Genomic DNA, 221,927 nt, shown 5'->3' with positions numbered 1-221,927 from the left:
CATAGGTACGCATAGCACCATTGCTTGGGTTGAAGTAATACCACTTGCCGTTGACTTTCTCCCAACCGGTTGCCATAACGCCGTCAGACTTCAAGTAATACCAGGTAGCACCTAACTGCAACCATGCATTCTCGCGAAATGCACCCGATGAATCCGCCCAATACCACACGTTATTTAGTTTGAGCCAGGAATATGAACGCATAGCGCCACTACCCGGAGTAAAGTAATACCACTTTCCATTAATTTTTAGCTTGCCCTCGGCCATCTCGCCAGAGTTCAGATCAAGCCAATACCAGGAACTACCCAATTGTAGCCACCCAGTTTTTGCTGCTCCATTTGATTGATAGTAATACCATTTACCATCAATCTTATTCCAGCCCGTTTTAGCGTTTACCTGCAATTTCCCTGACGCATCAAAGGTATATACCTTGCCATCAATTTTCTTTTGACCGGTAACCATGACGCCTGATGACGGATCAAGATAGTACTTAACGCCATTGAGCGAAAGCCAACCGGTGTGCATGGCGCCAGATGAATTCAGGAAGTAATACCACTTGCCACCGATTTTTTGCCAGCCTTTAAGCATGGCGCATGTAGTAGAAGAGAAGTAGTATTTCTTGTTTGAGATAGTGCGCCAACCGGTTGCTGCATAGGTGTCGTTATCAAACCAATACATCTCACCATTGACTTTTTGCCAGCAATTTTTTGCATAGGTTCCATCGCCAAGCAGCAAGCGCCACTTACCATTAACTTGTTCCCAGCCAACTCGAAGACCATACGTATCAACAATACCAGCCGCATCGGCTTCGCCGAGCTGCTTCAAAAAGGATTCTTGCTTGAGCTTTGCGCTCTCTGAAGGATTAGAGATAAAAGCGTGCTCAACAATGAGACCCGCCATTCCTGACTCGCGCGCATCAGCGATAACCGTGTAGTAATCACCAATACCACCATTGTTTGGGTAGGTATAACCATTGGTGGCATTGAGTGTTTTAATGCCGCGGTTTTGCAAGCCTAATGCAGCAAGTTTCTTCACAATATTGCCTGCCAGCTGCTTACCTTCTTCATGCAAGTCGTGCCTATAGCTGCTGGAGTTCGGATACCACACCTCGGCACCGTTTCCCAAAGTTGACGCTGCAGAATTAATATGAATGCTAATAAAAACATCCGCTCCAGCATTCTTCGCACGACGAACACGCTCAGATAAGCCCACATATTCATCAGTGGTTCGCGTCATATACACGCGAACGTTGTAACGCTCAAGAGCAGCCTTGCAATATTTGGCTATCTTGAGAGTTACATTCTTTTCTTGCACTGTTGCAATGCCAGAAACGATGGAATCATTCGCACCACCATCGTAACCTCCGTGACCCGGATCTAATGCAATAACCAGGGTTTCACCGCGCTTGGCTTTTTCAAGCGCAGGAGAGGCTACTTGGAAAAGTGCTCCACTTTCCTCTCCCGCTTTGGACTGAATTGGCGAAGCGGCCATTGCTTGGCCCTGCATACGAGCGCCAGAAGTCACTGCATCACCAGCCACGAGTGCTTCATCAGCAACGCTAGCAGCAACATCAAGTGAAGGCGCCTCAACAACCGCATCTGCCTCACTATCAAAAGCATAGACAGATACATCTGCCTCATCACCCAGCTCAGCAAGCGCCTCAACACCTGCCGCCGGCTCACTTACCAAAAAGACGCAAGGTCCATCTTCGTCTGTTTGAGGACGAAAATTCATCAAACTTACCTCACCCTGCGTGTTGGTAAACTCAGCTTCTAGAAGGGTATAGATGCCCAACTCATGAGGAACAATCGAAAATAGTGCCGCATTTTCTGCGCACGTAGTTGCTTCAATGATTTTTTGAGCGCCTGCCGCGCTTTCATAAGCTAGACGAGCAGATGCTACCTCATATGATTCGTCATCAACAATAAGCGCTATGAGCTGCTCTTGACCAAGTGAGATAGTCTCGTTATCAAAATACACAAATCCTGGTGAAAGCTCAGCTTTTTCAGCTGCATCATCTGCACTCTCAAATGCCTCATAAACGCCGGACTGAGCAACAACATCATCAGTAAGTTCTACGATTTCATCTGTGACAACAGATTCTGATGCATCTTGTTCGGAGCTTTCCTGATTACTAGAGGGCGCCTGCAAAGAATCTTGAGGCTCATCCAACAATTGCCCGTCTACTGCTGGTGAATCGCTTTCTTCACCCACAGCTCCCTCGTCAAAAGCTCCACCAGCTGCCTGATCATCGGTTTCAGGAGAACCAAGTAACTGGTCATCAATAGCTCCATCTTTATAATCAGACTCATAAGCAAAAGAAAGAACTTCATCATTTTCTTCTCCTGCGCGCTCTGACGCAAAACCCTGCACTGGGCATGAAAAAACCAATGCTCCCGCAAGCACCACTGATATGCATGATCGAGCAAACTTAGCCAGAGACTGGCTCATAGAAGCACCCCCGTACCTACTATAGTTAAGTTACATTTGTCTCGCGAATGCGTTGTTATGGAAGTATACCAGCAACTTTTTTGAAAGGCAGTTAATTTAGTGGCAAATGGTCTATACTGACTAATCTTTCAAAAATGCCACATGAAACCACAATAAGAAGGAGCTTTACTCACGATATGTTTATTCATGCCTTAACTTCAAAGGTTAAACAGATCCTTGTTTGGTTTATATGCATTACAGCACTTACCCTTTGTGCAGGAAACGCACAATTTGCATACGCTAGCCAAGATAATGAGGCTACGCAAGCTGACTTAACAGTTGAACCCTACGCTCAAACCTCTCAAGGAACGGTGCGCATCCACGTACTCCCTTTCGTTTGGATGGATGCTATCGTTATCGAATCAAATGGACACTTCGCTATGGTTGATTCTGGCGAAGACAGTGACTCACCTTCTGGAAACGACCCGCGCTACCCCATCCGACCAGGCATTACAATCGGACAAGGCGTTGAAACCGAAGTAATCTCTTATTTGCGTTCACTTGGCGTGACGCCACAAAACTTCGATTTTTACATTGGTACCCATCCTCACTCGGATCATATCGGAACCGCAGATGAGATAATCAACACATTCAAGCCAGCTGTTGTTTATACGCCCTATTACGACGACAGCATAATAACCAACGCCGCATATCTTTGGGATAACCAATATGTCTATGATCATCTCATGGCAGCAGCAAAGGCTACTGGAGCACGCGTGGTTCAAACCTTTGATCCAACACTTCCAACGCAGCTAAGCGAAAAGCCACTTGAAGATGGCACATACATAGGCAACCCCCACTTAACGCTCGGTAGCGCTACTCTTGATATCATGAATTACGGACACGATTTGAGCGCAGGCATAAATGACTGCAACGATTATAGCTGGGGTGTTTTGGTAAGCACTTCCGGCAAAAAGGCTTTCTTAGCTGGCGATATCAATAATTATCGCGGCGATGAAGATAGACTAGCTGCACAACTCGGTCATGTGGATGTCCTTAAAATTGGTCATCATGGCAACCATGGTTCTACAACAAAAAACTTCCTCTCTACACTTCATCCCAACTATGCTATTTTAACCGGGCATTATAACGACATTAACTCCGATACAGTTAATCTCTTAGAACGCTTTAATACAGCAGTATTTACTACAGGCGATGCGGCCGCATTAAATCAGCGCGCAATTGTTGTAACTCTTTCTTCGCAGGGCATTACGTGTAATATGCAGGACAATAAACTCTTGTTACGCTTGCGCCATGAATCGCCGTTTGTTATGGCAAGTAAAAATGGTGTTCCTACTGCCCAAAATGGCTGGATTTCCCACAATAACACTTGGTACTGGTTCAACAACAGCCCCTACGCAACCGAATCAGCATGGATCAAGGATAAAGGCTCTTGGTACTATCTCAAAGAAGATGGCAGTATGGCTAGCGGGTGGCAAAAAGTCGAAGATGCATGGTATTGGCTTGATTCGTCCGGAAAAATGCTTTCAAACCAATGGATCCGCGTTCAAGGTGTATGGTATTACCTCAAATCATCAGGCGCCATGGCACAAGGCTGGCAAAATAACTGGGGTACCTGGTATTACCTTGACCCCTCAAGCGGAGCTATGCGTGAAGGATGGCAGCTTATTTCAAATAAGTGGTATTTCTTAAACTATGGTTCGGGTTCCATGGCAACCGGATGGACAAAAGTTGGTGGCACGTGGTATTACCTTCGATCATCAGGAGCTATGCATACAGGATGGGGCAAGATTGATGGTAGCTGGTATTACCTTAACCCATCAGGCGCGATGGCAACTGGATGGAAACAAGTTGATGGCTCGTGGTATTTCCTTCGTTCAAATGGCGTTATGGCAACCGGATGGATCAAGGTTCAGGGAAGCTGGTATTACCTCAACCCCTCTGGCGCAATGGCAACTGGATGGAAGCTCATTGACAACAAGTGGTATTACCTCAAAGCTTCAGGCGCAATGCATACCGGCTGGCTCAAGCTTAATGGCACTTGGTATTATCTGGATTCATCGGGAGCAATGATAACGGGAAGCGCCACCATCGACGGCGTTTACTATACCTTTAACGCATCTGGTGCCTTACAATAGAAATGTTGCGATTCTTCGTATCGCAAGCCTATGTATTTACAGTCAACACTGAGGTGAACACACCATGCTCGATCCAACACGAGAACTTGTAAGCGTTATTGTGCCAACATTTAACGCAGGTCCATATCTTGAACAGTGTCTCGAAAGTATTCTTGGGCAAACGCATCAAAATCTTGAGGTGCTTTGCTTAAACGACGGTTCCACTGACAACTCACTTGAGATCATGCAACGCTATGCTAATAAAGATGAGCGTATACGTATTATCGACAAGCAAAACGAAGGCTACGGTGCAACGTGTAATCGCGGGCTTGATGAAGCCCAAGGGTCATGGATAGCCATTGTTGAGCCAGATGACTGGATTGAACTGAGCATGTATGCAGACATGCTTGCCTTCGCAGCAACGCTTGATCAAACACCCCAAATCATCAAAACACCCTACTGGCGCATTTGGATGCCTGATACTCCCAAACAGCGTAAGCTCAACTGCAGTTACAAAAACCGCATACACCCAAGCAAACAACCTTTCGTTATTGCTGAAGCTGCGCACCTTCTTACACATCATCCCAGCATCTGGTCAGCTCTTTACCGCAAAGATTTTCTTGACGAGCATCAGATTCGCTTTAAGCCCATTCCTGGTGCGGGCTGGGCAGATAACCCCTTCCTTATTGAGACACTTTGCTCGGCTGACGCAATTGCTTATCTGGACACGCCCTACTATTGCTATCGCGAAGAAACACCGGAAAAATCTCAGAGTTTCGCCGAGAAAAGCACGATGATTCCCTTTGAGCGCTGGAACGATATGCAAGATGTGCTTGATAGACTTGCTGTCAATGACAGCGAAGTCCTGCAAGCACATATATCTCGCGGCTTCACCTATTTAAGTGGCGTTATAGAATATGTAGACTTAAGTCACGAGCAGGTATATCAAGCAACTAAGGCGATGTTTGATCGCATGGATCAAAACCTTGTGCTTACCCATCCCGAACTCTCCCCTGGCTCAAAGGCATTGTATTGTGAAATGATGGGACTTGAACCCCTCAAAGGCGGACATGCTGCCTATATGCGCAATCTAGTTAAAGAAGGAATTTACACCATTAAAAATACTGGTTTATCATTCACTATCTTAGCTACAAGCCACTATCTTACTCACAAGAAAAAACGCGAAGGACGCTAGACTTTAAAGCGTGACGCAGCTTACCAAAGCTAGAAGCGTCCAACTATTAATCTCAGTACGCCTAAACAAAGCGGACACCAACTCACAAGTTGATGTCCGCTTCTTTGCAATATCTCAATTATAGGTTTTAAGAAGCTGGTCTCACTTCAGGAAGCGGAACAATGTTTGTGGGCTCCTGGCCAGCATCAACAGCCTTGATAACCTCTTTCCACGTAGCTTCATCACGTGTAGTCATCCAAAGTTGCGTACCTTCGTCAATGCCACCAGCATAAGGACCAGTTCCTGAAATAATGGTAATCTTGTCAGCATTGCTGGCGAAGTTACCAACCATATCAATCATTTTTGTTGCATCCCAGTCAGTGTCCATGTTGTCTAAGAGCGCCTGACAAGCACTTGCTGCATCTGCAGGATTGCTTGCAATTTGCTCAATGAGATTCTCAACAATTTGACGATCCTGAATTTGACGGCATGCGTCAAGGTCATCAGCATATTGCTTGCGAGAACGAGCAAGCACCAATGCCTGGCTACCATCAAGGTGCTGCTCACCTGCTGAAAGCTCAATACGCTCGCCTGACACAATATCATCAAGTTGCATATCAATAGGAACATCAGCGTTTACGCCACCAATGCTATTGATTGCGTTTTCAAACTCAACAAAATCCATATCAAGATAGTATTGAGGCTTAACACCGGTCAACAGCTCTACTTGTTCAAGCAAAGCTGGCATGCCGCCCCAGAAATACGTATCGTTGATCTTCATGGTCTGATCATCATAGGTGCACATAGTGTCACGCGGAATGGTGACAATGCCAATTTGATACGTCTGAGGATCAAGGCGCACCAACATCATAGTGTCGGAACGACCAACTCCATTTGAATACTCAGGCTTATCAATCTCTACGGTACCGGTACGAGAGTCATTGCCCACCAAAAGCACCCAAAACGGTGCCGTATCGCTTTCATCTTCTTCCTGGGGAGCTGCTTGGTTGTTCATTAGCTCAACGTCAGTTGGCTCAGGAGCTTCAGATTGCGAAGCGCAAGCTGTAAGCGCAAGAGCTACCATAGCAGCACTCACGAAGAGCGCTATCTTCTTACATAATTTCACGATGCCATCCTCCTTTTGCATTTGTACTCCTATTGGCTATCGTTTTAGGTATCGAAACACAATACCACGCTTACGGGATAATAGCGGTAGAGTTCACATCTACATCAGATGGATCTGCGCCCGACTTCACAACCTCCATGAGATTTGCCCAACCTTCAGGATTCTCATAACAAAGCCAAATGCCACCAGCTGCCTCATTGATATCGCCTGCACTCGGACCTGAACAGCTATAAACTGTCATCTTGCCCGACCCACCTGCAAAAGCACTTGCAAGAGAAATTATCTCGGGAGTTTGCATATCAGTTCCCACACAAGATGCCAGACTCAATACAACATTTGGAAGATCAAAAAGCGGCGCATCCAAAGCTTTTTTAAGAATTGCTTCTGCTAATTCACGAACATTGTTTTGGCGATGCATGTCTTGGTCGGTTGCATACTCGTGTCGTGCTCGCGCAAAAATCTGAGCCTGCTGACCATCAAGTGTTTGCTCACCTGGCTCAATGGTGATAGTTTCACCCGTCAAAGCATCCTGATAAGACAACTCGGTATCAACATTAACCGTCACTCCCCCGAGCTTATCAACAATCTCCTCCAATTCAGAGAAATGAATCTCTGCATAATGTGAGATAGGCACGCCTGTTAATTCAGAAACCGCCTTGATAGTCATCGGAGCGCCTCCGATATTGTAGGCCTCGTTAATCTTGACAACGCTTCCATCATCAAGTGTTAGTGGTGTATCACGTGGGATGGTTACCATTGTTAGTTCGCGAACCGACGGATCAACACGCACCAAAATCATAACGTCAGAGCGCTGTTGGTCTCCTGATTCGTATTCTTTATCCGAAGTTCCTGACCCTTCGCGTGAGTCAGATCCGAGAACAAGCATATAAAAGGGTTGACCAGCCTCAGAAGCAACGAGCGCTTCATGAACCGCAGCATTTTGTTCAGCACCCATAGAAAGTGCATTATTCAAGGTGATGGTGTACCAAATGCCATACCCGACGCCCACCAGCACAAGTGCCAGCACAGCAGCAAGAACGCCACAAAGGATGCGCTTGACACGAGACTTCTTTTTCCGATTGTTTACGTAGTTAGGATAGAGCTCTTGTGCAGTTGGACGAGCATGAGCACCAAGATTTTGTGCTTGCGAGGCGCCTCGATACCTTTGCGCTCGCTGCGTTGAATCGGGTGCTCCTTGCGTTGGATATCCTTGTACCGGGTATCCATTCTGCACGTGCGCATGTCTGCCTCCCCCAACATACTGATCACGTGCATAATATGAGGGCTGTTCATTCCTCGTAGTATGGCGTGCATTATTGCGGGTGTCCAATATATGACTCCTTTTACGTAACGATATATCTCTCAAATGATCCACTTTAATGCGAATGTTTTAGCAATTTGCCAACTAAAAATAATAACATAGCCCTCTAAACTAACGGCTTACTTAGCTTTTGTGGACACGAAAGCAACGCATGTACAGTGCACAAATCATGCGTCTTTATGCATATATGAGGTTATATTTTTGCTTGTGAAAACATGCCTTTAACTACTGCCGAAACAAACCCTTGACGTTGAGCCTCATAAGGTTTGCCTGCCAAATATAAGCGTTCCACACTAATATCTTGTAAATTGCTGGGATTAACAGCATAGGGATTACGCGAAAGCACAACCATGTCTGCAATCTTTCCCACTTCAAGAGAGCCACGTTCTTTTTCGTCAAAACAGGTCCAAGCGCCATTATAGGTACACATACGTAAAGCTTCTTGAATGCTTAAACGCTCTTGCTCGTTGGTGTGGTTACACGCTCGATGCATCCACAACAGCGGATCAGGATCAGTGCAAGGTGCATCAGAGCCTGCCGATAAAACAATTCCAGCATCACAGTAGCGACGCAGTGGATTTAGTTTTTGAGCGCGCGTATCACCAAGTACTGAAACAAGATACTCATCAGGTTCTTGTGGCCAATCTATAAAGCTGGTTTGCATGGGAAAATGAATATGATAACGAGCGCAAATCTCCAATGCTTCATCAGTAGGTAAGCAAGCGTGTATGATTCCATGACGATGATCATTTTGAGGATAATCATCTAATGCCGCCTTAAGCGCACGGGCAGCCTGCTCAAATGCGGCATCGCCTATAGCATGCATTTCAATTTGGAGACCAGCCCTATTGGCGGCTTTACAAAATTCAATTACTTGCTCATCTGAATAATACAAAACACCTTGCCCGCCACAACTGTCGCTGTATGGTTCAAGCAATGCAGCATCATGACTGCCAAAACATCCATCCAGTGCGCAAGCAAAGCACCCGCCAATGCGCGGTAAGTTGCGCTTCGTTGCCACTGAAATATCCATTGACTGCGGAAATACACGCACCTGGAAACCGTTTTGCGCACTTTTCCCAATCCATTGCTCAAGGTTAATATCTAAATTCCCCGCAAAACCAACACCACTTACGGTATGTACCATACCAATACCGCGCGCTGCCAAATAATCCATTGCATGCTGGATGTTTCTAATAAGCTCAGGAATAGATAAACTTCCCGTAATGTAATCGCTTACCGCAAAAAATGCCTCTTGGTTCATCTCTCCGCTTTCTGGATGATATCCACGCAGACCAGAGACCTTATCCTGGATAAGTTCTAAAAGCTTGGTATTAACCACGCAGGCACGACCGTCGTATTTGACCATAAAAATGGGCTTATCGGGACAAGCCATATCCAATTCTTCGCGCGAGAGTAGCTTGCCCTCTATCACCGAATAAGGCGAAGCGCCGAAGGCTACGAGAGTTTTAGCGGTACTCTTTTGAGCGAATTCGGTGACCATCTGCATAATCTCAGCATTAGATCGCGCTTGCATAACATTAAGTCCTGCATTAAATGTTGCAAACGATGCCAAGTGCTCATGGGTATCAACAAAAGCAGGACACAGCGCGCCATCATTAAGTACCTCGCGCTCAATATGCGAATACGATTCCGGGAGTTCATTGCCAACAAATACGATAGTTCCGCTATCTTCGACAAGAAAACGCGCAACGCTATCATGTGCATCCACCGTAAGAATAGTGCCTTCATATACTTTCATGTTGATCCTTTGCTCGTCGTCAAAGGAGCATGGTATCACGTTGAGTGTTTGTCTTACGCGACTGTCTCAAAGATTTCAGCCACTTCAGCTTTAGAGTGAACCCCAAGCTTTCCATAGGCATGGCGAAGATGCGTTTTGACCGTATTACCTGATAAATAAAGCTCTTGCTCAATTTGTGTACGAGTCTTTCCCTCAAGGGTTAATGCAAGAAGCTCAATTTCACGCTTGGTAAGATTATAACGCTCAGCCAATGCATCACAACGAGCCATAAATATCTCATGCGGTCCGGGTACATGCTGCTTACTTACAATACCAACACCCTGAGCACCCCAATCAGCATTAACAAATCGCTCGCTTTTCCAAATCAGCACACAAACCAACACCAGTACCAGCCCTGCAAGCGCAAGTGCAATGCGAACCACCGAATTATCCAGCAGATCAAGCTGTTGCATCAGGCGACAAAACAAAAGGCCTAACAAAAGCGGTCCTTCGGTGCAAAAACGCGTCACCGCAAACAAACGAAGACTCGGAACGTCGTAGCGGTGCACAATGCCCACAACAACCATAAGGACAAAAAAGGTAAAGAATACAAAGGCGAACTTCTCGGTAAACGAAACAATAGTTCCAAGATCACCTGTTGCAAACGGAATAATTAACAGCGAAAAAAGCGCTAGACCCAATGCGACCAGAGCAAGTGCACGTGCATCAAGTTTTTCGCGATGTAAATATGCCATCCCAAGCACTACAACGCCAAAAGCGCCCGTGGCTAATATTCGATGAATTGAACCCATGTATTCTGCGTTGTTTAAAAACAACGATGACGTGCCCATGATAAAACTGCCAATCGTCATAATGCCTAACAGCTTCCAAGGCATAGGATAGCGTTGGGTTTTATCCGCAGGCTTTTCATCGGGAAGCACGCGCAAACAAAGGGCAACGCACACTATAGACACGAATGGCAAAAGCGCCGTCATGAGCACCGCAAACGGCTCTTTCATAAACGAAACCAAACATGAAACCACAAAAGCAACAATGCAAGAAAGCGCGCCATCAATGATAGCTTGCGTCATCCCCATACGACTATAGACTTGCCCCCACAGGCAAAAAAGAAGGGCACCACCAATAGCCGTGGGGATTGAGACAACATAAACAAATACCAGGTTTGCTGATGGCAACGCATATAAACCGCAGAGAGCCGTACCAAGACTACAAAGAGCTACGAGTGAAAAACACGCGCCTGGATGCGATGAGAGCACCCCTACTCTTCGAGCGCACAAAGCAAGGACAAGAAACGTTGTGATATCTCCTATGCGCATGCCTATATCAAACGCATTTCGTGCGCCTAAATCATATCCTTGACCCGGGAATATCAACGAAACATGCGTGCAGCACAACCATGCAATAAACAGTCCCATTCCAAAAAAGCGAAATGAAACCACACGATCCTGGTGTGCTTCCTGCTCAAAATCAAATACTGCTTGATCAGATGATAGATTCGGTGATGTTTTATTCATCACGCTCTCCCTCTAGTTGTACCCCCGATCAGGCAGTATACCATGATCAGAGTGCACAAAAAAAGAGGGCAGCTCTAATGCTGCCCTCACAAAACGCATTACTATCTTATAGTCTGGCGAAGATTATTGAGTTATTAACTCAACATGGTTTGTCCACCATTGGGGTGACACTCGCCACAGATATCAACTTGCTCAGCGTGACCTTTGTGGCACTCATTGCAGTCCTCAATCGTGCCGTGAATTGAGTCATGCGGATTATAATCCCCTAACTCTGCTGTGCGTTGCGCTAGGTTATCCCATGACACATGGCACTCAGACGACAGACATGTCATGGTGTCATTGTAGAAGGTTGAAGCACAATCGGGCTCGCCGTCCTCTCCAAGCGCTGCAAGTTGAGCAGCCATATCACCTACATGACATGATTCGCAATCCTGACCAAGCGCCATATGATAGCTCGCAAGACCAGCCCCACCTTCACCATTGTCAGCATGCACCGTGTAGGTTGCCGCAAGATCGGTGCCGGTTGAAGCCAGCGGCTTATCGCCGGCACCGGAGGGAGAGCAGCCAACGGCTAGGCAAACTGCGAATGCCGCGGCAATACCCATACTTGTAAGCGTCTTAATACGCAGTGATTTTTTCATGACCTACACCCCCATTGCGGCACTCTGGCCGGAAACATAGCCAAACGTTACGCAGCGACCAATTGACGGTCCAAAAATATGACGCGGATAATTCGTGTGGAAGAAGCCACCCGATGCGCCACCCGCTGCAAACAAACCTGCAATTGGCTCATTGTCGTAGTCAAGTACACGGCATTCGTAGTCAACAACCAAACCAGATACGGTTGCAAGGATAGAAGACTGATGTTTGATAGCGTAGTATTTTTCGCCCTCAATCTTTTTAGCCTTCTCCATGGGACGATTAAAATCTTCGTCTTTTTGTGCATCCACAAATCCATTAAAGCGCTCAATTTCTGATTCAAGCGTTGCACTGTCCACTTCCATTGCTGAAGCAAGCTCTGCAATAGAATCAGCTTCAAATGCCCAGCCCTTCTCTTTGAATGGTTCAAGCGCTTCTAATACCGCTTCGTTCGGAACTTGAGCAGTACTTGCTACACGCCAGCAGTTTTCACCATAGTGACGCTGCGCGGTAATTGCATTTGAACGAGCCTGGAACGGCAGCGATTCAGAAGCAAAGCGTCTGCCCTGCTCATTAATCATAAGGCCACCTGATACCAAACCAGTAATACCCAGATTGGACGAATAGAATGACTCGGGGCTACCAAAGTCAAAGTTCATAACAGCTGCTGGCAGCGGATCCATCTGACCACCAACTGCAAGACCCATAAGCTGACCGTCGCCTGTTGTGCCATAGTTGGGGCACCATGACGCTGCATTTGCAATGTCTTCCGGACGGCACCATGCCTTAAGCATGGCAGGATTTGCATCAAAACCACCCGTTGCCAAAATAACGCCATTCTTAGCATTCACGCGGAAATACCCTTCGGCATCTTTGCAAATGGCACCCGTTACACGACCGCCCTCTTCGCGCTCAAGTTTAACAACTGCGCTGCGATAGCGAATCTCAGCATTTTTACGCTTTGAGATAGTGTTTGCCAAATCTTGCACGATGTAGATACCGGCGCCACCAGCGTTTTTCGTGGTCTGCTCTGACCAGGATTCACACTTGAATTCAATCTCGGTTTGAGGAACATCGAAATTGTGAGCGTTTGGATTGTTTTCTTTATACCATTCAACAATTCCCATATCGCCTTCGTCAAATTTCTCTTGCAGCCAGTCTGCTGCCTCAGGAGAACGATCCGCCCACAGCTTAATAGGATCAATGGGTACACGATAATAAGCTGCATGACGCATACGGTCCATCATGAGTGCCTTGTCGCAGGTATAGCCACCGTCTTCCATAGCCTTGCCACCAGTAACACCCATGCCTTCAAACATACCACGACCTTGGCTCATCTTCTCAAGGCAGAGTACTTGCGTTTTGCCGTCATCTGAAGCTGACAGAGCTGCGCATACACCAGTAATGCCGCCACCGGCAACCAATACATCCACCTCTTCAGTTCGGACAAGCTCGTCTTCGCCAATTTCGCGCATTTCAAACGCTACTTCACCCTGACGATCCATATCAGTGGGCGCATCAACGACCGGCACAAAGCGAACGTTAGTTGGGAATACCTCCGAATACAGATCTGTTTCAAAATTGGCAATACCCTTTTCTGGAATAGCTGCACCTTCAGCTTCATCGGCGTATGCCTGCAGAGGTGCAGTTGTCTTGAAAGCTCCAGCAGCTGCAGCTGAACCAAGCAGTGCAAGTCCGCCGGCTTTCAGGAAATCGCGACGGCTGGGCGAACTTATTGCCTTTTCCATCTTGTCTCCTCCTCATTTGTTGCTCTCCCGAAGATGCAAACCGCATCCGTGCGCACAAACCCCAAAAGGCACATATGCAGGTTACGAGGTATATGTACCTTTTACCCAATATGCATAATTGCTCATGCGGCTTGCATCCGTACCAGTTGCATTGTGCCGTCGCCTTAAGAAGATGAAACGGGTGAAAGCATAAAAAGAAAGGGCGATTTGTATCTCACCCCTTCTTTCACCCTAGCAAAATGATATTGAATGAGCTAGCACATAAGGTGCCGCACAATCGCGCTTGCGTGCTAGGAAACCCATTTGCGAAGCATGCGCACAAACGTATCAACATCAAGTGGTTTAGACATGTGATCATTCATTCCGACACTATGAGCGCGTCGAACATCTTCTGCAAACGCATCTGCAGAAAGTGCAACAATGGGAATTTGTGCCAAATCTGAGCGCACTTCACCTTCTTTGCGAATAGCTGCAGTGGCTTCATACCCATTCATGACAGGCATTTGAATATCCATTAATACCATCGTGTAGTATCCAGGCTCATGGTCTCGAAGTGCCTCAAAAGCAAGTTTGCCATTTTCCACATGATCAACGGTTGCGCCGGTTAATTCAATAAGCTCCTGAGCAACTGCTGCTGCCATGGCGCTATCTTCTACAAGCAAAACACGCTTACCCTCAAATGACAAATTCTCAAGCAGAGACCTTTCATCTGTAAACGACTGAGCTTCACCGCTTATCAACTCCTTCATTACCCGAATAAGTCGTGTCTTGAAAAGTGGTTTAGAGATGAAAGCATCCACACCAACTTCGCGCGCTTCTCGCTCAATCATAGACCAGTCATATGCCGATAAAACAATGATTGGAATGGCATCTAAAACCGCTTCATGAATTCGTCGCGCGGTTTCGATGCCGTCCATCTCAGGCATACGCCAATCCAAAATAATCGCACGGAAAGGATCACTTTGCTGCTTTGCCTCAATCACTGCATTAATACCTTCTTGCCCTGACAAAACATACGACGAACGCATGCCAACCTCTTCAAGCATGGCACACGCTCCTTCACATGCAATGACATCATCATCAACAACAAGAACGCGGATGTCGCATAAATCCGAGATATCCTCTTGCGCTTTATCGGAGAGCTTCAAATGAACTACCACGGTAAAGGTGCTGCCTTCTCCTTCAACAGAGTCAACATCAACCGTTCCGCTCATAAGGCTTACTACGCTTTTGACAATTGCCATACCAAGACCAGTACCTTCAATCTTGGTAGTACGAGAATCATTTGCGCGCGTGAAAGGCTCGAAAACCGTTTCGAGAAACTCAGGAGACATACCACAACCAGTATCGGTAAAGGTAAACTCATAACATCCATGTTCAGGAATTCGGCTTGGCAGTTCAGCTATACGCAAGCCAATCTGTCCACCTTCAGGCGTAAACTTAACAGAGTTACCCATAATGTTCACAAACACTTGTTGCAGACGCGTCTGATCTCCAATTACATGCTCATGCTTAATATCAGCAATCTCAACCTTGAGTTCTTGATGTTTCGCCATAATTTGGGGGTTCATGAGCGTAATCAAGCTCTCAATGGACTCTGAAAGAACAAAGGATTCTTCGTTTAAACCAATGGCACCTGACTCAATTTTTGCCATATCAAGCACTTCATTTATAAGCCCTAAAAGGTGCTTTGATGCAGAGGTAATACGAGCTAAGCACTCTCGCACACGATCAGGATTGTCAACATGCATGCCCGCAATAGCAGTCAAACCTATAATTGAATTCATGGGCGTGCGAATGTCGTGACTCATTGAATTGAGGAAGTCACTTTTTGCTTTGGACGCATGCTCTGCTGCCCCAAAGGCATCCTCAAGAGCAACACGCGACATAATCTCTTTGGTTTTTGCCTCAGTTGCATCCTGAATGGTAACCAATACATTGGTAGCAACTCCCTCAACATCACGCGCAACACATAACGTGGAAACCTGAAACCAACGCGGCTCTTTGTCGTCTTTTGTGCGGCATTCTTGCTGCACAAAAGAAACTCCTGGCCCCAGCGCTTTTTGTGTGGCTTCAATATCTAAAAACACCAGATCATCAGATGTTTCTGTTGACTTGTCCATAACCTGACTAAATGTCTGACAGAGATAGTCGTAGCTGCCATCGGGCAACAAAGCGCCAAGTGCGTCATCATTTTTGAGTGACTCATACGTTTTATTGACAAGATCAAGCGAAAGCACGCAGTTATATAAATTAGTTGAAGCATCAATAATACGCGTTGCCTCTTGGCGCTCAAGCAAGAGCTCGGTGTTGCGTTGGCGAGCTTGCAAAAGTAATACGGCAATCACAATGAGAGCGGCAATGATCACGCCCGCAATCAAAAAGATGCCGGCAAACGTCGCATTGATAACCATTTTATTGGTGATCTCAGCAGGAAACGAACGCACGATTGACCATTCGTAATTCTGTAAGCGCGAAACGTAGGTATTCCCTACTCCTTCAGGTGTTTTGTAGTTAAAGCTTCCATTGGTCCCACTTGCAAGATACCCATCAAGGCTTTCAAGTGTTTCGCCATCAACTTGATCATCTGAAAAGACCTCGTTAATTGAGGTGGTAGTTGACGCCTTAGGAGTTGCGCGCGCAACGATAACGCCATCAGGCGTACACAAATATGTTGGGGTTGGATCACCGTAGAACTCGGTTGTCATAATCTCAGTCAACGAATCTTCGTGATACACCGACACCATGACACCAACTACTGTGTACTGATAATGAACGGGCGCAAAAAAAGCAATAACATTCTGTCCACCAAAAATAGCATTGGGGATATAGCACACACCACTCTCTCCCGCCATACCTGCTGAATAGTAATACCGGTCTGTGGCATCAGCCTTGCGGCCATCTCGGTTATATGCCATACCATCAGCCATAATGAAATAAGAGTCATCAAATTGCGAAAGATCCAAAACGTTCACTGCATCTATCGGATCAACATCAGGGCTTTGTAAATTGGTTTCAAAAATAGTAGCAGCCGTCTGCACAACACGCAGCGAAGCATCAAAAGTATCATTCACTCGACGCGTTGTTTGGCCAGTTGAAGTCTCTAAATACTGATCGTTTTGAGTAACGATACGCTTGGTATTAGCGTTCATAAAGAGCAACAGCGCTATGACCAATAGACAGATAGCAGCACATGCTGCCAAAACACGATTCCTTGCTTGAATGTTTGTTTCTTTGGCTCGACTCATAGGACAACCCCATCTCCCATAACAAATCGGATACATTGAATTGTCTCTTTTTAAATGCGCTGACTATTCGCAAGTTTATTTGACACGCATTATACGGTAATGACTTTTTTCTTTTGTGTTGTCTAGTTTGCGTGATCTAAAGAAATCGAACATACTTCACTTCTCTCTGCACTTTTTGTGCATATGCATAATTTTCGCCTTATCTATACCGTTTTTGCATATTTTTACTCCATTTCACAATTTCTTGATGATTTTTCTCAACTTTTCGTGACGCGTCTGTTACTATCACCCATCATGTAACACGCACATCTTGTGCGCACGGGAAAGTAGAAAGGAGAAGCGCATATGCAACATGCTATCCACCAAGCATCTTTTGCAGCATTTGCACAAAGCGCTTTAGATAACTCCTTTATCTGCTTATCTTACCGACGCCGCAACCGCAAGGTTGCCCTTCATCTGCGACGACGCTAATTTACGCGATCGCATTTCTTTGGCAATCAATCAATTCACACCCTTATCAAACACGATAAAGGTGTCTGTTGTCTGGCGTCGTTTCTGCACATTGTTGTACCTGAATGCCAGACAATCACCATCCCTCTGACTGAAAGGAACTAACATGTCACAGCTTGACCCCGTTGCCGCAAAATCACTGAGCCCACATCCACTTTCCCCACAGCAAAACACACTCAAAAACGAAAATGGGACACCAAAAGACAAAGTAGTACTAGCATATTCAGGTGGTCTTGATACGTCTGTGTGCATTAAATGGCTCAGTGAGAACTACAACCTTGATGTTGTAGCTGTCGTCGGTGATGTTGGACAGGAACATCATGGTCTCGAATCAATTAAAGCTAAAGCACTTGCAACCGGTGCGTCCCAATGTCTAGTTATTGATATGCGCCAAGCCTTTGTAGATGAGTATCTCAGTGCAACCCTTGCCGCAAATGCGCTTTACGAGAACAAGTATCCCTTGGTCAGTGCATTATCTCGTCCATTGATTTGTAAACACCTTGTCGATGTAGCGCACAAAGTTGGCGCAAAATACATTGCGCATGGGTGCACAGGAAAAGGTAATGATCAGGTTCGCTTTGAGTCTTCCATCCTCATGCTTGATCCCACTCTTTCCATTTTGGCTCCTGTACGGGATTGGGATCTTGGCTCTCGCGAAGAAGAAATGACTTGGGCGGCTGAACATGGGATAGCGGTACCCACCACCAAAGCTTCACCCTATTCTATTGACGACAACCTTTGGGGTCGTGCAATAGAATGTGGCATCCTTGAAGACCCATGGATGGAGCCACCGGCAGATATTTACACCATGACAACTTCACCCCAAGAAGCCCCCGATACTCCCACCACTATCACCATACAGTTTGAAAAAGGCATTCCTTGCGCACTTAACAATGAACCAATGAGCTATCAAACAATCATTGAGACGCTCAACACTATTGCAGGTGAGAATGGAATTGGGCGCCTTGACATGATTGAAAACAGGCTTGTCGGCGTAAAGAGTCGCGAATGCTACGAATGCCCAGCTGCAATCACTCTCATTACCGCACACAAAGCACTTGAGGACCTTTGTCTTGAGCGCGACGTTCTTCGCCATAAGCTGAGCCTAGAACAGCTTTGGGCAACATGTGTCTACAATGGCCAGTGGTTTTCCCCTCTTAAAGAAGCTCTTGACGCATTCATGACTCACACACAGCAATGCCTTACCGGCACCATCAAACTTAAACTCTACAAAGGCAGCTGCACAGTCATAGGTCGCCAATCAGATTATTCACTCTACGATTTTGAGTTGGCAACCTATGGTCAAGAAGATGAATTTGATCAAAACGCTGCAAAAGGATTTATTGAACTACATTCGCTCTCATGTAAGGTATGGGCGAAAAATCGTTTAGATATGGGAGCAGATATGCATCCGCTTTCAAATCAAGTGACGAGCGTTTGCGAATTTGAAACCAATACTCACACCACTGCGTAACCCGACATAACACCTGGGATTTTATATCTGAACCCCCAACCTATAAACCAACCTTTATGAAACGGAGGAATTGTGGCTCTTTGGTCTGGTAGATTTAGCGAAAATGTAGATGAATTAACGCAGCGTTTTGGAGCATCGTTGCCTGTTGACAAACAACTCTACGCCCAAGACATAGCGGGCTCTTGCGCACATGCTGCTATGCTTGCCAATCAAGGAATTATCCCCCAAGCAGATGCGCAAGCCATCCAAACGGCGCTCAAAGCCATTGAATCTGAAATTGAAGCAGGCACTTTTGCTTTTGATATAAATGACGAAGATATCCATATGGCTATTGAATCCGAATTGATCAAACGCATAGGGCAAGCTGGTGCGCGTCTCCATACGGGCAGAAGCAGAAATGACCAGGTAGTAACCGATATGCGACTCTTTACCAAAGAGCGTATTGTTGATCTTATGAAGGCAAATACGGCGCTACGCGAAGCACTCTTGACCTGTGCACATGAGCACTTCGATACCATTATGCCAGGGTACACCCACCTGCAGCATGCCCAGCCCGTGCTCTTCTCGCACCATATGCTTGCTTACGTATGGATGTTCACACGCGATTTCACGCGACTTAAACATGCCTATTGCGCCGCAGACGCATCGCCTTTAGGAGCAGCGGCTCTTGCGGGAACAACCTATCCGCTCGATCGCACGCAAACTGCTGCTGCGCTCGGCTTCAACCAAGTAATTCCCAACTCCTTAGATGCGGTATCAGATAGGGATTTTTTGCTTGACCTGCTCTACGCATGCTCAGTCTCCAGCATTCATCTTTCGCGCCTCTGTGAAGAAATCATCTTGTGGTCAAGTACAGAATTTGGCTTCATAACGCTTTCGGATAAGTTTTCTACTGGCTCATCTATCATGCCGCAAAAGAAAAACCCCGACTTTGCAGAGCTAATTCGCGGTAAAACGGGGCGCGTTGTAGGGGATCTCGTAGCACTTTTCATGACCCTTAAGTCTCTCCCCCTTGCCTACAACAAAGATCTTCAAGAAGACAAGGAGGGCGCCATTGATGCAGCGTACACGCTTGAAGAGTGTTATTTGTGCATGCAAGGCATGATATCCACCATGAGCGTTCATGCTCAGGCAATGCATGACCAGGTATCAAAAGGATATCTGGCCGCAACAGATGTAGCTGATTATCTCGTTAAACGTAACCTTGCTTTTCGCCAAGCACACGAAGTCGTGGGGCACTTGGTCAAACTTTGCGAAACACGAGGTTGTACCTTAGACGAGCTTACCCTTGAAGACTTTCAACGCGAAAGCCCACTCTTTGAAGCTGATATCGTAGAATCTTTAGACCTTGCAGCCATTACGCGCGCCCGCGTCACATACGGAGGCACTGGACACGACGCAGTACGCATACAAGAAGATGAAGCCCGGAGTGTGCTTCACAAAGATTATGAGTTTGTTGCCTCACTGGCTACTCAGGCACAACACAACAAGAAGTAAGCTAGCCCCACAAAAAGGAATCGGACGCATAAGCTGCGTCCGATTCCAGAGGGAGAAAATAAAACGAGTAAATGCAGGATGTACTAAACTGTAGGAATATACTCATTTACAGCATGTTCAGCTGCCCAGTAACCCGACACACGCGCCCAAAGCTGCGTTGAACCAGGAGCGCACGAGACGTCATAATACGGACCAAACAGCGCACCAGCATCCGAACCACCAGCGTAAAGACCAGGAATAGGCTTGAAGTCTTCATGAATAACACGAGCATATTCATCAACTTTTAAACCACCAACCGTGTTATAGAACGCAAGCACTGTCTTGAATCCATAATAAGGAGGCGTATCCATCTTGCGCAGGAACTCTGCTGCCTTCAAGAAGTCATGATCATAGCCATCGTCACAATAACTGTTGTATTTCTCAATCTCTGCTTTCATTGCCGTGGGGTCAAGCTCCAGCTTTTCAGCAAGTTCTTCAAGGGTATCAGCTTTTACAACGCGAGGATTATCGCGTACAAGCGCCTTATCAATCTCTTCCTGGAATTGAGGTACTGGATCTCCTGGCTCAAAGTAATTCGCACGGCGCGTTACAACACCTTCGCTCATGATCTTGTCCACAAATGCTTGATCAATGACCGTGTAAATATGCTCTTGCTGGCATCCAATATTTCCTGAAAGCGTCCAGTCTTTAATAACGCTCTCATCGCAGAAACGACGAGCATCCTGATTCAAAAAGATTGTGTCAGCTTGGTTAGCACCGCAAATTGTCAATGCGCCTTTATTGTAGTGACCAGGCAAAATGGGACTGCAATAGTTGATAGCACTTGGGTGGTGCAATTGTGCACCAAGCGCAAGACCCATGGTCAGACCATCACCACGCTGCGTACCCATAGTGCCGCGTGCAATAACACGATCATACTTAACGTGCGTATAGCGCTCAAACATTTCTGGGTTCGCCGAGAAACCACCTGTGCACAAGTCAACTGCTTTAGCATTAACTTGAATGATGTCACCCGTACGAGTTTTACACAACGCACCTGCAACCGCTCCATTTTCATCAGTGAGCAACTCATAAGCACGTGCGTCAAAGATGAACTGCACACCTAAGTCTTGTGCCAATTCATACATCTTCATGATGGCAACCATGCCACCAGATTCGCCGTTCTCGCCATGGTCATACTTACCTTTAGCGTTATAGGTAATACCCTGAAAATCAGTGGTCCATGCACGTACTTTTTCGCCATCATTAGCAAAACGACGCGTAACAATAGCATTGCTTGCATAGCGATGGTATGAAGCCAAGCCATCATAGAAATGATCAGCTGCACCAACGTTTTCAAGAGCGTTGTCAGTACCCATAGCCACGTTGCCAATGTTTTCAACATAGCGCGAATTACCACCAACACCGTTTTCGGTCACAACATCCACCAAGATGACGCTTGCGCCTAATTCTGCTGCACGCGTAGCTGCACACAGACCCGTTGTGCCTGATCCGCACACCATAAAGTCACAATCATAGGTGGCGGTGATATTTCCAGATGAAGCCTCAGATTCACTATTGTCTGCTTGTTCATCTGCATATGCTTTTGGTGTTAAAGAAAGCGCACCTGCAGCAAAAGCGGCTGCACCAAGGGTTGTCGTGCCAAGCAGGAAGCTGCGGCGTGATAAGTCTTGTTTCATGATTAATCTTCCTTTCTTCCCTATTGGCCTATTCAAATCCGATCCAGCCCTCAGGCAGATCCATGTAATGGCAGGTCACGCAATTGAGTACCGGCTGACCGTGCATGGAGTGACACTGACCACAATCTACATCGCCACGATGGTTGTCATGGACGTTATAGAGTCCCTCGGGGTTATAAACCGTCTTGTCGCCATCTAAAATGGTGGTGTCTTTAATCTTGTCCCAATTGTGGCAACCTTCATTCAAGCAAAACTCGCGAGTAGCAATAGTCTCCTCAGCAGGTGCCATCAGCTCAGTAAAGCTTCCAACATCTTTCATCGTTGCATCGTCGTGGCAGCTTTCGCAAGTATTACCCAGCTGCTTATGCATAGTAATTAAGGTTGCCGGATCCTCGTTCTCATAGCTTGCAACATAAGGGTCATCCGGATATTGCGCTACAACTGCATCCCATCCACCTTCACCTGTGTTGCTCAATGATTCTGAAGACGGAGAGCATGCCCACAAAGCGCCCATGGCACCAACCAGAGCAACTGTGACTGCACCCCAAAGCATTGATTTCGCTTTCACCTTACATCCCTTCCTCTCGTACTCGGTTTCCCTTTTTTATCGCTCTAAACTCCTTGCCTCAATGATGATGCGCCTTTAACGATTAAGCACTGCAAAGAATTTTGGAGTGATATCAACTGCATTCAATTGTGGATAGTTTTCATGGGGCTGACACCTCATGAATCATGGTGAAATGGTCTGAAACCATGCATTTTTTGACCCCATAAAAGCAGGGGAATTTATGGGGGCGTTTTCATATACTGCGCTGATCTGGTATTTCATAAACTCGCGAGCAAGAAGCCTTACGGCATACTTATAGATGTAAAGCAACTTTCAAGTAGAATGTCAGTAGCGTGTTTTGAGGGAAGCATGTAAGGGGATAGTTCAGATGCATGAGGGAGAGCGTCATGAACCAATTATCAAAAACACATTCAATTATTGCGTTAGTAGGACTTACATTTAGTTGGGTTTTCTTTCCACCCGTTCTCATGAGTGGCTATTTCACCTCTATGCCAGCCTACACATTTGCCAACGAAACCATTCTTGGTTTTTGCGTCTTATTCTTCTTGCTTGCAGTAACCGCCAGACGCCAGCTTGAGTATTTCATCAAACACCACCCGGTTTGTATGATAGGAGCCATCTTTGGAAGTCTTGTTGGGTATGGCATACTTTTAGCGCTCATTCCTTTTGGCTTCAATAAAGCCGCAATACTCTTTGCTGCTTTTTTACTGTCTCTTGGCTACGTGGGGCTCATGCTGTGTTGGATGGTTCTGCTTGGCCTTCTTGACTCCAAACAGATAACCCTCCTTTTGTTTGGTTCCGCTGTTGGATATGCCGCTTTAACGCTTGGCAATTTTCTTCCCCTTGAAGGGCGCATGCTTTTGTGCGGATGCTCAGCCTCCCTTTCAGGTGTCTGTTGGATTATCACCTGGAAAGAAGCGAAAACATTTCAAACCGCAAAACCATTTAGCTATGATTTAGCAGCTCTTCGCCATGGACCTTATTTGATGTTAGGAATCCTGTCAGTTTTACTTATTGGTGCGCGCATCGTCACCGGTTTGTATTTCAGCCTAGAGAACGATCTTTCGTTTGGCGAGATGCTTATTCGATGCTTCTCTATTGCAGCTGTCATGGCATTTTGTATTTTTGAGGCAAAAAGAGACGTACCATTAGAAGAAGAATATCGAAGCACTTGGATTCCTGCGGCGGTTTTGTTTTTGCTCGGCGCTATGATCCTTATTGGGATGACAGGTCGTGCAGAACTTGCAGGCTTAGGAATTACCCATGGCGCCATCAACTGCTTTGAGGTGCTTGGTTATCTCATCATGTTTCAGTTCATTAAAAATGATCGCGTTTCCCCCATTATGGTTGTCAGCCTTGGCATGATTGTTTTTAAAGTGCTTCCCATCTTTTTGCAACGCATTGTTTTTCCGCGCATGACAGCATCACTTGGCCTTACGTCAGGAGACTTTGTACCCGTTATCATTCTTATGTCCATGGCAGTTGTCGTATGTGCACTAGCCTTCGGGAATCACCGAGCCACCTCCAATGAAATACAAGTGCTCTCGCAACCAGGAAACACCGATAAAGATGAGACAAGCACTGCACCACAAATGCCATTGAGTTTTGAAGAGTCATGTCTTCGTCTTGCTGAAGAAGGAAGCCTCTCAACGCGCGAAACGGAAATCATGCTTCTCATTGCACGTGGTAACAGCCAAAAATACATTTCTGAGGTGCTGTATTTAGCGCTTGGCACCGTGCAGTGGTATGCAAAAACTATTTACAGAAAACTTGATGTTCACTCCAAGCAGGAGCTCATTAATCGGGTGCATGATCAGATGGAGCTTCCTCCAAGTGAGCATCCCCACAGCTAGACCGGAAACTAAGAAACCTTACGGGCGAACGCCTCTCCAGGTCACAACCGCCACACTTCCAAGCAACACCACTAAAAGAGCAATGGATATAGGCACAATCAAGCTTGTTTGCTGAGATATAAGCAAATGCTGCAAATAAAGCGTATAGACGCTTAATTCAAATTCACATAAAACCATGACGCCTACAGACGTTTTATACCAGCGAAAATTAGTTGAACCAGCAAGCTTTGGTGGTGCATTCCATAGCCGCGGCGGTACAAAATGCCCCACTCCGCTGATAAGAGCAAAACACGCAAGCATGATAAGAGGGATAAAAACATATGTCCATGGTGAACCATATGAGTCCGGTTGACCATTAAAACCAAAATGCGTGGGTACCTGATCAGGCATCATTTTGATCTGAGATATCGTATAGATAAGGCTGACAATGAGAAGAAGCCACGAAACAAATTCCACCACACGGAAAAATGGTGTGAAATATTGTTCGTTTTGGCGTGGCACGATGCCTCCTTTGATAACCGTTTAAAGCATTATAGCAATAACCCTTATATTCATTCCTTACAACACCTAAGCCAAGCCTCTCATTTGATTTTAAAATGTCCTTGAAACATACGAAGGTTTATAAAGTGTTTATCTCGTTCAACCCTATCAAGACAAGACTCTGTTAGCATAAAACCACTGCGTCCCTTCTCTTGAAAAGGCAAGTTATTAACTATGAATGAAACAGCCATTCTTGATGCGCTGCAAACTATACATACTCCCGCCCTGGACTCATTCGTAGCAGCATTTACCTGGATGGGAAATGTTGGCCAACTCTGGATTGTGCTTGGCATTGTCTTAGTCTGCATACCACATACACGTAGATTGGGTGCAGCGGTTCTTATTGCATTTGGACTTGGCACTCTTATCACAAGCGGTATCATCAAACCTCTTTTGATGCGACCGCGCCCCTGCGATATTAACCCTGCTATTCAGCTGATTGTGGATAGGCCATTTGGATCATCTTTCCCCTCAGGACATACCACCTCAGCATTTGCCAGCGCATTCGCTCTTTTCTTCATGAAAAACCCTCGTGCTCCCAAAGCGCTCATCATTGTTGTTTTTATCCTTGCAGCCTTTATGGCATTTACGCGCTTATATTGTTATGTTCACTACCCAACCGACGTCTTAGCTGGCATTCTTGTTGGTTTATTCTCGGGCTTTCTGTCTGCAAAAATCCTGAGTGCCTACAACACTAATCATCCCATTAAGGAGCAGTAATGAATATCTCTCACGACATCATCAATCAACCAACTTCAGACGAAAACGAATGCGCATGTTCTAGCTCTATTCCCGACAAAACAGGCTTTTCTATTCCGGCCGATGTCACTACCGAACAGCTCAAGGACCTCTTTGGTGGTGACTTGTTTGCCACAAAGCGCGTAGGTTGCGTGCCCGTTAAAGGCGCAAAAGGCTATGGCGTTGCTGAACTAGAAATCACCGAAACACACAGAAACGCGTTGGGCAACGTAATGGGTGGCGCCATTTTTACTCTCTGCGATTTTGCGCTTGCCATAGCAGCAAACGTTGGCGAGTGCCCCACTATCTCAATCCAGTCTTCCATTAGCTATCTTCGCACCAGCCACGGAAATAAGCTCACTGCAACATGCACCTGCGACAAATCGGGTAGACATGTTGCTTTTTATACCGTACGCGTAGTTGATGACCTTGACGTTGAGGTTGCTCTGATGACAGTTACAGCATATCGTTAAGCGTAGTGATACACCTTTCGCAAGCCAAACATAAATGAGGCCGTAAGAATCAAAGCACAGCTTTCAGCCACAATTATGGCGCACCATACACCATCAATACCCCACCATAAGGGAAGCAACATGACCGTTGATGTCTCAAAAACAAGCGTGCGCATGAAGCTAATTAACGCCGAAACTAAACCGTTGTTAAGCGCAGTAAAAAATGCCGAACCGAAGATGTTGAAGCCACAAATAAGATATGCGCCCGAATAAATGCGATATCCATGAATAGTCATCTGAGCAAGCGCAGGGTCATATCCCACAAATACCTGTGCTAATTGAGGCGCAAAGAGCTGCGATGAAACAAACATTACAATGCCGGTAATACCAACTAATTTGAGGCTCTTTTTGAAGAGGTTTTGCAACTCGGAGGCGTTTTGAGCACCATACTGGTAACTAATAACTGGTCCCGTACCCATGGCAAAGCCAAAAAAGATTGCCACGAAGACGAAGTTCATATACATAATCACGCCATAGGCAGCTACACCATCAGCGCCTGCAAGCTGCATAAGCTGATAGTTATACAACGTGCCCACAATTGCAGCTGCAACCTCAGTCATAAGCTCAGAAGAGCCGTTTACACACGCTCTTCCTAAAGCGCGCAAATCAAAGAGCGGTTTGTCAATAGCAAGCTGATCTTGACGGTGTGTAACAAAGTAAGCAACCGAAGCAATTGCTGCCACAATCTGGCCCGAAATAGTAGCCAGTGCAGCGCCTTCTATACCCCATCCAAACAATGCAATAAAAACGTAGTCTAAGACAATATTAGTGATGCCTGCTCCAAGCGTAACCCCCAAACCAATATGCGGTTTCTCAGAAGCAATAAAAAAGCTTTGCGAAACCATTTGCACCACAAAGGCAGGCAGCGCGAGAAATAAAATACGTCCGTAACTAGTAGCAAGACTCAAAAGCGTATCGCTTGCACCAATCAATACCAAAACGCGTGGCAAAACAAACCAACCAACACACGCAAGTGCAGCTGCCACACACGCAGCCGCAATCACAATAAAGCCAAAGAGCCTACCTGCCCGTTTTTTATCACCCTCCCCCAGCGTTTTTGCAACAAGAGCTGCGCCACCAGTACCAAACATAAAACCGACGCAGCCAAAAATCATCACCATTGGGAAAGCAAGATTAACCGCTGCCAAAGCATCTTTGCCTGCCAAATTGGACACGAACAAACCATCCACCACGCTATAGATGGAAGTAAATATCATCATGACAATTGAAGGCAGCGCAAAGCGAATCAGCCTTCGGTAAGTAAAGTGATCAGAGAGTTTAATATTCATAGGTATATGCTTTCGTAATCTTATATATGCTTTTCGTTAAAGTGCTTTTGCGATGCTATTGGGAATCTAAAACATGAGCAAACTTATCCTGAAGACCCTTGAGATAGAGGGTAAAAAGACGAAGAAACTCATCGCACTCCTGCTTTGACATGACACCAAACGCAGCTTCTTCGGCAGCTTGAATAGGCTCTATACAGCGCTTCGCAAGAACATGGCCCGTATCGGTGAAATAAACACGAACCACTTTACCCTGCGCTTTGGTATAAAGATATCCCTGCTCCACCATTTTTCGAATAGATGAATGTACCGTTTGTTTAGGGAGTCCTGTAAAGGTGCAAATCTCTTTTTGTGTGCACCCGAGATCGGAATCATAGATGGCATACAAAATATTAAAGGCGCTATCAGATAGCCCCAACCGATCAGCAACGTGATGATAGAGTTCATTCTCTTTACGGAAAAGCTCATTGTAAGCGCGAAGTGCGCCTGCCATTTGATTTTGCATAGATATCCCCATTAGTCCGATTTCGTACCATTACATAATAGTACGATATCGGACTAACGCAAGAGAACGCACAAAAGCTTCAAACCACGGTGTTATTCAAACACACTTGCGCTGCAAGTCAGCTATGCGTTCACACGCTCAAAGAATGCAAAGGCGTTATCAAAGAAGATTTTACGGGCAAGGTCTTCACCAAACTCGTCGGACAACAGCGCAAAGAGATCCCCTATTTTGTCACAAGGCTCCAGCCACAGAGGTACATCGCAACCATCATAATCACTGCCCAGCGCAAGAACGTCTTCACCTGCAACTTCAAGAATATGATCTACGTGGCGCAATACGTCAGTTTTCGTTGGCAAAGCATGCATATCCGAGAGAAAGTCTCGACAGAAATTAAGCCCCACAACTCCACCTCGTTCGGCCAACTCACGTAGCTGCCAATCTGCAAGGTTGCGAGGGTGCCCACATACACTACGCGCGTTTGAGTGCGAAGCGACAAAAGGCTTTGTGGCCACCCGACAAACGTCTTTGAAGCCTTCGTCGTTGAGGTGAGATACATCAATTGCAATATTGCGTGCCTCAAGTTCGCGGATCATCGCGCGACCAAACGATGAAAGCCCATTGCGCGTATCATGTCCGCTACCAAGTGCATTTGGACCATTCCAGGTGAGCGTTATCATGCAAACGCCCTTTTCAGCAAGTTCATCCAAACGCGACTCTGCGTCTACCTCGTTCGACAAAAAAGGTGCACCCTCAATGGTTAAAAGTGCCGCTGTTTTACGCTCGGCTAATACCGCGCTCACCTCACAGGGAGAAAACGCCTGTTGCACAAGCGATTCCCACCGCTGCATCTGGTCTGAAAAATAGTCGTACATACGCTCAAAAAAATCCCAGGCTTGATTAGCGTCTTGCCCGTCAGGAACAAAGATAGCGAAGCACTGACACCAAGCATATGAGCTCATACGCGCAAGGCTGATGTGAGCATCGTTATCATCAAGCGAACGCATGCGCTCTAAATTACCACCACTAAACTGCTCAGCAAAACCACCCAAATCATTTGGTTCATGCACCAACACCAACCGATCTAGCGTGTCGCAATGCAGGTCAAACACCCGCAGGCGCGAATCTAATACGGCAAGATTATCTAAACCGACCCCGCTTACCTGCGCCAAAAGACGCGCTTCATCTGCGCCGAGCGTATCCAGTGTGGCAAAGCTCCCTTGATGCGTGTTTGCCTGAGATGCATGTGCCATATCTACTCCTCCATCTCGCGCAAAAATGCCCCGACGCGCGGTAACAAATTGTCGTCTTCTCCGAGCTTAAAGTAGCGAAGTGGAAGCTGAAGTTTGCGTTTGTCGGCAAGATATCTTCCCCCTGCACGACGAATTTCAGTCAGCTTTGATTTTGGAATATCAATTGGTTCTACCACCAACTTGCCTCCAGTTACAGAGACAGTCTTGATGTAGTGCTCGTGAGCAAACGCCTTAATACGTGCCTTTTCAAACAAGTTAATCGTAGCTTGCGGCATATCGGGCCGTTTGGCTACCAGGTCATTAAAGACGTCTTCTACTGCAGCAAGAGTATCAGCCGAAGCAATGCGCCTATACCACAAGACACGCTCATCTGCATCAGGCACATAATCTTCGGGAAGATAGGTATGACCCGGAACATTGACGGTAATATCTGAAAGCGCTGGCGGTAAAGCTTCCAGAGCCTTCAGATCACCTTCGCGCGTAGCATTAACTGCCTGTGCCAACATTTGGGCAAACAGATCAAAACCAACCGCAGAGATGTTTCCTGACTGTTCAGCGCCAAGCATGCTTCCCGCACCACGAATTTCCAGATCGCGCATAGCAATTCGCATACCGCTTCCTAAATCTTGGAATTCGGAAAGCGCCGTCAAACGTGCTTGTGCCTCTTCGGTGAGCGGCACATTGTCGGGGAACATAAAGTAGGCATATGCCTGTGTTGAGGAGCGCCCGACACGACCTTTCAGCTGATAGAGCTGCGCCAACCCCAAACGCTGCGAGTCTTCGATAATAAGCGTGTTGGTATGAGGATTATCAATGCCACTTTCAATAATTGTTGTAGCTACCAACACATCCAGATTACCTGCAGCAAATTCTTCCATAACGCGCTCAAGTTCCTCTTTGGTCATTTGTCCATGAGCAACCCCCACGCGCGCCTCTTCGGCAGCTGCCACCACACGCGATACCGCATCATCAATTGAGCGCACGCGATTTGAAACATAATAAACCTGGCCTTCGCGCGCAAGCTCTCGCCTAATAGCCGCACTCACCAGATCAGGATCCCATTCGCCCACGTGCACTTCCACCGGACGACGCTCGTCAGGAGGAGTCAAAATGAGACTCATATCTCGCACGCCCGACAAGCTCATCTGCATAGTTCTCGGAATAGGAGTTGCAGATAACGTAAGCACGTCAATAGATTCGCGAAGGTGTTTTAATTGCTCTTTATGACCAACCCCGAAGCGCTGCTCTTCATCAATAATGACCAAGCCCAAATCATGAGGATTCACATCACGACTCAACAGGCGATGTGTGCCTACTAAAACATCCACCTCGCCTTCTTGAAAACCGCGAAGTGCTGCTGCTTGCTGAGCTGCACTGCGAAAACGCGAAAGCACCTCCACGCGCACGCCAAAGGGATCAAAACGATCTTTGAACGAAGTATAGTGTTGCTGTGCGAGAATTGTTGTTGGGCAAAGCACCATGACTTGCTTGTGGTCTTGCACCGCTTTAAATGCAGCACGAAGCGCAACTTCGGTCTTTCCAAAACCAACATCACCACAAATAAGCCTGTCCATCGGTTTAGCCGATTGCATATCAGCTTTCACATCTGCAATAGCAGCCAGCTGATCAGGTGTTTCCATATAAGGGAACGATTCTTCCATCTCACGCTGCTCAACGGTATCAGGACCAAAACGATATCCTTGGACTGTGGCGCGCCGTGCATACACATCCACCAGATCAAATGCAAGTTTTTTGGTTGCAGCGCGCGCTTTGCGCAGAGCACGCGACCAATCTGCCGTGTTCAAGCGCGTCAAACGCGGGCTTGCACCTTCCGGACCCACATAGCGCGTAACGCGATCAAGCTGCTCTACAGGCACATAAAGCTTATCCCCTTCAGCATATTCCAAGAGCAGATAATCTCGCGCCGTTCCATCAACCTCTTGACGAACCAACTCTTTGAAATGAGCCACACCATGCATAGCATGCACGACGTAGTCACCAGGCTTAAAGGGAAAGGTGATCTCAGTAATATCAATGCTTCTATTTTGTCGAGCACTTGAAGCGCCTTGCGTATCATTCATACTGATAATGGCCAGCTTTGCTTTGGGAATAATCATGCCAAGCGGCACATCCACATCAACAACATTGACCACACCACGACGCAGCTTGCGCTTTTCTGCACCAGGCGTTTGTGGCGTTGTGTTTTCTAACACGTCTAAGACTTCGTGTATAGGAAGCCCCTCATCAACAAATGCCAACTTCATATCTTGTCGTGCACGGAAATGGCTTGCACTAAAAACAACGACGTAGTCTGCCTCACACAAAGACCTCAAGCGCCCAAACAGCTTGTCAGGGTGGCCTGCAACATCAACACGTTTAACAGGCAAATCGTCATCAACTGCACTTCCCACTTGCATAATGGAGACATAGGTTGCGCGCTGTCCTTCGCCAAAACTCACATGCGTTGCATCAGCAAAAAGACCCTCAATTCCAATACCAGAACCTTTTGCACGGCTTACGATGTCGTCATACACATGCGTCATGTCATCAAAAAGCGAACGAGGCTCAATCATGCTTACCAGTGCGCCTTCGCACAGATAATCACCCAAGGTCACCGTCTGCTCATAAAGCAGCGTCAACAGCATGTCCGAACCATCAAAACGCAAACCACCATCAAGCTTCTCAAGCACATCTCGCAGCGTCTGGTTTGTGCGCGCCCGTGCCTCAAGCTGCTTTCTGGCGCGCGCAAGTGTTTGAGGGGTAGCCGCATATTCAATAACGGGATATATCTCAATCTGATCTAAATTAGAGATTGTTTGCCCTGTTGAAGGAACAATACGGCGGATTTCATCCAGCTCATCACCGAAGAAATCAAGCCGTACCGGATAGACAGTGTTACCAGGAAATACATCAATAGTACCTCCGCGCACCGCAAATGTACCCGGCCCTTCAAGCTCTCCGGTGTTTTGATATCCGCGCGCCTCAAGCGCGTAAGCCACATCCTCAAAAGATGCAGGATATCCATACGCTAAGGCGTTTTCAGCATTGGCTGCTGCCGCATCTTCAAGTTCAGTACCTGCAGTAAAAACAAGTGGAGCAGAAACGCGCGCCTCAACAGGAGCAAGTTGGCGAACCAACGCACGCGCACTGGCTACAACCACCACTTCCTTTCCGCTTGCAAGCGCATGAGCCGCCTCCATGCGGCGCGCAACCACCGATGGCTGTGCCGCTTTAGGGATGAAGGGATAGTCCGTGCGCTCAGGAAAGCGCAACACGCGCTCTTCACCAAGATAAGCCGCTACGCTACGCGCAAAAGATACGGCGCTTTCTTCGCCCGCAAGCACTACAAGCGTCGTCTGAGGTTTATGAGCAAAGCGCGCTGCTACCAAAAAAGGACGCGCACTGGATGCAACCCCAAGCGTGCCATCTTCGCCGCTATCAAGTTTTTTCCAAAAAGTTTCAAGACATTCTGACTTTTCCAACACAAATGTCAGCGAATCTATGAGCATGCGCGACCTTTCTTTATTGCCTTGTGCGAAATGCTTTGCGCGCCTTCTTAAAAAGTAGTCACAAAGCTTGTGAATAAACCTTTCGCGATCAGCAAGTTTACCACGTCAGAGCACACTTGTTTGAGCCATGTAATGCATTATCATAAGCGTATTACCAAATCGTAGGAGGATGTATGCCACGCGAAACCCTAACTGCAAAGCGAGAACGTGCTGCCGTAATTGAACAGCGCATGTTTGACTATTATGGTGAAGGTGCGTGCTCTCTTGATTACACCTCCCCCTTTACCCTTACCGTTGCTGTTGTATTGTCGGCACAGTGCACTGATGCAGCCGTAAATAAGATCACCCCTCATCTTTTTGCACGATTCGCAGACCCTGCCGCACTTGCAAGCGCTTCTCTTAATGAAGTTGAGGAAATCATCCATCCCCTTGGTTTTTATCGCTCAAAAGCCAAAAACCTTGTGGCACTTGCTCAAACGCTCTGTTCAGAGTTTAGCGGCGAAGTACCCGCAGACGTTGACGAACTCCAGAAACTTCCCGGTGTGGGCCGCAAAACTGCTAACTGTGTTATGTGCGAAGCATTTCGCGATCCTCAAGGCATTGCGGTGGATACCCATGTGTTTCGCATAGCACATCGCCTTGGTTTCGCTACGCGCAATGATGACACCCCCGCAAAAACAGAAGCGAAGCTTCTCAAACTCTATCCCAAGTCAGATTGGCTGTTTATCAACCATCAATGGGTGCATTTTGGGCGCGAATTCTGTTGCGCGCGCAATCCCCACTGCGCAGATTGCTTTATTGGGGATCTCTGTCCAAGTCGTGGTACGTGGTAAAGGAGCTACACATATGAATTATCGCGTTTTAGGAACAACCAATCTTTCAGTCAGCGAAATTGGCTTTGGTGGCGAATGGATTGGCAAAATGTCAGATGATGCAATTCGCGAAATGATGATTTATGCGTCTGAAAGAGGAGTCAACCTTGTTGATTGTTGGATGAGCGATCCTGCAATACGCGATGCGCTTGGTCGTGGTTTGGCGGGCATGCGCGATAAATGGATCATCCAAGGTCATGTTGGCTCAACTTGGCAAAACGGCCAATATGTTCGCACGCGTGATTTAGATAAAGTGCGTCCAGCATTTGAAGATCTCCTCTGCCGCCTCAATACCGACTATATTGATTTAGGTATGATTCACTACGTAGACGAAATGAAAGATTTCAATGCTATCGTAGAGGGTACTTTTATGGACTACATGCGCACGCTCAAGGAAACGCACGTAATTAAGCACATTGGTCTTTCAACGCACGATGTAGAAGTGGCAAAGCACGCATGCCTGCATCCTGAGATTGAAATGATCATGTTTAGTCTCAACCCTGCTTTTGATTTAGCTCCAGCTCAAACAACACTCGACGAGCTTTATGCGAGTTCTCGAATAGAGGGTTGCAACAACATTGATCCTGATCGCGCTCGCCTCTATGCGCTTGCTGAGCACACCAAAACTGCCATTACGGTCATGAAAGCTTATGCAGGAGGTCGCCTCCTAGACGCACAAGCTTCACCCTTTGGTGTTGCCCTCACTCCAACACAGTGCCTCCACTACGCACTTACGCGTCCTGCAGTGGCAAGCGTTCTTGTTGGAGCCGAGAGCACCGACCAGATTGCTCAAGCCATTGATTATATGAGCGCCACCTCCGAAGAACGTGATTATGCTTCTGTTTTAGCACAAGCTCCAAGCCATGCCTTTGCTGGTCAGTGCACCTATTGCGGACACTGTGCCCCATGCAGCGTCAAGATTAATATTGCACTCGTCAATAAACTTTACGATCTAGCATCGCTTCGCCCTGACGAAAACACAGGCGCACAAACGCATTACACTGAGCTTGAACACAAAGCATCAGCTTGCACCCACTGTCAAGCATGCGAGCCTCGTTGTCCGTTTGGAGTACCTATCGCTCAGAGGATGGATAAAGCAGCCGCTTTCTTTGGGTGCTAGCTCTCTTTGTCACAAGCTGTACCTAATCTGGAATACACCTTGTGGCATAACACAGCACCGAAAGAAGGCAACCTATGCAAATTCACGATATCAGTGCCTACCAGACATCGGCAGAGCATTTCTTTGAGCGACTCCAAGCATGGAAGACAGATCTTGTTCTTGATGTGCGTTTACACAACACCAACCAACTGGCTGGTTTCACCAAAGAACAAGATTTGGATTATTTTGTTCGCGAAATTGAAGATGCAACCTATGTACACGATCCGGAGTTCTCTCCTACCGCAAATGATCTGAGTGCGTACCTTCATAAGACCATGAGTTGGCAAGATTACGCCGCTGCATACAAAAGAGATTTACAAGAGCGAAATGCCGTAGCTGACTTTTTTAAGAAATACGGCTCTTATAACTCAGTTGCAATTGTGGGCACAGCAACTGATAAGCGTCGAAGTCATGCAGAAGTGCTCGTTGAAGTTCTTACTGAAGCGCTTCCTAATTTCTCTTCGTAAGCGGATAACCTAAACGTGCTAACTCTCCGGCAACTGTGTCCACCAAAAGCGGCAATGACGCCTCAACAGCAGGTGTAAGACCAATTGCTAGTTCCGAAGGCGAGGGATTCTCTACTTGCATGCCAAGACAGAGTCCCTGCGCCTCATAACCAAGCAAGAATGCCGCATCAAACAAATCTACAAGCTTCAGATCATGAAGAGATGCCGTAGCTCCACTATGGCGCGCCATAGCATCAGGTTCAAAACGAAAAACGGTTCCCGGAGCTGCGTCGGTTCCGTCAACCGCATCAACCGTAATGATGACGTCATAGTCTCGCACAGCATCAAGTAAATCCATGCTCAAGCATCCCAGGTCATACACATCAACGTTTTCTGGAAAGTCGTAGGAATCAACCAGGGCGTCATATACTGCAGGACCAAGTCCGTCATCTAACATGAGCTTATTGCCAACACAAAACACTGCTATGCGTTTGCTCATTTTTTACTCTCCGATATTCAGATTAGAGACCAGCACGTAAGAAAAGATTGTAATACGTGGCTGACGCAATCATGATAAGACCCACTACAACACTTACTACAGCCCATACCTTTTGACGACGAAGATACGTGGGTTTATCCAATCCTTGAGCTGCTGCTCTATGCGCAGCCAAAGGCTGGCCAATAAGCGAAAAGGCAATAGTGCCCAGCAAAAGTGAAATAAACACCACTAACGCAATGGCAATAGAAAAGAAAGTGCGCTCCGTATAGGCAGCAAAAAAGAGGTTGTCTGCAACCAACCAAAGCGGATAGAACAGCAGTGATACCCAAAACCCATGTGCAGCTCCCCACACCGGCGGCAAAAACAAAGCGCCAATATTGATGCGCGGAATGCCCTCAAGAAATGCCTCTTCTTGCGCAATTTGTTCATCGGTCAATTCAACCATGCTTATCCCCCTACTAAATGACCCTAGCACATGCTAGGGTCATTTAAGTTTACGTGCGTAAGGTGTTGTATTGTAACACCTAAGCTCTTAGGAGCTAGTTATCAATCTTTTCCACGCGGTCAACATGCGGCTTCGGATCTTTACCAACAATGTCGTGGCTGACCGGGTCATATACCAGTCCACCATGTTCTTTGTGGAAGAACATCAAAAGTGTTGGAGAGATACCCTCAACGTTTGCCAGATACATGTGGATCAACATGAAGATGATGAAAATGTACATCATGAAGTAGTGGATGATGCGCATTGACATCAAGCCACCCACCAAGTTGGTGGTAGCCTCAAACGGTGCAAGTGTCATGGTCGGAACCCACAAGCACAGACCCGTCCAGAACATGACGACAATCAAAAACGGAATCAAGATGTAGCTGATCTTTTGCGGAACGCCCAGCTTAGCTCCAAGCGGGTGATCTTTCTTAAGGAACAGGTAGTACTTGATCCATGCGCCAGCCTGATGACGATTGTCTTTTTGCGGCAGCCACGTCTTGATGTCGGTAACCTTCTCACGCGTGCCACCAGTCGGTGCTGATTTAACAAAGAATGCCATAATCACGCGAATGAGGCAGTTGATGAACAAAATAAAACCGAAGAAGACATGAGCGCCACGAGCAATGCCCATAAAGCCCGGCCAGAACGGGAAATGAATGCAAAAACCGGTAACGATCAAGATAACCATAGCAACCAGGTTAATCCAGTGCGTTACAACAAATGGCATGGGATGTGCCTCACGATAGTGTGCCAAATGTGCCATTTATTTCACCCCCCAAGGGCCAGTTACCGTCTCAAAGCTCTTGCCTGTTGCCGGCTCAGTAATATGTACTGCGCAAGCGGTGCAGGGGTCAAAGCTGTGTACTGTACGAAGTGCATTGATTGGCTTTTCAATGTCGCCAACCGGCACGCCAATAAGACCTTGCTCCATAGGACCATGTACACCATCAGCGTTAAGCGGAGCCAGGTTCCACGTAGACGGAATAATGATCTGATAGCCCGTGATCTTGCCATCTTTGATCTCTTCGCTGTGATAGAGAGCGCCACGCGGAGCCTCCCACAGACCCGTACCAGAACCGGTAATACCTTGTGGCTCACGGAAGTATTCACTATCTCCGCTCTTAACAGCTTCGATAAGCTCATCAACCCATTGCTGCATAAGATTTGCAATGTATACCGTCTCAATCTGACGAACAGCGGTACGGCCAAGCGTTGACTGAATCGGTGCAATCTGACCAGGGATGCCCAATGCTTTAAGCATGTCATCAACCATATCGACAATCTCAGGAACGTTGCGCTTGTAAGCAGCAAGTACACGAGAAAGTCCGCCAGCCTCATACGGTTTGCCGTCGTAAGCAGGGCACTTTACCCAGGTATAACGATCGTTGACGTCATATGACGTAAAGTCAGGATCGGTTACGAAGTACGGTGAATTATAGGTGTCATCACCCTTGTACCACGAGTGACCCATGTACTCAGTAATGAGGTGCTCATCAACGTCAGACACGTTGAGGTTCTCATCCAAAACAGCCATCGGCAGGTAACGATCAGCATATTCCATGCTCGGACGCTCAAATACACCCCAAGCAATATAACGACCGCAACCCTTACCAAACTCAAGTGCCTCCGGATAGTACTGAGCCAAAGCCAACGTGTCCGGAATAACCGTCGTGGTAACCCAAGCATGCAGCTCATCAACGAGCGCCTTGAGATCATCCAGCTTTTGCTCAGTGGGAACAAATGCCGTGCCGCCCGGGATAAGGGTCATAATATGAGGCATCTTGCCGCCCAACAGACCAGAGATCTGGGAAGCCTTCGCCTGCATCTGCAATGCCTCAAGATAGTGAGCCGTGCAGATAAGATCAAGCTCTGGAGGAAACTTAAATGCCGTTCCATCCTCAGCATCAAACCAATTGCCTGAGAAAATAGAGAGCTGGCCGTTGTCAGCAAAGTTCTTCAGGCGGTCTTTAAGCTGAGCAAAGTCAGAGTTTGCTGAAGTGCCAGCAGCCTCTGCCAAAGCGTAGGTGTCAGCAATGTCTGCCGTCAAAGCATTGAGCGGATTGACGTAGTCAAGTGCTGCCAAGTTGTAGAGCCACAGGATGTGGCTGTGCAAAAACTGTGCACCCTCAAGCAGGTTACGAATAATACGTGCGTTATTCGAAATGGTAATGCCGTAGGCGCGCTCAGTTGCAATAGATGAAGCATGTGCATGAGAGATCGGGCAAACGCCGCAGATGCGTTGTACGATTTGCGCAGCATCTTCAGGAGTACGATCTTGAACAACGAGCTCCATACCGCGGAAGCATCCACCTGATACCCATGCATCAGATACCTTGCCGTTGGTGACTTCCATCTCAACGCGCAAGTGACCTTCAATACGAGTAATCGGATCAATTACAGAACGTGTCATGCAGCTTACCTCCCCTCATATTTGTCTTCGGCGCTGTCGTACGGATGACCTGCGCTCTCTTCGTATGCTTTTTCAATCTCAGCTTCGCTCAGATCATATTTACCGATGGACTTGTCAGGGTGTTTCTTATCCCAAGCGCGTACCTTCTCAAAGTCAGCGCCACCATCCATGCGGCCAGTAAGCTTCATACCAAAGCCATGAACAACCAAAGCAGCTGCAACCAAACCGGTCAAAGTCAGTGCAATGGTGCCCGGCTGTATAACCCAGTCGCCAATACGCAGGTCACGATGACGCTTGTAGAACGGCGTGTTTACTTCAACCCAGTTTTGTCCCGGGTTCATCGGGTTAGCTTCGCAGCAGCCAATGCAAGGAGAGCCAGCCTGAACACACCAGCTACGACGATTGTTCCACATGGTCACGCCGCAGATTGACTTAGTCTGAGGTCCACGACAACCCATCGGATACAAGCAGTAACCAAGCGCTTCTTCTTTAGAGCCGAATTGATAAACGAATTCGCCATTCTCAAAGTGACCGCGACGCTCGCAGTTGTCATGAATAGTCTGACCAAAGATGTCATTAGGCATATTCATGGAGTTCAAGCGATCAAGCAGTAACGTCATATCCTTCATGATGACAACGTTGACCAAAACGCTCATAAGCCACTCAGGATTTGCGGGGCAACCAGGAATGTTCACAACGGGAACTTCTACGCCCTGTTCCTGGAGGTATTGCTGCACGCCCAAAGCATTAGATGCATTTGGATGAGCAGCACACCATCCGCCGTTAACTGCGCAAGAGCCAAGTGCAACAACCGCATTGGCATTAACCGCAGCCTGAACCAGCGTCTCGGTACCAACCTCTTCAGCAGCGCGCAATGCATTGCCATCCCAACCCTTCAGCACAGCGCCTTCGTAAATCAGTACGTAGTCGCCTGCTTCAATGGTCTGAGCTTTCGCTTCTTCTACAGAATGACCAGCAGCTGCAGAAAGCGTTTCGGAATAGTTGAGGGAGATCATCTCCAATACAACCGTTCCAGCGTCCGGCGTTTCCATTTGTGCAAAGGATTCAGTACAACCTGTGCACGATGCACCCTCAATCCAAATGACCGGGTACAAATTTCCCTTGGTAGCGCCGATAACCGACTGCTCAAGGGCGTGGGCAACCTTCGGGATTGCAACCTCAGACAAACCAGCTGCAACCGCGACGGCTCCGCAGAGCTTCATGAAATCTCGACGTGATACTCCACGAGCATCAAGCAGATCATAAAACTCACTACGGCAAGCCTCATTTCCCATGCGCACACCTCCTTTAGGTGCTCCTCGTCTACACATACTTTTGCTATTCTCCACAACCTTTTAATCTGCGTAATGTACGCATTTGCGAACGCGATGTTTAACCTACAAACGGCGATAAAATGTTACACAACCCATAAGGCGTAACATGTTTATATGCACAATTATCAATCAAACAGCTGATTTTGATGCATTGCAAATACTCATTAGAATTCTTTTATGCATTGACTTCACCCAAAAATGCAAAGCCTTACGCAAGTCAACCCGCTCCGTTCTACGTAAATCACCATCACGACAAGATTAAATAAGGCTATGATGACAACTGATCAAGTTATATCGCACTTACTGCAAAGGAATAGGCACAATGACCACTTCGTCAACTTTTGCTTACTTAGGACCTCAAGGCACCTATACTCATGAGGCTGCACTTGCGTTCGCAACGCGCATGGGCATTGAAAACCCCGACCTTTTAGAGTGCTCCTCGTTTGACGAAGTTTTTGAGTGCGTTGACCGTGGTAAATGCGAGTTTGGCGTAGTTGGCAAAGAGAACGCTTTAGAAGGACCAGTAACCGCCACACTTGATAATTTCGCACTGAAAAGTACCGCCACTATTCTTGGCGAAGAAGTGGTAGACATACACCACTGCCTCATAATGCATCCCGAAGCGCGTATTGAAGATATCACGTGCGTTGCGTCGCATGCGCAAGGCATAGCACAGTGCAGGCGCTTTATTAACGAACAGCTTCCGGGTCGCTCAACCATCATTACTTCATCAACAGCTGATAGCGTGCTTAAAGTAATGAAGGACAAGTCAATTGCCAGCATTGCCAACGCTTTTGCTGCGCAACGCTATGGTGCAAAGGTATACACCAGCGAAATTGAAGATCATTTCGGCAACCAGACCGTCTTTGACCTCATTGGCAGACAAGGTCATCCGCAAGTCTTTACCGGGGATCATTACAAGACAAGTATTGCGCTGTTTATGCAACAAGACCGAGCAGGTACCCTCAATATGATCTTGTCTGAGCTTGCCTACGCAAACATCAATATGACGCTCATTCAGTCACGCCCTACCAAGCAAGCGCTTGGAGACTACATGTTCTTTATCGAATTTGAAGGAAACGTCAACGAGCCCCATATCCAAACGGCACTCAACTGTTTGCGCTTGAAGCTTCGCGAAGTAAAGATCCTTGGCAGCTATCCTATGTAGCCCAAATGCTCAAGCAAAATCTTGAGTCCAATAAGAATTAAAACCACGCCACCTACGATGCTGGCAACCTTTTCATAGCGGCTTCCCACGGTATGACCAATTACCACGCCTAACACCGAAAGGACAAAGGTAGTCACACCAATGAGGGTGACTGCAGGAATAATAGAAACTTGCAAGAAGGCGAAAGTGATACCAACTGCAAGCGCATCAATAGAGGTAGCAATAGCAAGCATGACAAGCTCGCGATAATTTATTGTTTGGTCTACAGGACACGATAACTCTTCACCGTCCTCATGAAAGGCATCAAAGAGCATCTTTGCGCCAATAAATGCCAGCAAGAAAAAGGCAATCCAGTGATCAATGGGCGTGATAAAGCTTTCAAATTGCTTGCCTAAAAACCATCCGAGCAGCGGCATAACAGCCTGAAATACACCGAAAAACAAGCCGATTATTACCGCTTGGCGCATGTTGAGTCGTTTCATGCATAAACCTTTGCAGATTGACACCGCAAAAGCATCCATAGAAAGCCCAATTGCAATAAGAAATAATTCTACAAAACCCATCTTTACTCTTAACGCCGTACGCCTTCGTTATACGCTACGCCATAAAGGTATTACCTTCGCGAGCAAAAAAACCTTCATTCACAAGATCATTGAGAATACCTTCAACCTCGGATTGCATAAGTGCATCTCGACCATGCTGTTTCTCAAATGTTGCAAGCTTGAGCACAAGGTGTTCAAGATCAATTCCCGGTTCAGCCAGCACTTCGCGTACTAAGAAAGCACGCTTTTGGCGTCGTGAACCCTCAAAGGTTGACTGCTTGGTGTAATGAGCACTTCTGCGCGACGCATTACCACTTGTAGCTTTAAGATGCGCACCGTAATCAAGAAGCGCGTAATACCATGAACGCGGATCATCAGTTGGGCACGTTTGCTCAATGTAGGGAATAAGTTGCTTATCAGAAACTCCCTCTTCATGGGGAAATAGCTCATGGAGAAAGACGCATCGTACATTCGTCTCTAAATATACGCTAGGAAGATTGTAGGCAAATGAACGTACGCCAGCAGCCGTTGCCGGACCAATTCCTGGAAGAGCCAGAAGCTCATCATGGTCTTTTGGCAAAACCCCGCCATATTCTTGCGAACAAATCTCAGCACAGCGCTTAAGTGCAAGGGCGCGACGGTTATAACCTAATCCCTGCCATTGTTCTAAAACGGTTGCCTGATCTGCAGCAGCAAGTGCATCAAGCGTGGGAAAGAGCATCAAAAAGCGTTCCCACTTACCAAGCACGCGGCTTACCTGGGTTTGTTGCAGCATAACCTCAGAAACCAACACTGCATAAGGGTCATCAATATAGCGCCAAGGTAATACGCGCTGATACTTTTGACCCTCGGCCTTAACTTTATCTACGAATGCGTCTAAGCGCACTCCGTCTCTCTTTCAAAACTAGGCTTTTCGCTCAAAAAACCCGCGCAAGCCTGCTCAAAGGTGATGGTGTTTGCATCAGCATCCTTTGCAGACTCACTGCTCCTAACAGAAAGCGCTTGCTGGACAACAGGATTTTGACCGCCCATTTCAATGATATCTTTGAGACTAATTGAGGCGAAATAAGCATTAAGCAGCTGATCAGCACCCCGCCATAAGCTGTTATAGACGCATGAGTCACAATTCTCACAGTATGTTGAATTATGGACGCAGGTAGATACCGAAACCGGTCCCTGAATTACCTCAAGAACATCTTTAACCGAAACATGAGCAGGATCGCAGTTTAAAGCAAGACCGCCGCGAGCACCTCTCACGGTCTTGATAAGACCACCTTTGACCAAATCATGCTGGATACTTCGTGCGAATGCATAAGGAATACCTTCGCGCTCTGAAATGTCAGAAACCGAGACATATTCTTTTCCGCACTGGCACGCAACACGCAAAATGCGAAACGCATAATCGCATCGACGAGTAACGTCCATCCTTTATTCTCCCTCTCCATCTAAGATGTCTTCCAGGTGTTCCAGCGAAGCGCTGAAGTCTTTCAGTACAGCATCCTCTAAAGCTTTGTATTCATCTGAATCAAGTGGCTGACATGCAGCCAGTTTATCAAACAAATTATCCCTGGTGACTGGGATATACGAACGTGACACCAAAGAGGCCTTATATGCCTCCTCAAGTGCATCTCGTGCTGCCATATACAAATCAAAACGCGCCAAATTCGCCGAATACCGCACCAGATCATCTTCGTTGATACCGCGCATTGAAGGATGGTCACATGCAAGTTCGTGCCAGATTTGGCGACGCTCTTCATCGGTAGGTGAAGAAATATCCACAATGGTAAGTGGCTCAAGAAGCGTATAGAAGAATGGATCAATCTCAGTAGTTTGCGCCGCGGAAGCAAACACATACACTTCAGGATTATCTACAGCAGCTCGAATCAAGGCTACCGCTTCACGTGCCCCCCGATTTAAGCTTGCGAGCATAAGCCCATTGAGTTCTTCGGGATTCAGATCAGTTGAAGGCGCAACCCACTCGTCTAAATCTTCAAGAACAAGAATGCCCGGACCGTCAAATGACATACGACTAGGCACAAACTTCGCTTGAGTATCCGCTTGAGCCATCACACAAAGTACAGGATGACCTTGGATGTTCTCTTCCATGCGCATGCGCACAGCCGGAAGCCCAAGCTCCCCCACAGTAGCCATCACAAAACGATCTGCATCTTCACGCACGCTTGAGCGAAAAAGCATAGAGTCAAGGGCTGGCGCGCTATCCACCCCGTGACGAGCGTTGAGCAGGGTTACAAGATCCTGATAAGACTCATCGTTTTTCATACCAACGCCAAGATCGCGCATTAATTCAACGACGCGATCATAGCCTACAAGATCCTTATAAGTAAGGTGCTCAGGATAAATACCTTCTTGCGTTTTTGAGGCAGCTTGCTTTGCTGTCCCAAAAGAAGGGGTTGCAACAGACTCTGTCTTAGCAGTTTCAGCTTGCGCATCGGATTGCGCGTTCTCGTTTAAACCCTCAACAGGATTTGCCCCAGCTGACACATCAGGCATCTTTCCCATGGTGTTTTTGAGCTTAGGGAATCCTGGTGACATAAACGATGGTGGTACTTGGTCAATCTTCACAATGCGAGCATCACCAAACTCAAGAAGATCCTTTGAGATCATATCGGTCATATCTTCAAGTTCTTCACGAGACAGACCAAACTCTTCCAACTTATCAAGTGCAAGCTCTTGAAGTTGGTGGGTGCATTGAGACATTTCTTCGCTACTAAGATAAGGTGCAAGTCGTTCAAAGATATACTCAGCCATCGAACGCTCTTTGAGCTCACATGCCAACTCCCACGCATGACGTAGACCCAAAAGCGCAGCATCCGGAATCACTGATCCAGATTCTTTTCGGGCGCGCTCAAACGCGGTGAGGTATAGATGCATACTCAGCTGCAAATCTCCTGTGGCAAGCGCGGCTTGTGCACGTGTTAGATATTCAGCATAAGAAACGTCCCGCTCATTATTGTGGCTGGGAGAATTATTTGCGTTGTTTTCTAGCATGACCCAACCTCCTTAATGATGTTGAGACGAATATGTACAAGTTATATAAAGGAATATGCTACTAGTTCTACACACAATTATTCGTTATTCTACCTGACTCGGTAGAATTTCGCACCTATTGTGTAGCAATTTCTAGGAGATTATCAGGCTATTTAGTTCATCAGCGCAGTAATTTCTTCTGAATAATGAAGCATTGCGAGCACACGTTCACCAATCCAAAACTGGCCAACCAAGCCGGCGAGCTGTACGTGTTAAAGGCCTATCCGGATCAACAGCATATGCTTGCTTTGCAGCACTAAGAATAGTTCTATCTGAGTGATGATCGCCGTAAGCTGCCACCAATTCCCATGCACCAGGGCCAAAAGTTTCATCGGCAAATTCTTGAACTGCAACCAGCTTTTGTGCTCCCTCAATAGGCTTACCATCAACTTGACGCGTATAAGTGCCATCGGGCGCAATTTTCATGCGCGTAGAAACTTGCATAGTAAAAGGATGATGCTCCATTGCACGCAGAATAATTGGTTCAAACGAAGCCGACACAACCATAACCACGTCTCCCGCAGCTTGATGCTTGCGCATAGCATCATCTGCTTGCGCACGAAAGCGCTTCGCAATATGGTTGTCATAAAAGTCAGCAAGAAACTGGTTAACCTCAGCAACCGGCTTCCCTTCAAAAGCTGAAAACACCAGGCCGCGAACCCAGCTTTCATTTTGCGGAAGGCGCAGCTTATAAGCCGCACCCCACATCAAAATACGAAACGCATCACGCTTTTTCAGCATGTCGTGTTTCAGTAAATATCGAACAAGCATTACAGGCGAGTTGCCTTCAATGCTTGTGCCGTCAAAGTCAAATACCGCAAGACGCACAGGAGTCTGTGCTTCCGTTGTCTCGCGTAAAGTATTGTGCGTTTCTTCGCCAGTAAGAGGCATGAGTATCCTATCGAATCAGGGACGCTTACTCAGGCGTAAGTTCAAGGATTATACCACAGCTCACACCAGTAATAAGTCCCTACCCTTATCGCGTAAAAGACGCTTCTTTTTCATCCTCATCAACCTCGCGCGCGCCCTCTTCAAACTGAGCGTTATAGAGTTGCGCATAAAACCCATCTGCCGCCAAGAGTTCTTCATGGGTTCCTTGCTCAACAATATCACCATGCTGCATTACTAAAATGAGGTGCGCCGATTTGATTGTTGAGAGACGATGCGCAATAACAAATGACGTACGACCCTCCATAAGGTTGTCCATTGCTTTTTGGATACGCTCTTCAGTGCGCGTATCAACTGATGAAGTTGCTTCATCCAAAATAAGCATGCGTCGGTTCGCCAGAATTGCGCGCGCAATCGTAATAAGTTGTCGCTGACCTTGACTAATATTGCTTGCATCTTCGTTAATAAGCGTGTCGTATCCCTCTGGCAGCATACAAATAAAGCGGTGCGCATACGCAGCTTTTGCTGCTTCTTCAACTTCAGCATCTGTTGCGTCAAGCTTGCCATAGCGAATGTTTTCGCGAATAGTACCACTGAACAACCATGTATCTTGAAGTACCATGCCGAACATGGAACGTAAGTCATTTCTATCGAATTCACGAATATCAACGCCACCTAGCTTGATGGCACCAGCGTCAACATCGTAAAAACGCATGAGCAGCTTCACAATGGTGGTCTTGCCTGCCCCAGTCGGTCCAACCAACGCCACCGTCTGACCTTCTTTTACATGAGCGGAGAAATCCTTGATGACAGGTTTGTCTGGCTCATAACCAAAGCGCACGTGATCAAAATCAATAACCGAATCAACACACGCAGTCTTTGCGTGCACGTTATCAGGTTTTTCCTCTGGAGCATCCAAAAAAGCAAAGATGCGCTCAGCTGCCGCCGCCATCTGCTGCAAGACGTTTGAAACTTGGGTAAGCTGAGTGATAGGCTGCGTAAAATTCTTTACGTATTGAATAAACGCCTGAATATCGCCGACCGTAATAACGCCTTGGATGGCGAAAAAACTGCCCAAAACAGCAACAACCACATAACCAAGATTGCCAACAAAGTTCATGATTGGTTGCATTAAGCCGCTGATAAATTGCGATTTCCATGCTGATGTTCGCAGCTTTTCATTGACGTCGTGAAAATGCTTTACCGTACCATCTTCTTGGTTGAACGCCTTAACAATGGCATGCCCAGAAAAAGTTTCTTCAACAATGCCATTGATGGCACCGAGCGTGTTTTGTTGAGCCACAAAATACTTTTGCGAATGCTTCACAATCACCATAACCAACATCGCTGAAAGCGGCAGAATGATGAGCGTTACCAACGTCATGACCCAATTAATAGAAAACATCATTGCCAGTACACCAATGATAGTAACTGTAGAGGTAACCAGTTGGGTCACACCCTGATTGAGGCTTTGCCCCAACGTATCAACATCATTGGTAATGCGCGAGAGCGTGTCGCCGGTGGATGTGCGTTCAAAATAGCCCATAGGAAGACGGTCAATCTTGTCAATGATATCTTTGCGAAGCTGGTAGCAACTCTTCTGCGAGATGGAAGTCATAACCCACCCTTGTATAAAGCTGCATACAGATGAAAACGCATACAATGCCAACGTTATAAGCAAGATGGTTCCGATGGCGGCAAAATTGATGTCTCCCGTGCCTTCAATTTTTGCAACTGCACCATTAAAAAGTTCTGTGGTTGCAAGCGACAACACACGAGGCCCAACAATGTTGAAAATGGTGGATGCAATGGCAAAAACCAGCATGATCACCAGTGCACCCTTAAACCGACCCATAAACTTGATCAACTTACGCATTGTTCCTTTGAAGTCTTTCGCCTTCTCCCCGGGCGCCATATGCCCGCGAGGACCATGAGGTCTTGGCAGAGGAGTTTTTGTTGGTGTTTCACTCATTTACATCTCACCTCCAAACAACTCCGCTTCACTGAGCTGAGATTGCGCAATTTCACGATACTCGTCGCACGTTTCAAGCAGCTGCCGATGCGTGCCCTGCCCCACAATGCGACCATCATCAAGCACGATAATCTTGTGAGCACTCATAATTGTTGCAACACGCTGCGCCACTACAATCTTAGTAGCGCTACCCAAATTCGTATTGAGTTCATGACGAAGCGCAGCATCCGTCTTGTAATCAAGTGCCGAGAAGCAATCGTCGAATAGATAGATACTCGCAGGCGTAGCAAGAGCGCGCGCAATGGAGAGACGTTGTCTTTGACCGCCTGAAACATTGGTGCCACCTTGAGATATCTCAGCGTCAATGCCAGCTTCTTTGGCAGACACAAACTCTTGAGCTTGCGCCCAGTCAAGCGCGGTGTTGATTTGCGAAGCATCCAGGTTTTCATCGCGATACGCTACATTTGTTGCAATAGTTCCTCCGAACAAAAATGCTTTTTGCGGGACATATCCAATATGATTGCGAAGTGTTGCCTGGGATATCTCGCGCACATCAACGCCATTAAGCGTAATGGCGCCTGACGAAACATCAAAGAAGCGTTCTATCAACTTAACAATGGTGGTTTTACCTGAACCTGTTGAGCCAATAATTGCTGTAGTTTGACCCGGTTCTGCCACAAAGGACAAATCTTCAAGCACACACTCAGAGGTATCGGCATAGCGAAAGCTCACCTTATCAAAACGTACCTCTATACCTGCCTGAGAAGACGCAAGCGTACTTGCTAAAGCAGCATCAGCATTACTTGCACTTTTGGCATCCACGATAGAAGGTTCGCATGCCAATACTTCGTTAATACGACCAGCAGCAACATCAGCACGCGGCAGCATGATTGACACCATACCAATCATCAAAAAACTCATGATGATTACCATGGAATACGTGATAAAAGCAATGAGGTCGCCCGTTTGAATGACACCATTATCCACATAAAAGCTGCCTACCCAAACAATGAGCACCGAGACACCATTCATGAGCAGCATCATAGCGGGCATCATGAAAGTCATCACGCGATTAGTGAATAATTGCGTGCGCATAAGCTGAGTGTTCGCCTGATCAAAACGCGCTTGTTCAAACGTTTGTCTATCAAAGGCGCGAATCACGGGCAAACCCGTAAGAATCTCACGTGCAATTCGGTTGACCTTATCAATAAGGGTTTGCATGATTTTAAACTTCGGCATAGCCACTTTCATAAGAAGCAGCACTACGCCCATAACCGCTACCACTGCAAGAGCCACAATCCAACCCATAGCCGGATTGGTGTAGAGGATCATGAAGATGCCACCAATTGCAACTATGGGTGCAAAAAGCACCATGCGAAGAGTTATTACCACAACCATTTGAACCAGCTGCACATCATTAGTAGAACGCGTAATGAGTGATGCGGCTGAGAATTTTTGTATTTCGGTTTCTGAGAAAGACACTACCTTTTCAAAAAGTTGCTCACGTAAAAGTGCGCCAATCTTCGCCGCGGTACGCGCAGCAATAAAGCCGATGCAAATTGCAACCACCATGCCCAGCGCAGCAAGAGCCAGCATCAAAAGCCCCACACGGATAAGGTAGGACATTTGCATGTCAGAAAGATTGTATCCGAGTGATTCGTATTCACTACGCGCAGCCACAATGGCTTGCTGGTCTAACTGTGCATCATCGGTGATATTAAGGTGGTCTTTTGCCTGAGCTTCAAGATCAAAGAGATCTTGTTTGGTAGCATCGCCTTGATTGTAGCGATCAATTGCTTCGCGAAAGCTCAAATCTGGAGCCTGGGTTGTATTGTGTATGAGCACTAAGGGAAGTGCTACAAGCTTATCCAATTCAGCGCGGTGCTCTCTTCCCTGCTTGTTGAGCTCATAGGTGCCAGCATCGGTTTTGCTATACGCCGCCTTAAAGGTTGCCTCGTCCTCTTCTGGCAGCAGCGCACAAATGTCATCATAGGTAGATGCAGACATTTCATCTGTTGCTGCGTGCTCTACCCCTGCTTGTTGAATGCCAACATCAACAATTTGCGAGGTGAAATTAGGAAGTGCTAAGTCGCACATTGCCTGTACGAGCAGCAAGCAAACGATAAGGACAACGGCGCCTTTCGCGTGTTTGAGGTACTTAAAAACGCGCACGGGCGGACTCCTTTCTTCGCATGCTTTTTAGATTATTTTCTAGCGAAGTTAATACTACCGTTCAGCCGCTCATCAAATCGCCAAAAATTAGGTATTGCACCAAACCCAAACAATCAGTACAATAGCAAAGCTGTTTGAAACGGGGTGTTAGCTCAGTTGGTTAGAGCGCCGGCCTGTCACGTCGGAGGTCGCGAGTTCAAGTCTCGTACATCCCGCCATTTGAATGCAAAGGTCAGGAGTTATGCGCTCCTGGCCTTTTTGGTTTCTAGATTGACCCCACACCCCCATCTTGCTTACCTTTACTCCAGTAGACAACGACAAGTTACAAATATTGACCTTTTCCAAAACAAACATAGCCGTCCTTCGCTACGCACTACCCCTAACGCACGAAAGAGTAACTGGGTTTAAACAATAAACGCTTTTTGTCTTTCAACTAACAATCGCAAGAATTTCTCGTTTGTCCCAACCTTGGGTCTAGCATAATTGTCTTTTCTGGGAAAATTCCTACACATTATCAGCTATCCAAACCAAAATGAGTTGAGGAGACTTCTGTGAATGCTTACATCCATTACCTTTTTGGTGAACCTTGGAATGTTGATTGCGCTGCAGCCGAAAAAGGTTTTACCGCCCTAGGAATCAAGTGTGTTCCATTTTCAAATAATGAAACCTTAGATAAAGCTCAACGTGAAGACATTGTCGTAGGTGGTCTCTTGACAACACACCATGCTTTAGCAAATAGAAACGTCACTCCACCAACCATTGATTACCCCCAATCACTCAAAGCTTATTTAGGACGCAGCATAGATATTCGCATCTGCGAGCACATAAGCCTTTCTGATCTGCCGCTTTTTATAAAACCAGTTAAAGAAAAACTCTTCCCAGCATGCATTGTCTATACAAATGACGAACTCAAAAGCTTGCCTAAAAAACAATTACTTTATTGCAGCAACGTAGAGAGCTTTAGTTCTGAATGGCGTCTATTTATTCGCTACAACAAAGCCGTAGGACTCTGTCATTACGCGGGTAATCCTCAAATATCGCCAAGCACCAAGGTTCTTAAAAGAATCATCAAAGAATATCGTGATGCTCCTGCAGGCTGTGCAGTTGATCTTGGAATCACCGAAAAAGGTGAAACATTACTAGTAGAAGTCAACGATGGCTACGCTCTTGGCGCATACGGACTCAACCCTCAAGCTTATGCATTATTGCTTTACGCGCGCTGGGCAGAACTTCTCAAGATAGATGACACATTCAAAGATGAACATTGCTTAGTGTAAAGCGAGGTTGCTATATGGGAAAAGGATTTGAGTACACATGCAAAAAGTGCCATTATTCAGAATACGTTAACCTTGGAGTAGGCATGAGCTTTCCACGGGTCTACGAATATCTTATAGATAAGGCACACGATGGCAGTCTTGGCTTTAGATGGCAAGAACTGTCTACTCGCTGCAATCTCACCGCTATTAATGCAGAAAGAAAGTTTTATCTCTGTCCCAAGTGTAGCAATTGGAAACTTGATTACGACAAGTCACTCTACCATCCTATAGATGAGGAGAAAACCGCAGCGAAGCTCTATCACCCTGATAGTATTTGGCAATGGAACGATTTTCCCTATGTCTCCCCTCGTACATTAAATAGTCAATACCATAAACTTGCTCACTATGCGCACATTTGCAAAGAGTGTGGCACAGCTATGCTTTGCATCCAAGAAAGCGAGCTACACCATCTGCATTGCAAGCTCCAATTCAAATGTCCATCTTGTGGAACATACAACAGAATCGGCAGTATTGGTTTCTGGGATTAAAATACAAACCACACTAAATACAATAAAGAGTGCAACCGCCTGCGTAACGCAACGCAACAGGTTGTTTCTTGTCTCGGGTGCTTCCGCACGAGACAATAACTACATCGCTTACACTTCGAGATAAGGAACCAATCATGGAAATGAAAGAGATCATCACCTCTATTCGCAAAGAAGCAAATCTTACGCAAGAAGAAATGGCGCATCGCCTTTATGTAACAAGACAAGCTGTCTCTCGCTGGGAAAATGGAGAAACTGCTCCTGGCGTGGATATGATCAAGCTTATTTGTGTCACGTTCGGTGTCCCGCTCGAGCGTTTCTTCGATATGCCGAAAAGCTATTTCTGCCAATGTTGCAGCATGCCTATAACAGACCCCGACCTGCATGGTACCGAGCACGACGGTCACGCAAGCGAGGACTACTGCAAGTACTGCTACCAAGATGGTGAGTTTACCGCCAAGGATGTCAACATGGATGAATTTATTGAGGCAACCGCTGATATGGAAGCGCAAGCCCTCAATATCTCTCGCGAAGAAGCTGTCTCTCTTATGGCAACACTTCTTCCCCATCTTGATCGCTGGCGAGAATCCGGCACGAACAAATAGAGTACGAGTCTCTCACAGAATGCCACTTGTTAATTCAAGTGGCATCTTTTTTTATCGCCAACCGTCATCCCGTCCGCTTGCCACCCCGTTAACTCTGACCCGCTTCACTTTGCTTGTTCAGCGAAATTCGCTCAATTTGCTTTAACCTGGCGTTATGGCGAAATTTAGCGAATCGACACACCGACTTTATTACAACGATGAACTTATTTTTGGCGGTTTTTGGCAAAGTGTGGCAGGAAATGTGCCCGATTAGGCGGTTTTTGAAGGACGACCCACCTAATCGGCAACTTTTCCAGCCATTTTGAGGCCCAATCCGCCTAATCGGGCACATTTCCTGCCAAAGCTTGGTGTTTTATTGCAAATTTTATCAAGATGGCGAGCTAGCATCATAAACCCAGCACGCGGGCCAGCGTCGCAAACTGGCGACATCAATAGATTGCAGGCCTCAAGCGAGGTTTTAAGCCCGCTGGGTTATACGCTCGAAACTCACTATATGAGCGGGAGAATCTTTCAGGCATGCGTTCATAAACACATCCGGTCGCAAGCTGCCTGTCGGTTTAGACTCAAGGGCAAATTCTATGATGCTACCCTTATGCTCAATAGTGCCTACCAAAAAGTCTTCAACGCGAAGCTCTTTTTCTTTCTTTTTGCGCACGACGCGAATCACTTCAGGCACATCAAGTGCGCCAATGGGCTCTGATAAGCACACCCGATACGTGCTAATAGGATAAGCCGCAGAAGCAGCCGCAGCTTTTGGTTCAATGTATTCGCAGCTTGTTACCATAAGGTCTTCCACGCTTGCTGCCTGCAAAGCAGAAAGCGCCTCATCAGGTGCAACATAGTTTGTTAGCTGCAAATCAAATAGCTCCGCAGCTCCTCCAACACCCACAGGAAGCGCAGCACCAAAGGCAATTTTCATATGCGGCGAATAACCTTGGCTTACCGCAAACGGCAATCCTGCGCGACGCACTGCTCGCTCAAGCGCACGCGCAATCTCAAGATGAGACAGCAGCGCCAAGCGCCCTTGCTTCTTAAAGGTCACCCGCAGGCGAAAGATCTGCTGTTCGGTCACCTTACTCCCCTCCTTGCGCAGCGTGACTGTTTGAGCCCGATGCAATACGCGGCTCAGCCAACATGTTGTCAATTCCAAGCTGTGGGCACACTCCACATGCCGAGCATGATTCGTAAGTACAATCCGCCGTGGTCTGTTCGCATTCTGCCAACCTACGTTCACGAGCAAGCCACTTTTGCGAAGCACCAGTAGAAATATGACTCCAAGGCATGACATAGTTTGTGTCATAGGAAGTTTGCGCAATAGACTCCGGGCTCAAACCTAACGCATCTGCTGCGTCACGCCAAGCCTGCTCATTAAAGCATTCTGTCCACGCATCAAAACGCGCCCCACACTTCCACGCCTGCTCAACCCAGGCGGCTGTTTCGCGACCACCACGGCTCATAACTGCTTCCACAAATGATGTCTTTGGGTCATGCCAATGAACGTCAACTGCTTTATATTTCACCGAATTACGAAGCAGATTGACGCGACGTATGGCCTCCTCGGGCGCAATTTGCCCGTCCCACTGAAATGGCGTTTGCGCCTTCGGAACAAACAACGCACAGCTCACACTCATGCGAATTGCACCGCGTTGTTCAGGAGGAACAGCAGCTTTCGCGCGGTCGTATGCACGCTGAGCAAGCGAAGCTATACCCTTGATATCCTCATCGGTTTCAGTAGGCAGACCAATCATGAAATACAACTTACAACGGCGCCATCCTGCTGCAAACGCCGCATCAATTGCTCCAAACAGATCATCTTCAGTCACGTTTTTATTAATGACATTACGAAGGCGCTGCGTGCCCGCCTCAGGCGCAAACGTCAAGCCACCCTTTTTCTGCCCAGCCACCAACTCGGCCATATCGACACCAAACGAGTCAAGGCGCTGTGACGGAACAGAAATACGCACACCTTTACCATCGCATGCTTTATTAACGCGTGTAAGAATTTCTGCTATCTGAGAGTGATCCGTTGTTGAGAGCGAGGTCAGACTTACTTCATCATAGCCCGTAGCTGCAAGACCCTCAATAACCGCCGATACGATATTGTCAGCACTGCGCTCACGAACAGGACGATACATCATGCCCGCCTGACAAAAGCGGCATCCACGCGCACATCCACGAAGCACTTCCACATTCAAGCGATCGTGTACCACCTCAGTAAATGGCACGATACATGGCTCCCAAGCTGGACTTTCTGAAAAGCCTTCAAAGATGCGCTTCTCAATACGCAAAGGCGCATCCTCAACAAGCGGCTCAAGCCATGAGCCTTCTTGCTGTGCATCCGACTCAGATCTCCATGCGTAAAATGACGGCACATACCAGCCTTCCAACTGCGACAATGCATGGAGTACCTCTGCGCGCGTTGCTCCCTGAGCTTGCATATCGCGCACCACCATCAAACCTTCAGGAAGTGCCTCTTCGCCCTCTCCGATACTAAATGCGTCAAAAAAGGGCGAATATGGTTCCGGGTTAAACGCACAAGGTCCACCACCCAAAACTAATGGATCTTCCTCACCGCGTTCAGACGCGTGAAGCGGAATGCCCGCAAGATCAAGTGTTTCAAGGACATTAGTGGCAGCTAATTCATGCGGAAGGGTAATACCAATTGCGTCAAAATCACGCACCGGCTCACAGCTTTCCAGGGAAAACAATGGCACTTTCTTCTTGCGCATCACATCGCAAAAATCAGGAGCTGGCAAAAAGGCGCGTTCGGCCGCCATACCATCCACCGCGTTTACTACGTTTACCAATATACGAAGTGCCTGATTAGCCTGACCCAATTCATAGGTATCAGGATAGATCATGCAAAAACGAAAATCTGCATCCGGCTTACGGACACACCCAAATTCGTGATTGATATAGCGCGCAGGACGCTCTGCGCTCAGCAAGAGCGGCTCAAGTTGAGGCCAAAGATTCATAAGTGGCATAACCTCCGAGATTATTTATGTTTACGAGCTTTTGCTGCGCTGCCAAACCTATTTGAAGCCACATCAGCCACGCCACCGGCAACGTTCGATACGCCACCAGCAACACTTGATACTCCCCCAGCAACACCCGCAATGCCGTCAGCAACCTTGGTTGCCTTTGCCATGACCTGGTCATACACATTCACAACTGCAGGTGAAACTTTCTCGGCTACACTGCGAGCGCGCATCTGCGTTTTACCAGCTGCCTTTTTTGCAGCGGCATTGATGGCTTTGTCTCGCGCTGCACTGACAACATCTTCCAGCTTGCCAAAACGGCATCCGTCTTCAAAATACGCAATAGCCGCACGTCCCATGGCATAGGTTCCGCTATAGCCAATACCGGCTTTTACTGCCCAACCAAGCGCTGGCACTACACCAACAAGCTGTCGTGCAACCGCACGGCATGCAAAGCCACCAGCTACGACACATGCAAGCTCTTTAATGCGTTCTGTGCTCAAGCTTTCGCCATAGGCAGCAGCAATCATCAAAAGCATTTTTGCTTGATTGAGCGTCATAATTGGCAAATCCGCACCAGGGATAATAGCCACAAGACCAACACCTGCATTCTGAAGTGAGGTAGAGCGCACTGCATTCATAGAGAGCGGTCTGCGAACAAAAGGAAATGCTAGCGCAAAAGAGAGCTTCTTGTCATCGCACGCGGCAACAACCCACTGTCCCATACGATCGCACAATGCATTTGCCTGAGCCTCATCCAAAAAGATTGGCTCTTCAGGTTGTTTATTATCTGCGCTTACGTGCACAGGGGCTAAATCTTGAACATCAGCATTCTCGTGCGCTGCTTCATCTTCCTGGATAGTCACCTGCACCAATGGCTGAGCTTCTTGAGGAGAAAGCAAATCCGCCTCAGCGATTGGATACCCTGATGCTTCTGCCAACTGCGAAACAATCGTGGGCATAGTAGTAACTACCATTGTAGGAACACCAGCCTTTCGCAGCTGGCGTGCATAACTTCCAATTTGCTCATTAAATCCCGCAACCAGACAAGCCATGTCATCGTGTGCGAAAGGAGCAAATGCGTGGTCTTGCAAATAGAGAAGAGAAACATGCGCCTGAGGAGAGGCACTTGCAAACGCCTGACGAACTAAAGCTTGGAGATCTTGGGGTGCAGTGTCGTCAATATAAACCGTTAGAGAAATAGGTACTTGGCGTGCAGCCTGGATATTTGTTGCCTCATTGAGTACTTCTTTAATATCTATCGGCATTTTTTTCATAGCGCTTCTCTTTCTTAGTGCCCAAGCTTGGTTTTATGGCTCCACACCGAACCAATCATTCCAAGCATAATAAAGTTTACAACCATAAACGATGAGCCATAGCTAACAAATGGTAACGGAATACCAGTGATGGGCATCAATCCGCAATCCATACCGATATTCTCAAGTATTTGAAATAGCCACATGCCAATAATAGACATAACAATTACCGTGCCAAATAAATCTGACGCATTGTAGGCAATTTGAAAGCAAATCAAAAGGAGTGCAATATACAGTGCCAACAGTCCTAATACACCCACAAATCCAAGCTCTTCTGCCAGAACGCAGAAAATAAAGTCTGTAGGTGCCTCGGGCAAAAGACCGAGCGAATGTTGAGTACCATTAAAGAGCCCTTTGCCAAACAACCCGCCTGAACCAATGGCAATTTGGGCTTGCTTGAGGTTATAGCCTTCGTCGGTGAGGTTGTTGGAATCTTGATTCATAAATACGAGCAAGCGATTTCGCTGATATTGCTTAAGAAGCTTATATTCGCCCGTAGAAGATTTGATGACCTCATCTAATGCAAATACCGCGACAACAAGCAAAATGCCTACAGCAAGTGTAATAAGCAGGTATTTCGGGCGTGCGCCACCTGCCACAAGCGATACAGCTGCAATAAAGAGATAAACCAAACCTGTACCAAGGTCAGGCTGAGTCATAATGCACAAAAATGGAACGAGCATCAAACCGAGTGCCTTGAGGTATTCGCGCAGATCATCCAGCTTTCCACCATAGCGAGCCATAATACTTGCGTCCATCAAGACAACGGTCACTTTGGCGAATTCGCCTGGCTGAATTTGCATACCAAGCTTAATCCACGACTTTGCTCCCATTCCAGCGTCAGTACCAAGACCAGGAATATGTGGCGAAAGAATTAGAACCACATTGATGATCAAAAAGACCATCGTAAAGCCGGCAAGCGCGCGATAATCAACACGCCAAACAACTAACATCAATACCGCACCAGCAGCAACACCCATCAATTGGCGAGAAAAGCTATAGTCTGCATCAACGCTTACCGCAGAGTAAACCACCACTAAGCCATACCCAACCAACAAGGCAACTACCAGCATGAATGGCAAATTAAACCAAGGTGTCTTGCGCTTTTTTGAAGCGGAGGGCATCTCGTGTTGTGCTGTTTTAAGCGAATCAATTTGCGGAAGCGAGGCCACACATTCTCCTTTCTGTACCGAGCGTTGAAGCCAACTTATGTTTTTACAACTCTTAAAGCGCTAGTTCTGTTCGTCTTATTACAACATAACAGAATGCCTAGTCAGTACGTCCTGAATCAGTACCCACATAAGGAATCCAACGTCCGGTATACCCCGCTATTGGTTCAACCGTGGTAAGTGATCCATCTTCGGCAGCTATAGTTGCTGCTAGAAGTTCAGCACCTAAAGGAGCACCAGTTGATGATCCGCCACCACCCTCTTCGATAAGGCATGACACGACATACAGCGGATCTTCGTAGGGGTAGTAACACACAAACCAGGCAAAGTCATCCTTACCGGCAACCTCACCAGTACCGGTCTTGCAAGCTACAAGCGAAGGGTCAATTCCTCGTTCTGTAAACTCTTTAGCAATCTCAGGATTATCGGTAGCAACTCCATGTAAAGCATCACGAACAATGTTCAAATGAGCCTCATTCACTTCAGGCGTTGCAACAATTTCAGGTTCAAAAGACAACGCTACATCACCAGCATCGTTGCGCACTTCTTTCAGCAGATGCGGCTTCATAATATTGCCTGTTGCAATAGCACCATAAGCACATGCCACCTGCAACGGTGTCGTTAGCACATAACCTTGTCCGATCACCATGTTAGTGGAGTCACCACCACGCCATGCAGCATCTTCAGGATAATCGCGGAAATACTCTGCTTTCCATTCGGGCGTTGGGACAAGACCGCTTTCTTCGCCCGCAAGCTCAATGCCAGTCAACTCGCCAAAACGATAGCGCTTTATATAGTCTTGCATGGCGGTTTCGCCCACGCTTCCACGATTCTCAAAGAAATGATACGCAATGTCATAAAACACCACGTCACATGAGTTTACGATACCTCCACGAAAATCAAGTGTGCCATGGCCGGCATGCTTCCAGCACTTTTGGATATCGCCCGAGTCCCAACCGTCCCATTCGCCTGAACAATTCCAGGTGCGAGAAGTGTCCGCAAACCCATATTCAAGCGCCGCAAGACCGGTAAACGCTTTATAGGTGGACGCTGCGGGATACAAACCCTGAATTGCGCGGTTAACCATCGGATGATGTTCATCATCACGATAAATACTCCAGATATTTTCGTTAATGCCTCCCACAAATGTGGTTGGCGAATACGTTGGATAGCTGGCCATAGCCAAGATTGCACCATCTCTGGCATTCATAACAACCGCAGCACCTGCAGTTCCCGTGCCTGTTCCAAGCGTTGCATTTTCAGGCGCTATTAATTTGGCAAGCGCAGTGTCACAAACATATTGAACAGGTGCCTTGATAGTAAGATAAATGTCTGAGCCTTTGGTTGCTTGCGTTTCGCTGATAAGCTGGACAATGTTGCCTTTTGCATCAGCCATAACTTTACGCTGACCATGATCTCCAGCAAGTAGATCATCATAAGCAAGCTCAACGCCTGCCTGCCCAACAACGTCTCCCAGTTCAAGAGCGCGACCTTCGCGCGCGGTTTCAATAGCCTCAGCGGTAACGGTGCTTGCATATCCCAAAACATGCGCCGCCAGCGCTCCGTAAGGATAAACGCGAATCGTACGCTCCTCGTGCGTAACACCCGGAAACGCATCGGCGTGTTCAGCAATAAAGGCTACGTCACGCATGCGCGCATCACTTACCACCACGCGTTGAGATTGGGCACCTGACGAAGCATCTTGTATGCGTTGACGAACAACATTATGCGGAACACCAAGCAACGCAGAAAGACGTTGAACAACCGTACGATTCTCAGCAACATCAGGATCAGCCAACACCGTCAATGCCACGCGATTTTCCACAAGCGGCACACCATCTGCGTCAAAAATGAGTCCACGAGGAGCAGGCTTAAATACCGTCGTGTATCGGTTTTCTTCAGACTCGGCTTCATACGCAGAGGCCTCCAAAATTTGCATGCTCCATAATTTCGCCGAGAGCGTACCAAATACAGCGGCAACCAATACCCCCAGAGCGGCAAAGCGTGACTTTAAGTTGCCTGCCGGAGTTGATTGCGAAAGAGGTGTATTCTCTGTTACGGTCGGTTTTGCGCTTAATTGCGCATGTTCAGGAATTGAAGATTTAAGCCCAACAGTATCAATGGCGTTAATAGGCTTTTTGGATCCAACTTGCTCAGAATTACGCCGAGAACGAACCGCAAAGAAAACAACAATAAGTATGAGAGCAGCGACGAAAGCAATTGCTGCAGCTATAAGAGCACCAATCAATGCAGACGCCTCCTATCACAACTGAGAAATATGCATCTCGCGATCTTGTTTGGGGCCAGCCAGCACATGCATCATGATTACCATAATGATTAATCCCACTATGCAATCATAAAGCGCACACGGAAGTGCTCGATACAAAAAGACATCAGCCAAGCTTACCGGTAGTTGCATGAGCATCAGGATTAATCCATAGCACATTTCAACACCGAAAAGCATTCCCGCCAAGATAGCAAGCGACATAAAGAGCGTATCATTTTCAACAACAATAAAGACCCGTGAAGCAATAAAAGATGCCAAGGTGAAAAGCAACGCCATAGCTCCAACAGGACCGGTACCCATAAGGTCATACAACAAACCCAACACAAAGGGCAAAACAGGTCCCGCCTCATGCGGGCAGACAATAGAAACAGTCAGGGCATATGCCAACATAAAGTTTGGTTGCACAGAAAACAAAGTGATAGCGGGCGCCACGACAATCTGAAGAACTACCGACAAAAGCGCACCAACGATAACGATGATTGTTTTGCGTTCATTGGTCATACAGCCTCGCCCGTCCCCTCGGTATTCTCGACACTATTTGTACCGTCACCCGATGAGTTTTCGGCATTTTGTGAATCATTCGGCAAGGCTTTATCGGCACCGTCTCCGTCTTGATCTCCCTTATCTTGCAACATTGGAGAATCTGCTGAGAAAACAACGAGCACCTCTTCAAGCGCTTGCGCCTCACTATTAGCGCTTACAACTGCTCGACGAGTAGCATGTCCAGAACGCTCATCTATAGTTACGATGGTTCCGATTAACAACCCCTTAGCATAGCTTCCACCCAAACCAGAAGTCAGTACTATGTCGCCGGGGTTAATCTCAGCGTCAATAGGCAGCCCCTCTAGATAGAGCAACCCTTCCAGTGATCCACGGACGATACCTTCTACACGACTAGATTGGATCATTGCGGCAGCGCCTGATTGGGGATCAGTAAGCAAGCGAACCACTGAAGTGTGAGAGGTTGTAGAAATCACTTGCCCAACAACACCAGAAGTGCCCATTACCGTTAGTCCTGTATCAACGCCATCAGCTTCACCCTTATCAAGGGTAATAGTCTGAGACCAGGCTTGCGAACTGCGACCAATTACTCGTGCTCCCACACCTTCAAGGTGGTAGGTATCCTTGAGATCAAGCAATTGACGAAGACGCTCATTTTCTTGCGCGTATTCTTCTGCTTTAGCATATTGCTCTACGAGCTCAGCGTTGTAATCACGAAGTCCACTCAATGTCTCATCAGATGCTGTTATGTTTTCTATGCCATCAGCAGCGTTTTCGGTAGCATTGCTCACAACAGCACCTGCATAATCCAAAGGAGCAGTGATACCAGAGAATGCAGCTTGTGCTTTGTGAAGCACGCCGCTTTCACCTTCACGGGCATACAAAAGCATCATCACCAAAGAGGCAACGAGAAAAACAATGAGTAAGACTCGGCGCACAAACACCGAGCCTGATTGTTGAAAATTCAGTGCCATGTATTAATCCGGCTTATCCTCTATTTGGAGCGCATGAGCGTCTGTTTGAGCGCGGTGGGTGTTTCAAGAACTTTCAAGCACCCCATTACAACGTTTGTCAGGGCAGTCTCGCTTGTCCACACCGGAATCTCAAGCTTGTCAGTCAAATAGCGATCCAATCCCGACAAAAGGCCACCGCCACCAGTAAGCAAAATACCATTCTGAATGATGTCAGAAGCAAGGTCAGGATTTGTTTTCTTAAACGTTTCTTTGATATGAAGTACCATTTCTTCGCACGGTGCAACTAATGCAGCACGCACATCCTCAGACTGGATGGTGACTTCTTTGGGCTGCTCGGTTATAACATCTTGGCCCGAGATGATCATATCTCGTTCACGACCATCTTCAAAAGGCAAGATTGAGCCAATCTTGATTTTAATAATCTCGGCTGTACGCTCACCAATTTTAATGCCCAAAAGATCACGGAGGTGCATAGCAATTGCTTCATCCATGCGATTACCCGCCAAGCGAAGTGACGACGAAGTCACGATACCGCCCAACGAAATAACAGCAACTTCAGTAGTGCCGCCTCCGATATCTACCACCATAGAACCAGTAGGTTCGGTTACAGGCAGATCAGCACCCATTGCAGCAGCCATAGGCTCTTCAATAAGGTATGCTTGGCGCGCACCCGCCTGCACTGCTGCTTCAAAAACAGCACGCTTCTCAACCGACGTTGCACCGCATGGAATACAGATAACTATGCGTGGTTTAGCTTGCCAAGGATACTTTCTTGGTGCTGCACGATTAATAAATGCCGAGATCATAGCTTCAGTTACATCATAATCGGCAACAACGCCATCATGAAGCGGATGCTCAGCAGAAAACGCTTCTGGGGTATGGTTGATCATGTTTTTTGCTTCATGACCAACCGCCAAAACGCGATGGGTATTCTTTTCAATAGCAACTACCGAAGGTTCATTGACAACAATGCCTTCACCAGGAATAGCAACCAAAGTATTTGCGGTGCCGAGGTCAATGGCCATGTCTGCCGATCTCTGGCCAGTCAGCCCCGAAAATATATCTAAAAAGGACATACAGGCTAACCCCTTGTGTCACTCAATTTTCACCTTAGCTGTTAAATTCTAACATAGCAGCAGGATAAAGCCGTATTCGTTATGGAAATCCATCTGGTCACCATCACTAGAACCGTCAAAGTTAAGAAAAGCTTCTCAAACCGCGATAGCTCCTAGTGAACGCTGCAAGATAAACAGGGGTCATACGCACGCACCAGTTTCTCAATTTCAAGACGAATGGTGTCTGCATCCTGTCCATCTGCAACCAACTGTTCAGCCAAAACGCGCATATCAGCTTCAAGATTTGCCACATTGAGTGAAGTTGGCGTGATAATTGATGCCTGAAGTACTCGCCCGTCTTCGTCAAAGGTCAAATCATGGAAAAGTGCGCCACGCGGTGCCTCGGTATAGCCGACACCACGTCCAGCACGTGCAACCACTTGTACTGGAGCTGAGCTACCTTCAAATCCATCAGCCTCAGCAAGCTTGCGACACAGCGCCGAACAGCGAATAAGTACATCAACAATCTCAATTGCTTGCGCAATATTATTGGTGAAAGTGTTGTACTCAGGTGGACGAAGTCCAGCTTTTGCCGCCGCAACACGCGCCTCTTTAGAGAGGTTATCCCACGATGCATTAATGCGCGCCAGAGCGCCGGTAAAGAAGGAAGATCCCGTTGCGCGGACACGCGCCAAAAGTGCAGCTGAGTGCGGAACTTCGTATTCCTCAACAGCTTGCTCAACATCTTGAGCCGCAAACACTTGTCCCGAACGGACAAAGCTTGCTTCAGAAGAGGTGCACACAGGATAGGCGTCCGCTTGCACCATGGCAAGCATATCTCCTGCAGTTTCCAGAACCGGAAACTGGAACGTTCTAAAGAGGTCAACTGTTTGCAGCGCAAAAGGCAAAGCTGCTTCCAGTTTATTTGCAAGCATCAGATATTCATCTGCACTAATCTCAGAGGTAAAACCACCTACAACCGCGGTAATAGGATGAACGCTTCTCCCCCCGATGCGCGTGCACAGCTCATTGCCAAGCGCTTTAATACCAAGAGCTTTTTCAAACAAGTCAGGATCAGTCTCAGACAGCGGGAATATGCTTGAAGTGCCCAAAAAGTCAGGTGCAGCAAAAACAAACAAGTGTGTTGCGTGATTTTGCAGGTAGGAGCCATACACCAACAACTCGCGCAGCGCTTGCGTTCTATCGGTTACTTTAATACCGAAAGCTTGCTCAATGGCCAACAGATCAGTCACCACATGCGACGACGAACAGATACCACAGATGCGCGAGGCAATATAGGGAACATCGTCAAAACTGCGACCTTTCACCATGCTCTCAAAAAGGCGCGCAGGTTCAACAACATTCATCTCCACTGTTTTGACTTCGCCATCTTCAATCACCACATGCACGTTGCCGTGACCCTCAACACGCGCAATGTGATCTACAGAAATAGCCGTCTTTGCCATAAGGTTTCTCCCCTATTCAGCTTCGTGTGTTGCTTGGTTTGTCTGATTGAACAATTCAAGCTTTTCATCAAAATCAGAGACTGATACGCCATAGCGTTCGCAAGATTTACGCGCCGAAGCAAGGTTTGCATGTGGCGAAATACCTGCGCACCCCTGGCACGGACGACCCAAATTCACACAGCGAGCACCGCATCCTGCACTTGTCACCAAACCCATGCAGAGCTGACCTTCGCCAAAGAAGCACGAAGTTTCATTACGCTTGCAGTCACTACAAAGCATACGTGTCGTGGCGAGTTTGTTTGAACCATAGAGCGCGCGTTGCAGCATGATCGTAAAATCATACGGATCAACCGGACAACAGCGCACTTCAAAATCAACATCCACGATAGCAGAAAGCGGTCGCGGCGATATCATAGCGCCGCATGCTTGCGGTACGTGTTCATATACCGCACTAGGGTGCTCATAAAAGCTCTTTGCCGCAATACCGGGAATACCAGCCGTGGTAGCACACGCACCAATAGCAATGAGCGCTTTAGCACGATCGCGCAACTCACGAAGTTGTTTTTCGGCCTCTTCGGTGGTTACTGCACCCTCAACAACTGCCACATCAAATGATTCCGGCATTGGTTCACTTGAGGTAAGCTGCCAATAACTTAAGTCAATTTGACCAAGCACATCCATAAGATGCTGCTCCATATTGGTAATCTGGAGCTGGCATCCAAAGCAGCTGGCAAAGCTTGCCACAACCACGCGCACCGGACGATTTCGATCACGAACACCTTTACCGTTCAAGCGACGGCCTTGTGGATAGGTCTCTGACATATTACATCGACCCCTGAATATTCTTCGCTTCCCAATAGTTAAATACCGGACCGTCAATGCAGACATATTGATGACCAATTTGACAATGTCCACACTTGCCCATACCGCATTTCATATGACGTTCAAAGCTGCAATAGATATGGTCGTATTCGATACCTTTTTTGCGCATCTCGTCAATAACGAATCGATACATTACAGGCGGGCCGCACACTGCGCCATAGGTGTGTCGTGCATCAAGTTCCAAATGCTCAAACGGCTTAGTCACAAGACCAACTTCGCCATCCCATGTCTCGTCAGGATGATCTACAGTAAGGTACAGATCAAAGTCTTTGCGATGGCGCCACATCTCAAATTGATCACGAAACATGACTTCAGATGGCGAACGAGAACCATAAATAATGGTAACTTTGCCAAATTCTGAACGTTCGTCATGAATGTTGTTAATGAGCGAGCGCAAAGGCGCAATACCTAAACCGCCAGCTACGAGCAGGATATCATGATGCTTCATGCGCTCAAAAGGAAAGCCACGACCAAACGGCCCGCGAATACCCACAATGTCGCCGCACTGCATTGCATGTAGGGCTTCAGTGAAGCGTCCCGCGCGCCTCACGCACAGCTCAATAAAGCCGCGCTTTGAGGGTGATGAAGAAATGGAAATAGGGGCTTCACCGACACCAAACAGCGACAACTCCACAAATTGACCAGGCTCATGACGAAACGCCTCACGAATGCGCTCGTCAATCAGGCGAAACTCAAAAAGCTTTTCAGTAGGCGTGAGGTCAGTAATAGAGGTAATACGCGCCGGCCAAGGACGATAGGGATTGTTCGCCATGAGTTCTTCGCCCGTAAGAGGCGCCGTCATATTACCAAGTGGGTTTACTTCAACCACGCGTGCTGGTTCTCTAAGCATCATGTTCTGAGCCCTTCTTCTCAAAGAATTCCAACACCCGAATGGGATTAATGTCTGCTTTGCATGCAGAAACACAACGCCCACAGCCAACACATAGCATACGGTCGTAATTAGCTAAGAAGCCATTAAGCTTGTGATACATGCGATGCCGAACGCGCTCTCTTCCGTCGGGTCTGAAGTTGTGACCACCGGCAACCTCCGCAAATTGCGGTGACGTACACGCATCCCAAACGCGATAGCGCTCCCCTTGCGTACCATCAGGTGAGAGCCTATCTTGCAAGTCAAAACAAAAGCAGGTAGGACATACCGCAGCACAAGCCGAACAAGATAAGCAACGACCGCCCAGCTCATCCCAGAATTCATCTTTGTGGAAAGCATCCATGAGCATTGCAACGTCTTGGATGTCAGGGATATCCTGGTTAAACGATGATTGGCGTGTACGCGTTGCTTGCCTAAAATCCGAGCGATCCTCATCGGTTGCCACGCGCGGATTACACGCTGCCTCTAAAATATTTGCCGCCTCTACGCTAGAGATAGACACGAGATACCGATCTCCAATGTCATGCAAAAAAAGATCGTATCCAAAACGCGCCTCATCGGCATCCCATAAATGGCAAAAACAATTATCAGTAGGCAAACAAGACATACCTACCACAAGCGTTGCTTCACGACGAGCGGTGTAATAAGGATCAGGATAGCGACCATCGCGGAATACTTGATCAAGCCTATTGATGGCATTGATATCGCACGCGTGCGCCCCAAAAATGACGCGTGGCGGAATGCACTCAGTATGCTCGGTAATGCAATTATCAACCGCATTAAACGTCATGAGCGTTTCACGCGGTGGCAAGAAGTACTTTTTTAGCGAAGAAGTTGTTATGGAGTAGTCATAAGCTATCTCATCAGGAGATTCTACGACATCAAAAACATATCCGCGACCGCGCTTGACTGGGGCAACCACCTCATACTCTTGCATAAACGCCGACACCAAAGCATCTCTCTCCTCGGCATCAATTACGCGATATAGCACGTTTTGTCCCCCTTCACGCTTCCCTTATAAAAAAACGTCCTGTTCCTGATCATATTCCAATTGCAAACGTTTATGTGCTTACAAAGGAGGATAGCCAGTAAACAGGACGTATTCCTCAAAACTATGTGAGTGCTGCTTGGACTTTATGCCTCTGGGAAGAAGACTGCAATCTCACGTTCGGCTGACGCTACTGAGTCAGAACCATGAATTACATTTTCATCCATAATCAGGCCAAAGTCGCCACGAATTGTGCCGGGGGCCGCTTCAGCAGGATTAGTGGCACCCATGAGTGAGCGGCACTTTGCAACAGCGCCTTCACCAGAAATAACCATCTTCACCACAGGACCTGAAGTGATGTAGGCGATCAATCCCTCATAAAACGGCTTGCCCTCATGCTCGGCATAGTTAGCCTTTGCCTGCTCGGGGGTCACCATGCCCATCTCCATGCGCTCAATGGTCAAGCCAGCACGCTCGAAACGATTCACGATTTCGCCAATGTGACCATTGCGAACGCCATCAGGCTTAATCATGCTATAAGTCTTTTCTACTGCCATTATCTCTTGCCTTTCTCTCCACGGCACGTTTTGTGCCATTATTCCTGACTTGGGAAGTACAGCTCTACGCTGGCAACCTTCCAACCTAGTACGTCACGTACAAGGGAAACTTTATATTGCACCGAACCACCCTCGGGGGTTGTTGCGGTAACAAATACCGTTGAATTGCTCATTGATTTATCCATACCATCAATGGTTGGTGAAGAATCCTGCACCACCGGCTCAACCATAGTTTGAGCGTTTTCCGCGTTAACGTCTTTGCTGAAAACAGTAGTTGGTGCAGCAGCAGGATCAGCAAACAGCTGTTCAACAACTTGTTGCTGCGAAGGATAGCCCCATCCTTGCGAATAGAGGAACACGCCAGCACCCACCAAAAGCACAACAATAAGGATGAGTGTCACGAGAATTTTCAGACCAACATTTCTCCGTTTGCGATCTTGTTTAGCAAGCTGTTTTGCCCACGTTTCAATCTCTTGTTCGGTCGAGTTAAAGAAACGATCTTCGTTGCCAGCAATGGCATATGGATTGCTAGGGTCATATGCTTCAGGATAATAAGGCGCTCCCTGTTGCTCTGCATAGGGATCAACAGCTGCATACATAGGCGTGCCATCAGCAATTACATCTAAACCAGACATATCTGCGCTGCTAGGCGCAACCGCAGGAAGAGCTTGCGTTATTTCGCATGTTCCTTGAGAAACTGCACCAATTGCACGCTGATAATCAACGCTTGCTGAATCCGATAAGAAATAGGTTTTATCAGCAAGTGACGCCTCAAAAGCGCTTACTGCTTTTTGCATTTGGCCACATGCAACATATGCCTGACCCAAATTTGCATACATCTTGTTTGAAGTCTCGGGCTGCATATCAAATTGCAACGCGCTCTCATAAGAGGCAACAGCATCTTGCGGTCTATCAAGAGCCATGAAACAGACGCCCAGGTTCAATAGCGCCTTTGTTGGGTCAGGATTTGACTCATCAAGGGCTGCTTCACGAAAAGCCACACCCGCCTCTGCGCTTTTGCCGATTTTCATAAGCGCGTTGCCCATAGCGCTGTATGCCTTATAAGGAGTAGCATAACGCCTGTCAGATACGGCAATCTCAAAATGGCGAACTGCATCTTCGTAATCATGAAGCGAAGCATACGCCATACCAAGATTGTAGTTAACTGCACCACACGCATCATAAGCTGCATCGGCTGTTGCTTGGGTATATGCCTCAATAGCTTCGGTGGGGTTCTTTAACTTGATCAGGCAATTTCCAATCTGGTGATAGATTTGGCCAATCTCGCCTGGTGCAAACTGGTCGCTCACGTCTTGCAAGCATTCAGTGTAGGCATCAAGCGCAGCTTCATAGTTACCTTGTGTATAAGCTGCTCGTGCCTGCTGGAATAGCTCGTTGTTCATCTGCGTCCTCTGCGTTTCGTTTCAGCTCTGTGCGAAAGTTTACTATTCTGCTTCGTTCTCAATATCAATGCCCAAAATCTCATCGCCAGCGCGGAGCTCTTTGATGACATCAAACCCATCAAGCGTCTGACCAAATACCGTATAGCCAGAATCCAGATTGTGTTGCGGTCCTAAACACAAGTAGAACTGCGAACCACCTGAGTTGGGCATATTAGTGCGAGCCATAGCCAATGCACCATCTTCATGCACATTGTGAGGATTCGTACGATACTCATCAATAATGGTATAGCCAGGACCGCCGGTTCCCAAGCGGCTCATCGGGCTTGCAGCCATGGTGGCCACATCCTCGCGCGTCAAGTCACGCGTGTTCGGATCTCCACCCTGAATAACAAATCCCGGAACATAGCGATGGAACTTAATGCCGTCGTAATAACCTTTTTGAGCCAACTCGACAAAATTTCCAACCGCTACCGGGGCTCCTGCTCCATCAAGCTTAACGCGAACATCGCCTTTATTGGTCTTGATGACAGCTACTTCTTCACCCGTAGGTTGATATTCAGGAGTATAAACGGCCATACGAGGCTCCTTTGCTTTCAATCAACTTGTCTTTTACCGTAGCGCTCTTCGCCTTGTTTTCAAGCGAAGTTAAGTGCAGCAAAAACGCACATATGCACTACATACAAACGAAAAGTATACCAGCCGCACGCTAACTCTGACCAAAAACCGTAGAACATACACGGTATAAGGTTGCCAAGTCGTTGAGCGATTTCAACATAATGCGCATCACCGCCGCACTATATTCGCTCAAATGCACTTACAACTTCAACGTGGTACGTCTGCGGAAAGAGGTCAACTGGCTGCACGCTCGTCAAGCGATAGCCTTCATGCTCAAAACGAGCAACGTCTCGCGCCCAGGTTTGCGGATCACAGCTTACATAGACCACTTTTTGCGGATGTGCAGCTGCAATGCTTTCAACCACGCCATCCGCCAGCCCAGCACGCGGAGGATCCACAATGAGCGCATCCAAGCCACCAAGCTCAGGAAGCTCACGCGCAGCATCGCCACCAATTACTTCAATATCAACGTTATTAATATCGGCATTGCGGCGCATATCACGCACTGACGAACCCGCAGACTCCACCGCAATCACATCTGCGCCTGCGCGTGCAAGTTGTACCGAAAACGTACCGGCACCCGCATAAAGATCTCCGATAAGCATCCCAGATAATCCGCGCGGCGTTTCTCCTTCAAACGTCCCGCCCAATGCATTAACAGCACTGCGTACCAATTGTTCTGCCTGCGCGGTGTTAACCTGGAAAAACGATGGTGCACTAATGGCGAACCGTGCACCTGCCATTTTTTCTGTCCAAAACCCTTTGCCCGCCAAACACTCAACATGCTTTACTTTGCGCGCCTTACCTTCTTCGGCAATTACGCGAACAATGCTTGAACATCCAAGCGCACTGCTCAGCGTTTTTACAACAGCAGCTCGCGGGAAAGCACCAGGTCGGGTCCACAGCGCTACCTCGCATTCGCCAGTACGATTACTATGCCGCACACCCACACGAAACAACCCAAGGTCTTGCGTGCCTTGTAAAAAGCGCAGTGCCCCCTGAAGTGACTTAGGAGTATTTTGAATTTTTTTATGCGCGAGCTTACATGAAGCAATTGGAACGAGATCATGACTTGCATCACCGTACATGCCAAGCAGCAATTTTGCATGCGAATCTTGCGTAACGCCCAATTCGAGCTTATTTCTATACCCCCACTCATCTGGGGAACCTATTACCGGCGCCACTATAAGCTGAGCCACCTCTTTGTCAAAATGCGCCGTACGCGTTAGGGCTGCTATGACGTTTTCGCGTTTCGCCCGAAGCTGCAGGTCGTAGGAAAGGTTTTGCCAACTACAACCTCCACACACCCCCGCATATATACAGGGACTTAATACACGATCAGGCGATGGCTCTATGATTTGTGCAATGCGCGCACGTGCAAACGAAGCCTTTTCGTTTGTGATTTCCAGCTCTACCCTGTCTTCGGGAACACCGTCTTCAACAAATACTGTTTTACCGTTTGCCAGACGCCCAATAGCATCACGACCGTAACTCATACGTTCAAGCGTGATCGTCTCACGTGGTTTATCGGGTGCTTCGTGCTCTATTAATGACTGCGTCATAGTATCCATCCTGTGCCAAGGGTGTTCTCTGCCTTACCTTAGAAATTCTACCGCATAGCTCAGTAAGGTATCGTATAATAAATGGTTATGTGCCCTTGTAGCTCAGGGGATAGAGCGTCTGCCTCCGGAGCAGAAAGTCGCAGGTTCAATTCCTGTCAAGGGCACCATCTCTTTTACCTGATCAGGTGGTATTTGCTTCCTCATGCTTGAGCGCATAACCTTTTATTCAATATCCTCAAGTATTTCACCGGGCTCATCTCCTGCGTCTAAGAATTTTTTACGAGTTACGAAGTTCCACACCATGACAACTGCTGTAGCCACTATTTTCACCAGAAGATAGCTGATCCCGCATAACTCAACACCTATCCACATGCAGCCGTTATTAATCCCTAAGCCAAGTACGGATAGAACAACGAAAATCACGAATTCTTTGCGCCTTGACATGCCTTCTTTATGGCGAAAAACATAACGCATAGAGGCCACGTAGTTAAATACCACTGAAGCGGTAAAAGAAATTGTGGCGCTTACGAGATAATTAATTGACACTACTTCGGTTAGAAAGACCATCAACCCATAATCAATGCAAAAAGCAATCAAACCAACCACGCCAAACTTCATAATTTGCGCTATAAGCTTTTGCATGTCCAACCTTTCAACCTGGTAAATCTTTGAAATTCAAAGGATAATCTGCTTCATTCTAGCGTAATGTTATGCTCTCAAGTAAGATTAAGGCTTCAATCTATGATCCTAAGGAGCAATTCCATGCAAGAGACCGTGAGCTTGCCGCAAGCAACTGTTGCAGTGCTCATACCGTGCTACAACGAAGCCATAACGATCGGCAAAGTTGTTGATGATTTCAAACGCGTTTTACCAAGCGCTACCATATATGTTTACGACAACAATTCTTCCGATGACACCGCAGCCATTGCAAAAGAACATGGGGCGGTTGTGCGTTTTGAATCGCGCCAAGGAAAAGGTAATGTTGTCCGTCAAATGATCCGAGATATAGATGCAGACTATTATATCTTGGTTGATGGCGATGACACCTATCCTGCGGAATCAGCAATTGATCTGCTCAAACCACTTGCGGCTGATCAGGCAGACATGGTAGTAGGCGATCGACTATCAAACGGCTCATACGGCGAAGAAAACAATCGCGCATTTCATGGGTTTGGCAACAATCTCGTACGCCGTCTCATAAAGCTCATTTACGGCTTTCAATTTTCTGATGTCATGACTGGTTATCGCGCGTTTAACGAAGTATTCGCAAAGACGATCCCTGTACTTTCACCGGGATTTGAAATTGAAACCGAGCTTTCCATTCATGCTGTTGATAAACGCTGGCGCATAATTGAGGTTCCTATTGATTACCGCGACAGACCCGCAGGAAGTCAATCCAAACTCAACACGATCTCTGACGGCTCAAAAGTGCTTGCTATGATTTTGTCGCTATTTAAGGATTACCGACCATTAGCGCTTTTCAGTTGGCTGAGTGTCTTTTTTTTAGTCATTGGTTTCATTTTTGGCATCCCGGTTGTTGCTGAGTATTTTCAAACAGGGTTAGTGCCACGCATTCCAACCGCAATCCTGGCTGTTGCATTTGTCTTCATTGGAATTCTGCTCTTTGTGGCGGGACTTATTTTGGATACCGTCGTCAAAGGAACACGTAAACAATATGAGCTGTTAGTGATTCAAGCATATGATGAATATCGCAAGAAAAATAAACTCTAAACAAGCTTTTGATTCACGTCATATAAACAGAAATACAAACCGAAAAGACACCTCATTCTGGGTGTCTTTTCATTGGGGTATATAGTAGCGGAATAGTGGATTTAACAGGCTTTTTGACCACTCTTTACATAAGTATAATTCCGCCAAAAAGATACTACCATGGCTCTATATTACCCCTGTAGTTTACACACTACAGTTTTATTCGTTATTCCCTACCTCAATTATGTTGTTTGCGTATTTGCTTGCTTCCATTGCTTTTCAATGTGCTGCGCCAAGTCTTCCTTATCCTGGTTACTAAACTCATAGCTCACCACTTGCGGCATGCCTTCTGCATCACTTTGTTCTACGCGAACAAAATTGAGAAGAACACTGTCAAACCCTCCGTCTAAAAGCGCATAAGCATAACAACTTGCTTGCAAAAGATGTTTTTGGTGCAATTGCGCTGCATCCTCTTTTGGGCTGCCACCTGTTTTGTAATCAACCACAAAAGCGGTTTTAGCTGCATTATGAAAACACAGTGCATCTATTTCACCTTCCATGTACGCCTCTCCTACACGCACATAAAAAGGCACTTCAGCCTGGTGGTTTTCAAATTCAAGCGTTTGCTTAAATACCGCACTTTTAAAATAAAGATCGCAAGCTCTGCACAAACGCTCGTATCCTACGTCTGACAAACCGTAGCTTTGAGCGATAATTTCACGTCGTGCGCCATCAGGAACCCTACCAGTTTCCATGGCATATTGCGCACACCTATGAAATGCACTACCAAAAAAGGTAGCTAACGTATGCGCATCAAGAGTTCCACTGCAATCACTCAACACACTTTCACGATCGCGCGCCGATTGCAACTCTTCAGGTAAGCCATCTCTCTTGATTGGCGCTTGATCCTCATCAGTTATCTCGTGCGCATCACCAATACATTCGCCATGAGCATGATCAGCAATTGAGGAATATGAAAACACTGGACCACGCTCATACGGAGTGCGCATCCGGCGCGCAAAACCAAGAGGCAACGCCGGAACAACAAACTCATCTGGTTGTTCAGCCGTCAAGTCACTATCAGGTTGTTTTTTATCAAGCTGATCGTCCTCAGGTATGCTCTCCGAAGAGGGTTCCTTGCAAGACGCTTCGCCCTCGCAAGACTGCTCTTGTTCACTAAGCACGGTGCGAATGACTTGCGCAGGTTGTGTTCCACCATACTCATACGTGTCTTTATCAAAGAAAACATCAGTTGCTTCTGTAAGCGCCAAGCGGATATCATCCACCAAAACATCAGCATTATACGTGCCGTCTTTTGCCTTCCATGTTGCATCAAAAGCCACCACCAGCGCTTCACTTGCGCGCGTTAATCCAACATACAGCTTGCGGCGCGCCTCAGCTACATCCTGAACGCTGGCTACCTGCTGGAGCAAATTGAGATACTGGGAAGCATCGTGGGCATATGTGAGGCACTTCTGCGGGGTATCAATTTCATGTGCCTCGCTTAGCATATTGTTGCTCTCTATAAGATACTTCTCTTTACCGTTTTTGAGGTTTTTGGCTAGAGTTGGAAACGCGTCAAGCGTTTTTGCGCTTGCGAGCGAAAGATAAAGACCGTTTTCACCTGGCAAGCATGCAAGCTTTCCAGCTGCCAGACTCTTAGCCTCAAATTCAGCAAGGGCAACAATAGGAAACTCAAGACCCTTTGACGCATGAATAGTCATAATCTTAACAACATCATCGCCAGACCCACTCAGTGAACCCGGAGCCTCTTTTGCACTGCTCAACTCTGCCGCAAACTCCGCCGCCAAAAACGCTGGACCTCCCTGCTTGTCCTGCTCAATTGACTCAATAAGACGCAGTGCCTTCAAAATGTTTGCGCTCTGAGCTTTTCCTGTTGCACCTTGTTGCTCCAAACGCCAAAGCCAACCTGAACGAACAATGACATGAGCAATCACGCGTGAAAACGAAAGCATAGGCATTTCATCTTCAGCTTGGCGAAAAAGACTTATTGCTAAACCAAGCGCACCATCATGTGATTCTTCAGCACGTACAAGACGTGCGAAACCCTTCGCCAAACGCTGTTTATGCATCTGCTGTGTGTCATCATCAAACCGCGAAGCAATGCTTAAGAGTTCATCGGCAGAAAGATTAATCATGTCTGAAGTAAGCACCTCAAAAAGGGCTTCTCCATCAAGCGGATTTACCAGCACTTGAGCAAGACGCTTTACAACACGAACTTCGGGCGCGCTTGCAAACAACGAACCACCTGTGATAATGCACTCAAAACCAGCATCTCGAAGAGCTTGAGCATACATGTGAGCATAGGTCATTTTTCCAAGCAACAAAACCATGTCTCCTGCACGGTGCCCTGCTTCTTGCAATTTGCGCAATTGACAAGCAATCAAACGCGCTTTTTCGGCTCTTGCATCTACAGATTTGTAAATACTTCCTCTTTTGTCTTCGCGCGTCACCATAACAAGGCTGATGCGTGGATCTTCACTGACGTAGCGAGTAGGTCGCTCCAGATGCGGCTCAAGAGACATGAAGCTCTTCCCAAATGAACGCGGTTGGGAAAAAATACAGTCAACAAAAGAAAGAACATCTTGATGACTTCTGAAATTCTTCTTGAGTTCAATATATTTGGCATCAATCTCAGAAGAGCGCATGGTTGCTTTATGGTTTTCGTATACTTGCACATCTGCGCCGCGGAAGCGGTAAATGGACTGTTGCGAATCTCCCACTGTGCAAAGATGTGCACAATTCTCACCTGACATACGCGAGACCATATCAACCTGCAATTGAGAAGTATCCTGAAACTCATCAATCATAACAAGTTTGAAGCGGTTTTCATAACGCTGAGCAATTGCGGGATAGCGCTCAAACAACTCTTGCGTCTTAAGAAGCAAGTCATCATTATCAAGCTTGCCGATCTGACGTTTTTTGGCATCAAGAAGCGCCTTTGTCTGCCTTGCAAGAGAAATAAGCTGCTCCATATAAGGGCGCGCTAAACCAAGCTGTAGCTCGTTATAGAGAAAAGTGGTTTCTGCTTGCCATGTCTCAAAATGCTCCTTTGCAGAACCTGCACCTGCAAGCGAAACCCAGGGAAGCCCCTCAAATAAGGTAGCCACTTTGAGATACTCAGCACGAATAGCATGTAGATCCACCTGAGATGCCGCCCCGCGCGAAAGTTCTGGATGCTCTTGCAAAAAGAACTGACAGGCACCTATGGACTGCTCCATATTTGCACAAGCGGTTGCTACTGTTTTTGTTTGCTTTGCGCCAGAAAGAACTCCCTCCAATGCCTCGCAATTGAGCATATAGCGTTTTACGAGCTCACTTGGTTTAAGCGGTTCTGGTCCAAGCTGAATAGCTTCAAGCCCACTTTTTAGGCTTGCCGCCTGCGAAAGGAGTTCTTGCAATAGCTCCATCACCGATGTGCTATTAAACGAAAACGACTTCGTGCCATATTCAGCAAATAAATCAGCGTATACACCTGCTGCTCTATTGTCTTGCGAGCTAATGAGTTCATTAATAGCGTCATCTCGCATTTCCTGTGCTTCCGCTTCACTCAACAGCGAAAACTCGGGATCAAGCTCTGCTTCAAGCGCATGTGCGCGCAATATTCTCGAACACATACCATGAATGGTTGAAATCCATGCTCCATCAACTTTGAGTGCTTCTTGATTAAGCCCTTCTTGGCGAAGCGTTCGCTTTACACGTGCCTTGATTTCACTTGCAGCCTTTTCAGTAAAGGTGATTGCCAAAATCTCATCAATATCAGAGGCTACCGGTCCAGACTCAGGTAACAAAGCATACGCAATGCGCTGGGTTAAGGTAAACGTCTTTCCTGATCCAGCTCCAGCAGAAATCAACAGCGGTCGATTAACGCACTGTATACTCTCTTTTTGATCTGGTGTACAAGTGCTCAGATTCATCGTTCATCCCTTAACTCACATGACATAACAGGACAATAGGTGCAGACTTTATCGTGCTGAGCACGGAGATGTGGCGAAATCTCACCCTGAAGCATGGATTGAACTGCTTTTTCAATAGCCGCTTCCACATAATCCAGGAGTTCATTAAAGCTTTGAATGTCGTACTCACTCAAAGCCTCACTGGGAACCGCAGCCTTATCTGCTGACAAGCCCAAAAGATCCACTGGTCCAAGTGCATGATGATCAAAGGCTCCAGCAAGAGAATCGGCATCCTTTTTAGCGTTTCCAAATGAGAGATAGAGCGCCCCAACCACATCTAAATTGAGAGCTCTTCGAGCAATTTGCGCATAAACGAGTGATTGTATTTTGCTTGGCAACATCAAATCACATGCTTGCCAAACGCGTGATCCCGCACTCAATTGATATGCACTTCCAATTGAGCTTTTATAATCTATTATTACTGCCTGACCAGCATCGTTAATATCAATCCTGTCAATGCTGCCCCTAAGCATGCACCCTGCATATTCAACTGGCTCAATCCCTCTCATGCCAAAAGCGCACTCAAAATACCGAGGTTGAAAGCCTGGAAGAAGACGCGATTGACGCTCAAGAGAAGAAAGAAGTTTTGTTTTTAAATCATAAAGTTCTAAACGCTCAACTTCGCTTCTTGCAATCAAAGGTCTTTCATGGGGGTCTTTGCTCGCTTCATGCGCAATTTGCTGCTCAAAAAGCTCATCCAATAACTCTTGAGCAATTGAAAGGTTTTCGGGTGTCACACGAGCATGTCCCGATTCTTGAAATGTCTCATAAAATAGCTTAAAGAGCGCATGAGCAAATGTACCTATTTCTTGGGGACCGAAATCTGCATCAATCCCATCTAGACCTAAACGTCGCGACGCAAACCACTTATAAGGACACTCCAAATAGCTCTCAAGCGCTGATGCCGACAAACAAGGAAGTACACCAGCATGTTCATCTTTGCTGTCTGAGTGTACGCGAGGCAAAACTACCAGATCAACGTTTTGGACATGAGGGGTCTTGCGCGACGCATACAACCAACTTCTTTGGGGTTGCATACAGCGCTTCAAAGCTGAGTCCTTACCTTCAAGAGTAAAGAGCTCCGATTGCTTATAGACTTCCTCTTCGGGTTGCATATATGTTACCGCGTCCAAAATAAGCGGCAACCCTGTCTGCTTATTGATTGAAACATCGAAAGCATCAGACGAACGATAACAATCAACCACCTCTTCAAACATCACTGCCGGATAAGCTTCATCAGATGCTTCATCGAACAAAACTCGTTCAAACGTGAGGGTATTACGCGCACTTGAGAGAGCCTGAAAGAAGTTTCTGCGCGCCTCTGTGAGTGCGTCTCTTTCCGCCGAGAGCCCAAACATGCACAAGAGCACATCGGCGCTATCCTCTCTTATTCTTACAGGATATTGGGAGGCACTCAGGTCTCCAATGATTAAAGATGCATATGTACACTCTGCAGCTTGCGCAGTTTGTTCAAGCGTTGTAAAAGCTACATCAGCAACGCTTTGTTCGTTGCTATCAACTAAATTAGTTTGAATAGTATATGGAATCTTACAACGATTGAGTAAATCCCAGTAGTTCTCAGGCTGCCTACCAAGCATGAGACACGTCTCAATAAAAAGCCGAACGCGGGTTATCACCTTTTGCTGCAACGTGACCCATGAATCCGTTTGATCACTACGTTGCTTAAGGAAGTTTTCCACAAAATCGCAGAGACCCCGCCAGTCTTTTTGCTCAAAACAAGCGACAATCTGTTCAGATACTACCGATGCATTTTTTAAATCTGAACATATTTGACTAATCGTAAGTACGCGGTTTAGCCGCCATTGGGCATTTAATTCATGCGCTTTCGCGGGCGAAACCCCCGAAAAGCCGCCTAATAAATAGTCGGTAGGAATTGCACCACTGATGTTGCCGGTACCATAAAAAAGCTCAACGAGATTCCCTAAAGCCTGGCCAAGAGCTGTTTGAGCCACCGTCACCGAATCACTTAGTTGAGATGAAATTCCTTGGTCATAAAGAACAGAAGCAAGATGATCATATAACTGACGAGGGTTTTTCATGCTTACGCATACTGCTGGATGCTCATGCAATAACCCCTTCACCGCTTTATCTTCACCTCGTGCCAATGTAACTGCACGAACTATTGATTGCGCCATAAGCACAGGTGTTGCATAGCGTCCTAAAGGCAACAAAAACTCAATAGCGCCATGAGGTTCTAACGGCTTCTCATTGTTCTTAAAAAGATGGTTGAGCAGACAAGTAAGTTCTTCATTGCGCGCAGCAAGTAAGCTTGCCTGGGTGCACGCGTTCACAAAGCTCACAACATGTGCTTCATTTGCCAAATTCTCAAGAAAGCAACGTTGAGAAAAGGAAAGCTGCTCATCACTTACACATATAACCAATGAAGGACAAGGAGAGGATTTCGCTAATAAATACAACGCCTCATTCATCTCGCACAAATTCTGCCGCACGAGTTCTTGTTGATAGGCAAAAAGGCATTCAAGTATTTCACTTTGTTCAGGAGTAAGCGAGACGCTCCATTGAGGATCTTGAGCACGCTCTAGTAAGTCAACATAGGCCTGACCTATGAGCTTTCCCAATAAGGTGACCATACCATCTGTTGCCTTATGGCCCAAACGACCTGCTACTACTTCCGTAAGAAGGAGAAGCCGAATAAAGGGCGAAACCAACACACGACCATCTCCAAAAAGCTCCCACCTATCTTCAATCCACTCATCAAAAGTGACAACCCTACTTCCAACCTCAGCCTGAGAGTCCACCAATTCCTGATGCAAGAGCGTCTTATACGAAGCGTGCGGCACAAAGACATAGTTCACTGCGCCGGTGGTAAGTTCATGATTCAAAAGTAGTTCTTTGACTGACGTCAAAAGCTCTGTTTGATTTGCAACTGTTTTGGTATTGATTGTAGGCATTTTGGGCACCATGCATCCTTACTTAATAAAACAGGAGAGCTCTACGAAAAGCCATAACTCTATGAATTGCTTATTCTACTCATTATCCGCGTTTTGCTTGTCCCTTTATTGTCCCATGCGATGGCTTTGATTGTTTCCGGCGATTATTTCCCTGAGCACCAGATGAGCGTTGCTTTGTTGGGGAGACCCGCTTTTTTGTATTGCTCGACTTGCTAAAACGACTTGCTTTTTGCGGCTTTGCATGCGCTTGACGTGCGGGTTCTTTGACACGCTGCTTGCGCTTCGCCCGCGCTTTGTATTCCTTTTTTGCCTGTTGTATTTCCGGATCACGCCTATCTTGCGCGCGTATCGCACGAGATTGGGCAATCTTGGTAGCCTCATCCATATTAAAAAACGGAAGCGCTAATTCCTGAATGGTACCCCCCAAATAACGCTCCAAAGAACGAAACTCCAATTCCTGATCTGGCGTTATAAGAGTAAGCGAATTTCCTTTTGCATTTGCTCGTCCCGCTCTACCAATGCGATGCACATAGTCTTGAGCCTGACGCGGCAAATCATAATTAATTACCCAGTCAACATCTTGCACATCAATGCCGCGCGAAAGGACATCAGTTGCCACCAAAACTTCCACTTTACCTTCTGCAAAGGCTGAAAGAGCACGCTGTCGTTGGTTCTGCGAACGATCCGCATGCAGCCGATCAACCGTAATGTGGGCTCTACTTAAGCGGCGAAATATCGTGTCCACACGATTTTTCGTACGCGCGAATACAATAATGCGTTTCCCTGTATGCTCGGAAAGAAAGGCTTGTAAAAAAGGCGGTTTTACATCCTGGGGAAGCAAAAGCTTATATTGTTCAACCTGGTCAGTAGTGCGCGTCTCCGGAGAAACCGACACGCGCTTCGGCTGTCGAGCAAAGACTTCATCCATATCAAAAACCGCGTCTTTAAGTGTTGCTGAAAACAACAACGTTTGCCGAGCTGGTGGTAGCGCTCCCATAATCGTTCTCACGTCTGGCCAAAACCCCATGTCAAGCATGCGATCCGCCTCATCAAGGACCAAAAGCCCCACGCCTGTGAGGCAAACCGCTTTCTGCGACATCAGGTCAAGCAGGCGGCCAGGCGTTGCAATTAGCACATCAACCCCACGCTTAATCTGGGCCTTTTGTGGCTTGTCAGACACTCCCCCAACCGCAACAACAACACGATGATGCGTTGACTTCGCAATCACTTGACACACCTCAGCAATCTGAAATGCCAGCTCACGCGTTGGTGTCACTATCAAAATGCTTGGTTTAGAACCCTTTATTGCAGGATATGCATCTAGGGCAGGCAAAGCAAAAGCCGCGGTCTTACCCGACCCAGTCTTTGCTTCTGCCATAACATCTTCACCTGCCAGCACATACGGAATTGCTTGTGTTTGCACAGGAGTCGGTTGGGTATATCCGAGAGAGTCACATGCCTTTAGCACAGAGTCGGATAACCCTAAGTTCTTAAATTGATTAGCGCACATGGGCCGGCTTTCTACCCCAATAAAACTTGAGGAAATGTTTGCGAAAAATAGGATCTGTTTCATCTTTAGGATGCGCTGCGAGTTCCATGGAAACCGCAGCAATATCACGCGCGGCATTTGGTTTTCGCAAATATGAGCCGTTGATGAGCATTGCTTTACCCATCTCGGGGTTGTAAGCATAATGGCGAAGCGTATCAAGCAGCTCGCGCGCGGTTGTTACATGGAGTGCCGCACCGCTTCCGGTCAGCATGTTGACGTTGGCCTTCTCTTGGCCATATGCCTTACCCAACAAGATCATCGGCGCCTTAGCACATAAGCACTCTGTAACTGTAAGACCTCCTGATTTACAGATCACCAGATCACTTGCGGCCATCAGGGCAGCCATATCTTCAACATAGTTAAATATTGTGACATTTGTCAGCCCTAATTCGCGACATTGCGTCTGCAGATGACGTGCATATTCTTTATCTTGACCAGCAACAAAAACAAAATGGAGTGTCGGATCAAATAGATGCAAGTACGGCAGTGTTTTATCAAGCGCCGCACGAAAATGCACATAAGGTCGCGGAAGGTAGGCACCCGCCAAAGCTAGAACAATATTCTTGTCCTGAGGAAGCTCATAGGTTTCGCGAATCTTGTCACGATCCAACTCTCGACGAAAATCTTCGCGCGTTGGAATGCCAGTTATCAAAATGCGCTCTTCAGGAATCTTTCTTGGACGAAGCGTTTCGGCCATAAACTCATTAGCAACACAAAAAATATCACAGGAGAGTTGAGGCCATAGACCTTCTGTCTCATAATCAGTTGGCACCGCAATAATAGGGAAACGCAGACCAGTTAGCATTCGCGCCGACACCGCAGCGTTTGCCGCTGTAATATGCGTGCAAATAATTGCAACCGGCTTTCGCATGCGTACATACTCAGTAAACGGAGCATACATAATGCGCGACCAGATAGTACCACCTGACCAAAGGATTCTGCCCGTTAGCGTGTATCGCCAGGTTAAATCATAAATTGGACGAGTGGCTCCTGTAAAAAGCGACGCGGTCTTGTTGCCATCAAAAACAACACGACCAAAGTCAAGAATATCAATTACCTCTATTTCAGCTTCGCGCAAAAGATTGTCAGCTTCAATATCCCCTGTTACGGTGTCAACCTTTTTGGAACACAATTCTTCTTGTTGTAATTTAAGTGCTTGCGCAATTGCATTAGCCGCACTCCGGTGACCTGAGCCAACCGATGCATGAGCAACAATGACAAGTGGCTTTTCGCATGATGAATCAGACGCTATTTGAGCGAGTGATTCTTCGTGATCAGTACCAGCTGTCTCACTTGTTAATACGGCATGTTGTTCTTCGTGTGATGAATTAGTCATAGACTAATAATAACCTAGTGCACTGCCGTCTGCTCCGCCGTAACTACACACCCGCAAAAAGAGCGCAAAATAATTCTTGCATTACTGCGCATGCTTTGCGATAATATTACAGCTGCGTTCAAGAGAGCAGCCTTTGTCCCCATAGTCTAGAGGTCAGGACGCGGCCCTTTCAAGGCTGAGACACGAGTTCGATTCTCGTTGGGGGCACCATCTGTGACCAGGGCAAACAAACTGTTTGCCCTGTTTTCTTTTCAAGGCCTTCATTCGCAGAAAACCCTCCCCCCTACCAATCTATATTGTCCTTTTGGCGAAAGCGCACAAAAAGTCTTCACAATAAGCGGTAATGTTATATCGCTGCTAGAGGGAAGGAAACGGCATGCGTATTGCAGTAGCCAGTGATGGCTTGAATGTATCTGTGCATAGCGGACGATGTGCAAGTTATATGTGCTATACCGTAGAGCGTGGCGTAATTACAGAATGTCAGAATCTCCCTAACCCTTGTTTGCCGCCCGCATCTACTGCAGAACTCCTTGCATCGCTTGGTATTGATCTCTTTTTTGTTAGCACCGTTGATCCCAATATCCAACGAGCGCTTGAGCAATCAGGTATTGAAGTTGTCAGCGGCATGAGTGGATCAGCACGAGAATCTGTAGAGCATTTCATTACTGATATGATGAATGGATCAACTGCCTTTGAAGACGAGACCGACTGTCACAGTGTAATCAACTAGTTATTCAGTCAGTTCCCAAAACACAAGAGCAACCCATACCGTGAGTTGCCCAACAAAAAAGGTTGCCGAAGCAACCTTTTTAATTATCACAAGTACTCAAAAGAGACAAAGTGTTTAAAGAGCTTTCTTTGCAACCTCAACAAGTGCTGCAAAAGCTGTCGGATCATTTACTGCCATATCAGCCAAAACCTTACGGTCAAGCTCAACACCAGCCTTCTTCAAGCCATTCATGAATACTGAATAGCTCATACCATTAATGCGAGCGGCAGCATTAATGCGAGTAATCCACAGACGACGGATCTCACGCTTCTTGTTGCGGCGATCACGATATACGTACTGCAAAGAGTGCTGCATCTGCTCTTTCGCTGCACGATAAGAGCGAGACTTTGCGCCATAGTAACCCTTGGCGCGAGTAAGGACGGTACGGCGCTTCTTATGTGCGCTCACTGCACGTTTTACACGAGGCATTTCGTATCAGAGCTCCTTTGAAATTCTAGCGAAGGCCAAGGTTGCGAGCGATGACCTTTTGGTCAGCCTGAGCAACTTCGGTCTCGTGACGGAAATTACGCTTACGCTTCGGGCTTTTCTTGGTGAGAATGTGGCTCTTGTAAGCCTTTGCACGCATGATTTTGCCGGAGCCAGTAACGCGGAAACGCTTTGCAGTACCGCGATGAGTCTTCATTTTAGGCATTATCCTGTGTCCTTTCTTCCTTACTCGATTCGTCCTTTTTCTTTTTAGCCGCTGTAGGCAGCGGGGCAATCAACATATGCATGTTGCGGCCTTCCATCTTTGGCTGCGACTCAATAACTGCCATGTCTTTCAAGTCATCTGCCAATCGTTCTAGGATGGTGAGACCTTGCTCGGGATGAGCCATTTCACGACCACGGAACATGATGGTGATTTTGACTTTGTTCCCAGCATCAAGAAAACGAAGTACATGCTTTTTCTTGGTTGTGTAATCACCCACATCAATTTTCGGGCGAAACTTCATTTCCTTGGTTTCAATTTTACTTTGGTTCTTGCGAGCCTGCTTTGCCTTAATGGCCTGGTCGTACTTAAACTTACCGTAATCCATGATGCGACATACAGGCGGATCAGCATTTGGCGCAATCTCAACGAGATCTAAACCCTCATCATCAGCAATACGCTGAGCTTGAACGGTGGGATAGATGCCCATTTGAGTTCCGTCAAAACCAATCAGTCGGCACTCGCGAACAGAAATCTGTTCATTGAGCCGAGGTTCTTGAGCAGCTATTGCGCTCACCTTCCTTTCTTGTGTGCTTGCGCACAAAATAAAAAACCCGCTGCTTTGACACATACGGGACTTCACATAAGACAATGCTTATATTGAGTAAACCCATCAGCAGCCAAAGCGCCGAACCAGGTGGAGGTATGCACCTCACTTCTGTTCACAAGACAGAAATTGTATCACTTTGCAAATATGTTGCAAGTACTTCGCTGTGATTGTTTTGCGAAAAGACGCACCGCATCCATAGAAAGCGTTCGCAATTTTCATTGCAGCATACCAATAATGCGTTCACTATTTCATGACAAATCTCCTAAGCGCAGACTTTCCACTCAGAAAGCAGGTAGGCTCAACAGTATAGACTTCGCGTACGTTTTAATCGCAAGGAGCTTCAAGTATGAAAAAGCACATTGTCGGCAATGTAAGTTGGATTGGATATCTTGATTGGGAGCTCAAACACTTTCATGGCGAAGACTACACCATTGAGCACGGTTCAAGCCAAAATGCGTATTTAGTTCAAGAAGAAAAAACGGTATTGATTGACACCGTTTGGATTCCTCATCGTTTTGACTTTATTGAAAACCTTGAAGCGGAAATAGATCTCTCTTCTATTGACTACATTGTTGCCCATCACGGCGAGTGCGACCATTCGGGTGCGCTTGCAGCGCTGATGGAGCGCATACCCAATGTTCCTATTTATTGCACCGCAAACGCCGTTAAGTCCCTTGAAGGCCAATATGGTAAACGAAACTGGAATTTTCATATTGTCAAATCAGGTGACACCCTCGATGTTGGCAACGGCAAGCAACTCATCTTTATTGAAATGCCCATGATGCATTGGCCGGATTCACTCGCAAGCTTTTTGACCGGCGACAATGTGTTGTTTTCCATGGATGCTTTCGGTCAACATTTTGCCGTAGAAGAGCTCTTTAACGACCGAGCAAATCAACCGCTTTTACACTACGAAGCGCTCAAATACTATGTAAACATCTTGAACCCCTATGCTCAAAACGTAAAACGCAAACTTGCTGAACTTGATAAGCTTCAGCTCCCCATTGCCTATATTGCTCCTTCTCATGGTGTTGTCTGGCGCGATAATCCTCTTCAAATTGTTGCTGATTATGCCTTGTGGTCAGATGCCTACCAAGAGGACATGGTCTGCGTGTGCTATGCCACCATGTGGAATGGCACCAAAATGCTTGCTCATGCAATTGCCGATGAAATAGCGCGTGTTAGCCCGCAAACCAACGTGGTGGTACACAACATTGAGACTGATGACAAAAACGATGTAATGGTTGACGTTTTTCGCTCAAAAGCGCTTGCTCTTGGATCTCCCACCGTTGTCAACGATATTCTTTCTGGTGCATCTGGATGGCTAACATTCCTCAAATCGCTCAAGTTCAAGAACAAGCGAGCCGCAGCATTTGGCTGCTATGGATGGAGTGGTGAAGGCACGCAGATCCTTCAAGAAAGATTGCGCGATGCTGGCTTTACCGTGAGCGATAACGCATTGCGCGTGAATTGGAATCCACAAGAGAGTGACTATGCAGAAATACCTGCGTTTGTTGCTGATCTTTTGGAGATAGACACAACAACCCCTCTTCAAGAACAGGAGAAACCGACTATGCAGAAATATGTTTGTGATGTATGCGGCTTTATCTACGATCCCGAATTAGGAGATCCTGATGGTGGTATTGAACCTGGTACCACTTTTGAGGATATCCCCGAGGATTGGGTTTGCCCCGTTTGTGGCGTTGGCAAAGATATGTTCTCACTTTACGAAGAATAACGCTTTGTAATTCAAAAGAGCATTAATGAGCTTCGGCTTAAGTCAAAAAAATGCCGTCTTATTAAGGCGGCATTTTTTATATATGTTGATAACGCTTTAAGTTCTTACCTTACGACGCGGCAGCCGTGCCTTCTGCACCCGAGGCCTCAGCTGCGCTGTCCCCCGCTTCAGATGACTGATCAGACTCTGCCGCCTCTTCAACAGGAGCCTGCGCCTCTGGAGCATCAACATACACATAGATAATGCGAATTGTGTCTGCAAGATTACCAGTTGCATTTGATGTGGTGTAGTTATATGTCAAAACTGCTGACCATTCATATGTTTCACCATTAATATCAACCGGTCCTGAGAATGAGCAATTCTCAGCGGTAACCGTCGTGCCATCACTTGCATAGGTGGCATAATCAGATCTATCGCTTGGCAAAGTAATAGCATCATCAGACACGGTTACTCCAGCCTCTTCCAAGGTTTTTTGAATGATGTGCTGAGTCTCAATTGCTTCAGCAAAACTGATGGACCCATAGCCCAAAGACGCTGTAGCTGCAGAGTATCCAGCTGATACGACAACACCATCAGCATTCAGCCCCAAATAAACCGTTGGCGTGCCCGAGCGCGAATCGGCTGGCTCCTCAAGGAGCGCCACGGTCTCTTGGGTGACAATAGCACTTCCCTCTTCAGATACTTCGCGCGTAGAAACAACCGATGCACCACGTTTGAGTTGCGCAATAGCTTCACTTTCGCTCAAGCCTAAAATGCTTAGCAAATCAGGAACCTCAGTGCGCTTTTCGGTAACAGTTGTTGCATCAGTAGTGGCAGAAGGGTCTGTTTGCAAACTCTCTGTTTCGCTTTCTGTAGATTCAAGCTGTTGCACCTGCTGTGATGCAGAGAGATTAGCCTCAGAAAAGAGTTGCCATCCCATATAAACAATAGCGCCAATAAGAAGCACCAACAAAACCATAATGACAATCAAAATGCGACGCATCCGACGCGATTTTTTTTGATGTGGCGAAAGCGTAAGTTTATTGCTTTTGCCATGTCGACCACGCGTTGGCGCTGGCGCAATAGCTTGAGTTTGTTCCTCAAACAACAGCGGAGGTTCCGCTACTGGCTCAAGACTTTCAAATGCATCAGGATATTCATCGGATCCATCATCGGGTTTGTAGCTAAAACCACTGGCGTGACGACCTGATGAAGAACCGACTGCACTAAACTCATCGGTTTGATCAAGCGGTGTAAAAGCTTGCGTTAAGCCAATGGGTTCGTCGTGGGTATCATATTGTGATGCTTGCGGGGTATATTCATCCGTGTGCCGCATGGTTCGTTTAGAGTTCTTATTACCATATGAAGCATGTTTGGGCATTGTTCACCTTCCCAGCACTCAAGCAATTAAATTGCCTGCTCTGTACATGTGCTAGTTCGTAAAAAAGACGCAATAGATAATGGCACAAGCAACACCTATGAGCGCAAGCGCAATGATTATCTTTTGCATGGACGACATTGGCGTAGATTGCAAATCCTCCAAGGTAGTCTCATGGTATCCGTCATCTTTAACTGGCTTATCAACAGATTTTTCCGAAACAGAAGAAGACACTTTTACTGGTGTTTGAACCGGTGACTCTTCAGCTTCTATTTCTTGGGTTGTTTCATCCTGCGAAACCGCCACACGAGGCGGAGTTGAAGGTTTTGCCCCTGCTTGAATAACGAAATCATCATCGTCTTGAGCATGGACGGTAATATGTGAAAATGTCGGCTGTTTTTCTGACACTTTAAGCTCCCTTCAACTTAGCCAAATTATACGGTAACTCAGCTTAAAGGTTACTCCTTCCCAATAAAATCCATTGCTTTGATAACTAACAGACACGGGCAGCTACCACCACTCTCACGATAGCTGCCCGAAGTACATCAATCGGTCAAAGACCCATAAACTATCTGCTTAAATAAATGCCTTTCACCGTATAGCTTTTATTCTTGAATGCCTGGGATAACAGGAATAGTAGCAAAACCAGCTGCCAGCTCCTCTTCGGTTGGCTCATAGTCGGTCATCTTACCTTGATTGAACGCATCATAGGCATACATATCAAAATAACCAGTGCCTGTAAGACCAAATAAAATTACTTTCTCCTCGCCCGTTTCAATGCATTTTTTTGCCTCTTCCATGGCGGCATAAATTGCATGAGCGCTTTCCGGAGCTGGCAAGATTGTCTCTTGGCGCGCAAACTCTTCTGCTGCAGCAAATACGTCAGTTTGCTTAACAGCAATGGCTTCCATATAACCATCATGTTTGAGCTTCGACACGATAGGAGACATGCCATGGTAGCGCAAACCTCCTGCATGATCAGGGTTAGGCAAAAAGCCATTACCAAGCGTATACATCTTAACGAGGGGGCAAGTTTGGCCGGTGTCAGCGTAATCATATGCGTATTTACCCCGCGTAAGCGATGGACAACTTGCCGGCTCAACAGCAATAAAACGCGTATCAGGCTTAATCCCCTTGAGCTTGTCACGCATAAAGGGCGCAATAAGACCACCAAGATTTGAACCGCCGCCAGCACATCCGATGACGATATCGGGATACTCTCCCAACTCTTCAAGAGCACAATAACTCTCAAGCCCAATGATGGATTGATGCAATACAACTTGATTAAGCACACTACCAAGCTGATAGCGACCCTTATTGTTGGGTACATTTAGTGCGCGCTCTACTGCCTCAGAGATTGCCGTGCCAAGAGATCCTGTTGAATCAGGATGCTCAGCTAACATACGCTTTCCTACTTCAGTCATCTCTGACGGAGAGGGAGTCACAGTTGCATGAAAGGTCTCCATGATGTTTCTGCGGAACGGCTTTTGATTATAGGAACACTTGACCATAAAAACGTCTAGATCAAGTCCGAAATGATCTGCTGCTTCCGAAAGAGCCGTCCCCCATTGTCCGGCACCTGTCTCGGTAGTGATCTTTTCCAGATCTTGCTCTTTGGCATAGTAAGCTTGCGCAATTGCGGAGTTGAGCTTATGGGAACCCGAGGTGTTGTTGCCTTCAAATTTGTAATAAATCTTTGCTGGCGTACCCAACGCACGCTCAAGGTTATAAGCGCGGCACAACGGCGAAGGACGATACACCTTATACATTTCGCGAACCCCTTCAGGGATATCAACATAAGCAGTCTCATCATCTAATTCCTGCTCGACCAAAGCATCGCAAAACACCGGCGACAGGTCTTCATGAGTGGCAACCGATCCGTCAGCTAAACGCATTGGCTCAGGTGGTTCAGGCATATCAGCGCGCAGGTTATACCATTGCGTAGGAATTTGATCTTCGCGAAGATATAAACGATATGGGATTTGATTTGTCATAAGTGTTTCCTTTCTTCCACCTTAACCAAACATATACACACAAAAAGAGCCCCCGGATCTCCGAGGGCTCTTCTGGATATGTGTGCGAGAAATCAGAAGCCGCGAGACCCGAGTATCAATGTCTTCTGTTCCACCACCAAGCACCAAATAGCAATGCCGAAAAAACGACATCTGCAACAAGTGCGGTTGGTGTTGTTGGAGCAGCTTGCATGTAACCCTTTCATCACAACTTCACAAAGCTCATAAAGCCTGCACGTGAGATTATCACACTATGTTGAAGCGATGCAAGCATTAAAGGTTCCTGGCGTTGTGTATTCGCGAATTGTGGCACAATTGACGATGACTTTTTCACAAGAAGATAGCAGCACGACCTTAAAGAGGTAATTATGGAATTAGAAATTGGACAGTCCTTAGCAGGATTTCGCGTTGAGACCAAAGAGCCGCTCTCAGAAATTGACGGTGTAGCCTATACGCTTATTCATGAGGCATCCAAAGCTCGCCTGTTATATCTTGCAAACCAAGACAACAACAAAACGTTTTCTATCACATTCAAAACGCCCCCCAAAGACGACACAGGGGTGTTTCACATCTTGGAACATTCAGTGCTTTGCGGATCACGTAAATTCCCCCTCAAAGAACCGTTCGTAAATTTGATCAAGTCATCCATGCAAACGTTCCTCAATGCAATGACGTTTCCCGACAAAACGATGTATCCGGTTGCAAGCACCAACGACCAAGACCTCATCAATCTCACCGATGTCTATATGGATGCGGTACTTCACCCCAACATCTACCTTAAGCCTGAGATTTTTGAACAGGAAGGTTGGCATTGGGAGCTTAAAGCTGACCTTGAGGCAGACGAAGGAAATATTCTAGCGGGCGAAGAGACTGTTCTTGAAGCCCTCTCGAGCAAAGACCAAACGCCGCAACTGATGCTCAACGGGGTAGTTTATAACGAAATGAAAGGTGTCTTTTCTGACCCTAATTCCCTTTTGTACGACTACACCCAAGCAGCCCTGTTCCCCGATAACGCCTATCAGTATGAATCGGGCGGCGCTCCGTATGCCATCCCTGACCTTACCTATGAGCAGTTCCTGGAGCAACACGAACGTCATTACCGTCTTGATAATAGCTATATCACCCTCTACGGCAACCTTGATCTGTTGCGTATGTTGACGTTCTTAGATGAAGAATACCTCACTGTGGGAGCAGCTGAGGAACGCAGACGTGACGAAGCGCGCGCAAAAGACAACCTGCCCCCGCTCACCCCAAATCCCTTAGAGGCTCAAAGCGCTGTGATTGTTCCCCACGAAACGCACACCATGGCAACTTCACCAGAAAACGCGTGCGTTGCACTTGGCTACGTTATTGGAAGCGTAACGGAACGCACCCGTATAGTGGCTGTGGATATTTTGCTTGATGCCCTGATGGGCTCAAACGAAGCACCGCTTAAACGAGCTCTGTTAGATGCGGGTATCGCAGACGATGTACATGGCTCTCTTGCTGATAGCCTCTTGCAACCATTCGCCTTTTTGCAATTGCGCGGCGCCAAAGAAGGTGCTGCTGAAACCTTTAAACACATCGTGCACGACACTCTGACTACTCTGGCACAAGGTGGCCTTGACCACGCTTTGCTGGCGGCCTCCCTCTCGCACGCTGAGTTTGAAATGCGCGAGTATGATTTCCATATGGCCGACGGTGTAGCGCTTTCCATGGCCGCATTGAGCGGATGGCTCTATGACAACGACCTTGCAACCGCCTACCTCAAGTACGAAGAAGATTTCGCATTCTTGCGCAATGCGCTTGACGATAATTACTTTGAAGAGCTTATTGATGAGGTGTTTCTTCAGAGCAAACATTGGGCGTGTGTTGAAATTGTGCCCGATCAAGACAATGTCGATAAAGCCGAGGCTGAACGCATCACTCAGGCGCTCACACAGTTTACCGATCAAGACTATGTACGCATTGCTGATGCTGAAGCACGCCTTCGCCGCGAGCAAGAAGCCCCCGATAGCCCAGAAGCTTTAGCCTCACTTCCCCACCTGAGCCTTTCAGATTTAACCGATGCACCTGATGAACCAGCATATATGCTGGATGAAAGCTGTCCTCTTCCTTGCTTGCGACACGAAGCTACCCTTCATGGCGTAGTTTATACCTATCGCTATTTCAACTTGAGTCATATCAGTTTTGAAGAAATGCCCTATGTCAGCATTTTAGGACTGACCTTAAGCAAGCTTGCAACAGCCCAACATGATGCAGCAACCCTTGACACGCTCATTAATCATTACCTCGGGTCTCTCAACTTCTTTACTGACGTCTTCACAGATCCTGATGATCCGCATGCGCTCAATGCTTACTTTGTGGTAGGAAGCGCCGCACTTTCAGAAAACGTAGACAAGCTTGTCTCGCTTAGCAAAGAAATCATACTCACAACCGATTTCACAGATACTGACAAGATCCGCGATATCTTGTCTCAGGTGCGCATTAGCCTTGAACAAAGCTTTGTAACCGCAGGTCATGCGTATGCTCTCGGACGCATGGCATCATACTTCTTGCCTTCTGCTCTTCTGCGTGAGACACTCAAAGGCGTTGATTTCTATCTCTTCATCAAGTCACTGCTTGAAGACTACGATGCACGCAAAGAAGAATTGGTAACAAAACTTCAGTCCTTGGCACAAAGAATCTTTGCTGACAACACCTGTTTGCTCAGCTTCTCAGGCAGTGCGGCCGACTTTGATGCTTTCTGGAGTGCAAATCCGCTCTGCGAACAGACCACAAACGCAAAACAGATACTATGCGTACCTGAACCGCAAGCTAAAAATGAGGTCTTTGTTATCCCAAGCGACGTAAGCTATGTTGCGCAAGGTTTCAATAGAAGACTCTTAGATGTTGCATATTCAGGAACATGGGCAGTTGCCCGTCGTGCATTAAGTTACGATTATCTTTGGAATGAGGTGCGTGTTAAAGGTGGCGCCTATGGAGCTAACTTTACCTCTTCTTATATTGGTGATGTGTATTTCAATTCATACCGCGATCCGCACCTTGATGAAACACTTGCTCGTTTTGCAGGTGCTCCCGCCTGGCTTCAAGCCTTCAACCCGACACAAAATGAGCTGGAAGGGTTCATTGTTGCATCAGTTGCAGCATTTGATGCACCCCAAAAGACACGCGCTTTAGTCCGTTCGCAAGATGCTCAGTATTTCGCGAAATGGTCGCCAGCTGATCGGGCGCGCTTTAGAGCCGAGATGATAGCCACCACCAAAGATGCTCTTTGCGAACTTGCTCCTTGCATTCAAGATTCATTGAACAAGAACATGATCTGCGCTTTTGCAGGTAAAGATCTTGTTGATGCCTCCAGTGCAGGCCTGACAGAGATCATACTGTAAGCGCTGTTGTGTAAGCGAAGATACGAAACTATACCATCAGGTATAATGCGTATTGATTGTGGCAGCTTTATATGATATTGATATTGTAACAATTAACATTAGTTGAACGCGTTTAGGAAGCGAGAAGCACAACTATGCTAGAACTGAGAAATCTCACGTTCGAGGTGCCTGTGTCTGAGGGATCACAGGAAACCAAACGTATTATTGATGATCTATCATTAACTATCCCCGATGACCGCTTCACGGTCATCACTGGCCCAAATGGTGGCGGCAAATCAACGCTGGCTAAACTGATCATGGGTATAGAGAAGCCCACGTCAGGCCAGATTCTTTTCAACGGCGAAGACATTACCAACCTAAGCATTGCCGATCGTGCAAACTTAGGTATTGGCTATGGCTTTCAGCAGCCCGCTCGTTTTAAGGGCATGAAGGTCAAAAAGCTTCTTGATATTGCTGCAGGCAAAAAGCTCCCTATGCTTGCTTGCAACGAATATCTTGCTAAGGTAGGCCTGTGCTCTGCAAGCTATCTCACCCGTGAAGTGGACAAATCCCTCTCTGGTGGCGAAGTTAAGCGAATTGAAATTGCCACTATTTTGGCACGCGATCCGAAGCTGGCAATCTATGACGAACCTGAAGCTGGCATTGACCTCTGGAGTTTTGATCGCTTGACAGAAACATTCCGCGACATCCACGAAGCGCGCGACGGTCGCTCAATTGTCATCATTTCCCACCAGGAGCGCATTATTCAATTGGCTGACGAAATCATCCTTTTGCGTGATGGCAAAATTGCCGCAACGGGTACTCCCGAAGAGCTCCTGCCCACGCTCGGCTTTGTTGCTAAGGGTGTTCCCGGGTGTCAACTCACCGAGCCAACCGAACTTCATTTGACCGAAATTGCCACTACTTGTTAGTGTGCTCTTTATTAAGGAGAAACCATGGCTGTAGATCTTTCCCCCATTGACGAGGGACTCCTAGAGCAAATTGCCAATATCCACGGAATGCCTAAGGGAGCTTTTAACATTCGCAAGGATGGCCAGCTCGTCCAGCGTTCCTCATCAGCGCATATTGAGATTTCCACCAAAACCGACAACCCCGGCATTGATATTCATATCGCACCTGGAACTCGAGGAGAAACGGTTTTCATTCCGGTAATTGTTACGCAAGCAGGCCTCAAAGATGTGGTGTATAACACCTTTTATATTGGCGAAGATTGCGATGTAACCATTGTAGCTGGTTGCGGCATTCACAATGAAAGCCACGAAGCATCTGAACATGATGGCATTCACACATTTTACTGCGGCAAAAACTCACATGTTCGCTATGTAGAAAAGCATTATGGCGAAGGAAGCGGCACTGGCGAGCGCATCTTAAACCCCGTTACCAATGTCATTTTGGAAGAGGGATCACACTGCGAAATGGAAATGGTGCAGCTCCGCGGTGTTTCCTCTACCGTTCGCGATACCAATGCTGAGCTTGGTGCTGGCGCAAAGCTTGTCTTAACCGAGAAGCTGCTCACTCACGACAAGCAAACCGCAACTTCAAATATGAAAGTTGAACTGAAGGGCGACGATTCAAGCGTGCAGGTAATCTCTCGCTCAGTTGCACAAGATGATTCCGTTCAAATCTTCAACCCGCTTGTCATTGGCGAGGCTGCTTGTCGCGGACATGTACAATGCGACGCTATTATCATGGGCCACGCCAAAGTGACCGCAATCCCTGGCATTGAAGCGGCAAGCGAAGATGCACAGCTTGTCCACGAAGCTGCTATTGGCAAGATTGCGGGAGACCAAATCATTAAGTTGATGACGTTAGGCTTAAGCGAAGAAGAGGCTGAGCAAGAAATCTTGGAGGACTTTTTAAATTAGCTTTCCTGTTATTGGTTGAAGGCATTTTCTCCCCTCAGCCAACAATTTTTATGAGCAACTATCACAAAACCGCTTCGCCAATATGTTCGGCGAAGCGGTTTTTAATTGCGTTTCAAAATACCCCTAAAAGATGCGCTCTTGAAATTCATCAACGAAGTGAGCAATTAGGGCTGCACTCGTTGGGGTGCATCGTTCACCTGGAAACGTATACTCGCACGTAGGAATACCCGTTTGCAAAAGAGCTCGTGTTGCGGGGGCAGGAATATCCAATTCACCGTGAGCGCATATAACGGTTCCTTCGCCGGTCTGAACATGTGTTGCCACAATGCGCTCGGGAGCAAATGCCTCAACAGCCACACATACACCTAAAACGTTTCGTATTGACCCAGCATTTCCAACCTCATGAAAGTGAGTCTCCTCCACGCTACAACCATGCACCGACGCCTCTGCTTGCGCCAAAAGCTGATACACCTGACGCATATGCTCTTTTACACGCTCCGATACTGCCAATTCATCAATGGTGGCCATGACTTCGGCTAAGTCATGATGATGTTTTTCTTCGATAATGGCCTGCTCAAGCGCAAGATGCACTTGATTTCTTCGCCGCTCATCAAGCTGAAGCATGGTTTGAGCCAAGATGTTTGTACGAGTTGCAAGTTCGTTTAAAACCCATACGAGATTCATGCTGTTTCCCTTACTTATCTGCGCACGTAACTCTGTACATAGCTACGCTTTACGCCTTGTAATGAAGGTGATTAATAAGATGTGCCTGATAAGCAGCACCAAAGCCGTTGTCGATATTTACTACCGACACCCCCGAAGCACACGAATTGAGCATAGCCAAAAGCGCGGCAACACCGCCAAAACTGGCTCCGTAACCAACTGAAGTGGGCACCGCTACGACTGGCGCCGACACCAAGCCGCCGATGACGCTTGCCAACGCACCTTCCATGCCCGCCACAACAATCACCACGCGTGCGCGCTCAAGTTCTTCTTGATGCGCCAGTAGCCTATGGATTCCTGCAACACCCACATCATAAAGACGACATACTTCATTGCCGAGCGCCTCTGCGGTAAGCGCGGCTTCTTCTGCACAATACAGATCTGAAGTACCGGCACAAGCCACTACAATACTACCCAAACCATCTGCTAAGGCATTATCTCCAAAGCGGAGCAATTGCGCTGTCTGGGAATAACTGAAAGCCTTGTTACCGCACGCATCAGACGAAGCACCTATTGTCGTCCAAAGATGTTCAACAATGTGCGCTTTATCAGGATCCACACGCGTGGCAATCACCATGTCCTGCCCTTGTTCTATGAGGGCTCGTGCAATGCCAACAATTTGCTCAGGCGTTTTACCTGCACCGTAAATAACTTCGCCGACACCTTGCGTAGTTGACCGCAAGTGGTCTGGTTTAGCATATCCAAGATCCGTGAAATTCATATCAAGCCTCTTTAAGCAGCTTGATTAGCAGAACCGTCTCCCTCAACACCCATGTCAGACATGCCTGTTCCGTCATCAGTGTAATCACCAGTACCGCTTCCGTCGCCTGTTCCGTCGTCATAGGTGGCATTATCGGCTGTGTTGTCATACACAATAGGATCTTCATCCTGAGCGGTCGCATCTGCGGGAGCAGGTTCGTCAGAAGAAGCGTCTCCCGAAGCAGAATCGTCAGTAGTCTCATCCGCAGCCGAGGTGTCCCCTGTTGAGTTTGTATCACTAGTGGTAGTGGCAGCACTAGCACCTGCGGTGAGCGGAATCTGAGACAAATCAAGCACAGAACCGAGCCACTTCGTTTCAATGACTCCAACAACGCCCGTGCCGGTAATTGATGTTAAAGCATCAGAAACTGCCTGTTTCAAATCAGCATTGCTATCAAGCACACCTACCGCATAACCGCTTGGTTGCTGCATGAGGGCAACAATATGAACATCATAGCCTGCACTATGAGCAGCATAGGTACCAATTACCGTGTCAGCAGCTACATATTGCACATCACCAGATTCAAGCTTGGCAAAAGCACTCTTCAGATCATCTGTAGTTACCAATGTTCCGTTGTCAAACTCATTGGAAACAGCCCAGGAACTCTTTGAGGAAGTTTGAGCGGCAATAACAGGAGCTTCTTCATTGGTGGGTACCGTGTCATTAGAAGGAAGTGCAAATAGCGCTACCGCGGTGGGAAGGTATGCCTCTGATGTCCAAAAGCTTCCCGTGGTATCAGACTTATCAACGCCCATGACAATATCCACCGAGCCATTAGTGAGAGCTGATTCGGCATCCGTTTCAACATCCACCAGTTCAAGCTTAAGACCAAACTGATCTGCAAGAGCAGCAGCCACATCAACATCAAGACCAACAATTTTTGATGACGAAGCAGGTTGGCCCGCCAAAGGAGCATTGCCGGTATTTACGCCAACACGCAACACGCCGTCTTGAGCAATAGTTGGGCTGCTCAGTGTTGGTGCCTTTTCGGGCGGAGTATAACTCTCTTGTGAAGCGCACCCAACCATACCGAACAAGGCAAGCGCACTCACTACAAATACGCTGAAGAACTTTGTTGTCATAGAACGCGACATGCACATTCCTCCATCCATATCAACTCAACAAAGCCTCTTCTGACTGACCTAGTTTTTGACCCCACACTCGCGCACTGGATCTAAGCTTGCGCCCTTGACCTCTCGCCTGGAGCAGCCGGATGCCGCATAATCGCCAAGCGGTGCGACTTACCTCTAGGATACGCCATGATCGTCACGCCAAAACGTGGCTTACGTGGATCCTTTTGACCGCATCTGCCATGGACTAGGGATAAAACCCGCAACTACAGACTCAGAAGAAGCGAAGCTATTTTATCAGATGGGTCATTTATATACTGATTTGTCATGCGAAATACGCGCAAAAAGCGTGTGATCATCGCTTCGATGGTTTCCTTGGTCATGCCTGCATCTAAACAAGAACAAGACTACGTGCTATTCATATAGAATACGCGCCAAAAAATGGGCGTTTCTGTATGAATTCAACGTGAAAAGAAAGGAGAAAGATATTTGATCACGCCGCAAGTGCCTCCCTTGTAGTTTCGCCATACTTTTATCCATGATGCTACCGAGAACAAACTCTTTGATACAGAACCCTATCGCAGTACTCAAAGAAGGGCTGCGCTTTGGAGCGTTGGTTGGCGCTGAAACACTCTGGCCAACACAGTGCGTCGTCTGTAACAAACCTGGAGAGGTACTCTGCAAGCGCTGCCAACTTAACCTCCCCTACATTGACCAGAGCAGAGCTTGTTCACGCTGCGGTGCCCCTTTTGGTCAGATCCAGTGCAGCGAATGCAATCTAGTAACGCTCTCAAACGTGCACCGAACAACACTTCCCTTTGAAAGTTGCATTAGTGTTGCGGTGTATACCGCTTCAGCTATGAAACTCATACGCACCTGGAAAGACGAAGGCGAGAGGCGTTTGGGGGTCTACCTTGCATCCATGATGGCTCACATGATCAAGCCCATATTCTCCTATGAAGATACTTCCAACTTGCCGACAATTACGTTTATTCCTGCAACAAAGCAGGCATGCCAGCGACGCGGATTTGACCATGCCGAACAACTTGCTCAACTCATTAGTAAACAAAGCACGCTTCCCTGCAGATCCCTCTTTGCCCGACCAACAAGCAAAGATCAACGGAAGTTTGGGCGCAGCGAACGTATGAAAAACATGGCAGGAAGGTTTTTGCTTTCCACAAACGAAGCACTACCTGACCACGTGCTCATAATTGATGATGTCATGACATCTGGAGCTACACTTTTTGCTGCAAGCGATCTCCTGCGACAAAACGGGGTAAGCAGGATTACCTGCCTTACCTTTGCGCGCGTTTGGTGAGACTCTGATTCTGAGAAGACATCTCGGTAACATCAACAGAAATGCAATGCGTAATTGGCTTCCAGTTGCCTTTTTTGACCAGTGCTACTAAGGCAATAGGAATATACGTAATCATAAAGAACGGGAAGGTAAACATATACAGTACCTTTTTACGCGTGGGAGCATGAATAGAGTCCCACTCAACAAAGGTAGTCAACACACCAAAGAGGAACATGAATACCAAATAATTGAACAAGCAGAAAAGAATTGAAGAGACTGATGAGGCAATCATAATGCCAGTAGACATCATACCCGTAGCAGCCAAAAAGATAATGATTGCATTAAAGATCACCGATACAACCGTCAACAACATGCCAGGAGCAATGGTCATCAACATGTCATAGCAAGCGAATCGTGATCCTTTTGGATTGGTAGCAATGCCTTTTGCAAGACGTGCACCATAGTGCCAAAATACCTGATAAAAGCCTTTTGCCCAACGAAAACGCTGGTTCCAGGAATCCCTAAAGGTAATGGGTTGTTCGTCATATAACACTGCGGTAGGCGTATAAGAAATACGCACACCATCAAGAATGCTATTAGCTGAAAACTCAATATCCTCAGTGAGCAAATGCCATTTCCATCCACCTGCTGCCTGAATAATGTCAGCAGCAATAAAGAATCCTGTACCTGACACCGCACACGAAGTATTAAGAGTCAAACGAGCCTGATTCAAAAACTTTGCTTCGCGCAAAAACCAAATTGCGTATCCAGCAGAAATCCAGTTCGAACCATAGTTCTTTGAATTACGATAGCTCGTAGATGCTTTTGCACCGTTATCAAATGTCTTATTCATCTCGCGGAAGTAATTTACATCCAAGACATTGTCGGCATCAAAAACAAAGTAGGCTTCATAGCCTTTATCTGCGTATTGATCCAGGATAATCTTGAAGCCGTAATCAAGTGCGTAGCCTTTGCCAATTTCGGCATCATTATTGCGCACAAAAACTATAGCGCCTGCTTCTTTTGCTACCGTTGCCGTATCATCAGTGCAATTATCTGCAACGACAAATACATCAATAAGCTCAGAGGGGTAATTTTGAACCTTGATTGAATGGACAAGGTCCCCAATAACCGCCGCCTCATTACGCGCACAAATCACCGCAGCATAGCGATGGTTCTTCTGCGCCGTTAGTTGTTTCGGTTTACGCGTAAGCACTACCAATACATAGTAGAGCTGATAGGTGTAGCAAATCGTAAACGTAATAAAGACGCAAAAGTTAAAAATATCAACGAATGAAATTTGAGAGAAAAACTGATCCAACACTTTTCCCTAAACTCCTCAATGTTAGTTGGCATTAAAAGCATCTCTTTGCAGTCAAAGCGCTAAAAGACACAAGATATGAGTATAGCAACTTCACCCACAAGCGCTATATGACGAGGGTTTTCGTTACCAATTCTTATGTATAAATCGTCGAATCATCGTATTTTCTTCATACCTTTGCAGACTCTCTCCACAAAATGATGCCAAAGATTGTGCCCTTTATGCCATGTGGTACCCTATTTGGTAGCTTATTTTCGAATGCATCAATCAGTTAGCGGAGGTATTATGACCACTCATTACGACATTAAAGATATCAATTTAGCGGACGAAGGTTTGGCGCGAATCATCTGGGCTGATAAAGACATGCCCGTTCTTGCTCGCATTCGCGAACGTTTCGCCGAAGAAAAGCCACTTAAAGATGTCCGCATTGGCTGCTGCATGCATGTAACCACCGAAACCGCTAATCTCATGCGCGCGCTCGCAGCATCAGGCGCACAAGTCACCCTTTGCGCATCCAACCCGCTCTCAACACAAGATGATACCGCTGCTTCGCTTGTGCGTGACTTCGGTATTTCAGTCTATGCAATTGCTGGCGAAGACATGGATACCTACAACGAACATATTGAGGCGGTTATTGGCACCAATCCCCAAATCATCATGGATGACGGCGCAGATCTTGACACCGCGCTTCATACGCGTTTCCCCGAAGAGTTGGCAAATGTTATCGGAGGAACTGAAGAGACCACTACTGGCGTTGTTCGCTTGATGGCTATGGCTGCCGAAGGCGCACTGGGCTACCCTGTTTTCAATATCAATGACGCTAATACCAAGCACTGCTTTGACAACCATTACGGTACCGGTCAATCAACTCTTGATGGCATCATTCGTGCAACCAACAGGCTTTTAAGCGGTCGCACTATTGTTGTTTCGGGATATGGTTACTGCGGTAGCGGTCTTGCTCTGCGCGCACGTGGTATGGGCATGAATGTTATTGTCTGCGAGGTGGATCCGCTCAAAGCACTTGAAGCCCATATGGAAGGATATCGCGTCATGCCTGCTGCTGAAGCTGCACAATATGCCGATGTCTGGGTGACGGTTACAGGCAATTGCAAAGTAGTAGATGCGCCTGCGTTTGAGAATATGAAAGATGGCGCGATTATCTGCAACTCAGGCCATTTTGATTCCGAAATCAATCTCAACTGGCTCAACGAGCACGCCGTTCGCAAAGAGGAAATCAAGCCTTTGGTTGAGGAATACACCCTTGAAGACGGTCGTAAGATCATCGTACTTGCACAAGGCAGATTGGTGAACCTGTCTTGTGCTGAAGGGCATCCGGCATCAGTTATGGATATGAGCTTTGCAAACCAGGCACTTGCTGCAGAATATCTCTACCAGCATGCTCATGAACTGGAAAACAAAGTTTATGATGTGCCAGCTGCCATTGACGACGATGTTGCTCGTGTAAAACTTGAAACGCTCGGAATTGAGATTGACACGCTCACTGACGAACAAATTGCTTATATGAATTCTTGGAACTTCGCGTAAGCATAAATTGGTGTAGCTGCCTACAAAACTTGAAGATGACCAAAGATTGGTAAAGCTATGAAACACTATGACATGAGACGAGACGGTCGCCTCCTTGATGAAGAACAGTGCTTAAGCATCTTGCGCAAAGGCAAGTACTGCATTGTCTCAACAAAAGACGAAGACGGCTTTCCTTATGGCGTCCCGCTCTCCTATGCACTTGTCGATCAAAAGATGTGCTTTCATACTACAAATACCTATGGTCATAAACTCGATGACTTCGCTTTGGATAATCGTGTGAGTGCAACCGTAGTTGACGATGTGCACGCATTCTTTGACGAAGGTGACTTTACTACCACGTTTGAATCGGTAATTGTCCGTGGTCGGTTGATTAAAGTTTCCGATGACGTTTTAAAACGCAAGGTTCTAGTGGCACTTTGCATGAAATACTGCCCTGAGCATAAAGCAGATATCGGCGCTGCCATGGCAGCTTCTTTTGATGTGACAGACACATGGATACTTGAACCTGAAGAGATATGCGGTAAGCGCCGTCCTAGAAGCTGACTTATAGTATCCACTAAAAAGATGTACCACAAAAAAAAATCAGGGGGCTAAAAGCCCCCTGATCTGATATTTTAAGTGGAGCCAGCGACAGGATTCGAACCTGCAACAGGCAGTTTACAAAACTGCTACGCTACCATTGCGTCACGCTGGCATATGCGAATAAGCGCTGTGCTATTGTACGACATCTCTGACACATTACAACCATTGTTCCAAAAAAAGCGATAAAGATTACCGGGAACTGTTCCCTGGCTCTTCAATATGCAAAGCACGATAGAGTCGATCAGGCACCAAACTCACCAAGTCGTCAGTCCAACGTACCAGATCAGTAGGCTTATCAGAGCGGAACCAATCGTTCAAAACCTCACATTCAAGCTTAGAGAATACCTCAACGATAAAATAGAGATTATCCGTCACGGTTACATGACGATAATTCTCAAGCGTATCAAGCAATACCGTCTTTCTATTCTCGGGCATAATAGTTTGCCCAAATGGCGTATTGATACTGTATTGAATAGATTTACGGAAGAAGTCGCGCTCTTGCGCAATCAACCTTAAGTGATGATAGTATCCCGTCTTCCAGTCAATTGTTCTGCCAATTTCATTAAGATAGAACTGGCGACAAAAAATGGAATACCACCAAGGTATGTCGTATTTACTTTCAAAGTGCCGATAGAAAGTTTGACGCGAAATACCTGCATTCTCACAAATCTCAGCGATAGTAATCTTGTCAAGTGATTTATTAACGGCGTGGAGAATTTTCATTTTGGTACGAAGTTCAGGAGTCTGAAAAACATCGGCACCGTACATAAGATCTGGCAACATTTTACTGCCTCATTTCTGTCCCAAGCTTATCTACAAGAAAACTAACTACCAATCCTGCAGCGAAAACCTTACTGACTTGGTGACGTCTGTAGTATCTTTAACTACATACTTAAGACGTTCGTGCAGCACCAATGAGTTAAAAAGCGATCGTTTCTGAAGCTCTTAATCGTCTTTAACCTTCCATTGAATCATGCCATTCGTAGAAGAAATTCATTTCTGCATACTTTCACACTTGACAGCGTATTTTAAATGCATAAAATTTCGTCCTTGCGAATGTTTAGCCTTTTACATATATTACTAAGCTTCGCCTTCAAATCACCCTTATTAATAATATTGCTCGCAAAAGCGTCGCATTAAAGTTACAAATTATGCATTTTGTAACTATTATGTTTGCGTTTTATTCTTAATTGAAGCTTCTTACTACATTGGCATACGATTATACCAACTTGCTTGACACGTTAGACTCGTCACCCTTTGTCTGATCTGCGGTTAAGCCGCAAGATAACTCTCTGGAAAGGTGTTTTATTCACCTTAATACGAGAGAGCAGCTTAGAGAGAGCTGCCAGAGAAAGGAGACTGTCATGGCGAAGATAGTCAACTCTTGGAACGACTGGGATCCGCTAAAGCACGTCATCGTTGGCCTGTGCGACAACTCAGTTATTCCTCCGGAGGAGCCCGCAACCTCTGAGAAGGTTCCGGTAGACTCTGAGATGCGTGGTATGTGGGGCTTGCGCCCGCTGCGCACCGTTGAGGTTGGTAATGCTTGCCTCGAGAACCTCGTTAAGGCTGTTGAAGAGCGCGGCGTTGTTGTAGACCGCCCGACTCCTCTTCAGTGGAACCAGGCAATCGGCACGCCTGACTTCCGTAATGACTCAATGATGACCTGCATGCCGCCTCGCGACATCCTGCTCACCGTTGGCCCGGAGATCATGGCTTCAGCTAACTCATTCCGTTGCCGTTACTTCGAGTATTTGGCCTACTGGCCGCTCATGATGAAGTACTTCGAGGAAGACCCCGACTTCATCTGGACCCAGGCTCCTCGTCCGCGCCTGACCGACCGTTCTTACAAGCACAACTACTATGATGAGAAGATCTCTCTGGAAGACCGCCTCATTCGTACGGCTAACAAAGACTTCGTTACCACCGAAGTAGAGCCGATGTGGGACGCTGCTGACCTTATGCGTATGGGCAAGGACATCTTCATTCAGCATGGCCTGACCACCAACCGCACCGCTATGGACTGGTTCCAGCGCTACTATCCGGACTATCGCATCCATGCGGTTAACTTCCCGGGTGACCCCTATCCGATCCACATCGACGCAACCTTCGTTCCGCTGCGTCCGGGCCTGATCATCAACAACCCGGTTCGTCCGCTTCCTGAGGATCAGCGTCCGATCTTCGAGGCAAACGATTGGCAAATCGTAGAGGCTGCACAGCCTGCTCATGACACGCCTCCTGAGTTCTGCTACTCATCAGTATGGCTGTCAATGAACTGCCTCGTTCTCGACCCGAAGACCGTTATCGTTGAGGCTTCTGAGGTTAACGAGCTTGAGCAGATGGATAAGCTCGGCATGAACGCTATCCCGGTTGATCTCCGTGGTGCTTATGCATTCGGTGGCGGCCTGCACTGCTCAACCGCTGACGTTTATCGTGAGGGCGAGTGCCTCGACTACTTCCCGAACCGCGTACCTGACTCAACCCTGGTACGTCCGGAGATGTGGAACGACTAATTCACCCCTCATTTCCTATCTAGTCTTTGTAGAAAGAGAGTTCAAATGAGCGAGAAAGAAATCACTCAGGACGCTCAAGGGGAAACCAAGCAATGGGGATCCCGCTTCGGCTACATCATGGTAGCCGCAGGTGCCGCCGTTGGCTTGGGCAACATTTGGAAGTTTCCTTATTTGGCATATCAGAGTGGCGGCGGTGCCTTTATCCTGTCGTTCATTCTTATTGCTATTGTTTTGGCCTGGCCTATGGTTAAGGTTGAAACATGCATTGGTCGTCAAGGCCGCGCAGACATGGTTAGCTCTTTTGAAAAGGTTAACCCGAAGTGGGGTTTTGTTGGCTGGATTGCTGCAGTTTGCACCTTGTGCATCAACTTCTTCTATGTAGTTGTTGGTGGTTGGGTACTCAAGTATGCCTTCCAGTACATCGTATTTGGCGAGCAGTCTTTTGTTGGCGAAGGCGGAGACACGGTTGCTTTCTACGAGAGCTTTACCCAGTCCCCACTTGAGCCTATTGTATGGACCTTCATCCTGCTTGCAGGTGTAATGTTCTTGCTGCTTTTCGGCATCACGGACAAGGTAGAGAAACTGGTTAAGGTTATCATGCCTGCTCTGTTTATCTTCCTTATCATCTGCGGCGTGTGGATCCTGTTTGCTATCCCAGGCGCACTTGATGGTCTGGCAACCTACCTCATTCCTGACTTTAGCAACTACACCTTCAAGACCTTTGCTTCTGCAGCAACGCAGGTATTGTTCTCTGTTGGTATTGGTTGGGGCATCTTTACTACCTTGGGTGCCAACGTTCCCAAGGAAAACAACGTCAGCTCTGACTCAGCTTTGGTTGTAACATGCGACGCATTAGTTGCAATCATTGCAGGCTTTGTTGTTATCCCAGCTGCTACTGCTTTCGGCACCGACGTTGAGGCTGGTCCTCGCTTGGTATTTGAGGTTATGACCGGCGTATTTGCCAACCTACCTGGCGGTCGCATTCTGGGCATCTTCTTCTTCGTAGCATTGCTATTCGCAGTAATCTCGTCGCTGTTTACCTTCTTCGAGATTCCGATTCGCGTATTCGAAGAGAAACTCAAGATGGGTCGCAAGAAGGGCGTCTTGGTTGTTGCTCTGATCATCTTCGTTGGCAACATCGTTGTATCTTTGGGCTTCGGTCCGCTCATGAGCGTCACGCTTCCGTGGCCGTTGTTCCCGGTTGGCTTTGAGCAGTATGACTTCTACGGTTGGCTTGACTGCTTTACCGCATACCTGCTGCTGCCCGCTGGTGTTGTGCTTGAGTGCTGCTTCGTAGCAAAGATCTGGGGATGGACCCGCTACAACAAAGAGCTTTCCAGCGATGGTCAATACAAATCTATTTCTGCATTCGAAAAGGTTTGCATCATGGTGATCAACCCGATCCTCATGATCATCGTATTCCTGAATGTATTTGGATTTATCCAGTAACAAATGCTTATTGGTCGCAGGTGCAAGGGGTGCTTGCGACCAATACTTCTTGAGGTTTGAGAAAGGAGGGACGCATTTATGAAAGATTCTGTATACATGGCAGAAATGGATGCTTTTACCTATCGCGAAAAGCTTGCCAAAGACGCCATTGTATTTGTGCCGGTAGGCGCGCTTGAGCAGCATGGTTCTCATATGGCTATGTGTGTTGACGCGTATCTTACGAAAGCTATGGCCGGTGCAACTGCAGAGAAGGTGGGGGGCATCTGTGCTGAGCCAATTATCTATGGCTTCAAATCACAACAGCGTTCTGGCGGTGGCTTCCATCTGACAGGCACGACGAGCCTTGATGGTTCAACCCTTATTGCAATTGTTCGTGACATTTGTCGCAACATTGCTGAAGATGGCGCTCGTAAGATCGTTTTCATGAATGGTCACTACGAGAATTATCAATTCGTGTACGAGGGTGTAGATCTTGCACTTCGCGACTTGCGTATGGAAGGCATCGATGACGTTGAAGTCATGCTTATGTCTTATTGGGACTTTGTCGACGATAAGACTATCGAAGAGTTGTATCCCGAAGGTTTCACTGGCTGGGATCTCGAGCATGCGGGCGTCATGGAGACCTCTCTTATGCTGTTACTCTACCCCGACTTGGTTGACATGGATCGAATTGATGAAGAGCTGTATGTCGGATTGCCAGCAGTACTTCCCAACTATGATGTGCTGCCCATCAAACCAGAATACACTCCGCCCTCAGGTTGCCTGTCACATCCCGGTGCTTCAACCAAGGAAAAGGGCGAGATCCTTCGCGATGTAGCCGTCAAAAATATGGTTGATGCCATCGAAAAAGAGTTTGGTGCTTAGTCTTTGAGCACCGAGCCTGTCTATTCACTCTTATCAGATAGGATCTCTTATGAGCCTAAAAGACAAAATCGACGAAGTCGAGAATAACGAAGACAAAGTAGTAAACCAAGTTATCGAAGAGCAAGAAAACGAAACCGGCGAGGTTGATCTTGAAGCCAAACCCGATACCATGACCCGTCTTGGTCGTACGGTTAAGCATGACTTCATCATTCGTGGCGTTGCCGTTGTTGTCGTTGCTCTTTCATTGATCGTTGCCGCCATCAGCGCTGATGCATTCACCGACGCAGTTAACAACATGCGTACCTTTGTTACGCAATACTGCTCATGGTGGATCGTTCTTGCCACCTTCATGACGCTTGCAGTGTGCGTTTTCATTGCAGCTTCAAAATATGGCAAGGTTCGCTTGGGTGGCAAAAATGCTAAGCCTGCATTTACCTACTTCTCTTGGGTTGCAATGCTGTTTGCAACCGGCCAGGGCGTAGGCTTGGTATTCTGGGCTGTTGCAGAGCCTCTGTTCATGATGGGTGGCATTCCCTTCACGTTGCAGGACATGCAATTCCAGCCCGACGTAGCGCTTGCGTGGACCTATTTCCACTGGGGTATCCCGGCATGGGCAGTGTATTGTATCGTTTCACTGTTCCTGTCTTACTCACGCTACAACATGCACAAAGACGTTACCTATCGCGGTTCGGTAGAGAACCTCTTTGGCGAAGGCAAAGCAAGCAAGATTGTTGGCATTATTGTTGAGATTATTGCTGTTTTGGCAACGATCTTTGGTCTGACTACTTCAATTGGCTTGGCATCCTACCAATTCGACTCTGGCTTGAGCGAACTGTTTGGTATTCCGGTTAATGACTTGCTGCTTGTTGCAACCATCTGCTTGTTTGGTGGCTGCGCAACCTTGTCAGTTTGGTTTGGCGTTGTTAAGGGCATTAAGCGTATCTCGAACGCAAACGCTATCATTTCAATCGTGTTCATGATCGTTGTCTTCTTAGCAGGACCTACGTTGTTCATCTTGGGTATGGTTCCTGAGTCTATCGGCGTATTCGCTGACCAATTCTGGCTGATGAGTGGCTTCTCAGAGGCTGTTGGACTTCAAAATGGCATTGAGTCGTTTGGCGAGTCTTGGCAGGCATTCTGGTCATTCTTCATCTTCTGCTGGTGCTTTGCATTTGCAACCTTCACCGCTGGCTTTATTTCAACGATCTCCCGTGGCCGAACGCTGCGCGAGTTCATCGTTGGCGTAGTTGGCGTTGGTGGTCTCATCTGCATCATCTGGACGGTTATCGTTGGTGGCGCTGGCACCTATGCTTCTATGTCTCAACCCGAGATGATTGAAGCAACCATGGCTGACTCTTCAATGGGTCTGTTCATGACCATTCGCTCAATCAATACGATCGAAATCATGCCGACGATCCTTTCGATCTTGGCAATCATCCTTATCGCCGGTTACATCGTTTCTTCTGTTGACTCTGGCGTTATGGCGCTTTCAAACTTCGTGTCTCCTGCTGCAAAGCAGAGCCGCGGCTTCAAGGCAGTTCTTGCACTGTGCATCACCGCTTTGGCAGCCGCATTCGCACTGACCGCTGGTCAAACCTTCTTGACCACCATTCAGTTCGCAACCGTTGCTGGCGGCGTACCGTTCTCCATCGTAGTTGTTTTGATGGGCGTTCAGTTCTTCAAGTGGGTTAAGCATGACCCGCAAATTGTTGAAGCTGGCGAAGGTACTCCGTTCCCGCCTGATTCTCTCGAAGCTCGCCAACTTCGTGAGTGGGCTGAAAACATTGCCAAGCAAAACGCCAATGTAGGCGAAGAGTATGGCGCTGTTTCAGTTGACGAAGTCCTTGGAAATGCTCCTATTGAGGAAGAAACCGAGGAAGTAACCTACTAAAGGCTGTATAAGCGTTTAAAGGCTACACACGGTGGTTTAATGTGGTGTAAGACCGCAACCAAGCGGTTGCGGTCTTACCCGTTTACCCCACTTACAGAAGAAGCCTTGTAGTCCATCACTCCATCGCCTCAGCAAACGATGCTCCTTGAGTGGTGGGCTTCAAGGCCTCTTAGTGTTAACCGCTTGTTATCAAGCACACACACCGGCTCAGCTATACTGGTATCAAAGAAATACCGCTTACCTTCGCCGGAAGGAACCTTATGACAAGCAAACATCATCACCAGGCTCCTGAGTCATCTACCCTATCATACACAGCTCCATCAATACAAGATAATGTTGACAATTTCTCTCATATTGATGAGGTATCGATTGATAATCGTAAAATTCCCGTAATACTAAAAGTATTCGGTATCCTTTGCATTATTGTTGGCGCCGCAGCAGCAGGCCTTATAAGCTGGTTTATCGTGCGCCTTGTTCACAACGCACAAACAGGAAGCGTTAGTGAGCAGATGCAAACTATGGCATTTGTTATAGCCATTGTTGAATTAGTTCTCCTTGCACTTTTGGGAGTATGCGCTGTCGTATTTGGTATTCGCCTTATTCGCAATAAGCGCCGCAATGCCGCCCGCATTGCAATTGGCATGATTGTTGTTACGCTTTTAGCAGCACTTTGCGAAATGATGAGTTCAGGCTTTTCGGTTTCGCTTGTTCCCTTCGCTATCATTATGGTGTTTTTGGTAGTACTTCAAAGCTACCTTGATCCTTCGCTTGCACAAGAACGACGCCTAAAACATCATTTACGCGATATGGAATTGCGCAAAGAGGCACAAGACGGAACGCTTGGAAGAGATGAAAGCGGAAAAGGTTATATCTCTCTGAACTTCTTCAACCTCTTCTGGATCTTTGTAGTCTGTTCAATTCTTGGACTTCTTATTGAAACCATCTTTCATATGATCTTTGTGGATCCGGGTCATTATCAGGATCGTGCTGGTCTTATCTTTGGGCCCTTCTCGCCTATCTATGGCTTTGGCGCGGTTCTAATGACCATTGCACTGAATCGGTTCCATGACAAAAATATCCTTATCATCTTTTTAGTGAGTGCGGTTGTTGGAGGAGCTTTTGAGTTCTTTACCAGCTGGTTTATGCAATTCGCCTTTGGTATTGAAGCGTGGAACTATTCAGGCACTTTCTTGTCTATCGATGGTAGAACCAATGGCATGTTTATGTGCATGTGGGGCGTGCTTGGTGTCATCTGGATCAAGCTCTTGCTCCCCGGCCTTTTAAAGCTCGTCAACCTCATCCCCTGGAATTGGCGTTATGCTGTCACCACTATCTGTGCGGCACTTCTCATTGCAGATGGCGCTTTGACTCTCATTACGCTCGATTGCTGGTATCAGCGTGAGGCGCATCTTCCTCAAGACACCGCTATCCAGCAGTTCTGCGACCAACACTTCGGCAATGCCTATATGGCAGACCGCTTCCAATCTATGTCGCTCAACCCCGAATCAGCAACACGCGCACGTTAATCTTAACCAGGCCTTCGCATTGGTACTCTGAGCATCTCTGCGCCCGCCTCTTTGTTTTTCCTTGACGAAGAAGCGGGCGCACTATACTATAATACGAACATTTATTCGCGCGAACACTTGATCGTATAGAGGTGCATGATGGACATCTTAGAAAAGCTCGAAATCTTATCTGATGCCGCTAAATACGATGTTGCTTGCACCTCTTCAGGGATAACCAGAAACGCACAAGCAGGCAAAGTCGGTCTTGCAAGCGTATCAGGCTGCTGCCACAGTTTCACTCCTGATGGTCGCTGCATTACGCTTCTTAAAGTGCTTATGACCAATGAGTGCGTTTATGACTGCGCTTATTGCGTTAATCGCTCTTCAAATGAAGTCACACGCGCCTCTTTTACCCCGCAAGAGCTTGCAGATCTAACCATGGCTTTTTATCGTCGAAATTATATTGAGGGTTTGTTTCTCAGTTCAGGCGTGGCAAAGAATCCTGACCACACCACCGAGCTTATGATTCAAACGCTTCGTCTCCTTCGCAATGAATACGCTTTTAACGGCTATATTCACGCAAAAGCTATTCCGGGAGCTTCTCCTGAGCTTATTGACGAATTGGGGCATCTGGCTGATCGTATGAGCGTCAATATGGAGCTCCCCTCGCAAGAAAGCCTCAAGCTTTTAGCGCCTCAGAAAAACAAGCAGCGCATATTAACCCCTATGCGACACATCCAACAAAACATTGCCACCGATCATGAAACACGTGCTTTAACGCGCACGCGTAACACTTATTACCCCAACAAAGCTCCCACAAAGAAGACGCGCGCATATGCTCCAGCTGGTCAATCAACCCAAATGATTATTGGAGCTACCCCTGAAAGTGACTTTCATATCCTCAACTTATCAGCCGCACTCTATAAGCATCTTGCTCTCAAACGCGTTTTCTTCAGTGCTTATCTGCCAATAAACCAGGATGCGCGTTTACCTCAAAACGATGCTATTCAGCTCAATCGGGAACATCGTCTCTATCAAGCTGATTGGCTTTTGCGTTTTTATCATTTTGACGTAAGCGAACTCATTGATCAAGACAAACCCTTTTTAGACACTGAAGTTGACCCCAAAGCAAACTGGGCGCTCAACCACCTTGATTTCTTTCCTGTAGAGGTTAATACTGCCCCCCTTCAGGACCTCCTTCGAGTGCCCGGCATAGGTCCAAAAGGGGCTCGCCTCATTGTGCAAGCACGCAAGAAGAGCTGTTTAAAAGAGCAGGAATTGCGCAAACTAGGTGTTGCCTATAAGCGTGCTCGTTACTTTATCACCTGCAATGGCACCTATGGTGGAAAAGGCATCTCTTTTACCCCTGAAGCACTTCGTGCTCAACTTGCCGCACCAATTGACGGAGGAAGACACGGAAGACGCGCAGATAAATGCTTAGCAGGTCAACTCTCAATATTTGATTGCATAGAGCAAGAGCATGGTTCACAGACTCTTCCTCAATCACACGCCCAAACACTCCCTGCACCCACGCCCATTCTTGGTGCCGAACAAGCTGATGGCCTCTTTGGGTGGCAGCAAGCAATTCTTCATCCAGAAAAGGTGCGCGCATGAGCGTGTTTGTTCATGAAGAAAACCCTCAAAATGTGGCCTATGTTTTTGATGGAACACTTGAAGGGCTTTTAAGCGCAGTCTTTTTTGCTTATCAAGCTGGAGAAGATCCACAAGACATTGATACGCTCACACGCTTGCAACCAAGATTAGGGCAAACAATAAGAACTATTGATACCTCCATTTCTTCAGCGCTTCGCCTCCAAAGGGGCATAAGCAGAGTTTGCGGGGCTGATATCTTTGACCTTATTAAGCACGCATCGCTTTCCGATGCGCCCCAAACTCCGTATGCCATCTATGCCTTCATTCGATATGCATTGGCTACACAAAAGCATCACCCGTGCACATCGTGCAATAAGCGCCACAGCTGCTCTCGTACAACCTCCTGCATAGCGCTCCAAAACAAAAGCTATTCGGCAAGTCCATTACGAAACGAGCACGCCCATACCATTACCGGTCCTATACTACGCTTAGAGCGGGCGGTCTTAAATGAACGCCATCGAATGAAGCAATTCTTACGTTTTGAACAGACAGCGCAAGGAGTTTGGTTTGCGAAATGCAACCGTAACGCTAATGTTGTTCCACTCCTCATGGATTATTTCCAAGCGCGCTTTGGCACCGAATCATTTGTTATCTACGATGAAATACATCATGTTGCTGGCATCTGCGACGGGAAAGACTGGCAGCTCGTCCAAACTAACGCATTGAATATTCCCGCACAAACCCAAAATGAATTGCTTATGCAAGCGGCATGGAAGTGCTTTTATGATGCGGTATCAATTGACGCACGCTATCATCCTGAACTGCGTCGACAGTTTATGCCAAAACGGTTTTGGAAAAATATTTGCGAGATGCATGAGCGTATGCCAGATAAATCATTGCTGCACACATCACAAGATGCCCTTAATTCCCCTCAGATTGCTCCAGATTCCCTTTTACGTGATACTTCAACTCCAGTTAAATCAAAGTCGGGAATAAAGCTCTCAAGGTTCGCTGAACCGTCCTGCCAATAATAATCTTCACAACCAAGTTCATCCGCATAATCAAGGAGCGCTTCATAAGCTGCCTCCTCTGCACTTTCCCCTAGTTCCGGGCATGCCTCAAGCGTGCGTTGCGCGCGCGTATCGCCAGCTTGAGCGCGCGTTGTTACAAGAGGCGTGTATTGATTCATCAGTGAGAGTAAGATTGCATCTCCATAGCGCTCATGCAAAAGCTTAACCACCTGTTGTGAATTCTCAAGGGCTCCTGGTAAAAGCAAATGACGAACAATTACCCCTTTAATAAGACGGGGCTGACCGTCAATTTCATCAAACTGCGGCAAGCCAACACATTCAACCATCTTATCAAGCGCAGAAAGCGCAACTTGTGGATAATCAGGCGCGCTTGAATAACGCTGAGCCAGAGTGGAATCAGCGTATTTAAAATCACTGAGATAAATATCAACATATCCCTTATTTGCTTCAATTTGTTCAACACGCTCATACCCTGATGTGTTCCATACAATTGGGATTGAAAGACCTTGCGTTTTCGCTGAAGCAATCACGCAACGCAGGGTATCCGCATAATGGGTAGGCGTCACCATGTTGATATTAAGCGCACCTTGCGCTTGTAATTCAAGACAGACATCCACCAGCCTCTGCTGAGTTACAACAGCTCCCTGCTCTCCAGTAGCGAGAAGCGCATTTTGACAATAGGAACAGCGAAGCGGACAGTATGAAAAGAATATTGTGCCACTTCCCCGCTCCCCACTAATACAAGGCTCTTCCCACATATGGAGCGCTGCACGCGCAATCTTGATGGTATCTGTCGCACCGCAAAAACCACGCTGCCCCGCAAGACGGTTTGCACCGCACAGGCGAGGACAGAGCTGGCAGGTTTGAGATTGATCAATAGTGCGCATTACTTAGTTTTCGGAATAACCAGGATATCCTGGAAAGCCAAAGTATCCATTATCTTCGTCATCGGTGTATCCCTCATAGCCTTCTGCGTCACCGAAGCCAAGATAGTCATCTTCATCATCATCTTCAGTAAAGGCAGGTCCAAATGCATCTTCAGCACGTGACCAATCAAGTCCGTGTTGTGCGCACGTCTGTTCATCAGCATAAAGCAGAGACAAAGCTGAGACAGACATATCCATGCCACCAATAACCATCAGCAATTCAAGCAGATGCAAGCATGATTCTGCCTGAGGCAAAATGAGATCAGCATCATCGGCAGCCTCAAGTGCTGCTGCAACATCAGCCATAAATAACGTCAGCGTATATTCAGACTCAAATGATCCGCCCTCAAGTGCATCCAAAACTGCAGCAGCATCACTGTTTATCGGAGTTGGATACAAAACTTGTTCGCCAAGAGCACCAGACGAACGACGCGTTGCTTGATAAAGTGCTTGAGCCTCAATAGCCGAAACGACGGTTGCTGATTTTTGAATGGTAGAAGCGGCTTTTGCAAGCTGAGCTGAGCCTGCCCCTCCACACACGCTTACCTGGTGCGCCAACAACCCAACATACTCGGTCGCTTGCGCAACAGCATCTTCTTCGCCACCAAGCAAAATGGTTACATTGTCTTGGCAAGAAAGCGCATTTTGCGCAAACATATTCTGCAAAACAAGGGGGGCTTCAACAGCCAAAAGGTCACTTACTGTTGCAACCGCATTAAGCTCACGCGAAAAAGATGGTGTGGTAGCCGACAAATTAATAAGCAAGCTTCCAGGCTGCGCAAGCTGAATGAGACCTTGATCGCCAAAGTAGAGATCTTCAAGTAGTGATTGATTGAGCGAGTAGGTAAAAATCACCTTAGTATTGTCAAACGAAGCGGTACGAGTAAAGCCTGCAGCTTCAAGCGATGCAACCACAAAAGATTCAACCTGATCGCTCCCGAAGAATGCAAAGGTTTTAGCCATTTTTGCGCTCACCTCTTACTTTGTTTGCAATTTTATCGGCAACCGAGAGCTCTTCTCGCTTATCACTGCCCCAGAAAACCACCGCGATCATACCTGGTCCAACATGAGAACCAATGACCGGACCAATACTGCTTTCTAAAAACAAGAGATTCTCGTTATTCTTAGAAAGAATCTCCTTGAGCTTCTCGGCGTCTTTTTCGCAATCGGCATTACCGATGATAACGATCTTTTCGGGACCAGAATTCTGAACGCGCTTTTCATAATAATCGGCAAGTTGCTTAATACCCTTCTTGCGACCACGAGCTACACCCGTGATGGAAAGCTTTCCGTCAGGAGTAATAGTAAGCAACGGCTTAACGTCTAACTTTGAGCCTGCATATGCCACTGTTGAAGGAATGCGTCCACCGCGCTTCAAGACTTCCAGATCATCAATCATGAATGCCTCGTCCACGAAGAATCGAGCTTCCTCTGCCCACTCAGCAAGTTCTTGAGCGCTCATGCCCTTATCGCGCTGACGGAGTGCTTCATACACCAAGAGCGCCTCAGCAACAGATGCCAAACGAGTATCAACCAAATAAATCTCAGCATCAGGATACTCGCTTTTCACCTGCTCAAGCATGAGCACAGCAACATCATAGCTTCCCGAAAGACCACTTGAAAAACTCAAGCACACCGTCGGAACGCCACTTTGCGCAGCACGAGTAAAAACATCTTTGTATGCCTCCATGGAGACTTGCGATGTTGTCGGCTGCTCTCCTTGACGCATGGCGCCATAAAACTCTTTAACAATGGTTGTCTGGAATAGATCGTCAAAATGTTCCCCGTCGCTGAGAATGTAGGGAAACTTCACAAGCTCTACGCCTTCCCTATCAATTACCTCAAATGGCAGATCGCAACATGTATCAACGATCAAATTGCACTGTGGATGCACAAAAACCTCCCTTATAACTTCTTCTTAAGAAGCAATTATTCTTGTCTGAACAGGCGTGGTAAGCTTGTCTTTCAAGGCGTGTACGCACTCATATGCCACACCTATCGCAGGACCAACATGAAGACCGATTACAGGACTTACAGGCCGAACAGCAACTTTATACCCTACCAAAGGCTCAATAACCGATTGAGCCCACTCAATTGCAGGTCGAGCATCACCAATATAGTGAACCATGATGCGTTTTAGGCCAAACTGCTCCATATCGTCTTTGAGCATGGTGACAATCTTATCTAAGGCACGCTTGCGCGTACGAACCTTTGCAGCAGTTGTAGCTTTTCCATCTTTAACAGTAAGCACCGGCACCAACTGAACAAGATTACCCAGCAGCGCTGCTGCATTACCAATACGACCACCCTTTTGCAAAAAAGTGAGCGTCTCGGGTGTAAACAAAAAACGCGTGCGCTCAATTGCTTCTAACACCGACGCAGCGCACCCTGCTAAATCTTCACCAGCGTTGCGAGCGTCCACCGCGTCAAAAATAGGCCATGCCTCATCAAACCCACACGATGTTGAATCAATAATGACATAGGTAAAATCAATATTACGCGCTTTAACCGCACGCGCAGCACGTACCGCACCATCATAGGTGCCCGATAATTCACTAGAAATGAATACTCCCAGCACCGGATCACCTGCCCGTGCAGCCTCTTCAAATATACTCTCTAACTCAAATTGAGAAGGTTGCGAGGACGTGGGGATATTATCAATCATGTCTGATATATCAGCATAAAATGCATCGAGATCCATTGTTGCATCTTCGTATTCTTGTCCATCCTTGTTTACATACAAAGACACAACCGTTATATCATTTTCAGCGGCAATCGACGCTGGAATTGAGGCTACCGAGTCTGTCACAATTCGTATCATGTTGTACTCCTCACTCATCAAGTGCGCCAACGTACCTGCGACTTGTTTAGTTTATTACACCCTATGAGATACCTCGCAGTTGTGCAACTAAATTGCGGCGACGCACACTTAATCCATGTTCTAAGCCCACAGGATAGGTATGCGGATTCAACATGCGCTTTTGGCTCTCATCAAGCGTAGCAAGACCCGCCTTGCAGCGCTCTTGCGCCGCACGAGCATCACGATAACACGCATCCAAAACAACGTTGCCTGCACGGGCAAGTGGTTTTAAGAGCGTTTCCGAACGCAAACCACATAAACGCTTTTGGCGAAGATCATCGAGTGGATCAACAATGATCTCATCAGGGGAAATTCCTGCCTGTGTATCAAAAATCATATCACCAGCAATACGACCATCTTCAAAATAATAGCGCCTGATATCCAACACGCCAGGCGTTGTCAGCTTCACAGCGGATTCAGAGATTTTCAACCTGTCCGTCCATGTATCACTTGCTTCTTTTCTGGTGGCAGAAAGTTTGTATACGCCACCGAGGGTTGGCTGATCATAAGCGCAAGCAAGCTTGGTGCCTACTCCCCACGAATCAACTGGTGCCCCCTCATCGCGAATTGACTGAATGGTGTATTCATCCAAATCATTTGAGAGCACGATACCGCAGTCGGTAAGCCCCGCTTCGTCAAGCATTCTTCGCGCCATTTTTGCCAACCAAGCAAGGTCGCCTGAATCAATACGAATACCAGCTAGACGCTCGTTGCGTGCGCGCATCTCCAGACCGACGGTTATTGCATTTTTGATGCCTTGCTCAACATCATAGGTATCCACGAGCAAAACGCAGTTGTGCGGAAATGCTTGAGCATACGCGCGAAATGCTTCCAACTCATCGTCAAAAGACATAACCCACGAATGCGCGTGCGTTCCAGAAACGGGCAAATTGAAAAGCTCTCCAGCCCATACATTTGAAGTTGAAGCGCATCCGCCAACCACTGCCGCACGCGAAGCCCACACGCCACCAGATACACCTTGTGCACGCCGCAAGCCAAACTCAGCAACCGGCCCTTGTGCAACCAAACAAACGCGCGCTGCTTTGGTTGCCACCAACGTCTGAAAGTTTACGCAGTTTAAAAGCGCTGTCTCAATAAGCTGACAATCCATAATGGGACCAGTAACACGAACAAGCGGTTCGTGAGGAAAAACAATAGTTCCCTCAGGCACTGCATCTATATCAACCGAAAGCCGATAAGTTCTGAGATACTCCAAAAATTCTGACTTAAACAACTTGCCACCGCCAGGAGCATCAAGGCCTGCCAAATAGACAATATCTTGTTCGCTAAAAGCAAAACTTTCAACAAGATCTGCAAGCTGCGCCATACCACATGCTACCGCATACCCCCCATTAAAGGGATAGTTGCGAAAATACATATGAAAGCAAGCTTCTTCCTTTTCTTGACCACTTTCAAGATAACCTTGTGCCATTGTGATCTGGTACAAGTCGGTAAGCATTGCATAATCAATAGTTAAGCCCATGCTAGCCCTTACGATTCTTGTGTTCCATTAGGTTTATGAGAGCGTCTCCGCTTACGATGCACCTGCTGTTTAGGCTGAGTAGCACCAGATGAAGACGCGGTTTTGCTTTGCTGTTTGGGTGAGACAGTTTTTGCGTGCGCCATCTTATTTGACTGGTTCTTTTCTCCGTTTTGCAAGCGCCCTTTCTCTGCCCCTTCAGTTCTTTTGCGCGGCTGCGGCTTGTCCTTTTGATTGCGAAGACCAGAAGACTTCCTCCCAGGTCGCAGGACCGCGCGCGGCGTTTGAGGCTGACCTTGAGTAGACGGTGAGGCACTTTGCGCCTGCTCGTCTCCGCTCAGCGTAGTAGTACGCCTGCGCCTGAGTTTGCGATTTGCGGTTGAACCTTCTTGCGTCTTAGCATCCTCACCACGACGACGAGGCTTTGCGCGTCCAGTTCCACCAGCACTACTAGCTCCAACCAAGCGAGATTGCTTTTGCGCGGCATTTCTTTTGTTCTCTGACTTGCGCTTCTTAGCAGGCTGTTCAGAGATTTGCCCCGGTTTTGCCAGCTGATCATTTCCTTGAAGCTGGACTGTTGATCCAAACAACGAGGAATGCTCAATAGAACCAAAAGACATCTCATCTTGTGCACGCTGCCATGCTTGAGCACCAACCGCACGCGGTCTTAAACCCTCCTCAGGAGGCTCAAAATCAGCAAGTGGAATGCGCACGGGTTTTTCGCCCTCAATACGTAAAGTAACAATCTCTCGTGGAACGTCCAAAGAAACAACTTTCGCAATTCCTTCAGGCGTTTCAATAGAAGCATTCTGCTTAGGCGCACGCGTATTGAAGTCTTTATAAGCTTCAAATTCATAGCGAAGACAACACATTAAGCGCCCACATACTCCTGAAATCTTCTGTGGGTTAAGCGAGAGATCTTGCTCTTTCGCCATACGAATAGTGACCTGGCAAAACTCGCCGCCCAAACGCTTGCAGCAAAGTTCTTGGCCACAATGGCCCAAACCGCCCACCATGCGCGCTTCATCACGAACACCAATCTGGCGCATATCAATGCGCACGTGGAATTGAGCAGCAAGCTTTCGCACAAGATCGCGGAAATCTACGCGATCCCCCGCTTCAAAATAAAAAATTGCTTTGTCTCCATCAAGCAAATACTCAACCGAAACAGGATGCATATCCTCATTTGTTTCAGCAGCCATTTGCTTGAAGATAGGAAGTGCCTCGCGCGAGAGTTGCTCCATTTTGTCAGCGTTTTCGCAATCTTCATCCGTCGCAATGCGAAGCACGGGTTTTAAAGCGCTTTTTAAGTTGGCCACTTGTTCATCAGTAGCATCAAAAATCTCAGAAGCAAGATGACCGAATTCAGTACCACGCGCCGTACTCACGACAACCGGATCGCCGGGCTCAATGACCAAATCTTGCGCATCAAACCAGAGTACTTTGGGGTTATATAATAAATTCACGGGTGCAATGCGAACCATAACGCACCTTTCTAATGTTGTAATAATCGCGCATAATGCTGCGTTTCAGTTTGACCATATAGTATATCGCGAATAGCAAAAAGCAGCGCATCGACGCATGTTTCGGGAGACACATTGTAGGTAAGCGCGGCATCAATAGTTGATGTGGCCTCCAAAGCCGCAGTCACACGTGCTTCGTTCGTATCGCGCGCAACCGTTTGCAGGGTGGTCAGCACGTCAGTGTTAACAACAAGGCTTTCACCTTGCACACAAATCACCAACACATCACGCAGCCACGAACGCGCCAACGCTACGAGCTGATGCAAGTAGGTCATAGTTGCTGCACTCAGCTGTCGCTTGTGACGTGCTTCAAGTTGTCGGAGTGCAGACTTTTCCAGAAAGTCTTTGTTTTGTGCAAGCTCTTGTTCTTGCTCGGCGCGTACGACATCAAGTGGCGCCTGAGTGAGGCTCACCAATTCACGTGCATATCCAATGATATCCCAGTCATCTGCGTGGTAGAGTTGACTGAGCATTTCAAACACTCTACTACGAAACGCCATGCGCTCATTTGATTGCAGGAATGCCGCAGCACCTTCAAGAGAGCTATTTGCTGCAGCAAGCGCAAATCGTGCCTGCTCAAGACTGGCACCAGTGTTTTGAACCACCAGTTGGGCCGCCTCTTGATCTGGAATAGTGCGAAAAGGCACCACTTGGCAACGAGAAACAATGGTTGGCAAAACCGACTCTGCAGTGCGCGCCAGCAGAATCAAAACCACATCTTCGGGGGGCTCTTCAAGCGTTTTAAGAAAGGCGTTTGCTGCCTGCACACCCAAAAGATCAACCCGATCAAGAATATAGATCTTTTTGTTTGCGCGAATGGGTGCCAGCGTGGCATCAGAGGTAATAGAACGAATTTGTTCTACCAAATATCCACTAGCTCCTTCGGGTGCAAATAGACGCACGTCAGGATGCTTTTTTCTCTTGACCTTGTCACAGATGTCACAAGTCTTACAACATGCTTCGCCATACGATTGACCGCCTGTTGCACACAAAATAGCTTGAGCAAAGGTACAAGCAGCAATAGTTTTATTTGACCCTGCCGGGCCGGTAAAAAGATACGCATGGCTCACGCGATCCTGCAAAATACTTGCACGCAAAAAGTCACGCACATGAGGTTGTCCTAAGATATTTTCAAAGACATCTGCCATCTATTCACCTTTGCCCTGCTGATTGCACTCAGCACTTGCAGATGTTGCAAGCGGCGCTTCAGCAGATACGTGTCGCGTATTGAAATGCGAGAAATACTCGTTGTCATTGAGCAGAGGAAGCAACTCAGGAAAAATATCTGAAACCGCCTCAAATACCCGAAACGCCGTCACGGCTTTCTCCCGATCAGAAACCACCTCAACAACCCGATCAGGGAAACGTTTTGCCAAGTGCTCATACGCTTCGTTGACGCGATTGTGAAACGCCTCTCCTTCAAGCTCAAGACGATCAGCATCCCGCTTATGAGTGGCACGCGCAAGATTTGCTGCAGCATCAGCGCGCGTGGTCATCAAAATTGTTCGTCGCGGAACGATGTCTTTGCATGCGAAAGCATTCGCTTGTTCAATAAATTCCTCATCAAGGCCACGCCCTGCCCCTTGATAGGCTAAGGTAGAATCACAAAAACGATCACACAACACCACCGCACCACGCAAAAGTGCAGGCGCAATTACCTCGTCAATGAGCTGCGCGCGGCATGCTTCATAAATCAACAGCTCACTGCGCGCAGAAAGCGACGCATTTGAAGGATCAAGCACAAGCGCTCGCAAGGCTTCGCCAAGCACCGTACCACCTGGTTCTCGCAAGCATACGACCTCATAGCCCTGCTCCATCAGCGCTTCAGCCAAAAAGCGAATATGCGTTGATTTGCCGGCGCCATCGCCGCCTTCAAAAGTTATAAAGATGCCGTCACGCGAGGCGACGGCAGAAGTTGATTGCATCATAGATCATGCGACTTTCTAAACATCATACACATCGTTGCCCTGACAATCGATGCCTACGAATACGGGAAAATCAACGACGGTAATCTTTCGGAGAGCTTCTGTACCTAATTCATCATAACTGATGAGCTCCGCAGTATCTATGCACTTCGCAAGAAGAGCAGCAGCTCCCCCTACGCTGGCAAAATAAACTGATCCTGTCTCCACACAGGCACGCTTCACCTCTTCGCTTCGTCTTCCTTTGCCTAACGTAGCAACAATTCCTGCTTCATAGAGTGCTGGTGCTGCAAAATCCATGCGAGAAGCAGTAGTCGGTCCAATAGCGCCAAAAGGCCTGTTTGCACTTGGTGGTGTAGGACCTGCATAAAAAATCGTTTGACCAGACAAGCCATACGGCAGCGACCCCTGCTCTTTAAGCTCTGCAAGCAGGCGAATATGCCCCGCATCACGCAAGGTGTACATCGGTCCGGTCAACAAACAAGCATCACCCGCGCGGAGAGTTTTTAAAACTTCTTTATCAAGTGGCAATTGTAAGCGATGAACAGTATCAGACATGAGCGCCTCCCAGATCCGCCTCGGCGCGTATAAGCGGCATAAGATCAACGGTCACTCGACGCATAGCCGAACAGCCCATATTGATTGCAAGAGGCAATGCAGCAATGTGACAAGGAGCAGTTTTAACACGCACGTCAAAGGCTGTTGTATTTCCACCAAGTCCAGCTGGTCCTACGCCAAGTGCGTTAATTGCTTCTTTCAGCTCAGCTTCAAATGCTGCAGTTTGCTCATCAGGTGCTTCTTCGTTGAGCGGACGCATAAGTGCTTGCTTCGCTAAACCAGCCACCTTATCAAAGGTTGCACCCACTCCAATACCAACAATAAGCGGCGGACATGCATTTGGACCTTTTGCTCGGACGCATGCAAGTACTTCGTCAACAATTGCCTGCTTGCCTGCTCCTGGCGTAAGCATCACAACGCGTGAAGCGTTATCAGATCCGCCTCCCTTGAGCATAATATGACAGCGAGCCACTCCTGGCTCATCATGGGGATGTATGTCACAAAATGCGGGCGTATTATTGGTGGTATTAGTTCGATCAAAGAGCGCATCACGTACAACCGATTTGCGCAGATGCGCCTCTTCGTATGCCTGAGCAACAGCATCGTTAACCTGGGAAAATACCTCTCCGGTTACCGCAATATCCGAACCAATTTCAAGAGAAACCCATACTGTTCCGGTGTCCTGACAAAGGGGAACACGATCCTGTGCAGCAATTTCGGCATTCTCAAGCAACTGCGACAATACCAATTTTCCTCGCGAAGAAGTCTCTGTTTGCAACGCCTGGGTAAGCGAAGTCAAAACATCATCAGGCAATACGCACGCAAGCGTTGGTATTGCCTGATAGACGACATCCCCGAGTAGTTTCGGGTCAATAAAATACACGGCGTATCACCAATTATTCGCTTTTAGCAGGCAGTGCATCAAGGCCTTTGCGTACACTGTCTGCACTTCGTTGCAAATCAGCCAACTCTTCATCGGTCAGTTCAAATTCAACGACCTCTTCAACGCCGCCCTTGCCTAAACGCACCGGGACGTTCATATAGAGATCATCAATACCATATTGACCATCCAAATGAGCGCAGACGCTCAAGATCTCATCAGAGTCAGTCAGAATAGCTTCTACCATTTTTGCAATTGAGGCACCAGGGGCATAGTAAGCGCTGCCCGTCTTGAGATGTGCCACCACTTCAGCACCACCCTTAACACAGCGAGCCACGACCTCATCAACCTCTTCAGGTGAAAGCAAATCAACAATGGATTGACCAGCTACCGTGGTCAAACGCGGCCAACACACCATGCCTTCACCATGCGCACCAACAGCCCAGGCACGAACATCAGCCGGATCACAACCGAGCTTTTCGCAAACTGCAAATGAAAGACGAGATGAATCTAAAACGCCGCCCATGCCCATCAGTCGTTTGGCTGGAAGACCTGATTCTTGATACGCCAAATAGGTCATAACATCAAGCGGGTTAGTAACGCAGATATATACCGCTTCAGGTGAATACTTAATTGCTTGGTCAATAACTGAGCGCATGATACCAGCATTAACACCCAACAAATCCTCACGCGTCATACCAGGCTTGCGAGCAATTCCAGCCGTAATAACAACAATGTCGGAGCCAGCCGTTGCTTCATAGTCGTTTGAGCCTGAAACGCTCACCGTGAATTTCTCAACACTTCGCATATGCATCATGTCAAGCGCTTTACCTTGCGGCAAGCCCTCTGCTACATCAACCATTACTACGTCAGCAAGATTCTTTGACGCAATAATATGAGCAGCAGTTGCTCCAACATTACCCGCTCCCACTATTGTTACTTTCGCCATGATGAGCTCTCCTATCTCTAACCTCTTGGCTTTTTGCTCTCTTTCAGTGCTGCGGAGTTTATTTCTTTGCAGCAGTAGACTTCTTAGTACGTGATTTCGTTGTTTTGGTGCGCTTTGTGGCCTTTGTACCCCCTTGAGCGCTCCCCTTCTCCTCATCTTTGTCTTTTCCGGGACACTCAAAATTCGGACACAATTTCCACGGTCCGCGAGAAGTATGAACAACCACCATCGGCGCACCGCAGTGTTCGCACACCTCATCAGTAGCTTCAAGTTGGCCATATTGCGGCAACGGATAACCTGTTTGGCAATCGTCATAGTTTTCACAGCGAATAAAGCGTTTTAACGTACGCGGATTCTTCTGTGCAATCAAATGCGCATCAATGCCTTTTGCCTTACACGTTGGGCATATACCCACCACAACATCAGGCTCTTTGTTTGTGGAGCAATTCGGATCTATACAAATTGTTCGCGGTTTTGAACGAAATGCAGTCACTTTCACCTGCGGCATACCACAGTTAGGACAGGGCTCCTCAACCGCTTCAATCTTGCCTTTAGGCAGCGGATAAGTCACATCACACTCTGGCCAGCCTGAACAACCAATGAACATGGATTTAGTTTTTTGACTGGCGCGCAATTGCAAGTCCTTGCCACACTTCGGACATTTGCCCACATAAGCATCGGCAGCTACCGCATCAGCAAGTGCATCTTTAACCTCTTCTGAATGCGGCAACAAATTGGCCAATTCTTGCGACAACAAATTGCGCGATGTGGTAACTACGTCATCTTTTGTTGTCTCACCCGCAGCAATATTGTCCATCTCCGATTCAAGCTCAGCAGTCATTTCGGAATTGGTGATATGCGGGGCGAATTTATCAAGTGCATCGCAAACCGCAATGCCAAGTTGCGATGGCTCAATAGGGTCATTTTGAATGTATTTCACTGTGTAGAGGCGCTCAATAATTGAGTGACGCGTTGATTTTGTTCCCAAGCCAAGCTTTTCCATTTCTTGGATAAGTTTGCCCTGGCTATAGCGTGCAGGCGGCTCAGTTTGCTTTTGCGTGCAGGTTGCCCCATTAAAGACGATAGTCTGACCTTGTTGAAGTACAGGAAGCTGCTCGTCTTTTTTAAGCCCATAGGGATAAATCTCACGAAAGCCTGGGGTGGTTAAAACATCACCTCGCGCCACAAAGGGCTCGCCATTCACACCTAGTGTTACTTTGGTGCCCTCAACAACCGCTGGATCTGAAAGCGTGGCTAAGAAACGACGCGCAATAAGATTGTAGAGCTTGTAATCTGCAGGCGCCAAGTCATCAGGAGTTGCTTTAGCTGTCGGATAGATTGGCGGATGGTCGGTGGTCTCTTTTTTACCACGCGTAGCATGCAAACTACCTTTGCTCAGCAGCTTGTCACAATAAGGCTTATAGGCGGGATTTCCCGATATTGCACGTACTGTTTCAGCCAAATCAAGCGACGCGGGATATACGGTATTGTCAACACGTGGATACGAAATGTAGCCGTCCATATAAAGACTCTCTGCAATACGCATCGTCCGCGCAGGTGAAAGCCCCTCAGCAGAAGCAGCAGCCATGAGCGACGTCGTATTAAAAGGAACCGGAGGTGCCACCTTTCTTGACTTACGCTCTACTTCATCAACCTGCGCCGTATCAACGCCCTCAATACGAGCCATTACCGCATCAGCAGCTGATTGTTCCTTAAAGCGCGCTACAGCATGCGTAGCCTCAAACGCATCGTCTCCTGTACCAAAAGCGCCTCGAATAACCCAATAGTCCTCAGGAACAAATGCCATGCGCTCTTTTTCGCGCGCAACAATCAAACCAAGTGTTGGTGTTTGCACGCGCCCAGAGCTGCGAACGTTACCATAACCTGCAAACTTAACCAGCGTAAGATAACGCGTCAAAACCGCACCCCAAATTAGGTCAATATCTTGACGTGACGCACCGGCGCTTGCCAAGTTGGTATCTAACGCCACAAGATTGTCAAACGCATGCGTAATCTCTTCTTTGGTGAATGCAGAGTAACGAGCGCGCGATACAGGAATAGCGGGATTAACTTCTTTGATACAGCTCAAGGCATCAGAGCCAATAAGTTCACCTTCACGGTCAAAGTCTGTTGCAATAATGACCGAATCTGCCTTTTTCGCAAGGTTTTTAAGGGAGCGAATGATCTCTTTTTCTTTTGGCTTTTTCTCAATGGGCGCATAAACCAAATACGGGAGCGCCTCCATTTTCCAAGCTTTAAGCTCAACGCCATTTTCTGAAAATGGCTTCTTTTTCTTAAAAGGTGGCTTTGCTAACGACGAAGGAAGTGTTGCCTTCAGCAGTTCACCTTCGTCAGTAACACCTTCCCAACCACCACGACGCTTGTAGATAAGCTCTTTAGGAAAGTCAGGTTCTAAGATGTGACCTCTTAAACCTATAGTGACCCATTCTTCACCTTGCAAGGTAAAACGATAGACCGGCGTGGAATAAACTTTGTCAGCTTTTGGCTTTGTAGCCCCTAGTAAATCGGCAATCTTTTGCGCCGCGTCATTCTTCTCAGTTACCACCAGTTTCACGTGGTTTCTCCTGTCTGTATGGCTGCGAATAAACGCAGCTTTTTGTTCACACGATTACCCCATCTTGTGTCATTTAACGTGTGTGGGGATGAAGTCGTGTTGCAAATCTGCAACAGCCGATAGCATACACGATTATTTGTTGTCCGCAAGAAGAATACGTGAAGGCATGGCAATAAAACCGCAAACTAGGCTAGTATGATGCACCCGGATACCACATGAGAAAGGATGCAACCGATGAAAAAAGTACTCGGCGTATTCTGTGGACTCATAGCGCTTATCATTGTTGCCTGCATAGGCGTTCTTATAACCGCAGATGGTGGCCTCTTCAAAGAAGGTAATCCACTTGAACAATTCGCTAGCGACACTAAAGCTTCATTGGTAAACGCTGCCATAGACGCTTCAGGTGTTAAAAACACCATCCACCAAGAGCTCACAGCGCGCACTTCCGACATTGCACAAGCTACAGGAATGACCGAGACCCAGGTAAGCAGCGCCATCAATGATTTAGCTATTGACGAATGGACGGCTACCACCCTTCCCTCTACCACCACACCTACCGCTACCTACGATGGGTCAAACTTTGGCGTAGATGGAGTTTTGACCACCTATGATGATCCAAGCTATGTAACCGTTGAGGCTTACGGCCAAACGATCACCTTTGACGTACCCGCTTCAGCACAAGCTTATCTTCCCTATTTGGGCTATCTTGCTTAAAACAACTATTATTTTAAGCGTGCGTCTTTTGCGCTTCAATTTCTTCGCGCTCAAGAACCTGCTTCATAGCGGCAATTGCACACTCAATCTGACCATCATCAGGCTCATTGGTGGTCAGATATTGCATTTGCATACCGGGCCATAAAACCACTTTTACCAAGGGGTTATTAGGATGACTTCCTGCCCACTTAACGGTGATCTCGTAAGCAATACCTGCAATAACAGGCATAAATAGGATGCGAATAGCAATAACCAATGCAAGTTTTGGCGCACCGGCTGGCACACCCCATGCATCAATTAACGCATTCACCGGAATGACGGTATATACAAAGATTGCAATAATCATCACCATAATAAGAAACGCGGTACCACAACGCACATGCAAACGCGGGAAACTCCGCGCGTTTTCAGGCGTAAGATCAAGGCCGTGCTCAAAACAGTGGATAGTCTTATGTTCCGCACCGTGATACCCAAACATGCGCTTGATATCACTCATACGACCAATAAGCCACAAGTAAAAGACGAATACCGCAACGCGCAATATGCCATCCACAACATTCCACAACACAGGATTGGTGTCATATTCGCCAACAATAACATTGGTAATAAATGCCGGGGCAACAATAAAGAGCACCACACCAAGCACCAGCCCAAGTACGAGCGAAACTGCCATCTCGCGCTTACCAAAGGAATCGCTCTGTTCTTCTACCTGTCCTGCAGTTTGTTCTTTACTTTGTGCTTTAGCCTGACCTTTAGCCTTTTCAGCCTCTTCACCCTCATCAGCTTCATCTTCATCAACAAAAGCATGGAGCGCTGCTATTTCTAAAGCCTTATATCCCAGCATCAATGACTCAACCATAGCGCGACAACCGCGAATAAGTGGCCAGTGCATCCAGCCATTTTTGTTGCGCCCAGAAGCCAAATCATGCTCTTCTACGTAGATGGATCCACTTGGCTCACGCACTGCAACCGACCAGTTATACTTTCCGCGCATCATAATGCCCTCAAGAAGAGCTTGACCGCCAACATGCGTTTTTAGCGCACCGTCTTCGCTGAAGGCGCGCGACAAATCAGATTTTTCTTTTGTCATATTAGTCCCTTGTCACCCGCGGATAAGGATTTCCGCACGTCATCTTGCCTTCTGGACACACACCACTTACGCACGGTGCGCCCGCATCAGCAAAGACATATGGAGCAGTTGGACGTGCGAGCTCAAGCATCTTATGTGCCATTTCTCGAATCTCCCACTGCGCACGATTACAGCATCGCAAATTGAAGAAATGGAGCAATTCGCGCACGTTCATAGTGACCACAATCTTGGTTTCAGAGGCATTAGGCAACAAATACCGCGCGTCCTCTGCAGGAATACCAGCGTTGAGCAGCGCATCATATGCCTCAAGGCATGCCTTTATAGCCTCGTCAAAAACCACATGAGTCTCATCATTTTCAGCAATACTTGGCGGAGTAACCACCTCAAGCCCATTTTTGAATTTTACATAGCGCTGTGATTGCTGATTAAAGCTTGCTATACGATGGCGAACGAGCTGATGGGTAAGCGCACGCGACACACCCTCAATTGCAAAGGTGTAGCTTGCATGCTCAAGGGTAGAAAAGTGCCCGCTACCCATAATGGTAGACAGTACGCTTTTCACTCGCTCTTCAGGCATGGTTTCCATAAGCTCTGAAGCTCCCACAGGCGCATAACATAAGCGAGCAGCGGTAGCTATGGCTCGCTCAGGGTCTGGGGTATGATAAAGTAATTCAACATGCATAGGAGTTGCTCCTAACTTTACTTATTATGAAAACGTACAACGTACACTGAAAAAGTATGCTGACTATAGTACCCGACTTGCAATTTACCAACCAAGGACATCGCATGGAACACACGAATTTCGTGCCAGTTTTAACCGCCGCCGACTGGAATGCCGAATATCAGAACATGCAGCTTGCTCGACGCAAAACCGACGATGCTGCTTATTGGGATAAACGCGCTCAGACGTTCACTACAAAAGACGCGCCAAGTGCCTACGTTGAGGCGTTTTTAGAACGCGCTCATATTCAACCAGGTGAAAGTATTTTTGATATGGGGTGTGGAACAGGCGCCCTTGCCCTTCCCCTTGCCCGCGCAGGTCACGAAGTACTTGCCGCAGATTTTTCTCAAGGCATGCTTAATCAGATGATTGCACAAGCGCATAATGAGCACCTCAGCTCAATCACCCCAGTATGCATGAGCTGGGAAGATAACTGGCATACGCACGGCGTAAACAAAAAAGCTTACGACGTTGCTTTAGCTTCGCGCTCTTTAGCTGTAACAGATTTGCGCCAAGCTCTGTTGAAGCTCTCATCGGTAGCGCGCAGACGTGTTTGCATAACACTTGCAACAGGCTCATCTCCGCGCACCGACGAACGCATTCTTCGCGAAATTGGATTACCAACCCTTTTTGGCAAAGATTATCAATACGCCTTTAACATACTTGCAAACGAAGGCATAAAAGCTGAGATTTCCTATATTGAAAGCACGCGTGCTTATACCTTTAATACCCCCGACGAGGCACTTGAGCATTTTAGTGCAATGGCCGTTGACGCAAGCAAGACCATAGCCAGTGAGCGCGAAATTGATCGCGCACTTATCAACCTTGCCGACTGGCTTGAAGCTGAACTTGTGCTTAACGAAACAGCCGGGCTTCCTGATGAAAAAGGGGTACAACAAGGCGCATGGCGACTTCGCAAACCACGTCAGGTAACCTGGGCTTTTATGTCGTGGGACGTGTAAAAGCGCGCTTCGCTAGAGCGCTATACGCACAAACATTTCGCGACCTACACCGCAAACAGGACAGACAAAGTCCTCCGGCAGCTCATCTACATATTCGATATGACCACACACTTGACACTGCCACGCATAGCGGCCTTTGCCGCCACCACCACTAAACTCTGATGCAGCAGCATCAGCTGCGTCCTGTTGCGTTGCATCAAAATCCTGCGCTTTTGACTGATCTTCGGTTGGCAAAAAACTTGATGCGCGTGAAGGTGTTTTGCCGCCTTTGATTTGATGATAATAGGCATAGGTCAACGGAGATTCATTTTCAAGCGCGATAGCCTGCTCAACCTCGCCCACAAAGATGATATGGGTGCCTACATCAAGTGTCTGCACGACACGAACACTAAACCAAGCAACACAACACTCAGTGACATAAGGAATACCTGCTTCATCTTTGCCACCCGCAATGCCTTGAAACTTATCAACCTCATTGCTGCTCTGAAATCCGAAACGACCAATCAACTCCATGGAAGCTTTTTCCGAAAGCACAGATGCAGTAAAACGCCCTGATTGCTGGATAGTGGTAGTTGTGCAATTTTGCTTATTGAGCGTCACGCTTACTTGAAGGGGCTCAGAGGTTACCTGCTGAAAGGTATTAGCAATACATCCAGCGCACGCATCATCCGAGCGACCACCAATAATAAATAGCCCATAACTCAACATACGAAATGCCGCATTATCAATCATGGCAACATCCTTCCCAAAACAAAAGCGCCCAACTCACGTGAGCTGGGCGCTTATCACAACCACTGATTGGACTGAGTTATTCAGCAGCCTCCTCGGTTGCCTCAACCACTTCAGCCTCAGGAGCTTGATCAACCAGAGCGTCTACAGCAGCAGCTTCTTCAGCGCTTACCTCAGCAACACTCTCTTGGTCTTCTGCGGCTACCTCTGCAGTAGCGGCAGCTTCCTCAGCCTTTTTGGCGAATTCCTCAGCACGCTTTGCTTTCTCAGCAGCCTTAGCCTCACGCTCTGCCTTACGAGCAGCCTCACGCTCAGCAGCCTCAGCAGCACGTTTAGCCTTACGAGCAGCCTCACGCTCTGCAACAGTTTCCTTCGCTGCACCAAACTTATCAGCAAAGCGCTGTACACGTCCACCAGTATCAACGAAACGTTGCTGACCGGTATAGAACGGATGGCAGACATTGCAGATGTCAATCTTCAGTTCTGGTTTGGTTGAGCGGGTCTGGAACGTGTTGCCGCAGCTGCAGCGAACCGTGCAGTCCATGTACTCGGGATGAATTTCAGGTTTCATAAATGGTTCTCCTATTCATGCCTTGGTTTCCGACCAAGGCGGAAGACAAGCCTGCCTATAATAACAAAGCGGTCTAATCCATACAAGAGAAATTGCAACAAACAGCCTAATCCTCAACAAAGTCTGCACGAAGCTCAAGATTGTACTGTCGCGCAATAGCGCGCACATCTTCGCCTGTCATAGTATAAGGCGCTGCATCCTCATATCCCAATGCACGAGACAGAGAAGAACTTGCGCAAATAATGTCCGCCGCCTTCACGATAACCGATTCCAAACCAAATGCTTCGTCAAAACCTGCACCAGTTGAAAGAAGACCGTGATTGACCCATACAACCGCCGCAAAATCCTCCATTGCCTCTTTTGTTGCCCGTGCAAGCTCCTCCGAGCCAGGTACGTATGTTGCAAGAGCACCCACACCTTCCGGGAAGAAAAGCACACACTCTGTCATTGCCTTCCAAAGCATATTTGACAAGCGACAAGCATCAGGACCAACTATCTTCGATAGTGCAATTACCGAAGTTGGATGCGCATGATACACCACACGGCTTACTCCATCGGTTACGCGCTTGCGAACGCTTTGACACTCAAGATGGCTCAGAAGCTCTGAGGTTGGCTTTCCTCCATCCTTAAAGCCCCAAACAATGCGCCACGCACAACCCCTACTATCCATCTCAATAATGCCAACAAAGCGTTTAGGGTCAAGGGCGACAGATTTCATGGAACACCCCGACGCGGTAAGAGCAAAATACTCTCCCGCAAGATTCTCAAACGCCCGATCAAGCATCACCCACGAGCTTGGAGTAGTGTAAAAATATGAGCGCGTATTGGCCACTTCTTCTAAAGTAAGCCTATATGACAAGTTGCCGCCATTACCTTCGTGCCAACCAGCTTGTGCGCCATCAGCACACATACGCACAAATGCTTTCATATAACCAAATTGCTCAACGGCTACATTTGAAACCGCGCCTTTTGCGGCGGTCACTCCCTTATCCAAGAGATCTTGAGCATCATCCAGAAACCCCACTATTACTCCTCTTCTCGAATTTGCACTACATACATAACATTTGTAGCAGCCACAACTCCGACATTTGCGGGAACATTAGGCTCCACATCAGGCGAGGTTGTTCTATCGCCTACCGTGAAGACAGCAATATCTCCAACTGACACCATACCATGCGCAAATACCGCACGTTTAGCTTCACGGATAACTTGCGCCATATCTCCTTGCACGTCACCAAGCATTGGATACGTACCCCAATTGAGTTGCTGTTGGCGCATAACGCGCTCATAAGGTGTCACCACATAAATTGGCACGCGCGGACGAAGGTTTGACACCAAACGCGAAGTACGTCCTGACATAGTTGGCGCCACAATACAACTTGCATTAATGTTTTCCGCTGTTTGAACCGCCGCAATGCCTACCGCCAAAGCTACACGAGCTTTATTGCGCGTGCGATCAGGCATACGCTCATCAAACAGATAAGGCTCTGAGGCCTCCAAGATATTAGCCATCATGGCTACAGATTCAACCGGATATGCCCCATTTGCGGTCTCGCCTGAAAGCATCACGGCATCCGTGCCATCATAGACCGCATTCGCAACGTCTGCTACCTCTGCGCGCGTTGGTCGCGGCGAGCGTATCATTGAGTCAAGCATCTGAGTGGCGGTAATGACCGGTTTTGACATACGATTTGCCGCGCGAATGAAACGTTTTTGCAAATGAGGAACTTGCCAAGCGGGTACTTCCACACCCAAATCTCCACGCGCCACCATAATGCCATCAGCAGCGTCCAAAATCTCCTCGAAGTTCGCCACAGCCTCAGCGCATTCAATCTTTGCAATGATGCCAATTGACGTTCCCGATTGAATACCCGCACCACCGTGCCCATATAAAAAGGCGCGTACTTCTTCAACATCTGCAGCACTACGAATAAAAGATGCTGCCACAAAGTCAATATTTTGCTCAATGCCAAACAAAAGATCTTGCCTATCCTGCTCAGTCAAAGCAGGTAGTGGCAACGATACGCCAGGAACGTTAAGCGATTTTCGTTGACCAAGCACGCCATCATTTATCACCGTGCAAAGAATATCCTGACCGTCAATCTCGCGGACAGTAAGCGCAATTAAGCCATCATCAAGCAAAATGTTATCTCCTGCAGCTACATAACGTGCAAGATCAGGAAAGCTTTGGCTCACTTGATATTCATTTCCCACACAACTTGTTGCTTTGAGTCTCAACTGACTCCCACTAGTCAGCGCAACAGGCTTTCCATCGAGCAAAAGCCCCGTGCGAATCTCTGGACCGCGGGTATCAAGCAGCATCGCACACGGAGAATCAAGCTCAGCCCTTACTCTTCGCAAACGCTCAAGTCGAGCAGCGTGTTCTTCATGGGAACCGTGAGAGCAATTAAAACGCGCAACATCCATACCAGCTTGTAGCATTCCGCGAACAATTGCGTCGTCATCGGTTGCTGGACCTAAGGTGCAAACAATTTTCGTTCGTTTTGTCATACGTATGCTCCTTTAGCGTGAGCGATAAAGATAATGCAGACCACAAGACGAAGTAAGCTTCAGTGTGTTCTCCATGCGGCCCAAATGCACCTGAGTTACTCGGGCGCACTTACAAAAAACCTCCGACACTTGTACTGGACTTGCAAATCATCCAAAAAGTGCCGGAGGCTCATATATAAGACCGAAGAGCTTATTAGAGCTCTGCTACCCACAAACCGTGGATGTTGCAATCCTCATAAACACAGATTGGCGTATCGCCTTCTGCAATAACGAAATCAGCAACGGGCTTGTCGTCTGAGTTTAACTCAACAATCTGATAGCCGTTCTTTGTCTCAAGACAAATAAAGGTAATGTAGTGCTCAGGAACCATAGGATGTTCAACTTCACCAACCTGAACATGAACCTTGTTGCCATCAATGCTGACAGCTGGAACATGTTTTTCAACAGCAGCATCAGTGCGGTTCGGAACGATCTCTTCCATAACCTCACCACAGCACACCAGATCAACACCAGAATCAAACGGTTTTACTGCGATATTGCCGCAGTGTGCACATTTATAAAACTTAAGAGCCATATGTATGAGCCTCCTTAATGGACATTATTGTTCACTCAACCTATTGTAGTGAACAGATTCGATCTTACCTACACTACTGAAACGTTGGCGCTAAATCGTAACCAACACCATCACATTTTTTCTGAGGATGAAATCTCCTCGGTTGAAACCTCAGGCAAACCTTGTTGAGGCAAACGCTTTATAAGCGCGAACGCCAACACTGCTAACCCCACTAAAATAAGCGGGATGCTTAGTACTTGCCCCATGGTAAGCCAACCGCCCCACAAGTATCCCAGCTGGGCATCTGGTTCTCGCACAAATTCAATGAGAAATCTAAACGAGCCATACATCACCAAAAAGAGCCCCAAAAACGTGCCCCGCGGTCGTGGCGGATACTTTCGTGAAAGCGCAAACAACACAATAAAGATAATGACGCCCTCAAGCAGTGCTTCATAGAGCTGCGAAGGATGACGTGGCATAGTTCCAGCAGCTCCGCCAAAAACAACGCCCCACGCAGCATCAGTAGGAGCACCCCACAGTTCGCCATTAATGAAATTTGCGCAGCGACCAAAAAACAATCCGATTGGTGCGCCAATGCAGCCTAAGTCAGCCAAGGTAAGATACGGAATGTTAGTTAGTTTTGCAGCCATGATTCCCGAAAGAAGTGCGCCAATCAACCCTCCGTGAAAGCTCATTCCTCCTTTGTTGAAAGCAAGAATATCGGCAGGATGCGCAAGATAATAACCGTCTCCATAAAAGAGAACGTATCCGAGGCGACCACCTACAATCACCCCCACGATAACGCAAAACATAATAGTCAGCAGCGCGTCGGCATCAATGCGAACACGCCATCGTTTTGCCACACACCATAAAACTAATCCTGCGCAAATAAACCCAGCCAAATATGCTAAGCCGTACCAGCGAACAGCAAAAGGCCCGACAGCAAAAGCCACCGGGTCTAAAGAATGATACAAATCGTTTAACATCAATACCTCATCTTAAAGCACGCTATTCACAACCCATCCCAGCACCAACTTCACGAGCAGCCAAATGAACTTCTTCTTGCAGCTGTGCAGGTATTGCTTTTATCGCTGAAGATATTGTATTGCACTGCGGGCACTCTACCGAGAAAAGTGCAAGGTCGCACGAAATCACCAGCATCGCTTGATAATGGCACACATCTAATACAGCACCACACCGCGGACAAACCATGGGCGAATTCATCATCTCACACTCCTTACCCCGCATGTTCAATGATTACTTTTCATAATTGTAGCAGAACGTATTTGTCATCTTATTGCGTCCGCTTGCCGTGGTGGAGTTGTTACACTTGCTCCTCACCTGCACCAATAGCTTGCCAAACCCCTTACTTACACCATGTACGCGCACTCAGGAGGCAAACTCTGACACTCAGACCGAGACGCTAAAGAAGAAAGCGGTTGGGATTGCCCTGACGGTGGCGCTCGTCTTCATTGCGCTCAGACATATCTGGACCATGAACTAAAAAATGTTCGCATATACGACAGACTTCTTTGACGGCTGCATCGTAATCGCGCTCAGGATTAAGCATCAGCGCAAAGTCTGTGCAAACCACATGGGTAGGACGATCGCATGCTGCAAAATGACAATCTGCTGGGCACGGTTCACCCGGAGTATTGTGCGGGCAACGCGAAAGCATCTCTTCATCACAGCCTCGTTTTGTCCAGCAGCTCATAGCTCATCCTCCACTCTTTATTCCGCATGCAGGTAATATGACTTACAGGGTTTTCTTATCTTTCCCACAAGCTTTCTTAGACTTCATTATAGTCAAAACCGCACTTGCCCTTATCTAGCACTTCCCGAGCGCGGTAAAAAAGCGGGCTCGCATGCGAACCCGCTTTAAACTCTTTGCCTCTCTTTTATGTTACGAGAAGCTCATATCCTACATGTCAGCAGGAACAACACGCGTTACACCAGGCACGCGCTCCTTAAGAATGCGCTCAACGCCATTTGCTAACGTCATCTGAGACATAGGGCAACCTTTGCAAGCACCCTGAAGTTCAACCGTCACAACGCCATCTTCGTCAACGCTGATAAACTTCACGTCGCCGCCGTCAGCTTGCAAACTCGGGCGAATCAATTCCAAAACTGCAATTACATCATTTTGATCTACCATGCAAATTCTCCTTTTATGCTTACAGCAGTCATATACCCTACAACAATGCTGTTTCCATTAGTTGCAAGCGATTGTATCACACCCCACTACCTTACCTGATCAAAGGCAGCCTTTGTGTGCGTTGTGTTAAGAGAACTCCTCCATAACCCACATAATTTCACAAGCTAAAGCCACCTTATGTCCGGCTAAGCAGCTGGTTTCCAATCGCTGCCCAAAATCAATAAGACATCAGAATCAAATTGATAAAAAGACACATCCTGTACTAAGCGCCCCAAGCCAAGCGCCTCGCTAACACTTTGTGCTGCTGCAGCAAACTCATCATCTTTATAAATGACAAGCGTTTCGGTGTACACTGCCGTATCGGTGTTGCCTACATCAACAACATCAAAACCGCGATCTATAAGCGACTCCGATATCTGAGCAGCAGCGCCTGTAATACCCGCTCCATTACGAACTGTCAGCGTAAAGCTGTCAGGTGCAGCCGCAGTAGGCAGATCCTCAACAAGAGGATTTTCGCCTGCAGTAACGAGCTCCATCATGGATGCCCAAGCATCTGAAGATGCCCGATAATATACCACGCCGTCTTGCTCCAATTCGTATCCTGGCACCATGGCGCTATATATCTCAGATTGCGACATACCGCGCAATGCATCAGCCATAGATAACACCGCTGGAAGCGATACATCGCAGCCAAACGCTCCATCCGAAGCATCTATAAACTGGCATAACGAAAGGGCATCTTTGTCAATGAGCGCAAGCGAAAAAGCACTGAGTACCGCTTGCTGATTTTGCGCCATACGTTCAGGAGCATCCTGGAAATTGTTTGCGCGCAAAAGTGTTAAAACAGCATCGCCGCCCAATGTCTGCTGACCTGCGGGAATAAAATCTGCTCCCGCGCGAGGATCGTCAACCTCTTCGTTGACCTGCACTGTTAAATCCCCCAAGTCAGAAACCATGCGACTTATTCCCGCAGCATCAGTTTTGACATAATGAGAAATTGACACACCCGCAAATGATGATACCGCCGAAATGAGCGCAGCGTCTCCCGACTGCTCATAGGCGTCAATGATCCTATGCTGATTTCCGTCGGTGAGCGTTACACGGAGGTTTGAAGGAATAGAGACAATGGTTGCGCGCTTATTTTGCTCATCAGTGCGAACCAGTGCAAGGACATAGCTTTTCTCTGCGTTAGCCACACGAGCATCTGTTACATCCGCACATACTAAAGTGTAATAAGGCTCATTTTCTCCAGGAGATACCAATGCGCTCTTAGCATCAGAATCCTTCAATGAAAGTTGCGATTCAAGTGATGTGTAATAGGTAAAACCACCCACGCCACCAGCAATAGCAAGCAACGCCACAAGAGCAATAACGATAAATCCAATATGGCGAACTCGCGCGCGTCGACGTGTTTCTCGTGCGAACTCCCGCTGCGAAACGCGCACACGACCCGCCCCTGCCTGAGCATGTGAAGCAACATTTTGCACAACGCCACGAGCTGCACGCTGGTTTTTTCTCGTGTTTGAAAAACCAACCTGATCAGCATTTACATGCCTTGATGAACGCTGTTTTGTTGAGGGGACATGCGTGCCAAGCGTCGCAGATTGCAAACGCCGTGAGGTAGCCTTTGAATGTGAGGCCGAAAAGCCCTTTCGCCGCTTAACCATAACGACCCAAGCAGCCCCTAATTCATTCCCTCATCAAGAACCATACGTGAGACATTCACGCCAAGAGAGCTGAGTTTTCCCACGTAGTCCTCATATCCGCGATCAATATGAGCAATATTGTGGACTCGCGTCTGCCCTTCAGCCACAATGCCTGCCAAAACCAAGGCTGCACCAGCACGCAAATCGGTTGATGACACATCTGCACCTTGCAGCTTTTGAACACCGCGCACGAGAGCATGATGATCTTCAATAGTGATATCAGCACCCATGCGGATAAGCTCGGCAGCAAACATAAAACGGTTTTCGAAGACATTTTCAGTAATGACAGACATGTCATTGGCAAGCGCAGCCAAAAGCATAAATTGCGCCTGTAAGTCAGTTGGGAATCCTGGATGAGGAAGTGTTTGAATTTCTGTAGAGCGAAGTGGCACCGCACGCCTTAGCGTCACCGAATCAGAGTTGCTTTCAATTTCACATCCCATAGATTCAAGTTTCATGATTGCCATGCGTAAATAGCCAGGATCAACTCCTACTACACGAAGCGGACCTTGAGTCAACGCAGCGCCTACCAAGAAGGTTCCTGCTTCAATACGGTCTCCAACGGTAGTATGCTCACAAGGGTGCAAAGATTCTGCAGCAACGCCCGTTATTTCAATGAGCGACTCGCCAGCACCTGCAATTTTGGCACCCATCTTGTTGAGCATATTTGCTAAATCTACAATCTCAGGTTCTCGGGCGGCGTTTTCGATAATAGTTGTACCGTCAGCTACAACCGAAGCCATCAAAAGATTCTCGGTTGCCCCTACACTCGGAAAGTCAAGTATTACATGAGCACCGTGTAAGCCATGCGGTGTTGAAGCATCCAAAAAGCCATGATCAATGTCAAATTTAACCCCAAGTGCTTCTAAGCCAACCATATGCATATCAATTTTGCGAGCACCAATTTGGCACCCACCCGGCATAGCGACGCGCGCTTTGCCAAACCTTCCCACCAAAGGACCGAGAACCGATATGCTTGCGCGCATCTTTGATACTAATTCATAGGGAGTTTCACACTTGTCCACTGAAGAGGTATCAACAATAAGCGTGTGATCTTCACGCGTTACGGTGGCGCCTAGACGGCGCAGCACTTCAATCATGACATCAATATCAGAAATGAGCGGAACATTATGCAAAACGGTCTCGCCACGACCTAAAAGCGATGCTGCTATCAGTTTTAGTGCAGAGTTTTTTGCACCAGAAACGCGTACTTCGCCTGCAAGCGTATTGTTTCCTTCGACAACAATAACTTCTTCAGACATATTCTTCCTCCGGGTAAGTGTTTTTCGGTGGCACCATTATATGAAATGAGCTCAAGGGTAAGCGGCGGCTTCGCAATGAAAACAAAACCATTCATGAGCGCGCATACAAAAAAGGGTTTGCAGAGAAAACCGCAAACCCTTATCAACTTAAAAACCTGCAAAGGCTAAGACGCCTTGCAAACTACAATTAAGCCTCTTCACCAAGAACAAAACGCTTGAAGTCAGCAATCTTGATAGCTCCACCCAAAGATGCAGCAACTTCATTGGTGTACTCAGTAACTGTCTTGTCGGGATCCTTAACGTACTGTTGCTCGGTAAGCACGTTCTCTTTGAAGAATTTCTCCAGACGACCAGTTGCCATCTTCTCTTGAATTGCTTCAGGCTTGCCAGACTCAGCAGCTTGAGCCATGTAAATTGACTTCTCATGCTCAACGATGCTCGGATCAACAGCATCGCGGTTAGCAGCAACTGGAGATGCTGCAGCTACTTGCATAGCAATGTCGCGACCGTATGCCTTGAAAGCATCAGATGCCGGGTCAATACCCTCAAGATCAAACACAACCAAAACACCAATCTTGCCGCCACCATGAATGTAGGAAGCAACACCGTCACCGCTTACAACAGCAACGCGAGCGATCTGAGTGTTCTCGCCCATTACATGAATTGCGTCAGTAACAACCGCCTCAACGGTCTCACCGTCGCAGTCAGCAGCTTTAAGCGCCTCAACATCTTGAGCATCTGCAGCAAGAGCAGCCGTAGCAATGCGCTCAGCGTATGCCTTGAACTTGTCGTTCATAGCAACGAAGTCAGTTTCGCAGTTGAGCTCAACCATTGCGCCACGCGTGCAGTCATCAGAAACAACCGTCATAACGGTGCCTTCGTTGGTTGCACGACCAGCCTTCTTAGCTACCGCAGCAAGACCACGCGTACGAAGAACATCAACGGCTTTTTCCATATCGCCTTCAGCCTCAACGAGTGCTTTTTTGCACTCCATCATGCCAGCGTCGGTCATCTCACGAAGTTCTTTAACCATGGATGCAGTAATGTCAGCCACAGGTATACCTTTCTCTCGTTTATAGTGCGAAACTACTCAAACAGCGCAGTTTCACGATACATACCCCTCAGGGCACTTACTATGCGTTGTCTGCAGCAAGAGCAGCTGCGTCAGCTGCAGCCTCAGCAACAGCCTCTGCCGGCGTAGTGGTCTCAACAGCTGCCTCAACAGCTACGTCACCTTCAGCATCAGCTGCGCCAGCCATTTCCTCAACGCTAACCGGTGCACCAGCACCAGCAATAACAGCGTCAGCAATGAAGTCGGTCAGCAAACGAACAGAACGGATTGCGTCGTCGTTTGCAGGAATACCATAATCAACGTCATCCGGGTCACAGTTGGTATCAAGCGTGCCAACAACAGGGATGTTCAGACGACGAGCCTCGTGGATAGCAATGCCTTCACGGTTGGTGTCTACAACAAAAATTGCATCCGGAACGCGCTTCATATTGCGAATGCCATTGAGGTTGGTCTGCAGTTTAGAGAGCTCTTTGCGAAGCAGGATTTGCTCCTTCTTCGGCAGCAGCGCCATGCGACCATCAGCCTCCATAGCCTCAAGCTCTTCCATGCGATTAACGCGAGAGCGAATGGTTACGAAGTTGGTGAGCATGCCGCCCAACCAGCGTGCATTTACATACGGCATACCGCACTTGTTAGCAGCATCTGCAACAGCTTCTTGAGCTTGCTTTTTGGTGCCAACGAACAAAACGGTGCCACCTTTGCGAGCCAACTCAGATACAAAAGTGTAAGACTGATCAAGACCTACGAGGGTTTGCTTAAGATCGATGATGTAGATATCTCCGCGGCTCCCAAAGATGTAGGGACGCATTTTCGGATTCCAACGGCGCGTTTGATGGCCGAAGTGGCTGCCTGCATCGAGCAGCGATTTAATGCTGACTTTCGCCATGACTTTCTCCATTCGTTAGTCCTCTGTATGTGGTCATCCCCAACATCCGCAGCCTTTTTCGGTGGCCACTGGCGGCGTGAGTCGCACATACATGTGTAATACAGAAACCGTTGAAGTATACCACGCCACCGTGCGTTTGCAAGCGTCCATAAGTAAGTTACTATAGACACTACTAACTACCGACGTTTGGAGCACCAATGAATTTCAACAATGTCACTTTTGAACGCTCATTTGGCGTATCAAGCCAGCTGCCCCCCTCAACGCTTCCAGAGGTATCGTTTGCGGGTCGTTCAAACGTCGGCAAGTCTTCGCTCATCAACAAACTCTTCAATCGTAAAGGTCTTGCAAAGGTTTCACAAACCCCTGGAAAAACCGCTACGATCAATTTCTTTAACTCTCAAGACGTGCGCTTCGTTGATTTACCAGGATATGGTTTTGCCCAAGTGTCAAAAGCTGATAAAGGTAGATGGTCTGAACTCATTGAAGGTTACTTTAATCAAGATCGCAATTTTGCCTTAGTAGTATCTCTTATAGATATTCGCCATAACCCAAGTGATCTTGACCATGCCATGATTGAGTTTTTGCAAGACGCTGAACTTCCTTACTTGGTGGTGCTCACCAAAGCAGATAAGCTCTCCCGTCAACAACAGCTCAAACAAAAAGCAGTCATCAAGCGAGCGCTCAATCTTCCTGATTCAGTTGACATGGTAGTAACTTCATCAGAAAAAGGAACTGGTATTGACCTATTAAAAGCTGCTATCACTCAAGCAGTTGAGCGTGAAGTGTAGTTTTAACCTGGCAGCTAACTTTATCTGTTGCTACACAAGCATTTCGGCAACAAGGACAGGTTTTTGTCCCTTCTTTAAGGACGGACAAAAATCATGCCACCTTGCACAGGACCAGTAATGACACCTACGCCATAAGTTGCCGCATGAATCATCTGTCCCCCACCGATATAAATACCGCAATGTTCAGCATTAACCGCAATATCACCTGGCTGCGGGTCACTTACTTGCGGATAATTCATAAAGGTATAGGTAGAACCTACGCGCGTGTAACTACCCGTGAGCGCATAACTAACCAACCCTGAACAGTCAAAGGTAGAAGGACCGCACGTATTGTACTCATACCCCGCGCCCAAGCATCCATACGCTCTATCAACTATCGCATTTCCTGTTACAGCATCATATGACGGCGTAAAAGACGGTGCTTGTTGAGAGTTTTGCTGGTCAGACGAAGAATCATCTTGCGAATCTGAGGCAGCACCACCCTCTAAAGGTTGATCTGGACTTTCGACTTGAGCTTGCGCACTGCGGTTCTGGTTGGCTTGCGCATCTGCAATAGCTGCATCAACCACGGCTTGCGCTGCAGCCTCTTCAGCTGCAATCTGCGCCTGACGCTCTTGTTCTAACAATTCAGCTGCCTCAGCACTTAAACCATCATAGGTTGCTTGAATATTTGCAACCGTTGCTTCAGCTTCAGCCTGAATCTGACGAGCTTCTTCTGTCTTTTCGGCAGCACGCTGACTCTGCTCATCGAGGATTGCTTTTTGCGACGCAATCTCTTCACGAAGAGCTTTAGTTTGACGCACTAAATCAGCATCGCTTTCGTTGATGCTCATCAAGATATCCCATGCATAAGAAAGCTCATTGAATGACGTTGCACCTAAAAGCACATCAAGAAACGACGCACTACCATCTCTGTACATACGATTCACTCGTTTACCCAAGCGTTCTTGGAGCCCGGCAATTTCTTCAGTAGCACTATCAATGCGCGCTTGTGCCTCTTCACATGCTGCTTGCGCAGATTCCATTTCGTCAAGCGCCAAATAATAATCGTTAGACGCTTGCTCAAGTGTTGACTGCATTGCATTGAGCGAAATGAGTGCTGCTTGTGCTTCTGCTTGTTTTTCACTTGACGTTGGAGCTGCCTGAGCTTGGGCAGGTACCCACAACGCCACAAAAAGCACGACTGCAAAAAGTATGACACTGACGCGACGCCCTGCGTGCGAAATAGAATTCACCATGAGAAACCTCTCTTGCACCTAAATATGGCGCATCGATGTTTCATGCATGGTAACAAAACCCATCATGATGTGGAACCAGATTGCAAGAAAACACTAAATCATGTGGATTATTATAAATGAGCTTCAAAACCTTCATCTTTACAAAGCGATGTGCCGTCAGCAGCAAGCGTGGCTAATGTATCGCACCGCTCGTTCTCTTTATGCCCTGCATGTCCTTTTACCCAGACAAAAGTAACATCATGTTGTTTCTTGGCCGCAAGAAGGCGCTGCCATAAATCTTTATTCTTTACAGGCTGCTTTTGTGCGTTTTTCCAACCCTTTTGAATCCAACCATCAATCCAGTGCTGTTCAAACGCATTAACGACATACTGAGAGTCGGTATAGAGCGTCACTTCACAAGGACGCTTCAGTGCCTCGAGGCCCACAATAGCACCCAAAAGCTCCATTCTATTGTTGGTAGTATGTGCATACCCGCAGCTCAATTCCTTTTCGTGGGCAACCCCTGCTTCATCACGAAAACGAAGCACCGTCCCATAACCTCCCGGACCGGGGTTGCCACGCGAGGAACCATCTGAATAAATATCAACGTGTTGCAATGCTGTGCCTTAGTCTTGTTTGCCTGCGAGTGTGCATCTTACTTAAATTGGCTTGGATGCTTTGCAAAGAAATCAAAACGAGGCGGCAGCTCTCGGATGCGATGCTTGCCCTCAGAGATCTCCCCAGCTGAGCAAAGCTCTTCGCATGAATCAAAATCGTAATTCCAGCTGAAGAAGTCATCAAATTCAAAGCTTAAATAGTCGCAAATCCGCTCGGTACTTGCAGGAACAACAGGATGCATCAAAAGCGTTGCCACGCGCAAAAGATAGAACGAATCAATAAGCACTTGTCGACGCATATCTTGATCCTGCGCATCTTCAGCAGCCTTAATCCCATCGGTCCAGTATTTGTTGGCATAGCGAATGAACTGGTCCATCAATGTCATGATGGAATGCAGTTCAACCTTATACATAAGCTGGTCATATTCAACAAACGTATCGAAAACTTTGCGGCGCACCTCAGGAGTAATTGCTCCCAGCGGCATGTAACCTTCAAAGTTTTTCTGCGCCTCATAAAAGCAGCTGCGCGCCAAGCGATTAAACACATTCGTTAACAGCGTACCCTCTTTTAAAACCGGGTCAGCTACACGAGGATCATTGCGCTTTGCTTCATCTGGATCAAACACCTTCGGCTTAAAGCCCACCGATTTCTGATCAAGCCCAAGTGCCAAGAAGTGCGCACGAAGCTGATCAACCGTGTAATAGTCCAACAACGCATCAGCAGTAGGAGGCTTTACAGCTCCTGACGAAGATGCCTTTTTGTCGCCGAACAAAATATGATGGTTCGCAACAAGACGCGTTTGGCGAATGGGGTTTTCCGTCTCACCTGGTGACAAGATGTCACCAGGGCGAAGTGCTTCAATCAAAGCAGGCTGCGCAACACCATAGAAGTAAAGATTGTCTTGCCCAATAAACTGATAGACGCACGCTTCTTCATCGCACCAGAAATCACGCCAGCTCCCACGCGGAAGTCCCATTTTGTCATTGATGGCCATTGTAAACGACATAGGCGCCCATAAGCTCTCTGGCCAACACCACACCGTAAGGCCTTCAAGACCATCAATGACAGGGGCTTTGACTCCCCACTCAATGTTTCCAGTAATGCGGAATGGTACAAGCGTCTTGCCAGTTCTAAAACGAATAGATTCAGCTTCAAGTACTTTGCGTGCCTCATCGCGCTCGTCAATTGTGGCAAACTCCACCTCAAAGCTCTGCTTGCCTTTCTGTGCCTCTCGCAACTCAAAAGGCGGCAAGTTCTTTGCAATAGCATCAAAATGCTCACGCTCTTCGCATTTGACATACATCACAGGAGGCGCCAAGAATTCCTTGATTGTTTGTGGGACAATCGCGCGAATTTCAGGATCAGCTTCAAGATCTGCAACCAAACTCAATAGGAAGTCCCTGAAGGCAGGAAGATCAAAATACCAATTATCAACAGGACGCATTTCTGGCGTTACCCCAGTAATGGAAGATTTTGGCGCAATGAGATCTTCTGGCGCATAGCTATGACCAAGGTCACACTCATCGGCATAGGCGTGTTCAGATTTACAGCCTTGTACAGGACAGCGGCCAACAACCTGACGCCCATTCAAGAACGTATCCGCCTCAGGATCAAAGAATTGCAAGGTAGATTTGCGCTGAAGCCAGCCATTCTCATGAAGCTTTTCAATAAACTTCTCAGAAATAAGCTGATGTACGTCGCCTGAATGACCAATGTTTGAACCCTCATAAATAGAGAGTGAAATATCATAGGCGGCAAGCGTTTGCTTTTGAGCCTCATGATTCTTTAAGACGTAATCTTCAATGGTGCCCTCAAATTCGCCTGCTTCAACAAGCTTCCGATATCCTTCGTTAATAGGCGAACCAAAACAGTCTGTGCCGCTAATAAAGCGAACATTCTCTTTGCCAATACGATCCCGCAAGAAACGCGCAAAAGCGTCAGCAGGTACAAAAACGCCGCCAATATGACCAAAATGCAGCGGCTTATTGCCGTAAGGCATACCTGCAGTCACCACAACACGCTTAGGCCATGCAGGTGCCGTAGTACGCATCGTTGAGCTCTCGGACAACAATGAAGCATCTTCTTGGGGAAGAGAGGTGTTTTGAGTGGGCATGGTCATGCGAATAACTCCTTAAATCATGCCTAACAAACTGGAAAAATCATAATCATACGAGGTCAGTTCAACCACGGTGTAAGTAGAGATACCCGCAAGTTCAGCAGCTTTATCAAGCGCATCTTCACGCAAGCCAATCTCATCTGCAAGACCGTTTTCAACAGCTTCCATACCGGTAAAAGTCATACCTGTTGCAAGTTCGCGAACTTCTTCAACACTCATATCTCTACCTTGGGCAACAGTATCAATAAATGTTTCATTGATCTGATTGACCATGGATTGATAATACTCGCGCTCTTCTTCAGTCAAAGGACGATATCCGTAGCTTGAGTCTTTATTCTCAGAACTAGTAATAGTGTCTATGCTAATACCAAGCTTGTCCATCAACCCTGACATGTCAGTTAGCTGCAAGGCAGTACCAATAGCGCCAATTGCACTGGTTTTTGCGGTGAAAATATAATCAGCCTGACTTGAGATTTCATAGGCAGCAGAAGCGTTCATGGAAGCACTGGAAACAACAATAGGTTTATCAAATTCACGAACATACGCGGCCATTTCTTCACCAGCTGTAGCGGTACCACCGCCAGAATCTACGCGCAAAACCACCCCTTTGATATGGCGATTCTCCGAAGCAATATCAAGCTGTTCTTTTAAACCTTCAGGTGAGCAGGTTGATCCGTCATAGGCAATAGAGCCATCAATATTAATAACTGCAATAGCGTCTTCGGAGAGGTAATCAACGTCTGAATCATACAGAGATGAAGACATACCATCTAAAGGATTTAACATGCTCACAGAAGTGTTTGCAATTGAGGTACATGACCACATGCCAATTGCCATAAGCAGAAAAGCGGCAATGATGCAAACAAGTGCCACAATCCAGCCATGGCTCTTTTTAGGCTGCGCTACAACAGGTGCCTGCACATACTGCGGCATACCAGGCGCGCCATACACGGGCTGCCCTTGAGGGGGCTGCGGAGGGAAAGGAGCAGCAGCCTGCGGTTGTTGAGGTGGTTGTGGTTGTTGGGGCGAAGAAGGTTGTTCCCACCCTTGATTTTGGAAGTTGTTATCCATATTGATCCCTTCTCAATACGTATCAGGCTAATACTACCCCATACGTGGCAAAACCGCGCTCTTTCAGCGCGGTTTCACGATGGTTCCATGAAGCTAAAGATACTGTGACGAATCTTAAAGCTCTATGACACCATCTCCCTTAGATTGTTGAGCTTTTTTCGCCGTGCGAATCAAAAACTCTTGATTGTTGTCCGTTTGCTTCAATGACTTAATAAGCATATCCATAGAACGCTCAGTAGAATTCATATTTGCCAAAATGCGACGAACTGCCCAAATAAGTGGTGCTTCCTGCATATCAAGCAAGAGCTCTTCTTTACGCGTTCCCGATGCAACAGGGTCAATTGCCGGGAAGATACGGCGATCAGCCAGATTGCGATCAAGCTTGAGCTCCATATTACCCGTTCCTTTGAACTCTTCAAAGATAACCTCGTCCATCTTTGAACCCGTGTCCACCAGAGCAGATGCCAAAATGGTAAGACTGCCGCCATTTTCAATATTGCGTGCGGCTCCCAAAAAGCGCTTTGGTGGGTAAAGTGCCGTTGAATCAACGCCGCCCGACAGAATACGACCAGAAGCCGGCTGTGCAAGGTTATATGCGCGTGCCAAACGAGTGATAGAGTCAAGCAGGATTACCACATCACGACCATCTTCCACCAGACGCTTTGCGCGTTCGATAACCAACTCAGCAACCGCAATATGGTTTTCAGTTGGCATATCAAAGGTAGACGAAATGACTTCACCATGAATAGAGCGCTCCATATCAGTAACTTCTTCAGGGCGCTCGTCCACCAGAAGGCACATCAAGTGAACTTCAGGATTATTTGCTGATATGGAAGCAGCAATATCTTTCAAGATGGTAGTTTTGCCTGCCTTAGGAGGCGAAACAATAAGACCACGCTGACCTTTACCAATGGGAGAAACAAGGTCTATCACGCGTGCCGTTGTGGTGTTTTTACCATGCTCCATTGTGAGCACTTCGTCGGGATACACCGGCGTCAAATCACCAAAACGAACACGTTGCCCCAACTCTTCAAGTGGCTTGCCATTTACAGCAGAAACTTTTTGGATTGCGGCGAACTTTTCATTTTCACGCGCTGGGCGTGTTTGACCGGTTACCAAGTCACCTTTTCGCAGGCCATTGCGGCGAATCGTTGAGAGACCCACGTAGCAGTCTGTTTCAGAAGGCAGATAGCCTTGCGTGCGCAAAAAGCCATAACCATCTGCAAGAATGTCCAGAACACCCTCAACTTCAATGAAGCCTTCTGCTTTTACTGAAGCATCAAAAACCGCATCAATAAGTTCAGCTTTTTTGAGACCCGTAACGTCCAGATCAAGCTCAGCTGCCTTCGCCTTAAGTTCAGCAACCTTGAGCTTTGCCAACTCTTCTTTTGAAACGCTTGGCACTACCTCGCGATTGTTGTTGTGCTGACGACGGTTGCGGCGCTGGTTTTGATTCTGGTGGTTGTTCTGGCGCTGATTTTTTTGCTGCTTTGATTTGCTGCTCTGCTTTTGGCTTTTCTGCTCCTTGGCAGAAGCAGTTTTTTGCTCTTTAGCTTGCGCAGGTTTCTCTTCACTGCTCTCGGCTGTCTCCTCAGTCTGCTTACGCGCAGATGCGGAGCGAGATTGTACCTTCACGCTCTTACGACGTGAACGACCTGCAGTAGTAGTGCGCTTTTCAGCAGCAGGCGCAGAACTTTCCTTCTCTACTTCGTTTTCACTCATGCGTTTTGTACTTTCTCCCAGTCCTTCATGAATGAGTCCAGACCACGATCAGTGAGCGGATGCTGTACGCATTTTTTCAAAGTAGCAAAAGGCACCGTAGCAATATCAGCGCCCATCAGGGCAGCTTGAGCCACATGATGCGGAGAACGTACTGAAGCGGCAATAACCTCAACCGATTCGCCCGCTACTCCTGCATCAGAGAAGTCATAGTTGCCAAGCGCTGCAATAACATCTGCAAGTTGGGCTAATCCGTCTTCTGCGATGTCATCAAAACGACCGACAAACGGCGAAATGTAACGAGCACCAGCACGAGCTGCCATAATGGCTTGTGGCACCGTAAAGCACAAGGTCATGTTTACCGGAATACCTTCGCTTGCCAGTTGCTTGGTTGCCGCCAGGCCCTCAATCATTGTAGGAACTTTCACGACCACATTAGGAGCAAGTGCTGCCAGCTCGCGTCCGTCACGAATGATCTCCTCACGCGTCATTGCAACACTTTCGGCAGAAACCGGTCCATCAACGATTTCACAAATGCGCTTAATGTGATTGTGAAAGTCCGCAAGTTTACCACCGGTACGCGCATAAAGCGTTGGATTGGTGGTTACACCTGCAAGTACTCCCCACGAAGCCGCTTCTTCAATTTCGGCCAGGTCGGCGGTGTCAAGGAAAAACTTCATCCCGTCCTCTTCTCTTATAAGGATTTTGCAACTCGCGAAACTGCGCACCTTGATTACCTACACGCGCAAAGGCACACTTCAAGGGAATTAAGATGACAAAAAGTGGAAATGACTTCTTTGGCAGAATCGCAAAGAATAGGCTCATCGTAGCGCATGAGCGCAGGTTACGCAAGACATTTAGTCTTTATCGCTCATTGAACGGTAAAAACAGCTTTGCGCGCCTGTATGACATGCCGGTCCGTGAGGCACAACAAGCGCAAGCAGCGTATCCGCATCACAATCATAGCGAAGCTCAACAAGGTCTTGAACGTTTCCGCTGGTAGCCCCCTTGTGCCATAGTTCCTGGCGCGATCTTGACCAGAAAACCGTTTGCTTGCGCTCAAGGGTAAGTGCAAGAGATTCAGCGTTCATCCATGCCATCATAAGGACTTCGCTTGTGCGGGCATCTTGTACAATGCACGGAATAAGTCCTGCTTCATTAAATGTTAAATCAGCTATTTGCACCCGGCATCCTTTCACTAAAGGCGCACTTCAATACCGCATGAACGCATGTGCTCTTTCACCTGACGAATAGTAAGTTCGCCAAAATGAAATACACTTGCCGCCAACACCGCGTCAGCTTCGCCTTCCAAAATGCCTTCAGCGAAATGCTCCAGCTTACCCACGCCGCCCGAAGCAATAACAGGAATGGTGACGGCGCGAGCTACTGCGCGCGTCAAAGCGCAGTCGAATCCGTCGCGCGAGCCATCTCTGTCCATGCTGGTCAAAAGAATCTCACCCGCACCACGTGCCTGCGCTTCTTTTGCCCATTCAACAGCATCAATGCCGGTAGCCTTTCGCCCTCCTGCAACATAGACTTCCCACTTGTTGGGGTTTCCGGCAACCGCCTTTGCGTCAATAGCGCATAAAATTGCTTGGGTGCCAAAGGCGCGAGCAGCCTGCGTTATAAGCTCAGGATGAGCTACCGCAGCCGAATTGATGGACACTTTATCAGCGCCTGCCGCAATCATGGTGCGAATGTCCTCAACACTGCGAAAACCACCGCCCACACAATAAGGAAGGTGGAGTTGCGCTGATGCGCGCGACGCAAGATCTATGGTGGTAGCACGATCATCACTTGTTGCGGTGATATCTAAAAAGATAACTTCGTCGGCTTTTTGCTCATCATAGCGAGAAGCAAGTTCAATAGGGTCACCCGCATCGCGCAAGTTGACAAAATTGACACCTTTTACCACGCGCCCATCTTTAACGTCCATGCAGGGGATTACGCGTTTTGCAAGCATGGCACTACTCCCCCTTCTGCTTTGAGATTGCGTCGGTGTTGGAGTCTGCGTGTTGCGCAGCAGCACTAACTTGCTTGCAAGCCGCCACACCCTCAGCCACCGTCAGTGATCCTTCATAGATAGCACGACCTGCAATAACGCCTTCTACGAGATGCGCACAAGGGGCAAGTGCGGCAATATCATCAATGCCCGCAACTCCCCCCGATACGATAACCGGGTGTCCAAATGCTTGCGCCATATGCTTGTATGCCTCCGGATCAATACCTGTTTGCATGCCATCACGCGCAATGTCGGTAAAAACAATATGCGCATATCCCAAATCTGACATCTCTCGCGCCAAATCATAGGCATTTTTACCGGAACCCTCTTCCCAGCCAACAATGGCAACTTCGCCCGCTTTTGCATCGATGCCGCACGCAAGAAGGTCGCCAAATTCCGAAATGGCATCATGGGCAAACGCACGGTTTTTCACCAGCGATGTTCCAAGTACCATACGGCTCACACCTACATTAGCTAGACGTGAGAGCGTTTCAAGAGAGCGAATACCACCACCAACTTCAACTTTGAGGTTGGTTGAACGAACAATTTCTTCAATGATGGCAATGTTTTCAGGAATACCTGATCGGGCACCATTAAGATCTACCACATGCAACCATGTAGCACCCTGCGCCTCAAAATCACGTGCCTGCGCAACGGGATCGTCATTATAGACAGTCACGGCATTGTAGTTGCCCTTTGCCAAACGAACCGCTCGACCATCCAAAATATCAATAGCAGGTAGGAGATACATTTCTCACCTCAATATGCACATACTGCGCAACCGTCTTAAGACGCTTGCGCAAGGTTGACAAAATTCTTAAGCAAACACGCACCCGCATCCGAACTCTTTTCCGGATGGAATTGCACGCCAAATGCGCACGGTCCATATTGGACAGCAGACGGAAAGAATTGGGCGTGCTGGGTTTGGCCAATCACAAAAGGTCCTGTTGGCGCTGCATAACTATGCGTGAAGTAGAAGTATTCGCCAGGCTCAATACCAGCAAAAAGCGGGCTTTCAAAAGTACCTTGTTGGTTCGGCCCATACACCCTATTCCATCCAACATGGGGAATTTTGAAAAACTGACCAGCTGCGTCAGTGCAAGGCATCAGATCTACTACACCAGGTAATACCGCAAGGCCACGCGCATTGTTTGAAGACACTTCATCATCTTCTTGCGGCGCGCCCTCACTTCCCTCTTCAAACATCAGATGCATACCAAGGCAGATGCCCAAAAAAGGTACCCCTTGCTCTATACGTGCGCGAATAATCTCACGCTGACCGAGCTGCTCCATGGTATGTGCAGCATCAGCAAAAGCGCCCACACCAGGCAATACTATAGCATCCGCTGAAGCAATAACCGCAGGGTCATCACTCACCCGAACCGCTGCGCCCGCAGCAACCAAGCCTCGCTCAACAGAGAGCAAATTACCTTTATGGTAATCAACAACTACAATCACAAAACACCTTTCGTTGAGGGAATCTTGTCAATCTGTCGCTCATCAAAAGACACCGCTTCGCGAAGAGAGCGTGCAACCGCCTTAAACACCGCTTCAATCACATGATGGAGATTTTCGCCTGCTAATTCTTTAATATGCAAGGTAAGATGCGCGTTTGAGGCAAGCGCACCGAAGAATTCTTTGGCCAAAGTTGAGTCAAACGTCCCAAGCATAAAGGGCTGCACATCAACATCCCAGTGAAGCTGACCGCGACCAGAAAAGTCACAAGCAGCAAGCATAAGCGTTTCATCCATAGGCAGAATTGAAGAGCCGAAACGGACAATGCCGCGCTTTTCACCCAACGCCTCAGCAAGCGCGCAACCAAGCACAATACCGGTATCTTCAACGCTATGATGCGCATCAACATGCAAGTCGCCTTCAACGCGAACAAAAAGATCAAACATGCCGTGACGAGCAAAAGCATCAAGCATATGATCAAAAAAGCCGATACCTGTTTGTACGTCAGCTTCGCCTTCGCCATCTAAATTGATGCGAACCACAATATCAGTCTCGCCTGTTACGCGATGGATTTCAGCTGTTCTGGCTTCCATGGAGATCCTCTCTCGCCTCTTATGCCTTCAATGATTCACTTTGCGACTGGAGCGGGAATTGTTCGCGCACAAGTTGTGCAAGCACATCTCGTAACGCGTCCAAAAACGCCGTATTTTGTTCCTCGGTGCCAATAGTAGTACGCAGGCAGCCCTCAAGATAAGGCGCACCGCTCAAATCGCGAACCAAAATACCGCGATCATAGAGCGCCTGCCACACGCGCTCGGCCTGCGGCACGCGGAACAAAATGTAATTTGCATCTGACGGATATGCCACCACTTTTGGAATGCGTTTCAGCTCGTTAAACACGCGTGTGCGCTCAGCAATAATTGCCGAAATGCCGGGCTCAAATTGCGAACGATTCTCATAAACAACTTGCGCTACTACTTGAGACACCGCATCAACAGAATATGGCTGACGCACCTTGATAAGCTCACGAATCACGCGCGGTGCTCCAAGTACATATCCTACCCGCACGCCCGCAAGTGAGAATGCCTTTGAAAACGTACGTAAGATAAGCAAGTTTTCAAAACGCTCTAAATAGGGGCGAATTGTCTTGCGCGAAAACTCAAAATACGCCTCGTCAACCACCACCAAAGCATCAGTGCTCTCTAAGAGCTCTATGATAAACTGCTCGTTTGCCAAACGTCCTGTTGGGTTATTTGGGCTGGTCACGATCACATAATCAATGTCGCCTTCACTCACGCGCTTCAAAACCGCCGCTTCGTCAATATCAAAGGCTTCATCTCGCGGGATTGAAACAATAGTGGTATTTGTGAGCTGAGCGTTGTTTTCATAGACCGAAAAAGTTGGCGGCATATTAAGAAACGTGCGTCCTGGACCTCCCCAGGCAAGCGCAATATCAAACAACAGCTCGTCTCCACCATTGCCAATAAGCACTTGATCTTGTGAGACGCCATTAGCTTCGGCTATCATCTCGCGCAAACCATGCGCAAGCGGATCTGGGTAGCGATTAAAGCTCACCTCGCGAAGAGCACGCATAATTTGGCGACGCAGTTCTTCATCAACATCGCGCGGGTTTTCATTTGCTGACAAAAACGCATCAGCAGGCAGATATTTAGGATCATAGGGCACTACATCAGCTAGTTGAGGTGCTGAAGATCGAACCGTTTGCGCATAGGTGCTCATTGGCAAGTGTCTCCTTTTTCTGCATTTTGCGTTTGTTCGGCAAAGCTATTTCCTTGACCTTCCAGGCGAAATGCATCCCCTGTTTCGATAAGGTTTTTGCGCAGTTCAACACTGCGAGCATGCGCCCAAAGCCCCTCATGATGCGCAATGGACATCACCGTTCTTGCGTCATTCATAAGCGCTTGAGGAGAATACTGAATCACGCTTGATTTTTTAACAAACTCATCAACCGACAAGGGAGAAGCATAGCGCGCTGTACCACCTGTAGGAAGCGTGTGGTTTGGTCCAGCCGCATAATCCCCCAACGCCTCAGGCGTCCACGCGCCCAAAAAGATTGCACCGGCATTGCGAATGGCTCCCAAATAAGAGAGCGCATCTTTGACATGCATTTCTAAATGCTCTGGCGCAATAACATTGACCGCCTCAAGCGCTTGCTTCATGTTGTGACAAATCACAATAAGCCCTTGATCGCTCAGCGACGCATCGGTGATCTCCGCGCGAGTAGAAGACTCCATGTGACGCTTAATCATGGCTTCCACTTCGTCAGCATACTCCTCAGAGAAGGTGACAAAATAGCATGCCGCAAGCGGATCATGTTCAGCCTGAGCCATCAAGTCAATTGCCACAAGCGCAGGTGAGGCACTTTCATCAGCAACAACACATACCTCCGACGGGCCAGCAATCATATCAATGCCAACGTCACCAGAAACAATCTTTTTTGCAGCCGCAACATATGCGTTGCCCGGTCCGGTGATCTTTGCAACCGGCGCTATGGTCTCGGTGCCATAAGCCAAAGCACCAATAGCCTGAGCACCGCCAACGGTGTAAATCTCTGTTACCCCAGAAATGCGGCATGCTTCCAAAATGGCTGGGTCAACGCTGCCATCTTTTGTTGGCGGCGTCACACAAACAATACGATCAACACCCGCAACCGAGGCTGGTATAGCATTCATGAGCACCGTAGAAGGATAGAGCGCACGACCGCCAGGCACATAAATACCCACTGATTCTAAAGGCTCAATCTTGCTGCCAACCATGGCTCCATCAGCACGCACCGTAAACCAGCTTTGTTGCTTCTGTCGCTCATGGAAATCACGAATCTGTTCAGCTGCCTGACGCAATGCCCGCACGAGCTCTTCGTCAAGCTTACTGGCGGCGTCAGCCAACTCAGCATAAGGAACGCGGAAGCGCTCAATTTCCACCCCATCAAATCGGGCAGTGTATTCGCGCAATGCCTGGTCACCGTAAAGGCGAACCTGCTCAATGATGTCAGTTGCAGCACTGAGCGCAGCTGCGTTGAATGCCCCTGTACGCTTAAGATGGTCGTTTGAGAAAATCTCACCGGGCTCTAAAATTACACGTCGCATAGATACGCTCCTCTATTCGTTTGCTGTTATGTCTTATGACTGATCTTGTAGTTTATCTTGTATTTGTTCGCCAAACTGCGTATTTTTGCGAGGCACACTCTGACTTGCACCTGCAATTGGTTCATAGTTCATCGTTTGCGCATGTGCTTTGAGCTTCAGTGCAAGAGATCTGATTGCCGAATTTGTACGGAAAGCGCAGGGATTTGCTATGAAGCGCGCCGTGGAAGAAAGTACCTCGTCTACCACAACCAAGTTGTTCTCTTTAAGCGTTGTGCCTGTTGCGGTGATGTCTACGATGCGTTCTGCAAGACCCGTCAGCGGCGCAAGCTCAATGTTGCCATGCAGCTGCACAATCTCTACCTGCTGACCACATCTATCATAAAACCATTGGGTGATATGGGGATACTTCGTAGCTACGCGCAAATAACCACGCTTTTGTATGCGCTGCTCAACATTGTGCGAACTCTGAGCTGGCTCTGCCACAATGAATCGACATGCGCCAAAGCCAAGATCAACCAGCTCAACACAATCCGATTGTGCCTCTAAAAGTGAATCTTTCCCACAAATGCCGCAATCTGCCGCACCAAGCGTAACAAATACCGGGGCATCTGAGGGGCGAACAATAATGTACTCAACACCAGGATTAGAAATTACCAGCAGTCTTCCAGGGCTATCAAGTCTGCTCACATCCAAACCAGCAGCAGCAAGTGCCTCAATAGAATCCGGGTTGAGGGAGCCTTTTGGCACAGCAATTCGAAGCGGTCGGTCAAAATCAGAGGCTTGCGCTTCTTGCTCGGCAGCATACATTGCTTGCTCCAAAAAGAACGCGAAGCCAGCAGCTGGACGATCTGGACCAAACACACTCAGCATGTGATCATATCTACCACCACTACCAAGCGGTGATCCAACACCGGGTGCATACGCTTCAAACACCATACCTGTGTAGTAATCAAACGAGCTCATAACGGAAAAGTCCACGCGCACATATCGCTCAAATCCCTCATCAATGAGCAGCTGAATGGTCCTTTGCAATGCATCGAGGTCGTCAAGCTTAATGCCATAGGGTTCCAAAAGCTTACGCGCCTGATCAATTGCTTCAATACCGCCTCGAATGCGCGCTAAAGCCGGAATTGCACGAACAGGACTCAAGCTCTCGGCGTATGCTTCACATAATTCATCCAGTTCCACAAAATTAGAGGCGTGAAACGCTTTCAACAGTGATGCTTTCCACTCATCAGAAGCTTCACAACATGCCAAAAGCGCGTTCAAAACACCAACGCATGCAACCGACAGGGTAAAATGCTCTACTCCTAAAATGCGTAACGCCTGAATGAAAAGCGAGATAACCTCAGCATCAGCATCTACACCATCTGCGCCAATGCACTCAACACCCATCTGCGTCATTTCACGCGGGTCGGATGTTATTACGTCATCTGATTCGCGAAAAACACGTTGCGTATACCGGAAACGCAGTGTGTGCTGCGTGTCTCCAAGGCGCGAACCGCACATACGCGCCACCTGCATAGTGACATCAGGACGCATAATGAGCAAGTTGCCTTGGGCGTCAAAGAATTTAAACGGTGAACTGGAACGATAGCCCGCTGTTCGCATAAGCTCTTGATTCTCAAGCGTTGGCGTTTCAATAGGCTCATATTCATATGAAGCAAAGAGATCTTGCACAAGGCGCGTTGCAAGTTCACGAGCGCGCGCTTCTTCGGGCAATATATCTCGAAAGCCAAGCGGTGTTTTGTAATTCATAGCCTTTTCCTTTACGTGTGTGTTGTGCTTCATTATCGCGCTTCGTTGCGATAAGCCACATTTCAAGCACACGACTGACGAGGTTTTTTTGTGAGCGGACAAGCATACATGCTCACCGCAAAGTCTAAGTGGTGGTGTTCGAGTTTGCTTCTTGTACTTTAGTACAGTAGAGTGATAAAGTACAGCATCTTTAACAGATTGTTATATCGAAAGCCGCGAACGGGTTCATGGCGAACAAACGAAGGGGTGCCGAACCTGTCGACACCCCTTTTGCAATTAAAACTCTCAGCACGAAGCGAGCAAAAAGCAACCCATGTCTACATTTGCATCTGCGCAACCATTTGCGACATGGTTAGCGAACAATAAACCGAGAATGCTATGAATATGGTTGCTACAATTTTGGCGGCTATGTGCCAATCACTACGCCACGCAAATACAATGCCAACAGGCCAAAACACCAGCAAGAAAAAGATAATCCAAAAAGTTTGTCTATACCATGGCTTGGCATTCGGGTCTTTAATGATGGTGTTTGCATCTTGACGCTGGGCCTTGTGTTGCCAGTCTCCAGGTCGTCTTTCTTCGGTCATTGCATCCTCCCCGTTTCGGCTATTTCAAGCCGCCGCTGTCCATGTCAATTGCCTCTTCAATATACTCTTTTACTGGCGGCATACCATAATCTTCCACCTCATCAACATGCCAGCATTCCGTTTTCGGTAATCCGGGGATGTTCTGCGCGACAAAGATGGGGTCTAAGCCTGCTTTTTTCTGTTGCGTATAGTCAGCAAGCGCAGCGAGAGCCCATTTGCCCAGCAAAAGGATTGCAATAAGGTTCACGATAGCCATGAAGCCCATGAAGATATCTGCCAAGTTCCATGCCAAGTCAAAGCTGTTAACAGCACCGTAGTAAATCACGCATAAGCATGCGATACGAAATACGAGCAACGCCCAGCGGTTCTTGGTAATAAAACGGAAGTTGCTCTCAGCGTAAAAATAGTTGCCAATCAAGCTTGAGAAGGCAAAAGCAAAGATGGCAAATGTCATGAAATGGATACCAAACTCTCCGACTGAGTTATTCACAGCCATCTGCACAAGCGGCATACCATTAAGCGTTGTGGCAAGTTCAGGGTCCTGAACATAAAAGACCATAACCATCATTGCTGAGCAGGTGCAAATCAAGAGCGTGTCAATATACACCGAAAGACTTTGCACCAGACCCTGCTTAACCGGGTGAGACACACTTGCTGTTGCTGCAGCGTTTGGCGCTGAACCCATGCCCGCTTCATTTGAAAACAAGCCACGCTTGATACCAAGCATAACCACTGATCCAGCGAAGCCGCCTGCAATTGACTGGAAATCAAAGGCTGATGCAAACATCGTTGCAAACACCGTTGGAATCCAAGTAATGTTGGTGACGGTTGTCCAAATAGCAAGCGCAATGTAAGCAATTGCCATAATAGGAACAATTACCGATGTGATAATTGAAATGCGCTTTGCACCACCAAAAATAACAAACGCCGTCATAACTGCAAGTACAATACCAACAGCAATAGCGGTACCGTTTGTAGCGTAATCTGGAACATAATGCTCAAGCGACGACGCAGCATTAAATGCCTGCAATCCATTGAAACCAAAAGCGAAGCACAAAATGAGCAGCACTGCGAACAGGATAGCCATCCAACGCTTACCGAGCGCTTGGTTAATATAATATGCAGGACCGCCGCGGTACTCACCCTCACTTGCGCGCACTTTCCAAATCTGAGCAAGTGTTGACTCAATAAATGCTGATGCAGAGCCAATGATGCACATGATCCACATCCACACGACAGCACCTGGCCCACCTGTTGCAATAGCGGTTGCAACGCCGGCAATATTGCCAGTACCTACGCGTGAAGCAGTTGAAACCATAAGCGCCTGAAATGACGAAATTGATTTTTCACCAGGAACATGCTTTTTCTCAAGCAGCTGCGTAAACATGTCCTTGATGTAGCGTATCTGCACGAATTTAGTTCTCACTGAGAACCAAATTCCTACAGCTACCAGCAAGATAACGAGGATATAGGTATACAGAAAAGTATCTATCTCCCCCGTCACGTTGATCAACATCTCGTTGAAATCCATATGAATCCTCTCTCGTTATGCGAAAAAGTGCATGACTGGTTAATTATACGAGGAAATAATTGTAAAGCCACGCAGAACTGCAAGCTATTTATGGTATTTCAAGCTCCATTGTCCATTAGGAGTGATACAGAAACCTCTTCCTTGGTACACCCCTTTAACACGTGCACTAGGGAACCTTACAAAAATGAAAGCTTTTACCAGAAGCATTTCGCTACAATAGAATCAAACTCCATTCGGCACGTTGCACGCAAGTTGCAAACAAGGAGCAGAGCCACGTGATACCGCGCATATGCATAATTGAGGACGACGCTTCGCTTAGTAGAGAACTGGCTCACATTATTGAGCTATCAGACATGAATGCTGATGTAGTGACAGACAACTTCACTAAAGCGGCTGATCATGTAATTGCCTCCCAGCCCGACTGTGTCATTTTAGATTTAAAGCTACCACAAACCGATGGCCATAAGATTTGCCGCGATATTCGAGCACAATCACTTGTTCCCATCATCATGCTCACGTCATCTGAAAACGAATTTGACGAAGTACTCTCCATGAATATCGGCGCAGATGATTATGTTACGAAGCCTTATCGACCAGCAGTTTTGCTTGCGCGCATTCAAGCAGCTTTGCGACGCAGTGCACAAACACGCAGCGATACTATTCTCAGTTACAAAGATGTAGAGCTCAATACCTCTCAAGCTACGGTGACCTATCATGGTAAAACTGCTGAGCTCACGCGCAACGAGCAACGCATTTTGCAGCTTCTTATGCGACAACCCGAAACTGTTATCCCTCGAAGCGAAATTATGTGCGCGCTCTGGGAGTCAGATGCCTTCATTGACGACAACACACTAACCGTAAATGTCAACCGCCTCAGAAAAACCCTGACCTCACTGGGTGTTCCAGATGATTTCTTAATAACTCGACGTGGATTGGGGTATTCAGTTTGAGCGAAACACAGCTGCCACCACACGATCCTCTGCCTGGTACAAGCACTCCAATTAAAGACAACAAGCCGCTTTTGTCCGACTGCTCATTTCAGACTGACATTCCCGCGTTCTCACTGGCCTCATACCTTCGCGATCATGCCTTTGTGCTTGTCATTGCTCTGTTTTGCGACATGCTTGTTGGCATTATGCTGAAAACACTCGGCGTATCTTCAGCTGGCATCATAGCAATTATTGGCGTTATAACGGGTTGTTTTTTGACAGCGTTTATTCTTAATTATGTGCGCAAGGTGGCATTCTACCGCAATCTACAAACAACCCTTGAAAGCCTTTGTGCGGCTACTTACTTCACCTCGCTCATAACTGAACCTTCTTTTTTGGAGGGGCGAATAGCATACGAATCTGCTGCGATTGTTTCCAAAAAAGCCAATGCTGAACAGGAAAGCATGGTTGAACAAACTGACGCATACCGAAATTATATTGAAGCATGGATTCACGAAATCAAAACCCCTCTTGCTGCTATCAAACTCATGCTATCGCATACCCACGATGCGCAATCAAGCAAAATTGCTCGTGAAATTGAACGGATTGAACTTCAAGTTGATCAGGCGCTTTATTATGCCCGATCAGCTGCAGCCTCCAAAGACTATGCCATTCGCGAAGTAAATCTTGCCCACATATGCCAAGAAACATGCAAGCGTAATGCGCGGCTTTTAATAGAACGCGGCATTTCTCTCAACTTCAACCTTGATCCAGATTTGATGGTACTCACCGACGAAGCGTGGATAACCTTTATCTTGAGCCAATTCGTTGTTAATGCCGCCAAATACGATGCCACAACTCTCACGTTTGTTGCGCGCGTAGAAGACGCAAACACCCCATTCGGGCGCACCATTTTGGAAGTCATTGACAATGGTTGCGGCATTCCCGCTGCCGACATGCCTCGCGTTTTTGAACGCGGCTACATTGGCAGCGTCGGTCGGAAACATGGCAGCGCAACGGGCATGGGGTTATATCTTGTAGCACGTCTGTGTGATTCGCTCGGACTCAACGTAATGCTTGCAAGCGAAGAAGGAAGTGGCACTCGCGCCATCCTTGCATTTCCTCATGACCGAAAGCGCTTAGCTTATCTAACAAATTCGTAAGGTAGGTGTAAGCCAATTCGATTGGTAGCGTAAGTTGTCTTTTCTAGGATAGGAAGTGGCGAAAATAACGCAATTACCTACCTATCGAAAGGATACCCATGAAAACTCCCGCTAAACTATGCGTTGCATTTGCAGCCGTCTTGGCTGTTGGCGCATTAATTGCCCATCAAGCACCCCGCGTTACAAGGAGCAAATAATCATGACAGAGATTTACAGCACACCAGCAGTTCCCGGTGCTCACACCCCTCTTTACGCAGGCTCACTCCTCTCAGTGCGAGGTCTTGAAAAAGTCTATGGCAGCAAAGAGTCACTGACGCATGCTTTGGCAGGCATCTCCTTTGATGTAGAACAGGGTGAATTTGTTGCCATTATGGGTCCATCCGGCTCCGGCAAGACAACGCTTCTCAATTGCATTTCCACCATTGACACCGCAAGCAGCGGACATATCTATGTTGCTGGTAGAGACATCACCACTCTCTCCAAGCGCGCACTTACGAAGTTCCGCCGAGATGATTTGGGCTTTATCTTCCAAGATTCCAATCTGCTCGACACCCTTACAGGTTTTGAAAACATCTCACTTGCTCTTACTATTAAAGGCACTCCCGCAACTCAGATTCCTCCCCGCGTTAATGCTATTGCCTCCCAATTGGGAGTAAGTGATGTGCTTTCAAAATACCCCTATCAGATGTCCGGTGGCCAAAAACAACGCATAGCTGCTGCGCGCGCCATGATCTCTGATCCACAACTTGTTTTGGCTGACGAGCCAACTGGTGCACTTGATTCACGCTCAGCTACCATCATGCTTGAGATGCTAGAGATGATGAATACCCAGATGGGAGCCACAATTATGATGGTTACCCACGATGCCTTCGCCGCTTCATACACATCACGAGTGATTTTCATCAAAGACGGCACGCTCTTTAACGAACTGCGTCGAGGCGATGACTCTCATGATGCATTCTTTAATCGCATCATGGAAGTTGTAGCGTTTCTTGGGGGTGAAGCAGGTCATGTATCTTAAGCTTGCTCTGCGCAATATTCGCCGCTGTATCAAAGATTACGCCATTTATTTTGTCACCTTGCTGTTTGGAGTTGCAGTCTTTTACGCCTTCAACTCCATCGGTGGCCAACAAGTGCTCTTTGACTTGCAGTCAAACGCATCCTCGCGCATGTTTGACTCAACTCAAAAGTTCCTCAATATGTTCTCTGGCGTCATTGTAGTAGTACTTGCATTTCTCATTCTCTACGCGAACCAGTTTCTGATTCGGAGGCGCAAAAAAGAATTTGGCACCTACCTTATCTTAGGCATGAATTCGCTCCATGTCTCCCGTATGGTGCTGTACGAAACCATGATCGTAGGCTGCGTTTCCTTGTTCATCGGTCTGGGAGTGGGCGTTTTGCTTTCTCAAGCGCTCTCCTTTTTTACCGCACTGCTCTTTCAGGTGACCATGACGCAGTATCAATTCATTTTCTCGCTTGATGGCTGCATAACAACGCTGACCTGCTTCGCCATTATTTATATCTTAGTAGCGCTGCTCAACACCACGGCCATCAACCGCTATAAGCTTATTGATCTTCTTCATGCTGACGAAAAAAACGAGCGCACCAGCATACGCAACCCTATCGCATGTTTTATTGTATTTTTGATTTCGTTGGGTATTTTGGCATGCGGCTATGTGCTTCTTAACGAAAACGGGCTGGTCATGCTTGACGATCCGAAGTTTTTCGGCGCAACCATTTGCATGCTTGTAGGTTCGCTTTTGTTCTTCTGGTCGCTTTCAGGGTTTGTTATTACCGTACTAACACGCGCAAAACGCATATACCTTAAAGGAATTCGCCCCTTTACCTTAAGGCAAATTGCAAGCCGCGTTAATAGCGCATTCGCTTCCCTTTGGGTGGTATGCGTGCTGTTATTCTTTTCAATTACGGTCTTTTCGGCTGGCATGGGCATGATTGACATCTTTGTCACCAATACCATTGAAGCAAACCCATACAGTGCAACTTTAGATGCAGCGGTATGGTATGGTCCGGATGGAACCATTGCATCTTCATCAGATGACATCACTCAGCGTCGACAGGAAATGGAAGAAGGCGCGCCAGAGAGATTAGCGCAAGCCGACTCGTATGAATGGGATATGGCCGCATGCCTTCGTGATGGCAATCCGGAACTTTGGGATCAAACAGTAGCCACAAGTGCACAAATAGATTTTTATGACATTCCCAATCTCACCTACGGAATGCTCATTGATCAGGTACAACAAAAGCTTCCAAATCAAGAATTAAATCTGGACTCCTTGGGTTCAGTGCGCGATTTCCGTGTCTCGGTTATTTCGCTTGACCAATTCAACGCAACACGAGCACTGCAAAACCAAGACGAAATCCAACTTAATCCAGGCAGTTGTGCCCTGATTAACAATCTTGAATTGTCGGAACAATTGGCTCAAAGTCTTTTGCAAGGCGAGGTCTCATTTGAGGTTGCAGGAAAAACCGTAACCCTTGAAGGGCCTTTGTACACCACGCAATTAGAAGACAACATGATGAAGGCTTCAACCCTAGTATTTGTTTTGGATAACGAAACAATAAATGCGCTCAAGGCAGAAGTACTTATTCCCGATACTCAGCGCCTCAATATCATGTATGCTAACAACGGTTTAAGCGACGAAGAAAATGACCAGATGCTCGCAGATATCATTGCAAGCGTGCAACCTATTGACCTGGGTGGATTTGAAAAAGGAGCTGCCGGCGCTAACGAACAGTGGGCAAGTCTGCTTTGGCCAGTAACGCGTCTATTAACCTCAAATGAGATGATTGTCCAGGCGAATGGCATGCGTCTTATGATCACCTATTTGGCACTCTATATCGGGTTGATCTTCCTCGTATCAACTGCAGCTATCCTTGCTATTCAACAACTCTCACAGATATCAGATGCTTCAAAGCGCTACCAAACACTCTACAAACTCGGATGCGATTCTCGCACCATCAACCATTCCATCTTGGTGCAGATACTTATCTACTTCCTGCTCCCTCTTGGACTAGCACTTTGTCATAGCGCATGTGCTATATATGTACTCACAAACTCTATGTTTAGCGCGTTTGGTGTTTCTCCTATTGCACCTATACTTATGACGCTTGGACTGGTTCTTGTCGTATATGGAGGATATCTCCTCATTACATACCTTACCGCTCGATCCATTGTCAAAAGCAACTTAAACGCAAAGTAGTTTTTTAGCACCACACAATAATAAGCGCCGATCGCAAAACAAGCGATCGGCGCTTTCTTATTTCACAACTGAGTGCTCAATAACTACGAAAGCTTCTTCGCCAAGAGCTCGTTGATGACCTTGGGATTTCCTTGACCTTTCATCTCTTTCATGCACTGACCAACGAAAAAGCCAATCAATCCCGTCTTGCCACCTTTGTACTGCTCAACCTTATCAGGGTTGGCCGCAAGTACCCCATCAATGACTGCTTCAATTGCTCCAGTATCGCTCACTTGTTTCATGCCACGTGCTTCAACGATGGCACTTGGGTCAAGACCTTCTTCCATGACGGCAGCAAAGACTTCTTTTGCTTGTTTCGATGAAATCGTGTCATCAGCCAGAAGACGCACAAGCTCAATTGCGCGAGCTGGCGTAAATTGCGTATCGGCTAAAACTACGCCCTCGTTAGCATTGAGGTATGCGGTTACATCATTAATGATGAGATTTGCTACTGGCTTTGAGAGCGTTACCGCATCAGCACCAGCAAGCTGCATGCACTCTTCAAAGAATGCTGCTGTTTCGCGATGTTCCACCAAATGACGCGCATCATAAGCAGATAGCGCATAGTCTTGCGCAAAACGTGTTGCTTTCTGCTCAGGCAGTTCCGGCAACTTCGCACGAACTGATTCAATAAACTCATCAGACAAATCATAGGGTGCCAGATCGGGCTCAGGGAACAAGCGGTAGTCATCAGCGGTTTCTTTCACACGCATAACGATTGTGCGCTTTTGCGAGGGATCCCAATGACGCGTCTCCTGATAGATCTGTCCGCCCTCTTCAAGCACCTCAGCTTGGCGACAGATCTCATACGCCAAACCGTCATGAAGGTTTTTAAAGCTGTTCATATTTTTCAGCTCGGTCTTTGTTCCAAACTCCTTGGCTCCGCGGCGGCGCAGCGAAACGTTACCGTCGCAACGCAACGATCCTTCTTCCATGGAGCAGTCAGAAATACCAATAGCCAAATAAATCTGACGAAGCTTCTGCATGAACAAGCGCGCTTCTTCGGGCGTGCGCAGGTCAGGCTCGGTTACCAACTCAATGAGCGGCGTTCCTGCGCGGTTGTAATCAACCAAGCTATGAGTTGCACCAGCAATGCGGCCTTCGCCACCGCCCAAGTGCACCATTTTGCCAGCGTCTTCTTCCATATGAATACGCGTAATGCCCACATGCGCTTTGTAGCCTGAATCAGTACGAACAATGTTCTCGCGTTCCTGACCTACTTCAAGCTTATCCAGCTGATAGCGCTCTTTTGCCGCCGGTCCGTCCACATCTAAATCAAGGTGCCCGCGCATGCAAAACGCAACAGGACCTTGCGTAGTTTGGAAGTTCTTGGGCATATCGGGATACATATAGTTTTTACGATAGAACATCGAGCGCTTCTCAATGTCGCAGTTAGTGGCAAGACCAGCAAGCACGATAGATTCGATAGCTGCGCGGTTTGGCACTGGCAGCGCACCGGGAAGACCAAGACAGACGGGGCAGGTGTGAGTATTAGGATCAGCACCAAACTCCAACTTGCAATTGCAGAACATCTTGGTTTCAAGCGTGGTGAGCTCGGCATGGATCTCAAGACCAATGACCGCTTCCCAGTCAACGAGCACCTCTTCAAGACTACGCACGGCACTCACCTTCCTCTCCCAAAACAACACCTGGCACAGCATCGCGCGCATCGGGTATGTTTGCCGGCGCACTCAAATCAGATTGCGGCACAAACGACGTAGCTACAGGAGCGGGGCCATACACGCTCTCAAGCGCCGCCGCTACGCGCAGCATGTTTTCGTCTTTGAACTGCGGTGCAATAAGCTGTACACCCACAGGCAATCCTGTATCAGCACCTAACCCAACCGGCATGCTCATGCCGCCGTTGCCTGCAATGTTGATAGAAATAGTAAACATATCTGACAGATACATCTCTGTAGGATCTGAAATGGCGCCAAATTCAAATGCCGTTCGCGGTGCTACAGGAGCCAAAATGCAATCTACCTGCTCATAGGCACGCGCGTAATCTTGCGTAATGAGCGTGCGAACCTGCTGAGCGGGATAGTAATACGTATCGTATACACCAGCAGAAAGCAGGTAACTTCCGAGCATGATGCGACGACGCGCTTCTGGACCAAAGCCAATCTCGCGGCTTGCATCATATTGCCCATTCATGTCCTTATGACCAGGATCGCAATAACCATAGCGAATAGAGTCAAAGCGCGCGAGGTTACTAAACGCCTCACACGGTCCAAGCACATAATAGGCGCTCATTGCTGCTTGGGCGTTGGGCAGGTCAACTTCAATAAGCTCAGCTCCCAGCGCACGCAGATGCTCGGCCGCCTCTTCAACCTTCGCCTTAACCTCAGCAGTCAAGCCTTGCGCTTCCATAAAAGCAGGCACGATACCAATGCGCATTCCGCGCACACCTTGCGCTAAGTTCGCCGTAAAATCGGTGGTGATATGCTGGCTGGTGCAATCAAGCGGGTCACGACCTGCAAGTGCGTTGAGCGAATAAGCAGCATCTTCCACCGTGCGCGTAAATGGTCCCACCTGATCAAGGGAGCTACCAAAAGCAACAACGCCATAGCGCGAGACCACACCATAGGTTGGCTTAACTGCCACCAGTCCGCAGAAGCTACCGGGCTGGCGAATAGAGCCACCTGTGTCTGAACCAAGCGACACGCTCACCAAACCTGCTGCAACCGCTGCAGCTGAGCCACCTGATGAACCACCAGGAACACAAGCAAGATTCCAAGGGTTGTGCGTTGGGCCAAAAGCGCTTGTTTCAGTTGATGAGCCAAATGCAAACTCATCCATGTTCAGCTTGCCCAAGGGAAGAGCGCCTGCCGCTATCATACGCTCAACGCACGTTGCGGTATAAGGCGAAACGTAATTTGCCAACATGCGCGATGAACAGGTGGTATGGGTTCCCACCAGATTCATGTTGTCTTTAAAGGCGGCCGGAAGACCAGCAAGCGGACCCATTTCAGCAAGCGTACCGTCAGCTACCGCCGCATCAATGCGTGCTGCTTGTTCGTAAGCTAAATCTTCAGTAGTCTCCAAAAAAGCGTGTGTGGCACCGTCAAGCGCACGAATACGCTCAAGAGAAGATTGAGCAATCTCGCGGGCGGAGAATTGGCGATCAGCAAGACCTTGACGAATCTCTCGCGCGCTCATGCAACCAAAAACTTGATGAGTCATTATCTGTCCCCTCCTTCACCTAAGATAGAGGGAATCAAGAAGCTCCCATCTTCTGTTTTAGAAGCATTTTCCAGCGCAACTTCTTGGGTAAAACCAGGAACCACCACGTCATCACGCATCACGTTTGACAACGATCCAATAGGATGAAATGTTGGCTCCACCCCATCAAGCTCGTACTCGGTAATTGGACGCAACGAATCAATAATGGCATTCAGGTCAACCGTCATTTGCTCAACCTCATCATCAGTGAGGCCGATATGCACATATTCAGCAATATCCCGAACGTCATGTTCAGAGAGATGTTCTGTCATGGATATATCCTTCCAGCGAAAAAACATACGAGGTTTATGATAACAAAGCGCACGCTTGCTTACGCACTCAGCACTTGACTCAACGTGAAATTTTCGCACGCGGTTCCGCTTACGTCTTTATTCGCAAACCAAGCTTTTGCAAACTTGTAATGCTGCATACGCACCCGCATACTAAAACTATCGGGGTTTTACACTGAATTGTTCGAGCGAGAAGCAAATCTTCCCGCCCAGCGTAGCTCCACACAACCGAAAGGAACTCAGATGGCAGAAATTCGCGAGGAATACGTTGATTACAACGGATACAAAACCTACTGTAAGATAGTTGGTGAAAACCAGCCGGGCAAAAAGACCCTGCTTATCCTGCATGGCGGTCCAGGCTGCACCCACAATTATTTGCTGCCTTATGCTGAAATGGCTGATCGTTATGGCCGCCAGATCGTGTTTTACGATCAAATTGGCTGCGGTAAATCAAATATCCCCCACCAAGACGACAGCTTCTATAACTACGATTTATAGGTAGACGAATTCTATGCTGTCCGCGAAGCACTCGGACTTGACGACATTCATCTGTTTGGCAACTCATGGGGCGGCATGCTTGGAATGCTGTGCATGATGAAAGATGACACCGGCGTAAACTCTTTTGTTATCAACTCTTCGCCCGTCCGCATTGCAACTTGGCTTGAAGAAGCCAACCGTCTCATTCGATACATGCCCGAAGACATGCAAAAAGCCATTGCGGAGGCTGAGCGCACCGGCAACTACGACACGCCTGAGGCTAAAGCCGCGTATGATGAGTATTACAAGCGACACGTTACGGGTCTCTATGAGCGAGACTACCCGCAATATCTCATTGATGAAGTAGAGGGCACGGGCGAATGCTACATGGTCATGCAAGGCGCTTCTGAGTTTGTTGTAACTGGCAAAATGCGTGATTGGGATGTGCGAGAAGGTGTCAAGAACATCAAGGTTCCCTGCATGGCGCTTTCTGGCACTGACGATGAAGGTACACCGCTTGTTATCAAAGAGGGCGTAGACCTTATTCCTGGATGCGAGTGGACGCTGATTGCAGGTGCACCACACATGTCTTGCGTGACGCATCCCGACGAATCAATGGAGGCAGTTGAAAACTTCATCAGTCGTTTTGAATAAGCGATAACTCAACGCTGCTCAAACGAAAACATAAAGCCGGATTATCGGCAAAACAAAAGCCTGCTCGTCCGATATCTGCGAGCAGGCTTTTTTGTTTCTGAAAGCCACAAAGAATCAGTTACACCTTATTCGGGTTGAGCCATATTTGCCGAGTCAATTGAATCAATCATATCTCCCGTGTTTGCGTTTATGTAATCAATTTTGATGTTAGTTTCATCGGTGTTACCTGCAAACATGTTATAGAATCCGCCATACATATAAAGCTGCAAAGACAGCAAGCTTTCTTCCAGACTAAGTTCTTCTGAGGTAGTCTTAACCGTAAACTTGGTATAGTCATCATTGGTGGTTACTTCAGTAATGGTCGGGTAATCGGATGAACCAGCAAGAGCGGAAATCTGCTCATCGAATCCCGCACGAAGTTCATTCATGAGTTCATCATGCTTTGATTTTGGCATCGAGTAAGTGATGCTGCCATCGTTGTTGGTTACCACCTCAATACCTTCTTCGCCACTAACCTCAGTAATCTGATCAACATCCATATACTCTGTCATTGAAGCAGGAATAGTGAACTCCACTATTTCCTCGGGAGCCATACTGCAGCCACACACAAACAACGTCAAACACGCACTCAAAGCCAACGCAAGTAATTTTTTCATTGTTCCTCTCCTTTGAATCTGTAATAAATTGCTACACGAAATATCTCCCCTCTCGCGCAGCAAACAAAACGACAGTATATCATCGCCCGTTATTCACCCTATGGCACCCCTACTCATCTGCTTCCTTACTACGCGCTGCATCTCAGACACCCAAAATGAAACGCTTAGAATCGGAGCGAAAAGCGGCGCCCCAGATTGCGTGTCAAATTGCACTTTGATAGACAGATCGCAAAAACAATAAGACGCCGACGGACAAAGAGCTTTGCTTTTGCTACAACGTTTACCAGAGCGCTATTCTTGTATTGGCTGATCGGCAAGCGCAAATGCAAAAACCCCCTCTTCACTCTCACGAAAAACAAGAGGCAGCAGTTGTCCGACATGTACGCCATAGGCACTTTGTGCTGGTTCATTGAGAAGTCGCGCTATGATCGAATCCCCTTCAATCCGAACTAGTCGCATCCAGACCATCTCAAATCCTTCAAGTTGTGCATCGCTTAAAAGAATTGCCTGAATATCGTCAGGATAGTCCGCATTGCGTAAGTTGTCTAAAAAGCGCAGGTTTCGCGTCTTTTCCACCTCTTGATTTCTCTCATAGATCCCATGAATATCACTGATACGGTTACTAAAATCTGAAAGCGCCGCATTAACCAGCTGCGCGCCCATATGCTCTTTTACCGACCCAGAACGAAGAATCAGCAGCAGATCATCATAGACGTCACTTATTGTGATGCGGTTTTCTGAAAGTGAAGCCGCGCAAAGTACTTGCATACTAAGCCCCGCCTCTTCATCAATATAGCCATATACAATAGCATCAGGGAAACCCGCCGCCTTCGCCTCTAAATGAAGCAACGATGCAACGTCTCTCACGTAAAGCACCGATCCTTGGATCTTACGAAAATCAAGTTGTCCTAAGGGTTGCATGCGATCCTCGAGCGATACCTCTAAAGGCCATGGTGAAAACGTATCAGAAAAACCAACCGGATCACTCACTCGGTCATACCATGTTTCAGTGTTGAGTTCCGCAATGGGTTCAAGATCGCATTTTGCTGTAAATCGCTGGCGACAATCCTCAATGAAGTCTTCTTCAACACTCAAAACCACGTGATCAAAAAGCCTCCAGTTCTCATCATCGGGCAGATGCAATAGGAGAATCTGCGTTTTCGTGCCCACCTCATATACGTCAAGTACTTTAAAATGTGAGCGTGCTTGAGCCACACATAACCCCCATGCGGCAGCCTCACTATCAGAATCAAACATTTCACTGACGTCTGCCAAATGATTTGACAGGATCGCTATACGATGCGATCTTGCAAGACCACCATAACGGCTGGTGGTATCCACAACCGTTGGTTCACACAGAATAGTCCCAGGTTGGTACTGCTGCACCACTTGAGAAGGCAAATTAACATCTCGGGCAAACATTTGTAGACCGGAGAACGTCTTATCAACAACCTGTTCAAAATACCACGCGGGTACCTGCTCTACATCAACCACACCAAGTTCACGAGCCATATTTCTGCCTCCTTAATTAGCAAACCAATGGATATATCATGACAAAGCATTTCGCAATGCACTGTCCGCTCTATGGTGCAGCGGAACAAAATGGCTTTGCTAAATATAAAAAGGCCAAGTTTGTTTGAACAATAGGACCATGAAACAAACATGAAGCGAATTGCAGCGGCTAAAGCGAATACGAGCGCAACCAAAAGATTGGATTATCTTCATCTCCAACTATTTCAACCTCTGCAAATCCACACGCTATAGGACTTCCAAGTGCGTCTGTTAAGCCTTCCTGCGTGGCCTGGAAAAAGGAGGCGTCTAGTTCAACAAAATCAGACCTATTGTTTCCATATTCATCAAAATGTACTCTTTTGTCTCTATAGATATCAAATTCAACGAAGTAGCGCTGCTCACCAATCTCAGTAATTGATGTTGTGTGCGCTACACCGCCCTCACCGTCAAGAATCGTGTCTATGCAAACAAGCGCTTCCTGTTCCTGAGACGTCCCTAAGTTTGAATCAATCGAAGACACAGCTAATGCTTCTCCAAAATAGTCATTTGCGTAACCTTGAAGCTCAGTATAGGGAATATTCACCCAGGTCAAACCACTTGCTGTTGGACATGGATTCAAGTTATCGAAATCATGCCAAATCGCATGGCCAGCTGAAAACAGACAGATATATGAATCGGAAGTAGCAGTGTCCTCAATATCAAAACCATCCATGACGCTGCCCAACTCTGAAAAATTTGTCAGGTACCGATTAAGTAAAGCGACGGTTTGAGGGTCATCAATAATAAATTCTTCCGAATCATCCACCTCTTCGCTTTCATCGTAATAGCTTTCGCTCTTATTATTAGCTTCTCTAGGTGCTTCTCTATGCGTCTCTTTTTCAGGCGCATCCCTTCTTTGAAGTCGCTCTGGCTGCTCCCTTGTTTCATCATCGGGCAACTCTTGACGCGTTAAATTTTTTAGATCTTCTCTCTCATCAACGCCGGCAATATGATCTGCTTCATCTGTTGCCGCTGTTTCTTCAGAGGCGGAAGACGGCAATGTTTCTGGTTCTTCTTCAAAAGCACAGCATCCAAGAAGCCCAAATAATGATACGCAAAACATAACGCATATGAGGTTTCGACGACGAACATGGGAATGGCTATGGCAATCTCTGTTAACCATACTTGTGCGACTTGCATATAAACCATGCTTTGCGTCAATTGAGCTGCTTTGGTGGTACATAGCTTTTTTTATTACTGACATACCGTTTCCTCTTAAAACACATCACAGCGGAGCACAACAGTAGGCTGCGTGCCATCAAATTCGGCATGGCGCGCAGCCTACCACCAATTCGAGTACCAGTTACTCCCTTCCGCAAAGAGACCGTGCACCACCAGCAATGACGATCGAACAAACCAAAACACACAATGTCAGGAGTAGAAAACCTGTTGCGGTCTGATCTCCTGTCTGAGCCAGACTCGTCGCCGCAGAATTCTCATTGGTATCACCCTCATGTTTAGAGTCTTTGTTATCAGAGGGATCACTTGTCAACGAACCATCATCTACATTTGCACCCAAGTCGCTTCCCTTGCCATCCTCAGTTTCACCATCCAAGGGCTCACCAGTGAGAGAGTTGCCAGGAGTATTGGTGCCTGACGAACTCTCGTCACCAGGCTTATTGTTACCTGAACCGTTAGGGTCATCCGTAAGGTTTCCAGTTGGAGGAGTATCACTTCCAGGAACATCCGGAAGGTTTCCAGTTGGAGGAGTATCACCTCCGGGAACATTAGGAAGATTTCCGCTCGGAGGAGTGTTACCTCCAGGAACGCTTGGAAGGTTTCCACTCGGAGGAGTGTCGCCTCCGGGATTTTCGGGCTCCTCGCTTTCAACTGGCAGTACGGTCAATTCACACGATGCCGATGCGCCGTTTGTCTCGGCACTTATGATGGCCTCTCCTTTGCCATGCACAGTAACAAGACCATTTTGGTCAACCGTTGCAACAGACGGATCCGACGAGCTCCATATAATTGTTCCAGCTCTCCACTCAGGAGTTGCTGTTGCCACAAGGGCAAAGGGAGAAGCATTGGTATACAAAGTCTTGCTGGTTTCGCTCAGCCGAACATGCAAAGGTTCAAGCAGATCCTTGGATGTTGCGTAGGTTCCAGCAACGCCTTTTGGAATGGTGGTCGGAACAAACGCTTCTCCTGCTTCGTTATACCAGGTTTTATCAGGCAAGTAACCCTGTAAGGTGAAGTCTTTGCCAAACTCGACGACCTGCAATGAGTCACAGTCATCAAACACGCTTCGCAAACCTACCGTATCTAACGTTAACGTACTGAACGATTTGGCATTCAGGACAGCTAAACTGGTGCAGCCATAAAACATGTCGTTCACGTACAGAAGAGACGAGGCGTCAAGAGCGCTTAAGTCAATGGCGACCAGCAAAGAACATCCGCGAAAGAGATCACACATATCCGTGACCTTGGAGGTCTTTAATGTAGAGAGATCGATCTCTGAAAGCGAGCTACACCCTTGAAACATACGAGCAAGCGAAGTTGCATTCGAGGTATCGAGGTTTTCCAAGCCCTCAATGCGCTCCAGACTATGCAGACCTCCAAAGAGATAATACGCTGTATCACTACATACAACCGATCCCTCTATGTGAAAGACAGCACAATCTGCCGCATCTGACCAAGGCCAAGTTTCTTCAAAAACGTAAGACAACTCACTCTGCTGAGGCAAAACACCTTCGGCGCTATTCCCCATCGGGCGCAAAATGATGCTGTCGCCTTCCCTTCTCCATTCACATGTCCCAATCTGCTCCCAACCAGGAGTTACGGAAGCGTCGCTTTGCAACTGCGCTTTGTCTCCAGTCGCTAAAGCATCATTGACTTCCTCAATTAAATCCTGTGCTGGAGCCGACAGGTTCTCCTCCCCAGCCCAAGCCGTCGGGACTAAAGCTGCCGCCATCAGGACGGACAGACAAGTTGAAAGAAAAATCTTTGTTACACGCTTCATTTCGTCATCTCCCTGAGTACCTAAAGAAACATCACAAAGGTAATAAGCTTAAATGGAGCCACCTCATCGTCATAACCTGTTTCAATGATGGCCTGCCCCGTCTGAGCAGGAAGTCCGAATTCGTCACGCAATTCATCTTCGGGCATCCGATAATAGTTTTCATTTGTTAGGTCATAACCTTGCGGCTCCGGAAAGCCATTACCTACAGCAGGAGAGCCACCATAGATATCAAATTGCACCAAGTATTCTTTGTCATTGATAGGGACCAGATTCGTTGCTTTCGCTATTCCCCAAGGAACTCTGTCATCAGAAACAGAGGTATATACATAGCCATTAACGCAACGTGAATAGTTGTTAAAAGTGTTTTCACTTATAGAAGTTTTTAAATAGGTTTCAGCATATTCATTGAGCACACTCACAGGAATTCGGCTATTAGCATGTGCTTCATACTCGGGTTCATCGGTCGGTAAAATTGCTGATGGATCATTAAGCTCTGTATAAACCAAAGCAAAAGCGAAGACATACCGCTGAGCGGTGGCAGTATTGCTTGCATCATACTGTTGGAAAAGATTGCCAATCTCGGTAAAGTTAGAAAGATACTTATTAACCAAAAAGGCATCTTCCTCATCGCTAAGATCAAGTGCATTCGGATCCACGGGTGCCTCTTTGCGCTCGCGCTCTTCAACCTCTTCGCGCTCAGCGGTTGACACCATGGCATCGTCACTGGCATCCGATTTCGGTTCAGAAGCCTCATCTTCATCAACCGAAGCTTCGTCAAGCTCTGTTGGGATAACCGTCTCCGTTGCATCAGATGACTGATCTATGCGAATTACCCCTGATGCAAAAAGCGCAACCACAGCAACAACTGCCAAAAGCACAACGATCAGAACCACAATCAAACCCACAGGCTTTTTCTTCGCCTTATTTGTTTGCGATACGTCTGAGTTGATCTGGTTTGAGGTATTAGTAATAGGAAGCGAAGGAGCGGTTGTTTGCTGCGGATCACCTGCTGTAACAGGCGCCCCACAGGATGTACAAAACGCCTTCCCTTCAATCAGTGGCGCACCACATGTGGTGCAATATTTTTGTTGGGACATACTCTCCTCTATTCGTTACCTTAAGCAGATTCAACTTGCTCGTCAACAGCTTGAGCAACTTCGCGCATCAAAGAAAGCGCACGGTCGTTATCTATGCCGTCAGCCATAACAACAAGAACGTAGGGATGATCCCCTTCGACAATACCGCCATCGATTTGCATATTGGTTAATGTTCCGGTTTTATGGGCGAATACTTTTGAAGAAGGCAATCCAGCTTGAAGCCCCGAATTATCAGCTTGCATCTCCAAGAACTCCAAAGCCATATCACTTAATTCAGGGGAATAAAATTTCCCCTCTTGAATTTGCGCAAAGATTGATGCGATATCGTCTGCCGACATCATGTTTTGTATTCCGGCGGAGATGGCTTCTTGATCCATCATCAAACGTCGAAGTTCACTTGAGGTTAATCCGAGTTTCTGCGCTTCATCATTGATCGCACTCATGCCAAGCAGCTCGATCAGCATATTTGCTGCGGTATTGTCGCTTTCTGAGATCATGCAATATGCAAGCTCTCCTAAAGTGTATTCCGTATTCGGATCGTCATACTGAATAACACCAGTGCCGCCCACAACATCAGATGCCTTCATGGTCAGGACATCATCCATACTGAGCGCATTCTGTTCTGCTTGATCAAACAGTTCAGCTAAAACTACCAGCTTAATCATACTTGCCGCTGGTTGACTGACGCCCCCTCGCACACTGAAAGCTTCGCCACTTTCAAGATCTACGAAAGCCACCGAAACAGAACCGCCATAAGGGGCAATGATTTCGTTAAGCTTTGATTCCAATGAATCAAAATCAATCTTATTGGGCGCATCCATTTTTTGTTGTGGCTTATCAGGTTTCTCGCGATCTGCCGCAGAGATTAAATTTTTTTCGTCTGCATTTACAGTGTCTTCGGGAGCTTGAGTTTCTTCTGAGCTGGTCGTTTGTTCAGCTAATGGCTCATCTTCCTCCTGGTTTCCCAAAAACGAGCACGAACTCATAGCTATTGCAACAGACATACCAAGGACTATTGCCAAAAAAGCACTCCCCAAACGGCGCATGATCCAGCATGTATTATGCTTAACTATGAAACTTGTTTGGCTTCCCATGGCTTACATCCCCACAATTCGTTTAGTTTCTCTTCGGATTTACTGGAGCAGCACCCGGATAAAGCTCCTCGTATTCAACGAGATATTTATTCTTATCGCTATCTGGTTCGTTGTCTTTCTCAATCGGAGCAGTAATTGCATCCTTGTCATGCTGAGGATCTTCGCTATCAATACTTAACTCCAAGGATTCAACGATCACTGAGATGCGCTGTACGCAATCGTAATAACAAATGCATATTTTTTCGTATGATTCACTATTAATAGAGCCTGCTGGAACATCCAGTTTCATCACGGCTTCATAGGACTCATAGACATCTTCATAGAGATCAAAAGCATCACTGTAGCACTCATAGCGTTTATCAATGGATGGGTTGAAAACAACATCATCGTAGTCATTCATCGCATCTTTAATTTTTTGATTCATAAAGCTGAGGTCGTCGTAATAAGACGTCAATTCGCTATAAAACTCCAGTTCGTCTTCGTCAGCCGAAGGATCAACCTTTGACTTTGCATCAAGCGCTTCCTTGTCCTCTGCCGAATCTGTAGCTGCGGAATTAGTATCGGTGTCATCTTCCTCATTTGCCGACGGATCATTGACGACTTGCTCAGTGTCCTGGGCTTTTTGTGCATCATTTGATTCACCGAAGGGGATAATCCCGAATGCAAACAAGGCAACTACAGCTGCAACCAAAACAAGCACAAGCACAACAACTAAAGCAATAATTGGTCCTTTACCCTTCTTTTTCTGATTTGACGAAATCGAAGGATTTGTAGGATTGACAGCTTGGGCTGGAACCTGAGCCTGAATCATGGGTTGTGCCTGAGGTGGCATCTGCATGACTGCTGGCATTTGAGCAGTTTGATCCCAGACCTGTTTTGATACTACTCCAGGCTCATGAACTGCACTTGTTGTGCTTGGTTCTTGCGACGCGTCGCCTGATAAAGACTCTTTAACTCCACTACCAACCGGCGTGCCGCAAGACGTACAAAAGGCCTGCTTGCCGTCTAACGGCGCGCCACATGAAGTGCAAAACTTTTGAGCGCTCAAAGCTTTTCCTTCCAGTTTGCAAAGTATTAATTCAGAAACTTTAAGGCGCCGATAAGCGGCACAACTTTGGCTTTGCCACGAAGCGTGTTGATAATGGCAATAATCTGAAGTACGCCGAGAACAACCATCGCAATGCCGGCAAGAGCAGGAATAATAAATGTCCAGGCCAATAAAACGAGCACGCAAAACAAGAGTATTTGAGTTACCAAAATTAGCATTGCCTGGCGTGCATGAAACTTTGCATAGGGAGAATCCTTTGCCGCAAGCAAAGCGACAATAACACCGACAATTCCAAGAAGGTAAGCCCCTAGTGCATATACTTTATTTTCCGAAATATCACGTGAATCAAATATGGCAGTCCAATCTTTGCCAAGATCTACCTCTACAGTATTGTCCACCGGAACGCCGGCAGGTATTTGCTGGGTATAAGCGGCCGGATCAGGTGCGGGATTCGGCATCTGAGCGGCAGCTTGCTCTCCTGCTGTCACAGGTGCAGCGGCAGGAGCTGCTGTTGGCATTGGTGCCGTTGCTGGAGCTGGCGCAGACGCGGGCTGCGATGCTGCAACAGGGCTACCGCAATCGGGACAAAATGCAATTCCCTCAACAATTTGCGCGCCACAATTAGTACAAACAGGCATGGTTGTTCCCTTCTCAATACTGGTAGCTCTATACCCCCGATAATTCAACGCCCGTAAAGTACCACCTGTTGACGAAAAAAAGTTGTACAACATTTTTCTCTGGTGGCAACACTGAGAGGAAATCCAACCGCTGTCTAAACCAAGGTGTGTTTGCTGTCATTTGAGCCATTACCGCACATCCAAAAAGACAAACAAAACCGCACCTACATAAAAGCTAAGAACAGAGATTTAAAATGAAAATCCAGTTGATGTTTTCGCATAGGGTAAAAGCATCAACTGGATTCGATGTAGGAAGATATGCAGTTCGTAGAAGCAAACAGTTAAGCTAGACCAACATAGAATGAAGTTTAGAACCAAGGCTTCTTGCCAACAACATAGGTTTGATAGAACTGTTCATCGGATTTGGTGAGATATATAACGCCCTCAATAATTCCAATGGATCCCATGACAATACCACCTAGGCCAAAAAATATAGAACCAACAAGTGATACCACCAACATGATGACAGCCGCTTTGGTGTAGCCAAGATAGAACTTATGGATGCCAAGTGACCCCAGGAAGATGGCCAGCAATCCAGCAACTAGTTTACTCTTTGTTGCGGTTTGCGGTGCAGCATTGCTAACAGGTTGTTGAGCTACATAGCCGCCGGGCTGGGTTGCATAAGCCCCTGCTTGCGGGACTGTCTGACCAGCTCCCTTAGGTGACTGAGAAGTGAAATTGTCACTCATGATTTCCTCCTTCAATATAGATTTGTTTTGCAGTTTGCTTTTCGACACGAAATATCTTCCCCAGATATACCCAAAAAATAGCACGTGATCAGCAGTTATTGTTGTACAACATTTTCAAATGGTAGTATGACGAAACGCGACTTTTTAGCCCTGTTTACAAGGGGTTTGCGCACTCGATGTACTGCAGCCAGTAGAAGCAAAAAGCGCCATAGCCAGTCAAATCTTTCACACAACCTGTCAGAAGAGACTGCTGGATGATGATAGGAATAACCCAAGCTAGGAAGAAATCCCTAGCTTGGGCTATTATTGACTCTTAACAACACTCTTCTCATATTAAAGGCGCACAAGCGATCACTTATGCGCCTTATTAGTCACACCTATACAGACTGTGCGCCCTTGACCTAGAAGTGCGACATAGGCTGTACAGATGCATTATTTAACTCTGTAGTTAATTTAACCTCTCGCGCGATCCAGTTTATGCTGTCTAACCAAGTCATATCCATGCATGGCAGTATCAGCCATAGTCCAATTTTTGGTCTGCCTCAGAAGATGGTTTCCTTCCGATAGATACTCGTTTGACGATTCAGCTAGATATGATTGATATTGCGTCTCACGCATAGTTTGTTCTGCAACCAACTTCATTGCATCCATGACCTCAAGAGTTTTCTCTGCAGTCTCAGCGCTTTTCCGCGCAAGTGTCAAATCAACATCTTTGTCGAAACGCTCAATTGCAAATTTCAAATCATAAGATGATGTACCCATAAAAGCCGATATAAACGTCATAGCTGCAAGATTTCGATAATTTCCAGGAACAATGTTTACTGCATATACTTCTTCGAGCGTTTTTCGGACACACATAATAACTTCCAGTAGTTCATTGCGTTCAGTCTCCCACGAAGGTAACACAACGTCTTGATAGTGCTTAAGCTCATCTTGGTAAGCAACTAAGGCCACATTATTATATGTTTCTAGAAGTTTTTCATACCTTCTGTCTGCTTCGTTTTCTGCCTCAAGTTGTCGAATATTATTGTCACTATCAATTCTTCTACATTCAGCCACATACGGTTCTGAGTGCCGAATCTCTTCAATAGCCTCCTCTTGCATACGATTACGCTTGGAAAATCCAGCAGATACAATAATAATCCAAACTAAAGGACTTCCAAAAAGTGCAAGCGGAGCTCCTAAGAGCATATTCCCTGAAACAGCCATAGGAACACCGAAAATGATCGACAATACTGAAGCTCCTAAAAGAAGTAAGTATACTTTCGGGTAAGGCTGTTTGGGGGCTTCAATGCTTGGATAAGGAATTCTATCATACTCAACTACAGGCCTCTGAGGCATTGGAGGCTCATTTGGAGCTGGCGGTTGAACATTCAATTTATTCAATTGCTTATTTAGTTCAGCAAGCTTGTTTTCCAAAACATAAGCTGTAGTCACAGCTTCAAGTTCATCTTCACGCGTCACAGTATTCATAGATCATCTACTCTTTTCCGTACCTATTTGAGCACTTTTTAAGGTACTCTTAATGATTTCTAAACATTCTTTTCAGAGATTCCGCAGCTTAGCGTGCAGCTAGATGTCCTTTATGCTCTACTTTCAGCAATTTCCGCAAGTGCAATCATGCCATCCTTTGTGTGGATAAATGCTTCCATTGCTTACCATTCAACATACAGTGACACCAACGCCACACAAGAACGAGTCCAAATCAGGCTCATCATCAATCATGTCTTATGCAAACTAATCCAAAAGAATCTGACCTCATTAATCCCCATATCAGACAGATGGCGTCAACAGCATTGGCCAGTCACTCATTAAGACCTGTTGATGTAATGAACCCATAATTCTTAAGAGACCGAAAAAGACACCGTCCCTTAAGCAATCTCCCATAATGGACTCTTTGTAACACTCTTAGCTTGCGTGATCGCAATTACGACACCCAATGTCAGCGGCCCAAGTTGTTAGCAGGCCGACAGGTCTTATACAAGCCAGTCGCCTTGTTTTCAGCAATGGTTTTTGATACTGAATATGACACGCCTCGCCCCTTTCCTCTCTTTAATACATAAGCTTTCGCCTTTATCCATTGCCCCCCTTTTTTGAACAGGAACTACGGAGCTTAAACACAAATAATGTCCAAGCTTCATGCCGCGGTAACCTTATCATTGAAAAACAAGAATATGTTGCACAACATTTTCTAATGGCAGCATGATGAGGCGTGACTCATTAAGCCCTGTTGACAAGGGGTTTAAACACTACGGTATGAGAGATTTCATGACTTACGAAGCGCCTTGCATCACCACAAATTGCGTTCGTGCACCCAATAGCAATTCGTCTCCTGGAACAATCTCAACTCCATGAAGATTATCCATGTCCACCGACCCATCGGGGTGCTCAAGCTCAGGTGTGAGTTGAATCTGTGCGCCATCAGCCGCACGCGTCAAAACCGTACCATTGCGCGATGCCAAATCTGTCACCCGCCACACCCCATACTCATCACACCAGATATGTGCATGCCTTCGCGAGACATCACGCTCAACCAAAGCAATGTCTTCGTCCCCGGTTGCCATAGCCCCTATGGTCGCACCCGGCCCTTCAGGAGAAATCCAAGCAGGCGCACCAATAACAAACCCATCTTTGACGCGCAGCAAGCACAAATATCCCATGTGCTGTTCTTGGGAGGTTTTGGTGCCTTGCGCACTGCCATGCCCGGTGATCGACGGTGGCGTAGCCAATGTGTTTGCCTGATGAGCGTGCGAAAATTCGTCCACTGCTTCTGCGGCTTTGGCACTTGATGCGCTACAGCCAGCAGACACAAAGAGCACCATGGCCAGTTCAGCCTTTTCGTCAACGGATAAGTCTTCTTGGGCGGCAATGCGATCTAATACGTTGTTGTACAAACTGAGATCCTGGTGGTTCTCCTCCAGGGCGTGCTTCATGAGCTCACCTGGGGCTCCATAAATTATGTCGAGGATCTGCTTGCTGGTAAGGGTTCGACCAGTTTTTGACTTCAGGCGCGAGATAAGCCGCATGGCACCCATGGCAGCATCGCCAAAATAATGCTCATCCAAAGAGACCACCGGTGCGTGAACAATAAAGCGCGAAAGCCAACTTCTATCATTAACCCTGCTCACGGGACTTGGACCATCCCCCATGGGTTTGCTGGAAAGTATGAGACTTGCCGTTTCTTTGTAGCTCACGCCACCCAAACGCTTCATGGTGTCAAAAAGCACACTGCACGGCGTTACGTTCGTCAAAACCACAGCGCACACTCCTTTATTCTCAAGCCTCGTCCGAAGCCACGTTATTTGATCCACGCAGCGTGTAATCAACCACCAGTGGGCACCAACCCGTCGCCGTTGCGGCAAAAAGCGCTATCAAGCAGCCTGTTTGCGCACCCGACGGCACAACTGATGCACCGCCTATCACCACAACAAAAAGAGCGGCAATTATCCCAAGTGCCACAGTGGCGCGCACAAAGCGCATCCGAGGTGAAGCAGCGTTTTTCTTGCCTCGGGCAAGAAGCCCACAAACTGCGGGAATGAGCAAGCATGCGGTTATGAGCATGCCTGGCACATGAAACGACGTGGCGATGCCAAACCAAGCCACTAGCTGCACGTCATGCAAAAGCACTCCTGTACCAAGAGCTATTACTGCACAAAGTGCATAAGCAGCACCCTTGCTGATAAAACGAACCCGAGCACGCCTCAGGTTGCTGCCATTGCGAAGACTCTTGTAAGATTTTTGGGAAAGTGGCTGCTCAAGGGGCTCGCCCGCAAGCGCATGGCACACGTTATCTTCGTAATGAATGACGAAATTTGACAGGGCATCACGAACGTCGCGCGGTACAGGGCGCGCATTTTGCTGAGCCGAGAGACATGCATCAATCACAAAAGCAAGCTGGTCATCTACCTGGCTTAACGCTTCTGCTACCTGCTTGGCAGAGGGCGCATCCTCAAGGTTTCCAACGGCTTTGCCCACCGCAAGCGCAACCTGGCTCTCGCGCATGAGCACCGCGCGAATGTCCGACGCCTGCTCATGAACCATAACAAGTTCAAGCGGCGTACTTTCAGTTTTGCGCCGGTAAGGTGAAAGCGGTGCGCCATCGTGATCCCCGCGCAGGTCAAAGGGAGGGCATCCCGCCAAAAGCGCATAGAGCACGCTGGCTGCGGCGTAAACATCTACAGCCGTTGACGTGCGCAACTGCTGCAAAGACGAGATATCGTTGGTCAGCATTTCAGGGGGTGCAAAGTCTGGCGTGGCTCCTCGCGGCGCCAAACCTCGGGTGGTAAGCGAAGGGTTAAACGCCAACGCGGCCGCAGAGCCAAAGTCAATGAGTCGCAAGTCAAATTCGCCCGCTTCGACCTGCTCGGACAGCGTGTGATCCTTCGTGCAAATCATGATGTTTGCTGGCGAAATATCCCGATGCACAAAGCCGCCCTCAATTACATCAAAGCGTGCAATGAGATCGAACAAATCCCTGCCAATACACGCAGCAGTCAGCGGCGAGAGCCGCCCGTCATCATCAAGAGCCAACTGGCGCGCCGCTTGGGCAACCGAGATGCCTTCAACCCATTCCATCACAATGGCCGGCACATCATTAACCAGGCCATAGCCGTACAATCGCGGAAATCCCTTGATACCTGATACCGTCTGGTGGCGCTCATATTCTTGACGAAACGCCTTGGTGAGCAGCTCTCTTTGGTAGGCCTGCGACGATGCATCGGCGTCATCTTCGTCTTCGCCATCTGTAAGCTGGGTCTCATCAGGCAGGGTGAGCACTTTGAGGGCGAAAGTTTCGCCATGAGCGTTGATGACCGGCGTCACGCTCCCAAGACCGCCGCGCCGGGTGCGCTTATCGTCAGCAAATAAGGTCACAAATCTGCTGTCATAGGCGCCGCGCTTTTCAGCAGCCATGCTTACCGACGGCTCAAAGTTATTCAGGTGCACCAATCGCAACATGCTCATGGAGTCAAACGGGTGCGACGCCGATTTATCATCAGAAGTTTCTGATGCGCGTTCATCAGCTTGCACGGTTTGACCTCCTTTTCTTTCATCATCAGTATAGCGAAGGGGCTGGTGAGTCTTTACGGCAATTCCTGGGGATGCCGGCTCTTTGTTTCCAACAAATGCGCGCTTATCGTAGTCTAACTGCGGCCTTTTTTGTTGTACAACTTTTGCGAAGCATCTGGGGCTTTGGTGCAAGGCAGCAGATGGGACGCGCGTGGGGTGTGCGGGGGCGAGCGCGGCGGAGCGCGGCGACCGGGACGGGCACGGCGGCGTGCAGGACGTGCGTGGATGACGAAGCTTTTGTGCTACCATGGCTGCATTCGCAAACCCAGACGGTTCGCATATCGGGCAAAAAACAAGGACATCAATGAAGCTGCATATAACTCATTTCACCATTTCAGATGCTGCCCCTACTTCACGGGACGCGTCGTACGTTGCAATCACTGCGAAAGCTGGCTCACGCAGAAGACCTTCGCGTTTTCTTACCGCAGTGCTCTTGGTAGTATGTCTTGGGCTGGGTAGCCTGAGTGCCGGAGTTGTCGCACTGACCCAAGCCGCCACCCACCCCCAGACAGCTTTTGCAGCCCAAAGTGCGGGGTGGAAGAAATCAGGGAACCGCTGGTGGTATGCGAATTCGCCCTCAGGTTTTGCTATCGGCTGGAAAAAGATTAGTGGTACGTGGTACTACTTCGATATGTCCGGCTGGATGAAAACCGGATGGGTAAAGACCAACGGTACGTGGTATTATCTCAAATCCTCCGGAGCCATGGCCACCGGCTGGACGCGCGTGGGAGGCGTTTGGTATTACCTCAAAGGATCGGGCGCCATGGCCACCGGCTGGCAGATGGTAAACGGCGTGTGGTACTACCTCAAGCCCAGCGGCGCCATGGCCACTGGTTGGGAACGCGTAGGTGGCGTTTGGTATCACCTCCAAAACTCCGGGGCGATGACCACCGGATGGCTCACTCAAGGAAATGCCACCTATTACCTCAAACCGTCCGGAGCGATGGCTACCGGCTGGAACCAAGTGGGTGGCCTGTGGTACTACCATTACAAGGCAAGTGGTGTCAGAGCTTACGGTTGGGCGAAAATTGGCGGCGTGCAATACTACCTCAAATCCAACGGCGTCATGGCTCAAGGCTTCACCACCATTAACAACAAGCAATACTATTTCGATCCCAGCTCAGGAGCCCAGCAACACGGATGGCTTTGGCTCAAGAGCGGCACCTACTATCTTGGACCAAAATCGGGACAAGTTGCCAAGGGTTGGCAAACCATCGATGGCAATAAACACTACTTCATGAAGGCCGACGGCAAAATGCGAACCGGATGGACAGTCTTTGACGGAGTGTGGTATTACTTCAAGCCCGGATCAGGCGTTATGGCGAAAAATGAGTATATCGACGGCTACGAACTTGATTCCCGCGGCAATCCGTATCGCGCTTATCGAGGGCACGCCTTAAACTCCGTGGCCGCAAAGCTTTCAGATGCGAAATACTTTGCCTACACCCTAAAGGACGGCAAAGCTTTCGTCACCGGTATTCGCACCCCTGAGAAAAACAAGAACTATGACATTGCCGTGCCAGCCACGCTGGGCGGCTGTCCTGTTGTGTCGTTTACTGACGCCATTGATTCAGGCACCATTGCCACGGTGGATTTGCGCGCCTGTCAATCTACCTTAGAGTCGGTCGACATCCGTGGTGCCGAAGCAGTATGGGCACAATGGAGCGCTTGTAAGCAAATCAAGAATATCTCCATTGGAACTAATAATCGCACCGTGTTCTACGACGACATGGTGGAAGTGGAATCCCTTGACACCAACTTTGATCTGTCGGGAGCCAAAAATCTTGAAAGCGTATATATCGAAGACATCGTGAATCTCACAGCATTCATCATGCCTCAAACGCCAACGCTCAAAAGCGTTCACGCGCTTCGTTGCAACTCTTGCACCAAGGCCATAGTAAGCAACGCACCCAACCTAGAAAACCTTTATCTGCGAGGATTTGAGAGAGCAACAACATTTGTGGTTTCCGGTTGCCCCAACATCACCCATTTAGACTTGAGCTCAACGTCATTGTCGTCTTTTGATCTCACGAAGTTCCCGAATCTTATTGAGTGCAATCTGGGTTACACCTACAAAATCACTACCGTTAATGTGAGCAAGTGTCCACACCTTGAATTCATTGGTGTTGCAGGACAACCTTTAACTCAGCAAACAAGAGACGCGCTCTTTGCGTGGAGAAATGCAGATCCGACCAAGCGTAGTTTGGTTATTGACGATAAATACTGGCAGCCCGGTGCTTGATGTCGCGCACTTCGCCCTATGACGTGGCCTTTTGGTAGTTTGCGTAGGCTGAGTCATACAGCGCCAGCGTCCCGTTGCCAGACAACGAAACACCACCGATCCACTCACTTTTGTGGGCTGCCGGATCGTCATAGGCAGCGCTGGCGCGCCATGTTTGAGCCAGCTGATTTGCCGCCGCCTGCGCATCGGCGTAGGCTTGAATAAGCGACGCCTTTCGCGAGCCATACCCCGCATAATCAAGCGCCGGCATGCCACTGAAGGTTCCTTGAGGATTAGACATAGCAATGTTGTTTGCCAGCGTCTGACACGAATCCGCTTGAGATTGGCGCTGACCTGCGGTGATAGTGTCGCAAAGCGATATAAACTGGCCTTGCAAATTCGAGAGCTCTCCTAGATAAGCACCAAGAGCTGAGCAGCTCTCATTAAAATATGCAATGGCCTGTCCTTCAGATATGCCACCCGTATCAGCGCCGCTGTCATCGGTAGGAACGGTGCTGCTTTGAGCACTGGCATCTGACGTAGCTGAATCGCTTTCGCTGGATACATCGGTATTACCCGCCGGTGAAGATTGGTTTGAAGCTGTACTTGCCGCACTGGGGTTTGGTGCTATTTGAGCTGCTGGTGTTTCCACGTCCGTTGCTGACGTTTCATCCTCGTCTTGGTCTTGATCTTGAGTACTCTCAGTCTCTGCATCTGTAACGTCTTCGACAGCATCCTTTGCGTCAGTCTTTTCGTCATGTGTATCAGATGCCTGATCCTGGTCATGATTGGCATCTGCAGAAGCCTCATCCGTGTTGGCGGCGTCTACAGCCTTAGAGCGCACCCCTTGCAACAGTGGCGCTTCTTGCGCTAGCGAAGGCACCACCGCAATGTACATACCAACGCCGGCAACCACCAATACAAACGAAAAAGCCGTCAGCATATAAAGGAGCGGAGACTTCGACGCTCGCCACGCTTTTCGCTGAGCTGCCTCCCAGCTTGTGGGTTTTTTCGCCATAAGTCTTCGCCCCCCCTTCGTCTTATCTGTATGCGTATCTCTTTTGGTTGCTATTCAGCGTCTTTCTCTGCAGCTTCAAGCTCCTCAGCCATGCCAGCCACAGCCTCACGAGCAATGTTTTCCTCTGCTTGTTGCACTTCTTTCGGCTCAGCATCTGCGCTTGGAGCATTCTCAATAGTGATATGGGCATGGTCAACAACCCATTGATTGGCCTTGTTGCGCTCGGCCATTTCACGTAGCGCAAACCCACGACCCTCTTCGTCCATCTGACGCTTGATAGCCTGAGGATCCTGCGGCGACATTGTTGCACATACTGCCAAAATATCGTCATCAGTAGTGGTTAGTTTCTCATGGCGAAATACCGCGTCAAGAGCATATCCCTGCACCAACATCTCGCGCGTTTGCAACATAAGCATCATGCTAAACTGCTGCTCTCCGCCCTGGCTTGCCACAAATTGATCAAATGACATTCCTTGCGCTGCTACCTGCGCTTGCATTGAAGCAACAAGCGTATCGCGCATGGCTTCGTAAACCGCATCTTCAATTTTTCCTTGGAAGCGCTTACCCAACTCAGCTGCTGCCACTTGCGCCTTCAACTGTTCATACTGAGGCTTCATGCTCATCATCATCGTGTCAGCAATGCCCTGGCGAAGCGCAGCTAAATTCGGATAAAGGGGCATATTTTTGGTTACCCACTCATCATCAATAGTGGGAAGCACCTTTTTCTGAATCTCTTTTACGGTAACCTTTGCATCAATTTTGTCGGGAGTCTCGCCAGGAAGCGTCGGTGCATCAAAAGAGAACTCTTTGGTTTCACCAGGCTGCATACCAATAATCTGCTCTTCAAAGCTTGGCGGCATAAGACCCATACCCAATACAAGTGTGCGCCCGTCAGTATTCAGTCCCTCAAGCGATTTACCGTCCACGGATGCCTCAAGTGCAAGCAGAAGACTATCACCAGCAGCAACCGGACGAGGCTCGTCGGTAATAAACTCTGCATAGCTTTCAGCCATGTAAGCAATCTGCTGATCAATTTCAGCCTCAGCAATTTCCATAGACGGAATAGTAATTGAAACCGGCTCATAGGAAGTCAGTTCATACTCAGGCTTAGGCGTTACCGTCATGGTAAACTCAAATGCCGCACCACGCTTTGGTTCTTCGCTATACACCGGTTTTGCCGGAAACGCCGGGACAAGATTGCGCTTATCTAACGCAAACGGCGCCAAAAAGTCAGCTACTTGCGAGCGAACCATATTGTCCAAATCCTTAATGCCCGCTTGCTGCTCAACAGCTTGTGCAACCGACTGACCAGGCTTAGGTTGAATACCCATCTGCTGGGCGAAAGCATATTGCGCCAGCGTAAACGCATGTCCAACCTCGGCTGGGGACGCAGCTGCCTCCAACAAAACCTTGCCACCGTCTAATTTTTTCTCAGTTACCTTCATAGGTATCCCTTCTAAAAACGCAAAACAATCTTGAGTAATTGTATCGAATTATTCGTTTGACTTAAGGCTTTCCACCATATTGATATGCTTGAGCTTCGGACGCATAGCCAAACGAACAATAAGGGTAAATCCAAGCGTGAGCACAAACGCAATAACAAAACTGAGCGCATGTATATCGCGACCAAACATCACCTGATCAACCTCGGCCGTAAGGACAATAAACCCTTCCATGCCAATCCCAAGCACAAGTCCCAACAACGCGCCCAACACTGAAAGTACGAGGATCTCCCTAAAAATATAGGCAGTTGTCTCTTTTGGCGTAAAGCCAAGCACTTTAAGTGTAGCAATCTCACGAACACGCTCCGTGATATTGATATTAGTCAAGTTGTATAACACGATGAATGCCAACGTTGCCGCTGCCACCACAAGTACAACAACAATCATATCAACGCTTCCAAGCATCGTCCGATACGTCTCAATGGACTCATCGTTAAAGGCAACTGTTTTGACACCGGGAATTGCGTCAAGGCGCTCCACCAAAGCACTTCGGTCTTGTGGGTTTGCACTTATTGCCAGATCGCAGTCATAGACCACAGGCTCACCCATAAGCGCCTCATAGAGCACCGGACCAATAAAGGCATAATGATAGACATAGTTTTCCACGATACCTGTCACTTGCGCCTGGTAACCTTCTCCAACCGCATTACCAAGCGTATCTTGCTTGGTGAGCGTGACTACATCGCCTATGCCTACCCCCAATTCAGAGGCCACTTTTTCTGTCAGCACAAAGCTGTCTGGCTCAAGAGCTACTGGAACATGACCATTGCGCGTGCGCATAAGGTAGAAATCAGAGAACCGTTCTGGCTCTTTGGGAACCATCACATCAACCGACTTGTCTGCAGCTTCAGGTCCAGAAACAAGCATATGCTCTTGCATAATCTCAAGATAATTTGTTGCATAGGCGGGATCAGAAAGCACTTCATTAACTTGTTCGCGATCAGCTTCAATAATATGATCATCGAGCGTCACGGTAGTGTCATAGTGCATGATTTCGAAATATTGCTTGTCAATAATGTCATTAATTGCATTTGACAAGCCCAATCCCGTAAGCAGAAGCGCCGTACAGCCCGCAATGCCAATCACGGTCATAATCAGGCGCTTTTTGTATCTAAAGATATTGCGAAGCGTTACCTTCCACGAAAACGTGAGTCGTTTCCACAAAGGAGTAATTCGTTCAAGCAGAATGCGCTTTCCCGCTTTTGGGGCGCGTGGCAGCATAAGCGCAGCGGGTTTTTCGCGCAACGTTGCCCATGCGGCAGCAGCTGTTGCAAAAAGCGTAATGCCCACGCCAAGCCCTGCAGAAAGCAGCGCAATCGGCACTGAAACAGGCAGCGGGAATGATGGAATAGGCACAAAATAAATGATGGCATACGCATTCATGATAATGAAAGGTAAAACCTGCGACAAAAGTAGAATGCCAAGAATGCTTCCTGAGACGCTTGCGAGTGCTGCATAGGTCAGATATTTCGAAGCAATACGCAAGCGCGTGTAACCAAGCGCTTTATACGTACCAATAAGCATGCGCTCTTCATCCACCATGCGCGTCATAGAAGTCAGTGCAACCAAAGCGGCAACCAAGAAGAAGATAAACGGAAATACCGCAGCAATATTATCAACGCGCGTTGCGTCTGCTTCAAACGAGGCAGCACCATAATTGGCGTCTCTATCCATGACGAGCCATTCAGGAGTTTCAAGATCATCAATAGTGCGCTGCGCATCGGCAAGCTTGCGCTCCGCATCGTTGAGTTCTTTATCTGCTTGCTCTTTGTTCTTGTTGTATTCCTCTAAGCCCTCGTCGTAGTCAGCCTGTCCTTGATCAAGCAATGCCTGACCGTCATCAATCTGGATCTTTGCTGCATCAAGTTGTGCTTGCGCGTCATTAAGTTGCTGCTCCGCCGATGCACGCTGTGCGTCCAGTTCAGCTTGCCCGCTTTCAAGCTTTGCTATGCCGTCGTTGTAGGCTTGCGCCTGCTCATCATATGCCGCCTGCTCGCGATCAAGCCGCTCTTTTCCTGCAGAAAGCTCTTGTTCGCGCGCATCAAGCTCGCTTTTTGCTTGTTGAAGCGGTTCTCGCTGACTTTCCAGCTGCTTAAGTTGCGCTTGCAAGCCCGATAGTGTGCCTTGCGCTTCGCTTTGCTGCTTTATGGCCTGATCACGTTGGGTATTTAACTGCGAGATAGACCCATCAAGCTCAGCAATCTGCTGACGAAGTTCAGCAATTTGACCCGCATTGGCAACAGGATCAGAGAGGAGTCCTTGCAACGTGGCATTAAGCCGCTCTCGCTGGGCATTGGCTTGCGCCAAAGCGGCATCAAGCTGATCAATGCCACTATTAGCCTGGTCGAGCCCCGCCTGTGCTTGCGATATTCCCGCCTGAATCTGAGCAACTCCTTCTTCAAGTTGCGCGGACTGGCGATCCCACTCAGCTTTGCCGGCATTCAATGCCTCTGAGCCCTCTTGCCACGTTGCCCATGCGGCTTCAAGATTCGTTTTTCCTTCTTCAAGTTTGGGTGTGGCTGCTTCAAGGTTTTTGCGCGCATCGTCTATTTCAGTTTGCGCCTCGTCAAGCTGCGCCTTTACATCCGCACGTTGCGTCTTAAGTTCAGCTAGCCCTCGATCATATTCGCGGCGCGCCTCATCAAGTTCGCGTTTGTTGTCTGCTATCGTCTGCGCAGCCTCGTCAAGCTGTGATTTTGCATCGTCAAGCTGCTTTTTAGCATCAGCCTTCTTGTCCTCAAACTCACGCGTGCGCTCATCAAGTGTTGCCTGAGCATCCTCTTTAAGCTCATTAACACGCGCTTGTTCGCGTGCAGGAGCAATGGCTTCAATGCTGCTCAGTACCTCCTGAACACGGTTGTCGTATGCATCGCTTGTAGCAAATTCGCTGGCAGCTCCCGCAACTTCAATAAATGCTTCCGTATAGGGGTAATCGGGCGAAAAATCAGATTCAGGGACATACATGAACTCCTGAATTGTTCCTGTTCCAAGATCAGTATTGCCAAGTGGAGATGAGGTTGCGTAGTACGGCGCATTAACAAAGCCCACTACCTTGTAGCTGGTTTGGGTGAGCACATCGCCTTGTTCATCATTCTCTGCAAGTTCATCTGACTCTGCTCCGCGTTCGTCTTGATCAGACGCACCATCTGCAGCATTTTGCCCCGTAGCATCATCTTCAAAAGACAGCTCAATAACATCGCCCAGCTTTATAGCAGCGTTCACTGGCAATGATTTTTGAATAACGCATTCACCCGGATTAACCGGCCAGGTTCCCTCAATCAGCACAAGTCTATTCAGATAATCAGCGTCATTTGAATTCACCGTCGTAGGGCTTACCTGATCACTTTCAAGCGCGGCACGAGGTAAGGAGTGAATTCGCGTTGCATATTCGTCTGCCCCAATAGTGGCAATGGCATCAGTTTCATATGCGGGCATTACCGCTGCTACCCCATCAATAGCTCGAAGCGCATCAATGTCAGCATCAGTGAGACCCAGCGTGGAAACCACGCGAATATCCATCAAATGCGTTCCATCAAAATACTGATCGGCGGCTTCATTCATATCAGGTGCAGTCATGCGAAGCCCAGCATAAAAACCCGTGCCAAGCGCCACAATGGCTGCAATAGCCAAAAAACGTCCCCAGGAATGGGTAATGGAGCGAAGTGTTTCTGTCGTAAAGATATTACGCACAACTAACCCGCGTTCTACCAGTCAACCGTTTCAGCCGAAGCGGGTTCGCTGTTAATTTCAACCTCAGCAACACGACCTTCGCGAACATGAATCACCCGATCCGCAATTTCGCAGAATGCCGAATTATGCGTCACGATCACAACCGTTTTACCCGTGTTGTAGCACGTATCTTGGAGCAACTTAAGAATTGCTTTGCCAGTCTGATAATCAAGTGCGCCAGTTGGTTCGTCGCACAGCAGCAGCTGCGGGTTCTTTGCCAACGCGCGCGCAATAGCAACGCGCTGTTGTTCGCCACCCGACAGTTGTCCGGGGAAATTGGTGAGCCTATGTCCTAAACCAACCTGGTTTAATACTTCTGTTGCATCAAGGGGATTCTTGCAAATTTGATTAGCAAGCTCAACATTTTCAAGAGCGTTTAAATTCTGCACTAAGTTATAAAACTGAAAGACAAAGCCAATGTCGTAACGCCTGTAATAGGTCAGCTCGTTTTCATTGAAGTCGTTGATATGTTTACCCGCTATTGAAATGGTTCCTGACGTGGGGCTATCCATACCACCAAGCATATTAAGCAGCGTTGTTTTGCCCGCCCCTGAAGGGCCGACAATAACCACAAGCTCTCCCGCCTCAATATCAAAGGTCATGCCGTCTACGGCAGCGACTTCCACTTCGCCCATGTGGTAGATTTTGCAAACATCGCGAAATTCAACCAGCGCCATTTGGCCGCCCCCTTAATTCTGTACCTCTGTCTCATGATAACGGATTGGACGGCAAAGCTTTAACGATTGCGCAGAATCGTTACGAAAGGCGACGCGAAAAGCCGCAGCTGCAATACGCCCTCTGCGCTCGTTTCCATTGGCACGTTCATCTTCGAGCCCCATCGTCAATGACCTGGTGTTATGCGGAGTTCCCCAGATCAGACGCTATGGCGGGTTGTGCCTGATTTGTATGGTTTTCATACAAATCAGGAAGAAGCTGCCATTTTTGAACACCCCTATTGACCTGGTGTTTTGCAGAGTTTCACCAGGTCAGACGGCATGGCGGGTTGTGCCTGATTTGTATGAAAACCAACTCCCGGAAAACCAACTCCTGGTAAAACCAACTCCCGGTTTTACACACTTTTTATCTCATAACCCACAGACGCGGCACCGAAGTGCCGCGTCCACAGAATTTCAAAGTTTTAGTTTCATGAGCGCTTGCTGCGCACGCGGGTGCTTATCAAAAGTACAGCTCCTGCTACCACCGCAAGTCCCGCACAGGCAGAAACCGCATTAGTCAGTGGATCAGCAGTTCTTGCAAGGCGAATCATAGAGCCCTTTGCACCTTCGCCTGAAACCACTTCACCGCTGACATCACCTGTGCCAAGACCGCCTACCCCATCCATTACATCGTTGTTTACAGAACCGCCCTGCGTGCCTGAAACAGAGTAGCGAATGCGTACAACAACCGGGTTTCCATCTTTGTCAAGATAGGTCACTTCAATGATGTGTTCACCGGGAACAGATTTATCTATAACGTCAACCTCTTCACCGTTTTTGAAGATCTTAACCTCTGGGTCTACGCCCTGCGGGATACGAGGATCATCACCAAGGATATCTTCAATCAAATCAATAATGTCCTCTTTTGTAAGAACTCCATCCTCAGGATCAATGGTGATATCGGTGTCAATATAAACAGGATCTCGGTCATCAGGCGTAGGGGTTGGCTTCTCATTTCCTGAACCGGTTGGAGGTTTAATCTCACCAGTAAATGCCAGGCGTACCTCTACAGAATGGTTTGAGGCGAAATCGTCAAAGACCCACATGCCTTTACCTACGATATCTGGATTATCTTTTGCGGTATACACAACGCCATCAATCGTAACCGAGACCACCTTATAGTCTTTGTCGGCGCTCCACATAACCTTATGCGGATTGGTGTCTGTCTTGCTTACAACTTGCGTACCAGTAACAGAGCCCTTACCACCAACAAGCTTGGTGCCAATGGTGCTGAAGAGATTTTCATCGTCGTAATCTGGAACAATGATTTCACTCTGAGGATCATCGGGATCTTGTGGAGTACCAAAAACAACCGTTACGTTGTGATCGCGAAGAATACCCGCAAAAGACACCGAGTTAGCATTCAGAAGGTCGTTGCGCTTAACGCCATCAACCCATACCTCTACTACACGAGCGCCTGGATTAGGCTCCCATGACACGGTTGCTTTTCCGTTCTTGTCAAGCGGGACAGAGGCTGATGGACCAACCGTACCCGGCCCTTTAGCCACGGCATCAATAAAGACATAGTAATCGTCTTGATCAGGTGTGGGCTTCTTGTTATCGGGATCGTTCGGATCATTAGGATCTGAACCGGAAGGATCGTTAGTGCCCTTTTCAGCCACTTGAATAACAACATCATGATTTGCTGCAATTGAAGTGAAGGTGTAAGAACCTCCTCGCGGATTTAGAAGATCGTCACGCAGCGCGCCATCAATCATGACAGAAATAATGCGCTTGTCCTGATCTGCTTTCCAGGTAATAGTGCGATTCTCGCCATGAGGAATGTTGACTTGCGTAGCACTAATGGTTGCTCCCGATCCACCAACAATGCTCGTCGTGATTGAGTACTTCTTGTTTGTTGTTGTTGGAGGCACGGGGTTATCAGGATCATTAGGATCCATGCTCAACACTGCATGAACAGTGCAATTAGCATCAACGCTGGGAAGCACGACCTCAACCGAACCATCTTCATGCGTAATAATCCAATCGGATGGAACGGGTTGACGAGCACTTCCACGGACAAGATAGATTTGTTCTACTTTCGATCCTTTTTGCGGCGTACACACCACTGACACATTAGTTGCTCCGTCAGCTACATTCTGAGCAGGAGTTATCGTACCAATACCACCACTCAGCGAAGTTGAAACTGTAAGATCTGTGGGATAGGTATTAATGTCACCTGTACCACTTGGAGCAGTAGAGCGATACACAACCTCTACCGATTGATCTTGGGTAATGTTTTTCAAAGGAATGGTATACACACCAGATTCATCAGTCTTATAAGTTGCTACGAATGCTTCATTTTCTTTTGAGCCAGTCTTGGGATTATGCCAATACTCATTAAAGACCTCTACGCCGTTAATAAGAACTTTTGACAAGACGGCGGTGTCGGTTTTTGCTTTAAAGGTAACGTCGTACGAGGAACCTTTCACGACCATTGACGAAGGAGTAATTTGACCCTCTCCCGCCAGCGATGTACGCACATAGGGAACACCTGACTGACCAGATGAAATGCGCTCAGTAAGCACCTGAACTTGATGTGCATGCGCTATATCGCTAAACGAAACACTCCCTGAATCGGTAGCTGCTATTGCAACACCATCAACAAGTACTGAAACAACCTTATAGCCCGGTTTTGTTGTCCACGTAACTTCAGCATCTGAGCCCTCTTTTACGCTCATGCTGGGGGTAATCTCTTGAATACCACCGTCGGTAATAGTGGTGACAGCGTAGGTAATGGTTCCGTCTTCATCTGTCTCAGGCGGAAGAGGATTCTCCTCTTCATCGTCCTTGTCAAAGACAACAACCACTTCATGGTCTTGGTTTTCAATCGGGAGACTTAAAGTACCCGTCGCTGCGCGAGCAGCCGCGTCTTCTACCAAGTCATCGCGAACTTGTGAGTCAACAAATACCGCTGAGACCGTACTTCCCTCATCAGCCTGCCAAACAATAGGAGCCACATCTTCGCCGTAATAGTTACCCGTACCTGTAACAGTTCCAGATCCACGACCAACGCCGCTAACGGTTACCGAATACTTTTTAGCATTTGAAGCAGTTTGAACAGTTTGCAAACCAAGATTTGTCAGCAAGAAATTGTGATGATTGTCTTGTTCGTCAACAAAGTTGCCTTGGATGGACGCACGGTTTGAATACTGCGTAAAGTCTTTCGTGCCGCGAGCTTTACCGTTAAAGGAGATCTCAAAGTAACCCTGCGTGGTAATAACCACCGAATCGCCTGCGCTATCTTCCTCAAATCCTTCCGCTTCTACCGTAAACGAACCATCAGTATTTTCTGAAACTTTCACATTTGCCATGCGGTAGGTTTCACCATTGGTGGCTCGGAAGTATGCTTTGACTGAATTCTTGTCAACTGAGCTAAAGCCATTAACAGTCACCTTGGCAACAGGATCAGAAAGACCAAGATATTGTTTGGTTTCGGGAGAGGTGTTCTCGCAAAGCATTACTGCACGCAAATCATCACCATCATCAGCATAAAAGTCACTTGTAGGTGAAACGGTATAGCCTTGATCTGAGGTAGCGTAGTGTTTGGTCAGGTTAGCAATTGAGAGCGAAGTCTTGAAATCAGGCGTTACGATCTCAAGTGCCAGACCAAGCACAGTAAGGGTTGTGGGGTTCAGGTTGGTAACTGCTTGCAGTACTACCTCAGTTTCACCACCATCCAATACCAAGCCAGCAGGGTTGGTAGCTTCACCCTTCTTTTCAACATCCATAACAGTCAGGTCGGTATTATGAAGAGAGATGTTTGTTCCCCCATTAAATTGTGACAACGCATTATTGTTGGATTGCTTTGGTGCTGGATCAAAGTCAGCATCAGTGAGATAATCGCGGTTATCTACGCGGAGATTGAAAAACTTTTGAGCAGAACGCAACTTAGCTGTATTAGCAATGTTTCCCGCAATACCCGCCGCACCTGCCTTTTTGGTGGAATATTGCAAGTTTTGATTACTATCACCAAAGTCAGAGCCATCCATTGCGATAACCAATTCGCCTGCTGGATCACCGACAACCGAAAGACCTTCGCCTGAAATGCTCACCGAACAATCGCCACCGTTTTTCACCGTGGTGCCACCAAGCTTAAGGCGCAGCATACGTGGAGCCACAGCCGTGTTTTCTTCAACTACTACAAGCTTCCATGAGCCGAAATAGTCACCGCCATAGCTATTAGACTCGTCTCGAGCGGCGGCAGGAATATTAATGGCCGTATACCAACCATAGCCTTCGCGCTTAACAAGGTCAGTTACATCGAAGAAGCACGAAGCACGTTGCTGAGAGTCATCGGTATAAACAACTTCTGGGAAATAACGACTTACCACGCCAGATGGCCCCATGAAGCTCACACCATAGTGCGCCAAGGGACATACCGACGCTGAGTTTCCCATGGCAGCATTTTGGCTAGCTGCAACAACCAGGTAGGCTTTATGAATAGTGACATCGCTTGACTGAGGATCCACCAAACGAGCTGAGCTGGAATTCACATTTGCGCGACCTGCTGTGGTGGTGCCTCCAATAACCCTACTCGTCCCACCAACGTTCATGTTGTCCATCTTGTAACCAACTAATGCCTCTTCATTGGTCACGCGCGATGAGTGAACCGCTTGACCAATAGCAGCATCAAACTTGCCTCGAACGTTAGTATTTCCCGTTGCGTTGAATTGATAAGGACCTACCAGTGACAAATATCCGTCCTGAAGCACATCTGCCGTAGCATTGTCAGGTAGTTTGGTTCCAGAAGAGGAAATCTTTTTACCAATTGCATCAATTACCAGTTTTGCCGAATCAGCCGACCCATAGGTATTGGCAAGCGCCTGTGGTTGGATAAGCTCATCAGCGGCCTGTTCAACTGCCTGTTCGTCTGCCTGTTCAGCTGCCTGCTCGTCTGCCAATGCAAACACTGGCCAAAGTCCACATGCAAGCAGGACCGCACATAAGACACTTACAGCTTTTTTAGCTGTGCGGCGACCACCTTGTAGTATTTGTGAGCGGTTCTTCTGTTTTACCTCTGCGCTTATCCGTGAAGGATTTTGCATAATCTCACCTAACCTATATGAGTCTAAATTTGCTGCATTTATGCATTTGGATTCATTATAAACATAACGGTTTGTTAACGGTAGAGTTTCTGCAAGATTACGGTGAAAGTTTATGTTGATTTATCAGCACATATATTACTTCGAGCAAAAAAAGACCCTGGACACCTTAAGAGGCATCCAGGGTCTTTAAACATGAACTACGCTTCTGCGCTTAAGCTAATAGCTCAGCTCTTAAGAAGCGAACAACTCAATGGTGTCGCCCTCTTTGAGCGTAACCATGGCCTTCTTCCACGTGCGGGTGCGACCAGTCTGGTAACGCACGCGCTTCGGCTTTGATTTTACGTTCAAGGTGTTAACCTTGGTAACCGTTACGTCAAAGATAGCCTCAATAGCCTGACGGATCTCAATTTTGTTCGCATCCTTAGCCACCTCAAAGGTGTAGGTGTTGCGCTCCATCATGTCATAGCTGTGCTCCGTAATCACGGGGCGAATGATGACCTCGCGGGGATCCTTGTTCATTATGCAAGCACCTCCTCGATGTACTTCAGTGCAGACTCGGTAACAACCAGCATCTTGTTGTCAATCAAGTCATAGGTGTTGATCGAACGCGCAGGAACGATAGTCACCGATTGGATATTACGGAATGACAAGAAGGTGTTTACTGCGTCGTCAGCAATAACAAGCGTGATGCGACCGCTCAAGTCAAGTGCCTTGAGAGCTGCTGCAGCCTCTTTGGTTGAGGGCTCTGCAAAGTCAAAGTCCTTTACGACCATCAGCTGATTATCAGCAAGCTTAGCAGACAGCGCTGAGCGCATAGCCAGCTTGATTTCCTTCTTGTTCACGCTGAAAGCGTAGCTGCGCGGATGCGGGCCAAATACGGTACCGCCGCCAGCCCATTGTGGGGCGCGAATAGTACCCTGACGAGCACGACCCGTGCCCTTCTGACGATACGGCTTCTTGCCGCCGCCACGAACTTCGCCACGCGTACGCGTGTCATGCGTGCCCTGTCGCCAGGAGGCGCGCTGTGCACGCACGACCTGGTGCATGACGGGCACGTTCGGCTCGATGCCGAACACCGAGGGGGTCAGGTCAGCAGTGCCAGCCTTCTTCCCGCTCGCGTCTTTGATCTCAATAGTCGTCATGATATACAAGCTCCTTTAAGGTTTCTACTTCGACATGCGAACACGAACGATGCCGTTTTTGCCACCAGGGATTGCACCCTTAACCAAGATGAGGTTCTGCTCCTCATCCACGCGTACAACCTCAAGGTTCTTCACCGTGATGGTGTCGCAGCCCATGTGTCCCGGGAGCTTGAGTCCCTTGAACACGCGAGACGGCGTAGCGCACTGGCCGATTGAACCAGGAGCGCGGTGGAAGTGTGCACCGTGTCCGCCTGGGCCACCACCGAAGTGCCAGCGCTTGATAACGCCTGCAAAGCCCTTGCCCTTTGAAACGCCGGTTACGTCAACCTTAGGCGTCTCGGCGAAAGCTGCAACCGTTTGCGTGTCACCAACGTTGTATTCGCCAGCATTCTCAACGCGAACCTCACGCAGATAGCGCGTAGGTGCAACGCCTTGCTTTGCGAAGTGACCAGCCATCGGCTTGTTCACCTTCTGTTCTTTAATGGCACCAAAGCCCAGCTGAACAGCCTCATAACCATCGGTATCGGTGGTCTTCACCTGGCAGATGGTGTTCGGCTCAGCCAAAATTACTGTTACGGGGATAACGCGATCATCCTCGCCAAACAGCTGGGTCATGCCGACCTTTTTACCATAAATGGCATTGATCATTGTCTTTTACCCCCTTACAGCTTGATTTCGATGTCAACACCGGCGGGAAGATCAAGACGCATCAGTGAGTCAACGGTGTTTGACGTCGGCTCAAGAATGTCGATCAAGCGCTTGTGCGTACGCATTTCAAATTGCTCGCGTGAGTCTTTGTTGACGTGCGGGCCTTTTACAACGCAGTACAGATTGCGCTCCGTCGGCAACGGAATAGGACCGGATACCTTAGCACCCGTCTTGAGGGCGGTGTCAACGATGAGTTTCGTAGACTGATCTACGATCTCATGGTCATAGCCCTTCAAGCGAATGCGAATCTTTTGATTAGCCACTTGTTTACCTCCAAATTAGCTGATACGCGTGCTTGCCTTAGGCGTTACCGCCGGCTTTGCTGATAATTTCTTCTGCAACAGATTTCGGAACAGGCTCATAAGAGTCAAACTGCATCGTGTAAGTTGCACGACCCTGCGTACCTGAACGAAGATCAGTTGCGTAGCCAAACATTTGTCCCAGCGGAACCTTAGCCTCAATAACAACAGCGTTGCCGCGTTGCTCTTGGCCTTGGATCATGCCACGACGGCTTGGGATGTCGCCCATAACAAAACCGGTGTACTCTTCAGGCGTCTCAACCTCAACAGCCATAACCGGCTCAAGGAGGACCGGATCAGACTTGCGCAATGCATCTTTGATTGCCATAGAACCAGCAACCTTAAATGCAGCCTCAGAAGAGTCAACATCATGGTAAGAACCATCAATGAGCTCTACGCGGATGTCCTCAACCGGATAACCTGCCAAAACACCAGAGTTAAGTGCTTCTTGGATACCCTTGTCAATTGAAGGGATGTATTCTTTCGGAACAACACCGCCAACAATCTTGTTCTCAAACAGGTAGCCCTTGCCAGCCTCTTGCGGGTACATATTGATAACCGCATGACCGTACTGACCGCGACCACCAGATTGGCGAACAAACTTACCTTCAGCGCTCATGACCTCATGGCCCGGACGCTCGCGATAAGCTACTTGCGGTTTACCAACGTTTGCCTCAACCTTAAATTCGCGAAGCAAGCGGTCGATAATAATTTCCAAGTGAAGCTCGCCCATACCAGCAATAATGGTTTGGCCAGTCTCATGGTTAGTTGACACGCGGAATGTCGGGTCTTCCTCAGCAAGCTTCTGAAGAGCAATAGCCATCTTGTCCTGCTCAGCTTTGGTCTTCGGCTCAACAGCAATGTCAATAACCGGGTCAGCAAACTCCATGGACTCAAGGATAATCGGAGCATTCTCAGCGCAGAGGGTGTCACCGGTTGAGGTATCTTTCAAACCTACAACTGCAACGATGTCACCTGCAGAACATTTAACAATGTCTACACGTTGATTAGAGTGCATCTGCAGCAAGCGACCAATGCGCTCTTTCTTGTCCTTTACCGCGTTGAGTACATAGCTGCCTGAGTCAAGTGAACCAGAGTACACACGCAGGTAGGTCAGCTTGCCAACGTAGGGGTCGGTCATAATCTTAAATGCCAATGATGAGAACGGTGCCTTCGGGTCAGCAGGACGCTCTTCTTCCTGATCAGTCTCAGGGTTTACACCCTTGATTGCAGGAATATCAAGCGGGCTGGGCAGGTAATCAACAACTGCGTCAAGCAGCTCTTGAACACCCTTGTTCTTGTAAGCAGAACCCACAAATACGGGGTTGATCTTACAAGCAATAACACCCTTGCGCAGTGCAGCCTTAAGCTCATCAACCGTGATCTCTTCCTCCATGAGAACCTTCTCCATGAGGTCATCATCACAGTCAGCAGCAGCCTCAAGCAGCTCCTGGTGATACAGTTCTGCATCTTCAGCAAATTCTGCCGGGATAGCATCCATAGGCTCCGGATAGGTCATACCCTTGTCGTCTGCCTTGAAGTCCCAAGCAGTCATGGTTACCAGGTCAATAACACCCCAGAAGTTGTCCTCAGCGCCCATCGGGATCTGAGCAGCAACTGCCGGCGCATCAAGACGATCACGCATGGTCTGAATTGCATGGAAGAAGTCAGCGCCAATGCGGTCATACTTATTAATGAACGCAATGCGCGGAACTCCATAGCGCTCAGCCTGACGCCAAACGGTCTCAGACTGGGGCTGTACACCAGCTACTGCGTCAAATACAGCAACGGTGCCGTCCAGAACACGCAGTGAACGCTCTACCTCAGCGGTAAAGTCAACGTGGCCGGGAGTGTCAATAATTTGGAAGCGATACTCTTCGCCATCCTTTTTCCAAAAGCACGTGGTAGCAGCTGCGGTAATGGTTACGCCGCGTTCCTGCTCTTGAATCATCCAGTCCATGGTAGCAGCGCCATCATGTACCTCACCGATCTTATGAGTCTTGCCGGTGTAGTACAAAATACGCTCGGTAGTAGTGGTCTTACCCGCATCAATGTGGGCCATGATGCCGAAGTTACGGGTGAGAGCCAACGAGTTTTTAGCCATTAATCCAAGCCCTCCTTAGAAGCGGTAGTGCGAGAATGCACGGTTGGATTCAGCCATCTTGTACAAATCCTCGCGACGCTTGATTGAAGCACCAGTGTTCTCAGATGCATCGATGATCTCCTGAGCCAAGCGCTGCTGCATGGTGTGCTCTTTGCGCTTGCGAGAGAAGTCAACGATCCAGCGAATTGCCAACGTGGTGGCACGACGAGAATTGACCTCCATGGGTACCTGGTAGGTAGCGCCACCAACACGCTTCGGCTTAACCTCAAGCGTGGGGCGGACGTTGTCCATTGCCTTTTTGAAGACAGACAGCGGATCTTGACCGGTCTTCTCCTCAATGATGTCGAAAGCACCGTACACGATGTTTTCTGCAGTGGACTTCTTGCCATCAAGCAGGATCTTGTTGATCAGCTGCGTGACAAGACGATTGTTGTACTTTGCGTCCGGCATTACTTCACGACGGACTGCTGCTGCACGACGCGGCATGTGTTCTCCTTCTTAGGTCCTGCGCGCTTCGGGGTGAACAAGACATTCATCCATTAGATCAGCATGTGCGTTGTGCCCCCTTGGCACTTCGCGCTGACCCGCGCGACTTAATGGTTAGCTTACTTCGGGCGCTTTGCACCGTAGCGGCTACGAGCTTGCTTGCGATTGTCAACCGCTGAGCAGTCAAGTGCTGCGCGGATGACCTTGTAACGAACACCAGGAAGGTCCTTTACACGACCGCCGCGAATGAGCACCATTGAGTGCTCCTGGAGGTTATGACCTTCGCCCGGAATGTAGGCGGTCACTTCCATGCCATTTACGAGACGGACGCGGCAGACCTTACGCAGAGCCGAGTTCGGCTTTTTCGGCGTAGTGGTGTACACACGCGTGCAAACTCCGCGCTTTTGCGGGTTGCCCTTAAGAGCCGGCGTCTTTGATTTGTCGACCGACTTTTGGCGGCCCTTGCGGACCAACTGGTTGATAGTAGGCAAGATATTCTCCTTCTACCCTTACGGTTTTGCCTGTCCATATGCGCGAAGTACGCACATCAAACAGGCGCTTGCTGAAAACGCTTACATGTGCGTTCAGCTGCAACGCACACGAAAACTAACGCCCCTTTCGAGGCGCGACGGTGAACTTTACCAGCCTCAGCGCAGGCTGTCAAACGCCACGGAGCCGGGAGTATCCATAGTTGTGGAGACAAACGGTAAATGGCGCGTAAGCCGCCCAAAAATTGAGCGGCTTACGTTTTGGAGGGAAGAGATTATTTTGGCGAAAGATATGTCTCTTATGCTTTTGCCAGATCGCGACCAACTACATAACCGAAGGTCATAGCGCGGCCAAGCGACAAACCGGTGATGTCAAAGGGATAGTCAGTGCCACCAAACATGCCCCCTTGCACGTTGCCAATTGCAAACAGACCAGGAATAGGATTCCACTCTTCGTCCACAACGTTGCAGTTATCATCAACCTCAAGACCACCAGTAATTACAGAAATTACATATTGACGGCGAATTGCATAATAAGGAGGAGTGTCAATGGGATACATGAACTCCATTGGCTTCATGTAGTCATCATCGCGACCCTTTGCAACTAATTCGTTATAGCGCTCAACCGTAGCCTTCAGGTTCTCTGCTGGGAAGTCGGCAAGTTCAGCAAGTTCTTCGAGCGTGTCAGCCTTGAAGGCAAAGCCCCACTCAATAAATTCTTCGAGCGTGCCATCGTTTGCCGGGTCAACCTGGTTGGGCATCTGAGCATAATACTGCTCATAGTTGCCATCGAAAATCTGCGTTGCATGTACATCGGGATACTTTACCGCCTGGTTGCAACGATGCTCATACAGGGTGCTTTCGTCCATAAAGCGCTCACCGTAGTCGTTGATGTTGAGCCACGGTGCCTTGCGCATCGGCGCATTAATGTCGCCGTCACCAACATAGTGATGCACATGCACCATCTTAGGATGCGGTGCCTCCTGCATGCGACCGCCTGCCCACAGACCCATGAGGTGACCTTCGCCATCGTTGTAAGGCGGGTTGTAGAAGTTCTCAAATGGCAGTGCACCGGGGCACCATTTTGCCAGCATGTCACGATTATTGCCGTAGTCACCCGTTGCAAGGACAACACCCTTTGAAGCGTTGAACTGGATATAACCATCTTCGCTTTGGCCGATAACACCCGTAACAGCACCAGACTCATCAGTTACCAGCTGTACACCAGGGCAATCATAGAAGACTTCAGCGCCTTTTTGTACTGCCAAATCAGCCATACCCATTGCGCCAGCAATTTGCTTACCCTTGAACTTGACAGCAGGAATAGGTGCAGGGATGATAGCCTCAACGCCAGCTTCTTCTGCCTTCTTCAAAATCCAGCTACCAGACTCCGGAGACTCATTGAAGTAACGGCGAACCAAGCTCCAATTAATAAGGTTGTTATTTGATGCGTTGAACTGCTTCATCATGGCGTCAACATCAATTTCTTCACAGCCAGCTTCGGTGAACTCAGGGCTGTTAATAATGGCACAGAAGTTACCATGGGTCAGGCACATGTCGCCTTTTTGCAAAACAGCAACTTTTGCACCACCTTCAGTTGCTGACAAGGCACATGCAGCACCCGCCATACCAAGACCAACAACGACAATGTCATAATCGCGCGTCTCTGCAATATCAGTAATAGCAGCAGGAGCAGCCAGCGGATCAGCTGCCTCAACGCTTGCCTGTTCGCCCGTTTGTGCCAATTCAGCTTGCGCGGCGTCTGTTTTGCTCTGCGGCGCACAACCAGCCAGCGCACCTACACCAGCAAGCGCTGCGGCGCCCGCACCCATCTTTAAGAAGTTACGACGGCTTACACCTTCGCCCATCATATGCTTTTTCATTTCTTTCCTCCTCGTGTATAGACCAAACAGGCTTGCCTCATCGCACTGTTTGGATTGTGTACATGCGCCCCCTCGGCTCATGTACGCTCTCAAGCAATGAGGTCACTTTATGCCTCGGAATTGGGTCTCGTCATCTTCCTTGAGGGCTGATATTACCCACAGAAAAGGGAGTATTTTTCTCATCCCCTCTTTTGTTTTACCTGGTCAGAGAATTGCGGCATGCACACAGCTCAGGGGGTGATAAAAAATAAGCAGAGAGATGCCCGAGAAAAATCTATAATGCTCTTGGGCAATCAGTTCAGCATTACTGGGGGGGGAAATTACATGCTGCAAACAACAACAAGCCGCTTTGAGATTCCTGGCTTCGCTCTGCCGATTCGTTACCTGGGGATGGGCGTGTACCTGGCATGGATTTACTCGGTGCAATTCGGGTCAACAACTTCGCCCTCTCCCATTCCCGGCGCAACAGTAGAGCCTCTCTTTTTGATTTCAAATTTCATGAATGCGCTCGCGCTTATCATTTGCGCGCTCAACGCACGTCGCATTATGGCTCATCCACGACGCACCATTATTCCCTGGGTTGCTGGTGTGTTTATGTGCGTCGGTACGTTATTGATGGCGCTCCCCTCTACCTTTCTTGCCGAAGCACACATGATGGATCAACTCATTGTCATTGCTTCGGTTGGGGGATCTGTGCTTACCGGTCTCGGACTTGCTGCAATCATTTTGCTCTGGAGCGAGTTTTATGCCGCACTTCCCATGCGACAAGTTGCGCTGTATTATTCCAGTTCGTTTCTTCTTGCGGTTGTACTTCATCTTTTGATTATGGCGCTCAATCCGCAGGTAGCACTTTTTATTACTGCGGCCTTACCAATGATCAGCGCAGGATGCTTTGTGGCAAGCATGAACATGATTAAGCTTCAACTTACCACTGCCGATGAAGCAAAACGCAACGAAGCAAGCGCTATTGCTGATGCACTTGATAGAGACTCGCAGCAAAAATGGAGCTTCCCAGTTCGACCGATGCTGCTTATGGCAGCATACTCTTTCACCATGAATTTCTGCCGCACCACTGGCGGTGTTCTTAATGACCTCACGATGCTCGGTGTAGCCTTCGCCGCACTCATCGTGCTTGTTTTCGCACTGTTTTTCTTCGAGCGTTTTGATGTGCGCTATCTTTTCCGCATTGCTTTGCCTCTCATGGTGGCAGGTGCCCTCTTGCAACCATTTGTGCAAGGTGGCGGTTTGCTTGTTGCGGGAATTATGCTTAACATGTCGCACGCCAGTTTCGTCATTCTTACCATGATCGTGCTTTCCACCATTTGCTCTCGCTATGGCGTATTAGCCATCTGGCTGTTTGGTCTCACGCGTGCCGCGCGCGTTATTGCAAGTGTTTTGGGTTCATATTGCGGCACAAGCGCGTGGGCAGTACTCGACGAAAGCGGCATCTTGCTGCTTACCAACATTGTCGTAATTGTGCTGGTAGCGTTTTCAATGTTCCTTCTCAACGAAACAGATCTGGAAACCACCTGGGGTATTACCCCTGTCAAAACGCGGCATGAAACAGCAACGTATCGAGAATCACTTTCCGGCAGATGTGCGCAAGTGGCTCGCCTCCATGGGCTTACACTGCGCGAAGAAGAGATTCTTGCATTGTTGGCGCAAGGAAAATCAACGCCGCGCATTCAGCAAGAACTGTGCATTTCAAACGGCACGGCGAAAAGCCATATTCGTCACATTTACGCCAAACTGAATGTGCACAGCAGAGATGAAGTGATCCAGCTCGTGAACACCATGGATGAGTAGTTGTTGTTGACGTCACTAAGCTTTAACAGCTTCTTCGATGAGGGCATAGGCAAGTTTTGTGCAATCCTCAAGATCTTGCACGGTGATATATTCGTCCACTGAATGGAAGTTTGTCATACCAATTCCAAGCGTAATGGCATCTACCCCGCGCGTGCACAAGATATTTGCGTCAGCCCCGCCACCTGAAATATGCGGACGAAACTCCACACCAGCACGGTGGCACGCTCTTTTAATCTGCTGGACAAGTGGATGTGTGTCGTCATAGCGCACCGCGCCATAATCTTCATGCCACGTATACTCCACCGAGCCGCCAAACTGCTTGGCGGCATTTTCGAGCGCAGTTGACATTGCTTGAACGCATGCATCCGCCCGCGCTTTATCAAGTGATCGGCACTCGCCTCTTACCATGCATTGCTCAGGGACAACATTCGTTTCTGAACCACCTTCAATAACGCCAACGTTGGCAGTGGTAATCTCATCAAGTCGGCCAAGCTTCATATTTGCAATAGCACTTGCCGCCATTTGAATAGCCGAGATGCCCGCCTCAGGCTCTACACCGGCATGCGCAGCACGCCCAGCGAAACACGCAGCAAAGCTCCGATGACAAGGGGCGCCCATGATTACCGTCCCAGGTACTCCGTCAGCATCAAAAATGAAACATGGTGCATCAACAGGGATTCTACTAATATCAAGCGCTCCTGCCCCCAAAAGACTCAGCTCTTCACAGGTGGTCAGCACAATGGTTATGTCAGGTCGCGGCGCGCCTTGCTCAACAATCGTGCGAACTGCTTCAAATATTGCCGCAATGCCGGCCTTGTCATCAGCCGAAAGGATAGTTTGACCCTCTGATCTGACAACGCCGTTTTCCACCTTTGGAACAATACCCACACACGGCTCTACAGTATCCATATGAGCAGAAAGAACAATGCTGCCAGGATGCGTGCCGGGCAAATGCGCAATAAGATTTCCCGTCGTAGATCCAGTTGACGAAGCGGAATTGTCGAATTCAACGGAAAAGCCCAAATCGGATAACTCTTGCTCACAGCGTGCAGCCATGTCAGCCTCATTGCGCGAAGGACTTTCAATTTGCACCAATTCGCAAAAAAGTGACAACAATCGCTCATTGTTCATAGGTGGTAACTCCTTATGTGTTTCTTCTCTAAACGAAGGCGCGGCAGAGCAAGACCAGAGTGCCTATGCTGCAAAATGAGCGTTTGCCATCGTTGGTTGAGGGGCGCGTTGCACATCATCAAGCAACTCCTCAGCCTCAGCAACAACCTCCTGCGCCACTTCTTCGCGCTCGGCATCAAGTTTGCAATTGCGGAAATATACCGCCCAATTAATTCCCAAACATGCCAAGTTTATGAAGTATACCGCCAATACCCAGTTTATAGATCCCGATATAAACTTAGCGGTTATACCTGCTATATATCCTAACGTAATGAGCGCGATAAACTGCCAACTTGACCCAGCAGCAGTTCTCGCTTTGTAATTCTTGTACGCATTCAAAGGCCATGAAAGTCCGAAACACACCAACATGAGTGCTTCCAGTATTTCTGCCACAGCTGTCATCTCCCTATGATGTCCTGCGTGGAAAACGCCCCCGAAATGGAGGCGTTTTATGGTTTCTGATTTCTGTTATAGTCCTCGCGATGCAAGCTGTAAAGCGACATTTGCCCGAAGGAGCCGAACCGACACAAGAGCAGCACATTCGGCTTATGCACACAGCTAAGCTTCCAAGATCTTTGCGGCCACTTGCTTCTTGCGACTCAAAATACCTGGCATCCACGTGCCACCTTTGCCAGAACAATCAATGTTAAAGACACGATTGACTACGCGATGATTTCCTTCGCAGAGAAACTGACTACCCTCAGCCACAATGTCGGTCACCATCAAGAGCACGAATTCATACCCATGATCTTTCTGCAAGTGCTTCATATGCGCGCGAATTTCTGGCTCTCGCGCCAAAACGCCTTGCAGATCAACCGTCTCATGCTGAGCAATAAGTACGGTGGAGTCTCCCACTTGAAACTCTTTGGAATCAGCGCCAACAAGCTTCTCAACAGGAACATCGCCATTAACTGCGCGTGATTTAAAGACTTCCAAGCCAAATTCCACCGGATCAACGTTGCCCACTTCGCCCAAAAATTGAGCAATATCACGATCAACGTCAGTGGTAGTCGGAGATTTCATGATAACGGTATCGGTGAGCAGCGCCGAGAGCAGCACGCGCGCAATGTGCGCAGGAAGTTCTACGTTTTGGCGGCGGAACTCCATTGCCACAATGGTAGCCGTTGAACCTGCAGGCAAATTCAAGAACTTGATGGGGTTTGCCGTGGTTACATCTGCAATGCGATGGTGATCAATAATCTCAACAACTTCAGCTTCGTCAATGCCATTGGCAGCCTGACGTCGTTCGTTATGATCAACTAAAATCACCTTGCGCTTTGGGTGATGCGCCACGTCCGAGCGCGTCACAATACCAATGGCGAACCCATCATCATCAAGCACGATAGCCTCGCGAAGCTCACTTGCCATCAAGTCTTCCACTGCTTCTTTGAGCAGACCATCTTTGTGCAGCTTAATCACGTCGGTTTCAGTAAGCTCGTCAACGCTCTGCCCAAGCGAATTGATCAAGTCACCTGCAACAGCCATCTGGTTTGATGCGTTATCAACCAGCAAATCAGTTGCTGCAACATAGCGCTCAGCAATCATGCGCGTAGTGATGAGCCCGCGATAAGTTCCATCTTCATTTGTCACAACAAGCGCACGAATATTATGCTGGCGAAGCAGTCGCCCAGCTTCCATAATGGTAGCGCTGTGGCTGATAGAGATAGGGTTTTCGGTCATTACGTCTGACACGCGTGCATGCACATGTCCAATCATGTCTGGTGCATCAATACCATTTTGCTCAAGCACCCAAGCACTCTCTGGAGGCAGCGGTCCAAGACGAACTGGTGTATAAACGGGAGCCACTTCGCCCTCTTTTGTTTCGCGTTTTGCTAACTCGTTTTTGAGATAAGCATATCCAACAGCGGCACAAATTGAGTCATTGTCAGGGTTTTTATGTCCCACAACCATGATTGGCTTTGTCATATAGTACGCATCCTTCTTGCTTGTGCTTTACAGAGGAAAAGTTCCGATTCTTTTGCATTTTGCTCCAAAACCAGCGAAGCAGTGTACCATAGAGTTATACATCGCTAACTACGTTTAGAGTAACGGACAAATAGCGCACCGAAAGGGCACAATAATGACGCAAACAGCTCAAATATCACCCGTTGCGAGACAAAATAGCTCTGAGTCTCATGAACCCAATGCGCTGAGCAAGCCCCCTTCGCCACCACAGCAAAACGCTGCTCCGTCACTTTTGGGTGTTCGCGATGTGATTGGCCCTATCATGATTGGACCGTCAAGCTCTCACACGGCTGGGGCACTTCGCATTGCCTCAATGACACTTAAACTACTTGCCGCTGCCCCGGTTCGGGTGGAATTCTATTTGTATGGCAGCTTTGCGCATACCTATCACGGGCACGGCACCGACCGCGCACTGCTTGGCGGCATGCTTGGTTTTGGTGCGGATGACGTGCGCATTCGCGATTCGTTTGCGCTGGCACAAGAGCGTGGTCTTGCGTTTGAGTTTATTGCTGTACCCGATGTTGATACACCCCACCCTAACACCGTAGACGTGCATGTGATTGACGAAAATGGGGTTGAAACCTGGGTACGTGGCGAATCTATTGGCGGTGGCGCTGCACAAATTCGCTCCATCAATGGTGTAGAGGTGCTGCTAGGCGGGCAATATCACAGCATCGTCATCAAGCAAAAAGACGTCAAAGGCGTTCTGGCGCACATTGCGCAAAAGCTCTCGGATTTTGACATCAACATTGCTACCACCAGGCTTTTTCGCGAACGCAAAGGTGATATTGCCTATACAGTCATGGAAACCGACGACGCTATCAATGAGGATATCCTGCTGGCAATTGGAGATTACCCCGACATCTTAAGCGTCTCGCTCCTTCCCTCTGATCGCTCAGAAGACACGCATGCCCCACGCTCTGCCGAAGAATTGGCGGCCGAAGGGCTTGAACCTACCGGATTTGGAATTGATCTGACAGCCGAAGAGGCAACCTCATTGTTTGAGCAGCTTGATTTTGCATCAGGCGAAGAGCTGCTGAGTTTTTGCGAAAAAGAGCATATGCCCTTATCAGATGCTATATGCAGACGCGAGCGCTGTCTTTTGGCATCGTGCGGCTTAGCCGTTGATGACACAAAACGCTACCTGAGCGAGGCACTGCGCGTTATGCGTGCGTCGGTTGACGAGGCGCTCAGCAACCCGCGCACTTCTATGGGCGGACTTATTGGTGGTGAAGCCCAGCAGGCGCGCACCTATGCAGAAAAGACAGACAGTTTGGCAGATCCGCTGTTAGCTCATGCAATCACTTATGCGCTGGCGGTCCTTGAGACCAACGCTTCAATGGGCAAGATTGTAGCGGCACCCACCGCGGGTGCATCAGGCGTATTACCTGCGGTTTTGTTTGCGCTGCAAGAGGCGCATGGTCTCAGCGATGCCCAGCTTGAACGCGGTCTTGCAAACGCTGCTGCCATTGGCATGCTCATTATGCGAAACGCCACCGTTTCAGGTGCTGAGGGCGGATGCCAGGCTGAGGTTGGCACCGCGTCAGCTATGGCGGCCTCAGCTGCAGTGGAGCTTCTTGGCGGCACGCCGCAGCAGTGCTTGGCTGCGGCAGCAACTGCGCTTACGGGGCTGATGGGATTGGTGTGCGATCCAATAGGTGGCCTCGTGGAAGCGCCTTGCCAGAAGCGCAACGCAACAGGAGCAGCAAATGCACTGGTAGCTGCGCAAATGGCGCTTGCAAACATCTCAAATCTCATCAATTTCGACGAAACTGTGTGGGCGCTTTATGCAGTTGGTCGCTCGCTTCCTTTTGAGCTGCGAGAAAGTGCACTCGGCGGTCTTGCCGCTACCCCAAGCGCGTGCGTATTGTGCGCCAAGTGCAGTTAAGCGGGTTGTTGTCTTTTAGCTCACGCAAGCAAGCGCTTCGCCCACCTGCGCGAGCTAAACGAGTTGGCGCTTTTAGCCATTCAGCTTCACAATGGGCGCATAGTCCTTAAGCAGCTTTTTAGTTTGGTTGGTTTTGGCGAACTTGATATAGAGGGTATCTCCATCAACCTTCGTCACCCGACCACGCCCAAACGTCTTGTGGTCAACCATGTCACCCACAGCAAAGCTCATAGATGCTGCCGCCTTTTTGCCGGCGTCGGGGCGCGCATAGGAATTGCCCACGCGGCTTTGACGAGCGTCTCGCCTGCCCGCAGAACCTGACGCACTTGAGCGGCCAAACACGCGACCTTCGCCCGCTTCAGCACCACTACCTGCAATGCCTCTGCGACTTCCGCGCTTCTCCCAGCCCGTACCAGAAAAGCCCGCTGAGCCAAGCCCTGTTGTCTGACGAAGCTCAGAAGGGATCTCGTGAATAAAACGCGAAATGGGATTCGATGAGGACTGACCGAAAAGTTGACGCGCATTCGCGCAGGTCAAATAGAGTTTTTTACGAGCACGCGTGATGGCAACATAGGCCAAACGACGCTCCTCCTCAACGCCAACAGGATCACCAACACTATTCATGTGCGGGAAGATTGTTTCTTCCATACCCGCCACAAACACGCAATCAAATTCCAAGCCTTTTGATGAGTGCACTGTCATAAGCGTAACCGCATGACCATCTTCGGTCATGGAGTCCAAGTCAGTTCTCAGGCGCACCCACTCCAAGAAGTCCGCAAGCGAGTCCCCGCGCAATACGCGGACGGGCTCAGCGTCCTCAACAGGCGCTGCATCAGGCACTTCAATGGCAAACATCATATTGCCGGCCTCATCTATTGCCGTGATTTCGCCACTGGACAGAGAGGCTTGCGAAGCTGTGTCCGCAAACGGCGCTACTTCATCTTCTGATGCAGTCGGCGGCGCAAAGAAGGCATCTTCAATGTCGTGGCTGTCTTTGAACTCATCCACAACGCCCAAAAACTCTTGGATGTTCTCAATGCGGCTTTGTGCCTCGTCGGTTCCTTCCTGACGAAGCGTGGTGATTAGCTCTGCGCGGTCGATGATCATTTCAACCACTTTTCGCAGATCACCAGCGTAAGAACGCGCTTCCTTAATGAACTCCACGAAACGACCCACCGCCAAACGCGTGGCAGGACGCACCGCCTCATCAGTCAGAATTTGCTCTGCAGCATCCATAAAGGTGAGGTTCATCTCTCGCGCAACCGCATCAATATGTTCGATAGTACTCTTGCCAATGCCGCGACGCGGCACATTAATCACGCGCTTTGCCGAAATATCATCAGCTGGATTTACCACAAGCGTAAGATACGCCATCACATCGCGAATCTCCGCGCGATCAAAGAATCGTACGCCACCAACGATGCGATACGGCACGCCCGCACGCAAAAACATATCTTCAAGCGTACGTGACTGAGCGTTGGTTCGATAAAAAACTGCCATCTGGTTATACGAGAAGTCCGCACGGCGCAGCTTTTCAATCTCACCGGCTATCCATCTACCCTCATCACGCTCATCGCTGGCCACATATACTTGGATCTTGTCGCCATCATCAGAGCTTGTGAACAGGCGTTTCTCTTTGCGATGCTGATTGTTGGCTATCACAGCATTCGCCGCCGCAAGAACATTGCCCACGCTGCGATAATTCTGCTCAAGCTTCACCGTTTTTGCTTTTGGATAGTCCTTCTCAAACTCCAAAATATTGCGAATGTCAGCTCCGCGCCACGAGTAAATTGACTGATCGTCGTCACCAACGACCATAATGTTTTCGTGCGCCTGCGCTAACAGTGTAGTGATGCAATACTGCGCATGGTTGGTATCCTGATACTCGTCAACCATAATATAGCGAAAGCGCTGCTGATAAGCTTGTAAGACATCAGGGTTATCGCGCAGCAAGAGATAGGCGTAAAGCAGCAAGTCGTCAAAATCAAACGCGTTGGCTGCTTTGAGGCGTTGCTGGACGCGCTCGTAAACCTTCGCCACCTCTTTGCTGATAAAGTCGGAATATTTCAGCTCAAATTCCGCTGGCAAAATGAGCTCATTTTTCGCAGCGGAGACACGATTCATGACCATGTTTTTCGGAAAGCGCTTCGCATCAATTGAGAGCTCAGCCATAACTTCGCCATACAAGCGCTTCATGTCGTCAGTGTCGTAAATGGTGAAGTTTTTGGTGAAGCCCAACCGGTCTGCATCGGCGCGCAAAATGCGCACGCACATACTATGAAACGTTGAAACCCACATTCCACGACTTGACGGACCAACCAGCCCTGCCAAACGTTCGCGCATTTCAGCAGCAGCTTTATTGGTAAACGTGATGGCTAAAATCTGCCATGGCGCAACGTTTAAGTTCTCAATCAAGTTGGCAATTCGATACGTCAATACGCGCGTTTTGCCTGATCCTGCGCCCGCCAAAACCAGAAGCGGACCTTCGGTAGTAATGACGGCTTCTCGTTGAGGTTCATTTAACGAGTCAATATCAATGGGCATACCCTGTGCTCCTTGTTGCTTCTCAATTTCTTCGGGCTCGTATTGTAGCGCGAGGTTGAGGTGAGCTCAGGGGTGGCTCGCAATAAAACGGTGTATTACACCTCATCCACAAATGCGCAAATTGCTTCCTACAACTATTCGCCTTCACCCCTTCCCTCAGGCAAGGAAACGTACGATATACGACAGTAATACTCAGAATTTCAAAGCGAGAGGACACACTATGAAGCCTGTTCCACGCGTTGACGAAAAGATACTTCAAGAGTCAAAGAAGGCACATGCTAAAGACGTACTGGCAAATGATGAGCCAACTGTCTTAGAGTCTTCGGCAGCTGATCCCGAATTTCCCGCGATGCAAGAGTTTGAAGTAGACACTGACGGTCCTGCCGGTTCAAAGTCCAAACATCCTGGGCTTATCTGGTCTATCATCGCCATTGTTGCAGTTATTGTGCTCATAATTGCATTCATGGTTGCGGGCGATTGGGCTACTCCAAACCAGGCGCAAAGAGAAGCTGACACGGAGTTCGCCGAAGAAGTTACTCCCGAAGACCTCGGGTCAAACGAAACACCAACTGCGCAATAGCCTCTGCAGCCATACTACCGCGGACGCGCTCGTGCCCGTTTCGCGATCGTGTGGCCGTGCACCGAGAGGTGCACGCCCGCTTCGCGCTCCTGCCTGCTTCGCGCGCCTGCCCGCTTCGCACGTTTGCGGTTCACGTGAATCATTTTTTAGTTGTGAACTGGGAATACAGTGAGATTGACTCGTTTTTAGATTTACGAGTTTGATAAAATTTGCAATAAAACACCAAACTTTGGCAGGAAAAGTGTCCGATTAGGTGGATTGGGCCTCAAAATGGCTGGAAAAGTCGCCGAGTAGGTGGGTCGTCCTTCAAAAACCGCCTAATCGGACACATTCCCTGCCAAAGTTCGCCAAAAACCGCCAATATTTAATTCGCCGCCGAAACATAATTATTTCAGCGGCGAATTTTCCAGCGGTCTCACGCTCGGCCGTTACGCATTTAGCGACCTCGCGTTCGGTCGTTGCATATTCAGAAATCTTGCTTTCGGCAATCGAGCTTTCGCGATACGACAACCAACGATCGCTCAACCAACAACAAAGCAATCAACAATCAGCCATTCGACACTTACACGATGGTTTTGCCGAAGACAGCAGCCACATCACGCAAGCGTTCCACCAGCTCAGCAAATTGCGCTGGCGTAAGTTGCTGCGGACCATCAGAAAGCGCAACTGGCGGATTGGGGTGCACTTCAATCATGATGGAATCAGCACCTGCCGCAATGGCTGCATATGAAAGCGCCGGCACCAAATCACGCTGACCAGCCGGATGCGATACATCTATGCAAACCGGATACAGCGACTGCTTGTGAATCACCGGCACAGCGGCAATGTCCAGCGTAAAGCGCGTAGCGGTTTCAAATGTGCGAATGCCACGCTCACACAATACGACGTTGTCGTTTCCTTCTGCGGTCAGGTAATCAGTTGCCGCCAGCCACTCAGCAATAGTGCCAGCAAAACCGCGCTTGTAAAGCACGAGCTTCTTAGACTCGCCAGTGACCTGGCCGATCTTTTTCAGCAGGCTGAAATTTTGGAAATTACGCGCGCCAACTTGCAGGCCATCCACATAAGAATCAACAAGATCACAATGTGCGGTGTCCATAACCTCAGTCAGTGTTTTGAGGCCATATTTCTCACCGGCGGCCTTCATGATCTTAAGGCCTTCTTCGCCAAGACCTTGGAATGAATGTGGATTTGTGCGAGGCTTAAAAGCACCGCCACGAATCCAATGAAGTCCCAGGTCTTTTACGCATTCTGCAACTTCTTCAAACTGTTCTGCGGACTCAATGGAGCACGGACCGGCGAAGATAGTAATCTCATCACCGCGCGTTCCCAAGTCCGGGATGGGGGGAATATTTACTTCACTCATACGGCCGGAGTCTCCTTCATAACTTTCAAAATGGTGGTGTAAATGTCGCGCAGATGTTCGTTATAAAGTGGGCCGTTATTATAGCTGTCGATTTTCGCGAAAATCTCTTCCTCGCGGCGAGCATCGTAGAGACCCATATGCGCACCGGGTTTAAGACCGCGAATCACCAACGAGTGACCCGCACGCTGATTTAAGAGCGTAACGAGTTGTTGATCGATGGCGTCGATCTGCTCACGATGCTTCTGGATTTCGGCAAGATTGCTGTTCTCTTCAGACATCGCTTTTCCTTTCATGTTATAAGGCTTTAACGAGCATGGCCAAACGGCCCTCGTGTGCGCATCATAATAACAAAAGGTCAAGCGATTACGTTAATAAGAGGTTACAGATGGCGAAAGCGCGGGCAAAAGGAAACCTGCAATAAGCAAGCTTAAGGCAAAAGACCTGCGCACTCAAAAACAAAATAGCCAAGCACGAGTACGCCGACTACGATGCGATACCACCCAAACACAGTGAAATCATTTTTCTTGATGTAACCCATTAAAAACTTGATAGCAATTACCGACATAACAAACGCTGAAACAATGCCAACCACCAAAACAACAATCTCAACCTGCGTCATGGCAAGTCCCGTTGCAAAGAACTTGAGCGCCTTCACCAAACCCCAACCAAACATGATAGGGATAGCCAAAAAGAACGTGAATTCTGCTGCTGCCGTACGCGAACAGCCACAAAGCATGCCGCCAATAATTGTTGCACCTGATCGCGAAGTACCAGGAATAATGGCCAAAACCTGAAAACAGCCAATTTTGAGCGCGGTCTTCCAATCAATTTCATCAACGGTATGCACGCGGAAAAGCGCAGCTTCTGCTTCGTCGCCGTCATTACCTGACGCAACACGCGCATGCTTGCCGCGTGGAGTTTGCAAAGCAAGTAGCTTTGCTTCTCGCTTGCGATTCCTGCGCTCAATCACGATAAACGCCACGCCATAAACGATGAGCATAAGCGCCACGGTCACTTTGTTGTAGAAATGCTCGTTGACCCAATCATCAAACAGCAACCCCACGATGGCCGCTGGAATGCACCCAATAGCAACCATACCCCACAAACGCCACGTTGAGCGCTTTTGCGTTGCGGTTTTGCGCGGAGAAAATGGGTTGAGCTTATGAAAGTACAGCAGGATAACTGCCAGAATGGCACCAATTTGAATGACCACCAAAAAGAGTGCCAAAAATTCGTCAGAGACCTGCAGTTTTACGAATTCGTCTACCAGAATCATATGCCCAGTTGACGAAATTGGAAGCCACTCGGTGATACCTTCGACAATACCTATAAGCAGCGCTTTTAAAGCTTCAATTAGCATCTGTGTACTATCTCCATTAGGTTGTTTGGCAGTGATGCGATCAGCCAAGAGAAACAGCATGTTATCACTGCGGTTTTCGCGTGAGCATTGTAGCACCCCCAACAGACTACCGATAACATAAGCCGCGAACAAACATTTGATGGCTATCAAAGGATCATTTCTTTACTGTGGTTTTGATACATCTGACTTACTTCAAGGAGCATCTCATGAGCGAATCTACTCAGCTGTCGAAAGAGGCTGCCACTACCGCCGACAAACAACCTACTTGCGAATCCTCGTCTGCAACGCATAAGAATGAGGAACGCAAGGCTGCTGACAAAAAAACTGTCGAGCAGAAAGTTGCCGTTGTTGATTTTGGTGCGCAGTATGGGCAGCTGATTGCTCGTCGTGTGCGCGACCTTAATGTTTACTCCGAGATTGTTCCTTGTGATATTACTGCTGATGAAATGCAAGAGCTTTCGCCTTCTGCCATCATCTTGTCAGGAGGACCGGCAAGCGTGTATGCAGACGATGCGCCCACGCTTGACCCTGCCATCTTTGAGCTGGGAATCCCTGTGCTGGGCTTTTGCTATGGTCAGCAGATCATGGCAGTCACGCTTGGTGGAAGCGTTGGACACACAGAAAAGGGCGAATATGGCCCGGCGCCGCTCACGCTGAGCGAAGAAGCTGGCGCAAGCTCTCCCCTTTTTGCCCACACACCAGCGCAACAGACGGTGTGGATGAGCCATCGCGATGCAGTTTCAGAGGTGCCTGATGGTTTTGTGGTGACCGCCTCAACGGATGTGTGTCCTGTTGCCGCTATGGAGTGCGCCAGCAAAAAGCTGTTTGCCACGCAGTTTCATCCGGAGGTTCGCCATACGCCTCATGGCAACGAATTGCTCAAGAATTTCTTGTTTGAAATTTGCGAACTTGAACCAACGTGGACGATGGATGGGATTATCGAAGATGCCGTAGCGGCCATTCGCGAACAAGTTGGTGATGCGCGCGTCATTTTAGGGCTTTCGGGCGGCGTTGATTCGTCTGTAGTAGCAGCGCTGTGTGCGCGTGCTATCGGAAAGCAGCTGACCTGCGTATTTGTGAACCACGGTCTGCTTCGTAAGGGCGAACCCGAAGAAGTTGAAGCAGTATTCACCCAGCAGTTTGACGTGGATTTTGTGCACGTGCATGCCGAAGACAGGTACGCGGCGCTCTTAGCAGACGTTACCGACCCTGAGCAGAAACGCGCCATTATTGGATCGCAGTTCTGGAAAGAGTTTTTTGCGGTGGCGGAAGAGTTGGCCGAGGATGGTCGCCCCGTAAAATACCTGGCGCAAGGCACTATTTATCCCGACATTATTGAAAGCGGTGCGCGCAAAACAGGCGGCAAAGCTTCCACCATCAAGAGCCATCATAACCTCATCCCCTTCCCGGACGGCGTGTCGTTTGACCTGATTGAACCGCTGGATCACTTTTTCAAGGACGAAGTTCGTGCGCTAGGAAGCGCACTGGGGCTGCCCGATTATATTGTGAACCGTCAGCCCTTCCCCGGTCCTGGTTTGGCAATTCGCATCATTGGTACCGTCACGCGGGATAAACTTGAGATCCTCAAGAATGCTGATGCCATTGTTCGCGAAGAGCTGGATGCCTACAATGCAGAAATTGCTGCACAATCAGGCGTTTCTAATGGCGAAGTTGTGCGCACGTGTGCAGGCGGTCCTGAGATTGAGCGAAGCGTGTGGCAGTATTTTGCCGTGCTTCCCGATATCAAGAGCGTGGGCGTTATGGGAGACGAGCGCACGTATGGCTACCCCATTATTTTGCGTGCAGTTGAGTCAAGCGACGCGATGACGGCAGACTGGGCGAAGCTGCCCTACGAGGTGCTTGCGCGCATTTCTGGTCGCATTGTAGCGGAGGTGCCGGGCGTGAATCGCATTGCGTACGACATCACGAGCAAACCGCCCGCAACGATTGAGTGGGAGTAATACTTGCGTTATAAACCAATAGAAGGCGTTTGCTTCTATCAAGATGCCGGAAGTTATCTCCCGGCATCTTCTTTGTTTGGAGGGAAATGAGAGAGAGGACGTTAAGCGCATGTCGTTCAGTGTGACCTTTTGATGCCTGTACCGAGTATGATTTCGGTGTAGAAATGGTGCTCGTACATAGACTAGAGAATTGCGCAGGGTACAATGATATTCAGTTTGGGCTGGCCGCAAGGCCCTGGTCCTACCTTGGGTGGGGACTTTTTCCCCACCACTTTTGTATTTAGGAGCACCTTGTCTACGTTGAGCGTATTCATAGACGAATCGGGAGATTTCGGTCCATATTCGCCACATTCTCCCTATTACATCATTACGCTCCTTATGCACGATCAGAGTAAACCCATCGACAAACAGGTTGAGCATCTGAGAAAACATGTGGGCGAGATGGGTTTCAGCGAAAGTCACGCAATCCATTCGGCTCCGCTCATTCGACGCGAGAAGGATTACGAGCACATGGATCTTCCGTCTCGTCGCAAGCTCTTCAGGTATCTGCTCACATTCATGAGACTTTGCGACATTCGTTATAAGGCATTCGTCTTCAAGAAGCGCGAGTTCCCAAACCATGACGCGCTCGTGAGCCGCATGTCTCGTGAGGTCGGCAACTTCGTGAGGAAGAGCCTCTCTTTCTTCCAGAGCTTCGATGAGATCATCGTATACTACGACGGAGGTTAGAAAGAGATCACAAACATAATCAATGCGGTTTTCAACGTCTTGCTCGATGCGGAAATCCGACGCGTAACGCCTTCGGATTATCGACCCTTTCAGGTGGCTGATATGGCATGCACTTTGGAACTCCTTGATCTGAAGTATCAATCGGGAGTGCTCAGCTCATCGGAGACGGAGTTCTTTCGGGGTGAACGAAACTTACACAAGAACAATCTTGAGGTTGCCTATTCCAAGTGTTTCGATGCACAGGGCTAAGAAGTTCGGGGCAAGTCACGCCTTCTAGGCTCTTGTGCTTCTGCATTGAGATTTTCGATGGGAGAATTGAGCTATATCAGGAGATATCATGGAAGAAATTGGCAAAAACGAAGAGTGTCCTTGCGGTAGAGGAAAAAAGTATAAGAAATGCTGCAAGAGAAAGGGTATTCGCTGGTACAGAGATGATGAAGGGTCGTATTTCTCAAAGTGCGAAGCTTCGATACCAGAGGAGTTTTTGGAGTCTTTCGATCAGTCGCAGAATAGATTCTATGACTTGTTTGGGAGGGAGCCTGATCCGGATGATCTAGTCATTTATGACGCAGAGCGACATAGCAATAGCTACTATAAAGCCTTGATACCTCTGCTTCGAGAGTGCGGCATCTCGGAGAGCTGGATATACGCTATGTATCGTACGGACGGCCTAATGCCAAACGCTATGAATGAGAAGTATATAACCCAATATGATCTCGATGCGTT

At 47.9% G+C, this 221,927-nt stretch carries 182 protein-coding genes, 4 tRNA genes and 2 pseudogenes (1 of these 188 only partly in view); 50 read left to right on the top strand and 138 right to left on the bottom strand.

Going from position 1 to position 221,927, the window contains the following annotated elements:
* Positions 1-2,449: N-acetylmuramoyl-L-alanine amidase (locus NFR28_RS05590; RefSeq protein ID WP_251178835.1), on the bottom strand; the 2,449-nt coding region annotated here is incomplete at its 3' end.
* A 176-nt stretch (positions 2,450-2,625) separates the two neighbouring features.
* On the opposite strand from NFR28_RS05590, the gene NFR28_RS05585 reads away from it, so the two are divergent.
* The gene (locus tag NFR28_RS05585; protein ID WP_420840400.1) at positions 2,626-4,587 is read left to right on the top strand and encodes an MBL fold metallo-hydrolase; all 1,962 of its coding nucleotides are present in this window, start codon (positions 2,626-2,628) and stop codon (positions 4,585-4,587) included.
* Between the two features lie 64 nt (positions 4,588-4,651).
* Positions 4,652-5,761 carry a glycosyltransferase family 2 protein gene (locus tag NFR28_RS05575; protein ID WP_251178834.1) on the top strand — a complete coding sequence of 370 codons (1,110 nt, stop codon included), beginning with the start codon at positions 4,652-4,654 and terminating at the stop codon, positions 5,759-5,761.
* Between the two features lie 127 nt (positions 5,762-5,888).
* Here the strand turns inward: NFR28_RS05575 and NFR28_RS05570 are convergent, their stop codons facing one another.
* From NFR28_RS05570 to NFR28_RS05540, 7 genes are all read right to left on the bottom strand, one after another.
* Positions 5,889-6,887: an LCP family protein gene (locus NFR28_RS05570; protein WP_251178833.1), complete on the bottom strand. Its 999-nt coding sequence runs from the start codon at positions 6,885-6,887 to the stop codon at positions 5,889-5,891.
* A gap of 49 nt (positions 6,888-6,936) precedes the next feature.
* Positions 6,937-8,100 (bottom strand): LCP family protein, encoded by a 1,164-nt coding sequence (locus NFR28_RS05565; protein WP_251178832.1) that lies wholly within the window; start codon positions 8,098-8,100, stop codon positions 6,937-6,939.
* A 280-nt stretch (positions 8,101-8,380) separates the two neighbouring features.
* Positions 8,381-9,949, bottom strand: a complete 1,569-nt coding sequence (locus NFR28_RS05560; RefSeq protein WP_251178831.1) for an amidohydrolase — start codon at positions 9,947-9,949, stop codon at positions 8,381-8,383.
* A 53-nt stretch (positions 9,950-10,002) separates the two neighbouring features.
* Positions 10,003-11,463 carry a helix-turn-helix domain-containing protein gene (locus NFR28_RS05555; RefSeq protein WP_251178830.1) on the bottom strand — a complete coding sequence of 487 codons (1,461 nt, stop codon included), beginning with the start codon at positions 11,461-11,463 and terminating at the stop codon, positions 10,003-10,005.
* 134 nt (positions 11,464-11,597) lie between these two features.
* Positions 11,598-12,104 (bottom strand): cytochrome c3 family protein, encoded by a 507-nt coding sequence (locus NFR28_RS05550; protein ID WP_251178829.1) that lies wholly within the window; start codon positions 12,102-12,104, stop codon positions 11,598-11,600.
* A gap of 3 nt (positions 12,105-12,107) precedes the next feature.
* On the bottom strand, positions 12,108-13,850 hold the full coding sequence (locus NFR28_RS05545) for an FAD-dependent oxidoreductase (protein ID WP_251178828.1): 1,743 nt from the start codon (positions 13,848-13,850) through the stop codon (positions 12,108-12,110).
* A gap of 290 nt (positions 13,851-14,140) precedes the next feature.
* Positions 14,141-17,098 carry a response regulator gene (locus NFR28_RS05540; protein ID WP_251178827.1) on the bottom strand — a complete coding sequence of 986 codons (2,958 nt, stop codon included), beginning with the start codon at positions 17,096-17,098 and terminating at the stop codon, positions 14,141-14,143.
* Positions 17,099-17,714: 616 nt separating this feature from the next.
* Here NFR28_RS05540 and NFR28_RS05535 point away from each other — a divergent pair.
* Together NFR28_RS05535 and argH are read left to right on the top strand one after the other, a co-directional pair.
* On the top strand, positions 17,715-19,082 hold the full coding sequence (locus tag NFR28_RS05535; protein ID WP_251178826.1) for an argininosuccinate synthase: 1,368 nt from the start codon (positions 17,715-17,717) through the stop codon (positions 19,080-19,082).
* A gap of 72 nt (positions 19,083-19,154) precedes the next feature.
* Positions 19,155-20,579 carry an argininosuccinate lyase gene (gene argH, locus NFR28_RS05530; protein WP_251178825.1) on the top strand — a complete coding sequence of 475 codons (1,425 nt, stop codon included), beginning with the start codon at positions 19,155-19,157 and terminating at the stop codon, positions 20,577-20,579.
* Between the two features lie 83 nt (positions 20,580-20,662).
* Here the strand turns inward: argH and NFR28_RS05525 are convergent, their stop codons facing one another.
* Complete coding sequence (locus tag NFR28_RS05525; RefSeq protein WP_251178824.1) at positions 20,663-22,258, bottom strand: FAD-dependent oxidoreductase; 1,596 nt, start codon at positions 22,256-22,258, stop codon at positions 20,663-20,665.
* Positions 22,259-22,286: 28 nt separating this feature from the next.
* On the bottom strand, positions 22,287-22,826 hold the full coding sequence (locus tag NFR28_RS05520) for a cytochrome c3 family protein (RefSeq protein WP_251178823.1): 540 nt from the start codon (positions 22,824-22,826) through the stop codon (positions 22,287-22,289).
* 386 nt (positions 22,827-23,212) lie between these two features.
* On the opposite strand from NFR28_RS05520, the gene NFR28_RS05515 reads away from it, so the two are divergent.
* Positions 23,213-24,679: a helix-turn-helix domain-containing protein gene (locus tag NFR28_RS05515; RefSeq protein WP_251178822.1), complete on the top strand. Its 1,467-nt coding sequence runs from the start codon at positions 23,213-23,215 to the stop codon at positions 24,677-24,679.
* Positions 24,680-24,697: 18 nt separating this feature from the next.
* Here NFR28_RS05515 and NFR28_RS05510 read toward each other — a convergent pair whose 3' ends face one another.
* Positions 24,698-25,180, bottom strand: a complete 483-nt coding sequence (locus NFR28_RS05510) for a DUF1648 domain-containing protein (RefSeq protein WP_251178821.1) — start codon at positions 25,178-25,180, stop codon at positions 24,698-24,700.
* Between the two features lie 213 nt (positions 25,181-25,393).
* On the opposite strand from NFR28_RS05510, the gene NFR28_RS05505 reads away from it, so the two are divergent.
* Together NFR28_RS05505 and NFR28_RS05500 are read left to right on the top strand one after the other, a co-directional pair.
* On the top strand, positions 25,394-25,939 hold the full coding sequence (locus NFR28_RS05505) for a phosphatase PAP2 family protein (protein WP_251178820.1): 546 nt from the start codon (positions 25,394-25,396) through the stop codon (positions 25,937-25,939).
* Positions 25,939-26,430 (top strand): PaaI family thioesterase, encoded by a 492-nt coding sequence (locus NFR28_RS05500; protein WP_251178819.1) that lies wholly within the window; start codon positions 25,939-25,941, stop codon positions 26,428-26,430. Before NFR28_RS05505 ends, NFR28_RS05500 begins: the two co-directional genes overlap by 1 nt.
* Here the strand turns inward: NFR28_RS05500 and NFR28_RS05495 are convergent.
* The 4 genes from NFR28_RS05495 to mfd form a co-directional block, all read right to left on the bottom strand.
* Positions 26,427-27,758: an MATE family efflux transporter gene (locus tag NFR28_RS05495; RefSeq protein WP_251178818.1), complete on the bottom strand. Its 1,332-nt coding sequence runs from the start codon at positions 27,756-27,758 to the stop codon at positions 26,427-26,429. The genes NFR28_RS05500 and NFR28_RS05495 overlap by 4 nt on opposite strands.
* A 55-nt stretch (positions 27,759-27,813) precedes the next feature.
* Complete coding sequence (locus tag NFR28_RS05490) at positions 27,814-28,260, bottom strand: MarR family winged helix-turn-helix transcriptional regulator (protein WP_251178817.1); 447 nt, start codon at positions 28,258-28,260, stop codon at positions 27,814-27,816.
* Between the two features lie 122 nt (positions 28,261-28,382).
* Positions 28,383-29,510, bottom strand: coding sequence for a dipeptidase (locus tag NFR28_RS05485; RefSeq protein ID WP_251178816.1), 1,128 nt, complete (start codon positions 29,508-29,510; stop codon positions 28,383-28,385).
* 2 nt (positions 29,511-29,512) lie between these two features.
* Entirely contained in the window at positions 29,513-33,019 is a 3,507-nt protein-coding gene (gene mfd, locus NFR28_RS05480; RefSeq protein WP_251178815.1) for a transcription-repair coupling factor, read from the bottom strand.
* Positions 33,020-33,192: 173 nt separating this feature from the next.
* On the opposite strand from mfd, the gene nth reads away from it, so the two are divergent.
* The 3 genes from nth to NFR28_RS05465 all read left to right on the top strand — a co-directional run bounded on the left by nth (position 33,193) and on the right by NFR28_RS05465 (position 35,517).
* Positions 33,193-33,852: an endonuclease III gene (gene nth / locus NFR28_RS05475; RefSeq protein WP_251178814.1), complete on the top strand. Its 660-nt coding sequence runs from the start codon at positions 33,193-33,195 to the stop codon at positions 33,850-33,852.
* Positions 33,853-33,865: 13 nt separating this feature from the next.
* Positions 33,866-35,011, top strand: a complete 1,146-nt coding sequence (locus tag NFR28_RS05470; protein ID WP_251178813.1) for an aldo/keto reductase — start codon at positions 33,866-33,868, stop codon at positions 35,009-35,011.
* A gap of 74 nt (positions 35,012-35,085) precedes the next feature.
* On the top strand, positions 35,086-35,517 hold the full coding sequence (locus NFR28_RS05465; RefSeq protein WP_251178812.1) for a DUF488 domain-containing protein: 432 nt from the start codon (positions 35,086-35,088) through the stop codon (positions 35,515-35,517).
* On the opposite strand, the gene NFR28_RS05460 is transcribed toward NFR28_RS05465, so the two are convergent.
* The 5 genes from NFR28_RS05460 to NFR28_RS05440 all read right to left on the bottom strand — a co-directional run bounded on the left by NFR28_RS05460 (position 35,501) and on the right by NFR28_RS05440 (position 40,190).
* Positions 35,501-35,995: a hydrogenase maturation protease gene (locus NFR28_RS05460; RefSeq protein ID WP_251178811.1), complete on the bottom strand. Its 495-nt coding sequence runs from the start codon at positions 35,993-35,995 to the stop codon at positions 35,501-35,503. The two genes, NFR28_RS05465 and NFR28_RS05460, sit on opposite strands and share 17 nt — an antisense overlap.
* Positions 35,996-36,017: 22 nt before the next feature.
* Entirely contained in the window at positions 36,018-36,440 is a 423-nt protein-coding gene (locus tag NFR28_RS05455; protein WP_251178810.1) for a viscotoxin-A3, read from the bottom strand.
* 94 nt (positions 36,441-36,534) lie between these two features.
* On the bottom strand, positions 36,535-37,248 hold the full coding sequence (locus tag NFR28_RS05450; RefSeq protein ID WP_251178809.1) for a cytochrome b/b6 domain-containing protein: 714 nt from the start codon (positions 37,246-37,248) through the stop codon (positions 36,535-36,537).
* Positions 37,249-38,895, bottom strand: a complete 1,647-nt coding sequence (locus NFR28_RS05445) for a nickel-dependent hydrogenase large subunit (protein ID WP_251178808.1) — start codon at positions 38,893-38,895, stop codon at positions 37,249-37,251. It lies immediately after the preceding gene.
* Positions 38,896-38,900: 5 nt separating this feature from the next.
* Complete coding sequence (locus NFR28_RS05440) at positions 38,901-40,190, bottom strand: hydrogenase small subunit (protein WP_251178807.1); 1,290 nt, start codon at positions 40,188-40,190, stop codon at positions 38,901-38,903.
* A gap of 361 nt (positions 40,191-40,551) precedes the next feature.
* Between NFR28_RS05440 and pheA the strand changes: the two genes are divergently transcribed.
* Positions 40,552-41,397, top strand: a complete 846-nt coding sequence (gene pheA, locus NFR28_RS05435; protein ID WP_251178806.1) for a prephenate dehydratase — start codon at positions 40,552-40,554, stop codon at positions 41,395-41,397.
* Here pheA and NFR28_RS05430 read toward each other — a convergent pair.
* The 7 genes from NFR28_RS05430 to NFR28_RS05400 form a co-directional block, all read right to left on the bottom strand.
* Complete coding sequence (locus tag NFR28_RS05430; protein WP_251178805.1) at positions 41,385-41,960, bottom strand: manganese efflux pump MntP; 576 nt, start codon at positions 41,958-41,960, stop codon at positions 41,385-41,387. The genes pheA and NFR28_RS05430 overlap by 13 nt on opposite strands.
* Positions 41,961-41,994: 34 nt before the next feature.
* Entirely contained in the window at positions 41,995-42,825 is an 831-nt protein-coding gene (locus tag NFR28_RS05425; protein WP_251178804.1) for an HhH-GPD family protein, read from the bottom strand.
* Complete coding sequence (locus tag NFR28_RS05420; RefSeq protein ID WP_251178803.1) at positions 42,816-43,364, bottom strand: RrF2 family transcriptional regulator; 549 nt, start codon at positions 43,362-43,364, stop codon at positions 42,816-42,818. Before NFR28_RS05420 ends, NFR28_RS05425 begins: the two co-directional genes overlap by 10 nt.
* A gap of 3 nt (positions 43,365-43,367) precedes the next feature.
* Positions 43,368-44,948, bottom strand: a complete 1,581-nt coding sequence (locus tag NFR28_RS05415; protein WP_251178802.1) for a ribonucleotide reductase subunit alpha — start codon at positions 44,946-44,948, stop codon at positions 43,368-43,370.
* Between the two features lie 207 nt (positions 44,949-45,155).
* Positions 45,156-45,878 (bottom strand): HAD family hydrolase, encoded by a 723-nt coding sequence (locus NFR28_RS05410; protein ID WP_251178801.1) that lies wholly within the window; start codon positions 45,876-45,878, stop codon positions 45,156-45,158.
* Between the two features lie 85 nt (positions 45,879-45,963).
* Positions 45,964-47,847 carry an ABC transporter ATP-binding protein gene (locus NFR28_RS05405; protein ID WP_420840399.1) on the bottom strand — a complete coding sequence of 628 codons (1,884 nt, stop codon included), beginning with the start codon at positions 47,845-47,847 and terminating at the stop codon, positions 45,964-45,966.
* Positions 47,848-50,019: an ABC transporter ATP-binding protein gene (locus NFR28_RS05400; protein WP_251178800.1), complete on the bottom strand. Its 2,172-nt coding sequence runs from the start codon at positions 50,017-50,019 to the stop codon at positions 47,848-47,850. It abuts the gene before it with no gap.
* Between the two features lie 141 nt (positions 50,020-50,160).
* On the opposite strand from NFR28_RS05400, the gene NFR28_RS05395 reads away from it, so the two are divergent.
* From NFR28_RS05395 to NFR28_RS05380, 4 genes are all read left to right on the top strand, one after another.
* Positions 50,161-50,237, top strand: a tRNA-Asp gene (locus tag NFR28_RS05395).
* A gap of 333 nt (positions 50,238-50,570) precedes the next feature.
* On the top strand, positions 50,571-51,296 hold the full coding sequence (locus NFR28_RS05390; RefSeq protein ID WP_251178799.1) for an ATP-grasp domain-containing protein: 726 nt from the start codon (positions 50,571-50,573) through the stop codon (positions 51,294-51,296).
* 14 nt (positions 51,297-51,310) lie between these two features.
* The gene (locus NFR28_RS05385; protein ID WP_251178798.1) at positions 51,311-51,823 is read left to right on the top strand and encodes a hypothetical protein; all 513 of its coding nucleotides are present in this window, start codon (positions 51,311-51,313) and stop codon (positions 51,821-51,823) included.
* Positions 51,824-51,957: 134 nt separating this feature from the next.
* On the top strand, positions 51,958-52,425 hold the full coding sequence (locus NFR28_RS05380; protein WP_251178797.1) for a zinc ribbon domain-containing protein: 468 nt from the start codon (positions 51,958-51,960) through the stop codon (positions 52,423-52,425).
* A gap of 457 nt (positions 52,426-52,882) precedes the next feature.
* Here NFR28_RS05380 and NFR28_RS05375 read toward each other — a convergent pair whose 3' ends face one another.
* The 16 genes from NFR28_RS05375 to rlmD all read right to left on the bottom strand — a co-directional run bounded on the left by NFR28_RS05375 (position 52,883) and on the right by rlmD (position 71,067).
* Positions 52,883-53,497 (bottom strand): TIGR03936 family radical SAM-associated protein, encoded by a 615-nt coding sequence (locus NFR28_RS05375; protein WP_251178796.1) that lies wholly within the window; start codon positions 53,495-53,497, stop codon positions 52,883-52,885.
* Between the two features lies 1 nt (position 53,498).
* Complete coding sequence (locus NFR28_RS05370) at positions 53,499-55,409, bottom strand: TIGR03960 family B12-binding radical SAM protein (RefSeq protein ID WP_251178795.1); 1,911 nt, start codon at positions 55,407-55,409, stop codon at positions 53,499-53,501.
* 11 nt (positions 55,410-55,420) lie between these two features.
* The gene (locus NFR28_RS05365; protein WP_251178794.1) at positions 55,421-56,680 is read right to left on the bottom strand and encodes a YcjF family protein; all 1,260 of its coding nucleotides are present in this window, start codon (positions 56,678-56,680) and stop codon (positions 55,421-55,423) included.
* 14 nt (positions 56,681-56,694) lie between these two features.
* A complete protein-coding gene (rodA, locus tag NFR28_RS05360; RefSeq protein ID WP_420840403.1) occupies positions 56,695-57,843 on the bottom strand; it encodes a rod shape-determining protein RodA in 1,149 nt (382 codons plus the stop codon).
* A gap of 145 nt (positions 57,844-57,988) precedes the next feature.
* Entirely contained in the window at positions 57,989-60,136 is a 2,148-nt protein-coding gene (mrdA, locus tag NFR28_RS05355; protein WP_251178792.1) for a penicillin-binding protein 2, read from the bottom strand.
* A gap of 15 nt (positions 60,137-60,151) precedes the next feature.
* The gene (gene mreD, locus NFR28_RS05350; protein WP_251178791.1) at positions 60,152-60,676 is read right to left on the bottom strand and encodes a rod shape-determining protein MreD; all 525 of its coding nucleotides are present in this window, start codon (positions 60,674-60,676) and stop codon (positions 60,152-60,154) included.
* Positions 60,673-61,650, bottom strand: coding sequence for a rod shape-determining protein MreC (mreC, locus tag NFR28_RS05345; RefSeq protein WP_251178790.1), 978 nt, complete (start codon positions 61,648-61,650; stop codon positions 60,673-60,675). The genes mreD and mreC overlap by 4 nt, the downstream gene beginning before the upstream one ends.
* 20 nt (positions 61,651-61,670) lie before the next feature.
* Positions 61,671-62,726: a rod shape-determining protein gene (mreB, locus tag NFR28_RS05340; RefSeq protein ID WP_120361284.1), complete on the bottom strand. Its 1,056-nt coding sequence runs from the start codon at positions 62,724-62,726 to the stop codon at positions 61,671-61,673.
* 152 nt (positions 62,727-62,878) lie between these two features.
* The gene (locus tag NFR28_RS05335) at positions 62,879-64,171 is read right to left on the bottom strand and encodes a Ni/Fe hydrogenase subunit alpha (protein WP_251178789.1); all 1,293 of its coding nucleotides are present in this window, start codon (positions 64,169-64,171) and stop codon (positions 62,879-62,881) included.
* A 12-nt stretch (positions 64,172-64,183) separates the two neighbouring features.
* Complete coding sequence (locus NFR28_RS05330) at positions 64,184-64,993, bottom strand: NADH-quinone oxidoreductase subunit B family protein (protein ID WP_251178788.1); 810 nt, start codon at positions 64,991-64,993, stop codon at positions 64,184-64,186.
* Between the two features lies 1 nt (position 64,994).
* Entirely contained in the window at positions 64,995-65,906 is a 912-nt protein-coding gene (locus NFR28_RS05325; protein WP_251178787.1) for an FAD/NAD(P)-binding protein, read from the bottom strand.
* The gene (locus tag NFR28_RS05320; protein WP_251178786.1) at positions 65,896-66,933 is read right to left on the bottom strand and encodes a 4Fe-4S dicluster domain-containing protein; all 1,038 of its coding nucleotides are present in this window, start codon (positions 66,931-66,933) and stop codon (positions 65,896-65,898) included. The genes NFR28_RS05325 and NFR28_RS05320 overlap by 11 nt, the downstream gene beginning before the upstream one ends.
* 143 nt (positions 66,934-67,076) lie before the next feature.
* Positions 67,077-67,487 (bottom strand): nucleoside-diphosphate kinase, encoded by a 411-nt coding sequence (ndk, locus tag NFR28_RS05315; protein ID WP_251178785.1) that lies wholly within the window; start codon positions 67,485-67,487, stop codon positions 67,077-67,079.
* Positions 67,488-67,525: 38 nt separating this feature from the next.
* Entirely contained in the window at positions 67,526-68,890 is a 1,365-nt protein-coding gene (locus NFR28_RS05310) for a tetratricopeptide repeat protein (RefSeq protein ID WP_251178784.1), read from the bottom strand.
* Positions 68,891-68,932: 42 nt separating this feature from the next.
* Positions 68,933-69,466: a peptidylprolyl isomerase gene (locus tag NFR28_RS05305; RefSeq protein ID WP_251178783.1), complete on the bottom strand. Its 534-nt coding sequence runs from the start codon at positions 69,464-69,466 to the stop codon at positions 68,933-68,935.
* A gap of 218 nt (positions 69,467-69,684) precedes the next feature.
* Positions 69,685-71,067, bottom strand: a complete 1,383-nt coding sequence (gene rlmD, locus NFR28_RS05300) for a 23S rRNA (uracil(1939)-C(5))-methyltransferase RlmD (protein WP_251178782.1) — start codon at positions 71,065-71,067, stop codon at positions 69,685-69,687.
* Positions 71,068-71,158: 91 nt separating this feature from the next.
* Here rlmD and NFR28_RS05295 point away from each other — a divergent pair.
* A tRNA-Arg gene (locus tag NFR28_RS05295) sits at positions 71,159-71,234 on the top strand.
* A 55-nt stretch (positions 71,235-71,289) separates the two neighbouring features.
* Here the strand turns inward: NFR28_RS05295 and NFR28_RS05290 are convergent.
* Entirely contained in the window at positions 71,290-71,709 is a 420-nt protein-coding gene (locus tag NFR28_RS05290) for a GtrA family protein (protein ID WP_251178781.1), read from the bottom strand.
* A gap of 120 nt (positions 71,710-71,829) precedes the next feature.
* On the opposite strand from NFR28_RS05290, the gene NFR28_RS05285 reads away from it, so the two are divergent.
* Positions 71,830-72,798 (top strand): glycosyltransferase family 2 protein, encoded by a 969-nt coding sequence (locus tag NFR28_RS05285; RefSeq protein ID WP_251178780.1) that lies wholly within the window; start codon positions 71,830-71,832, stop codon positions 72,796-72,798.
* Between the two features lie 221 nt (positions 72,799-73,019).
* Here NFR28_RS05285 and NFR28_RS05280 read toward each other — a convergent pair whose 3' ends face one another.
* From NFR28_RS05280 to NFR28_RS05265, 4 genes are all read right to left on the bottom strand, one after another.
* Positions 73,020-76,715: a UvrD-helicase domain-containing protein gene (locus tag NFR28_RS05280; protein WP_251178779.1), complete on the bottom strand. Its 3,696-nt coding sequence runs from the start codon at positions 76,713-76,715 to the stop codon at positions 73,020-73,022.
* Positions 76,712-79,687, bottom strand: a complete 2,976-nt coding sequence (locus NFR28_RS05275) for a PD-(D/E)XK nuclease family protein (protein ID WP_251178778.1) — start codon at positions 79,685-79,687, stop codon at positions 76,712-76,714. Before NFR28_RS05275 ends, NFR28_RS05280 begins: the two co-directional genes overlap by 4 nt.
* Before the next feature lie 82 nt (positions 79,688-79,769).
* Positions 79,770-81,197 (bottom strand): DEAD/DEAH box helicase, encoded by a 1,428-nt coding sequence (locus tag NFR28_RS05270; RefSeq protein WP_251178777.1) that lies wholly within the window; start codon positions 81,195-81,197, stop codon positions 79,770-79,772.
* The gene (locus NFR28_RS05265; protein ID WP_251178776.1) at positions 81,187-82,572 is read right to left on the bottom strand and encodes a glycosyltransferase; all 1,386 of its coding nucleotides are present in this window, start codon (positions 82,570-82,572) and stop codon (positions 81,187-81,189) included. The genes NFR28_RS05270 and NFR28_RS05265 overlap by 11 nt, the downstream gene beginning before the upstream one ends.
* A 135-nt stretch (positions 82,573-82,707) precedes the next feature.
* Between NFR28_RS05265 and NFR28_RS05260 the strand changes: the two genes are divergently transcribed.
* Both NFR28_RS05260 and NFR28_RS05255 read left to right on the top strand, forming a co-directional pair.
* Positions 82,708-82,782 (top strand) — tRNA-Glu (locus NFR28_RS05260).
* 166 nt (positions 82,783-82,948) lie between these two features.
* Positions 82,949-83,302: a NifB/NifX family molybdenum-iron cluster-binding protein gene (locus tag NFR28_RS05255; RefSeq protein WP_251178775.1), complete on the top strand. Its 354-nt coding sequence runs from the start codon at positions 82,949-82,951 to the stop codon at positions 83,300-83,302.
* 114 nt (positions 83,303-83,416) lie between these two features.
* Here the strand turns inward: NFR28_RS05255 and rplT are convergent, their stop codons facing one another.
* From rplT to infC, 3 genes are read right to left on the bottom strand one after another with little or no spacing between them, the layout of a single operon-like run.
* A complete protein-coding gene (gene rplT, locus NFR28_RS05250) occupies positions 83,417-83,770 on the bottom strand; it encodes a 50S ribosomal protein L20 (protein WP_251178774.1) in 354 nt (117 codons plus the stop codon).
* Positions 83,771-83,795: 25 nt separating this feature from the next.
* On the bottom strand, positions 83,796-83,993 hold the full coding sequence (gene rpmI / locus NFR28_RS05245; RefSeq protein WP_120361267.1) for a 50S ribosomal protein L35: 198 nt from the start codon (positions 83,991-83,993) through the stop codon (positions 83,796-83,798).
* The gene (gene infC / locus NFR28_RS05240) at positions 83,986-84,567 is read right to left on the bottom strand and encodes a translation initiation factor IF-3 (RefSeq protein WP_251178773.1); all 582 of its coding nucleotides are present in this window, start codon (positions 84,565-84,567) and stop codon (positions 83,986-83,988) included. The genes rpmI and infC overlap by 8 nt, the downstream gene beginning before the upstream one ends.
* Positions 84,568-84,946: 379 nt before the next feature.
* Between infC and rd the strand changes: the two genes are divergently transcribed.
* Positions 84,947-86,338: a rubredoxin gene (rd, locus tag NFR28_RS05235; protein WP_338025906.1), complete on the top strand. Its 1,392-nt coding sequence runs from the start codon at positions 84,947-84,949 to the stop codon at positions 86,336-86,338.
* A gap of 109 nt (positions 86,339-86,447) precedes the next feature.
* Here rd and NFR28_RS05225 read toward each other — a convergent pair whose 3' ends face one another.
* The 3 genes from NFR28_RS05225 to NFR28_RS05215 form a co-directional block, all read right to left on the bottom strand.
* Positions 86,448-87,698, bottom strand: a complete 1,251-nt coding sequence (locus NFR28_RS05225) for a histone-lysine N-methyltransferase (RefSeq protein WP_251178772.1) — start codon at positions 87,696-87,698, stop codon at positions 86,448-86,450.
* 51 nt (positions 87,699-87,749) lie between these two features.
* Positions 87,750-88,103 carry a hypothetical protein gene (locus tag NFR28_RS05220; protein WP_251178771.1) on the bottom strand — a complete coding sequence of 118 codons (354 nt, stop codon included), beginning with the start codon at positions 88,101-88,103 and terminating at the stop codon, positions 87,750-87,752.
* Between the two features lie 197 nt (positions 88,104-88,300).
* A complete protein-coding gene (locus tag NFR28_RS05215; RefSeq protein ID WP_251178770.1) occupies positions 88,301-89,689 on the bottom strand; it encodes a TrpB-like pyridoxal phosphate-dependent enzyme in 1,389 nt (462 codons plus the stop codon).
* 386 nt (positions 89,690-90,075) lie between these two features.
* Here NFR28_RS05215 and NFR28_RS05210 point away from each other — a divergent pair, with 386 nt between their 5' ends.
* The 3 genes from NFR28_RS05210 (at position 90,076) to NFR28_RS05200 (ending at position 94,940) form a co-directional block, all read left to right on the top strand.
* Positions 90,076-93,075, top strand: coding sequence for an insulinase family protein (locus tag NFR28_RS05210; protein ID WP_251178769.1), 3,000 nt, complete (start codon positions 90,076-90,078; stop codon positions 93,073-93,075).
* A 134-nt stretch (positions 93,076-93,209) separates the two neighbouring features.
* Entirely contained in the window at positions 93,210-93,986 is a 777-nt protein-coding gene (locus NFR28_RS05205) for an ABC transporter ATP-binding protein (RefSeq protein WP_251178768.1), read from the top strand.
* Positions 93,987-94,010: 24 nt separating this feature from the next.
* Entirely contained in the window at positions 94,011-94,940 is a 930-nt protein-coding gene (locus NFR28_RS05200; RefSeq protein WP_251178767.1) for a SufB/SufD family protein, read from the top strand.
* 123 nt (positions 94,941-95,063) lie between these two features.
* On the opposite strand, the gene larC is transcribed toward NFR28_RS05200, so the two are convergent.
* The 3 genes from larC to NFR28_RS05185 are packed head-to-tail and all read right to left on the bottom strand — an operon-like array spanning position 95,064 to position 97,517.
* The gene (larC, locus tag NFR28_RS05195; protein WP_251178766.1) at positions 95,064-95,624 is read right to left on the bottom strand and encodes a nickel pincer cofactor biosynthesis protein LarC; all 561 of its coding nucleotides are present in this window, start codon (positions 95,622-95,624) and stop codon (positions 95,064-95,066) included.
* Between the two features lie 49 nt (positions 95,625-95,673).
* Complete coding sequence (gene larB, locus NFR28_RS05190) at positions 95,674-96,384, bottom strand: nickel pincer cofactor biosynthesis protein LarB (RefSeq protein ID WP_251178765.1); 711 nt, start codon at positions 96,382-96,384, stop codon at positions 95,674-95,676.
* A gap of 11 nt (positions 96,385-96,395) precedes the next feature.
* Positions 96,396-97,517, bottom strand: a complete 1,122-nt coding sequence (locus NFR28_RS05185; protein ID WP_251178764.1) for a substrate-binding periplasmic protein — start codon at positions 97,515-97,517, stop codon at positions 96,396-96,398.
* A gap of 514 nt (positions 97,518-98,031) precedes the next feature.
* Here NFR28_RS05185 and NFR28_RS08945 point away from each other — a divergent pair.
* Positions 98,032-98,256, top strand: a pseudogene (locus NFR28_RS08945) (double zinc ribbon domain-containing protein); the annotation flags it as partial.
* A 138-nt stretch (positions 98,257-98,394) separates the two neighbouring features.
* Positions 98,395-98,811 (top strand): ComF family protein, encoded by a 417-nt coding sequence (locus NFR28_RS05180; protein ID WP_251178763.1) that lies wholly within the window; start codon positions 98,395-98,397, stop codon positions 98,809-98,811.
* On the opposite strand, the gene NFR28_RS05175 is transcribed toward NFR28_RS05180, so the two are convergent.
* On the bottom strand, positions 98,789-100,114 hold the full coding sequence (locus NFR28_RS05175; protein ID WP_251178762.1) for a glycosyltransferase family 2 protein: 1,326 nt from the start codon (positions 100,112-100,114) through the stop codon (positions 98,789-98,791). The two genes, NFR28_RS05180 and NFR28_RS05175, sit on opposite strands and share 23 nt — an antisense overlap.
* Positions 100,115-100,396: 282 nt before the next feature.
* Between NFR28_RS05175 and ahcY the strand changes: the two genes are divergently transcribed.
* Together ahcY and NFR28_RS05165 are read left to right on the top strand one after the other, a co-directional pair.
* On the top strand, positions 100,397-101,656 hold the full coding sequence (gene ahcY, locus NFR28_RS05170; RefSeq protein WP_251178761.1) for an adenosylhomocysteinase: 1,260 nt from the start codon (positions 100,397-100,399) through the stop codon (positions 101,654-101,656).
* A gap of 57 nt (positions 101,657-101,713) precedes the next feature.
* Positions 101,714-102,199 carry a pyridoxamine 5'-phosphate oxidase family protein gene (locus tag NFR28_RS05165; RefSeq protein WP_251178760.1) on the top strand — a complete coding sequence of 162 codons (486 nt, stop codon included), beginning with the start codon at positions 101,714-101,716 and terminating at the stop codon, positions 102,197-102,199.
* Positions 102,200-102,275: 76 nt separating this feature from the next.
* Here NFR28_RS05165 and NFR28_RS05160 read toward each other — a convergent pair.
* Together NFR28_RS05160 and NFR28_RS05155 are read right to left on the bottom strand one after the other, a co-directional pair.
* A tRNA-Thr gene (locus NFR28_RS05160) sits at positions 102,276-102,350 on the bottom strand.
* 77 nt (positions 102,351-102,427) lie between these two features.
* Positions 102,428-103,021, bottom strand: coding sequence for a TetR/AcrR family transcriptional regulator (locus NFR28_RS05155; RefSeq protein ID WP_251178759.1), 594 nt, complete (start codon positions 103,019-103,021; stop codon positions 102,428-102,430).
* A 581-nt stretch (positions 103,022-103,602) separates the two neighbouring features.
* Between NFR28_RS05155 and NFR28_RS05150 the strand changes: the two genes are divergently transcribed.
* From NFR28_RS05150 to NFR28_RS05120, 7 genes are all read left to right on the top strand, one after another.
* Positions 103,603-104,751, top strand: a complete 1,149-nt coding sequence (locus NFR28_RS05150) for a serine/threonine protein kinase (protein ID WP_251178758.1) — start codon at positions 103,603-103,605, stop codon at positions 104,749-104,751.
* A gap of 45 nt (positions 104,752-104,796) precedes the next feature.
* A complete protein-coding gene (locus NFR28_RS05145) occupies positions 104,797-106,200 on the top strand; it encodes a sodium-dependent transporter (RefSeq protein ID WP_251178757.1) in 1,404 nt (467 codons plus the stop codon).
* A 78-nt stretch (positions 106,201-106,278) separates the two neighbouring features.
* On the top strand, positions 106,279-107,064 hold the full coding sequence (locus NFR28_RS05140) for a creatininase (RefSeq protein ID WP_251178756.1): 786 nt from the start codon (positions 106,279-106,281) through the stop codon (positions 107,062-107,064).
* Positions 107,065-107,113: 49 nt separating this feature from the next.
* Positions 107,114-108,955 carry a BCCT family transporter gene (locus tag NFR28_RS05135; RefSeq protein ID WP_251178755.1) on the top strand — a complete coding sequence of 614 codons (1,842 nt, stop codon included), beginning with the start codon at positions 107,114-107,116 and terminating at the stop codon, positions 108,953-108,955.
* 260 nt (positions 108,956-109,215) lie between these two features.
* A complete protein-coding gene (locus NFR28_RS05130) occupies positions 109,216-110,481 on the top strand; it encodes a putative ABC transporter permease (RefSeq protein WP_251178754.1) in 1,266 nt (421 codons plus the stop codon).
* Between the two features lie 135 nt (positions 110,482-110,616).
* Complete coding sequence (locus tag NFR28_RS05125; protein ID WP_251178753.1) at positions 110,617-112,074, top strand: putative DNA modification/repair radical SAM protein; 1,458 nt, start codon at positions 110,617-110,619, stop codon at positions 112,072-112,074.
* A complete protein-coding gene (locus NFR28_RS05120; protein ID WP_251178752.1) occupies positions 112,071-113,084 on the top strand; it encodes a TIGR03915 family putative DNA repair protein in 1,014 nt (337 codons plus the stop codon). The genes NFR28_RS05125 and NFR28_RS05120 overlap by 4 nt, the downstream gene beginning before the upstream one ends.
* Here NFR28_RS05120 and NFR28_RS05115 read toward each other — a convergent pair.
* The 12 genes from NFR28_RS05115 to NFR28_RS05060 all read right to left on the bottom strand — a co-directional run bounded on the left by NFR28_RS05115 (position 112,985) and on the right by NFR28_RS05060 (position 126,757).
* A complete protein-coding gene (locus tag NFR28_RS05115) occupies positions 112,985-113,971 on the bottom strand; it encodes a radical SAM protein (protein WP_251178751.1) in 987 nt (328 codons plus the stop codon). The two genes, NFR28_RS05120 and NFR28_RS05115, sit on opposite strands and share 100 nt — an antisense overlap.
* Positions 113,972-113,974: 3 nt before the next feature.
* Complete coding sequence (locus tag NFR28_RS05110; RefSeq protein ID WP_251178750.1) at positions 113,975-114,973, bottom strand: NAD(P)-binding domain-containing protein; 999 nt, start codon at positions 114,971-114,973, stop codon at positions 113,975-113,977.
* Entirely contained in the window at positions 114,966-115,904 is a 939-nt protein-coding gene (locus NFR28_RS05105) for a DegV family protein (protein WP_251178749.1), read from the bottom strand. Before NFR28_RS05105 ends, NFR28_RS05110 begins: the two co-directional genes overlap by 8 nt.
* A 24-nt stretch (positions 115,905-115,928) precedes the next feature.
* The gene (locus NFR28_RS05100) at positions 115,929-116,831 is read right to left on the bottom strand and encodes a DegV family protein (protein WP_251178748.1); all 903 of its coding nucleotides are present in this window, start codon (positions 116,829-116,831) and stop codon (positions 115,929-115,931) included.
* Between the two features lie 61 nt (positions 116,832-116,892).
* Positions 116,893-118,353, bottom strand: coding sequence for a nicotinate phosphoribosyltransferase (locus tag NFR28_RS05095; RefSeq protein WP_251178747.1), 1,461 nt, complete (start codon positions 118,351-118,353; stop codon positions 116,893-116,895).
* Positions 118,354-118,361: 8 nt separating this feature from the next.
* Positions 118,362-119,834, bottom strand: a complete 1,473-nt coding sequence (locus NFR28_RS05090; protein ID WP_251178746.1) for a PSP1 domain-containing protein — start codon at positions 119,832-119,834, stop codon at positions 118,362-118,364.
* Between the two features lie 11 nt (positions 119,835-119,845).
* Positions 119,846-121,021: a DNA polymerase III subunit gene (locus tag NFR28_RS05085; RefSeq protein ID WP_251178745.1), complete on the bottom strand. Its 1,176-nt coding sequence runs from the start codon at positions 121,019-121,021 to the stop codon at positions 119,846-119,848.
* A complete protein-coding gene (gene tmk / locus NFR28_RS05080; RefSeq protein WP_251178744.1) occupies positions 121,022-121,801 on the bottom strand; it encodes a dTMP kinase in 780 nt (259 codons plus the stop codon).
* Between the two features lie 15 nt (positions 121,802-121,816).
* Complete coding sequence (locus tag NFR28_RS05075) at positions 121,817-122,353, bottom strand: fumarate hydratase C-terminal domain-containing protein (RefSeq protein WP_251178743.1); 537 nt, start codon at positions 122,351-122,353, stop codon at positions 121,817-121,819.
* Positions 122,346-123,236, bottom strand: coding sequence for a fumarate hydratase (locus NFR28_RS05070; RefSeq protein WP_251178742.1), 891 nt, complete (start codon positions 123,234-123,236; stop codon positions 122,346-122,348). The genes NFR28_RS05075 and NFR28_RS05070 overlap by 8 nt, the downstream gene beginning before the upstream one ends.
* 13 nt (positions 123,237-123,249) lie before the next feature.
* On the bottom strand, positions 123,250-124,182 hold the full coding sequence (mdh, locus tag NFR28_RS05065; protein WP_251178741.1) for a malate dehydrogenase: 933 nt from the start codon (positions 124,180-124,182) through the stop codon (positions 123,250-123,252).
* Positions 124,183-124,240: 58 nt separating this feature from the next.
* Positions 124,241-126,757 (bottom strand): DNA topoisomerase I, encoded by a 2,517-nt coding sequence (locus NFR28_RS05060; protein ID WP_251178740.1) that lies wholly within the window; start codon positions 126,755-126,757, stop codon positions 124,241-124,243.
* Between the two features lie 234 nt (positions 126,758-126,991).
* Here NFR28_RS05060 and NFR28_RS05055 point away from each other — a divergent pair, with 234 nt between their 5' ends.
* Positions 126,992-127,471: a hypothetical protein gene (locus tag NFR28_RS05055; RefSeq protein WP_251178739.1), complete on the top strand. Its 480-nt coding sequence runs from the start codon at positions 126,992-126,994 to the stop codon at positions 127,469-127,471.
* Between the two features lie 13 nt (positions 127,472-127,484).
* Here NFR28_RS05055 and NFR28_RS05050 read toward each other — a convergent pair whose 3' ends face one another.
* Together NFR28_RS05050 and thyX are read right to left on the bottom strand one after the other, a co-directional pair.
* Positions 127,485-128,561, bottom strand: a complete 1,077-nt coding sequence (locus NFR28_RS05050; protein WP_251178738.1) for a DUF1385 domain-containing protein — start codon at positions 128,559-128,561, stop codon at positions 127,485-127,487.
* A 1-nt stretch (position 128,562) separates the two neighbouring features.
* Positions 128,563-129,243 (bottom strand): FAD-dependent thymidylate synthase, encoded by a 681-nt coding sequence (thyX, locus tag NFR28_RS05045; protein WP_251178737.1) that lies wholly within the window; start codon positions 129,241-129,243, stop codon positions 128,563-128,565.
* Between the two features lie 104 nt (positions 129,244-129,347).
* Here thyX and NFR28_RS05040 point away from each other — a divergent pair, with 104 nt between their 5' ends.
* Positions 129,348-130,244, top strand: a complete 897-nt coding sequence (locus NFR28_RS05040; RefSeq protein WP_251178736.1) for a class I SAM-dependent methyltransferase — start codon at positions 129,348-129,350, stop codon at positions 130,242-130,244.
* Between the two features lie 12 nt (positions 130,245-130,256).
* Here NFR28_RS05040 and NFR28_RS05035 read toward each other — a convergent pair whose 3' ends face one another.
* From NFR28_RS05035 to rpsB, 13 genes are all read right to left on the bottom strand, one after another.
* The gene (locus NFR28_RS05035; protein ID WP_251178735.1) at positions 130,257-130,976 is read right to left on the bottom strand and encodes a flavin reductase; all 720 of its coding nucleotides are present in this window, start codon (positions 130,974-130,976) and stop codon (positions 130,257-130,259) included.
* A 76-nt stretch (positions 130,977-131,052) separates the two neighbouring features.
* Complete coding sequence (gene rpmE, locus NFR28_RS05030) at positions 131,053-131,544, bottom strand: 50S ribosomal protein L31 (RefSeq protein WP_251178734.1); 492 nt, start codon at positions 131,542-131,544, stop codon at positions 131,053-131,055.
* A gap of 106 nt (positions 131,545-131,650) precedes the next feature.
* Positions 131,651-132,568 carry a rhamnulose-1-phosphate aldolase gene (gene rhaD / locus NFR28_RS05025; protein WP_251178733.1) on the bottom strand — a complete coding sequence of 306 codons (918 nt, stop codon included), beginning with the start codon at positions 132,566-132,568 and terminating at the stop codon, positions 131,651-131,653.
* 2 nt (positions 132,569-132,570) lie between these two features.
* Positions 132,571-134,055: a pyruvate kinase gene (gene pyk / locus NFR28_RS05020; protein ID WP_251178732.1), complete on the bottom strand. Its 1,485-nt coding sequence runs from the start codon at positions 134,053-134,055 to the stop codon at positions 132,571-132,573.
* A 193-nt stretch (positions 134,056-134,248) separates the two neighbouring features.
* Positions 134,249-134,629 (bottom strand): desulfoferrodoxin family protein, encoded by a 381-nt coding sequence (locus tag NFR28_RS05015; protein WP_251178731.1) that lies wholly within the window; start codon positions 134,627-134,629, stop codon positions 134,249-134,251.
* A gap of 110 nt (positions 134,630-134,739) precedes the next feature.
* Positions 134,740-135,594: a prolipoprotein diacylglyceryl transferase gene (lgt, locus tag NFR28_RS05010; protein WP_251178730.1), complete on the bottom strand. Its 855-nt coding sequence runs from the start codon at positions 135,592-135,594 to the stop codon at positions 134,740-134,742.
* A gap of 22 nt (positions 135,595-135,616) precedes the next feature.
* On the bottom strand, positions 135,617-135,835 hold the full coding sequence (locus NFR28_RS05005) for a UDP-N-acetylmuramoylalanyl-D-glutamate--2,6-diaminopimelate ligase (RefSeq protein WP_251178729.1): 219 nt from the start codon (positions 135,833-135,835) through the stop codon (positions 135,617-135,619).
* Positions 135,836-136,031: 196 nt separating this feature from the next.
* Positions 136,032-136,322, bottom strand: a complete 291-nt coding sequence (locus NFR28_RS05000; protein WP_251178728.1) for a hypothetical protein — start codon at positions 136,320-136,322, stop codon at positions 136,032-136,034.
* Between the two features lie 207 nt (positions 136,323-136,529).
* Positions 136,530-136,763 carry a NifU family protein gene (locus NFR28_RS04995; RefSeq protein WP_251178727.1) on the bottom strand — a complete coding sequence of 78 codons (234 nt, stop codon included), beginning with the start codon at positions 136,761-136,763 and terminating at the stop codon, positions 136,530-136,532.
* 185 nt (positions 136,764-136,948) lie between these two features.
* Positions 136,949-138,430, bottom strand: a complete 1,482-nt coding sequence (locus NFR28_RS04990; protein ID WP_251178726.1) for an LCP family protein — start codon at positions 138,428-138,430, stop codon at positions 136,949-136,951.
* Between the two features lie 17 nt (positions 138,431-138,447).
* Positions 138,448-139,731 carry a UDP-N-acetylglucosamine 1-carboxyvinyltransferase gene (gene murA, locus NFR28_RS04985; protein WP_251178725.1) on the bottom strand — a complete coding sequence of 428 codons (1,284 nt, stop codon included), beginning with the start codon at positions 139,729-139,731 and terminating at the stop codon, positions 138,448-138,450.
* Positions 139,732-139,918: 187 nt separating this feature from the next.
* Positions 139,919-140,785, bottom strand: coding sequence for a translation elongation factor Ts (gene tsf / locus NFR28_RS04980; RefSeq protein WP_251178724.1), 867 nt, complete (start codon positions 140,783-140,785; stop codon positions 139,919-139,921).
* A gap of 79 nt (positions 140,786-140,864) precedes the next feature.
* A complete protein-coding gene (rpsB, locus tag NFR28_RS04975) occupies positions 140,865-141,689 on the bottom strand; it encodes a 30S ribosomal protein S2 (RefSeq protein WP_251178723.1) in 825 nt (274 codons plus the stop codon).
* Between the two features lie 197 nt (positions 141,690-141,886).
* On the opposite strand from rpsB, the gene yihA reads away from it, so the two are divergent.
* Positions 141,887-142,477: a ribosome biogenesis GTP-binding protein YihA/YsxC gene (gene yihA / locus NFR28_RS04970; protein ID WP_251178722.1), complete on the top strand. Its 591-nt coding sequence runs from the start codon at positions 141,887-141,889 to the stop codon at positions 142,475-142,477.
* A 74-nt stretch (positions 142,478-142,551) separates the two neighbouring features.
* Here the strand turns inward: yihA and NFR28_RS04965 are convergent, their stop codons facing one another.
* The 16 genes from NFR28_RS04965 to NFR28_RS04890 all read right to left on the bottom strand — a co-directional run bounded on the left by NFR28_RS04965 (position 142,552) and on the right by NFR28_RS04890 (position 159,658).
* The gene (locus NFR28_RS04965; protein ID WP_251178721.1) at positions 142,552-143,715 is read right to left on the bottom strand and encodes a coiled-coil domain-containing protein; all 1,164 of its coding nucleotides are present in this window, start codon (positions 143,713-143,715) and stop codon (positions 142,552-142,554) included.
* A 110-nt stretch (positions 143,716-143,825) separates the two neighbouring features.
* Complete coding sequence (rnhA, locus tag NFR28_RS04960; RefSeq protein ID WP_251178720.1) at positions 143,826-144,311, bottom strand: ribonuclease HI; 486 nt, start codon at positions 144,309-144,311, stop codon at positions 143,826-143,828.
* A gap of 38 nt (positions 144,312-144,349) precedes the next feature.
* On the bottom strand, positions 144,350-146,362 hold the full coding sequence (locus tag NFR28_RS04955; RefSeq protein WP_251178845.1) for a methionine--tRNA ligase: 2,013 nt from the start codon (positions 146,360-146,362) through the stop codon (positions 144,350-144,352).
* Positions 146,363-146,443: 81 nt separating this feature from the next.
* On the bottom strand, positions 146,444-147,499 hold the full coding sequence (gene sppA / locus NFR28_RS04950; RefSeq protein WP_251178719.1) for a signal peptide peptidase SppA: 1,056 nt from the start codon (positions 147,497-147,499) through the stop codon (positions 146,444-146,446).
* A gap of 114 nt (positions 147,500-147,613) precedes the next feature.
* Complete coding sequence (gene rho / locus NFR28_RS04945; RefSeq protein ID WP_251178718.1) at positions 147,614-149,221, bottom strand: transcription termination factor Rho; 1,608 nt, start codon at positions 149,219-149,221, stop codon at positions 147,614-147,616.
* The gene (fsa, locus tag NFR28_RS04940) at positions 149,218-149,898 is read right to left on the bottom strand and encodes a fructose-6-phosphate aldolase (RefSeq protein WP_251178717.1); all 681 of its coding nucleotides are present in this window, start codon (positions 149,896-149,898) and stop codon (positions 149,218-149,220) included. The genes rho and fsa overlap by 4 nt, the downstream gene beginning before the upstream one ends.
* A gap of 177 nt (positions 149,899-150,075) precedes the next feature.
* Positions 150,076-150,402, bottom strand: a complete 327-nt coding sequence (gene hisI / locus NFR28_RS04935) for a phosphoribosyl-AMP cyclohydrolase (RefSeq protein WP_251178716.1) — start codon at positions 150,400-150,402, stop codon at positions 150,076-150,078.
* Positions 150,403-150,416: 14 nt separating this feature from the next.
* Entirely contained in the window at positions 150,417-151,181 is a 765-nt protein-coding gene (gene hisF / locus NFR28_RS04930; RefSeq protein ID WP_251178715.1) for an imidazole glycerol phosphate synthase subunit HisF, read from the bottom strand.
* 4 nt (positions 151,182-151,185) lie between these two features.
* The gene (gene hisA, locus NFR28_RS04925; RefSeq protein ID WP_251178714.1) at positions 151,186-151,971 is read right to left on the bottom strand and encodes a 1-(5-phosphoribosyl)-5-[(5-phosphoribosylamino)methylideneamino]imidazole-4-carboxamide isomerase; all 786 of its coding nucleotides are present in this window, start codon (positions 151,969-151,971) and stop codon (positions 151,186-151,188) included.
* Positions 151,972-152,006: 35 nt separating this feature from the next.
* The gene (gene hisH, locus NFR28_RS04920; RefSeq protein ID WP_251178713.1) at positions 152,007-152,678 is read right to left on the bottom strand and encodes an imidazole glycerol phosphate synthase subunit HisH; all 672 of its coding nucleotides are present in this window, start codon (positions 152,676-152,678) and stop codon (positions 152,007-152,009) included.
* Complete coding sequence (gene hisB, locus NFR28_RS04915) at positions 152,675-153,268, bottom strand: imidazoleglycerol-phosphate dehydratase HisB (RefSeq protein WP_251178712.1); 594 nt, start codon at positions 153,266-153,268, stop codon at positions 152,675-152,677. The genes hisH and hisB overlap by 4 nt, the downstream gene beginning before the upstream one ends.
* A 19-nt stretch (positions 153,269-153,287) precedes the next feature.
* Positions 153,288-154,415, bottom strand: coding sequence for a histidinol-phosphate transaminase (hisC, locus tag NFR28_RS04910; RefSeq protein WP_251178711.1), 1,128 nt, complete (start codon positions 154,413-154,415; stop codon positions 153,288-153,290).
* Positions 154,412-155,782, bottom strand: a complete 1,371-nt coding sequence (gene hisD, locus NFR28_RS04905; RefSeq protein WP_251178710.1) for a histidinol dehydrogenase — start codon at positions 155,780-155,782, stop codon at positions 154,412-154,414. Before hisD ends, hisC begins: the two co-directional genes overlap by 4 nt.
* Before the next feature lie 33 nt (positions 155,783-155,815).
* Positions 155,816-157,540: an ATP phosphoribosyltransferase gene (gene hisG / locus NFR28_RS04900; RefSeq protein ID WP_251178709.1), complete on the bottom strand. Its 1,725-nt coding sequence runs from the start codon at positions 157,538-157,540 to the stop codon at positions 155,816-155,818.
* Between the two features lie 317 nt (positions 157,541-157,857).
* A complete protein-coding gene (locus tag NFR28_RS04895) occupies positions 157,858-158,127 on the bottom strand; it encodes a holotricin-3 (protein WP_251178708.1) in 270 nt (89 codons plus the stop codon).
* Positions 158,128-158,146: 19 nt separating this feature from the next.
* Positions 158,147-159,658: an alanine/glycine:cation symporter family protein gene (locus tag NFR28_RS04890; protein ID WP_251178707.1), complete on the bottom strand. Its 1,512-nt coding sequence runs from the start codon at positions 159,656-159,658 to the stop codon at positions 158,147-158,149.
* A 275-nt stretch (positions 159,659-159,933) separates the two neighbouring features.
* Between NFR28_RS04890 and NFR28_RS04885 the strand changes: the two genes are divergently transcribed.
* The 4 genes from NFR28_RS04885 (at position 159,934) to NFR28_RS04870 (ending at position 164,971) form a co-directional block, all read left to right on the top strand.
* A complete protein-coding gene (locus NFR28_RS04885) occupies positions 159,934-160,608 on the top strand; it encodes a response regulator transcription factor (RefSeq protein WP_251178706.1) in 675 nt (224 codons plus the stop codon).
* Positions 160,605-161,750, top strand: coding sequence for a sensor histidine kinase (locus NFR28_RS04880; protein WP_251178705.1), 1,146 nt, complete (start codon positions 160,605-160,607; stop codon positions 161,748-161,750). The genes NFR28_RS04885 and NFR28_RS04880 overlap by 4 nt, the downstream gene beginning before the upstream one ends.
* A 199-nt stretch (positions 161,751-161,949) precedes the next feature.
* Positions 161,950-162,771 (top strand): ABC transporter ATP-binding protein, encoded by an 822-nt coding sequence (locus tag NFR28_RS04875; RefSeq protein WP_251178704.1) that lies wholly within the window; start codon positions 161,950-161,952, stop codon positions 162,769-162,771.
* The gene (locus NFR28_RS04870) at positions 162,761-164,971 is read left to right on the top strand and encodes an FtsX-like permease family protein (protein WP_251178703.1); all 2,211 of its coding nucleotides are present in this window, start codon (positions 162,761-162,763) and stop codon (positions 164,969-164,971) included. Before NFR28_RS04875 ends, NFR28_RS04870 begins: the two co-directional genes overlap by 11 nt.
* 83 nt (positions 164,972-165,054) lie before the next feature.
* Here the strand turns inward: NFR28_RS04870 and gatB are convergent, their stop codons facing one another.
* The 3 genes from gatB to gatC are packed head-to-tail and all read right to left on the bottom strand — an operon-like array spanning position 165,055 to position 168,504.
* Entirely contained in the window at positions 165,055-166,629 is a 1,575-nt protein-coding gene (gene gatB, locus NFR28_RS04865) for an Asp-tRNA(Asn)/Glu-tRNA(Gln) amidotransferase subunit GatB (RefSeq protein ID WP_251178702.1), read from the bottom strand.
* Positions 166,622-168,193, bottom strand: a complete 1,572-nt coding sequence (gene gatA / locus NFR28_RS04860; protein ID WP_251178701.1) for an Asp-tRNA(Asn)/Glu-tRNA(Gln) amidotransferase subunit GatA — start codon at positions 168,191-168,193, stop codon at positions 166,622-166,624. Before gatA ends, gatB begins: the two co-directional genes overlap by 8 nt.
* Positions 168,193-168,504: an Asp-tRNA(Asn)/Glu-tRNA(Gln) amidotransferase subunit GatC gene (gatC, locus tag NFR28_RS04855; protein WP_251178700.1), complete on the bottom strand. Its 312-nt coding sequence runs from the start codon at positions 168,502-168,504 to the stop codon at positions 168,193-168,195. Before gatC ends, gatA begins: the two co-directional genes overlap by 1 nt.
* A gap of 261 nt (positions 168,505-168,765) precedes the next feature.
* Here gatC and NFR28_RS08915 point away from each other — a divergent pair, with 261 nt between their 5' ends.
* Positions 168,766-169,020 carry an alpha/beta hydrolase family protein gene (locus tag NFR28_RS08915; RefSeq protein ID WP_338025905.1) on the top strand — a complete coding sequence of 85 codons (255 nt, stop codon included), beginning with the start codon at positions 168,766-168,768 and terminating at the stop codon, positions 169,018-169,020.
* Positions 169,021-169,038: 18 nt separating this feature from the next.
* Positions 169,039-169,653, top strand: a pseudogene (locus NFR28_RS04850) (alpha/beta fold hydrolase); the annotation flags it as partial.
* Between the two features lie 125 nt (positions 169,654-169,778).
* Here NFR28_RS04850 and NFR28_RS04845 read toward each other — a convergent pair.
* The 12 genes from NFR28_RS04845 to NFR28_RS04790 all read right to left on the bottom strand — a co-directional run bounded on the left by NFR28_RS04845 (position 169,779) and on the right by NFR28_RS04790 (position 184,452).
* Positions 169,779-170,309 (bottom strand): hypothetical protein, encoded by a 531-nt coding sequence (locus tag NFR28_RS04845; protein WP_251178699.1) that lies wholly within the window; start codon positions 170,307-170,309, stop codon positions 169,779-169,781.
* 291 nt (positions 170,310-170,600) lie between these two features.
* Complete coding sequence (locus NFR28_RS04840) at positions 170,601-171,821, bottom strand: hypothetical protein (RefSeq protein ID WP_251178698.1); 1,221 nt, start codon at positions 171,819-171,821, stop codon at positions 170,601-170,603.
* Between the two features lie 169 nt (positions 171,822-171,990).
* Positions 171,991-173,064 (bottom strand): hypothetical protein, encoded by a 1,074-nt coding sequence (locus tag NFR28_RS04835; RefSeq protein WP_251178697.1) that lies wholly within the window; start codon positions 173,062-173,064, stop codon positions 171,991-171,993.
* A 99-nt stretch (positions 173,065-173,163) separates the two neighbouring features.
* Entirely contained in the window at positions 173,164-174,819 is a 1,656-nt protein-coding gene (locus NFR28_RS04830; protein WP_251178696.1) for a BspA family leucine-rich repeat surface protein, read from the bottom strand.
* Between the two features lie 20 nt (positions 174,820-174,839).
* Positions 174,840-175,916, bottom strand: coding sequence for a zinc-ribbon domain-containing protein (locus NFR28_RS04825; protein ID WP_251178695.1), 1,077 nt, complete (start codon positions 175,914-175,916; stop codon positions 174,840-174,842).
* Between the two features lie 20 nt (positions 175,917-175,936).
* Positions 175,937-177,010: a serine hydrolase gene (locus NFR28_RS04820; protein ID WP_251178694.1), complete on the bottom strand. Its 1,074-nt coding sequence runs from the start codon at positions 177,008-177,010 to the stop codon at positions 175,937-175,939.
* A gap of 22 nt (positions 177,011-177,032) precedes the next feature.
* Positions 177,033-178,058, bottom strand: coding sequence for a zinc ribbon domain-containing protein (locus tag NFR28_RS04815; protein WP_251178693.1), 1,026 nt, complete (start codon positions 178,056-178,058; stop codon positions 177,033-177,035).
* Positions 178,059-178,084: 26 nt separating this feature from the next.
* The gene (locus tag NFR28_RS04810; RefSeq protein ID WP_251178692.1) at positions 178,085-178,696 is read right to left on the bottom strand and encodes a magnetosome magnetite crystal formation protein family; all 612 of its coding nucleotides are present in this window, start codon (positions 178,694-178,696) and stop codon (positions 178,085-178,087) included.
* Positions 178,697-179,043: 347 nt separating this feature from the next.
* Positions 179,044-179,424, bottom strand: coding sequence for a TM2 domain-containing protein (locus tag NFR28_RS04805; RefSeq protein WP_251178691.1), 381 nt, complete (start codon positions 179,422-179,424; stop codon positions 179,044-179,046).
* A gap of 453 nt (positions 179,425-179,877) precedes the next feature.
* Positions 179,878-180,897: a hypothetical protein gene (locus NFR28_RS04800; protein WP_251178690.1), complete on the bottom strand. Its 1,020-nt coding sequence runs from the start codon at positions 180,895-180,897 to the stop codon at positions 179,878-179,880.
* 800 nt (positions 180,898-181,697) lie between these two features.
* Positions 181,698-182,681, bottom strand: coding sequence for an FHA domain-containing protein (locus tag NFR28_RS04795; RefSeq protein WP_251178689.1), 984 nt, complete (start codon positions 182,679-182,681; stop codon positions 181,698-181,700).
* 19 nt (positions 182,682-182,700) lie between these two features.
* A complete protein-coding gene (locus NFR28_RS04790) occupies positions 182,701-184,452 on the bottom strand; it encodes a protein kinase domain-containing protein (protein WP_251178688.1) in 1,752 nt (583 codons plus the stop codon).
* A gap of 343 nt (positions 184,453-184,795) precedes the next feature.
* Here NFR28_RS04790 and NFR28_RS04785 point away from each other — a divergent pair, with 343 nt between their 5' ends.
* The gene (locus NFR28_RS04785) at positions 184,796-186,733 is read left to right on the top strand and encodes a hypothetical protein (protein WP_251178687.1); all 1,938 of its coding nucleotides are present in this window, start codon (positions 184,796-184,798) and stop codon (positions 186,731-186,733) included.
* A gap of 16 nt (positions 186,734-186,749) precedes the next feature.
* Here NFR28_RS04785 and NFR28_RS04780 read toward each other — a convergent pair whose 3' ends face one another.
* The 13 genes from NFR28_RS04780 to NFR28_RS04720 form a co-directional block, all read right to left on the bottom strand.
* Positions 186,750-187,730: a RodZ family helix-turn-helix domain-containing protein gene (locus tag NFR28_RS04780; RefSeq protein ID WP_251178686.1), complete on the bottom strand. Its 981-nt coding sequence runs from the start codon at positions 187,728-187,730 to the stop codon at positions 186,750-186,752.
* A 50-nt stretch (positions 187,731-187,780) separates the two neighbouring features.
* Positions 187,781-189,175 (bottom strand): trigger factor, encoded by a 1,395-nt coding sequence (locus NFR28_RS04775; RefSeq protein WP_251178685.1) that lies wholly within the window; start codon positions 189,173-189,175, stop codon positions 187,781-187,783.
* A gap of 48 nt (positions 189,176-189,223) precedes the next feature.
* On the bottom strand, positions 189,224-192,922 hold the full coding sequence (locus tag NFR28_RS04770) for an FtsX-like permease family protein (protein WP_251178684.1): 3,699 nt from the start codon (positions 192,920-192,922) through the stop codon (positions 189,224-189,226).
* A 14-nt stretch (positions 192,923-192,936) separates the two neighbouring features.
* Positions 192,937-193,638, bottom strand: coding sequence for an ABC transporter ATP-binding protein (locus tag NFR28_RS04765; protein ID WP_251178683.1), 702 nt, complete (start codon positions 193,636-193,638; stop codon positions 192,937-192,939).
* A 467-nt stretch (positions 193,639-194,105) separates the two neighbouring features.
* On the bottom strand, positions 194,106-198,725 hold the full coding sequence (locus tag NFR28_RS04760; protein WP_251178682.1) for a hypothetical protein: 4,620 nt from the start codon (positions 198,723-198,725) through the stop codon (positions 194,106-194,108).
* Between the two features lie 231 nt (positions 198,726-198,956).
* Positions 198,957-199,244: a 50S ribosomal protein L23 gene (gene rplW / locus NFR28_RS04755; protein WP_251178681.1), complete on the bottom strand. Its 288-nt coding sequence runs from the start codon at positions 199,242-199,244 to the stop codon at positions 198,957-198,959.
* On the bottom strand, positions 199,244-199,867 hold the full coding sequence (gene rplD / locus NFR28_RS04750; RefSeq protein ID WP_251178680.1) for a 50S ribosomal protein L4: 624 nt from the start codon (positions 199,865-199,867) through the stop codon (positions 199,244-199,246). Before rplD ends, rplW begins: the two co-directional genes overlap by 1 nt.
* 24 nt (positions 199,868-199,891) lie before the next feature.
* Positions 199,892-200,515: a 50S ribosomal protein L3 gene (gene rplC, locus NFR28_RS04745; RefSeq protein ID WP_120360999.1), complete on the bottom strand. Its 624-nt coding sequence runs from the start codon at positions 200,513-200,515 to the stop codon at positions 199,892-199,894.
* 14 nt (positions 200,516-200,529) lie between these two features.
* Positions 200,530-200,838 (bottom strand): 30S ribosomal protein S10, encoded by a 309-nt coding sequence (gene rpsJ, locus NFR28_RS04740; protein ID WP_120360998.1) that lies wholly within the window; start codon positions 200,836-200,838, stop codon positions 200,530-200,532.
* A 37-nt stretch (positions 200,839-200,875) separates the two neighbouring features.
* On the bottom strand, positions 200,876-202,978 hold the full coding sequence (gene fusA / locus NFR28_RS04735; protein WP_251178679.1) for an elongation factor G: 2,103 nt from the start codon (positions 202,976-202,978) through the stop codon (positions 200,876-200,878).
* Between the two features lie 15 nt (positions 202,979-202,993).
* Positions 202,994-203,464 (bottom strand): 30S ribosomal protein S7, encoded by a 471-nt coding sequence (gene rpsG, locus NFR28_RS04730; RefSeq protein ID WP_251178678.1) that lies wholly within the window; start codon positions 203,462-203,464, stop codon positions 202,994-202,996.
* Positions 203,465-203,583: 119 nt separating this feature from the next.
* Positions 203,584-203,955 (bottom strand): 30S ribosomal protein S12, encoded by a 372-nt coding sequence (gene rpsL, locus NFR28_RS04725; protein WP_120360995.1) that lies wholly within the window; start codon positions 203,953-203,955, stop codon positions 203,584-203,586.
* Between the two features lie 296 nt (positions 203,956-204,251).
* Positions 204,252-205,835: an FAD-dependent oxidoreductase gene (locus NFR28_RS04720; RefSeq protein WP_251178677.1), complete on the bottom strand. Its 1,584-nt coding sequence runs from the start codon at positions 205,833-205,835 to the stop codon at positions 204,252-204,254.
* A 324-nt stretch (positions 205,836-206,159) separates the two neighbouring features.
* On the opposite strand from NFR28_RS04720, the gene NFR28_RS04715 reads away from it, so the two are divergent.
* Positions 206,160-207,641 (top strand): response regulator transcription factor, encoded by a 1,482-nt coding sequence (locus tag NFR28_RS04715; RefSeq protein ID WP_251178676.1) that lies wholly within the window; start codon positions 206,160-206,162, stop codon positions 207,639-207,641.
* Between the two features lie 15 nt (positions 207,642-207,656).
* Here the strand turns inward: NFR28_RS04715 and NFR28_RS04710 are convergent, their stop codons facing one another.
* The 3 genes from NFR28_RS04710 to NFR28_RS04700 all read right to left on the bottom strand — a co-directional run bounded on the left by NFR28_RS04710 (position 207,657) and on the right by NFR28_RS04700 (position 210,737).
* Entirely contained in the window at positions 207,657-208,772 is a 1,116-nt protein-coding gene (locus NFR28_RS04710; RefSeq protein WP_251178675.1) for a M20/M25/M40 family metallo-hydrolase, read from the bottom strand.
* Positions 208,773-208,835: 63 nt separating this feature from the next.
* Entirely contained in the window at positions 208,836-209,204 is a 369-nt protein-coding gene (locus NFR28_RS04705) for a hypothetical protein (RefSeq protein ID WP_251178674.1), read from the bottom strand.
* Positions 209,205-209,369: 165 nt separating this feature from the next.
* Positions 209,370-210,737 carry a putative manganese-dependent inorganic diphosphatase gene (locus NFR28_RS04700; RefSeq protein ID WP_251178673.1) on the bottom strand — a complete coding sequence of 456 codons (1,368 nt, stop codon included), beginning with the start codon at positions 210,735-210,737 and terminating at the stop codon, positions 209,370-209,372.
* A 154-nt stretch (positions 210,738-210,891) separates the two neighbouring features.
* On the opposite strand from NFR28_RS04700, the gene sdaAA reads away from it, so the two are divergent.
* Positions 210,892-212,664 carry an L-serine ammonia-lyase, iron-sulfur-dependent, subunit alpha gene (gene sdaAA, locus NFR28_RS04695; protein WP_275556965.1) on the top strand — a complete coding sequence of 591 codons (1,773 nt, stop codon included), beginning with the start codon at positions 210,892-210,894 and terminating at the stop codon, positions 212,662-212,664.
* A 72-nt stretch (positions 212,665-212,736) separates the two neighbouring features.
* Here the strand turns inward: sdaAA and NFR28_RS04690 are convergent, their stop codons facing one another.
* Entirely contained in the window at positions 212,737-215,208 is a 2,472-nt protein-coding gene (locus NFR28_RS04690; RefSeq protein ID WP_251178672.1) for an ATP-dependent helicase, read from the bottom strand.
* 220 nt (positions 215,209-215,428) lie between these two features.
* Here NFR28_RS04690 and NFR28_RS04685 point away from each other — a divergent pair, with 220 nt between their 5' ends.
* Positions 215,429-215,788 (top strand): hypothetical protein, encoded by a 360-nt coding sequence (locus NFR28_RS04685; protein WP_251178671.1) that lies wholly within the window; start codon positions 215,429-215,431, stop codon positions 215,786-215,788.
* A gap of 562 nt (positions 215,789-216,350) precedes the next feature.
* On the opposite strand, the gene aroF is transcribed toward NFR28_RS04685, so the two are convergent.
* The 3 genes from aroF to NFR28_RS04670 form a co-directional block, all read right to left on the bottom strand.
* The gene (gene aroF, locus NFR28_RS04680) at positions 216,351-217,151 is read right to left on the bottom strand and encodes a 3-deoxy-7-phosphoheptulonate synthase (RefSeq protein WP_251178670.1); all 801 of its coding nucleotides are present in this window, start codon (positions 217,149-217,151) and stop codon (positions 216,351-216,353) included.
* The gene (locus NFR28_RS04675) at positions 217,148-217,429 is read right to left on the bottom strand and encodes a chorismate mutase (protein ID WP_251178669.1); all 282 of its coding nucleotides are present in this window, start codon (positions 217,427-217,429) and stop codon (positions 217,148-217,150) included. Before NFR28_RS04675 ends, aroF begins: the two co-directional genes overlap by 4 nt.
* A gap of 149 nt (positions 217,430-217,578) precedes the next feature.
* A complete protein-coding gene (locus NFR28_RS04670) occupies positions 217,579-218,511 on the bottom strand; it encodes an undecaprenyl-diphosphate phosphatase (protein ID WP_251178668.1) in 933 nt (310 codons plus the stop codon).
* 206 nt (positions 218,512-218,717) lie between these two features.
* Here NFR28_RS04670 and guaA point away from each other — a divergent pair, with 206 nt between their 5' ends.
* The 3 genes from guaA to NFR28_RS04655 form a co-directional block, all read left to right on the top strand.
* On the top strand, positions 218,718-220,472 hold the full coding sequence (gene guaA, locus NFR28_RS04665) for a glutamine-hydrolyzing GMP synthase (RefSeq protein ID WP_251178667.1): 1,755 nt from the start codon (positions 218,718-218,720) through the stop codon (positions 220,470-220,472).
* 291 nt (positions 220,473-220,763) lie between these two features.
* A complete protein-coding gene (locus NFR28_RS04660; RefSeq protein WP_251178666.1) occupies positions 220,764-221,201 on the top strand; it encodes a DUF3800 domain-containing protein in 438 nt (145 codons plus the stop codon).
* 337 nt (positions 221,202-221,538) lie between these two features.
* Positions 221,539-221,927, top strand: partial view of an SEC-C metal-binding domain-containing protein gene (locus tag NFR28_RS04655; RefSeq protein ID WP_251178665.1) — the 5' portion only. It continues 961 nt past the right edge of the window; the window shows 389 of its 1,350 coding nt (coding positions 1-389); the start codon lies at positions 221,539-221,541; the stop codon falls past the right edge of the window.

The sequence above is a fragment of the Adlercreutzia agrestimuris genome (assembly GCF_943193125.1).
GTDB classification, from domain to species: Bacteria; Actinomycetota; Coriobacteriia; order Coriobacteriales; family Eggerthellaceae; genus Xiamenia; species Xiamenia agrestimuris.
This window is presented reverse-complemented; position numbering and strand designations above follow the sequence as displayed.

Coding starts and splice junctions, on each gene's coding strand:
- ndk (WP_251178785.1), bottom strand. CDS start 67,487: ATGGCAGTAGAAAAGACTTATAGCATGATTAAGCCTGATGGCGTTCGC.
- hisB (WP_251178712.1), bottom strand. CDS start 153,268: ATGGAAGCCAGAACAGCTGAAATCCATCGCGTAACAGGCGAGACTGAT.
- NFR28_RS05140 (WP_251178756.1), top strand. CDS start 106,279: ATGAAAGATTCTGTATACATGGCAGAAATGGATGCTTTTACCTATCGC.
- rplW (WP_251178681.1), bottom strand. CDS start 199,244: ATGAACAAGGATCCCCGCGAGGTCATCATTCGCCCCGTGATTACGGAG.
- guaA (WP_251178667.1), top strand. CDS start 218,718: ATGAGCGAATCTACTCAGCTGTCGAAAGAGGCTGCCACTACCGCCGAC.
- NFR28_RS05505 (WP_251178820.1), top strand. CDS start 25,394: ATGAATGAAACAGCCATTCTTGATGCGCTGCAAACTATACATACTCCC.
- NFR28_RS05275 (WP_251178778.1), bottom strand. CDS start 79,687: ATGCCTACAATCAATACCAAAACAGTTGCAAATCAAACAGAGCTTTTG.
- NFR28_RS04690 (WP_251178672.1), bottom strand. CDS start 215,208: ATGCCCATTGATATTGACTCGTTAAATGAACCTCAACGAGAAGCCGTC.
- NFR28_RS04700 (WP_251178673.1), bottom strand. CDS start 210,737: ATGACAAAGCCAATCATGGTTGTGGGACATAAAAACCCTGACAATGAC.
- NFR28_RS05120 (WP_251178752.1), top strand. CDS start 112,071: ATGAGCGTGTTTGTTCATGAAGAAAACCCTCAAAATGTGGCCTATGTT.
- NFR28_RS04990 (WP_251178726.1), bottom strand. CDS start 138,430: ATGGTTAAGCGGCGAAAGGGCTTTTCGGCCTCACATTCAAAGGCTACC.
- mfd (WP_251178815.1), bottom strand. CDS start 33,019: ATGCTCATAGATTCGCTGACATTTGTGTTGGAAAAGTCAGAATGTCTT.
- NFR28_RS05285 (WP_251178780.1), top strand. CDS start 71,830: ATGCAAGAGACCGTGAGCTTGCCGCAAGCAACTGTTGCAGTGCTCATA.
- NFR28_RS04760 (WP_251178682.1), bottom strand. CDS start 198,725: ATGCAAAATCCTTCACGGATAAGCGCAGAGGTAAAACAGAAGAACCGC.
- NFR28_RS05570 (WP_251178833.1), bottom strand. CDS start 6,887: ATGCAAAAGGAGGATGGCATCGTGAAATTATGTAAGAAGATAGCGCTC.
- NFR28_RS05415 (WP_251178802.1), bottom strand. CDS start 44,948: ATGCTAGAAAACAACGCAAATAATTCTCCCAGCCACAATAATGAGCGG.
- gatC (WP_251178700.1), bottom strand. CDS start 168,504: ATGACAGAACATCTCTCTGAACATGACGTTCGGGATATTGCTGAATAT.
- NFR28_RS05215 (WP_251178770.1), bottom strand. CDS start 89,689: ATGACAAATCAAATCCCATATCGTTTATATCTTCGCGAAGATCAAATT.
- NFR28_RS05430 (WP_251178805.1), bottom strand. CDS start 41,960: ATGGGTTTTGTAGAATTATTTCTTATTGCAATTGGGCTTTCTATGGAT.
- NFR28_RS05560 (WP_251178831.1), bottom strand. CDS start 9,949: ATGAAAGTATATGAAGGCACTATTCTTACGGTGGATGCACATGATAGC.
- pheA (WP_251178806.1), top strand. CDS start 40,552: ATGACCACTTCGTCAACTTTTGCTTACTTAGGACCTCAAGGCACCTAT.
- NFR28_RS05040 (WP_251178736.1), top strand. CDS start 129,348: ATGGAACACACGAATTTCGTGCCAGTTTTAACCGCCGCCGACTGGAAT.
- NFR28_RS04785 (WP_251178687.1), top strand. CDS start 184,796: ATGAAGCTGCATATAACTCATTTCACCATTTCAGATGCTGCCCCTACT.
- larB (WP_251178765.1), bottom strand. CDS start 96,384: ATGAATTTCACGGATCTTGGATATGCTAAACCAGACCACTTGCGGTCA.
- NFR28_RS05150 (WP_251178758.1), top strand. CDS start 103,603: ATGGCGAAGATAGTCAACTCTTGGAACGACTGGGATCCGCTAAAGCAC.
- NFR28_RS05490 (WP_251178817.1), bottom strand. CDS start 28,260: ATGCAAAATCAAATGGCAGGCGCACTTCGCGCTTACAATGAGCTTTTC.
- NFR28_RS05155 (WP_251178759.1), bottom strand. CDS start 103,021: ATGTTGCCAGATCTTATGTACGGTGCCGATGTTTTTCAGACTCCTGAA.
- NFR28_RS05115 (WP_251178751.1), bottom strand. CDS start 113,971: ATGCGCACTATTGATCAATCTCAAACCTGCCAGCTCTGTCCTCGCCTG.
- NFR28_RS04805 (WP_251178691.1), bottom strand. CDS start 179,424: ATGAGTGACAATTTCACTTCTCAGTCACCTAAGGGAGCTGGTCAGACA.
- NFR28_RS04875 (WP_251178704.1), top strand. CDS start 161,950: ATGACAGAGATTTACAGCACACCAGCAGTTCCCGGTGCTCACACCCCT.
- NFR28_RS05000 (WP_251178728.1), bottom strand. CDS start 136,322: ATGAGCTGCTGGACAAAACGAGGCTGTGATGAAGAGATGCTTTCGCGT.
- mreB (WP_120361284.1), bottom strand. CDS start 62,726: ATGTCCTTTTTAGATATATTTTCGGGGCTGACTGGCCAGAGATCGGCA.
- NFR28_RS04870 (WP_251178703.1), top strand. CDS start 162,761: ATGTATCTTAAGCTTGCTCTGCGCAATATTCGCCGCTGTATCAAAGAT.
- yihA (WP_251178722.1), top strand. CDS start 141,887: ATGAATTTCAACAATGTCACTTTTGAACGCTCATTTGGCGTATCAAGC.
- NFR28_RS04670 (WP_251178668.1), bottom strand. CDS start 218,511: ATGCTAATTGAAGCTTTAAAAGCGCTGCTTATAGGTATTGTCGAAGGT.
- rodA (WP_420840403.1), bottom strand. CDS start 57,843: ATGCCCTCCGCTTCAAAAAAGCGCAAGACACCTTGGTTTAATTTGCCA.
- NFR28_RS05535 (WP_251178826.1), top strand. CDS start 17,715: ATGTCACAGCTTGACCCCGTTGCCGCAAAATCACTGAGCCCACATCCA.
- fusA (WP_251178679.1), bottom strand. CDS start 202,978: ATGGCTAAAAACTCGTTGGCTCTCACCCGTAACTTCGGCATCATGGCC.
- rd (WP_338025906.1), top strand. CDS start 84,947: ATGAAAAAGCACATTGTCGGCAATGTAAGTTGGATTGGATATCTTGAT.
- NFR28_RS05440 (WP_251178807.1), bottom strand. CDS start 40,190: ATGGGAAATGAGGCTTGCCGTAGTGAGTTTTATGATCTGCTTGATGCT.
- NFR28_RS05410 (WP_251178801.1), bottom strand. CDS start 45,878: ATGCCTCTTACTGGCGAAGAAACGCACAATACTTTACGCGAGACAACG.
- NFR28_RS04715 (WP_251178676.1), top strand. CDS start 206,160: ATGCTGCAAACAACAACAAGCCGCTTTGAGATTCCTGGCTTCGCTCTG.
- NFR28_RS05095 (WP_251178747.1), bottom strand. CDS start 118,353: ATGGGCTTAACTATTGATTATGCAATGCTTACCGACTTGTACCAGATC.
- NFR28_RS05405 (WP_420840399.1), bottom strand. CDS start 47,847: ATGAGTGAAACACCAACAAAAACTCCTCTGCCAAGACCTCATGGTCCT.
- NFR28_RS05130 (WP_251178754.1), top strand. CDS start 109,216: ATGACAAGCAAACATCATCACCAGGCTCCTGAGTCATCTACCCTATCA.
- NFR28_RS05255 (WP_251178775.1), top strand. CDS start 82,949: ATGCGTATTGCAGTAGCCAGTGATGGCTTGAATGTATCTGTGCATAGC.
- NFR28_RS05585 (WP_420840400.1), top strand. CDS start 2,626: ATGTTTATTCATGCCTTAACTTCAAAGGTTAAACAGATCCTTGTTTGG.
- NFR28_RS05500 (WP_251178819.1), top strand. CDS start 25,939: ATGAATATCTCTCACGACATCATCAATCAACCAACTTCAGACGAAAAC.
- NFR28_RS05050 (WP_251178738.1), bottom strand. CDS start 128,561: ATGACAAAAGAAAAATCTGATTTGTCGCGCGCCTTCAGCGAAGACGGT.
- gatA (WP_251178701.1), bottom strand. CDS start 168,193: ATGACTCATCAAGTTTTTGGTTGCATGAGCGCGCGAGAGATTCGTCAA.
- NFR28_RS05100 (WP_251178748.1), bottom strand. CDS start 116,831: ATGATACGAATTGTGACAGACTCGGTAGCCTCAATTCCAGCGTCGATT.
- NFR28_RS05465 (WP_251178812.1), top strand. CDS start 35,086: ATGCAAATTCACGATATCAGTGCCTACCAGACATCGGCAGAGCATTTC.
- fsa (WP_251178717.1), bottom strand. CDS start 149,898: ATGAAGTTTTTCCTTGACACCGCCGACCTGGCCGAAATTGAAGAAGCG.
- NFR28_RS05090 (WP_251178746.1), bottom strand. CDS start 119,834: ATGGTTCGCATTGCACCCGTGAATTTATTATATAACCCCAAAGTACTC.
- NFR28_RS05110 (WP_251178750.1), bottom strand. CDS start 114,973: ATGGCTAAAACCTTTGCATTCTTCGGGAGCGATCAGGTTGAATCTTTT.
- thyX (WP_251178737.1), bottom strand. CDS start 129,243: ATGCATGTTGAATTACTTTATCATACCCCAGACCCTGAGCGAGCCATA.
- NFR28_RS04820 (WP_251178694.1), bottom strand. CDS start 177,010: ATGGGAAGCCAAACAAGTTTCATAGTTAAGCATAATACATGCTGGATC.
- NFR28_RS04895 (WP_251178708.1), bottom strand. CDS start 158,127: ATGACCGAAGAAAGACGACCTGGAGACTGGCAACACAAGGCCCAGCGT.
- NFR28_RS05200 (WP_251178767.1), top strand. CDS start 94,011: ATGGCTGTAGATCTTTCCCCCATTGACGAGGGACTCCTAGAGCAAATT.
- larC (WP_251178766.1), bottom strand. CDS start 95,624: ATGAATCTCGTATGGGTTTTAAACGAACTTGCAACTCGTACAAACATC.
- NFR28_RS05135 (WP_251178755.1), top strand. CDS start 107,114: ATGAGCCTAAAAGACAAAATCGACGAAGTCGAGAATAACGAAGACAAA.
- sppA (WP_251178719.1), bottom strand. CDS start 147,499: ATGGATAACAACTTCCAAAATCAAGGGTGGGAACAACCTTCTTCGCCC.
- hisG (WP_251178709.1), bottom strand. CDS start 157,540: ATGAATTACAAAACACCGCTTGGCTTTCGAGATATATTGCCCGAAGAA.
- NFR28_RS05370 (WP_251178795.1), bottom strand. CDS start 55,409: ATGCCACTTATGAATCTTTGGCCTCAACTTGAGCCGCTCTTGCTGAGC.
- NFR28_RS05365 (WP_251178794.1), bottom strand. CDS start 56,680: ATGAAAAAAATGCCGATAGATATTAAAGAAGTACTCAATGAGGCAACA.
- rplT (WP_251178774.1), bottom strand. CDS start 83,770: ATGCCTCGTGTAAAACGTGCAGTGAGCGCACATAAGAAGCGCCGTACC.
- NFR28_RS05495 (WP_251178818.1), bottom strand. CDS start 27,758: ATGAATATTAAACTCTCTGATCACTTTACTTACCGAAGGCTGATTCGC.
- NFR28_RS04965 (WP_251178721.1), bottom strand. CDS start 143,715: ATGGTGAATTCTATTTCGCACGCAGGGCGTCGCGTCAGTGTCATACTT.
- NFR28_RS04710 (WP_251178675.1), bottom strand. CDS start 208,772: ATGAACAATGAGCGATTGTTGTCACTTTTTTGCGAATTGGTGCAAATT.
- NFR28_RS05305 (WP_251178783.1), bottom strand. CDS start 69,466: ATGGCCGTTTATACTCCTGAATATCAACCTACGGGTGAAGAAGTAGCT.
- NFR28_RS05225 (WP_251178772.1), bottom strand. CDS start 87,698: ATGCCCAAACATGCTTCATATGGTAATAAGAACTCTAAACGAACCATG.
- rplC (WP_120360999.1), bottom strand. CDS start 200,515: ATGATCAATGCCATTTATGGTAAAAAGGTCGGCATGACCCAGCTGTTT.
- NFR28_RS04890 (WP_251178707.1), bottom strand. CDS start 159,658: ATGGATTTCAACGAGATGTTGATCAACGTGACGGGGGAGATAGATACT.
- NFR28_RS05450 (WP_251178809.1), bottom strand. CDS start 37,248: ATGGCACATTTGGCACACTATCGTGAGGCACATCCCATGCCATTTGTT.
- NFR28_RS05330 (WP_251178788.1), bottom strand. CDS start 64,993: ATGTCAGAGACCTATCCACAAGGCCGTCGCTTGAACGGTAAAGGTGTT.
- NFR28_RS05075 (WP_251178743.1), bottom strand. CDS start 122,353: ATGTCTGATACTGTTCATCGCTTACAATTGCCACTTGATAAAGAAGTT.
- NFR28_RS05205 (WP_251178768.1), top strand. CDS start 93,210: ATGCTAGAACTGAGAAATCTCACGTTCGAGGTGCCTGTGTCTGAGGGA.
- ahcY (WP_251178761.1), top strand. CDS start 100,397: ATGACCACTCATTACGACATTAAAGATATCAATTTAGCGGACGAAGGT.
- NFR28_RS04810 (WP_251178692.1), bottom strand. CDS start 178,696: ATGCCTGTTTGTACTAATTGTGGCGCGCAAATTGTTGAGGGAATTGCA.
- NFR28_RS05420 (WP_251178803.1), bottom strand. CDS start 43,364: ATGGACGTTACTCGTCGATGCGATTATGCGTTTCGCATTTTGCGTGTT.
- rho (WP_251178718.1), bottom strand. CDS start 149,221: ATGAGTGAAAACGAAGTAGAGAAGGAAAGTTCTGCGCCTGCTGCTGAA.
- NFR28_RS08915 (WP_338025905.1), top strand. CDS start 168,766: ATGGCAGAAATTCGCGAGGAATACGTTGATTACAACGGATACAAAACC.
- NFR28_RS05265 (WP_251178776.1), bottom strand. CDS start 82,572: ATGACTAATTCATCACACGAAGAACAACATGCCGTATTAACAAGTGAG.
- hisF (WP_251178715.1), bottom strand. CDS start 151,181: ATGCTTGCAAAACGCGTAATCCCCTGCATGGACGTTAAAGATGGGCGC.
- murA (WP_251178725.1), bottom strand. CDS start 139,731: ATGTCTGAAGAAGTTATTGTTGTCGAAGGAAACAATACGCTTGCAGGC.
- NFR28_RS05280 (WP_251178779.1), bottom strand. CDS start 76,715: ATGAATCTGAGCACTTGTACACCAGATCAAAAAGAGAGTATACAGTGC.
- mreC (WP_251178790.1), bottom strand. CDS start 61,650: ATGGCACTGAATTTTCAACAATCAGGCTCGGTGTTTGTGCGCCGAGTC.
- NFR28_RS04720 (WP_251178677.1), bottom strand. CDS start 205,835: ATGAAAAAGCATATGATGGGCGAAGGTGTAAGCCGTCGTAACTTCTTA.
- NFR28_RS05310 (WP_251178784.1), bottom strand. CDS start 68,890: ATGAACAACGAGCTATTCCAGCAGGCACGAGCAGCTTATACACAAGGT.
- NFR28_RS05335 (WP_251178789.1), bottom strand. CDS start 64,171: ATGGCAAAGACGGCTATTTCTGTAGATCACATTGCGCGTGTTGAGGGT.
- NFR28_RS04780 (WP_251178686.1), bottom strand. CDS start 187,730: ATGGCGAAAAAACCCACAAGCTGGGAGGCAGCTCAGCGAAAAGCGTGG.
- mdh (WP_251178741.1), bottom strand. CDS start 124,182: ATGGCGAAAGTAACAATAGTGGGAGCGGGTAATGTTGGAGCAACTGCT.
- lgt (WP_251178730.1), bottom strand. CDS start 135,594: ATGTTAAACGATTTGTATCATTCTTTAGACCCGGTGGCTTTTGCTGTC.
- NFR28_RS04675 (WP_251178669.1), bottom strand. CDS start 217,429: ATGTCTGAAGAGAACAGCAATCTTGCCGAAATCCAGAAGCATCGTGAG.
- rpsG (WP_251178678.1), bottom strand. CDS start 203,464: ATGCCGCGTCGTGCAGCAGCAGTCCGTCGTGAAGTAATGCCGGACGCA.
- NFR28_RS05125 (WP_251178753.1), top strand. CDS start 110,617: ATGATGGACATCTTAGAAAAGCTCGAAATCTTATCTGATGCCGCTAAA.
- NFR28_RS04840 (WP_251178698.1), bottom strand. CDS start 171,821: ATGGCTCGTGAACTTGGTGTGGTTGATGTAGAGCAGGTACCCGCGTGG.
- NFR28_RS05460 (WP_251178811.1), bottom strand. CDS start 35,995: ATGAGCAAACGCATAGCAGTGTTTTGTGTTGGCAATAAGCTCATGTTA.
- NFR28_RS05165 (WP_251178760.1), top strand. CDS start 101,714: ATGAAACACTATGACATGAGACGAGACGGTCGCCTCCTTGATGAAGAA.
- NFR28_RS04835 (WP_251178697.1), bottom strand. CDS start 173,064: ATGTCAGTAATAAAAAAAGCTATGTACCACCAAAGCAGCTCAATTGAC.
- NFR28_RS04955 (WP_251178845.1), bottom strand. CDS start 146,362: ATGCGTACTACGGCACCTGCATGGCCTAAGCGTGTTGTGGTGACTGCA.
- NFR28_RS05470 (WP_251178813.1), top strand. CDS start 33,866: ATGAATTATCGCGTTTTAGGAACAACCAATCTTTCAGTCAGCGAAATT.
- NFR28_RS05005 (WP_251178729.1), bottom strand. CDS start 135,835: ATGATGAATTCGCCCATGGTTTGTCCGCGGTGTGGTGCTGTATTAGAT.
- NFR28_RS04845 (WP_251178699.1), bottom strand. CDS start 170,309: ATGAAAAAATTACTTGCGTTGGCTTTGAGTGCGTGTTTGACGTTGTTT.
- aroF (WP_251178670.1), bottom strand. CDS start 217,151: ATGAGTGAAGTAAATATTCCCCCCATCCCGGACTTGGGAACGCGCGGT.
- NFR28_RS05035 (WP_251178735.1), bottom strand. CDS start 130,976: ATGATTGATAATGCGGCATTTCGTATGTTGAGTTATGGGCTATTTATT.
- NFR28_RS05185 (WP_251178764.1), bottom strand. CDS start 97,517: ATGTCGCGTTCTATGACAACAAAGTTCTTCAGCGTATTTGTAGTGAGT.
- NFR28_RS05540 (WP_251178827.1), bottom strand. CDS start 17,098: ATGAGTCGAGCCAAAGAAACAAACATTCAAGCAAGGAATCGTGTTTTG.
- nth (WP_251178814.1), top strand. CDS start 33,193: ATGCCACGCGAAACCCTAACTGCAAAGCGAGAACGTGCTGCCGTAATT.
- NFR28_RS05575 (WP_251178834.1), top strand. CDS start 4,652: ATGCTCGATCCAACACGAGAACTTGTAAGCGTTATTGTGCCAACATTT.
- rplD (WP_251178680.1), bottom strand. CDS start 199,867: ATGACGACTATTGAGATCAAAGACGCGAGCGGGAAGAAGGCTGGCACT.
- NFR28_RS05525 (WP_251178824.1), bottom strand. CDS start 22,258: ATGAAACAAGACTTATCACGCCGCAGCTTCCTGCTTGGCACGACAACC.
- hisA (WP_251178714.1), bottom strand. CDS start 151,971: ATGTATCTCCTACCTGCTATTGATATTTTGGATGGTCGAGCGGTTCGT.
- NFR28_RS05085 (WP_251178745.1), bottom strand. CDS start 121,021: ATGGCAGATGTCTTTGAAAATATCTTAGGACAACCTCATGTGCGTGAC.
- NFR28_RS05325 (WP_251178787.1), bottom strand. CDS start 65,906: ATGATGCTTAGAGAACCAGCACGCGTGGTTGAAGTAAACCCACTTGGT.
- hisD (WP_251178710.1), bottom strand. CDS start 155,782: ATGCGACGTGTAATTTTAGAGCCCGGTGAGATTTTCTCAAACGACCAT.
- NFR28_RS05550 (WP_251178829.1), bottom strand. CDS start 12,104: ATGAAAAAATCACTGCGTATTAAGACGCTTACAAGTATGGGTATTGCC.
- NFR28_RS04800 (WP_251178690.1), bottom strand. CDS start 180,897: ATGAATACTGTGACGCGTGAAGATGAACTTGAAGCTGTGACTACAGCT.
- NFR28_RS05455 (WP_251178810.1), bottom strand. CDS start 36,440: ATGGTTGAATTGACCGATGAACAAATTGCGCAAGAAGAGGCATTTCTT.
- rpsB (WP_251178723.1), bottom strand. CDS start 141,689: ATGGCGAAAGTCAGCATTAAATCGCTGCTCGATGCAGGCAGCCACTTC.
- NFR28_RS05555 (WP_251178830.1), bottom strand. CDS start 11,463: ATGAATAAAACATCACCGAATCTATCATCTGATCAAGCAGTATTTGAT.
- NFR28_RS05290 (WP_251178781.1), bottom strand. CDS start 71,709: ATGCAAAAGCTTATAGCGCAAATTATGAAGTTTGGCGTGGTTGGTTTG.
- NFR28_RS05210 (WP_251178769.1), top strand. CDS start 90,076: ATGGAATTAGAAATTGGACAGTCCTTAGCAGGATTTCGCGTTGAGACC.
- sdaAA (WP_275556965.1), top strand. CDS start 210,892: ATGACGCAAACAGCTCAAATATCACCCGTTGCGAGACAAAATAGCTCT.
- pyk (WP_251178732.1), bottom strand. CDS start 134,055: ATGACAAAACGAACGAAAATTGTTTGCACCTTAGGTCCAGCAACCGAT.
- rpmI (WP_120361267.1), bottom strand. CDS start 83,993: ATGCCTAAAATGAAGACTCATCGCGGTACTGCAAAGCGTTTCCGCGTT.
- mreD (WP_251178791.1), bottom strand. CDS start 60,676: ATGACCAATGAACGCAAAACAATCATCGTTATCGTTGGTGCGCTTTTG.
- NFR28_RS04775 (WP_251178685.1), bottom strand. CDS start 189,175: ATGAAGGTAACTGAGAAAAAATTAGACGGTGGCAAGGTTTTGTTGGAG.
- NFR28_RS05380 (WP_251178797.1), top strand. CDS start 51,958: ATGGAAATGAAAGAGATCATCACCTCTATTCGCAAAGAAGCAAATCTT.
- NFR28_RS05015 (WP_251178731.1), bottom strand. CDS start 134,629: ATGGCTCTTAAGTTTTATAAATGTGCACACTGCGGCAATATCGCAGTA.
- tmk (WP_251178744.1), bottom strand. CDS start 121,801: ATGATGCAATCAACTTCTGCCGTCGCCTCGCGTGACGGCATCTTTATA.
- hisC (WP_251178711.1), bottom strand. CDS start 154,415: ATGAGCACCTATGCGCAAACGGTTCGATCTTCAGCACCTCAACTAGCT.
- NFR28_RS04995 (WP_251178727.1), bottom strand. CDS start 136,763: ATGGTAGATCAAAATGATGTAATTGCAGTTTTGGAATTGATTCGCCCG.
- NFR28_RS05145 (WP_251178757.1), top strand. CDS start 104,797: ATGAGCGAGAAAGAAATCACTCAGGACGCTCAAGGGGAAACCAAGCAA.
- NFR28_RS05385 (WP_251178798.1), top strand. CDS start 51,311: ATGGGAAAAGGATTTGAGTACACATGCAAAAAGTGCCATTATTCAGAA.
- NFR28_RS04765 (WP_251178683.1), bottom strand. CDS start 193,638: ATGGCGCTGGTTGAATTTCGCGATGTTTGCAAAATCTACCACATGGGC.
- NFR28_RS04825 (WP_251178695.1), bottom strand. CDS start 175,916: ATGTCCCAACAAAAATATTGCACCACATGTGGTGCGCCACTGATTGAA.
- NFR28_RS04685 (WP_251178671.1), top strand. CDS start 215,429: ATGAAGCCTGTTCCACGCGTTGACGAAAAGATACTTCAAGAGTCAAAG.
- rlmD (WP_251178782.1), bottom strand. CDS start 71,067: ATGACGCAGTCATTAATAGAGCACGAAGCACCCGATAAACCACGTGAG.
- NFR28_RS05485 (WP_251178816.1), bottom strand. CDS start 29,510: ATGGCACATGCATCTCAGGCAAACACGCATCAAGGGAGCTTTGCCACA.
- NFR28_RS05545 (WP_251178828.1), bottom strand. CDS start 13,850: ATGGAAAAGGCAATAAGTTCGCCCAGCCGTCGCGATTTCCTGAAAGCC.
- rpmE (WP_251178734.1), bottom strand. CDS start 131,544: ATGAAACCTGAAATTCATCCCGAGTACATGGACTGCACGGTTCGCTGC.
- NFR28_RS05515 (WP_251178822.1), top strand. CDS start 23,213: ATGAACCAATTATCAAAAACACATTCAATTATTGCGTTAGTAGGACTT.
- NFR28_RS05055 (WP_251178739.1), top strand. CDS start 126,992: ATGAAAAAAGTACTCGGCGTATTCTGTGGACTCATAGCGCTTATCATT.
- NFR28_RS04830 (WP_251178696.1), bottom strand. CDS start 174,819: ATGAAGCGTGTAACAAAGATTTTTCTTTCAACTTGTCTGTCCGTCCTG.
- NFR28_RS05445 (WP_251178808.1), bottom strand. CDS start 38,895: ATGACACGTTCTGTAATTGATCCGATTACTCGTATTGAAGGTCACTTG.
- NFR28_RS05270 (WP_251178777.1), bottom strand. CDS start 81,197: ATGTGCGCTAATCAATTTAAGAACTTAGGGTTATCCGACTCTGTGCTA.